This window comes from Arthrobacter pityocampae, from assembly GCF_002927275.1.
In the GTDB taxonomy this organism is placed as follows: Bacteria; Actinomycetota; Actinomycetes; order Actinomycetales; family Micrococcaceae; genus Arthrobacter_D; species Arthrobacter_D pityocampae.
The window spans coordinates 626,458-812,677 of record NZ_PRKW01000001.1; the positions used below are offsets into that span (position 1 = coordinate 626,458).

A 186,220-nucleotide genomic window follows, 5' to 3' on the forward strand; every position below is an offset into this window, starting at 1 on the left:
AGCCGTAGATGGACTGGTGGGGGTCACCGACGGCGGTGACGGACCGCCCGTCCGCGAAGAGCCGCGAGAACAGGACCATCTGGGCATGGGAGGTGTCCTGGAACTCGTCGAGCAGCACCACCCGGTACTTGTCGCGTTCCATGGCGCCTGCCTCCGGGATGTCGCGGGCGATCCTCGCCGCGAGCGAGACGAGGTCGCCGAAGTCGAGCTGCCGCCGCGCGAGTTTCGCGGCCGCGTAGTCCTCGGCCAGTTCGGTGACGGTGATGCGGGTGCGCAGCTTGTCCAGCAACTCCTGGACCTTCTGCGTCGCAGCCCTGCCCGATCCCGCGACGTAGGGCCGCGCTGCCACGTGCTCGATGTGGCGGCGGAGCTCGTTCCGGACCGTCGCCGGGCTGACCAGGTGTTCGGCGCACTCCCCCGCCATGTCGAGCACCGCCTTCACGAGCGTGCTCTTCGCGGCCGTGAAGTGCTCCCAGTCGCCGTCGTACGCCTCGACGACGGCGTGCGCGAGCCGCCACGACTGGGCGGTACCGAGCATCACCGAATCGCGCTCCACGCCGATCCGCAGCCCGTAGTCCTGGACGATCCCGTTCGCGAAGGAGTGGTACGTGGAGATCGCGGGGTCGAGCCGGTCCAGCGCGTCCCCACCGGCCGACGCGGGGGCATCCTGCGCGAGAGCCGCGTAGAGCTGGACCAGCCGCTGCCGGACCCTGGACGCCAGTTCCCCGGCGGCCTTGCGCGTGAACGTGACGCCGAGCACCTGCTCGGGGCGCACGAGGTCGTTGGCCACGAGCCACACGACCCGGTCGGCCATGGTCTTGGTCTTGCCGGAGCCCGCGCCGGCGATGACCAGCAGCGGCTCCAGGGGTGCCTCGATGACACGCGCCTGGTCGTCGGTGGGGTACTGGACGGGAGCGTCCGGGTCCGTGTGCAGCAGCTCCGCCAGCCGCCGGGCCGAGTACCGCGCCGCCGATCGTGCAGTGGTGGTCACTGCGTCACCTGCTTTCCTTCTTCGCACAGGGGGCAGACCTCGGGCAACCGGCACCCGCTGCCGCCGAACCCCGACCGGCGGGGATCGTGGATGGTGTCGAACGTCGCAGCGGACATGAGCGCGGCGGCGTCCTCGATCATCGTCCTCGCCCAGGTGTCTTCCTGGCCGACCGGGGGCTGCACCTGCACGGCCACGCCCTTGGCCTTCGTCCCCAGCTGAACCAGGGCCGCGCCCCCGGGGGGCGTGGGTTCGGACGTCACTGCCTCCGTGGCGTTCTCGGCGTCGTCGGCGGGCGGGGTGCCGTCCCCGCCCTGGCCCCCGAGCTGCGCCCCCTCGGCGAGGGCCGTCTGGTAGGCGGCGAGCTGCGGGTGGCGCGGGATGTCCGCGACGGCGGGCGAACTCTTGCCCGTCTTGAGATCGACGACGACGAAGCGGCCCTCGGCGTCGATCTCGAGCCGGTCGATCTGCCCGCGCAGGCGCACGAGCCGTTGGGCGTCCGCGAGGCGGACCTCGAGGTCCACTGCGAAGTCCACCTCCGTGGCCAGCAGGCTCCGTCCGTCCTTGCGCATGGAGAGGACGTAGGCGGCGAGCTTCCGCACCATGGTCTCGGCGCGCCGGAAATCGGACCGGCCCTCCCAGGTGTCCTTGATCCCCAGCTGCGGCCAGCGCCGCTCGAGCTCCCGGACGTACTCGTCGCCGGTGGCCTCCGGCAGGTCCTGCGCGATCTGGTGGACGAGCGTGCCGAGGGACCGGGCGAAGTCGGTGGTCCGCTCCCCGCCGGCCGCGGACACGAACCAGCTCAGGGGCGAGGCGAGCACGGATTCGACCTTCGACGGCGAGACCGGGATCGGCTGGTCCGCGGGCACCACCGGGTCCTCGCTCGTCATGCCGAGCACACCCCACCACTGGGCAGGATGAGCGCCCGGCACCGGTGGCTCCAGGACCGCCATCCGCCCGAGGTGCCGGGTCGCCTCCCGGGACAGGGCGGGGCTGGCCTGCGGGTCCTGCGCGAACTTCCGCAGCTCGGCGACGAGCGCGCGGAGCGTGACGGGACGCAGGACCTCGGTCCGGGGCCGGACCGGGGTCCCGGGCGGCAGGGGGTCGAGCACGTCGAGGAACGGCGAGGGCTGCTCGTCCTGGGACGAGACGGCGCAGCACACCAGCTCCTCAGTGGCCCGGGAGACGGCGAGCGAGAAGGTCCGCAGCTCGTCGAACCGGATGTCCTGCAGCAGGGACACGGGGTCACGGTTGCTGCGGAACGATTCCCCGTAATCCAGCAGCGCCCGCAGCTCGCCGGAGCCGAGGAGTTCCCCGCGCAGCCGGAGGTTCGGCCAGACGCCGTCCTGGACGCCCGCCACGATCACGAGCGGCCAGTGGCGGCCGGCGGCGCTCGCGGGGGTGAGGACCGACACCGACGCCTGCCGGGCGATGCGCGAGGTCAGCGTGTCCATGGGGATGTCCTGGCTGAGGATGTAGTCGAGGAACAGTTCCGGATCGGCGCCGGGCATCTGCTCCACAAAGCGCTCCGCGGTGTGGAAGAGGGCCATCATCGCGTCGAGGTCGCGGTCCGCGCGGGTCGAGGACGGCCCCTCGGACAGGGCTGCGGCCGACCACTGCTGGGCGAGTCCGGACGCGGACCAGAGCGCCCACAGGACGGTCTCGGGATCGCGGGCGGGGTCGGCGGCCGCAGAGCGTCCAGCGTCCAGCATGCGGGCCAGACGCCGGACCGGAGCCCCCTCCGACGGGAGGGCGGCGATCTGCTCCGGCGCCGAGAACAGGGCGGAGAGGAGTTCGTCGCTCGTGCGCCCCCCGCCCTCCTGCAGCTCCGTCCGCCGGAGGATCTGACGCAGGCGGCGGAGATCGAGGCTGCCCGCTCCGCCGATCCGGGACGTGAGCAGGGAGATGCACAGCTCCGTGTCGAGTTCCGCGCGGCCCACGACGACCGCGAAGAGCTCCAGCAGGGGGCGGACGGCCGGTTCCTCGCGGATCGCGGTCTCGGCGGCGGGGACGTTCACGGCGATGCCCTGGGCGGTGAGGAACCGCTGCACCGCGGAGACCTGCGCCCCGTTGCGGACGATGACCGCGATGTCGTCGAGGCTGCGTTCCCCGAACAGGTGCGCCTCGAGCACGCGCTGGGTGATGAATCGCTGTTCGTGGAACGCGCTGTCAAGGACGTGGGCGGACATGGCCGGCCCGTCCGCCGTCGTGCCGTCGGCCGGGGCGTCGTCCGTGCCGTCGGCCGGGGCGTCGTTCGGCCGGGCACCCCGGGCGGGCGCGGCGTCGGAGCCGCCGTCCAGGTTCCGGTAGGCCGTGCTGATCCCCGGGGTCGCGATGCGGGCGGCCACGTTGCTCCATGCCCCGGCGAGCGGGCCTCGCAGGGTCAGCGATCCGGGGAGGGTCACCGTGGTCAGGCCGCCACCGCGGCGGAGGAGGGTGGACAGGCGCCCGGTCAGCTCGGGGCGCGCCCCGCGGAAGCCCTGCGCCACGGTGTCGGGGCAGGAGGTGATCACGACGTCGTTGCCTGCGCCGATGAGCCCGAGCAGGGCGTGGATGGCGGGGTTCGCCTCCTGGTAGTCATCGACGAGGATCAGCTGCAGGCGGTCCCGCTCACGGTCGAGGAACTCGCGGTCCGTCTCGAGGATCTCGCGGGCGGCGGTGAGGATCCCGGCCGGGTCGAAGGCCTCGGGCATGCGGAGGTCGAGGACGTCGCGGTATTCGCGATAGAGCGCAGCCGCCGCGACCCAGTCCGGGCGGTCGAACCGCTCCCCCCAGGCCGCGAGGTCCTCGGCGGGCACCCCGTACTCGCTCACGCGGTCGAAGAGGTCGCGGATCTCCTGCCGGAAACCGCGCGTCGGCAGGGCGAGGGCGAGGCCGGAGGGCCAGTCGAGCGCGGGAGCGCCGTCGCGTCCGTGCCCGGAGAGGAGTTCCTTGATGATGAGGTCCTGTTCGGCGCCCGACAGCAGCCTCGGTGCACGGGTGATGGCGGGGGTGCGACCCTCGGCCCTGGCCCGGCGGATGAGGTCGAAGGCGTAGGACGCCCAGGTGCGGGCGGGAGCCGTGCTGATGCTGCGGTCGAGGGTGGCGGTCAGCTCGTCCCGGAGCCGCGTCGAGGCCGCACGGGTGGGCCCGAGGAGGAGCAGCCCCTCCGGGACCACGGCGCCCGACCCGATGCGGGCGACGGCGAGGTCGGTGAGCAGCGAGGACTTGCCGCTGCCCGGCGCGCCGAGGACAAGCACCTGCCCGGTCACGTCCGTCAGTGACCGCAGTACGGCGTCGTACCCCTCCTCGGGGGTCGGGGCAACCATGGACCTACCCCCACCGGGGGCCGCCGGCTGGGCGTCAGGGAGAGTGCTGGTCATGCGTCAAGACCATCACATGCCACGGACAAACGGGTGCATCGCAACGGACACCGGCCTCACCGACCCGCTGGTCGCAGGGACGCGCCGACGGCGTCGACGAGGGCCTGGTCCTCGGTCGTGGGCCACCAGCGGGCGGAGCGCAGATCCACGCGGTAGTCGCCCGGCCCGGTGCTCCCGCGGGGCACGGAGAGCGGGGTGCCTTCCGCGTCGTAGCGTGCACGGGCGCGCAGGGCCAGGCCGCGCGGCGGGAGGCCGCCGGCGCGCAGGACGCGCCACCAGGGGACGTCCCGGGTGCTCCGCGAGAGCGCCCGGCCCACCTGGCGGGGTCCGCCGCAGTCGAGGAGTTCGGCAATGTCCCCGTAGGTCAGCACCCGGCCCGCAGGGATCAGTTCGGTGACGGCGAGGACGGCGTCGCAGTAGTCGTCGGCCCGTCGATCCATGCCCTCCACCCTAGCCCGGCGGGCCGCGCGGGGCGGTGCGCCTATTTGGTCGGAGCCCGCCCGTACGGTGGTGCCATGACGAGCTGGCATGAAGGTCCGAGGGCCGGGTTCGACCTCGAGACGACGGGGCGCGATCCACTGACCGCGCGCATCGTCACCGCGACGATCGTCCTCGTCGACGGGAACGGCCGCGTGCTCGAGCATCATGAGTGGCTGGCCGATCCCGGCATCGACATCCCGGAGGGCGCGGCGGCGATCCACGGTGTCACGACGGCGCACGCCCGGGCGCACGGGCTGCCCGCCGGGGAGGTCGTCCACGGGATCTCGGCCGTCCTGGCGCGCCTCTTCGCGGCCGGCATCCCCGTGCTGGCTTTCAACGCCCGGTACGACTTCACGGTGCTGGCGCAGGAGGGGCACCGTCATGCTGTCCCGGTCCCGGCGCCCTGGCCCGTCATCGACCCCTACGTCATGGACAAGCAGGCGGACCGGTACCGCCGCGGCAAGCGGACGCTGACGGCGATGTGCGAGCACTACTCCATCCCCTTCGAGAACGCCCACACCTCCGCCGCCGACGTCCTCGCGACACTCCGGGTCGGGGCGGTCCTCGCCGAACGGTTCGCGTTCCTGCGGCGCCCTGCCACGGACCTGCACGCCTCGCTCGTCGTCTGGGCCGACCGGCAGGCGGCGAACTTCGAGGAGTACCTCCGCCGGACGGAGCCCGACGCCGTCATCGAGCGGGCCTGGCCCGTGATCGGCGGCCCCGACCAGCAGGCAGCCGACCAGCAGACGGCGGGACAGCAGACGGCCCGGCAGCAGACAGCCGATCACCAGACGGCGGGACAGCAGGCATCCCGGCAGCAGGCAGCCGACCAGCCGGCGGCGGACCAGCAGGCAGCCGACCGGTCCCGGCCAACGGAGGACGCCTCGCGGCGCCCGGCCATCACCGTCCCGTGAGGCCGGGCATCGCTCTCCCGGACGGTACGGTCAGTCGACCGGCACGGCCTCCGCTGCCGCCCGCGCAGCCGCCGGAAGGGCCGCGTGGATGCGTTCCATCGCGGCGTCGTCGTGCGCGGCGGAGAGAAACCACGCCTCGTACACGGACGGCGGGAGGTACACACCGGAGTCGAGCATGGAGTGGAAGAACGGCCCGTAGCGGAACGCCTCCTGACCCTGCGCGTCGGCGTAGTTCCACACGCCGTGCTCGGCGGTGCCGAACGCGACGCTGAAGAGGTTCCCGGCCCGCTGGATGGAGTGGTCCACGCCGGCCTTCGCGAGTTCGGCGGTGAGGGCGTCGCTGACCTCGAGCGAGCGCGCATCGACGCGGCGGTAGACGTCGTCGGTCGCGGCGGTCAGGGTGGCGACGCCCGCCGCCATGGCGATCGGGTTCCCGGACAGGGTGCCCGCCTGGTAGACGGGGCCGATCGGCGCGAGGTAGTTCATCACGTCCGCGCGCCCTCCGAGCGCCGCCGCCGGGATGCCGCCGCCGATGACCTTCCCGAAGGTCAGCAGGTCCGGCGTCCACGGGTGCTCGGCGTCGTCGGCGCCGCCCGTGAGCTTCCAGTACCCGCCCGGGTGGGTGCGGAACCCGGTCATGACCTCGTCGACGATGAACAGCGCGCCGTGCTCGGAGGTGATGCGGCTGAGGAAGGCGTTGAATCCTGGCGCCGGCGTCACGACGCCCATGTTCGCGGGGGCGGCTTCCGTGATGACGGCGGCGATGTGCTCGCCGTGCGTGCGGAAGGCCTCCTCGACGGCCTCGACGTCGTTGTACGGCAGCACGAGCGTCTCCGCCGTCGTCGCCTCCGTGACGCCCGCGGAGCCGGGCAGCGCCAGGGTGGCGACGCCCGATCCGGCGGCGGCGAGGAGGCTGTCCACGTGCCCGTGGTAGCAGCCGGCGAACTTGACGATCAGGTTGCGGGAGGTGAAGCCCCGGGCGAGCCGGACGGCGGTCATGGTCGCCTCGGTCCCGGTGGACACCATGCGCAGCAGCTCGACGGCGGGGACGCGCTCCTTCACGAGCTGCGCGAGGTCGGCCTCGGCGGGCGTCGAGGCGCCGAAGGTCAGGCCGTGGTCGACGGCGCGGTGCACGGCCGCGATGACGTCCGGGTGGGAGTGGCCGAGCAGGGCGGGGCCCCACGAGCAGACGAGGTCCACGTACTGCTTGCCGTCGGCGTCGGTGACGTAGGCGCCGTGCGCGTCGACGAGGAAGCGCGGGGTCCCGCCGACCGAGCCGAAGGCGCGGACGGGCGAGTTGACGCCCCCGGGCATGAGGGCCCGGGCGCGCTGGTAGAGGTCCTCGGACGTGGTCGCTGCTGGTGTCGTCATCGGTGCGGTTCCTTCGCTGTGGGAGTTCAGTGGGCGGACTCGTCGAGCCAGAGTGCGAGCTCGGAGGCCCAGTAGGTGAGGATCATCTGGGCGCCGGCCCGCTTGATCCCGAGGACGGATTCCTCGATGGCGCGGCGGCGGTCGATCCAGCCGTTCGCGGCGGCGGCCTCGATCATCGCGTACTCACCCGAGATCTGGTACGCCGCGACGGGCACGGGCGACATGGCGGCGACGTCGGCGAGGACGTCCAGGTAGCTCATGGCGGGCTTGACCATCACCATGTCGGCGCCCTCCTCGATGTCGAGTTCGACCTCGAGGATCGCCTCCCGGCGGTTGGACGCATCCATCTGGTAGGTCCGGCGGTCCCCGACGAGCTGGGAGTCGACGGCCTCGCGGAACGGGCCATAGAAGGCGGAGGCGTACTTGGCGGCGTAGGCGAGCACCACGGTGTCCTGGTGTCCGGCCTCGTCGAGTGCCTGGCGGATGACGGCGACCTGCCCGTCCATCATCCCGGAGGGGCCGAGCACGTGTGCGCCGGCCCGGGCCTGCTCCACGGCCATCTGCGCGTACAACGCCAGCGTCGCGTCGTTGTCCACCGAGCCGTCGGAGGCGAGGACGCCGCAGTGGCCGTGGTCGGTGAACTCGTCCAGGCAGACGTCGCTCATGACGACGAGGGAGTCGCCAACCTCGGAGCGGACGTCGGCGATCGCACGGTTGAGGACGCCGTCCGGGTCGATGCCCGCGCTGCCGGTCGCGTCGCGGTGCTCGGGGATGCCGAACAGCATGATGCCGCCCACACCGCGCTCCACCGCCTCCGCGGCCGCGCGCTTGAGGGAGTCCGTGGTGTGCTGCACGACGCCGGGCATGGAGGAGATGGGCGAGGGCTCACCGAGGCCCTCCCGGATGAAGGCCGGCAGGATCAGCTCGGACGGGTGGACGCGGTACTCGGCGACCATGCGCCGCAGGGCGGGGGTCGAGCGCAGCCTCCGGGGCCGGTGCTGGGGGAAACTCATGGCGTATCTCCGTTCGATCGTGCGGCATGCGAGCTGGGGGCGTCGTCCCGGGCGAAGGCATCGAGCGCCGCCCGGGCGATGCCCTCCGGCGTGGGTTCTGCGGCCGTGGCCGCCGGCACCCACCCCAGGGAGCGGAGCGCTGCGGCCGTCGTGGGTCCGATGGCGACCGCACGGAACGACAGCGGGCCGACGCCCAGCCTGTCATGGAACTGCCGGACCGCGCTCGGCGCGGGAAAGACGACGGCGGGCTGGACACCGCCGGAGGCACGACGCACGAGATCCCGGAGGGACAGCACGGGCGGTCGCGGCCCGTGCTCCTCGACGCCGGGGACCCGCCGCGCGGGGTGCGCCGGGAAGGGCACCGTGCGGTAGGCCTCGACGCGGTGGACGGCGTGACCCGAGGCCGTCAGCCCGGCGCGGAGGTCGTCCGGGGCGAGGTCGGCCTGCGGCAGGAGCACCGCCGCGGGGCCGCCCGGGAACGCGGTCAGGAGTCCGGCCGAGGACGCCTCCTCGGGGACCAGATCGACGACGACGCCCGCCTCCGCCAGCGTCCGCGCGGTCGCGGCGCCGACCGCAGCGACCCGCACTCCCCCGCGGCGGACGAGGCCGGCGAGCGAGGCACCCTCCGCGCCCGCGATCATGCCGAGGGCCTGGACGGCGTTGGCGCTGGTCACCACGAGCCAGGCGTACCGGCCCTGCCCGAGATCTTGCAGCGCGCGGGCGAAGGCGGCGGGGTCGGCGGGGAGCTCCGTGTCCGTGAGCGGCAGGGCGTGGACCGTCATGCCGTGGGCGCGAAGGGCGTCACCGATCCGGACGGTGCGCGCCGGGTGTCGAAGGACCACCACCGGGTGCTCCCCCGCCAAGCCGTCCATGCGTGCCTACCCGTTCAGGGGCGCGATGTCGGCCGCACCGGCGGCGAGCAGCTCCTCGGCGAGGTCCAGGCCGAGCTGCGCGGCGGCGACGGCGTCCGTAGCCGGTGCCGAGCGCGTCAGGCGGATCATCGACCGGCCGTCCGTGCTGCACACCACGGCCTCGAGGGCGAGGATGTTGCCCTGCAGCCGGGCCAGGGCGCCGATGGGCGCCGCGCAGCCTGCCTCCAGCTGGAGGAGGACGGCACGTTCGGCCGTCACCGCGAGCCGTGTGGGCAGGTGGTCGTAGGCGGCCAGCGCCTCGCGCACCCCGGGCGTCGCCTCGCTCTCGCGGCACTCGATGGCGAGGGCCCCCTGACCGGCTGCGGGCAGCATGACGTCCGGGTCGATCAGCTCGGTGATGGCCGCCTCGCGCCCGAGCCGCCGCAGTCCTGCCGCGGCGAGGACGACGGCGTCGAGGTCACCGGGTGCCCCGGGGACGAGTCCGGCGACGCGCCCGAGCCGCGTGTCCACGTTGCCGCGGATGTCCACGACGTCGAGCCCAGGACGTGCGGAACGCAGCTGGGCGGCCCGGCGCGGGGATCCCGTGCCCACCCGCGCGCCGTCCGGGAGCGTGGCCAGCGTGAGGCTGTCCCGGGCGCAGAGGGCGTCGCGGACGTCCTCGCGCTCGGGCACGGACGCCACGGTCAGTCCGGGGGCGGGCAGGGTGGGGAGGTCCTTGAGCGAGTGCACGGCGACGTCGCACCGCTCCTCGAGGAGGGCGTCACGGAGGGCCGCCACGAAGACGCCGGTGCCGCCGATCTGGGAGAGCGAACCCTTGAGGACGTCCCCCTCGGTCCGGACCCGCACGAGCTCGTACGGCAGGCGGGCGAGTTCGGAGACCCGCTCCGCCACCGTCGTCGTCTGCGTCATCGCGAGGGCGCTGCCCCGCGTGCCCACCCTGATGCCTGCGCTCATACCGTGCCGGGGTTGGGCAGCGGCGTGCCCACGGTGGAGTCGACGGCCGCGACCGTCGGCTTCTCCCCGCGGCGGTTCGCGCAGCAGTTCGGCCGGCACACGTCGAACCAGGGCCCGAGGGCCGTGGCGGACGGACGGTCCGCGATGTTGTTGTCGACGGTGCGCTCGAGGACCAGGTCCACGAGGCCCTCGACGAACTTCCGGTGGGTGCCCGGCGTCGGCACGCGGTCGGCGACGATCCCGAGCTCGCCGCAGGTCTCCAGAGCCTCGGTGTCGAGGTCCCAGGCCACCTCCATGTGATCGGAGACGAAGCCGAGGGGGACGATCACGACGCCGCGCGTGCCGGCCGCGTGGCGGTCGCGGAGGGCATCGCTGATGTCCGGTTCGAGCCACGGGATGTGCGGGGCCCCCGAGCGGGACTGGTAGACCAGGGACCACTCGACGCCGGCGGCCTCGGGGATCCTGTCGAGCACGGCCTGCGCCGTTGCGAGGTGCTGCGCCACGTAGGCGCCGTCCTCGTAGGCCGGCCCGCCGTCGGCGTCGCGGGGCCCGGCGGCCTCGGCGTCACCCATCGGGATGGAGTGGGTGGAGAACATGATGTGCACGGGCGCCTCCGGGGTGCCCTGCTCGGCAAGCCCGGCACGGACCGTGGCCAGGCCGTTGGTCACGCCCTCGACGAAGGGTTCCACGAACCCGGGGTGGTCGAAGTACTGGCGGACCTTGTCCACCTCGAGCCGGCCCTCGAGCCCGGTCTTCACGAGCGCCATGCCGAGGTCCTCGCGGTACTGGCGGCAGCTCGAGTAGCAGGAGTAGGCGCTCGTGGTCACGGCGAGCACCCTGCGGTGCCCGGCGTCGTACGCCTCCTGCAGGGTGTCGGCGATGAAGGGCTCCCAGTTGCGGTTGCCCCAGAAGACGGGCAGGTCGATGCCGCGACGGCGGAACTCGGCCTCGAGGGCGGCCCGGAGGGCCCGGTTCTGGCTGTTGATGGGGCTCACCCCGCCGAATGCACGGTAATGATGCGAGACCTCCTCCAGGCGCTCGTCGGGGATGCCGCGGCCGCGGGTCACGTTCCGCAGGAAGGGGATGACGTCGTCCTGCCCCTCCGGTCCGCCGAAGGAGGCGAGCACGACGGCGTCGTACGCCTTCGGGGCCATCCGGCCGTTCTCATCGACCCCGTCCAGGGGGTTGAATGCCTGTGTCGTCACTGGAGCACCTCTGCAATCTCGTCATGGCTGATCCGCCGGCCGGTATAGAACGGCACTTCCTCGCGGACGTGGCGCCGCGCTTCGGTCTCCCGGAGATACCGCATGAGGTCCACGAGGTCCACGAGCTCGGGGGCTTCGAGTGCCAGGACCCATTCGTAGTCGTTGAGGGCGAAGGATGACACCGTGTTGGAGATCACCTGCGGGTACTTCCGCCCCTTCAGGCCGTGGTCCATGAGCATCTCGCGGCGCTCGTCCGTGGGCAGGATGTACCACTCGTAGGAGCGCACGAACGGGTACACGCAGACCCATTCAGCCGGTGCGACCCCACGGGAGAACGCCGGGCTGTGGGACTTGGAGAACTCTGCGTCGCGGTGGACGCCCATCGCCGACCACGCCACCGTCGTCTCGGCGAAAGCATCGGTGCGGCGCAGCTTGCGGACCGCGGCCTGGAGGTCCTCGGGGCGTGGGCCGTGCAGCCAGACCATCACGTCGGCGTCGGCGCGCATGCCGGAGACGTCGTAGAACCCGCGCAGGACGACGCCGTCCTGCTCGAGATCGGAGAGGACATCCGACAGGGAGTGCGCGCCCGAGGCCGTGGTCGCGGAGCCCCGCCGGAAGACGGTCCAGAGGGTGTAGAACAGCTCAGCGGGGGCGTCGGCGCCCTCCTCGGTCGGCTGTGGAGCGTGGGTGGGGGTACCGGTGTGCTCAGTCATGGTTCTAGTCTGCCCCTGCCCGCAGGTGAACCGAAATCGTTTTCTTCTACCAAACGTAGAAGAGACGAAGGTCATATGGCGGGTGTCGGGCCGGTCCCGGCGAGGGCGTCGGCGAGCGCGTCGGCGCGGACGCGGGCGTCGTCGATGACGGCGACGAGCCCGGTCCCGGCGAGCCAGCCGCCGGTCACGGCGAGGGACGCCGACTCCTCGGCGACGAGGGCCCGGATCCGTGCGACGCGGTCGCGGTGTCCCACGGAGGCGTGCGGCAGGGCGCCGGCCCAGCGCACCACGTCCCAGTCGAGCACGTCGGCCTCCCTGATGGGCACACCGAGCAGCGTGGAGGCGTCGGCGAGGGCGTGACGGTAGAGGGCGTCGTCGGGCGTGGTGAGCCCGACGGCGGTGGGCTCGTCCCCGACGCGGCCGAAGGACAGCCGGAGGACGTGGGAGCCGGGCCCGGCCTGGTCCCGCAGCCACGCCCACTTGGCCGTGGCATGGGTGAGCGCCTTCGCGGCGACGCCCTCTACGCCGCGGGCGACGAGCACCCCGGTGCCGCGGGGTCGGGCGTCGAGTTCCGGGACGTCGACGACCAGGGTGACGAGGGCGACGCCGGGGACCGGATCGGGCCGCTCCTCGGCCAGGGCGGGGAGGGCCGGCGCGAGGAGGTCGACGGCGGCCCTGCCCTCGGTGGCCACGAGTACGGCGTCCGCCGGGAGGTGTCGGGTGAGGGCCGAGTGGTCGGTCGTGACGATCCAGCCGGAGCCCGAGCGGGCGAGTCCGCTGACGTGCTCGTTCGTGCGCAGGTCCGCGCCGTCCTCCTGGAGCCTGTGGACGAGGGCGTTGCGGAGCTGGGCGATCCCGCCGACGAGCCCGCCCACCGCGGCGCCCGCCGGTGCGGCCCGGCGCAGGGCGCCCGCGGCGGCGCCGAGGGACCCCAGGCGGCCCATGGTCGCCCGCAGCCCCGGTGCCACGGAGTCGACGTCGAGGTCGTCGGGGTCGGCGGAGAAGACGCCGCCCGCGACGGGCGCCACCAGGCGGGTGAGGACGTCCTCCCCCATCCGCGTCCGGACGAGTTCGCCCAGGCTCACCCGGGGCCGGGTGGCGAGTGAGCCGACGGGCAGGATCCTGTCCGCGGCGGCGCGGAGGGAGCCTGCACGGCCGAGGATCGCGCTGATCGGCGGATCGGAGGGGTCCGCGGGGATGCCGAGGATGCCGGAGTTCGGCAGCGGGTGCGCGGAGGTGCGGAGGTCGCCACCGGGAAGCTGCACCCAGGCGCCCGTGGCGTCGGGCGCGACGATCCTGTCCCCCAGTCCGAGCTCGCCGGCGAGCGCGGGCACGGCGGCGGACCGCGTGGAGAAGGATTCGGCGCCGCTGTCGAGCTGGAACCCGCCCAGCGTGCGGCTGTCCACGGTGCCGCCGAACCGGTCCGATGCCTCGAGCACGGTGACGCGCAGCCCCCGGCCCAGGAGCGTCCGTGCCGCGACCAGGCCGGCCATGCCGCCACCGATGACGACGACGGTCCGGGGGCGGGCACGCTCCGGTTCGGCCGGGACGCCGGTCGGCTCCGCTCCGCGCACCGCCCTGATCACGGCTACGGCTCCACGGAGTGGATGAGGTCGACGACGCGCGTCAGGACGGCGGGGTCCGTCTCCGGCGGAACACCGTGCCCGAGGTTCACCACGTGCCCGGGAGCCGACGCCCCGGCGGCGAGGACGTCGCGGACATGCTGTTCGAGCACGGGCCAGGGTGCGGGCAGCAGGGCCGGGTCGATGTTGCCCTGCAGGGGCACCGTGCCGCCGAGACGGCGGTTCGCCTCGTCCAGCGGCAGCCGGTAGTCGACGCCGATGACGTCCACCCCGACCTCGTGCATCGCCACGAGCAGCTCGGAGGTGCCGGTGCCGAAGTGGATGAGGGGTGCGCCGAGGCCCCGGACGTGGTCCAGGGCCCTGCGGGAGGCCGGTGCCACATGCTGGCGGTAGTCCGCGAGACCGAGGGATCCGGCCCACGAGTCGAACAGCTGGGCGGCGCTGGCGCCCGCCTCCAGCTGGGCGCGCAGGAACAGCCCGGAGGCGTCCGCCGCCCACTCGGTCAGGGCGCGCCACGTGTCCGGATCGGCATGCATCATGGTGCGCGGGCCCAGGTGGTCCCGCGACGGCTTTCCTTCGACCATGTAGGCGGCCAGCGTGAACGGGGCACCGGCGAATCCGATGAGCGGGGTGGATCCCAGCTCGGCGACCGTGAGGGCCACGGCCTGGCGGATCGGCTCCAGCGCCTCGTCCGTCAGGGTGGGGAGGGCGGCGACGTCGGCGGCGGACCGGATGGGCGCACCGAGGACGGGCCCGACGCCGGGCACGATGTCGACGTCGACGCCGGCCAGCTTGAGCGGGATGACGATGTCGGAGAAGAAGATCGCCGCGTCCACGTCGTGGCGTCGCACGGGCTGGAGTGTGATCTCCGACGCCATCGCGGGATCCAGGCAGGACTCGAGCATGTTGGTGCCCTCGCGCAGGGCACGGTACTCCGGCAGCGAGCGTCCGGCCTGGCGCATGAACCAGACCGGGCGCCGATGCGGGGTCCGGCCGCGGTAGGCGGAGATGAGAGCCGATCCGGACGTGCGTCCGTCGACCAGCGGGTGCGATGCTGCAAGGTCCATACTGCCGATTCTGCCGAAGATCGTCCGCGATGGATAACCGGGGCCGCCCGTGCGGACCCGGGGTGGTCAACATCACCCCGCGCACGCAGGGCCCTTTTCCGCAGGATTCCGCGGAATGCAACTCCCGGGTAAGCCTTGCCTATTCAGTGGAAGGACCGGTTCCTCGATATGATCGGAGCGCCGTGGTACTTCTTTCACTTGTAGCGACCCATTCGAACGTGGACCTGGAAACCGTTGCCCGACTGAGCGTCGGGGCGCCCCAGGTCCCCTCCGCCGTGCTCGCCGAGGACCGGTCCGTCACAGGTGCCGTGGTGCTCGCGACCTGCAACCGCTTCGAGATCTACGCCGAGGCCCCGTCCGAGGAGGACGTCGAGGCCGCACGCTCGGCGATCGTCTCCACCATCAGCGCATACTCCGGCATCCCCGAGCAGTCCGTCTCGGCGTCCTTCGAGACCCACACCGGCCAGGACGTGGCCGAACACCTCTTCGCCGTCGGTGCCGGCCTCGACTCCGCGGTCATCGGCGAGCGGGAGATCGCCGGGCAGGTCCGACGGGCACTCATCGAGGCCCAGGGCTCGGGAGCCGCCAGCGGCGGCCTCGTCCGCCTGTTCCAGGCCGCCTCGAGGACCGCGAAGGACGTGGGTGCCCAGACCGCGCTCGGCAGCCGGGGCCGGTCCATCGTCTCCGTGGCCCTCGAGCTGGCAGGCGACCTCTCCGAGGATCCCGACTGGTCGGGCAAGAGCGTGGTGCTGTTCGGCACGGGCGCATACGCGGGCGCCACCATGGCAGCCCTCCGCGACAGGGGGTGCACCGACGTCGCGGTGTTCTCCTCCTCCGGACGCGCCGACGCGTTCGTCGCGACCCGCGGCGGGGCCGCACTCACCGCCGCGGATCTGCCGGGCGCCATGCGCCGCGCGGACGTCGTCATCGGCTGCAGCGGCAGCGACGCCCGCATCGACGCCGCCGACATCGAACGGGTACGCGCCGGCAGCGACACCCCGCTCGTCATCATCGACCTCGCCCTCAGCCACGACTTCGACCCCGCCGTGGCGAACCTCGACGGCGTCGAGCTCATCACCCTCGAGTCCGTCCGCGCGGCGGCGCCCGACGAGCAGGCCGACGCCCTGGCGCAGGCCGGCGACCTCGTCCGGGGTGCCGCGCGCTCCTTCGAGGAGCAGCAGACGACGCGCGCGATGAACGCGGCCATCGTGGCCCTCCGCCAGCACACGCAGACCGTCCTGGACGCGGAGATGGAGCGCGTCCGCGCTCAGCACGGCTGCACCGCCGCCGCGGAAGAGGTCGAGTTCGCCCTGCGACGCATGGTCCGCCAGCTCCTGCACGTCCCCACTGTGCGGGCCCGCGAGCTCGCTGCGGAAGGACGTCAGGACGAGTACGCCGCGGCCCTCGAGGCCCTCTACGGCATCGACCTCTCGCCCGCCGCCCCCACTGCATCTGTTGCGCCGGCCGCGGCAGGACACGCCGCCCCGACTGCGGACGCCCCCCACGCCGGCCACGCACACCCCGAGGGTGCCGTGTGTCCCGTGGACCACGAACGGCCCGCGCGGAGCGCCTGACGGTCCGACGCCGGCCGCGGCACCCGGGCCGGCCCTAGTAGGTCATCTTCCGCGGTTCGATGGCGCGCACCCACTCGATGATGCCCCCGTCCACCGACCATACGTCCCGATGCCCCCTGCCGCGGAGATGGCGTACGACGTCGGCTGAACGGACCCCCGTCTTGCAGTGCACGTAGACCGTCCTCGCACTGTCCACGGTCGCGGCGCCGTCGAGGATCAGGGGTGTCGGGACGAGCACCGCGCCGTCGATGCTCACGATCGCGTACTCCTCCGGGTTGCGGACGTCCAGCAGATCGAAGTCCGCCGCCCCGGCCGCCCGCGCGGCGAGGAGCTCGGCCAGTTCCTCGACGGACACGGTGGGCACGACCACCGAGTCCTCCGCCGTGTCCTCCGCCTGGTCCTCCACCGCTGCGGACGCGGACGGCAGCCCGCAGAACTGCTCGTAGTCGATCAGCTCGGTGATGCGCGGGGCCGTCGGGTCCGGCCTCACCCGCACCTCCCGCCAGCTCATGTCCAGGGCGTCGAAGACGAGCACCCTGCCCAGGAGGGTCCTGCCGACGCCGGTGATGAGCTTGATGGCCTCGTTCACCATCACGGACCCGATCTGCGCGCACAGCACGCCCAATACGCCGCCCTCCGCGCAGGAGGGGACGGAGCCGGGTGGCGGGGCGTCCGGGTACAGGTCGCGGTAGGTGGGCCCGCGGTCCTGCCAGAAGACGCTGACCTGGCCGTCGAACCGCAGGATGGATCCCCACACGTAGGGCCTGCCGAGGATGGCGGCGGCGTCGTTGACGAGGTAGCGCGTGGCGAAGTTATCCGTGCCGTCGACGACGAGGTCGTACCCGGAGAAGAGCGCGAGCGCGTTGGAGGCATCGAGCCTCTCCCGATGCAGGACCACCTCGACCAGCGGATTCAGCGCGAGGATGCTGTCGCGGGCGGACTCGGCCTTCGACCGGCCGAGATCGGGCACGCCGTGGATGACCTGGCGCTGCAGGTTGGAGAGCTCGACGTCGTCGTCGTCCACGACCCCCAGGGTGCCGACGCCCGCCGCGGCCAGATACAGGAGGGCCGGTGAGCCGAGCCCGCCGGCGCCGATCACGAGGACGCGGGCGTTCTTCAGCCGCAACTGCGCCTCGGTGCCGAAGCCGGGGATGATCAGGTGCCGCGAGTAGCGCAGCGTCTCCTCCTGCGTCAGGCTCCCGACGGCGTCGACCAAGGGCGGCAGGCCCTCGGGGCTGGTCTCGGGGGAGCGCGCGGACGACATCGAAGCGGTCATGCCCAAGGGTATTCCGCTCCGGCAGGGCCGGGCCAGCCGACGCGGGTGGGTAAGCTGGACGGACTCCCCCGACCGCTGAACCGAGGATCCCCCGCCGTGAGTGTTGAACCGACCGCTGCAGGAAGGGCCGTCCGGCTACCGCGCGACGAGCGCCGTCGCCAGCTCCTCGCGGCAGCCCAGGAGGTCTTCGTCAACAACGGCTACCACGGGGCCGCCATGGACGATATCGCGGTGGCCGCGCGCGTGAGCAAGCCCGTGCTCTACCAGCACTTCCCGGGCAAGCGGGACCTCTACCTCGCGCTCCTGGACAGCCATCTGGCGGAGCTGACGCAGCTGCTGGTCGACGCGCTGCGCTCCACGGACGACAACAAGCTGCGCGTGCATGCGACCATGCGCGCCTATTTCCAGTTCATCGCCCAGGACAGCAAGGCGCACCGGCTGGTCTTCGAATCGGACATCAGCAACGAGCCCGACGTCAGCAGCCGGCTGGAGGCCTTCAACGCCCAGTTCGCGGGCTCCATCGCCGGGGTGATCGCCGGGGACACGCAGCTGTCGATGGTGGAGGCGACCCTGCTGGGCCGCGGTCTGGCCGGCATGGCGCAGATCAGCGCGCGCTACTGGCTGGAGACCGACGGCAGCCTCGACATCGACGCTGCTGCGGAGCTGATCTACCGTTTAGCTTGGCGCGGAATCAGCCGATTCCCCAAGGAGATCTAGGGTAGGTTTCGGAACAGCACCAGGCTCATACAACAGGAGGCACGCGCCGTGGAAATCAAGATCGGTATCCAGAACGTCAACCGGGAGATCATCCTTGAATCCTCCGAGAGCGCGGACGCCATCGCCGAGCTCGTGGGGCAGGCCATGAGCGGGACGGAGCTCCGGCTCAAGGATTCCAAGGGCCGCCTCGTGATCGTCCCGACAGGCGTCCTCGGCTACGTGGAGATCGGCGCCGAAGAGACCCGCCGCGTCGGGTTCGGCGCGCTCTAGCCCCACCCCGCACGACGGCCGGTGAGCAGCAGCACCGGCGCGACGAGGACCCGCAGCCGCCGGCCGCGGGTCCTCGTCGCGTTGACGACAGTCGCGTTGACGACAGCGGCTACGCCGTGAGTCCCAGTGCGCTCATGCGTCGTGAGTGGTTGCGGGTGAGCTGGGAGAAGAGGGCCGTCGCGTGCTGCGTGTGGTCGGCCTTGTCGGCGAACAGGAGCCCCGCGAGGTACTCGCGTTCGATACCCACGCGCTGCGCCTGGGTCAGGGCCTCGCCCACGAGCCGCCGGCCCCACAGGGCGAGGCGGGAGGCGAGGCGCGGGTCGTCGGAGAGCGCCTCCTTCAGGCGGCGCTGCAGGTGGGCGGCCCCCTCCCCGGAGTCGATCGTGCTGATGAGTTCCCGCGTCCGCGGATCGAGGGTGTCGGCCAGCGAGCGGTAGAAGTCCCCGGAGAAGGCGTCGATGACGTAGGCCTTCATGAGCGACTCGTACCAGTCGCCGGGGCGGGTGCGCTCGTGGAAGGCGTCGATCGAGGCCTGGAAGGGTGCCATCGCCTCCTCGATCGTGACGCCGAGCGTGCCCACGAACCGGCTCACCATTTCGAAGTGCTCGAATTCCTGCACGGCGAGCCGCCCGAGGCTCGCGCGGTCCGCGAGGCTCGGCGAGAACCGTGCATCGGAGGACAGGCGCTCGAAGCCCGACAGCTCGCCGTACGCGATGACGCCGAGCAGATCGGTGACGAACCGGGCGTAGCGGGGATTCGCCAGGGCGTCCTCGGCCGCGCTGGCCGGGGCGGCAGGGGGTGCAGCGGGGGTCGGGGCGGGCACGGCCGCGCCGTCGGGGTAGCCGTTAGTCATTCTGCTAAGAGTACGCACTACGGGACGCCGGGCAACCCGCCGCGTCGCGCGGAACCACCGGCCTGTCGCTCCGCCGGGTGATCCACCCTGCCCGATGTCCGTGGCGTGCATTACCGTATTGCCTGTGCCCGCACAGCATATGGACCTCAGGGACCGGGAGTCCCACCAGCGCCTTACCGAGTCGCTGCGATCGCTCCGTGAGGAACTCGGCATCCGTGAGCAGTTCCCCGAGGACGTCCTGCTGGAGGCCGACGCCGCGGTCGCCGCCCATACGCTGCCCTCCACGGACCTCCGCGCCCTGCCCTTCCTCACGATCGATCCGCCCGGCTCCACCGACCTCGACCAGGCCGTGCACTTCGCGTGCCGCGAAGACGGCACCGCGGGATACGAGGTCTGGTACGCCATCGCCGACGTCCCGCTCTTCGTGCGTGCCGGCGGGACCATCGACGCCGAGGCCAGGCTCCGCGGGCAGACGCTCTATGCGCCGGACGGACGGATCTCGCTCCACCCGGAGGTCATCTCGGAGGGTGCAGCGAGTCTGCTGCCCGAGCGTGACCGGCCCGCCTTCGTCTGGCATTTCCTGCTCGACGCCGCAGCGGCGGTCGAGTCCGCCACGGTCCGCCGGGCCACGGTCCGCAGCCGTCGTCAGCTCACGTACGCGCAGGTCCAGGCGGCGATCGACGCCGGCACCGCCGACGGGCAGCTCATGCTCCTGCAGGAGATCGGCCTCCTCCGGATCCGGCAGGAACTCGACCGCGGGGGCGCGAGCCTGAACCTGCCCCGCCAGGAGATCACCTATGACGGCGGCGGTTACGGCATCGTCACGGAACCGGCCCTGCCGTGCGAGGACTGGAACGCCCAGATCTCCCTCATGACGGGGATGGCGGCGGCGCGCATGATGATCGACGGCGGCATCGGGATCCTGCGGACCATGCCCGAGCCGGACGACGGCGCCCTCGGCAAGTTCCGGCGCCAGTCCGAGGCACTCGAACACCCCTGGCCCGCCCACATGCCCTACGGCGCCTTCCTCCGCACCCTCGACGTCACCGTCCCGCGGCAGCTCGCCCTCATGCATGCGGCCGCGTCCCTCTTCCGCGGCGCCGGGTACACGGCGTTCGACGGCGAGGTGCCGGACGCCGTCGTGCAGTCGGCCATCGCCGCACCGTACGCGCACGCCACCGCTCCCCTGCGGCGGCTCGTGGACCGCTTCGTGCTCGTGACCTGCGAGTCGCTGTGCCGGGGCAGCGAGGTCCCTGCGTGGGTGCGGGCGGCCCTGCCGGAGCTCAACGCCCTCATGGCGTCCTCGAACCAGACCGCCTCCCGCCTCGACGCCGGAGCCATGGACGCGGTCCAGGCCGCACTGCTGAGCAACCGCATCGGCGAGGCGTTCTCCGCCGTCGTCCTGCAGGGCTCACCCCCGGCGATCGAGGACGCGCCCGGGAAGCAGGCGCCCCGGCTGTCCGGGACCGTCCAGGTCACCGAACCCGCCCTCGAGGCGACCTGCTACGGCGAACTGGTGGCCGGGGAGCGCGTCACGGTCATCCTGCTGGAGGCCGACATCGCGCGGCGCCGCATCCGCTTCGAGGTGAAGCCGACGGACGCGCCCGCCCGCGGCGCGTAATGACGCCGCGCAGGGGCCGGCAGGGTAGTCTTGGCGTGTAGTAATGGATGCCCGGTCGTTATCCCTCGATAACCCGCAGTACCTACTCGATCCGAGTTTCCCCGCAGGCGCAGGTCTCACTCCGCAGCCCGCACGCAGTCGCAAGCCCGCGATCGGCTTCCACTGGACGCCCTGCGCCCGCCGATACGCTCCGCCCCGGACGAGAACCGCCCGAAGCGTCGAGCCTCAGCGGCCGCTCGGCCTGAATGAACGGTAGAACGTGCAGAACACACACCACGATACGAACACAGGCGCCGACGACACCGCGGTGGCCGACAGCCACCACCTCGTCGCCGACAACTCGCCCGACGTCATCGACGTCGAGGAGACGCTGGTCACCACCGCGGAGCCGCACGCGGCCGTGGCGGAGACCTTCGCGGACTTCAACGTCCGCCCCGACATCGTCGAGTCCCTCGCCGACGCCGGCATCACCCACCCCTTCCCCATCCAGGCGATGACCCTGTCGATCGCCCTCGGCGGTCACGACATCATCGGCCAGGCGAAGACCGGGACGGGCAAGACCCTCGGCTTCGGCATCCCCGCCATCCAGCGCGTCGTCGGCCCCGAGGACGCGGGCTACGACAAGCTCCCGGTACCAGGTGCCCCGCAGGCGCTCGTCGTCGTGCCGACCCGCGAGCTCGCGGTCCAGGTCGCGAGCGACCTGACGACGGCGGCGAAGAAGCGCAATGCGCGCATCGTGACCATCTACGGCGGACGCGCGTACGAGCCCCAGATCGAGGCCATCAAGAAGGGCGTCGAGATCGTCGTCGGCACGCCCGGACGCCTGATCGACCTGTACAAGCAGAAGCTGCTCGTCCTCAAGAACGTGAAGATCGTGGTGCTGGACGAGGCCGACGAGATGCTGGACCTCGGCTTCCTGCCCGACGTCGAGACGCTCATCGCCGCGACGCCCGCGGTGCGCCAGACGCTCCTCTTCTCCGCGACCATGCCCGGCCCCGTCATCGCGATGGCCCGCCGCTACATGACACAGCCCACGCACATCCGGGCCGCGGATCCCGAGGACGAGGGCATCACCAAGAAGGACATCCGCCAGGTCATCTACCGCGCGCACAACCTCGACAAGGCCGAGGTCGTCGCCCGGATCCTGCAGTCCCGCAATCGCGGTCGCACGATCATCTTCTGCAAGACCAAGCGCACCGCCGCGAAGCTCTCCGAGGAACTCATCGACCGCGGTTTCGCGGCCGGCGCCATCCACGGCGACCTCGGCCAGGGCGCCCGCGAGCAGGCCCTGCGCGCGTTCCGCGGCGACAAGATCGACGTCCTCGTGGCGACCGAGGTCGCCGCGCGCGGCATCGACGTCGAGGACATCACCCACGTCATCAACTACCAGTGCCCCGAGGACGAGAAGGCCTACCTGCACCGCGTCGGCCGTACGGGCCGCGCCGGCAAGAAGGGCACCGCGGTCACGTTCGTGGACTGGGACGACCTCCCCCGCTGGGGCCTCATCAACAAGGCCCTCGGACTCGACGCCCCGGAGCCCGTGGAGACCTATTCCTCGTCGCCGCACCTGTACACGGAGCTCGACATCCCCGAAGGCACCAAGGGACGCCTGCCCCGCAAGGACCGCCACCTTGCGGGCATCAACGCGGAGGTGCTCGAGGACCTCGGCGAGACCGGCAAGCGCGGCAGTGGACGCCCTGACGGACGCAGCGACGGCCGCAGTGACAGCGGCCGCGACGGTGGACGCGGGCGATCGCAGTCCGGTGGACGCGGCGGCCAGCGCCGAGACGGCGGTTCGGCCGACGCATCGGGCGAGGGCTCACGCGGCTCGCGGGGTCGCGGCCGCGGGGGGCGTAGTCAGGACACGGATGCATCGGCCGCCCAGGGTGCGCCGGCAGCAGCGGATTCCGCGTCGGGTGCCGCCGGCGGCGGACGTCGTCGGACCGGCGACGGCGAGGCGCCGTCCGGTGACCGGCCGCGCCGCAGCCGGACCCGCCGTCGCAACGGCGAGGTCGTCGCGAAGCCTGCCGGCAGCTCAGAGGACTAGCGCTCGGTGACCGAGCTTCCTGCGCCGTCCGAGGCTCCCGTGTGGACCCCGGACGGCGCTAACCTCGTGGTACACGCGGACAACGCGGAGTACCTCGCCCTGCTGCCGGACGGCGCCTTCACGATGATCTATGTGGATCCGCCGTTCAACACCGGGCGCGTGCAACGGCGTCAGCCGACCACCATGGTGAGGGCGGCCGGCGGCGCCGGGGACCGCGTGGGCTTCAAGGGGAAGTCCTACTCGACGGTCAAGGGTGTGCTCTCGAGCTACGACGACGCCTTCGAGGACTACTGGGACTTCCTGGCGCCGCGCCTTGCCGAGGCTTGGCGGCTCCTCGCCGACGACGGCACCCTCTACGTGCACCTCGACTACCGTGAGGTGCATTACGCGAAGGTCATGCTCGACGCCCTGTTCGGGCGGGAGTGCTTCCTGAATGAGATCATCTGGGCCTACGACTACGGTGCTCGAGCCAAGCGCAGGTGGCCGGCGAAACACGACAACATCCTCGTGTACGTGAAGAACCCGTCCGGCTACCATTTCGACAGCGCCGAGGTGGACCGCGAGCCGTACATGGCACCAGGTCTGGTGACGGCCGAGAAGGCCGCCCTCGGCAAGTTGCCGACGGATGTCTGGTGGCACACCATCGTGTCACCCACCGGCCGCGAGAAGACGGGCTATCCCACCCAGAAACCGGAGGGTCTGCTGCGCCGTGCCGTAGCGGCGAGCAGCCGCGAGGGCGACTGGGTGCTCGACTTCTTCGCAGGTTCCGGAACGCTCGGCGCCGTCGCTGGGAAGCTCGGCCGTCGGTTCGTGTGCGTGGACAGCAACCCGCAGGCCATCGACGTCATGCGCGAGCGCCTCGCACCCTGGACCTGACGCCCTCCGGTAGCGGGCATTGACTCCGCCTCGGGGCGCCGATTGCGTCTGAGCGGCTGCGACCATGGCGCGGTGTTCGCGGCGGCCGAATGATCCCTGGTCGCGATGTGCCCTCCGGGTCGCTCCTCTCTGGCTACTGGACCTCCTTGAACGTGGCCTGTCAGGCGAGGAACAGTTCGGCCCGTCGGGAGTGGCGAGCAGGCCGCGTCAGCCTGTCGTCGTCGTTTCGGGTGTGGCCCCCCCGACACCGGCGGGTAGGCCGGCCTACTGGCGTACTGCCCCTGCCGTTCTTGCTGCTCTCGCTGTTCGCGCTGTTCGCGCTGTTCGTCGGCCCGCCCGTTCGGTCTGCTGCCGGGGAGGGGTGGTGCGGTGGAGTGGTAGGTGTGCCCGGTGGGCGTGGTGACCGTCAGGCCGTGCCGTTGCCCGGGGTCCGCGTGTGGTCGTGCTCTCCAGCCGTCGAGTTCCTTGCTGTGGTTGCACGCCTCGCAGAGCCCGGCGCCGTTGAACAGGGTGGTGGGCCCGTTGGTATGCCAGGGAATGATGTGGTCGTAGTGCCGGATCGGCGCATCACAGTACGGGGTCCGGCACAGATCATCCCGGGCCTGGATGAACCGGCGCTGCCCGGCGGTGAACAGCCGGGCCCGGGAGTCGACCGCCACGAGGTCCCCGGTTGCCGGGGCGGTGTAGAGACGCCGGAGCCACACTTGCTGCTCTGCCTTGTCCTGGGTGAGGAGGTCCCGGGCCCAGCCGGCGGGGACGATCCCGTACCCGGGCAGGCGGGCCGGTTCGCTGTCACCCTGGAGCAGCGTCCGGTCCGTCATGATCAGCTGGACCTCGACGCGGGAGAACCCGCCCGGGGTGCCGGTGGTCCGCTCCACCAGGGCATCCGCCATCAGCTGGCCCCTGCTGCGTTCATCTCCGGTGGCGCGTTGGGCGTCGGCGTGCCGGGTCAGTTCCGCATGCACGGCCACCCCTTGGGCGACCGGGAGCAGGGCGGTCAGGTAGGTCATGGTGTCCGGGGCAGGGCGCAGACTCACATGCCGCTCCGTGGCGGCGTGGCTGGCCCGCTGGGTGACGCTGCGGGGGTCCCGCCGGTACGCCGCCGCCCGCGCCGCGGCCACCAGCTGCCGGTCCCCGACGCCGTCGAAGGTGCCCGTGTCGGGGCTGAGTTCCTCGTCGACCGCGCACCGATCCGCCGCGGACAGGCACGCCGTCTCCCGCACCAGCAGGGTCGCCCGCCACTCATTCAGCCTGCCCGCCTCCAGCGCGATGAGGGTGTGCGGCATCTCCGTCACCAACGCCCGCGCCAACCCCAGCAGCCGGCCACCGCGGGCCGGGGACTCCCGCCGGGCCAGGGCGATCTGCGCGCCCGCCCCGCGACCCTGCTCCGAGGCCGGGACACCAGCGGCGGCCTGGGCCCGCCGTTGGTGCAGATCGAATGCGACACTGGCCCGGGCCTGCGCGCCGGCGATCGCCGACTTCAACTCCTCCAACGCGGCCACGAGATCGACCAACTCAGCAGCATCCACGCCACCGACCCCGCCCGCGGCATCGAGGCCGCCACCGCGAACCGGCCCTCCCGCGGCACCAGCACCACCAGCATCGACCGCGCCCCCTCGCCCGAGCGGCAGCGAGGCCACTGCCCCGATCAGCTCCCGCACCCGAACAGCCGCGCCAGGAGACTCAGCGCTGGCAGACGGGACCAGAGCGGACGAAACGGCGCCGGTTGTGATCGCGGCGATGGTGAGGGGCGCAGCTGTAAGGGAGGCAGGAACTGCATCGAACGGGGCGCAAGCTCGCCGTGGAAGACCACCGACGGCGGGAGGTTCGAACGGAGCATCCGGGCTGCTGTCCATACTGAATTATCCCGACCGCCACCGACATTCTGAGGTCGCTACGGGCCGATACATGAGGCCCGACCCACTCGGGCTACGCGAGCGTCAGGGGCCGATCCTGGAGCCCGAGACGGCGCACAACGCAAGTCCCTACGAGCCGATACCGGAGGCCAGAAATCGTCGATGGCCCGGGGCCGCCACGAGCCGGCACCAGAGGGCAGACTCACCCATAATCCGAGGCCGCTACGGGCCGATGTCGGAGACCGGAAGGACTCACGACGCGCGTTGCTACCGCTCCGGAAACCCGAAGCACCCACAAGCCCCGACTGTGCGAGCCGACGCCGGAGGGCAGGAGTCATCAACGACACGAAAGGCGTCCGTCGCCCCGCCGACGTCGACGGTGCACGACGACTCCGCAGGAAGAAACAGGGACCGAAGCGGGCCTGCAGCGCACCGGCCCCTCCTCGAAGAGACCTACCGCTTGATCAGGTCCTAGCCGACGGGCGTGCCCGTGGCGAGGGCCTGGATGGCTTCGAACGTCTCGGCGCTCGTGGTGTTCTCACCGAGCAGATTCGGCTTCCCGCGCCCGTGGTAGTCGCTCGAGCCGGTCATGAGGAGCCCGCGCTGCCGCGCGATCGTCCGCAGCTTCACCCGCGCGCTCTCGGGATTGTCCCGGTGCTCCACCTCCAGGCCGAGCAGGCCGGCGTCGATCATCTCGTCGAGGACGGCCCCGCCCGCCACCGCTCCGCGTGTGAAGGCCGACGGGTGGGCGAAGACGGGGACCCCGCCGGCGTCGCGGATGAGCGCGACGGCGTGCGCGGGATGCGGTGCGTAGTGGTTGACCCAGTAGGGTGAGCGCGCGGTCAGGATGCGGTCGAAGGCCTCGGACCGCGTGGTCACCACGCCGAGCGCGATCAGGGCGTCGGCGATGTGTGGGCGTCCCACGGTGGCGCCCTCGGTGACGTGCTGCTCCACGAGCTCCCATGTGATCGGGAAGTCCTCCGCCATCAGCTCGACCATGCGCCGCGCACGCGTCAGGCGCGCGCTGCGCGACTTCTCGATCTCGGTGAGCAGTCCGGGATGCAGCGGGTCGTGCAGGTACGAGAGCACGTGCACACTGATGCCCGTGTCCGTCTTGCAGGACACCTCCATGCCGGGGACGAAGGCGATGCCCAGGGCGGTGGCCGCGGCCATGGCCCGGTCCCAGCCGGCCGTCGAGTCGTGGTCGGTCAGGGCGACGGCGTCCAGTCCGGCCGCTGCCGCGGACCCGATGAGGACCTCGGGGTCCTCGGTTCCGTCCGAGACGTTGGAGTGCGTGTGCAGGTCGATTCTCACCCGCACCAATCTACGCGCCGACGGCCTCCGGTTTCACCGGCACGACGGGTCCGCAGGCCGGACGAGGGACAGCAGCCGCCGCAGCTCATGCACGTCGTCGATGCTCAGTGCATCGAAGCGGGGCGCGATGGCGTCGATCCAGCCCCGCTGGAACTCGTCCACCTCGGCGCGCGCCTGGTCGGTCAGCGCAATGATCCGGGCCCGCGCATCGAGCGGGTCGACGTCGACCGTCACGAGGCCCGCTTGCCGGAGGTGGTCGACATGCTGGCTCACCGCCCCGGGGGTGACGTCGAGAAGCGCGGCGAGCGCGCCGACGCCGAGGCTGCCCCTGCGGGACAGCTGGTACAGGAGGTTCATCCGGGCCCGGCCGAGGCCGCGTTCGCGGAACGGGTAGGAACCCGCCGCGGCGAGATCCCGGGTCAGCGCCGACATGGTGTCGATCGCCTCGGCCAGGAACTTCTCCCGCTCGGCGTCCCGCGCTCCCTCCATCAGTAGCTCACGAGCGGCAACTGGTGCAGGAAGGTCCGGTCCTCCACCTGATGGAGGAGGAACTCCGCGAGGTCGGCGCGGCCTACGGACGTACTGGCGTCCACGCCGACCCACCCGACGCGGTACACGCCGGTGTAGGGCGTGTCCTTCAGGCGTGGCCCGCGGACGACCGTCCAGTCCAGGCCGCTTTCCTTCAGGACGCGCAGGTGCCCCTTGGCGTCCTCGAGCACCTTGGGCGACAGCAGTTTCAGCAACACCCTGATGACGCGATCGGCGGCCCGCGGCCTGTCGTGCTCGGGATCCGGCAGTCCACCGCCGGAGAGGGAAATGATGCGCCGGACGCCGTGGCGTGCCATCGCCTCGGTGATGTTGCGGGTGCCGTCGGTCTGCAGCGTGTCGGGCGACCCCTTGACCTGTCCGAAGACACTGACGACGGCGCTGCTCCCCGCGACCACGCGGTCCACGGCGTCGGCGTCCAGGACGTCGCCCTCGATCACCGTGAGGCGGGGGTCCCGGATCCGGATGCCCGACGCCGACCGCGCCAGCACCCGGACGTCGTACCCCGCCGCGAGAGCCTGCTCGAGGACGTGGCGGCCGGACCTGCCGGTGCCACCGAAGACCGCGATCGTTGCCATGGGTTTCCCTTCGTCCGAGGATGTATTCCATTTACTTTAGTTGCTAAATCTTTTGCGTGCCAGACTTTCCCGTGGCACGCCCGCGGTGGGAGGATGACGTGGTGAGCCCCGACGACACCGCATCCGCAGCCCTCAATCCCACCGACTCCCCCGAGGGCCAGCCCCTCTCGGACCGGAACGACAACCGGTCCCAGCGCCCCGATTCCGAGGCCTTCAAGGCCTTCATGGCGAGCAACTGGGCACCCGCCTCGGAGGATCTCCCCGCCGCGTCGCCCGTCGCCCCGCACGCGGCGCGCCGTCGTCGGGCGTTGTCCGACCGCTTCCCCGGCGAGCGCATCGTCATTCCCGCGGGCCCCTTCAAGGTCCGCTCGAACGACACGGACTACCGCTACCGCCCGCACTCCGGCTTCGCGCACCTGACCGGCCTCGGCCTGGACCACGAGCCCGACGCCGTGCTCGTCCTCGAGCCCGTGGAGCAGGGCACGGGCGACGACGGCGGCAACCACACCGCCACGCTGTACTTCCGCGAGGCCGCAGGACGCGACAGCGACGAGTTCTACGCCAACGCCCGCTACGGAGAGTTCTGGATCGGTCGGCGCCTGTCCATGGCGCAGATCGGGGCCCAGCTCGCGCTGAGGACCGCCGACCTCGCCGGGCTCGAGGTCGCCATCACGAAGGATGCCGGCGTGGTGGAGATCGGCGGCGTCGGCATCCGACTGCTCCGCGAGGTCGACTTCAACGCCGACGCCCTCGTGGACACCTCGCGCATCAACACCGGGGTGGATCTCGAGAAGGCCGACGCCCTCGATGCCGTGCTCGCGGAGGTGCTGTCCGAACTGCGGCTCGTCAAGGACGCCTGGGAGATCGAGCAGATGGAGGCGGCGGTGGCCGCGACCGTCGAGGGCTTCCACGAGGTGGTCCGGACCCTCCCCCGCGCCATCACGCATCCGCGGGGCGAGCGCGTCGTGGAGGGCGCGTTCTTCACGCGCGCCCGTGAGGAGGGCAACGACCTCGGGTACGACACCATCGCAGCCTCCGGTAACAACGCCACCACCCTGCACTGGATCCGCAACACGGGCCACGTCAGGGCCGGCGATCTGCTCCTGCTCGACGCCGGGGTCGAAGCCGAGAGCCTCTACACCGCGGACATCACCCGCACCCTGCCGGTCAACGGGCGGTACACCGACGTGCAGCGCAAGATCTACCAGGCGGTGCTCGACGCCGCCGACGCCGGCTTCGCGGCCGCGCAGCCCGGCCGGAAGTTCCGCGAGATCCACCTCGCTGCCGTCACCGTCCTCGCCGAGAACCTTGACAGCTGGGGGCTCCTGCCCGTCCCGCTCGAGGAGGCCCTGGCACCCGAGGGCCAGCACCACCGGCGGTGGATGCCGCACGGCACCAGCCACCACCTCGGCATGGACGTCCACGACTGCGCCCAGGCCAAGCGCGAGCTCTACCTCGACGGGGTCCTGTCCGAGGGCATGGTGTTCACCATCGAGCCGGGCCTCTACTTCAAGGCCGAGGACCTCGCCGTCCCGGCGGAATACCGCGGCATCGGCGTGCGCATCGAGGACGACATCCTGATGACGGCCGATGGCCCGGTCAACCTCAGTGCAGCCCTGCCCCGGACCCCCGGCGACGTCGAGGACTGGATGGGCGGCATCTGGGGCAGCACGGGCGAGTAGCTGCCGTCCGGCGGCCCTACGGCACGAACCGGGCAGCAGGCCGACCGGGCAGCACATGAGCCGGCCAGCTCCGAAGCCCGGCAGCACAGGGGCCAGCCAGCACCGAGGCCGGCCAGCTCCGAAACGTGGCAGGACAGAGGCCGGACAGCTCCGAAACGTGGCAGGACAGAGGCCGGACAGCACCGAAGCGTGACAGCACGAAGGCGGGGACCCGAACCGGGTCCCCGCCTTCGTGCTGTCCGGGGGGGCGAGCCGGCGTCCGCGCCCGGCTCGGACCTGGTCTAGCGCTGCCCGCCCGCCGCGGTGGAGCCGTGCCCGCCGTCGTCGTCGTTCCGCTGTCCAGGCTCTCCGGACGGAGCACTGGCCCCTCGGCCCGCCGCAGCGGAGTCCCCGGCCGTCTCACCGTCCACCCGGACGCCGTACTGCGGCCGTCCGTCCGGAAGATCGGGGAACTGTCCGCGCCGGGGGCCGGTGGTGCCGAGACCGGCGGTCTGGTCCTCCTCCGTCCCGGGCTGCTGCGGCTGGACCTGCTGAGGCTGCTGCTGACCTGCGTAGGGGTCCACCCACGAGGCGGGTCGCTGGGGCGGCTGCTGGCCCGGCGCCTGCCCCCAGGCCGAGGTGTTGGATCCGGGGTGCTGTGCCTGGCCGTTCATGGGCAGCTGCTGTAGGAGCCTGCGGGCCTCACCGGCGAGCTCCGGCTCCACGATCACGTCGTAGCTCGCCGCGATCACCTGGCTCGTCGAGGTGAAATCCCGCTTCCCCCGCTGGAACGCATACGTGATGACGCCGAAGAGCAGCCAGAAGATGGCTCCGAGGATGATCGACGAGGTGATGGTGATCCCCGACTCGCTGCCTGCGAACAGGCTGAGGATCAGTCCTACGAACAGGCCGAACCAGGCGCCCGTGGCCGCACTGCCGAGCGCCACGCGCGGGTAGCTGAGGCGCCCCGTGACCCGCTCCACGGTCTTCAGGTCGTTACCGACGATCGCCACCCTCTGCACGGCGAACTTGTGGTCGGCGAGGTAGTCGACCGCCTTCTGGGCGTCGAGGTAGCTGGTGTACCGGCCGATCGTCTCGCCCGTGGGCAGTACCCGGCCGAGGTCGCGAGAGGCTGTGGTTCCAAGTGGTGGTATGGACATGTCTCCCATTCTTGCCTAACGTCCCGACCGATGGGAGGCGTATCGCTGCAGGAGAACTACCGGCCTGCTGGGGATGCGCTGAACAGCCGCTGGACGGCCGCTGTCATGCCCTACTCCGATGCCGTCGTGTCGGGCCGCGCCCGATAACCTAGGGAGGTGACCACCAACTCCACCCGCGTCTTCGTCGCCCGGCTCCTGGGCCTCGATGTCTTCGACCCGCTCGGCGACCGTCTCGGCCGCCTGCGGGACGCCGTCGTGCTGGATCGCGGTCCCACCAAACCGCCGCAGGTCATCGGCCTCGTGGTCGAGGTGCCCGGCAAGAAGCGCGTCTTCGTGCCCATGACCCGCATCACCTCCATGGACCCGTCGCAGATCATCTGCACCGGCCTCGTCAACCTGCGCCGCTTCGAGCAGCGCGGCGCCGAGATGCTCATGGTCGCCGAGCTCTTCGACCGCCGCCTGACCCTGCGTGACGGCAGCGGCGGCGCCGTCGTCGAGGACGTCGCGATGGAGCGCAACCGGACGGGCGACTGGCACGTGTCGCAGCTGTTCGTGCGCCGCGACCTCGGCTCCCCCCTGCGCGGGCTGCGCCGCGGCGGCGAACGCCTCATCATCGACTGGCTCGACGCCTTCCACGGCACCACGGACGAACCGCAGGGTGCCACCCAGTTCGTGGCGCAGCACGAGGACCTCAAGGCCGCCGACTTCGCGGACGCGCTGCACGAGATGAACGACAAACGGCGTATCGAGGTGGCCGGCGAACTGCAGGACGACCGCCTCGCCGACGTGCTCCAGGAACTGCCCGACGACGACCAGGTCCAGATCCTGACGTCCCTGACGCGCGAACGGGCAGCCGACGTCCTCGAGGAGATGGACCCCGACGACGCCGCGGACCTCCTCAACGAGCTCCCCGAGGCGCAGAAGGAGGAGCTGCTCCAGCTCATGGAGCCCGACGACGCCGAGGACGTCCGCCGCCTGCTCGAGTACGAGGAGGACACCGCGGGATCCCTCATGACCACCGTGCCGGTCATCCTCCCGCCGGAGGCGACGGTCGCGGAGGCGCTCGCCCACGTGCGGCGCGAGGAACTGACCCCCGCGCTGGCGTCCTCGATCTTCGTCTGCCGCCCACCCCTGGAGACACCGACCGGCCGCTATCTGGGGGTTGTGCACATCCAGCAGCTGCTGCGCTACCCGCCGCCCGAGCCGCTCGGGAACATCATCGACACCGACCTCGAGGCCATCGGCGACCAGTCCGACGTCAGCGAGGTGTCCCGCATCCTCGCGACCTACAACCTGAACTCACTGCCCGTCGTCAACACGGAGGGCCGGCTCGTCGGCGCCGTCACGATCGACGACGTGCTGGACCACCTGCTGCCCGACGACTGGCGGGCACAGGACGACGCCCCCGAACAGAAGCGAGGTGATCGCCGTGGCTGAGAAGATCAGGTCGAGTTCGAGCGGATTGGACACGCCCCGGATGGTCCGGAAGCGCTTCCGGCTGAGGCCGCGGCCCAACCCGGACCGCTTCGGGAGTGCGACCGAGAACTTCGCCCGCTTCATGGGCACGCCCCAGTTCCTGCTCTACATGACGGTGTTCTGCATCATCTGGCTCGTCTGGAACAGCTTCGCGCCGGAGGACTTCCGCTTCGACAGCGCGGCGCTCGGGTTCACCGCGCTCACGCTGATGCTGTCCCTGCAGGCCTCCTACGCGGCGCCCCTGCTGCTGCTGGCCCAGAACCGGCAGGACGACCGCGACCGCGTCTCGCTGCGGCAGGACCGCCAGCGTGCCGAACGGAACCTCTCGGACACCGAGTACCTGACCCGGGAGATCGCGGAACTGCGGATCGCACTGCGGGAAGTCGCCACCCGCGACTATGTGCGCTCCGAACTCCGCTCGATCCTCGAGGAACTGCTCGAGACGACGGATGGGCAGGACATCACGCTGCAGAAGCGGAAGCCGCGCAAGCCGTCCGAAAACACCGTCAGCCTGCCCAAGGTACCGTCCGCCGGGAGGAACCAGTCCCGGTGACCCGCGAGCTGCCCACCGAGGAGGCCGTGCGCGCGTCCCTCGCCACGGTCATCGATCCCGAACTGCGCCGTCCCATCACCGAGCTCGGGATGCTCGAGTCCGTGGAGATCGAAGGACGGACGGTGCGGATCCGGGTCCTGCTGACCATTGCGGGCTGCCCGCTGCGCGAGACCATCACGCACGACGCCGAGGAGGCGCTCACCGCCGTCGACGGCGTGGACGGCGTCGAAGTGTACCTCGGCGTCATGAACCAGGGGCAGCGCGACGCGCTGAAGGAGCAGCTGAAAGGGGCGGGCGGCCGCCGCGGCATCCCCTTCAACGATCCGGAGTCGCTGACGCGGGTCTATGCGGTGGCGAGCGGCAAGGGTGGCGTCGGCAAGTCGAGCGTCACGGTGAATCTTGCCGTCGCGATGGCCGCCCGAGGGCTCCGCGTGGGCATCGTGGACGCCGACGTCTACGGCTTCTCCGTCCCCGCCCTCATGGGCATCACGCAGCAGCCCACCCGGGTGGACGAGCTCATCCTGCCGCCCGTCGCCCACGGCGTGAAGGTCATCTCCATCGGGATGTTCGTCGAGGGCAACCAGCCCATCTCCTGGCGCGGCCCCATGCTGCACCGGGCCCTGGAACAGTTCCTCACGGACGTCTACTTCGGTGACCTGGACGCCCTGTTCCTCGATCTCCCGCCGGGCACCGGAGACATCGCGATCTCCGTCGCCCAGCTGCTGCCGGCCTCCGAGCTCCTGGTCGTCACCACGCCGCAGAGCGCTGCAGCGGACGTCGCCGAGCGGGCGGGTGCCATGGCCGCGCAGACCGGGCAGGGCGTCGCGGGAGTCATCGAGAACATGTCCTGGCTCGAGCTCCCCGACGGCACGAGACTGGAGGTGTTCGGCGCCGGCGGCGGCAGCGCGGTCGCCGCCCGGCTGTCGACCACGCTCGATTCCCCGGTCCCGCTGCTCGGCAGCATCCCGCTCGACGTCGCCCTCCGCGAGGGCGGCGACGCCGGCGTGCCGCTCGTCCTGCAGAACGGCGGATCGGCGGCCGCCGCGGAACTGACCTCCATCGCCGCCGCGCTCGCGCGACGGCCCCGCGGTCTGGCCGGCTTGAAGCTGCCCGTCAGCGTCCGCTGACAGGAACACCGCGGAACGAGTCCTAGGTCGCCTCGAGATCGTAGGGTGCGGACTGTCCCGCCGAGAGCCGCGGGCCGACCGGCACGGACAGCGCGGGTCGGACGGCAGCGGGCGCGACGGCCGGCGCGACGGGCCGGGGCGCGCCGCTGTTCACGGGCTTGAAGGCGTCCTCGACGTCGTCGAGCAGCGCTTCCTTGATGATGCGCCGGGGATCGTACTGGCGCGGATCGAGCTTCCGCCAGTCCACCTCGTCGAGTTCGGGGCCCACTTCCTCGCGGAGTTGCTCCCGTGCCCCGGTCGCCATGCGCCGGAGCCCCTTCACGAGCCGGGCGAGCTGGGCAGCGTACTCCGGAAGCCGCTCCGGGCCGAGTACCATGACGGCGATCAGCACCAGTACCACGAGTTCGAGACCGTTGATTCCCAACACGTGAAAAGACTACCTTCCCGTCCCGTGCCGGACCTATCCGCCGTCGTCCTGCGGATGGGTGATCATCGACAGGCCGCGCACGATGCGCTCCACCATGGAGTCCCCCTGCCCCTGCATGGAGGGCGAGAGCTGCGCGTGCTCCGTGGTGACGAGCTGGCTGAGCGTCTGTGGCATGGCGGCCGGGGGAAGATCCGAGACGACGGTGTACGTGACCGACGGCGAATCGAGGACCGCCTGCCATGGCGCTCCGGCACGGACCCAGACGTCCTGGACGGACCCGCCGATGTGCTCGAAGCCGTCCGCGGCCACGCTGTTGCCGGTCACCGCGTTGAGGGGCGTCGGCGCAGCACCGCGGTCCACGGTGGCGCCGACCTTTCGCTGCTCGTAGACGGTCACGGTGGCGCCGTCGTTCTCGAGGACGAGTTCGAGCGTCGGCCTGCCGTCCACGGTGATCCCCTCCGCGCTCTGCAGCGTGAAGCCGAGCGCCTCGAGCTCCGGGCAGTACCAGCCTCCGTCCCGGAGCGTCTCGAGCTGGTCCGTGTCGAGGTAGGTGGGGGTCCGGGGGGCGACCGACTCCCAGCCCGATCGCAGCGCCGTCGTCCCGACCGCCGCCGTCGCCACCGGACGTGCCTCCGCCCCCACCACGTAGGCGGAGACGAGGACGGCGGCCGCGACGGCGGCGGCACCGCCGGCCAAGGCGAGGGCCGGGCGGCGACGGCGAGGAGCGTGCCCGTGGTGGTCGCGGACGACGGCCGCGCTCGACCCCCCGACGGGCCCCCAAGGGTCCGGGAAGTCTGCAGTTCGGGCTGTCCCGGCTGATCCTGCGGATCCCTTGGATCCGGACGAGAGGAGCCTGCGCTGGAAATCGGGGTGGGGGTGCGGACGGCTCAGGCCCAGCAGCGTACTCTTCAGTCCGCGCACCCGCTCGAGGGCGGCCGCGCAGGACGGGCAGCGGGAGACGTGACGTTCGACGGCGATGCGCCGCCGGTCCGACAACTCACCGTCCACGAGGTCCTGCAGGGAGCGCCGGGGATGGAGCACGGCGCTCAGCCCAGGCCCGCGACCCGCGGGACACCCAGGGCCGAACCGCCCGCTCCGGCCGCGCGGGGGTCGCGGTGCGCGAGCTTCTCCCGCAGCATCGTCCGGCCCCGATGGATGCGTGAGCGCACGGTGCCGAGCTTGACCCCGAGCACCCGAGCCACCTCGTCGTACGCAAGGCCTTCGAGGTCGCAGAGCACCACGGCCGCACGGAAGTCCGGGGGCAGTTCCTCAAGGGCGGCCTGCACGTCGATGTCGAGGTTGTTGAACTCGAAGCTGCGCTCGGGGCCGGGGTGCTTGCTGGGTAGGCGGCTCTCCGCCTCCTCCGTCAGCCCGTCGAAGCGGATGCGGGTCTTCCGGCGCGCCTGGTCGAGGAAGAGATTCGTGGTGATGCGGTGCAGCCAGCCGTCCAGGGTGCCCGGCTTGAAGTTCGCGAGGGACCTGAACACCCGGACGAAGACCTCCTGCGTGAGGTCCTCGGCGTCGAACCTGTTGCCGGTGAGGCGGTAGGCCAGCCGGTAGACCTTGGGAGAGTGGTTGGTCACGACTTCCTCCCAGGACGGTGGCACCCAGGGGTTGCCGTGCTCATCGAGGATCGGCGCATCCGCGGCCGGGGTCGAATCCCCGGCTGCCCGGGCCGCCTTCACACTGGACATCCTGTTCCCCTCTTCGCCTCGACTTCCGCACCTGCCCGTCCGTCGCCGTGAGGCTCGAACGGTGATACCAGGGATTCGAGACTGTGCTCGCGCCGGATGTCCTGAAGAAAAAGTCTTTCCCATCAAGCTGGGAACTCACTGGCAGGGTGCCGGGCACATGTCCGGGTGTGCCGGGCCGGCCCGCATGGAAGTGTGCCTGCGCCGCACAGTAGTGTTGGGGCGGGGCCGGGCCTGCCGCCGGCCCCAAAATCTTCCGCCCTCACAGAATGGATGTCCATGGCCGCCGACAAACACAGCAGCTGGTCCTACACCGAAGGACTCCCCGAGGAGGACGATACGCTGCTCAGGGCGCGTGACCGCTCCCACGAACTCGGCGTGACCCCGGTGACGCCGGCAGTCGGGGCGGCGCTGACCGTGCTCGCGGCGGCCTCGAAGGCGACGACGGCGGTGGAGGTCGGCGCCGGCGCGGGCGTCTCCGGCGTGTGCCTGCTGCGCGGCCTCGGCCGGAACGCGGTCCTGACGACCATCGATTCCGACGTGGACCACCTCCGGGCCGCACGGGAGGCGTACATGGAAGCGGGCATCCCCTCGAACCGCACGCGGACCATCTCGGGGCGCGCAGCGGACGTGCTGCCGCGCCTCACCGACGCCGCCTACGATTTGGTCTTCATCGACGCCGACAAGCCGGGGCTCCCCGCGTACGTGGAGCAGGCCACCCGCCTCCTGAAGGACGGCGGCATCCTGATCGTCAACGACGCGCTGGACCAGGACCGGGTGGCGGAACCTGCCGTTCGCGAACAGTCCACCAACACCCTGCGTCAGGTGGGCCGGATGGTCCGCGAGAACGACGCCCTCGTGTCGGCGCTCCTGCCCACCGGCAGTGGACTCCTCCTGGCGGTCAAGCAGCGCGCCTGACCGATGGTGCCCTAGCGCGCGAGCTGGTTCGTGACGTCGAGCAGGCAGTCCTTGAGGCGGCCTGCCTCCTCGGCGTTGAGTTCGACGACGAGGCGTCCACCGCCGTCGATCGGCACCCGCATGATGAGGCTGCGCCCCTCCTTGGTGACTTCCATCGGTCCATCGCCGGTTCGCGGTTTCATGGCAGCCATGGGGGTGTCCCTTTCAACAGGGCGCAGACGCGGTCAGCGGCAGCGCAACAGTAAACGGTGCTCCACCGCGGCGACCCGTACAGGGCCCCGATGTGCACGTCATCACCTTTATTATTCAGCACAAATCCTGCTCCTGCTAATTCAGGTGCGGCGTGGATCACAATCATGGGGGATAATCGCCGTCTGCGCCCGTCGGGGTCCAAGCCCACAGCCAGTCCACCCATAGGAACTGGAGCACCACGCATACCGGCAGGAGCACCCAGAGGGGGCGTCCCCTGCGCGGGGTCGCGACCGCCAGTGCCAGCGGGAACAGTGGCAGCAGGATGCGCCAGGTGCTCGACTGAGGGTCCCAGAACGCGGCGAGGTAGAGCAGGTACGCGGCGCACCAGGCGCCGGGCACGCGTCCGATCGAGCGAACGGACGGCGCGAGGGACAACCCGACCACGCCGACCACGAGCCCGACGACCACCAGCGCCCCGGCCGCGGGCCCGACGACGGCGGCCGGCGCCTCGAACCAGGGCAGGAACGGGACCAGCGCCTCACCCCGCCAGGCCGTCTCCGTATCGACGTAGGCCGTGGGCCGGCCCGTGACCACCCAGGCGATGAGCGGCCAGGCGACCGCCGCGGCGGAGGAGACGACGCCGAGCAGGAACAGCGGGAGGGTGCGTGCCGCCGCCTCGTCGCGGACCTCGGGGTCGCTGCCGCGGCGTGCGATCCACAGCGCCTGGAGGAACAGAAGGCCCACCGCGATCGCGAACGGCACGCCCGCCGGGCGCGCCAGTCCCAGGAGGACCGCCACCGGCATGGCCGCGACGTAGCGGCCGCTCGCGACGAGGTACAGCGCCGACGCCAGCAGCAGCAGGTGCAGCGATTCCGCGTACGGCACCTGCAGGATGGCGGCGACGGGGGCGAGGGATACGACGGCGACCCCCGCGAGCGCCGTCCGATGCTCCGCGCGCAGCCTGAACAGACGGTAGATGACGAGCGACGCCGCAGCGGCCGACGCCACCGACACCACCGGGGCAAGAACTCCCCACTCCAGACCGGTGGCCGCCGCCAGACCGCGCACGAGCCCCGGGTACAGGGGGTAGAACGCCCACTGGTTGTGGGTGACCGCGCCCAGGGCGTCCTGCGGCAGCCCGGTGGGATAGCCCTCACGGAAGATGCGCTCGTACCAGCCGCTGTCCCAGAAGTTGATGAACGTGCCGTAGCCCGGGGCGGGACCGGCCCACGGGCTGGGACCCTGGCGTGCCGCCGCGAGCAGGAAGATGGCGGTGGACACGAGGCGTCCGACGGCGAAGACCGCCAGGACCTGCACGACCCAGGGCACCCGGGGCCTGCGCGGCGAGTGGTCGGCTCCAGCCGTCGCGACCGGCGCTCCGGTCTCTCCGGTCTCTCCGGTCCGCGTTCGGCTCACGCGGGGCCGTCGTCGGGCGGGGTGCCGACTGGCGGGGTGCCGTCGGGCGGGTTGCCGTCGTTTGGCGCGCTGCCAGCCATCCCGCCGGTACCCGCGGATGCCCCCGTCGAGGTGCGGACCCAGCAGTCCCGGAGGTGATCGTCGACGTAGCCGGTGGCCTGCAGCATGGCGTAGGCCGTCGTCGGTCCCACGAAGCGGAAGCCGAGGCCGCGGAGGTCGCGGGCCAGCGCTGTACTCTCGGCGGTGATCGAGGGGACGTCGGCGAGGGTGGCGGGGGCAGGACCGGCCGCGGGGCGGTGCCGGCCGAGCACCGAGCCGAGGGTGGTACCCGCCGGGAGTGCGAGGAGCGCCCGTGCGTTGATGATCGTCGCGTCGATCTTCTGCCGGTTCCGGACGATCCCGGCGTCGGCCATGAGGCGTTCGACGTCGTGCCCGTCGAAGGACGCCACCGCCTCCGGGACGAACCCGGCGAAGGCCCGGCGGAACGCCTCCCGCTTCCGCAGGATGGTGATCCAGCTCAGGCCGGACTGGAAGGCCTCGAGGCTCAGCCGTTCGAACAGTCCGGTCTCATCCCGGACGGGGCGGCCCCACTCGAGGTCGTGGTACTGCTCGTAGTCGGTGCTGGAGACCGCCCACCCGCACCGCAGCCGGCCGTCCGAGCCGGGGACGGCGCCGCTCATCGCCGGGCATCCTGCACGGCGAGCTGCGAGCGCAGCTCACTGATGGCGACGTCCCGCTCGGCGAGTGCCGCGGCCAGGCGGTCGAGGACCTCGTCCACCTGGTCCATACGGTAGCCGCGGAGGCCGAGGCCGAACCGTACGGCGTCGACATCCGGTGCGGTCGGGTGCTCGGGCAGCAGGACGGGGGGAAGGCTCGCCACCGGCTCGACCAGCCCGAGACCGTCCGGCCGGGACCCCGCACCCGTCCGGCCGCCGTCGTCCTCCGCGGGTCCGCCGCCGCGGCGGGTGCCCGAGCCGGCGCGCGATGCCACGGCCATGCGCCGGAGCGGCGCCGGAAACGGGCGCCCCGAGGCGAGGACGGCGGTCCCGCCCACGAGCAGGACGGCGAGGATCACCAGGAAGATAGTCACACCGCAATGGTGCCAGAATCGCCTGTCAGGAGTGTCCGGAAGCGGCGGTCGGGGCCTCGGGGTGTCGCGTCGTGGCCGCGACGATCCGCACCGCCTCCTCCGCCGTGTCGACGAGCTGCAGCAGCGAGAGATCCTTCTCGGAGATGGTGCCCTCGGCGAGCAGCGTGCCCTCGATCCAGTCGATCAGCGGGCGCCAGTAGTCGACGCCGATGAGCACGATCGGGAAGGACGTGACCTTGCGTGTCTGGACGAGGGTCATCGCCTCGAACAATTCGTCGAGGGTCCCGAAGCCGCCCGGCAGCACGATGAAGCCGTTGGCGTACTTGACGAACATCGTCTTCCGGGCGAAGAAGTACCGGAAGTTGATACCCAGGTCCACCCACTCGTTCATCCCCTGCTCGAAGGGCAGCTCGATGCCGAGGCCCACGGACACCCCGCCCGCCTCGCAGGCACCCTTGTTCGCAGCCTCCATGGCACCCGGGCCTCCCCCGGTGATGACGGCGTACCCGGCGTCCACGAGACGCCGGCCCACCTCCTCGCCGATCGCGTAGAAGGACGAGTCCCGCGGGGTGCGGGCCGAGCCGAACACGCTGATGGCCGGGCCGAGGTCGGCGAGCGTGCCGAAGCCCTCCACGAATTCGCTCTGGATGCGCAGCACGCGCCAGGGGTCGGTGCGGGTGAACCCCCCACTGGGATCGGCGTCCAGCAGCATGCTGTCGGACTGCGGCGCCCCCGCCTGGCCTCGCCGCAGTTCCACCGGGCCCTTGTGCCGCGTCGCCCTCACCGGCGCGCCGTTCGCACGGGCGCGGTAGGTGCCGTTCGTAGCCTGTACCCCGGGACCGTCGGGCGTCGCCGGCACGGCGCCGTCGTCTGCGCTGGAGGGTCCGGTGTGCTCACCGGCCGGGGACTGCTGGAAGGAAGACATTGTCCTAGGCTAACCACTCCGTGGACAGTCGGCGCCGGTCGGAAACACAACGGGCCCCTGGTTGCACTTTAATCACAATCACCCGCATTCCCTCCCGGTGTATTGCTGGAGAGGAATAGTTCGCTACATTTCTCCCATGACACGTGAACAGGAACCGACTACCCCCGCGTCCTCGGGAACCCCCCTCGTCTCACTCAAGAACGTGAACAAGCACTTCGGGGACCTCCACGTCCTGCGCGACATCAACCTGCAGGTCGGACGCGGCGAGGTCGTGGTGGTCATCGGGCCGTCCGGGTCCGGGAAGTCGACCCTGTGCCGCGCGATCAATCGGCTCGAGACCATCGACGACGGCGAGATCGCCATCGACGGCAAGGTCCTCCCCGCGGAGGGCAAGGCCCTCGCGAAGCTGCGGGCCGACGTCGGGATGGTGTTCCAGTCCTTCAACCTCTTCGCCCACAAGTCGATCCTCCAGAACGTGACCCTCGGCCCGATCAAGGTACGGGGCATGAAGGGCGCCGAGGCCAAGGAACTCGCGATGTCGCTGCTCACGCGCGTCGGCGTCGACAACCAGGCGCAGAAGCTCCCCGCCCAGCTGTCCGGCGGCCAGCAGCAGCGCGTCGCGATCGCCCGGGCCCTCGCCATGCAGCCCAAGGTGATGCTGTTCGACGAACCCACCTCGGCGCTCGACCCGGAGATGATCAACGAGGTCCTCGACGCCATGGTGTCGCTCGCCAAGGAGGGCATGACCATGATCGTCGTGACGCACGAGATGGGCTTCGCCCGCCGCGCCGCCGACCGCGTGATCTTCATGGCCGACGGCCAGATCATGGAGGAAGCCACGCCCGAGGAGTTCTTCACCAATCCCCGGAGCGATCGCGCCAAGGAGTTCCTCGGCAAGATCCTCTCGCACTGACCCCCACACCAGAACCCACGAGGGCCTCCCGAGGCCGCGACGCAAGGAGAACCAATGCGAAAGACCCGATATGCAGCAGCCGCGGTGGCTGCGGTGGCCGCACTCACGCTGTCCGCCTGTGGTGGCGGCGACAGCGCCGAGAGTGAGGGCGGCGGCGCGAGCGGCAGCGCCGACAGCCTCCGGATCGGCATCAAGTTCGACCAGCCCGGCCTCGGCTACGACGAGGGCGGCTCCTACTCCGGTTTCGACGTCGACGTCGCGAAGTACGTGGCCACCGAACTCGGGGTGTCCGAGGAGAACATCGAGTTCGTCGAAGCCCCCTCGGCAAACCGCGAGAACCTGCTGCAAAACGAGCAGGTGGATATGATCTTCGCGACCTACTCGATCACCGACACCCGCAAGGAGACCGTGGACTTCGCGGGACCCTACTTCATCGCCGGCCAGGACCTCCTCGTCCCGACGGACAGCGACATCACGGGCCCGGAGGACCTCGAGGGCAAGAACCTCTGCTCGGTCACGGGCTCCACCTCGGCCCAGAAGATCAAGGACCAGTACCCGGGCGTGCAGCTCGTCGAGCAGCCCGGCTACGCCGAGTGCGTCACGGCGATGGGCGGCGGCCAGATCGACGCCGTCACCACCGATGACATCATCCTCGCCGGCCTGGCCGCGCAGGAGTCCAACGCCGGCAAGTTCAAGGTGGTCGGCAACACCTTCTCGGAGGAGAAGTACGGGGTCGGCCTGCCCAAGGGCAGCGACCGCTGCGAGGACATCAACGCGGCCATCACCAAGATGATCGACGACAAAGCCTGGGAAGAGGCGATCACCAGCAACACCGAGGGTGCCGACTACACCTACAACGCGGAGCTGAACCCGCCCACGCCCGAGCCCTGCGCCTAGCATCGCTCCCCGTGCCGGGGTGGTCCCCGGACCGCCCCGGCACGGCCATGTCCCCACCGAGAAAGAGGTGAACCGTGGAGGACTACCTGTCGCTGTTCGAGACCTATGACGTGCTCGCCGCGTTCTGGATCAACATCCAACTGTCGTTCTGGGCCGCCCTCTGGGCGCTCGCCATCGGCACCGTGCTGGCCCTGTTCCGCATCTCCCCCATCCCGAGCCTGCAGTGGTTCGGCGCGGCGTACGTGAACATCTTCCGCAACACGCCGCTGACCATCATCCTCGCCTTCGGCTTCCTCGGACTGTTCTCCGTCCTGCAGGTCAGCCTCGCGTCCGACCTGAACGACAGCCTGTTCCGCATCGCCGTCGTCGGCCTGGCCGTCTACCACGCGGCGTTCGTGTGCGAGGCCATCCGCAGCGGCGTCAACACCGTCCCCCTGGGGCAGGCGGAGGCAGCACGGGCCATCGGGCTGAGCTTCCTGCCGGCAGCGCGGCTCATCATCCTCCCCCAGGCCTTCCGCGGCGCCATCGCACCCCTCGGGAACGTGCTGATCGCGCTGATCAAGAACTCGACGGTCGCGGCGGCGGGGTCGGTGGCCGCCGAGGCCTCGGGCCTCATGAAGACCATGATCGAGTTCCGGTCCGACCTCGTGATCCCGATCTTCTTCACCTTCGCCCTGGGCTTCGTGGTCCTGGTCATCCCGATCGGGCTGCTGACCACCTGGGCCTCCAAGAAACTGGCGGTGGCACGATGAGCGCGCAGCAGGTCCTCTTCGACGCGCCGGGCCCCCGCGCACGCCGGAACATCATGATCGGCAACATCGTCGGTGTGCTGATCGCCCTCGGGATCCTCGCCTGGGTCATCCAGGCGCTGGCGGAGAAGGGGCAGCTCGAGGCAAGCATGTGGACGCCCTTCCTCGAGGCGAGGACCTGGGAGTTCTTCATCCTCCCGGGGCTCGCCAACACGCTGAAGGCGGCGGCGGTCGCCATCGTCACGTCGGTGCTGTTCGGTCTGATCTTCGGCATCGGCCGGCTCTCCCACGTGACACCGATCCGCTGGGCCGCCGGCATCGTCGTCGAATTCCTGCGAGCCGTCCCCGTGCTGCTCATGATGATCTTCTTCTGGCTCGCGCTCGGCAGCTCCGGTGCCGTACCGCCCCAGGACGCGCCGTTCATCGCCGTGGTCACCGCCCTCACGCTCTACAACGGCTCCGTGATCGCGGAGCTCGTGCGGTCCGGGGTCCAGGGCCTGCCCAAGGGCCAGCGCGAAGCGGGCATGGCCATCGGCCTGACCGCCGGACAGTCGCTACGCAGCGTCGAGGTGCCGCAGGCGCTGATCGCGATGCTGCCCGCACTGATCAGCCAGTTCGTGGTGATCCTCAAGGACTCGGCGCTGGGCTTCATCATCACCTACCCCGAGCTGCTGCAGTTCATGCGCCGACTCGGTGTCGGCGAGGGCAACATCATCCCGTCGCTGATGGTCGCGGCCGCGATCTTCATCGTCATCAACTTCGGGCTCTCGTCCCTCGCGACGCGACTCTCGGTCCTGCTGAGCTTCCGGACGAAGGGCCGCAGGCCTGCCACAGTGGAGGCCGTCGCCCTGGACCCGGCCTCCACCTGAACTCGGGAGCAGGCTTCCCGACAGGTGCTCCAGAACGACGAAGGACCCGGCATGTGCCGGGTCCTTCGTCGTTCGGTGTCCCTCGTAGGACGCCCGGCCGGTCAGGGCAGTCGATGGTGGGTCAGGACAGCCAGGTCGTCAGTGCCCGGAGACACGCGTGGATGGCGTCGGCGTGCACGTGCTCGTCGTCCGTGTGCGCGAGGAGCGCGTCGCCCGGACCGAAGTTGACCGCAGGGACCCCGAGGGCGCTGAACCGCGCGACGTCCGTCCAGCCGTACTTGGGCTTCGGGTCCGCGCCCACGGCCGCGACGAACGCGGCCGCAGCAGGGTGCTGCAGGCCCGGCCGCGCCCCGGCGGCCGCATCGGTGCGTTCGACGTCGAACCCCTCGAGGAGTGCCCGGACGTACTCCTCGGCCTGCTCCGGCGTCTTGTCCGGGGCGAAGCGGTAGTTCACCTCGATCACCGTGCTGTCCGGGATGACATTGCCGGCGGTCCCGCCGGTGATCGTCACGGCGTTCAGGCTCTCCCGGTAGTCCAGGCCGTCCACGTGGACCGTGGCCGGTGCGTGGTCCCTGAGGCGGACGAGGATCTCGGCGGCACCGTGGATCGCGTTGACTCCCCGCCAGGCCCGCGCCGAGTGAGCGGCCTTGCCGGCGACCCGGACGTCGAAGCGCGCGGTGCCGTTGCAGCCGCCCTCCACCGTGCCGTCGGTCGGTTCCAGGAGCACCGCGAAGTCCGCCGCCAGCCAGTCCGGGTGGGACACGGCCACCCGGCCGAGTCCGCTGAGGGACGCCTCGACCTCCTCGTGGTCGTAGAAGATGAACGTGATGTCCCGCGTGGGTTCGGAGAGGGCGGCCGCGAGCGCGAGCTGGACGGCGACGCCGCCCTTCATGTCGGTGGCGCCGCGTCCGTACAGGACGTCGCCGTCCCACACGGACGGCACGGTGCCCCGGGACCCGGGTGCCGTCGGGAGGGGCACCGTGTCGAGGTGCCCGGCGAGGATGACCCGCTCCGGGCGGCCGAGGCTGGTCCGGGCCAGAACGCAGTCGCCGTCGCGCACCACCTCCAGGTGGTCCAGGCGCCGCAGGGCGTGCTCGACGGCGTCCGCGATGCGCGCCTCGTTCCCGGAGACACTCTCGAGGTCGATCAGTCGTGCTGTCAGCTGGGCTACGTCGGAGCTCGGATCGAGCACCGTGGAGGGCGTGGGGATCATGCTGCCACACTATCGCTCGGTAGACTTGTGCCCATGACTCCCACTGCGCCCAGCTCATCCATGTCCGCTCCCGGGCGTCAGGCCGGCGGTCTCGGCCTCGCCACCGTCGCCTCCGACGGCACCGTCCTGGACACCTGGTACCCGGCCCCCTGGGTCGGCGGGCCCGCCGCAGGCGGCGCCGCGTCGACCGGACTGCGGGACACGCTGGAGGCCCTCGCGGAGTCGGGCGTGGACAATGCACGGCACGTCACGCAGCGGGTCGTGGACCTCGTCGTGGACCTCGATGCCGCCCCGACGAGCACCGAGGACGCCTACCTGAGGCTCCACCTCCTCTCGCACCGGCTGGTCCAGCCGAACACCATCTCCCTGGACGGCATCTTCGGCCTGCTGGCGACCGTCGTGTGGACCAACTACGGACCGGTTCCCGTCGACGGTTTCGAGACGGTCCGCGCTGCACTGCGGGCCCGCGGCCCCGTCGCCGTCCACGGCGTCGACAAGTTCCCGCGCATGGTCGACTACGTGGTCCCGGCCGGCGTCCGGATCGCCGACGCGGACCGCGTCCGGCTCGGCGCGCACCTGGCCGACGGCACCACCGTCATGCACGAGGGTTTCGTGAACTTCAACGCCGGGACCCTCGGCCAGTCCATGGTGGAGGGTCGCATCTCCGCGGGGGTCGTCGTCGGGAACGGTTCGGACATCGGTGGCGGGGCCTCGATCATGGGCACGCTCTCCGGCGGCGGGAAGGAACGCATCACCATCGGTGAGCGGTGCCTGCTGGGCGCCGAGTCCGGCGTGGGGATCTCCCTCGGCGACGACTGCGTCGTCGAGGCCGGGCTCTACCTCACGGCAGGCACCAAGGTGACCCTGCAGGACGGGTCGCTCGTCAAGGCCACCACGCTCTCGGGGGAGGCCGGCATCCTCTTCCTGCGCAACTCCGCCACGGGAGCCGTCGAAGCCCGTCCCCGCAGCGGTGAGGGCATCGCGCTCAACCCGGCCCTGCACGCGAACTAGCGCATGCCCCCACGGAGTCCGTCGGCCGCCGTCCGGCGTCGACGGCGCCGGCTGCGCACCGGCGCCATGCTCGCCGCGCTGGTCGCCGTCGTCGTCGGTGGCTCCGCCGTCGCCGTCCGCCAGCTGGACGACAGCGAGGTCCTGATCCGTGAGCGGTGCAGCGCGACGGTGGGAGCGGACACCTTCGAGCTCACACCGGAGCAGGCCGGCAATGCCGCCCTCATCGCGGGCGTCGCCGTGAGCCGGGGCCTGCCGGCACGCGCGGCGTCGATCGCCATCGCCACAGCGATCCAGGAATCCCGGCTGGAGAACATCGACTACGGGGACACCGCCGGGCCGGACTCCCGGGGCCTGTTCCAGCAGCGCCCCTCGCAGGGCTGGGGGACCGAGGAGCAGATCATGACGCCCCTCTACGCGGCGGGCGCCTTCTACGACGCCCTGGTGAAGATCCCGGGGTACGAGACCCTGCCGATCACGGAGGCCGCCCAGACGGTCCAGCGCTCCGCCTACCCCACCGCGTACGCCGACCACGAGCCGGAGGGACGGGCGTTCGCCTCCGCGCTGACCGGCCAGTCCCCCGCCGCCCTGGACTGCACCCTCCGCGCCCCCTCTGCCGCCGGGGCCCCGCTCGCCGTCTCGACCGCCGCCGAGGAGGTCTTCGGTCCGCTCGGCGGGACGGTCGACGGCACCCGCCTCACCCTGGACGCCGCGGAGACGAGGGGCTGGGCCGTCGCGCAGTGGGCGGTGGCCAACGCGTCCGCCCTGCAGATCACGTCGGTGGCGTTCTCCGGCCTCGAATGGGGCCGGGCGGACGGCGGCTGGTCCTCGGCGACGACCGAGACCGGGACGGTGACCATCACCGTCGCGGGCGTGACACCGTGATCACCGGCGCGGGCGTGACACCGTGATCACCGGCGCGGGGCGTGACACCGGCGCGGGGCCCGGACTCAGACGAGCGCCCGGATGACGGGTTCCACATAGCTGCGGAAGGAGACCTCGTCGTCGAACAGGTCCTGGCACATCAGGAGCTTGTCCGGTTCCACCCACCAGGCGCGCTGTCCGACGAGGGGCAGCTCGACGACCTCCAGCGTGAACGGGCGGGCCGGGCGCCCCAGTTCGAGTTCGCACTCCTGGATGATCCGGGCGAGCAGGCGGTCCATGCTGTCCGCGCCCCTGGACCCCACGCGGAGGGCGTACTCGGCGCACCGCTCCGCCGCCCATGCCATCGCGGTCCCGAAGTGCGCCCGCAGGAGGGCCTTCAGCGCGGCCATGCCGTCGAGGGCCTCGAAGTCCGGCGGAAGCGGCAGCACTGCGGCCCCGACGCGGTGTGCCAGCAGGGTGTGCCACCACGCCTCCCACTCGACGCGCAGCGTCGCCCGTCCCCCCACCCGTTTGGTCAGCTGCCGTGTCTCGGCCCTCCGCACCGCCGGCTGCAGCGGTGGGAGCGACGGCAGGCCGGTGCCCTGCAGCCCCGCGCAGTCCCTGAGGTACAGCGCCACGAGCAGCACCTCCGACGTGTCCACTGTGAAGTACGCGCTGTAGCCGGAATCGGCGGACGACATGGGCCTCCTTCGGAGCCGGTCGGGTTCACTCCTACAGTAATCCTCCGACCCCGGCGGCTCCAGAGGAACGTCCCTCCCACGGGGTTGCACCTAGGATGGGAGCGTGAAAATACTCGTTACCGGTGGCAGCGGCTACATCGGCTCGCACACCGTCCTGACCCTGCTCGACCACGGCCACGACGTCGTCGTCGTCGACAACCTGCTGAACTCCACGGAGACCTCCCTCGAGCGGGTCGCGGCCCTCACCGGGCGCACGCCGACCTTCCACCGGGCCGACCTCCTCGACGAGCCACGGCTGCGTGCCATCTTCGCCGAGGAAAAGGTGGACGCCGTCATCCACTTCGCCGGGCTGAAGGCCGTCGGTGAGTCGGTGGAGAAGCCGCTCTACTACTACTCCAACAACGTGGGCGGCACCCTGAGCCTGCTGCGGGTCATGGACGACGCCGGTGTGCGGACCCTGGTCTTCAGCTCGTCGGCCACCGTCTACGGCGCGTCCGAGGAGGTGCCCCTGACGGAGAAGCTCCCCCTCGACGCCGTGAACCCCTACGGACGCACCAAGGAGCAGATCGAGGACATCCTGACGGACCTCGGTGCCGCGGATCCGCGCTGGAACATCGCACTGCTGCGGTACTTCAACCCCGTGGGCGCGCACCCCTCGGGCACCATCGGCGAGGACCCCACCGGCGTCCCCAACAACCTCCTGCCCTTCGTGGCGCAGGTGGCGGTGGGTCGCCGCGAGAAGGTCCTGGTCTTCGGCAGCGACTACCCCACCCCCGACGGCACCGGAGTCCGCGACTACATCCACGTGGTGGACCTGGCCGAGGGCCACCTCGCCGCCCTCGACTACCTCGTCGCCCACGGCGGGGTGCACACCTGGAATCTCGGGACGGGCAACGGCTCCTCCGTCCTCGAGGTCCTCGCCGCGTTCTCCGCGGCGGTGGGCCGCGACATCCCGTACGAGTTCGCCCCCCGCCGGCCGGGCGACGCCGCGGTCAGCTACGCCGACCCGTCGTCGGCCCTCGCCGATCTCGGCTGGTCGGCGACCCGGAGCCTCGCCGAGATGTGCGAGGACCACTGGCGCTGGCAGAAGAACAACCCGCAGGGCTACGCCCGGGCCGAGGCCTGACCGGATCCTGACCCGACTCCCAACCGGCGGCTGGGCGCAGGACACCCGGCTCGGGCCGCACACCCGGCTCGGCGGCCCAGACCCGTGGGGGCGTTCCCACGGGTCTGGGCACCCGCCGCGGCGGTCGCGCCATTCTGCGGCGGTCGCGCCAGGCCGCACCGGATGACGACGGCGGCCGCCCACCCCTGGAGGGGTGGGCGGCCGCCGTCGTGGTGTGGAGATCAGTTCGCGGGGTAGTGGCGCTCGCCCTCACCCGTGTACAGCTGGCGCGGACGGCCGATCTTCGTCTGCGGATCCTGCATCATCTCGCGCCACTGGGCGATCCAGCCCGGGAGGCGGCCGATCGCGAAGAGCACCGTGAACATCTTCTCGGGGAAGCCCATGGCCTTGTAGATGAGACCCGTGTAGAAGTCCACGTTCGGGTACAGCTTCCGCTCGATGAAGTAGTCGTCCGCGAGGGCCTTCTCCTCGAGCCGCATCGCGATGTCGAGGAGTTCGTCATTACCGCCGAGCTTGTTGAGGATGTCGTGGGCCGTGGCCTTGACGATCTTCGCGCGCGGGTCGTAGTTCTTGTAGACGCGGTGCCCGAAGCCCATGAGCTTCACGCCGTCTTCCTTCTTCTTGACCTTCTCCATGAAGTCCTCGGGCTGCATGCCCTGGCCCTTGATGTCGCGCAGCATGTTCAGTACGGCCTCGTTCGCGCCGCCGTGCAGCGGGCCGAAGAGCGCGTTGATGCCCGCCGACACCGATGCGAACATGTTCGCGTTGGAGCTGCCCACGAGGCGGACGGTCGACGTCGAGCAGTTCTGCTCGTGGTCGGCGTGCAGGATCAGCAGGAGGTCGAGCGCCTTGACCATCATCGGGTCGAGGTCGTACGGCTCGGCGGGCAGGCCGAAGGAGAGCCGCAGGAAGTTCTCCACGAGGTTCATGGAGTTGTCCGGGTACAGCATCGGCTGGCCGATGGACTTCTTGTGCGCGTACGCCGCGATGACGGGCAGCTTCGCCATGAGGCGGAAGGTCGAGAGTTCCACCTGCTCGTCGTCGAACGGGTCGAGCGAGTCCTGGTAGAACGTGGACAGCGCCGAGACGGCCGAGGACAGCACGGGCATCGGGTGGGCGTCCCGCGGGAAGCCGCCGAAGAAGCCCTTCAGTTCCTCGTGCAGGAGCGTGTGCCGGCGGATCCGGCCGTCGAAGGCGGTCAGTTCCTCGGGCGTCGGCAGGTTCCCGTAGATCAGGAGGTAGGAGACCTCCAGGAAGTTGGAGTTCTTCGCGAGCTCCTCGATCGGGTATCCGCGGTAGCGGAGGATCCCGGCATCGCCGTCGATGTAGGTGATCGCCGAGGTGGTGGCCGCGGTGTTCATGAAGCCGGGGTCGAAGGTGACCTGGCCCGTCTGCTTCAGCAGCTTCGACACGTCGTAGCCGTGGTTGCCCTCGGCTGCGCGGACCAGCGGCAGGCTGAGTTCGCCGTCGCCGTAGTGCAGTGAGGCGTTCTGCTCGGTCATTGATTCTCCTTCAGGAGCGGGAGTGCGGTCATCGCCACAAATCATCGCTTCGCACGAGGGCAGGGATCGGCCCGGGCTCAGCACATTCACGCCAAACGCTACCGTCAGCGCGCCCCCGATCACTAATCCTGCTGCCCGCCGGGGCCGGACGGCAAGGACGGATACCGCGGATCACCGCGGATCAGCGCGGGGCGTCCGCGAGACGCCCCACCGCGGCCCCGATCCGCTCGTCGCTGCCCGTCAGCGCCATCCGGATGAAGCCCTCCCCGGCGTCGCCGTAGAACGTCCCCGGGCCCGCGAGGATCCCGAGCCCGGCAAGGCGGTCGATGGTGTCCCAGGTGGGGCTGCCGTTCGACGCCCACAGGTACAGGCCGGCCGCCGACCCGCTGATCGTGAAGCCTGCGGCCTCGAGGGCCGGCACGAGCAGGGCACGACGGCGGCGGTACAGGTCCTTCTGCGCGGCCACGTGGGCGTCGTCCCCGAGGGCCACCCGCATGGCCTCCTGCACGGGGTAGGGCACGATCATGCCGGCGTGCTTGCGGGAGTTGACGAGGTTCGCGATGATCGCCGGGTCCCCGGCCGTGAACGCGGCCCGGTAGCCGGCGAGGTTGGACTGCTTGCTCAGCGAGTAGACGGCCAGCAGGTTCTCGTGGGAGCCGTTGCACACCCGCGGGTCGAGGACGCTGGGCACGGGCTCACCGCCCTCCGCCGGGTCCCAGCGACCCCAGCCCAGTTCGCCGTAGCACTCGTCGGAGGCCACGACCGCGCCGAGCGAGCGGGCGTCGTCGACGATGGTCCGCAGGCCTTCGGCGTCGAGCACCTCGCCGGTCGGGTTGCCGGGCGAGTTGATCCAGACGAGACGGACCCGCGCGCGCACCTCTGCGGGCAGGTCGGCGAGGGAGTCGGCAGCCACCGCGGTGGCACCGGCGAGGTGGGCGCCGACGTCGTACGTGGGGTAGGCGACGGAGGGGCGGACGACGACGTCGCCCTCGCCCAGTCCGAGCAGCAGGGGCAGCCAGGCGACGAGCTCCTTGGAGCCGACGGTCGGCAGGATGTCCGCGGGGTCGAGCCCCGGCACTCCCCTGCGCCGCGCGAACCAGGCGCTGATCGCCGTCCGGAGCGCCACCGTGCCGTGGGTGGTCGGGTAGCCGTGCGCATCGGCGGCTCCGGCGAGCGCCGTCCGGATGAGCTGGGGCGTCGGATCCACCGGGGTGCCGATGGACAGGTCCACCAGGCCCCCGGGGTGGCGGGACGCGGTCTCCCGGTAGGGCACCAGGGCGTCCCACGGGTAGTCGGGCAGGTGCAGGCCGAACGGCGTCGGCTCCCCGGCCGTCACCTACGCGGGCTGGTTCTGGGGCGGCAGGGCCGCGATGATGGGGTGGTCGAAGCCGGTGTTGCCGACCTTCGCCGCACCGCCGGGCGAGCCGAGGTCGTCGAAGAACTCGACGTTGGCCTTGTAGTACTCGGCCCACTGCTCGGGGGTGTCGTCCTCGTAGTAGATCGCCTCGACCGGGCACACGGGCTCGCACGCACCGCAGTCCACGCACTCGTCGGGGTGGATGTAGAGCGACCGCTCGCCCTCATAGATGCAGTCGACAGGGCACTCCTCGATACAGGCCTTGTCCTTGACATCCACGCATGGCTGCGCGATTACGTAGGTCACTTCCCACGCCTTTCCTTGTGAGTGGGGTCGGGCTGACGCACCCGGGGTGCGGATCCCAGCTTAACGCAACGGCCTGCCCGGCAGGACCAGAGCCCCTGGGTCCGGGGCGGCCCCGCGATGCCGCCGCAGCGCCTACCCTTGAGGCGTGCAGACTCCCGCCGCCCTCCTCGCGTCGCTCCCCCTCGCCACGCGCGTCGTCGTCCGGCGTCGCATGGGCACCGGGTTCACGGACTCGCTCGGCGAGCTCGTCGCCATCGACACCGCCACCTGCACGGTGCGCACCCGCCGGGGCGACGACGTCGTGCTCCTCGCCGACGTCACCGCGGCGCGGCCGGTACCGCCGCCACCTCCACGCCGGGCGCCACGCAGGCCGATGGCCTAGGAGCCGCACGGGCCGCTCGGGCCGAGAGCGCCCGAATCAGTGATTGGGACCTGCCAATCCCACGGCCGATCTCCCGTACAATCGGCGCATGGACTCAGACGAGGATCTTCAGGCGCGCGGCCGGGCGCTCAGCTCACCCGTCAGGCTCCGGATCCTGCGGCTGTGTCTGCACCGGGCCAGGACCAACAAGGAGATCGCGGAGGCCCTGGGCCTGAACCCGGCGACGACGCTCCACCACGTCCGGACGCTGCTCGCCACGGGGTTCCTCGCCGCCGAGGACACCCGCATCGGCAACCGGGGGGCGAAGGAGATCCCGTACCGTGCCACCGGGCTGTCCTGGAACACCCGCGTGACGAATTCCGCGCCCGTCCTCGTGGAGACGTTCCTGCAGGAGATCGAGGGCCTGGAGCCGTCCGAGATCGACGTCTGGCGCGTCGGCGTCCGACTCAACGACGAGCACCGGACCGAGATGATGGGGCGCCTCCGCGCGGTCTTCGAGGACTACGCGCGCCGCGGGCCCGACGAGGACGGGACGGCGACCTCCATCATGCTGGCCCATCACCTGGACCGCACGGCCGACTGAGGCCCGCGCGCCTACCGGTGCGGGCCTACCGGCGCCGGAGGACGACGACGACCCCCACCACCGCGGCGAGCGTCACGACGAGCACGCCGAAGAGCCAGAGGTTCCCGGCGAGTGCCGTCCCGGGGGCGGCCGTCGACGATCCGGTCAGGATGAGCGTCTTCGCCGACCGCGAGAGCAGCGCCACGACCCCGTAGGCGATCGCCCCGGCCACCGCCGTCATCATCACGTTCCGCGCCCACAGGCCGCACAGCAGGAACAGGCTGCCCGCGAGGACCAGGGCCGCCAGCGCCCCGACGGGGAGCGCGACCCCGCCCACGAAGACCAGGTGCGCGTGCAGCGCCGTCCCGAAGACGGCGGCTAGGATCCCAGCCGCCACGGCCCCCGCGATCGCCACCGGGCGCCGCGCGCCGGCGGGGGACGACGCCCGGAACGACGGACGCCGGCCCTTGCCCGCGTGGGAAGGACCGGCGTCGTGGTGGGTCATGGTGCTGACGTACCGTCGGGGCTAGGCCCGGGCGCGCGAACGCGAGGCGCGCATGCGCTCGTTGGCGTCGAGGATGACCTTACGGATGCGGATGGACTCCGGGGTGACCTCGACGCACTCGTCCTCACGGGCGAACTCGAGGGACTCCTCGAGGGTGAGGTTGCGCGGCGGGGTCAGGTTCTCGAAGGTGTCGGAGGAAGCCGCACGCATGTTGGTGAGCTTCTTCTCCTTCGTGATGTTCACGTCCATGTCGTCGGCGCGGGAGTTCTCCCCGACGATCATGCCCTCGTACACCTCGGAGGTGGGCTGCACGAAGAAGGAGCCGCGCTCCTGCAGGTTGATCATCGCGAACGGGGTGACGACGCCGGAGCGGTCGGCGATCATCGAGCCGTTGGTGCGGTACTCGATGTCACCGGCCCACGGCTCGTAGCCCTCTGAGATCGAGGCGGCGATGCCGGCGCCGCGCGTGTCGGTCAGGAAGCGGGTACGGAACCCGATCAGGCCGCGCGCCGGGACGATGAACTCCATACGGACCCAGCCGGTGCCGTGGTTCGCCATGTTGGTCATGCGGCCCTTGCGGGCGGCCATGAGCTGCGTGACCCCGCCGAGGTACTCCTCGGGGACGTCGATGGTCATGTGTTCCATCGGCTCGTGGATCTTGCCGTCGATGGTCTTCGTGACCACCTGCGGCTTGCCGACGGTCAGCTCGAAGCCCTCACGCCGCATCTGCTCCACGAGGATGGCGAGTGCCAGCTCACCGCGGCCCTGGACCTCCCAGGCGTCCGGGCGGGCGGTGGGGAGGACGCGGAGCGAGACGTTGCCGATGAGCTCCTTGTCGAGGCGGTCCTTGACCTGGCGCGCGGTGACCTTGGCGCCCTTGACCTTGCCGGCGAGCGGCGAGGTGTTGATACCGATGGTGACGGAGATCGCGGGGTCGTCGACCGTGATCAGCGGCAGGGGCTGCGGGTTGTCGACGTCGGTGAGCGTCTCGCCGATGGTGATGCCCTCGATACCGGCGACGGCGACGATCTCGCCGGGGCCGGCGGAGTCGGTGGGTACGCGATCCAGCGCCTTGGTGGCGAGGAGCTCGGTGATCTTGACGGTCTTGAGCTCACCGTTCTGGCGGGCCCAGGCGACCTGCTGGCCCTTGCGCAGCGTGCCGTTGAAGATACGCAGCAGCGCGAGGCGGCCGAGGAACGGCGAGGCGTCGAGGTTGGTGACGTGCGCCTGCAGGACGCCGTCGGGGTTGTAGCGGGGCGCCGGGATATGGTCGATGATCGTCTTGAACAGCGGTTCCAGGTTGTCGTTCGCCGGCGCCGTGCCGTCGGCCGGCTGCTCGATCGAGGCGGCACCGACGCGCGCCGCGGCGTAGACGACGGGCACGTTCAGGATCAGGTCGAGATCGAGGTCGGGGACCTCGTCGGCGAGGTCGGACGCGAGGCCGAGGAGGAGGTCCATCGACTCGCTGACGACCTCCTCGATGCGGGAGTCGGGGCGGTCGGTCTTGTTGACCAGCAGGATCACGGGGAGCTTGGCCGCGAGGGCCTTGCGGAGCACGAAGCGCGTCTGGGGCAGGGGGCCCTCGGACGCGTCGACGAGGAGGACGACGCCGTCGACCATGGACAGGCCGCGCTCCACCTCGCCGCCGAAGTCGGCGTGGCCCGGGGTGTCGATGACGTTGATGGTGATGGTCTCGCCGTTGGCGGAGGGGCCGTCGTAGAACACCGTGGTGTTCTTCGCGAGGATGGTGATGCCCTTCTCGCGCTCGAGGTCGCCGGAGTCCATGACGCGGTCGGCGACGTCGCCGTGCGCAGCGAACGAGTTGGTCTGCTTCAGCATGGCGTCGACCAGGGTGGTCTTTCCGTGGTCAACGTGGGCCACGATGGCTACGTTGCGGAGGTCGCTGCGAACAGCGGTGTTGCCTGTGGTTTCAGACATGCGTTATTACTCAATTCGGTATCTACTGCGGGGAAAATGACGGCGGCTGCAATGCACGCCCTCTTACCAGTCTAGGGGACGCGGCAAAAACAGACCTAATGCGCCCTGTCGACCGGCGCCCGGGGAGGCTGCGCATACGACGGCGGCGGCCCTCCCGAGGGGAAGGCCGCCGCCGTCGTGCGTGGATCGCGGGACGTGGTTACGGCCTGCGGGCCCAGCGGAAGCGCGACCCGGCATTCTCGGCGGCAGGACCGGTGTCGGCAGCGCCCTCCGACAGGGTGTCGGACGCATGGTCGGCGAGGTGCTCCTGCACCTGGCGCTCCACCTGGCGCTCCACCTGCCCGGACACGGACTCGCTGACCCGATCGGTGACGCGGTCCGCCATGGCCGTCGCCGCGAGCTTGCGCTGCAGCGTCTGCCAGGCCCGGTGCTCGCCGTGGAACGCCTTGGCCGTGGAGACGCACATGGCGAGCATGACGACGCTGAACGGGAGCGCCGTGAGGATGGCGGCCGTCTGGATGGAGCTCAGCCCCGCGTCACCGACCAGCAGCAGCGCGATGGCGACGAACGCTGCGAGGACTGCCCAGAACACCCGGATCCAGTTCTTCGGATTCGGGTCGCCGCCCGTGGAGATCATGCTCATCACGAGGGCACCCGAATCGGCCGAGGTGATGAAGAAGACGGCGATCAGGACGATGGCCCCGATGAGCAGCGCGGGCCCGCCGGGCAGTCCCTCGAGGAGGCCGAACAGCGCGTTCTCGGTGTCCACGGTGCCGTCCTCGGCGATCAGGCCGCCCTGGCCGAAGATCTCACGGTAGATGGCGGATCCGCCGAGCACGGAGAACCACAGGAAGCCCAGCGTGGTGGGGACGAGGAGGACGCCGGCGACGAACTCGCGGACCGTGCGCCCCTTCGAGATGCGGGCGATGAAGATGCCCACGAAGGGCGCCCAGGACATCCACCAGCCCCAGTAGAACGTGGTCCATGCCGCCTGCCACGCCTCACCCTCGGCTCCGGAGAACGCCAGCGTGTTGAAGGTCAGGCCGACGACGTTCTGCAGGTAGTTGCCGATGGACTGGACGAACTCGCGCAGGAGGAAGAGCGTGGGACCCGCGAAGAGCACCACGAGCAGGAGGAGCCCCGCGAGGACGAGGTTGATGTTCGAGAGCCACTTCATGCCCTTGCCCACGCCGGAGATCACGGACACGATGGTCAGCGCGGTGATGCAGAGGATCAGCCCCACCTGCGTGGCTTCGGTGGCGGCGAGGATGCCGGCGCTGTCGAGTCCCGAGGAGATCTGGAGGACGCCGAGACCCAGCGAGGTGGCGACGCCGAACAGCGTACCCACGAGGGCGACGACGTCGATGGCGTGGCCCCAGGCGCCCTTGACCCTGTCACCCAGCAGGGGTTCGAGGGTCCAGCGGATGGAGATCGGCCGGCCGCGCCGGTGCACGGCGTAGGCGATCGAGAGACCGACGACGACGTAGATGCTCCACGCGTGCAGCCCCCAGTGGAGGAAGGTCTGGGTGATGGCCTGCTGGCCGAGCTGGAGGTCGGTGCCGGTGACGCCGGGGCGCGGGCTGGCGAAGTGGTTGAGCGGTTCGGCCACACCCCAGAACACGAGCCCGATGCCCATGCCTGCGGCGAAGAGCAGGGCGAACCAGGACATGGTGGAGAATTCGGGCTTGTCGTCGTCCTTGCCCAGGCGGATGTCACCGTAGCGGCTGAACCCCACCCACAGCGAGAACGCGACGAAGAAGGCCACGATCGCCACGTAGTACCAGCCGAAGGCGCCGATGACGTTCTCCTGGACGCCGGCGAAGAGGGCCGCCGCGGTATCCGGCGAAACGAGGGCGAACGCGACGAAGACCACGATCAGGGCCGCGGCCGGGATGAACACCGGCAGGGCCAATCGCGCTCTTGGTCCCGTGCTCGTTTCCCCTGCCGCATCCGTCGGCGTGGGCGGGCTGGACACAGCCTCTTCCGGTGGTTTGATACTCATGGACCGTCTCCTTCGGTGGTGCGACAGGGCGCGGCGCGGTGGCGCGGCGTCACAGGGCAACTACCAAGCCTACAGAGGATCGCCCCGTCAAGAGGCGGAAGACAGGAGCCCGGAACCGGTCCCGTCGTCGTACACTTCGCGCCAGGGACCCGCAGGATCGGCCTGAGGACAGGGATCGCGGGCGATCGGCCGCCGGAGCGGCGCCGCCGCGGATCGTACGCGCATCGTTACCCCGGTGATGCGTTTCACCTCTAAAGGCAGCAGGCAGCCCCCGGATCGGGGACCGCCTACTACCTCTCATACGGGCCGCACGTCGACGCCCGCGGCCAGAGCCCGGCTCAGGCGACCTCGGGAGGCAGGACCAGCCCGGCCCCGGGGATCGCCGCGAGCAGGGCCTGCGTGTACGCGGTCCGGGGGTTGTCGAACACCTCGTCGGTGGTGCCCTGCTCCACGAGCCTGCCCTTCTCCATGACGGCCACGTGATCGGCGATCTGCCGGACCACCGCGAGGTCGTGGGTGATGAAGAGGTAGCTCAGGCCGAGTTCCGACTGCAGGTCGGCGAGCAGGGTGAGGATCTGGGCCTGCACCAGCACGTCGAGCGCCGAGACGGCCTCGTCGCAGATGACCACCTCGGGGTCGAGGGCCAGCGCGCGTGCGATCGCCACGCGCTGCCGCTGTCCGCCCGAGAGTTCGTTCGGGAAGCGCTGCATCATCGCGGACGGCAGTGCCACCTGGTCGAGCAGCTCGCGGACCTTCTTCTCCCGGCTCTTCGCGTTACCCACGCCGTGGACGCGGAGGGGCTCCTCGATGGTCCGGTAGATGTTGTACATCGGGTCGAGCGAACCGTAGGGGTCCTGGAAGATCGGCTGCACCCGGCGGCGGAAGTCGAACATCTCCTTCCGGCCGAGGGTGGTGATGTCCACGCCGTCGAACCGGATGCTGCCGGACGTCGCGCCCTCCAGCCCGAGGACCATCTTCGCGACGGTCGACTTCCCCGACCCGGACTCCCCCACCACCGCGGTGGTGGTGCCGCGCGCGATGGAGAAGGACACCTTGTCCACCGCGGTGAAGTCGGTGGACTTCCCCCAGTTGCCCCGGATCTTGAAGACCTTCGTCAGGTCCTCGACCTCGATCACGCGGTCCATGACGGCGCCGGCAGGCGCCGCCGGGGCGAGCAGGTCGTCCGTGGCGATGCCGGCCTTCTTGGCGGACTCGATGCGGCGCGACGCGATCGACGGCGCGGACGCCACGAGCTTCTGCGTGTACGGATGGCGGGGGTTGGTCAGCAGCTCGAGCGCCGGCCCCGCCTCGACCACCTGCCCCTTGTACATGACGATCACCTTGTGCGCGCGTTCGGCGGCGAGACCGAGGTCGTGGGTGATGAGCAGCACGGCGGTGCCGAGCTCCTCGGTCATGGTGTCCAGGTGGTCCAGGATCTGCCGCTGCACGGTGACGTCCAGGGCGGATGTCGGCTCGTCCGCGATGAGCAGCCGCGGCCGGCAGGACAGCCCGATCGCGATCAGGGCGCGCTGGCGCATGCCGCCGGAGAACTCGTGCGGGTACTGGTTGGCACGGGACGCGGCGTCGGGCAGACCAGCCTCGGCGAGCACCTTCGCGACGTCCTGGGGTCCGCTGGGCAGACCGTTGGCCTTCAGCGTCTCCCTGACCTGGAACCCGATCTTCCAGACCGGGTTCAGGTTGGACATCGGGTCCTGGGGCACCATGCCGATCGAGGAGCCGCGGAGGGCGACAATGCGCTTCTCCGAGGCGTGGGTGATGTCCTCGCCGTCGAAGATGATGCTGCCGTTGGACACCCTGCCGTTGGCGGGCAGGAGGCCGATCGCGGCGAGCGCCGTCGTCGACTTGCCGGATCCCGACTCCCCGACGATCGCGACGGTCTCGCCGGGCATCACGGTCAGGTGCGCGTTGCGCACCGCCGGGACGTCCCCGTTCGACGTCGAGAACGTGATCGCGAGGTCCCGGAGTTCGAGCAGCGGCCGGGGCCCATCCGTACCGTCTGCGGCGGCGTGCCCGCGCGTCCCGGTGTGTGTGGTGTGGCTCATCGTTTGCGTGCCTTCGGGTCGAGAGCGTCACGCAGGGCATCGCCCAGCATGATGAAGCTCAGAACGGTGATCGACAGGGCGAGGCCCGGCCAGAAGATCGCCATGGGGTTGCTGCGGAGCGACGGCTTCGCGGAGAAGATGTCATTGCCCCAGGACATGACGTCCGGCGGGAGTCCGATGCCGAGGAAGGACAGCGTCGACTCCGCCACGATGAACGTGCCGAGGGAGATCGTCGCGATGACGATGACCGGCGCGAGCGCGTTCGGGATGACGTGCTTGACGAGGGCCCCCAGCGGCGAGACACCCAGCGAGCGGGCCGCGGTGACGAAGTCGGCGTTGCGCACCTCGATGACCGCCGCGCGGGTGATGCGTGCGATCTGCGGCCAGCCGAAGGCCACGAGGATGACGACGAGCGTCCAGACGTTCCGGTTCTGCTGGAACACGGGCAGCTGCACGACGACGATGGCGCCGAGGATCAGCGGGAGGGCGAAGAAGATGTCCCCGACGCGGGCGAGGATCGCATCGACCCAGCCCCCGAAGAAGCCCGCCAGTGCGCCGATGAGGCCGCCGATCAGGACGACGCCGAGCGTGGCGAACAGGCCGACGGTCAGCGAGGACTGCGTGCCGTGCACCACGCGGGAGAGGATGTCGCAGCCCTGCACGGTGAAGCCGAGCGGGTGCCCCGGAGCCGGTCCCCCGTCCGAGTTCTCGAGCAGGCAGTTCTCGTTGGGGGGTTCGCTGGTGAAGAGGCCGGGGAACAGGGCCACGAAGATGACCGCGAGGATCAGGAGCGCGCTGATGATGAACAGCGGCTGCTTCCTCAGGCTGCGCCACGCCTCCCCCCACAGGCTGCGGGGGGCGGCGTCGGACACGGCGCTGTCCGTGGCCCGGACGGGCGTCTCGTCCGGGTCGGCGACGAAGTGCTCGATCGGGTAGGCGGACGTCTTGGTGCGCACCCGCGCCGGGGCCTCGACGGTCCCGCCGGTGGCGGAGGGGAAAGTTGGTTCAGGCATATCGAATCCTTGGGTCCAGCCACGCGTACAGGAGATCCACCAGCAGGTTGGCGAGGCAGAAGATGAGGATGAGGAACGTGACGATCGAGACGACCATCGGTCCGTCACCGTTCAGCACGGCGCGGTAGAGGGTGTTGCCGACGCCGTTGACGTTGAAGATGCCCTCGGTCACGATCGCGCCGCCCATCAGGGCACCGAGGTCGGCGCCGAGGAACGTCACGACGGGGATGAGGGAGTTGCGCAGGACATGCACGACGACGACGCGGCGGCGGCTGAGGCCCTTGGCCGTCGCGGTGCGCACGTAGTCCGCGTTGACGTTCTCGATGACGCTGGTCCGGGTCAGGCGCAGGACGTAGGCGAAGGACACCAGTCCCAGGACCACGGCCGGGAGCAGGAGCTCCGTGACGGTGGCGTCCCCGCTCACGGTCGGGTTGGTCCACTGGAGCTTGACGCCGATCAGGAACTGCATCAGGAAGCCGAGCACGAAGATGGGCACGGCGATGACGATCAGGGACACGACGAGGACCGACGAGTCGAAGAGCCTGCCCTTGCGGAGCCCGGCGATGAGGCCGAAGACGATCCCGAAGACGGCCTCGATGACTAGGGCCATGATGGCGAGCTTCGCCGTGGTCGGGAAGACCTCGGCGATGATCGTCGCGATCGGGCGGCCGGAGAAGTTCACGCCCAGATCGAAGGTCAGCACGCCCTTGAGGTACAGCAGGTACTGGATCCAGAAGGGCTGGTCGAGGTTGTACTGCTCGCGCAGGCCGGCGACGACGGCGGGCGTGCAGCCGCGCTCACCGCAGATGGCGGCGGTGGCGTCACCCGGGAGGCTGAAGACGAGGAAGTACACCAGCAGGGTGGCACCGAGGAAGACGGGGACCAGCTGCAGGACGCGGCGGACGATGTACCAGACCATCAGCGCGCTCCTGCCGGTGCGGCATGCATCCGGACGGGATGCGGGTGGGTGTTGCTCATGAGGTGTGGAACCTTTTCGTTGGAGCACGGAAAAGGGGCCCGCCCTGTGCGGGCAGGCCCCGGAACCGTGATGGGTTACTTGCCGGTGATGGCGTAGTAGAGCGGGACGCCGTTCCAGCCGAACTCGACGTTGTCCACGTTGTTGCTCCAGCCGCCCTGGGCGACCTGGTACCACAGCGGGATGGCCGGGAGGTCCTCCAGGAGCGCCTCCTGGGCCTTGTTCATGGCCTCGTTGCCCTCCTCGACGGACTCGGCGGCGAGTCCGTCGGTCAGCTGCCCGTCGAACTCGGGGTTGCTGTAGCGGGCATCGTTGGACCCGGCGCCGGTGGCGTAGATGGGTCCGAGGAAGTTGTACAGCGACGGGTAGTCGGCCTGCCAGCCGGCGCGGAGAGCGCCCGTGAGGGTCTCGTCCGTCGCCTCGGTGCGGGCTTCCTTGAAGGTCGCGTACGGCTTGCCCGAGACCTCGATGCCGAGGTTGTTCTTGATGTTGTTCACCACGGCCTCGACCCACGTCTTGTGGTCGCCCTTGTCGGCGTTGTAGCCGATGGTCAGGGGCTCGGACTCGTCGTAGGGCGAGATCTTCTCGGCGTCGGCCCAGAGTTTCTTGGCCTCCTCCGGGTTGTACTCGAGGTTCTCGCTGCCGGGCAGGTCCTCGCTGTAGCCGTCGAGGACGGGGGCGGTGAAGTCCTTCGCGGGTTCGCGACCGCCGTTGAAGATGACCTCGGTGATCTCGTCGCGGTTGATCGCCATCGACAGGGCCTGGCGGCGCAGCTTGCCGGCCTCGCCCTCCCAGTTCGGGAGGTAGTACGGCACGGCGATGGTCTGGTTGCCCGCGTAGGGCGACTCGATGGACCGCTCGCCGAGATCGTTCTTGAAGTTCTTGATGTCGCTCGTCGGGATGGTCTTGAGGACGTCCAGGTTGTCCGAGATCAGGTCCTGGTAGGCCGTCGTGTCGTTCTGGTAGATCTTGAACGTCACCCCGGCGTTCTGGGCGGCCTGGGGGCCGTCGTACTCCTCGTTCGGTACGAGCTCGATCTGCTGGTTGTGCTGCCAGGCACCCTCGGACGCGAACTTGTAGGGTCCGTTGCCGATCGGGTTCTCACCGAACGCGGCGGGGTCCTCGAGGGCTGCGGCGGGCAGCGGGTAGAACGCGCTGTAGCCGAGGCGGAGCGGCCAGTCGGATTCCGGCTGGGACAGGGCGACGGTGAAGGTGCGGTCGTCGACGACCTTCAGGCCGCTCAGGGTCTCCACGGTGGAGCCCTCGGCGCTGGCCTCGTCGTAGCCTTCGATGCTCTCGAAGAAGTAGCTCGAGAGCTGGGCGTTCTTCGCGGCCGCACCGTAGTTCCAGGCGTCGACGAACGAGCTCGCGGTGACGGGGTCACCGTTGGTGAAGGTCTTGCCCTCCTTGAGCGTGATCGTGTAGTTCTGGGCGTCCTCGGTCTCGATGGACTCGGCCATCTCGTTCTGGGACTTGCCGTCGGCGTCGTAGCTGACGAGGCCCGCGAAGACGAGGTCGAGGATCGCCCCGCCGCCCACCTCGTTGGTGCTGGTGGGGATCAGCGGGTTCTGGGGCTCCGAGCCGTCCACCACGATCACGGCGTCGGTGGTGCCGGCCTCGGCGTCGGATCCGGTGTCCCCGCCGCCGCATGCGCTGAGCGAGAGGGCGGCGAGGGCCGCGACACTGAGCATTTTGGAAGTGCGCGTGAAACGCATTCCGCCTCCTAATAATTGGGTCGTACCGGCCCTGTTCCAGCCGATTCAGTGGCTCCGCAGAGAGCGAGAGCCAACTCACACCGAGAAACTATATGCCCGTTCCGTTGCTTCTCTGAACATCAGGGGGCGTCGAGCGCCCGACGCCAGCCCTCCCGGCACACGGAAGAGCCCGCCCTGCCGGGGCAGGGCGGGCTCTCCGGCGGCGGGGTCAGTCCGTGGTCGCCAGCAGCTTCGCGCGGAGCTCGCGGCGTTCGCGCTGCTTCTCGGGATCGGGCAGCGGGACCGCCGCCAGGAGGCGCTGCGTGTACGGGTTCTGGGGGTTGCGGAGGATCTGGTCCCGGGCACCCTGCTCCACGATCCGGCCGCGCTGCATCACGCAGATGTAGTCCGCGAGCACGTCGACGACCGCCAGGTCGTGGGTGACGAACAGGCAGGCGAAGCCGAGCTCGCGCTGCAGGTTCTGGAACAGCTCGAGGACCTTCGCCTGCACGGAGACGTCGAGGGCCGACGTCGGCTCGTCCGCGACCATCAGCTTCGGCTTGAGCGAGAGCGCCCGGGCGATCCCGACCCGCTGCTTCTGGCCGCCGGAGAGCTCGTGCGGGTACCGGTTGCGGTACGCGCGTGGCAGCTCCACCTGGTCGAGGAGCGCCTCGATGCGTTTCTGCAGCTCACCGCCCTTCGCCTCGCCCGCGAGGTACATCGGCTCGCCGATGCTCTCACCGATCGGCAGCCGGGGGTTCAGGGAGGACGACGGGTCCTGGAAGACCATGCCGACATGGCGGCGGACCTTGGCGAGCTCCTTCGAGGTGGGGCGGAACCCCGAGATGTCCGTGCCGACGACCTTCATGGATCCCGCGGCGACGGGCAGCAGACCGACGGCGGCCCGCCCGATGGTCGTCTTCCCCGAGCCGGACTCCCCGACGAGGCCGATGACCTGCCCGGGGTACACGGTCAGGTTCGCGTCCTCGACGGCGCGGAACGCCGGCACACGCCCCTGCTTCGGGTACTCGATGGCGACGTCGATGAGTTCGAGGACGGGCGCCGCCCCGGGCGTGGCGTGCGAGGCCTCCTGCTCGACCTCCTCGAGCTGCGCGAGGACGTCGTGGGCGCGTCGTTCGAGCTCGCCGGGATCGACCGTCTGCAGCTCCGTGTGGGTCGCCGCCGCGAGCGCCGCGGTGATGTCGACGTCGTCGTCCCCGGCACCCTGGCCCAGGTGCGGCACGGCCGCGAGGAGTGCCTTGGTGTACTCGTGCTGCGGGTTCCGGAAGATCTGCTCGGCGGTGCCGGTCTCCACGATGCGGCCCTGGCGCATCACCGCGATGCGGTCGGCGAGGTCCGCGACCACGCCCATGTCGTGGGTGATCAGGACGATCGCGCTGTTGAGCTTGGTCCTCAGGTTGCGCATGAGGTCGAGGATCTCCGCCTGCACCGTGACGTCGAGGGCCGTGGTGGGCTCGTCGGCGATGAGGAGCTTGGGGTCGCAGGACAGGGACTGGGCGATCATGGCGCGCTGGCGCTGGCCCCCGGAGAGCTGGTGCGGATAGGACCTGAAGGCCTTGTCCGGATCGGGCAGTTCGACCATCTGCAGCAGGCGCAGCGCGCGCTGCTTCGCCTCGTCGGGCGAGATCTCGTTGTGCAGGCGCAGCGTCTCGATGATCTGGAAGCCGACCGTGTAGACGGGGTTCAGCGCCGTCATGGGTTCCTGGAAGATGACGGCGACGTCGTTGCCGCGGATCTGTCGCAGCCTCGCCGCGGACATCGTCAGCACGGATTTGCCGTTGAGCAGCACCTCGCCCGTGACGCGGCTGTTCGAGGGCAGCAGCCCGAGCAGCGACATCGAACTCGCGCTCTTGCCGGAACCGGACTCCCCCACGATCGCGAGCACCTCTCCCGCCCTCACCTCGTAATTGAGGTCGATGGCGGCGGGGACCCACTTCTTGTCGACGCCGAAGTCCACGCTGAGGTTCCTGACCTCGAGCACGGGACCCTGGGGTGCCGGCAGGTCCGCCCCGGTGTCTCCGGTGCCGCCGATGACCTGGGTACTCATGAAAGGTCCTCCTTTGTGGGCGAGGCGCCGCGGGATCGCGAGCCCTCCTGGTGTGCCGCGAGCGGCGGCCGTGCTGGGATCATTGAGCCATGAAGAACTCGAGGGTGGCCGGGGCCACCGTGTTCAGGCCGCGCACCAGCGTCTGGTTCACGGCCGTCGCCGTGGTGGCCGCGGTCGGCGGCCTCGCGGCCGTCGTCGTCGACCAGGGTGCCGCCGGCCTGCTCGTTGGCTGGCCGCTGATCGGCGTCGCGTACGCCGGCTGGTGGCTGTTCTGGTACCCGGCGGTCGTGTTCGATGCGGACGCCGTCACGCTCCGCAACCCGCTGGCCACCCTCCGGATCCCCTGGTCGGCGCTGATCGACGTCGACACCAAGTACGCACTGAAGCTCGTCACGCCGTCGGGCGCCTACACCGCCTGGGCGGCGCCGGCGCCCGGGGTGTGGGGAACCCACGCGGGCAAACCCGAGCACATCCGGAACCTGCCGGCCACGAGCTACGGCCCCGGCGGTTCCGTCCGCCCGGGCGACATGAAGAACACCGACTCGGGGTACGCCGCGTACGAGGTGCGCACCCGCTGGCAGGACCTCGTGGAGAGCGGCAGGATCGACGTCGACCGCCCGGGGGTCGTCCACCGCCGGTGGAACTGGCCCTGCATCGCCGGCGCGCTCCTGCTGGTGGCGGTCGGCGTCGCTACGCCGGCCCTGGGCTCCTAGGCTCGTATTCACGCGGCGGCAGGCTTTGCTGATTCCTTGGCCCGGCTCGCGCTGAACTTCTTCTGCCGCGGATCGAAGGCGTCGCGGAGGCCGTCACCGATGAAGTTGATGCACAGGCAGATCAGCACGATGAACAGGCCCGGGAACCAGAACAGCCACGGGCGCGTCTGGAACGCCTCCTGGTTCTGGCTGATGATCAGGCCCAGCGAGACGTCCGGAGCCTTCACGCCGAACCCGATGTAGCTCAGCGCGGTCTCGAGCAGGATCGCGGAGGACATCAGCAGGGTCGTGTTCACGATGATGACGCCGACGGCGTTCGGCAGGATGTGCTTGAAGATGATCCGGGTGTTCGAGGCTCCGGCGATCTTCGCCGCGTCGACGAACTCGCGCTCGCGCAGCGACAGGAACTCGCCACGGACCAGCCGTGCCAGACCGGTCCAGAGCACGAGCCCGAGGAACAGGCCCAGGAGCCAGATCTGCGCACCGGCGCCGACCAGGCGGTTCACCCCTTCGCCCAGGGTCGCGGCCGCAAGGACCACGGGGATGATGATGATGACGTCGGTGAAGCGCATCAGCACCGCTTCGGGCCAGCCGCGGAAGTACCCGGAGCAGGCGCCGATGATGACCCCGACCAGTCCGGCGAGGGCGCCGATGATGAACATGATGATGATGGAGTTCTGGGTGCCGCGCATCGTCATGGCGAAGTAGTCGCGGCCGATCGAGTCCTGGCCGAACGGGTGCTCCCCCCAGCTGAAGGGGCCGGTGACGGTCGGCGCGCCCCCGTTGACCAGCGGGAGGAACTCGGTGTGGTTGTACTTCCACCACCCGGGGATGCCGGCGAAGCCCACCGAGCTGAACGCGAGGACGAAGATTACGGCGAAGACGACGAGGCTGATGATCGCCGCCGTGTTGTCGAAGAACTTCTTCCGGACGATCTGGCCCTGCGACAGGCCCTTCGCCTCGGGTTCGACCTCCGGGTGCACCGGTCCGGTGACGGTGCCCGGCTCGGTGCTGGGGACGTCGGAGGGAGTCTGGATGCTCATGCTTTCACCCTTACGCGAGGATCGAGGACCGAGTACGCGACGTCGGCGACGAGGTTGAAGACCAGCGCCAGGATGCCGGCCACCAGGAAGAAGCCCATGATCGGATCGGGGTCCGTCCGCTGGAGGGCCTGGACGAAGAGCTGGCCCATACCGGCGAAGGCGAACACCTGTTCGGTGATGATGGCGCCGCCGATCAGCGCACCGACGTCGAAGGCCACGAGGGTCGCGAGCGGGATCAGCGCGTTGCGGAACGCATGCCGCATGACGACCGTCCGTTCGCTGAGGCCCTTCGCCCGCGCCGTGCGGATGTAGTCCATGTTCATGATCTCGAGCATCGACGCGCGGGAGTAGCGGCTGTAGCTGGCGAGGGACGCCAGGAGCAGCGCGAGCGTGGGGAGGAGAAGATGCGTGAAGGTGTCCAGACCGTTGATCCAGAACGTGCCCTCCAGCCCCGGTGTCTCGGCGCCGACCGTGGCGATCGGCCTGCCCCGGACCCGCGGGTTGTCCACGTAGGACGGCCACGTGACCATGAAGCGGTCGACCACGATGAGCAGGCCCATGAGCAGCCCGGTGAGGGCTGCCGCCCGCATGCTCTGGCCGCGGTCGTAGCCGCCCATGGCGAAGCCGACCCCCATACCGACGAGCACGGTGGTGATCGCCAGGAGGATGATCATCCAGACGGTCGCGGCGTTGAGGATCGGGTTGACCACGTAGTAGGCCACGAGGCCCAGGGCCACCATGATCAGCGAGGAGTACAGGGCCTTGCGGTTGCGGAGGCCCGCCGTGAGCAGGACGATCCCGAAGGCGATGCCGACTCCGGTGAGGAGGATGACGATCGGTCCGAGGCCGGGGTCGGCGAACCAGCCCACGAGGTCGAGGACGAAGAGCAGGGCCGCGGCGACGACGGCGCCGAGCAGGAAGGCGATCCCCTTCCGCTTCCAGGACCTGCTGGCGAAGAGCGCCCAGATGAGTCCGCTCGCGATGGCGACGACGGCGATGGTGGAGGGTGGTATGTCGGGATCGTCGAGGAAGTTGTTGAAGCCGATGGCGCCGAATTCCTTGAGCAGGACGGCCAGCCAGAAGATCGGGAGGGAGAAGAACAGGAAGGACATGAACGTCACGCCGTAGTCGAGCCCGCTGTACTGGCGCAGTGCCGTGATGATGCCGAGCGAGATCCCGATGATGATCGCGAGGATGGTGGCGGTGGTGACGAGCGTGATGGTGTTGCCCATCGCCCGGCTGAGCGAGGTGGTGACGGCCTCACCCTGGATGCTGGTCCCGAGGTCGCAGGTGGCGGCGAAGGGGACGATGCACTTCGCTGCCCCGGCGAGCCAGCCGAAGTAGCGCAGGGGCGCAGGGGTGTTCAGGTCGAGGAGTTCGGTCCGCGCCTGGATGAGCTCGTCCCGGTTCGGGGCGCTGCTCGCCCGCAGGTCCTCGAGCGGATCACCGGACAGCGCGGTGAGCTGGTAGACGACGAAGGATGCGCCGAACAGGATGAGCACGGCAGTCACCAGACGCCGCACGATGTAGGTCACCATAGGTTTCAGGCCTCAAGATCGGAGCGGGAAGAAGTTCCCGGGTTACCGCAGATTGTAGTGGAGTGACACAGAAGAAGGCGCCGGGCCGGGTGGTCCCCCGTCCCGGCGCCTTCCTGTGGTCGAGCGTGTTCCGGTGTCGGAACTACTGGACGACCTGCCAGTCCCAGAAGTTCCACCAGACACCGGTCTGGTTCGGCATGTACTCCATGCCGGTCACGTTGTCGCTGTGGGCGTCGACGCCCGGCACCTGGAAGAGCGGCAGTCCGTACTTCGAGTCCCAGATCAGCTTGTCGATCTCGATCTGGAGGGCGTCCTGCTCAGCCGGATCCGTGGTCACGATCAGCTCGTCCATCAGCTTGTCCGCCTCGGGGCTCGAGAACCCGTTGAAGTTCGAGCCGTTGCCGGTCTTGAAGATCTGCGGAACGCCGGACACACCGACGCCCGAGTTGATCCAGCCGAAGATGGTGGCGTCGTAGGTCCCGTTGCCGAGTGCAGCTCCCCAGTCCGAGGATCCGAGCCCGCCGTCGACGACCTTGAATCCGGCCTGGGCCGCGGATTCGGCGATCAGCGTGTACGAGTTCAGGCGGTTCGGGTTGTCGCGGTTGTACATGATGCGGACCTCGGGCGTCGCCCCGGCCAGGAGCTCCTTCGCACCCTCGATGTCGACCTCCGCATAGGTGTCCGACCCGTTGCTGGAGGCGGCGTCCTCGTAGGGCTCCTGATCGGTGAGGAACAGCTGCGAGTCGAGCGGCACGGCGTCGGGGTTGATCTTCTTGACGATCGTGTCGACGAGCTGCTGGCGCGGCACGGTCTTCATGAACGCCTCGCGGACCTTCTCGTCCTCGAACACGCCGCTGAAGTTGAGGTCGAGGTGGTCGTAGGAGAGCTGGTTGCCCTGCTGCACCGTGACGCCCTCGAGGCCCTCGAGCTGCTCGACCGTGTCGGCCGACGCCTGCGGGGCGATGATGTCCACCTCGCCGTTCTGCAGGGCCTGCACCTGGGCGGGTGCCTCACCGATGTAGCGGACGGTGATCTCGTCCACCTTCGGGATCGGACCCCAGTCGTAGTCCTCGTTGCGGGTCAGCGTCATCGACTGGTCCGGCGTGATGGCCGAGGCGATGAACGGGCCGTTGGAGAGGAAGAGCGAGGGGTCCGTGGGAAGCGACTTCGTGTCGAAGCCCGTGTTCCAGAAGTCCGCAACCGCCTGGATCTCGGGACGATCGACGGGCTTCTCCGGATCGCCGGCGGGCGTCGTGTTGATGAGCTCGATCAGCGCATCCTCGTCGGCGAGACCGCCCTTCTCGGCGAGGACGTGGGCGGGCGTGTCGATGCCACCCTCGCTCATCAGGCCGAAGGCCACCTCGTAGTCGGCGAAGGGCTCGGAGTAGTTCAGGGTGATAGACCGGCCGTCCTCGCCGATCTCCGGGAGTTCGGTGAGCCCGAGGCCGCCTGTGTCGCCCGCGTAGTCGAAGTACTTGGTGCCCGAGGTGACCTCACCGGCGTCGTCGGTCTTGGCGTCGTTGAAGTAGCCGGATTCGATGGCCCATGCAGCCAGCAGGTCTCCGCCGTCGACCGGTTCGCCATCGGACCAGGTGACGCCTTCGTTGACCGTGTATTTGACACTCAGGGGGTCCTCGGAGAGGACCTCCATGGTGCCGAAGTCTTCGTTCTTCACAACCTCGAGGTCGTTGTTGATGTAGACGAAGCCGGAGTGGGTCGCGTAGGCGATCTTTCCGTTGATGTCCACGTTGCCCTCGGAGGTGCTCGAGTTGAACGAGCTGAAGGCATTGACCTCGACGACGCGGATGTTTCCGCCGGTTGCTTCGCCCTCGGTGCCCTCGTCGGTGGACTCAGTCCCCGTGTTGGCAGCGCAGGCGCTCAATGCGAGCGCTGCGACAGCAGCCACTCCCACAGCTTTGGAAGTACGTCCGAAACGCATTCCGCCTCCTCTTTCATAGTGTGGTTGCGGCTCCACGCGGTGTTGCATGACAGCCGGCACATCACCCCATAGGGGTGACGCTACTCACGTGAGCAAAAGCCTAAGTGGACATTGTTACCAACAGGTATCCCCGCAGGAGGCCGCGTAGGTGTTGTTACCGAGCTGCAATCAAACCTTCACAGGTAGTCTCCAGCGCGTACCCAGCAATCCGTGGTCCCCGGCGGTAGTGCTCGGCCGGCGTCCGGGGCGGGCTTCGGCAGGGGCCGCCGCGGCGGGTGCCCGGATCCGTGGGGGCGTTCCCCCGGATCGGCGCCGATGCCCCGGGTCCACGTCCAGGCCGCCCGCCGGTGCTTGATAACGCGTTCACCCCAGTGCTTTGCTAGAAGGACGACCGCAGGATCGATGCCCGCCGGGCGCGGACCGGGAGACCCCGGGGACTGGCACGCGGTACGGACGAGGAGCACCATGGCCTGGCTGTTCGTGGACAAGCATGCGGCGGTCTGGGACGACGACGCCAACGTCCAGGCGGCGATCGGAGCCCTCAAGGCACGCCTCGACGAGCATGCCGAGGTGCACCTGTCCATCCAGAGCAAGGGCTTGAAGGGGCCGGTGTTCGTCATCACCCGCGATACCGTGCTCAGCTCCCCCGAGCTCAACAACCGGTTCAACGCCGATCTGTTCGCCGAACTCACGACGCCGACGGCGCGCAACAGCCCGACGATCCACTGGTTCTCGGACGGGCGCGGATTCGTCTCCGAGACCAACAGTCGGATGTGGTGACGGGCGCCCGGCCCCGGCCGGGTGCGCACGTACGGCGGGTGCTTCCGTGGCCCCGCCACCGCCGATGCGCGGTCACCACGGCAGGCGTCAGTCGCCCTCCGGCCTCCATGGGCCCCACTGCTCGACGCCGGGAACATCCCCGCGCGTCCACCACTGCGTCCGGTACACCGTGCCTTCGAAGACCACCCGGCGGCCCTCGGTGTACACCTCGCCCTCGTCCCACGCCACGGGGTCGGCGGCAGCAGCCTCCTCCGCGGACAGCGAGGGTACGGCCGACGGCGCAGCGCCGGGAGCCCGGGCCTCGGACGCCGCGGTCGGTGCGCCGGATGACTGGACGGTGCTCTCCCGCACCACCCCGTCGCGGGCGGGGCCGCGGGGTGCCGAGAGCAGCTGATCGGACAGGACGGTCAGGAGCGAACCCTTCGTGTCACCCGCCAGGTCCCACCACATGCCCCCGCCGAGCCCCATCTCCCGGATGTAGTCACCCTTGAGTCGCACCGTCTCCGGGTTGTCGTAGCTCCACCACAGGTCGCCGTCGAACCGCCAGGCCGCACCGATCGTCGGGTCGGTGAACTCCTCGCCGACGGCGCGCAGCTCGTCGTAGTCCTCGAGGCCGGGTTCCTCGCCGCCCGGCGCGGGTCCGGTGGCCGGGCCCCACGGTTCGGCCGACTCAGCACCCACCCAGCCCCTGCCGAACATGGCGAGGCCCAGCCCCAGCTGGCCGGGGTCAATCCCGGCGTCGAGATACCTGCGCACCGACCGGTCCACCGAGAAGCGTTCATCCTCCGGGCGTGGATCCTTCGGATCGTCGAAGAGGTTCCCCTGGTGACCGGTCAGCTCCGGCTCCCAGGTCCCCCACAGGTCGTAGCCCTGGAGGTTGCCGAAGTCGAGGTAGTCGAACAGTTCGGGATTGTTCCAGCCGCCGGCCTCGATATCCTCCGGGTTCGCGGGAAGGAAGGCGCTCAAGGAATAGGAGGACCCCGTGGAGGCGCCGTAGGCGTCGAGCTGCGTACGGAATTCCCGCAGCAGCAGCCGGAGGTTGTCGGCGTCGTTCTCGGCGTCCACCCCGTTCCCCTCGAGCCCGTTGTCACTGCCGGGCCACTCCCAGTCGATGTCGATGCCGTCGAAGACTCCGGCCGCGGCCCCGGCCCCTCCCCTGCCGTCGATGACCGGGAGGTTCCCCTTGATATAGAGGTCGATGCAGGAGGCGACGAGCGCCTTCCGTGAGGCGTCGGTGGCCGCGGCGCGGGAGAAGTTCTTCGACCAGGTCCACCCGCCGAGCGAGATCACCGCGCGCAACCCCGGGTTGGCTGCCTTCAGCTGCCGGAGCTGGTTGAAGGACCCGGCCAGTGGCTGGTCGGCGGTATCCGCGGTGCCCGCGATGGAGGAGGCGGCGTCGTAGGCCATACCGTAGTCCGCCCAGGCGTCGGATGCGCCGTCGGACCCCTCCGGCCCGCTTCCCTGAGCCCGGTTCGCCTCGAAGCAGGTGAGCGTCTCGTGGTGGATGTTGCCGAAGGCGTAGTTGATGTGGCTCAGGTGTGCAGCGGCACCCGAGTCCTGGAGGGCCTTCATCGGGAACTGGCGTCCGTAGATCCCCCACTGTGGGAAGTAGCCGACGCTCCGATAGCCGTTGATGCGGGCCGGAGCCGTGGCGGAGTCCTCGGGACCGGCCTCCTTGGAGGGCTTCAGGGCGGCGCAGGAGGCGACGCCGCTCATGGCCAGCAGGGCGACGACGGCCAGAACCCCGATCCGCTGCGAAGGGCGTGGGCGCACTCGTTTCATGGTCTTCTCCGGCAGGTGGGACCCGCAGCGGCAGGCGGCGGCTCCCTCACCCTACGGTATGCGGCGCTATCCCGGTCCCGCCGGGCCGGGGCTGGAGGCGGACAGGTCCGTAGAGTTGTGCGATGCCCTCTGCCGTCGCCAAGGTCGCCTGTTACGTCGTCGAGGATGGTCACCTCCTGGCTTCGGGTGCCTACTGGGTCAGCTGGGCGCCGACGACGAAGCCCTGTGATCGACCTACCGGCCGGGAGCCAGGAGACGTTCGACGTCGTCCGCCAGCTCGGAAACCGGTCGGCGACCATCCAGTTCGAGCGTTGCGCCGCGTCGTAACAGGGGTTCGACGTCGAGGACCTGCTGACGGATGACGGCCTGCTCTGCCCGTGCGTTGCCGTAGGGGTTGTTCGTACGGACCGAGACGCGGTCGATGAGGACCTCGACCGGTGCGCTGAGGAGGATCACGGCCGCGAACCGGTCGTAGAACCGCCCCTGATTCTCCACGGTCCCCGAGACGACGACGGTTCGCTCGGAGGCGAGCAGGGCTGACATGCGCGCTTCGTCCCAGGTGCCGTTCGGAAGCACCCATCCGTCGTGGTCGGTATCGATTCCGTGGTAGCCGCGCCGGATGAGCTCGTGCAGCAGGGTTGTCTTCCCCACCCCGGACATGCCGGTGACCAGGATGCGGGACATGGATCCAGCGTAACGGTGCACCGGCCGTCCGGGACCGACCCGCTACTGCTCCTTTTCCAGGACGAGCACCATTCCCAGTTCACGCCGGGTCGGGTCGAGCGCGTAGGGTTCCGATCCGCCGGTGAGGACGAACCCACGGCGTGCATAGAAGGCCCGCGCCCGCCGGTTGTCCTCGTGCACCGCCAGGCGGAGTGTCGGGCCGTGAGCACCGGCCCAACCTTCGACGGCGTCCAGGAGCCTGTCCGCCACGCCGGCCCGCCGCCCCCTGTGGAGTGGAGTGACGTAGACACCCACGAGCAAGGGTCCGGTCGAAGCGTCGGGAATCCACCCTCCCATCACGCCGACCCACCGTCCTGGGGGATCGACTGCGGCGAAGGAGGCGCTGTTCTCGGCCCGGCTGCGGCGCCCGCGCATCCGCCACTCCTGCTCGTCGTGCAGCAGTGCATCCTCGATGGTCTCGGTGAAGCCCTCCGATGTGTCCCGGATCATTTCGAGACGGAGGGCTCGAATCTGCTGCCAGTCGTCCTCGGTCGTCGGTCTGACCGTCATCTGATGCACGGCACCAACCTACGCGGATTCCGCCGTGGGGCGGATCGGAGCCACGGCCGACTGTTTGCCACCGGTGGTCCGGGACCATCTTGTGCGTTCGAGGAATGAGATTTCGGGAACTGGCGCATCACCGGCAGCGGTCAGCGGAAGGCTCTGCCGTGAGGTGGAACGGCGCAGGAGGCGTTGGCGGTCGTGAAGAAGTGGGGCTACCCGCTGGTTCACGATCCGCCGCTTCGCGAGCGGGTGGGAGGCACGTTCACGAGACTTGGGCGCCCTGATCTCGGTGCCGTCGATAGGGTGTGCGCGGCCCTCGAGCGCAGCGCATCCGATCTCGATATCGTCGCCGCGCAAGCGGGCGCTGACACCAGTCGGGAAGCTTTCGACGCAGCGGAATCGCTGCACTTCCGCCGGGCGGGGCTGGATGAAGAGCTCGCCACCCGACTGTTGTGCTTCGACGAGTACCCGGAATCGCGGCCGATCTACCCGGACGCGGTGCCAGTCCTCGAGCGGCTCGCCGCAGCCGGCTGCCGGATCGTCGTCCTGAGCGACATCCACTTCGACATCCGCCCGCTGCTGAGTGCACAAGGAGCGGGTCACTACATCGACGACTACGTGCTGTTCTTCGAACACGGTGTGCAGAAACCCGACCCGGAAATCTTCGAAGTCGCCCTGCGACGGTCAGCGTCAGACCGGAGCAGGACGCTCATGGTCGGTGACCGCTGGACCCATGACGGGGCGGCAACGGACATGGGCCTCACCACACTGCTGTTTCCACCGCTGACCTCCTTCGGTCCTCGGGGACTCGACCTGGTCAACGCCCTGGTCCTCGGCGCACCGGACGGACCACTTGATACGGAATCCTCGATCCTCCTCTGACCGTGAGGCAGGATGCTGGGGACCCGATCAAGGCTGACCGCTACCGGATGCGCAACTCTTCTGCTTGCCGGTTGCGCCATCGCTCCATCATTCACCGACGACGAGAAACGCGAAATGCGGGAGACCACGAGCGAGTACCAGCAAGCCGTCCTGGAGGACCTCGTGGTGACAGAAACCGAATATCGCGACGCCGTCGACGAGTTGCGCTCCTGCGTCCAGGACAAGGGCTGGGGCGTCGGGCCCCTCGAGGAACACGACGGCAACCAGCTCGGGTTCCAATCCTCCTACGAGGGCGAGAACGCCCCCTCCAATGAGGACATGCAGGCGTGTGACGGGGAGTTCATCACGCAGGTGGGGCCGATCTGGGTGTCCCAGCGCACGCCGCTGACGCAGTAGCTGATGCGTCGCGCCTGTGATCGAGTGACCTGATGGACGACTACGTCAGCTCAGGCTTCTTCTGGTTCACGGTAGCCCTGATCAACGCCGGACTCGCCCAGCAGAAGAACCGCTCCCGTTGGGCGTGGTTCCTCGTCTCCCTGCTGCTGGGACCTCCGGCCACCGTGATGATCGTCATCTGGCCTGCGCCGGTACCCGTGGCGCCGCCGATGTCATGCCGAGGCGGCTGGAGGAACCTCGACGAGTAGCCGCTCATGCGCGGCGTTCCGGCGGAGCTCACCGCTCGGACCCTTCCTCAGGCAGCACCCGGTGGAAGAAAGGAGCGCGTCAGGGACGGTATGGCGCCCAGAGCCGAGCTTTCCGGACCCGACCGCCGGAACCCACCGAATACACAGTTCTGTAGGGGCGCTCCCCCTCAGGCGCCTCGAGCGCTCCGCGCAGGCCGATAAGGCTCCACAGGAAAGTCAGGACCCGCGACAGGAAACCAGCTCCCGCCGCACCGTCGACAGCCAACTCTGTCGGAGTAACCACCTCGAATGACCTACCTCGCCGGACCGCTCGTGCGCGGATCTGCTCGAGCTTCGGGTGCAGCTTTCCGACCGTCATTCCGTTGTCGCTCATTCCCGAAATAGTAGCGATCGATCTCTCGGGGAAGGGCGCGACATCCGGGCGGGTCCGACTCGGAACAACGCGCCACCTCACACAGGTCGAATATCCGCCCTTACTGTTCACGCTTCCGCCCGACTCGGGCGGGAATGTGGTCCGGGAAGACCCGAAGAGCTCCATCTGAAGAGTTCGATTCGGCTCCCCGTTGTCCATGGGAGAAGGATTCCCCGGATGTTGAGGACAGCCGCCGCAGACTGCCCTCGCCGCGTCGGCCGATCAGGCTCTGCTTTCCGATGCTCTTGAATTACGGCCTCAGGGTGCAGGACCGGCAGGATACCGTTGGGTGTATGGCCGACATTCCAGGTCTCGACGAGCTCCTGACCGCACTGAATGCCGGGGAGATGATCCCCGGCGGTTCACCGCACCATGAGTCGATGCACGCAGCGAGCCAAGAATCGCTGCGCGTCACCGCCGAACTCAATGGGCGGTACCAGTCCCCCGGAGAAGTGCGCGCCCTGATGAGCGAGCTGACCGGACGCGAGGTCCCCGAGTCCTTCCAACTCTTCCCGCCGTTCAGCGCCGACTTCGGCAAGAACATTCACTTCGGCGCGGACGTGTTCGTCAACGGCGGCTGCCGGTTCCAGGACCAGGGTGGTATCGAGATCGGTGACGGATCCCTCATCGGCCACAACGCCGTCATCACGACCCTGAACCACGACATGCTGCCAAGCCGACGGGCCGACATGCATCCGGCCCGCGTTGTGATCGGCCGGGGCGTGTGGTTGGGGGCCAACGTGACGGTATTGCCAGGCATCACCATCGGCGATGGCGCTGTCGTGGGCGCCGGTGCAGTCGTCACGAAGGATGTTGCCGCGGGGGCAGTGGTCGTTGGTGTGCCGGCGAAGCAGGTGGGCACGGTCCTGGAAGACTAAGTCCCACTTTTGCTGACAACCGCGACGTCAGAGGTCGAAGCGGAACTTCACCACGTTCCGTAGCAGAATGACCTCTGCCTTCACGACTCCCGAGTGGGCGCCTTGGATCACGCTCTCTTCCTCGTTAGGCCGCGGTGATGACCAGGGCAGTGCTGTGGCCGCCGAATCCGAAAGCGTTGGTGATGGCCGCTTTCGCAGCGGTACATGCGGTCGTCGTGTCGATGACGTTGAGGCGTATCTCCGGGTCGGGGTTCTCATGGTTGAGGGTGCCGGGTAGCCGTCCTGTTCGGAGGGCCTGAAGGGTCACGATAGCCCCCAGTGCACCGGCACCCCCTAGTAGGTGCCCTGTCATGGACTTGGTAGAGGTCACCGGCACAGCATTGCCGACCGCTGCGCTGATTGCACCGGCCTCGAGGAGATCACCGACAGGGGTGGACGTGGCATGTGCGTGGACGAAGTCGATGTCCGACCCTACGAGCCCTGCGGCCGCAAGCGCTTTCTGCATCACCCGCACCTGGATGGCCTGATCGGCGGCCACTATGTCCCCGGCATCAGAGGTCACGGCAGTCCCCGCGATCCGACCGAGTATCTCGGCTCCCCTCGCCCGGGCGAATTCCTCCCGCTCGAGGACGATGATGCCGGCTCCCTCGCCCATCACGAACCCGTTCCGGTCACGGTCGAACGGCCGTGAAGCCGCGGTCGGATCCCCCTGACTCGTGGACAGTGCCCGGAGCTGAGCGAAACCGCTGATGGCCAGGTCATTTACGCAGGCATCCACTCCCCCGGCCACGACGACATCCGCTACTCCCGCGGCGATCATCTCCACACCCTGGGCAATTGCCTCGGCCCCGGAGGCGCAGGCACTGACCGGCGTCCGGGCACCTCCCTGCGCGCCGATGTCCATCGACACCCACGCCGACGGCCCGTTCACCATGATCTGGGTAAGCGTATGCGGAGAGACCCGACGAGGACCCCCGGCATCCAGGACACGAACCTGGGACAGCACCGTACCCAACCCCCCGTAGCCGGACCCGATCACCACAGCGAGCCGGTCAGGGTCAACCGCCGGCGTGCCGGCCTGCGCCCACGCTTCCCGCGAGGCGACCAGTGCCAGCTGCCCACAGCGATCCATCCGCCGGTACTCCCGGGTTGACAGCGACGCTGCCGGATCGGCGGTGACGAGCCCGGCAATCCGCACCGGCAGTTCCTGCGCCCACGGTTCGTCCAACCCCTGAATACCGGACCGACCCGCGATGAGGCTGTCCCACGTCTGCGCGACCGTCCCTCCGACGGGCGTCATGGCACCCATCCCGGTCACCACCACCCCATGCGCGTTCGTCGTCAAGGAAAACCCGTCCTTCTACCCATCGAGCTACTGCTCGAGCCGAAACGTTCAGTCTGCCCGCAACACTATCCGCCGACTGTCGGGGCTCATTTCAGTACCTCACAAAGCCACCCCCCACTCCAACTGGAGACCATGCCTCCGGTCGCAGCGTCGCCGAGATCGATGTTCCGGCCGTCCAGGCAGCTGCTACATACGATTAAGGGGCGCGCGGACGATTCCGGAGGGCGGGACATTCACGACGTCGTCAAGAACGCACAGCAAGCAGGCGTTGAGGCCGTGCGGCCGGCTACGGCGACTACTTCATTCACCGCGTCCGGTACGGAATCGGGCTGACCATCCTCGCCCGGCAGCGTCACTGGCCGGGGCGCCTGAATGGATCGGGCCACCACCAGCGATGCCGCGATTGGCGCTCTTCCCTGCGTCGGGCCGCGTCGAAGTAGTCCTCGCGCGCCGGACCATAGACAGACTGAGGCAGAGCCAATGGTGCACGGCTCAACTCGCATCCTGCCAGTAGATCGCTGATCGCGCCCGGGATTGACCGCGTCCCCTGACTGCCTTTCACCGACCGCCTGAGCTGTCCGCCTTGCTCCGTAAGCCGCATCCCCAGGAACAGTCAACGTCGGCAATACCGGAACCGACCAAAATCGATATCGCCGTCCCTACTTGTTCCTGTGAAGGAACGTCGACCTGCAGCATGTTCCACCCCGACAAAATCGACCTGACCGACGAGGGTCGCTTCGAATGACGCAGCAGGGTCGTGAGCGTTGCAGCACCATCCATGTCTCTTCGGTCCACGCCGTTCAGGTTAAGGCACTTCCAGCCTCCATCACCCTGGACATGCCGGGCACCTTTCCGATGAAGCCATTACACCCCTCAGCGAAAAGAAGGGCTCAGAATGCCACAGCATTCCGAGCCCTTCTCACGACCTAAAGTGAATCGGTCTTACACATTGAACCTGAATTCAACCACGTTTCGTAGCCGACCAACGTCTGGGTTGTGCCTCAGCCACAGCTCGGTCCCGAATGTCTACTCTCCGTCAGGGTAGTAGCTGCTGCTCTTGCTGTAGCCCGGGTCCAGGGCCGAGCGCAGCATCTGATGATCACTCGCATGATCAGTGCAATCGGTGGAGGCGAGGACTTCCACGCTGTCCGTGATTCCGACCCTGTACATCACACTGACGTCGATGCCGTCCTTGGTGTAGTCGACGTAGCGGGGCGTGGACGGGTCGTTACCGGGATCGTCGTCCCGGGTGAGCTCCCACCCTTCCGACGCGAGAACCGCCGAGACGGCGTCGACGACCGCGTCAGCCTGCACAGGGTCCGCGCTGACCGACGCAAGCTGCCCTTCCCACCGTGTCTGTTCCTGCTGTGCTTCGATCTCCGAGCGGAGACAGGAGCGTTCGGCCAACTTCTCGAGCGGTAGATCCAGACCAGCCGTAGCGGCTTCGGCCTGCAGCAGGGGAAGGATGTGCTCCATGCGCTCCTGCGCGCCGGCGAAGTCCGCCCGGTCGGCGTCTGTGGTGCCGGATGGGGCGCAGCCCACACCCGTCACCAGCAGGCCGGCTGATATCAGGACACCGGCCACCCGGGCCCCTGCACGACGCCGCCACACCAATCTTCGTGTGTACTGCACCACTACGTCACGTCCCCCATTCGCGGTACCCCTTGGGCCCAGCACCCGCAGGTCGGCCCCGAAGATCTACTCGCCGTCTGGATAGTACTTGCTGCTCTTGCCGTATCCGGGGTCCAGAGTCGAACGCACCATTTGATGATCCCTCGGATGATCGGTGCATTGTGTCCGGGCAAAAACTTCCACGCTGTCCGTGACTCCCACTTTGTATTTTGCGCTCACGTTGATGCCGTCTTTGGTGTAGTTGATGTAGCGGGGCGTGTACGGGTCATTACTGGGATCGTCGTCCCGGGTGAGCTCCCATCCTTCTGAGGCGAGGGCCGCAGAGACCGCGTCCACGACAGCATTGGCTTGCGCCGAGTCCGTGCTGACCGCTGCAAGCTGCCCTATCCAACTGGTCTGCTCCTGCTGTGCTTCGATCTCCGGGCGAAGACAGGAGATCTCCGCCAATCTCTCAAGTGGCATATCCAGACCAGCCGTAGCGGCTTCCGCCTGAAGCAGCGGAAGAATGTACTCCATGCGCTCCCGAGCGGCAGCGAAATTCGCCCGGCTGGCGTCCGTGGGGTTCTCGGTCATCGTCGTCTCGCTGTCTTGGGAATTAGAGGGGGAAAGAGTGGCGCAGCCCGCCAGGACCAGACCGGAAACGATGACGGCGAGGATGCTTGGTAGGCGGCCGAGCGAGCGCGGGGTATCCCTGGTTCTATGCATACTCATTCCTCCAGGCTCGCGGTGGTAATGGGTTTCAGATTCCCGTTGACGTAGTTCTCTGGCGTGTCCTCGATGGGTGACCGTACTACTTTCGTTCCGAGGTAGGTGGTGTGTTCGACATCCTTGACGAAGAGGCTGACGGAAGACCCGTCAACGACTCCTGTGATGTTCAGCGCGGACGTTGATGCTGGATAGAAGTAATCCAGGTGCCCCTTCATCAGTGACGATGGCGCGTCCGGGTCCGTGAACCCGGATTCCAACCGTGTGGCGCCCATCACCTCGATTGGATTGCCCCCTTCCCAGAGGGATCTACTGTGGAATCCTCCTCCAAGTTTTTGCGCCGCTTTAATCGGGTCGTCCCTGGTCTGGATCCAGTACCGGTTCGCGTCCGGATTCGCCGTGTCTTCGGGCCCTCCGACATTGTGACCGGTGCCGGCGGGGGCCACGTGCACGATGTTTGTCGAGTCCAGTCCCTCCCGCTCCCCAGTTCCGAGCATCGATCCACCCGCACTGTAACCGACATACGTGCTCCTCACCTCCTCCGGGATCTCCAGGTCCACGGCGTGATCGAAAGCCGCAAGCGGCAGGCCACCCTCCTCGTTATATGCAGAGGTCACGTTATTGGGAACCACAGGCGGAAAATCAGCGTCCTGCCAATGGAAACTGACCTTACTTGCGCCGGGTTTACCGCTGGTATCGCCGAGTTTGGTCGAATAATCCTCGAGCATGCCAATGTTCGCTCCAGTACCCGGCACGAGAGTGTTCATGATCCGCGTGTCGGCGAACGGTGTGCCCGTCATCGTCACGATTCGCCCGTCACCTTCCAAATGCCTCACCCCCACGGGTTACCGCGGGTTAACGGCCGAGCCCGGCGGTCAAAGCCAGCTTCCCGACTGATCGAACCGGTGTGCTGTTCTGAGGCCTCGTCCTGGGGGACGACAGAACAGACGCACCCGTGACGACCACACCGCCCCGCTCATGAGGGAGCGCATGGGCCGCTCCGGCCCTGGGTTTGGATGCCGTGTCCCGACTCGACTGACACAACCGGCCAGCTCCGAACCACAGCTGGCAGGTACGCGGACGAGAAGGCGGCCATCGGAAAGTCGGGGCCGCTCGAGTACGTAGCGAACGAGTGGTCTTTCTTGCTACCGCAACTCAGGATCCTGGCGGTTTCGTTATGGACCTTTCGGCGGGCTTGTCATCGACCACGGCGACATGGACCAAGTCCTGCGATATGCGACGAGGCTGCCCCGGTGTGCTCGATTCAGTCCTCGGGATCACGGGTGCCGGGCACCGATGCCGTGATCCTCGCCCCGGGTAGGGTGAGCACCATGATGACGATCCGCGATGTTCTGGGACCGGACTACCGAAAGCCGTCCATGAACCTGGGCTGGGCGGGCAGGGGTGAGTCCGCGGCCGATCTTGCTCCCCGGATAGCGGCGACGACCGCACGGATAGCGGCACAGTATCCGGCTGACTCCATGCACTGGTTCAAGGGTCCCAGCGATTTCGGGCAGGACTTCATCCGCATCCCCGCCGATCCTGGCGCCTTGGTCGAGATGATCGACGCTTCCTTCGACCGATCATCGGGCTATCCGAACCGGACACTTCTGAGTCTGTTTCTCTATGATGATTCACCGGAACAATCTCAGGCAGAGCTCAGCATCGGTGTGGGATCGGGTTCAACAAACAACATCAGCCTGCGCCTCACCGATGATTTCCCGTTGGGCTCCCCGGCGGGAGCAGCGCGCTTGTTCGTGGATCTGGTCCGGATCTGGCAGCCCGACTTGGCAGTCTTTCAAACAATGTCAGCGATCAAGGCGACCATGGGGAAAGGGCATGTCAATCATGCCGGGTACCTGGCCTGGGTCTCGGCGACCGCGTATGGGCCGGAACCGGAGACCGACCGGGAGATCGTCCTGCCGCACGGTGAGGGTTGGGTCTATGTGGCCCGGGAGTGGACGGATCAGGGCGTCGTCGCCCTGTTCGAGGACCTCGTCCGGGGTGGCGCCCATAGGGTGAATGCACGACCGGATGTGCAGAACCCACCCCACGTACCGGAGGGGTACCCCGCCGGACTCGAGGACCTCGACCGCCTGGTCTCGTGGGGCGAGCCCGGATCGTCACCACCTGACTGATCGCACCAGCGCACTGGCACACACTGGACCGAGGTTCCCCCGCCTGCTGTGGGCCGTCCGCAGGCAGGAATCCTTCGTGGTTGCGCATGAACGGGACGAAAAACCCCGCACTCAGTGACGGGAGGACGGTCATCATACGGGCGCCGGGAACCGAGCCCGTGGTTCCTGACCCGGGTACGGTGAGTACCATGAAGACCGTCCGCGATGTGCTGGGACCGGGCTACCGAAAGCCGTCCATGCATTTGGGCTGGGCGGGCAGGACCGAGTCCGCGGCCGAGCTTGCTCCCCGGATAGCGGCGATGACCGCACGGATAGCGGCGCAGTATCCGGCTGGGTCGATGCAGTGGGTCACGGCCCCCGATGACATCGGCGGAGAGCCTGTTCCCATCCCCGTCGATCCTGGCGCCCTGGTCGAGATGATTGACGCCAGTTTCGACCGATCACTGGGCTTTCGGAACCGGACACTGCTGAGCCTGTTCCTGCGTGATGATCCCTCGGACGAATCCAGGACCGATCCCAGCCTCAGCATCGGTGTGGGATCGGGTTCAACAAACAACATCAGCCTGCGCCTCACCGATGACTTCCCGCTGGGGTCACCAGCGGAAGCAGCACGCCTGTTCGTAGATCTGGTCCGGATCTGGCAGCCCGACCTGGCAAGGTTTTCGACGATCTCAGCGATCAAGGCGACCATGGGCAAAGGGCACGTCAACCACGCCGGGTACCTGGCCTGGGTCTCGGCGACCGCGTACGGGCCGGAACCCGAGACCGACCGGGAACTCGTCCTGCCCCACGGTGAGGGTTGGGTCTATGTGGCCCGGGAGTGGACGGACCAGGGCGTCGTCGCCCTGTTCGAGGACCTCGCCCGCGGCGGCGCCCATAGGGTGAGTGCACGACCGGATGTGCAGAACCCACCCCACATACCCGACGGGTACCCCGCCGGGCTCGAGGAGCTCGATCGCCTGGTCTCCTGGGGCGAGCCCGGATCCACACCACCTGACTGATCACCCAGGCGCACCGGTGCACACGCGCCCGAGGCTCCCCCGCCTGCTGTAGGCCATCCGCAGGCAGTACACCTTTGTGGCTGCGCATGAACGGGACGAAGAACTCCGTACGCAGTGACGGGAGGACGGTCATCACATCGATGTCGAGCGCCGATGCCGCGATTCCTGACCCGGGTACGGTGAAGACCATGATGACGATCCGCGATGTGCTGGGACCGAACTACGACGACCCGTTTGTCAGTCTGAGCTGGGCGGGCAGGACCGAGTCCGCGGCGGAGCTTGCTCCGCGGATAGCGGCGACGACGGCACGGATTGCGGCACAGTATCCGGCTGGGTCAATGCAGTGGGTCAGGGCCCCCCGCGACCTCGGTCAGGAGCCTGTCCGCATCCCCGTCGACACGGATGCCCTGACCGAGATGATTGACGCCAGTTTCGACCGATCACTGGGCTTTCGGAACCGGACACTTTTGAGCCTGTTCCTCCGTGATGATCCCTCGGACGAATCCAGCACAGATCCCAGCCTCAGCATCGGTATCGGGTCCGGTTCAACGAACAGCATCAGCCTGCGCCTCACCGATGACTTCCCGTCGGGCTCGCCGGCGGGAGCCGCGCGCCTGTTCGTGGATCTGGTCCGGATCTGGCAGCCCGACTGGGCAGAGTTCTCATCGATCTCAGCGGTGGAAGCGACAATGGGGAAAGGGCATGTCAATCATGCCTCGTATCTGGCGTGGATCTCGGCGACCGCCTTCGGGCCTGAACCCGAAACCGACCGGGAGATCGTCCAACCCCACGGTGAGGGTTGGATCTATGCGGCCCGGGAGTGGACGAACCAGGGCATCGTCGCCCTGTCCGAAGACCTCGCCCGCGGCGGCGCCCAACGAATAAGTACACGACCGGATGTGCAGCACCCACCCCACATACCGGAGGGCTACCCCGCCGGACTCGACGAGCTCGACCGCCTGGTCTCCTGGGGCGAGCCCGAAACCACACCACCTAGTTGATTCCGCAGGCACAGCACGCGCTGTGGGTTCCCGGAGTCACTGCAGCACCGGACCCGCGCCGACCGACACGTCGTCCAAATAGTCTTCGGTGTCACCGTAGGACGGTCGTGAACCACCTACCTATGCGCCCCGGAATTCCCGGGAGCCCCGGAATTCTTCGCCGGGTGTCGGTGCCGACGTCGCCGCCGTGGCCGGCGTCGGGGCTGGCATCGACCCCCTGAGGCGGATCACTACACACTCCGAGGAGTGGTCCTCCTGAGGTCCGGTATCGCGGATGCGTCCGCTTCCAGCAGCCGCCGCTACGCAGCCTCCATGCCAACACCTCAACCCTTCGCAACCCCGTCTATTCGCGATGACGGCGTGCACGGTGACGTCTATTCGCGATGACGGCGTGCACGGTGACGCAGCCGCCTATGATGCCCAGTCCTCGAGGTTGGTCCGCTCGATCCGCCACAGGCCGCGGTAATGCCCGCGCCAACTCATGGAGCAAGGATCCGGCCACACCGATCATGACATGGTGCCGATGTCGATTCTCCGCGTCCGAAATGTCATCCGGGCCGTTCATTGGGTCACAGTTATTGGATCAGATTCTTCGGGTCAGATTCAGGCTGAACCTCGAGACTGTCTCGGGGCGGGTGAACTCCAGCTAGCAGAGCTGTTGCTCACTGGATCATCAAGCGCAGGAATGTCATGACCCACAACCTCCAGCCCGCGGGTTGGCGGTGCCCCCGAAGCCGACGCGTGTCACAGCATTTCGAGGGGTTCCGGGTGTGTCGGCGGCGGGAACGCGCGATCGAGGCGCTCGAGATCGACGGCGCTGAGGTGAAGGTCGCGGGCTGCGGCGTTCTCGAGCACATGCTCGGCGGTCGAAGCCTTCGGGATCGCGAGCACGCTGCTGGTGCGCATCGTCCACGCCAGAGCGACCTGCGCAGGCGTCGCGCCGAGCTCACGTGCGATCTGTGTCAGATCCGGGTTGCCGAGTAGTCGTCCCTGCTCCACGGGCGAATAGGCCATCACGGGCATCTTCGCCGAAGCGGACCATGGCATCAGGTCGAACTCCGGACCCCGACGGGTCAGGTTGTACAGCACCTGATCGGTCTGGCACCCCTCAGGCAAACTCCGGAGCTCGTCGGTGTCGAGGTTACTCACACCCCACGCACGGATCGAGCCCTCGTCGATGAGGGACTCGAACGCCGCGACGGTCTCCTCGAAGGGGAATCTCCCCCGCCAATGCAGGAGGTACAGGTCCAGGCAGTCAGTACCCAGACGGTCCAGGCTTGCATGACAGGCCTCGATCGTCCCTGCTGCGGAGGCGTTCGAGGGTAGGACCTTGCTCACCAGGAAAACCTCATCGCGCCTACCCCTGATGGCTTCTCCGACAAGGTCCTCACTGCGCCCATTGCCGTACATTTCGGCGGTATCGATCACGGTCAGACCCAGATCAATACCTGTGCGCAGCGCCCGGATCTCAGCGTTCCGACTGGCAGGAGAGTCACCCAGGTTCCACGTTCCCTGCCCCAGAGCAGGAACAACGGTGCCGTCCGGAAAAGTAATCACTCACCAACGCTACAACCAGGGCCATCAACCTGCGAAGTGTGATGGAAACCCAACTATGGGCCAGGCCAAAGGGCCATCAATCGGCGCAGCAGACCCGGCTCATGGTGAATAGAATGCCGCCCTCATGTTAACAAGGGCGGCATTTCTACTCATTCAGGCGAAGGAACTAAACATTAAATCGGAATTCAACCACGTCGCCGTCGGTCATGACGTACTCTTTACCCTCGATACGGACCTTGCCGCGGGACTTCGCCTCGCTCATCGAACCGGCGTCGATGAGGTCCCCGAAGTGGACCACCTCGGCCTTGATGAAGCCACGCTGGAAGTCGGAGTGGATGACACCGGCGGCCTCTGGCGCCGTCGCACCCTTCTTGATGGTCCACGCCCGGCTCTCCTTGGGGCCCGCCGTGAGGTAGGTCTGGAGGCCGAGGGTGTGGAAGCCCACGCGGGCGAGCTGGTCGAGCCCGGACTCGTCCTGGCCGTTCATCTCGAGCATCTCGCGGGCCTCGGCCTCGTCGAGTTCCACGAGGTCGGCCTCGAGCTTGGCGTCGAGGAAGATGGCGTCGGCGGGGGCTACGAGCTCCCGCAGCTCCGCCTGGCGCTCGGCGCTGCCGAGCACGGCGTCGTCGACGTTGAAGACGTAGATGAAGGGCTTCGCGGTGAGCAGGCTCAGCTCACGCAGGTGCTCCATCTCCAGCTTGTCGCTGGTGACGGACGCGAAGATCGTATCGCCGCGCTCGAGGACGGACTGCGCGGACTGCATGGCGGCCAGCTGCGCCGCCTCGCGCTTCTTGATCTTCACTTCCTTCTCCACGCGCGGGATGGCCTTCTCCAGCGTCTGCAGGTCGGCGAGGATCAGTTCGGTGTTGATGGTCTCCATGTCGGAGCGCGGGTCCACCTTGCCGTCGACGTGAATGACGTCCGGGTCGTCGAACACACGGATGACCTGGGCGATGGCCTCCGCCTCGCGGATGTTCGCCAGGAACTGGTTGCCGAGTCCCTCTCCCTCGGACGCGCCCTTCACGATGCCGGCGATGTCGACGAAGGACACGGTCGCCGGCAGGATCTGCTTTGACCCGAAGACCTCAGCAAGCTGCGCAAGACGGGGGTCGGGCAGGCTGACGACGCCGACATTCGGCTCGATCGTCGCGAACGGGTAGTTCGCCGCCAGGACGTTGTTGCGCGTCAGGGCGTTGAAGAGGGTTGATTTGCCGACGTTGGGCAGTCCGACGATGCCGATAGTAAGAGCCACGGGAGACAAGTCTACCGGCGAGCGGTGCCGTGGAATGTCGGCGGTTCCTGCGACAGTGTGGGCATGAGCACAACCGCCGTCCTCCTCGTCCTCCTCGCCTTCGTCCTCGGGTGCGCCGTCGGCGCCTTCCTGGTGCTGCGCTCCGTCGGCCCGCGCACCGAGGAGCTCCGGGCAGAGCTCGACGACGCGACCGCCCGCCTCGGACGCACGACGACGGACCTGGCGGCGGCCGCGGCCCAGCGGGACCTCCTCCAGCAGCACAACCGCGAGCTGACCGGCAAGACATCGACGGACAACGACGTCCTGCGCGCCCTCGCCCCGGTGGCCGAGAAGCTCACGCAGGTCCAGCTCCAGGTAGGACTGCTGGAGCGCGACCGCGTGGAGCAGTACGGTCAGCTCTCGCGGCAGCTCGAGGAGTCGCGCGAGGCGGACGCCCTGCTGTTGTCGACGACCCACTCCCTCGCCGGTGCCCTGCGCAGCAACAGTGCGCGTGGCCAGTGGGGCGAGATCCAGTTGCGGCGCGTCGTCGAGGCGGCCGGCAAGCTGTCACGCGTCGACTTCCTGGAGCAGGTCTCGGTCTCCGCCGGGAGCGACGGCGAGACGGCACGCCCCGACATGGTGGTGCAGCTTCCGGGAGACAAGCAGATCGTCATCGACGCCAAGGTGCCGCTGAGCGCGTTCCTCGCCGCACAGGAACTGGCGGGCGCGGCTGACGGATCGACGGACGCCGTGGCAGGGTTCGAGGCACGGCGCACCGAGCTGCTGAAGCAGCACGGCAAGGCGCTCCGCGCGCACATCGATGCCCTGGCCCGCAAGAAGTACTGGGAAGGGGCGACGAACTCCCCCGAGCTCGTCATCTGCTTCATCCCGGTGGAGTCCGTGCTGTCGGAGGCGCTGCGCGCCGATCCGGAGCTGCTGGACTACGCGTTCAGCCGCAGCGTCGCCCTGGCGTCGCCGGTGTCGCTGCTCGGCATCCTGAAGGGCGCCGCGTTCAGCTGGCGCCAGGCGGTGCTGACGGACAACGCGCGGGAACTGTTCGACCTCTCCAAGCAGCTGTACGAACGCCTCGGCACCATGGGCGGTCACGTGACCCGCCTCGGCTCCTCCCTGAAGACGTCCGTCGAGCGGTACAACTCCTTCGTCGGCGCCCTCGAGTCGAGGGTCCTGCCCACCGCCCGGCGCATCGGCGCCTTCGATTCGGCGTCCCTCGACGTCGTCGACGCGGCGGCCGAGGGGTCCGACACCGGCGGGCCCGGCGCCGATGTGAGCCTGCTTGGGACCGCCAGGGCGCACCGCATCGGCAGCCCGGGCGTCCGCGGGCGAGGCAGCGGCCTCGATCGACGCGACGCCGCGGTCCCTCACCGCGCACGAACTCCTCGACGGGACGGCGGGCTGACCCGGGGCACGTGAACGGAGCAGACCGTTCAAGGGCCCGCCGCCCGGAGGGTCAGTTCAGGGAGGTGCGGTCCGACCCGCGCCCGCCCCGGCCCTGCGACGGGTCCCCCATCGCCTTGAGGGCGGCGCGGATCTCCTTCGGCAGGGAGAAGATGATGTCCTCCTGCGCCGTGACGACCTCCTCGACCTGCCCGTAGCCGTATTCGGCGAGCAGCCGCAGGACGTCCTGCACGAGGTTCTCGGGGACGGAGGCGCCGGAGGAGATGCCGACGGTCGCCACGCCCTCGAACCAGGACTCGTCCACCTCGTTCGCGAAGTCGACGCGGTGGGCCGCCTTGGCGCCGTACTCGAGCGCGACCTCCACCAGGCGGACGGAGTTCGAGGAATTGGCCGATCCCACCACGATGACGAGGTCCGTCTGCGGCGCGATCTTCTTGATGGCCGCCTGCCGGTTGGAGGTGGCGTAGCAGATGTCGTCGCTGGGCGGATCCTGCAGCGTCGGGAAGCGCTCCTTGAGGAGGTTCACGGTGAGCATGGTCTCGTCGACGCTCAGCGTGGTCTGCGAGAGCCAGATGAGCCGCTCGGGGTCGCGCACCTGCACCTTGTCGACGTCCTCGGGCCCGTTGACGATCTGGATGTGGTCCGGGGCCTCGCCGGCCGTCCCCTCGACTTCCTCATGGCCCTCGTGGCCGATGAGCAGGATGTCGAAGTCGTCCCGGGCGAAACGCTGGGCCTCCTTGTGCACCTTCGTCACGAGGGGGCAGGTGGCGTCGATGGTGCGCAGCCCGCGGTCCTCCGCGGACTGCACGACGGCGGGCGAGACGCCGTGGGCTGAGAAGACGACGAGCGCCCCCTCGGGGACCTCGTCGGTCTCGTCGACGAAGATGGCCCCCTTCGCCTCGAGCGTCGAGACGACGTGGAGATTGTGCACGATCTGCTTGCGCACGTACACCGGGGGCCCGTAGTGCTCGAGAGCCTTCTCCACGGCGATGACCGCCCGGTCCACACCGGCGCAGTACCCACGGGGGGCCGCGAGCAGCACCGACTTGTTCCCCGCGACCGGCGCGGCGGCGAGGACATCGGCCGGCGTGCGACGCCTGCGCGGGATGGTGGGCATGGGGACCTGAACGGAGGTGCTGGTCATGGGCCGATTCTACCGGTTCGGCGAGCCGCGCCCGCGTGATCCGGAGCATCTCCGCTGTGGGCTAAGCCCTGCGCCCGACGGCGAGCTCCCCCACCACGCCGAGGACGACGGCGATGAGCCCGGCGACGGCCACCGGCACGCTGTCGACAGCGACGTCGATGCCGACCCGGTCCGCGACGCCACCGAGGAACACGTCGGCGACAGCACCGGTCCCCGGAACCCGGGCTGCCGCGGCGGGGATCCAGGCGACGGCGAGACCTCCGACGACGCCGATGACCACCATCCCGAACCCCAGCAGGGCGAGGGTGGTGCCGCGCCGTCGGGCGATCACGAGCGCCATCAGGCCCAGCACGCCCGCACCGGCGAGGTACCGGGGCCAGGACTGCACCGCGTCCATACCGGCGCCGACGAGCCCGTCGCGCTCGATCGAGCCGATCGCGATGGTCGTGTCCTCGGGCGCCGGGATATCGAACCCGAGACGTCCGCCCACCCTCCCTGCCACGAGATCGGCGACCGGCGCGAGGTCCAGCGTCAGGAGAGGCGACGCCGGCGCGGAGGGGTCGGCGGCGTGTGCCAGGGTGACGGCGTGCGACCGGCGGAGGACCTCGGTCCAGGCGTCCGCATAGGCGGCGGACGCCGTGACCGCCGCCGTCGCGTCTCCGACGACCGGTGCCACAAGGGCGTTGATCGGGCCCGGGAGACCGCTGTTCGCGGAGAAGTCCTCGACGACGGACGCCGATAGCGCCGCCTGGAAGTCAGTGTCCTGACCGAGCGGTGCGGTGATCGCGAGGAATCCCGACTCCTCCACGAGGTTCTGATCGACCCACGCGCACGCCAGGCCGCCGGCGGCGGCCACGAGTGCGAGCAGGCCCAACAGGGCCGAGACGATGGTCCGCATGGAATCCTTGTCCTGGGTGGGACTGACGATTATGCCTGCTCGGGCCCTTTCCGGCTCCTGCCCCGATCCCGTCATTTCCGGAGCGCACATATCCGGACGGTGCCGGCCTCCGGGGGTGCGGGATGGTAGAGATGGACAGTGCCGATTCCACGAGCCGACGCGGGAGCACCCCTCCCGAGGACAGGACACCCATGACGAGCGAGGGCATCAGGGCACGGCCCGCCGGTGACGCCGACGAGGCACGCCCGGCGTCGACCGTCCCGGCCACTGCGGCGGAGACGTCGCCGGATTCCCCGTGGCCGCTCCATCTGCTGTCCGAGAAGCTGAAGGCGCACATCGACAGGGCCCCCGCGGCGTGGGTCGAGGGGCAGGTCATCGAGCTCAACCGCCGCGCGAGCATGTGCTTCATCACGCTGCGGGACGTCGACACCGAGGTGTCGCTCTCGCTGTCCGTCTATGGCAGCGTGATGGACCGCGTCTCCTCCCCCCTCGACCGAGGCTCCCGCGTGGTGGCGCGTCTCAAACCGGACTTCTGGGTCAAGACCGGCCGGCTGTCGATGCAGACCATCGACATCCGGCCCGTCGGGATCGGCGAACTCCTCGCGCGGATCGAACGGTTGCGGCAGTCGCTCGCCGCGGAGGGCCTGTTCGCCTCCGCGCGCAAGAAGCGCCTCCCGCTGCTCCCCCACCGCATCGGGCTCATCACCGGGCGCGATTCGGACGCCATGAAGGATGTCCTGCGGAACTCGGCGCTGCGGTGGCCGGCCGTGGAGTTCGACGTACGGGAGGTCGCCGTCCAGGGCGTGAACAGCGTGGCGCAGGTGACCGGGGCGCTGGCCGCGCTCGACGCCGACCCCCATGTGGACGTCATCATCATCGCCCGCGGCGGCGGCGCCCTGGAGGACCTCCTGCCGTTCAGCGACGAGTCGCTCGTCAGGGCCGTCGCCCGGGCCGCCACGCCCGTGGTCAGCGCGATCGGGCACGAAGCGGACCGCCCCCTGCTCGACGAGGTGGCGGACCTCCGCGCCTCCACCCCGACGGACGCCGCGAAACGCGTGGTCCCCGACGTCTCGGAGGAGCTCGGCAGGATCGGCCAGGCGCGTGCCGCCCTCGAACGGTCGATCCGCGTCCTCGTGCACCGCGAGGGCGAGAGCCTCGCGAACCTCCGTTCCCGCCCCTCCCTGGCGAGGCCCGAGGGGATGATCGACGTGCGGCAGGCCGACGTCGAGCGTCTGCGCTCGCGCGCCCTACGCTCCATGACGGTCGCGGTGGAGCGCGACGCCGACGCCGTCCACCACCTCCGCGAGCGCGTCCGTTCGCTCTCGCCCCAGAACACGCTGGACCGCGGGTATGCGGTCGTGCAGCGCGCCGACGGTCATGTCGTGAGGACACCCGAGGACGTGGAGCGAGGAGATGCCGTGCGGATCCGCATCGCCGGCGGGCTGCTGGGTGCCGTCATCGACGATCCTCCCGCGCCGCAGGAGGCGTCGTGACGGACGGCCGCGGGACGCGTCGTGACGAACCGGCGCGCGCACGACCCACCCCCGACGATCCCCTGACATCCACCCGGCCCCGCGCTCGGGCCACCCAGCAGACGAGGACCATGCCATGACGGACAACCAGCAGCCCGACACCAATCCCACCGCGGTGGACACGCTGTCCTACGAGCAGGCCCGGGAGGAACTCGTCGGCGTCGTGTCCCGGCTCGAGGCCGGGGGCGTGAGCCTCGAGGAGTCCCTCGCGCTCTGGGAGCGCGGCGAGGCCCTCGCCGACCGCTGCGAGGCGTGGCTCGAGGGCGCCAAGGTGAGACTGGCCGCGGCCCGGGACAAGGCCGAGGGCCAGTAGCGCCGGGCGCGCCGCCTGCAGAGAGGCCTCAGGAGTAGGGCTTCGCGGGCAGCTCCTGCAGCGCCCACGCGTTGCCGTCGGGGTCCGCGAAGCGCACGAACCTCCCCCACGGCTGGTCGTCGACGTCGCTCGCGTCCACCCCGCGGCCGAGGAGCTCGACGCGCGCACGCTCGGCGTCCGCCACGACGACCTGGATGCCGCGCTGCGAGCCGGGCGCCATCTCGCTGATCCCCTCACCGAACACGATGGAGCAGGCGGATCCGGGCGGGGTGAGCTGTACGAAGCGCACGCCCTCCCCGACCCGGTGGTCATGGTCGAGCGTGAACCCGGCCTGGTCGCGGTAGAACGCGATGGCGCGGTCGACGTCGCTGACCGGTACGTCCACGAGTTCGATCTTCCAGTCCATGATGGTCTCCCTCCTCGGCGGAGCCTCAAGGGTAGGACGAGACGCGGTCAGGGACGGTCCGCGTCAGCCGGCGGCAAGGACTCCGTCCGGCGACCACCAGGAGTCACCGGCCGCGCGCCGCGTCCGGGTCAGCGGGCGCTTCGTCGCGCCGCTGCTGGATCAGCTCCTTCGTGCGGACGAGCCGCAGGAGGGTGACGAGGACGAGTCCGCCCAGCATGTTGAACAGGAGCGTGTAGCCGAAGAAGCCCAGCCACTGGCCGTATCCGACGTCAGCGCCGGAGTGGATCGCGGCGAAGATCAGCAGCGAGTCGAGGATCGAGTGGAAGAGCCCGAGCCCGGCGAGCAGGAAGCCGCCGATCATGGTCGCCACGATCTTCGCGACGTCGTTCGTGGTGCCCTGCTGCATGCGGCTCATCAGGGTGATGGTGCTCCCGCCCAGGACGGCCAGGGCCACGGTCTGGACGGAGAACGGCGGGTCCACGTAATGGTGCGCGGACTCGCTCACGGTCGCCGACCACTGGGGGAAGGCCTGCATGACGATCCAGACGAAGATCCAGCCGCCCACGAGGTTCGCGACGAGCGTGCCGCCCCACAGCTTGGCGAGCTGCGCGATGCTGCCCTCCTTCGCCACGACCGCGGCGACGGGCATCAGGAAGTTCTCGGTGAACAGTTCGCTGTGCGCCAGGAGCAGCGCGACGAGCCCGACGCCGAAGGCGAGCCCCGCGAGCAGCTCGTTCCCGGTCTCGTGCAGTACGGCGAGATACGCCATGATCCCGAGCCCGATCTCGAAACCGCCGAACAACCCGGTGACGACGACGGCCCGCAGGGTCCGCTGGAGCCGTTCGGCCCCCTCATTCACCGTCGCGTCGAACGACTCCTTGAGTTCGTCCTCGACCGGCGCGTCCGACGCCCCGAGTTCCCGCCTGCGTTCCTCGCTCATGGGTCCCTTCGTGCTTCGTCGTCCGCCGCACCGCCGGGTCGGCGGGACAGCTGGAATGCTCCGTCGTCTCCCGCCTCGGCGGGTCAGGAGGAGTGCAGCCGCTCCTGCTCGGCGGCGACATCGAACGATGCCCGCGGCCAGCTCAGCTGCATGTCCTCGAGCGTCGCGGTGAGCAGGTGCTGGACCGCGAGCCTCGCGTACCACTTGCGGTCGGCGGGCACGACGTACCAGGGGGTGTCCGGTGTGCTCGTCCGCTCGACGGCCACCTGGTAGGCCTCCTGGTACTGCTGCCAGAGGGCGCGGTCCTCGATGTCGTCGGGGCTGTACTTCCAGAACTTGTCCTTGCGGTCGAGGCGCTCGGCGAGCCGCGCCTTCTGCTCGTCCTGGCTGATGTGCAGCATCACCTTGACCACCCGGGTGCCCGCGCCCACCACCTGGTCCTCGAACGTCCGGATGGCCCGGTACCGCTTCTCCACCTCCTCCGCCGGCGACAGCGCGCGCACGCGGTGGATCAGGACGTCCTCGTAGTGCGACCGGTCGAAGACCCCGAGCATGCCGGGCGCGGGCAGCTGCCTTCGGACGCGCCAGAGGAAGCTGTGCTGCTGCTCCTGCTCGGTGGGGGCCTTGAACGCGTAGTGCTGCACGCCCTGCGGGTGCACCTGCCCCACGACGTGCCGGACGACCCCGCCCTTGCCGGAGGTGTCCATCCCCTGCAGGATGAGCAGCACGGCGATATCGCTGCCGGCCCGGCTCTCGGCGAAAAGCTTCTCCTGCAGGGACGCGAGCGTGTCCGCTCCCGCGGCGAGGGCCGCCGCCCCCTCCTTCTTGCCGCCGTCGAACCCGGGCGTGGACCGCGGGTCGACGGCGTCGAGCGCGAAATCCGGCCCGGCCAGGAGGAGCCGCCGCGTCTCGGCGGTGCTCTCGGTTCCGTTCGGCATGGGGACTCCTGTCGGTGGGGCGGGACTGCTCAGGGCTTGTAGGTGGACAGGAAGTCCGCGAGGCGCCCGATGGCGTCCTCGATCACCTCGACGCTCGGCAGCGTCACCATGCGGAAATGGTCGGGAGCCACCCAGTTGAAGGCCGTGCCGTGCGAGATCAGGATCTTCTGCTGCTTGAGGAGGTCCAGGGCGAACTTCTCGTCGTCCGCGATCGGGTAGACCTCGGGGTCGAGCCGCGGGAAGAGGTACAGGGCACCCTGCGCCACTTCGCAGCTCACGCCGTCGATCGCGTTGAGCAGCTGTGCGGCCTTGTCGCGCTGCTGCCGCAGCCGCCCGCCGGGCAGGATGAGGTCGTTGATGCTCTGGTGACCGCCGAGCGCGGTCTGGATGGCGTGCTGCGCCGGGACGTTCGCGCACAGGCGCATGTTGGCGAGGAGGTTGATGCCCTCGATGTAGTCGGCGGCGTCGCGCTTGGGCCCGGAGATGGCCATCCAGCCGCTGCGGAAACCGGCGATCCGATACGCCTTCGACAGGCCGCTGAAGGTCAGGCACAGGACGTCGTCGCCCGTGACGGACGCGGCATTGATGTGCACGGCGTCGCCGTAGAGGATCTTCTCGTAGATCTCGTCGGCGAACACGATGAGCCCGTGCTCCCGCGCCAGACGCACGATGCCCTCGAGGATGCTCCTGGGGTACACCGCGCCGGTGGGATTGTTCGGGTTGATGAGCACGATGCCCTTGGTGTTGGGCGTGATCTTGGCCGCGATGTCCTCGAGGTCCGGCCACCAGTGGTTGTCCTCGTCGCAGAGGTAGTGGACGGGCGTGCCGCTGGCGAGGGCCACGGACGCGGTCCAGAGGGGGTAGTCCGGCGTGGGGATCAGTATCTCGTCGCCGGCGTTCAGCAGGGCCTGCATGGACAGCGTGATGAGCTCGCTGACCCCGTTGCCGAGGTAGACGTCGTCGACGTCGATCGAGTTGATGCCGCGGCTCTGGTAGTACTGCACGACGGCGGTGCGCGCCGAGAAGATGCCGCGGGAGTCGCTGTAGCCCTGCGCCTCGGGCAGGTTGCGGATCATGTCCACGAGGATGGCGTCGGGCGCCTCGAAGCCGAACGGCGCGGGGTTCCCGATGTTGAGCTTCAGGATGCGGTGGCCCTGGGCCTCCATGGTCATGGCGTGTTCGAGCAGCGGCCCCCTGATGTCGTAGAGGACGTTCTGGAGTTTGCCGGATTGCTTGTAGGTGGCCATTTCTTCAGGATGCCACAGCAGGGGCCCGCCGCGCGGCATTGCGATGCCGTGCGACGGGCCCCTGCCGGCGGGCTGCCTACCTAGCCGGCGAGATTCTTCTCGGCGAGCCAGTCGGCCGCCGCGTCCGCGGGGTTCCGCTTCTCCTCGCCGCTGACCTCACGGTTCAGGGCGAGCAGGTCGTCCGTGGTCAGCTGGGCCGACACCTCGTTGAGGACGTTGCGGGCGTCCTCGTTCACGGTGTCGGTGTTGATCAGGGGCAGGACCTGCTGCGCGATGAAGTTGTCCTCCGGGTCCTCGAGGACCACGAGGTCGTTGTCCTCGATCGACGGCGTGGTCGTGTAGATGTCCGCGGCCTGCACGGTGTCGTCCAGGAGGGCGTTGAGCGTGATGTCCCCGCCGCCGTCATTGATGGCCTCGAACCCGCCGGGCTCGCAGTTGTACTTCGCCTTGAGGCCGGGCAGCCCGTAGGCGCGCTCCTGGAACGTGCTGGGCGCGCCGATGGTGATCTGGTCGCAGACCTTCGCGAGATCCTCGATCGACGTGAGATCGAACTTCTCGGCGGTCGCCGCGGTCACCACGAGGGCGTCCTTGCTCTCGGCCTTCGAGGGCTCGAGTACCTCGAGCTTGACGTCGGGCGACTTCGCGGACAGCGCGTCCGGGAGGGCAGCGACGATGTCCTCGGCGGATTCGGCGGTCGCCTCCGGATCGGCGAAGAGCAGCAGGTTGCCGCTGTAGTCGGGGACGATGTCCACCGAGCCGTCCTCGAGGGCGGTGTAGTAGATCTCCCGCGACCCGATGTTGAGCTTGGTGGTGGCCTCCACACCGGCGGCGTTGAGCGCGCCGGCGTAGATCTCGGCGACGATCTGGCTCTCGGGGAAGTCCGCCGACCCGACGACGACGGATCCTCCTTCCGCGGCGGCCGATTCCTGCGGGTCGCCCTGGGGGTCGCTGTTCGCACCGCAGGCAGTCAACGCCAGCGCGGCCGTCAGGCCGCCAGCCAGTCCCATCAAAGCGCGCCGTCGGGCGCGTCGTACTGACAGGTTCTTCATGTTGTTCCTCCTTGTGCACTGGCGACGGCCTTCTGCCGGCCAGATCCTGTGGGCCTCACCCGATCCGGGGTGCGGAGCCCGGGTGAGACGACGATTCTCTGCAGCAGTCCCATGAGCAGATCGACGATGATCGCCAGGACCGTGATGACCACGGCGCCGCCGAAAAGGCGCCCGTAGTCGGCGAGCTGTGTCCCCTCCACGAGATAGACCCCGAGCCCGCCCAGATTGATGAATGCGACGACGGCGACCGTCGACACGACCTGCAGCAGGGCGGCACGCACGCCCCCGAGGATCACCGGGAGCCCGTTGGGTACCTCGACCCGCAGCAGGATCTGCCCTTCCGCCATGCCCATGCTCCGCGCGGCGTCGACCACGGCGCGGTCCACCGAGGAGATGCCGGCATAGATCCCGCTGAGCAGGGGCGGCACGGCGAGCAGCACGAGGGCCCAGATGGGCGGCATGAGGCCGAGACCCGTGAGCAGGACGAACAGGAAGACCAGGCCGAGCGTCGGCAGGGCGCGGAGAATACCGACGCCCGAGACGATCACGACGCGGCCGCGGCCCGTGTGGCCCACGTAGAGGCCGATGGGGACGGCGATCGCCAGTGCGATGAGCATGGTCAGGCCCGTGTAGCCGAGGTGCTCGGCGACGCGCATCGGGATGCCGCGCTCCCCTTCCCAGTTGGCGGGGGCCGTCAGCCACTGCCACATCTGCACGAAGAGGTTGTCGCTCGTGTAGTCCATCAGGAACCCGCCACTTCTGCCTGGAGTGCCATGATCTCGGCATCCGGCGCGCCCTTGACGGCGACCTTCCGCGTCCACGGCGTCAGGAGCCGCTCGGCGAGCACGAGCAGGAGGTCCAGGATGAGCGCGAGCAACAGGATGATGATGATCCCGACGGCGATCTCGGTGGGGAAGGACCGGAAGAGCCCGTCCGTGAACAGGGTCCCGAGGCTGGGCACGCCGATCAGGGCGCCGACGCTGACGAGGGAGATGTTGGTGACCGAGACGACGCGCAGACCGGCGAACAGGACCGGCAGCGCGAGCGGGAGGTCCACGGTCAGGAACCGGCGGACGGGCGTGTAGCCCATGGCGACGGCGGCCTGCCGGACGCCGTCGTCGATCGAGTTCAGGGCGTCGAGCGTGGCACGTACGAGCAGCGAGAAGGCGTAGATCGCGAGAGCCACGATGACGTTGACGGGGTCGATGACCCGGGTGCCCAGCACTACGGGCAGGAACACGAACATCGCCAGGGACGGGATCGTGTAGAGGATCGAGGACCCGGTCAGCAGGACCGATCCGACCACGGCGTTGAGGCGGGCGAACTGCGCGACGGGCACCGCGACGATCAGCCCGAGGACCAGCGGGACGACCGCCTGGTAGAGGTGCAGGCGCGTGTGCAGCCAGATGAAGTCGAGGTTGGCGAGGAACCAGTCCATCGTCAGACCGCCGTGTTGTGGTCGGCGCGGCCGCGGACGAGCCGCGCGGCCTCGATGAGCTCGAACACCTCGGCGGCGTGGACGACGCCCACCGCGCGGCCGTCGTCGTCGACCGTCACGCCCAGGCCCGACGGCGAGGACAGCGCGGCGTCGAGCGCCCGCCGCAGGGTGTCGCCGCGCGTGTAGAGAGATCCTCCGGGGACGGCGTCGGCCTGCCGGGTGATCCCACCGCGCGTGGCCTGGGGCACCCAGCCGTGCGGGCGGCCGTCGGCGTCGACCAGCAGCGTCCACGGCGAGCGAACCGAGACGGTCGGGTCGGCGAGCTGGTCGACCTCGATGGTCTCGACGGGGTGGATCGCGACGTCGGCGCCGGGCTGGAAGGAGAGGTGGCGGAACCCGCGGTCGCGTCCCACGAAGCCGGCCACGAAGTCGTCGACGGGGGCGCGGAGGATCTCCTCGGGAGCGGCGTACTGCGCGAGGCGGCCGCCGACGGCGAACACGGCCACCTTGTCGCCGAGGATCGTCGCCTCGTCGATGTCGTGGGTGACGAAGACGATGGTCTTCGCGAGGTCGCGCTGCAGGCGCAGCAACTCCTCCTGCAGTTCGGCGCGGACCACCGGGTCCACGGCGCTGAAGGGCTCGTCCATCAGGAGGATCGGCGGATCGGCGGCGAGCGCCCGGGCGACCCCGACGCGCTGCTGCTGCCCGCCGGAGAGCTGGCCCGGGTACCGCCCGCCCAGCTCGGGGGCGAGGCCGACGACGGCGAGGAGTTCCTGCGCGCGGGACCGCGCCTCGGCCTTCCGGACGCCGTTGAGGCGCGGGACGGTGGCGATGTTGTCCAGGACGGACCGATGCGGCAGGAGGCCCGAGGACTGCATGACGTAGCCCATCGACCGGCGGAGTTCGGCGGCCTTCTGCTGGGAGATGTCCTGCCCGTCGACGAGGATCCTGCCCGACGTCGGTTCCACCATCCGGTTGATCATGCGCAGGGAGGTGGTCTTGCCGCAGCCCGAAGGGCCCACGAACACGGTGATCTTCCCGCGCTCGATGTCCAGGGTGAGGTCGTCCACCGCGGGCCGGCCGCCGTCGTAGGTCTTGGTGACGGAGCGGAACTCGATCTGGTGCCGCGTGTCGTCCTGCTCGGGGGATGTCATGGCAGCTGTGCCTTTCGTGGCAGGAGCTTCTCGGCCGGGCTGCGCCCGCGGACCGCCCAAGCGGTTCCGGCTTGCCGTCTGGTATGTCGCTGCGCGGGGCGCGCAGCGGTCAGTTCAAGCTGTCGGAGGTTCTGAGTCTAACCAAGCGTTCGGAGCAGGCAAGACTACGGGTGGGTGCAGCGTGCGTCACATCAGGAACCTGACGCCCATCACGGGGTCCTTCGCGAGCACCACGACGTCGGGAATGCCCGCCGCCGCGAGCCGCGCCCGCAGGCGGTCCTGCAGTGCCGGCTGGTGCATCACGAGCCCACCGCCCAGCACCACGGGCCCCGGGACCCCGATCACGGACGCCACGTCGAGCACGAGGCGCGCGAGATCGGCGGCTGCGGTGTCGAGGATGGCGGCGGCGTCGGGCTCGCCATCGTGTGCGGCGTCGAACACGGCCCGGGACTGCGCCGCCCAGTAGGTGCGTCCGGCGTCGGAATGGAACAGGCCGATGAGTTCCGTGGGCTCGGTGATGCCGTTGAGGGCGAGGACCGCGGCGTCGAGCGCGTCCGGGGCCAGTCCGGTGTCGTGGCGGTGCAGGGCCCGGCGGACGGCTTCGCGGGCCACCCAGTACCCGCTGCCCTCGTCGCCGAGGAGGTACCCCCACCCGCCGGAGCGGGCCTGGCGGCCGTCGGGGGTGATTCCCCACGCCACGGAGCCGGTGCCCGCGATGACGGCGATGCCCGTGGTGGCACCGCCTGCGGCGAGGATGAGGCGGGTGTCGTGCACGACCTCGACGGCCGCGTGCGGCGCGTGGGCAGCGATCAGCGCGCGGAGGCGGTCGGCGTCGGCCGGAGTGTCCACTCCCCCGGAGCCGGCGATGACGCGCGTGACCGGGCTTCCGTCCGCGTGGGCCCGGAGGTCGTGGAACAGCCCGCCGAGGCTGCGGGCGGCGTCCTCGGGGGTGACGTTCTGGACGTTCGCGCTCCCGGCCTTCGCCTCCGCTACGAGCCGGTCGCCACGCCACAGCGCGCCGTGGGTCTTGGACCCGCCGATGTCGAGGCCGACGACGAGCTGCGCGTGGTCCGTGCGGGAGTCGGCGGAGGAGCGGGCAGCGGCTGGCGCGGGGGTCTCGGGCATGCCTACAGCCTACAAACCGGCGGGACGTGAGCCGCCGGGGCCGGCCTGGTCAGCGCCGGCACGCAAGCGGCTGCGTCAGCGTGCCGCACGGGCACGGAGGACCAGCGAGCCCACGGCGAGGACACCGCAGACTGCGCTGATCACCAGCGCGAACACGGTGACCGAGGCGTCGAGGCCCCAGACGCCGGCGGCGGCGCCGAGGCCGAGGACCGGGACGGCACTGCCGAGGTACGTGATGACGTAGACGGCGCTGACGGTCTGTGCGTGGAGGGCCGGGGCCACCTTCACGGAGACCTCGTTGAAGACCACCCGGAAGGCCATGCCCTGGCCGAACCCGGCGACGAGGCACGCTCCCACCAGCAGGGGCAGACTGCCGGTCTGCTGCGCGACGGGCAGCAGGCCCACGCCCACGGCCATGCCGGCCAGACCCACCGGGACCACGAACCGGCCGCGGGGCGAGACGAGCTGGCTGATGGCGGACGCGCCGAGCACGAGCGCGGCGAGGAGGCCGATCAGCGGACGGGAGGTGGTCCCGGCGATGCCGGCGAACCAGGTGGGGGCGAGGCTCAGGGTGAACCCGAACACGGCAAAGCTGAGGAACCCGACGGAGGACGCCGTCCAGAAGGACCGGCGCGCATCCTTCGACACGGCCGGTCTGCGCGGGCGCAGGACGGCCAGGGGCTTGCCGGTCACGACCGGCTTGATCGCCGGGCGTGCGCGCAGCAGCAGGAGGGGGACGAGGAGGCTCGCCAGGACCACGAGGTACACGAGGAAGGGGGTCCTCGTCGGCGAGGGCAGGAGCGAGAGCAGTCCCCCGATCACCGGGCCCGCAGCGACCCCGCCGGCGGAGGCCAGGAGCGTGAACCGGGACGCCCAGTCGGGGCGGGCGGGGAGCAGGTCGCGGAGCGCGGCGGCGCTGGCACCCGTCGCCAGGGCGACGGCGCCGCCCTGGAGCATGCGCCCGGCGGCGAGCATGGGCAGCGACGTGGCGGCGGCGAAGAGCGTGGCCCCGAGGAGCCCGAGGACGACGGCGAGGACGAGGGCGGCGCGCCGTCCGATGTGGTCCGACCAGTGGCCGGCATGGACGAGCCCGCCGATCAGGGCCACGACGTAGGACGCGAACGCCACGGTGACGGCGAACGGGGAGAGCCCCAGCTCGGCCTGGATGAGCGGGTAGAGCGGGGTCGCGAGGTTCGCACCGATCAGGAGGGTCGAGATCACGGTCACGGAGAGCACGAGTCGGACGGCGAGCGATGCATCCCACCGACGTGCCCCGGCCGCCGTCGGCCTCATCCGCAGCTCATCGAGAACGCTCATCCCACCACTTTTCCTCGCTTGCGCCTGGACGGGCGCTGCCCCGGGTACGCTCGTGCACGTCCCCCTCTAGGATGATGCGGACTGACTGCTGTGCTGTGTTGCATGACGGGTTTCTGATCGCGATGCGCAACACGACAAGAACCGACTGACCGGAAGTGAGCGTCGTGAGCAAGCTGGACAACCTCGACCTGCGGCTGCTGCTCGCCCTCGTGCGGGACCCGCGCGCGCAGGTGAGCGAACTGAGCGAGCTGCTCGGCGTGGCCCGGAACACGGCGCAGTCCCGTATCCGCCGGCTGCTGCGTGCCGGGACCCTGCGCCACAGCGGGCGGGAGCTGGACCTGGAGGCGCTGGGCTACGACGTCGTCGCCTTTATCACCATCGAGGTGTCCCACCGCGAACTCGACGGCGTCATCGCCGGGCTCCGCACCCTGAACCAGGTCCTCGAGGTGCACGAGATCTCCGGCCGTGGCGACGTCTGGTGCAGGGTCGCGGCCACCGACACCCACAACCTGCAGGCCGCACTGCGGTCCGTCCTGAGGATCAAGGGCGTCATCCGCACCGAGACGGTCCTCGCCCTGCACGAGCACATCCCCTACCGCACCGAGCCCCTGCTCGAGCGGCTCGCCCAGCGTCCCGCGGACAGCTGAGCGACGCCCCATCACGCACCACGTCGAGGAGACCCCATGACCCTGCCCACCACCGACACCCGCGTCACCTACCCTGCCGGAGCCACCGAGGCCGCCTCCCGGGTCCTGCACGTCGAGGCCCATGGCGACCGGACGGCCGTCCTGCTGGAGAACACCGCCTTCCACCCGGTGGACCACGCCTGGCCGGACCAGGGCGCCGACCGGGGCACGCTTGAGGTCGGCACGCGCCGCTGGGAGGTGACCGACTGCGTCGTCGGCGCGACCGACGGCACCACCCTGCACCTCGGGGCGGACTCCCCCGTCCGGAAGGGCACCGAGGGGTGGGCGTTCGTCGTCGTGCACCTGATCGAGGGCGGCGGGAACGGCCCGGTGGAGGGCGACGACGTCGTCGTGCGGGTCGACGCCGCCCACCGCGCCGCCGTGTCCGCCGGACACACCGGGTGCCACCTGGCCTCGCTCGCGCTGAACCGGGCGCTGGCCGGCCGCTGGAAGAAGGACGTGGCGTCCGATGCCCTCGGTGCACCGAACTTCGACGCGCTGGCGATCGACACGACGGTCATCGGCGAATTCGGGTCCCTCGACCGGTACCGGCTCGGGAAGTCGCTGCGGCGGAAGGGCTTCACCGTCGAGGACCTCGACCCGCAAGCCACGGCCGCGGCTGTGAACGCCACGCTCGCGGCCTGGACGGCCACCGGCGCCGCCATCGGCATCGAGGCGGACGGTGGCGGGCTCACCGACCGGCGCCGCTGGATCTGCGACCTGCCGGGGGAACGGGCCGGGATCCCGTGCGGCGGCACCCACCTGACGTCCCTCACCGGCGTGGACGTGACCGTGCGGCTGGAGCTCGCCGATGCTGACGGGACGCCGGTCCTGCGGATGGACACGCGGGTCGGCGTTCCCGCGCCGGACTGAGGAGGTCCCCGGAGCTCAGACGCTCCCGGCCCGGAGGCGCCGCGCGTCGGCCAGGAACTGCTCGGCGACCTGCAGGCGGGACATCGCCTCGGACACGCTGTGCGCCCCCGCGGCGCCGTCCGCGCCCTGCCGGCGTTCCGGGCGCCGTCGCGCCCCGGCGACGAGGGTGAGGCTGACGGCGGCCGCGCGGCTCCTGAGGGCCACCGGGTCCACGCGCCGGTCGAAGGCCTGCTGGAAGCGGGCGAGCGTCTGCGGGACCCGGGCGTAGCCGTCGTGCAGTGCGGGGAGGACGGCGAGGTGCCCGAGGAAGCAGGCGAGGTCGTCCACGAGGTGTCCGGGCCCGACGGCGTCGACGTCCAGGAGCCCGGACACCGACCCGCCCGCGATCAGGAGGTTCCCCTCGTAGAAGTCGCCGTGCGTCGGCACGCGGGGGCCGCTGTCGCTGGAGCGGACCAGGGCATCGATGTCCTCGGCGAGACGGCGGATCCGCCCGGCCCGCCCCGGCAGCGCCGCCACGGCCCCCTCCCCGTAGTCCCTGATCCTGGCCGCCCAGGGCGGCCGGGCGGGCAGTGAGAGGACCTCGGCCGGCAGCGCGGCGAGGACCCGCAGGAGGGCCTCCGGCTCGACGTCCTCCGCGCCGTCCCGCATGAGGAGTTCGGCGAGCGGCGTGCCGGGAGCCGCGTGCATGGCGACGACGTCCTGCCGCGGTTCGGCGGCCAGGGCGGGGGCGGGCACGCCCGCGGCCCGGAGCGTCCGGTGCCGCTCGGCGAGCGGGGCCGCTGCCCCGTGCCGGAGCACCTTGAGGTAGCGCCGCTCGTCCCCGTTCCGCGCGAGCACCACGGCACGGCGCAGGGGCCGGTAGCTCCTGAGCTCGAGGAGCGTCGCCGCAGGATCGTACCCGGCGCCGAAGGCGAACGGCGTGGCTGCTCCGGGGTCGAGGGCCGCGGGAAGCCCGGGCAGGAGCGGATCGCCGGGGTGGACCCACGCGGAGAGGTCGGCGCCGCGCCGGTGGACCACCGTGACCCCGTCCGGAGTGTGCGGGAGCGGGTAGGAGGTGATGCAGGCGTGCGTGGGAACCGCCCCGGGGGCCGTGCGGCGCTGCGGCCCGGCCCCGCAGCGCCCCACGGCCCCCGGGGCGGCCTCGACGGAGAAGACGCCGGTGGCCCCGGCGCCGGGGCGGTGATGCAGGGCGGTGAGTTGCCAGGCGCCGAGGTCCCACCCCGCGCCGGCGAGGACACGCCGCAGGACGTCCTCCGGCGCGTCCGACCCCAGGAGCGTGATGACGTCCTGCTCGCGGGTGGTGCGGGTGTCCCGTGCCTTCATGCGCTGCCCGGCGGGATCCTACGGGAGCCGGTCCGTCGTCGGCTGCGGTGTCATGCCGGGGCCGTCAGGCCCGCCGACGCTGCAGCACGTCGTCGAGGTTGATGCGTCCCGTCGCGGGGGCGGCGTCGTGCGTGGGGCCGGGGATGACGCTGTCGGCGCCGTCCGCGGCGGTCGCCGCGACGCGAGCGGCGGCCTCGGATGTCTTGATGAGTGTGTTCGACGCGGCCTTCGGGGCCTCCGGCAGGTCCAGGGGCGCGGGGGCCTGGCGTTCGGCCTTCGCAGCACCGACGTAGGTGGGGCGCGGCACCTCGACGGGCGCCCATGCCGCGGACGCCGGCGCGAGCACGGCCTGCACGGCCGACGCCGTCGGGTCTGTCGGTGCGGTGCGTCCGTCGTCCACCGGATCCGCGTCCTCCGCCGGTGCGCCGTCACGGACGTCCACGACGGACGAGCCGTGGGCGCCGGCCAGGGCGGCGGTCCGCCGCTCCATGGCGGTCAGCGGACGCGCGGGGGTCCCTTCGGCGTCGAACAGGACCGTCGGGCGCGCGGGGGCGGCGGGCGCCGGCTCGGCCTGGGCCGTTCGGGGGGCTTCGTCGGGGGCGACGTCCCGGACGGGAGCCATGGCATCGGCGAACGCGCGGTTCACGCGGTCACGCCGGGCGCGCACGGCGAGCATCCGCAGGACCGCGACGGACGCGGCCGCCCCGCCGAGGCAGGCCAGCGGGAGGAGGAGGGACACGACGCCCAGGACGCCGAGCACGAGGGTCACCAGCGAGCCGACAAGGCAGAGCAGGCCCGTCAGGGCGACGGCGAGGCGCCCCCATCGGAGGGTGGAGGGCTGCTTCCGGGACGTCGTCGTGCCGGCACGGACCGCAGCCGGACCCGGCGCTGCCCCGCGCACGGCCTGGGGGATCTCGGGCCGGCGTTCATCGTCCTGCGGTGCGGTCATGGTCATTCTGCTCCCTCCGGGACGGGATGTCCCGGTCGTCGACGTCCGGCGTCTGGTCCCGGCGAAGGCCGGCGTGGTCCTGCCGAGGACGAACGGGGCCACCCACACCAGCCACATGCCGACGATTGCTGCGAGCACCAACGAGCTATCCAGAGAAAAGACCACCCTCAGAACCGTAGTAGCACATGGCGTCCCGCGTCAGCATTGGTACCGGGGTGTCGGCGCCTGATATGCCGTTCCCGGCATCCACCGCGCTGCCGGGCTCTACCGGGCCCGTCGGCTCTCGAGCCACGGGCCGAGCAGACCCCGCGGCACGTCCTCGGCGGTCAGGGCGAAGCTCCTGTGGTCGGCCCACTGACCCGCGATGTGCAGGAACCGCGGGCGGAGGCCCTCGTCGCGGAAGTGCAGCTTCTCCACGACCCGCAGGCTCGCCCGGTTCTCGGGGCGGATGTTGATCTCCATCCGGTGCAGCCCGAGATCCCGGAAGCAGTAGTCGGTGGCCAGCGCGACCGCCGTCGGAGCGATGCCCCGGCCGGCCTGCTCGGCATCGACCCAGTAGCCGAGGGTGGCCGTCATCGCCGATCCCCACGTGATGCCCGAGACCGTCAGCTGCCCCACGAGGCGGGCGTCCCGGGACCCTGGCTGCTGCTCCGTGATCAGGAACGGCAGCGCCGCACCGGCGCGCGCCTGGGCGGTGAGGGATCGCACCATCTGGTGGTAGGTGGGCAGGAAGCCCTCCGGATCGGGACTCGAGGCCTCCCAGGGCGCCAGCCAGGCGGCGTTGCGCTGCCGCAACGCCGTCCAGACTGCCTTGTCCCTGTGGCGGATGGGCCTGAGGACCAGCGATCCGGTCCTGAGGGTCACGGGCCAGCTGGCTGCCGACCACACGGCGGACTACTCCGGGATGTTCTTGCTGAAGTCCTTGATCCAGGCACGGAGGTCCGGGCCGAGGTCCTCGCGCTCCGAGGCGAGCGTGACCACGGCCTTCAGGTAGCTGAGCTTGTCGCCCGTGTCGTAGCGGCGGCCACGGAAGACGACACCGTACACGCCGGACCCTTCGCCGTCGGCGCCCGCGAGGGTCTGCAGGGCGTCGGTCAGCTGGATCTCGCCGCCGCGGCCCGGCGCGGTGGTCTCGAGGACGTCGAACACGCGGGGGTGCAGGACGTAGCGGCCGATCACGGCGAGGTTGGAGGGCGCGTCCTCGACGGCCGGCTTCTCGACGAGCTCGTTCACGCGCACGTGGCCCTCGCCGTCGATCTCGGTGATGTCCGCGCAGCCATAGGCGCTGATCTGCTGGGGGTCCACCTCGATCAGGGCGATGACGGACCCGCCGGTCTTCGCCTGCACCTCGATCATGGTCTCCAGCAGGGGGTCGCGCTCGTCGATCAGGTCGTCGCCGAGCAGGACGGCGAACGGCTCGTTGTTGACGTGCAGCCTGGCGCGCAGCACGGCGTGGCCGAGGCCCTTGGGGTCGCCCTGGCGGAGGTAGTGGATGTCCCCGAGTTCCGAGGGGCGACGGACGGCGGCGAGCTTGTCGTGGTCGCCCTTGTCCTCAAGGGTCTGCTCGATGAAGGGGACGCGGTCGAAGTGGTCCTCGAGGGCACGCTTGTTGCGCCCGGTGATCATCAGGACATCGGACAGCCCGGCGTCCACGGCCTCCTGCACCACGTACTGGATGGCGGGCTTGTCGACGACGGGGAGCATCTCCTTGGGCATCGCCTTGGTCGCGGGAAGAAAACGGGTTCCCAGCCCGGCCGCGGGGATGACGGCCTTAGTCACACGTGATCGCAAAGTCATGGGATCCACACTACAGAACGGCCCCCCTTTTGCCGGGCACTCGGCACAATGGTCGGATGAGTCCTTCTCCCCGTGCTAGTAAGCCCCCTGCCGAGGTCGGTGCCGACAAGGCCCGGCTGCGCCGCTCCCTCCGCCAGGCCCGCGCGGCCCTCGCCCCGGCGGACCGGCAGGACCAGTCGGCGGCACTCGCCCGGGCCGTGACGGACCACCTCGGGAGGACCGCCGTCCTGCCCGCGGACACGGCGCCCCGCCCCACCATCGCCGCCTACCTCGGCGTCGACCCGGAACCGGACACCGCCCCCCTGCTCGAGGAACTGCACCGCCTCGGCTACGGGGTGGCCGTCCCCGTGTGCGAGCCCGGATACCAGCTGTCCTGGACCGCCTGGGCCCCCGGGGTCCCGCTCCAGCGCTCCGTGCGGGCCCCGGTCCTGGAACCCACCGGCCCGCGGCTGGCGTTCGAGGACCTGCCCGACGTCGCCCTCATCCTCGTCCCCGCTCTCGCCGTGGACCGCGCCGGTCACCGGATCGGCCAGGGTGGCGGGTACTACGACCGCTTCCTCGCCCGCCATCCGCTCGGTCACGCCGACGCCGTTCCCCGGCTCGGCGTCGTCTACCGGTCCGAGCTCCTGCCCGCGGGGGACGTCCCGACCGAGCCCTGCGACCAGCCCCTCCCGGGCGTCTTCACCGCGGACGGGCTCCTGGAGGTCGGGTCACTCGGGCCGCCCGTGTAGACTGGCACTCGACCCCGGAGAGTGCCAACAGCTGGTGCTGGAAGCGTGCCGATCGGGGACCACGAAGCCTGTCCAGGAGGATCTCCATGCCCATGTACGCCTATGCCTGCAAGGACTGCGGCCACACCTTCGACATCCAGCAGTCCTTCTCCGACGACTCCCTGACCGTCTGCCCCGTGTGCGACGGCGCGCTGCGGAAGAAGTTCAACAGTGTGGGTGTGGTGTTCAAGGGCTCGGGTTTCTACCGCAACGACTCCCGCGCGACGACGTCGAGCACGGATGCGAAATCCACCACTGCGTCCTCGTCGCCGGCATCCTCGGAGACGTCCGGCGCCGGTGCGTCGAAGGGCACGTCGGCGTCTACGTCCGTGGCTCCGGCCGCCTCCGGGGCCGACCGCGCCGCGTCCTGACTCCGCGGATGTGCACATAGCAGCGGCACCGGCTCGCGGGCGGCACGCCCACGCCTAGCGTCGGTCCATGCAGACCGTACGCCGCCCCCCGGGCGCCCCGCTCCGCCGCCGCCTCCACAGGACGGTGCACCGCCGAAGGAGGCTCCTGGCCTGCCTGTTCCTGTGTGCTGCCGCGGGCGTCGCCGTCGAGGCGATCGTCGAGGACCACCCGACGACGGCGGTCGTCAGCGCAGCCCACGACCTCGCTGTCGGGACCGTCCTGACGCAGGCCGACGTGTCGGTCGTCAGGGTCCCCGACCAGGCCGTCGCGGCCGGCACTCTCCGCCGCGTCGATGAGGTGGTGGGCCGGCAGCTGGCGACTCCCCTGCCGGAGGGCTTCCCGTTCTCCGCGACCGCGTTCGTCGGTGACGGCCTGCTGACCGGGATGGAGCACGGCACCGTCGCGGTCCCGCTCCGGCCGGCCGATCCCGCGACCGTCCAGCTGCTCACCCCCGGACAGCGCGTGGACGTGATCCTCAGCGCCGGCGACGGCTACGACGTCCCCGGCGACGCGACGGTCCTCGCGCGGTCGGTCGCCGTCCTGTGGACCGCACCGGATGCCGGCGGCGGGACCTGGCCGGGCGCCGGGGACGACGACGGTCTCGTCGTCGTCGCGGCGGGCCCGGAGGACGCCGCGGCGCTTGCCGGGGCGTCCAGCGCCGGCGACGTGCACCTGGTCCTCACGAGCGGCTCATGAGGACCGGCGGGCGCTCCCAGGCGGTCCTTCCCTGCCGTCGGTCGCGATGCTCAGCCCCAGTGCGGGGGACGCTGCTCCCGAAGCCAGGCGTCGTGATCGTCGGGAGTATCGCCCCACGACCGCGGGTCGTCCTCCCCCGCGGTCGTGGGGACGGCCGGCACCGGGTCCTTCGGGGAATTAACGGCGCCGGTGCGGCCGCCGACCGGGTGCTCGTCGCTCTGGCTCATCGTCTGGACGTCCTTCCGGGGTCAGGGCTGGTCCGCGGGCTCGCGGGTCGGCAGTCCGATGACCGCCGACGCGCGCTCGGCGCAGCCGTCCGGGTCCGTGAAGACCTCTATGGTCCACAGCGGCATGTAGCGCCACCCCATGCGTTCGAGGATCTGCGGCCTGAGCCTGCTGCGCTCCCGTACCGACATCGACCTGTAGCGGGCGGTGCCGTCCGATTCGATGGCCAGCGGGGCCGGCCGTTCGTCCTGGGCCGCGGCTGCGGTCCCGTCGGCGCGGAGATCGGCGGGCCGGACCGCGACGATGTCGAGGACGCCCGCGTAGTGGTCCCACACCTCGGCGCCGCGGTGCCGCAACCGGTCCACGAGGTCCGCCACGAGCGGGTCCTCGTTGCTCCCGGGCACCGGCCGACTCCGGCCGGCGCTGCCGCCGAGTTCGCGCTGGAGCAGTTCGAAGAAGTCCAGGGCGCCGGCGGTGAGGCGGTCCGGGTCGAGGTCGGAGGGCTCGAAGCAGGTCAGCACGTGCTGGAGCCGGCGGGCGCGCGTCATCGCCAGCACGAAGTTGCGGCGACCGTCGGGACCGGACAGCGGACCGAAGGAGTGCAGGGCACGCCCGTGGGGGGTCCGGCCGTAGCCGAGCGAGAAGATGATGTCGTCGCGGACCAGGCCCCCGGCGCGCTCCACCGGGACGACCCGGAAGGACTCCCGGCCTGGCGTGAAGAACCCGGCGGCCCAGGGGAACTCGGCCATCTGCAAGCGGATGGCCTCGCCCACCCGGGCGGCGTGCCGGGTACTGGCGGTGACGACGGCCAGGGAAGAGCGCGGGCGGTGCCGGATGTGCTCGAAGACGAGGTCGACGACGCGCTTGACCTCGACGTCGACGCTCTCCACGCCGTCGTGCTCGGAGCTCGGCATCCCCGTGCCGTTCGGCAGGTATTCGACCACGAGTCCGCGACCGGCCCCCGTGACCTCGGAGGCCTGCGGCAGGCGGGTGAGCTTCCCGTCGTAGAACGATTCGCTGAGATAGGCGCCCAGTCCGCGGTCCACGCCGCGGTACACCTCGGTGAGCCCGCGAACGGGCAAAACCGACCGCAGCGCGTCGAAGGCGCTGGGCAGGGGCTCGAGGGTGGAGGCACGGTCGGCGGACTGCACCTCGATGCTGAACCGGGTGGGCGCGGCCAGGCGGTCGTCGCCGAAGATCACGGTCTGCGAGGCACGCGCCACGCACGGTACCGCGCTCTGCAGGGACATCGATTCGCCGTCGAGGAGAACTGCGGTGTCGAACCGGTAGCCCTCGGGAACGGCGCCCCTGATGGTCAGCGGGCTCACGGCCCAGACGGGCAGCAGTGCGCCCACGAGGTCGCGATGGAGGGCAGCGAAGACCTCGAGGGTCAGGGTGCCGTCCTTCAGCTCCTGGCGCAGTCGCGCGGCATCCTGGGGGTGGTTCTCGACCGCTTCCCGCCAGCGCTCCGCGAGGATCCAGCGGACCCGGGCGGGTCCCGACGCGATGTGCGCGTTGTCCGCGAGCCGGTACTCCGCCTCGAGCGTGCGCAGGCTTGCGCCGTCCGACATCGCGAGGTAGTCGTCCCCGCTGATCATGGCCTCCAGCGCGGACTGCCACCAGGCGAGCTCGAGTTCGGTTCCCACGCGATCGGCGGGCACCTCCCGGGCTGCGAGGTCGGTGAGCAGGTCCGCGAGGCCCTGCTCACGCATCTCGTCGAGGAGCAGTGTGCGCTCGGGCAGGGTCTCCAGGGTGTCCCTGTCCGCGGCGAGGTCACGCAGCAGGACCTCGAGGCCGTCCAGGGGCAGCCCGGCGAGGTCCGGGTGCTCCGCCGTGGGCCGGAGGGTGGCGGTGAGCTCGGCGAGGCGCCCCTCGACGGCACGGTAGGACGCGTGGATCTCGGCCAGCCCGGTCGGCACGGAGGGGTGGCGCTCGGTGAGGGCGTAGCGGGTCCACTGGGTGCGCTGCTGCTGTACCTCGAGCAGCGAGCTGTGGAGGTCGGAGATGTGGACGCCGGGCCGGATGTACTCCTTGGCCACGCGTCGCAGCCGGGAGCGGGTCATCGAGCTCATCTCGATGCCGCGGTCCTTGCGCCACGCGGACGGCGCCGTGGCCGAGATCAGGTCCGTCACCGGGCGGTCGAAGATGTCGGGCGTGAACTTGTCGAGGCTGCCCCGCACGGTGAGGAGGAGCTCGAGCTGCTCGCCCCACTCCCTGAAGCTCTCGCCGAGGGTGATGTGCGAGTGCTCCGCGACGCGCTGCACCTCACCGCGCAGCGCGGGGATCCCGGTGGCGAGCTCCTCGGCGACGGCGTGCGCGTGTTCGGTCTCCTTGCGGTTGAGCAGCTGCGCGCCGTACCAGGGGCTCTCGGTCGAGGCCTTGCTGAAGCTGCCCAGTTCGGCGGCCCGCCGGAGCCGCTCGGTGAGCTCCCTGCGGTCGGCGATGGAATCGAGGACGCTGCGCTTGAGGCGCACCGTGGTCGAGGGCGCCGGGTCGAGCGCGGTGAGTCCGGCCAGGGACTGCATCGCCTGGTAGGGCGAGCACCCCCACCGGCTCCGGACGTTGTGCAGGCTGCGGACGTGCTCGACCAGCTGGTGCCGTCGCTCGGTGAGCGTGGAGTGCAGGGTCTCGAGCGACGGCTCGGTGGCCTTCTCGTTCCGCACCAGGGCCCGGATCACGGCGTCCCGCAGCTGGGCGGGACCGGTCTGGCTGCCGAGCTGGAGCACGAGGGAGCCGAGGTTCAGGCCGTCGAGGTCCTGGACGAATTCGTTGAGCGTGCCCCGGCGTTCGGCGGCGAGGACCACGCGGCTGCCTGCGGCCGCGGACCTGACCGCGAGGTTGAGCGCCGTCTGCGTCTGGCCCGTCCCGGGCGGGGAGGCGACAACGACGCTCACGCCGGCGGATGCGAGGTCGAGGACCTCCTGCTGGGCGCGGTCCGCGTCGAGGATCAGGAGCTCGTCCTGGGGGTCTCGCTCGTCGGGGGCCGGGAAGGAGAGCCCGTCGTCCGCCGTCGCCAGGGACGCGGCTGCCCCCTCGTCGCCGCGCGCCGACGCCAGGAGCGCCGCCAGGACGGGGTGCTCGGGGTGCAGGGCGCGGTCGCCCTTCACCCCGGCCAGGTCCGCGAAGGTCGACACGAGGATCCGGTGCTCGATCGACATGCCGCGCACGCCGTCGCTGAGCACGCGCATGCGCTCGAGGACGGGATGCGGGTCGAACCGGGCGGTCCCGTAGGCCAGGCGCGCGATGGCCGCCGGGTCCAGCGTGAGGCCCTGCTGGTCCCGGAGGTGGCGGACCAGCGCGGGGTTCATGTGCGCCTGCTCGGTGATCTGGAGCTCGTAGTCGTCCTGCGAGGCGTGGACCGTCAGGGACACGGCGGTCAGGAGGACCGGGGCGTTGAGGGTCTGCGACCGCCCGGTGTCGTCCACGGAACGCCACGACGCCGTCCCGGCGGCCAGGTAGCCGACGTCGATCCCGCGTTCGGTCCCGAGTTCGAAGATCTTCGCGCGGAGGGCGCGGGCTGCCGCCTTGGCCGCGCTGTACTGCACCGGATCGCGGAGGAGGGTGGACAGCCTTGTCCGGCGTCCCGCGAGGAGCTGGGCGAGGCCCGAGGGGTGCGCGTGGGTCAGGTCGATGCTGGTGCCGGCGGACGGACGGAAGTGGAGCAGCGTGTCCCCACTGGCCTGCGACCCGAGTCCGTCGAGCCAGGGCTCGAGGAAGTCTCCGGCGGCCGGGCCCTCGGGCGCCGGCGTCGGCTGTTGCTCCGACGCTGTGTCGGGCGTGCCCTCCTGCGGCTGATCCGCCGGCACTCCCGCCGCATCATGCTGGTCCTGCTCCGGCACGACCGCCTTCTTCCCTGCATTGTCACGTGCTGATTTCGACCAGATGGGCATGTCCTCCAAGTTATCCGAAAAGCGCTCGCGCCCGTCGGATAGCAACGCGGGCCAGGGTGGGTGTATCCCTCCCCCGGGGCCCGCCTACTCCCATTCGATGGTTCCCGGCGGCTTGCTCGTCACGTCGAGCACCACGCGGTTGACGCCGTCCACCTCGTTGGTGATCCGGTTCGAGATGCGTGCCAGCAGATCGTACGGCAAGCGGGACCAGTCCGCGGTCATGGCGTCCTCGCTCGAGACCGGACGCAGGACGATCGGATGGCCGTAGGTGCGGCCGTCCCCCTGCACGCCGACGCTGCGGACGTCCGCGAGCAGCACCACGGGCATCTGCCAGACCTCGTTGTCGAGTCCGGCCGCCGTGAGTTCGGCGCGCGCGATCGCGTCCGCCGTGCGCAGCAGCGCGAGCCGCTCCTCCGTGACCTCCCCGACGATCCGGATGCCCAGGCCCGGGCCCGGGAACGGCTGGCGTCCCACGATCTCCGCCGGCAGGCCGAGCTGGGCGCCGACGGCGCGCACCTCGTCCTTGAAGAGGGCCCGCAGGGGTTCGACGAGTTCGAACTGCAGGTCCTCCGGCAGGCCGCCCACGTTGTGGTGGCTCTTGATGTTCGAGGCGCCCTCGCCGCCGCCGGATTCGACGACGTCGGGGTAGAGCGTGCCCTGCACGAGGAAGCGGATGGACTCGCCGTCGGCCGCCGCCTCGCTGATGATGGCCCGTTCGGCCTCCTCGAAGGCGCGGATGAACTCGCGGCCGATGATCTTGCGCTTGGTCTCGGGGTCGGAGACGCCGGCGAGGGCGTCGAGGAACCGGCGCTGCTCGTTCGCGACGTACAGCCTGACGCCGGTCGCCGCGACGAAGTCGCGCTCCACCTGCTCCGCCTCGCCCTCGCGCAGCAGTCCGTGGTCGACGAACACGCAGGTGAGCTGATCTCCCACGGCGCGCTGCACGAGTGCGGCGGCCACGGCGGAGTCCACCCCGCCGGACAGTCCGCAGATCACGCGGGCGTCGCCGACCTGCTCGCGGATGCGCTGCACCTGCTCCTCGAGGATGTTGCCGGTGGTCCAGTTCGGGGCCAGCCGCGCACCCCGGAAGAGGAAGTTCTCGATGACGGCCTGGCCGTGCTGGGAGTGCTTGACCTCGGGGTGCCACTGCACGCCGTAGAGGCCCTTCTCCTCGTTCGCGAACGCAGCGACGGGCGCGCCGGCGGTGCTCGCGAGGACCTCGAAGCCCTCGGGAGCGGACTGCACGCTGTCCCCGTGGCTCATCCACGCGTTCTGGTGTTCAGGGGTGCCGCTGAGAATGGAGCGGGCCCCACCGTCGGAGCGGACGTCCGTGGAGCCGTACTCCCGCAGGCCCGTCTTCGCGACGGTGCCGCCGAGGACGTTCGCCATGGCCTGGAAGCCGTAGCAGATGCCGAGAACCGGCACGCCGGCCTCGAAGAGGTCGGCCTCCACACGGGGTGCACCCTCGGCGTAGACGCTCGAGGGCCCACCGGAGAGGATGATCGCCGCGGGGTTCTTCGCGAGGATCTCCTGCGTGCTCAGGGTGTGGGGCACGATCTCGGAGTAGACGTCGGCCTCGCGGACGCGGCGCGCGATCAGCTGGGCGTACTGCGCGCCGTAGTCGACGACGAGGACAGGTCGGTGTTCGGAGCCGTTCTCGGGGATAGTCACCCGTCAACAATAGTCTGCGCGCCCTGCCCGGGCCGCATCAGGGGGCCTCTGTGAAGTTGCTCGGCCGGAAGGGCGCTCAGTAGCGGGGGGCGGCCTCGGGGTGCGCGGCCAGGTCCTCCTCCGCCTGGCGGTGGACCCGCTTCTCGACGACGAAGGACAGCAGCGGCACCACGCCGCCGAGGGCGATGAGGACGAACCGGCCGAAGGGCCAGCGCATGAGCTGCCAGAGGCGGAAGTCCGCGATGAGGTACACCACGTACAGCCAGCCGTGGACGATCAGGACGGTGGTCGAGAGGTTCAGCCCTCCGGCCGTCGCCGCGACGGCCTCCGGCAGGAACTGCAGGGGCGCGCCGCCCCCGGCGACGATCTCCGTCCCGAAGCCGTACTTGGCGACCATCTCCACCACGACGAGCAGGAGCATGACGCCCGTCGCGTAGGCGAGGACCTTGTAGAACGTGAGCGCGGACCGGATCTGCGCGTGCGTGCCGCCGAACCGCCGCCGCGGGGTGCCCGTCGCGGGCCGGCGGCCCGATCCGGTGGTCGGGTCGAGCGCTGGTTCAGTCACGGTGTGTTCCGCCTTCGGTCTCGGGTGTCATCTCGGAGTGTGCTGCGGAGTGCGCTGCGGGCCCTGCCTCGGACCGGGTGCCGGAGGCCGGGTAGTCGCCTGTCGCCAGGGCGGCGTCCTCCGCGTCCTCGAGCGTGCGGCGGTGGTCGTCGGCGACGAGGCGCCACCACAGGAAGAACGCGAAGCCGGCGAAGACGAACCACTCGATCGCGTAGAAGATGTTGAGCCAGTTGATCGGTGTCTCCTGCGGCTGCGGTCCGACGACCACCGGTTCCATCCCGGCGGCGAAGGGCACGTCCGTTCCCCCGGCGGTCACCGTCGTCGCGACGACGAAGGCGGCGTAGGCGCGCACGTCCCACCGGTTGGCCAGTTCGGCCGTGGCCAGTGAGGGGACCTGGCCCTCGACGGGCCGCTGCACCACAGGCGCTTCGGGCGGCAGGAGGCGTCCGACGACGGCGGCCCGGCCCTGCTGTTCGGGCAGGGAGGCGGCGTCGTCGGCCGCGGCTACCCAGCCGAGCACGATCGGGAGGACAGCGCCCTGCGCGGGCTCGCCCCCGGGCGTCGCCGCGCCGTCGACGGCGAAGCCCTGGATCACCCAGAAGCCGTCCTCGCCGTCGCGCAGGCGGTCCTGGACGAGGGTGCGGGTGTCCGGGAGGAACGCGCCGTCGAAGGAGACCATCTGGTCGGCGCCGGTGGCGTACAGGGGCGTGAGGGGCTGGAGGACGTCGGTCAGGGGCCGGACCTCCTCCGTGGAGCTAGGTGCGGGCGGCGGGGCCTGCCGGGAGGAGTCGAACTGCCACTGGCTGAGGAGCACGAAGACCGAGGCGATCGCCATCGCGAGGATCAGCAGAAGGATCCATCGAGGCTTGAGCGCGGTCTTCAACACCCCTTAACGGTACTTCGTGACTCTGTAGAACAACGAATGACGGCCGCACCGGACGGCGTCGGGGCAGGGCGGGAAAAACTGATTGGGAAACCTCTATCACTGAGTGCGGATCCGGTCTACGCTTGGTCCTCGTGCGCTCCTACCCCTATTCCCTCTCCGGCCCCCCGGACGTGCGCTCGCCTGCGCGCTACCTGCTGTGGATCGCCGGCCAGCAGAAGGCGACCCTGGCCGCCGGAATCCTGCTCGGCACCGTCTGGATGGCCTCGCAGGCCGTCATGCCCTTCGTCCTCGGCCGGGCCATCGACGACGGCGTCATCGGCGCGGACTACCCGGCGCTCCTCGCATGGGCAGGGATCCTGCTCGGCCTGATGGTGGTCCAGGCGGTCTCCGACACCGCGACGCACCGCGCCGGTGTGAGCAGCTGGATGCAGGCTGCGTTCCGCTCCGTACGTCTCGTGGGCCACACCATCAGCAGGACCGGCGAGGCGCTGCCCTCGGCGCTGTCCACCGGGGAGGTCGTCTCGACGGCGGCCTCCGACGCCTTCCGCCTCGGGGAGGTCTACGAGGTCCTCACGCGTCTCGTCGGCGCCGCCGCGGCCTGGCTCGTCGTGACCGCCCTGATCTGGCAGACCTCGCCCGTGCTCGGCGTCGTGGTGCTCACGGGCGTCCCCGTGTGCTGCGGACTGCTCCTGTTCGTGGTGCGGCCCCTGCAGGCACGGCAGCGCGAGCAGCGCGAGGCCTCCGGCAGGATGACGGCGGTCGGCGCGGACACCGTGGCCGGCCTGCGCGTACTGCGCGGCATCGGCGGCGAGCACATCTTCGTGGACCGGTACCGGGCCCGCTCCGCGGAGACCCGCGACTCGGGCATCCGCGTCGCGCACTCCCTCGCCGACCTCGAGGCGTCGCAGGTCTTCGTCGCGGGCACCTTCAGCGTGGTCTTCACGTGGGTCGGGGCGTCCCTGGTCCTGGCGGGGGACATCACGCCCGGCGAGCTCGTGGCGCTGTACGGCTTCTCGATCTTCCTCATGACGCCGATCCGGGCCGCGGCCGACTCCGTGGCGCGCTTCATCCGCGCCCACGTGGGCGCCCGGAAGATCCTCGCCGTGCTGGCGGTCGACCCCTATGTCGCCGACAGCACGACGCCGGTCCCCGCCCCGCCGTCGGGCTCCGCCCTCGTCGACGGACGCTCCGGGGTCGTCGTCGAACCCGGCCTGCTCACCGCGGTCGTCTCGAAGGACCCCGCCGAGGCGACGGATGCCGTCACGCGCCTCGGGCGCTTCGAGGACGCCGTCCTCGAGGAGGCGACGGTCCGGTGGGGCCCGGCCGACCTGCGGCATGTGCCGCTGGCCGCCGTCCGCGAGCGCATCGTCGTCAGCGAGGCGAGCCCCCAGCTCTTCAGCGGACCGCTGCGCCGACAGCTCGATCCCCACGGCAGGCACGACGACGGCACGATCCTCGCGGCCCTCGAGGCCGCCAGCGCCCTCGACATCCTGGACGGGCTCGACGGCGGCCTCGATCACGCCGTGACCGAACGGGGCCGCGGCTTCTCGGGAGGACAGCGGCAGCGCCTCGTCCTGGCCCGCGCCTATCTGACCGACGCCGAGAACCTCGTCCTGGTGGAACCGACGAGCGCCGTCGACGCGCACACCGAGCAGCGCATCGCGTCCCGGCTGGCCGCGGCACGGCGGCGGGACGGCCGGACGACCGTCGTCGTCACCGCGAGCCCGCTCGTGCTGCGGGCCGTGGACCGCGTGGTCTTCCTCGAGGACGGCCGCGTCGCCGCGCAGGGCAGCCACCAGGACCTCATGACCAGCACCCCCGCCTACCGAGATGTGGTGATCCGCAGTGAGTAGCACGGCCACGCTGCCCGTCGCCGCGGCGAGAACCGTCCGCGACGAAGCCGTCCGTCTGATCCGCCACCACCGGCGGGCCCTCGGAGCGGTGATCGCCCTGTACATCGGGTCGGCCGTCGCGGGGCTCGCCGGTCCCCTGCTGCTCGGCGTCCTCATCGACGCCGTCGCCGCGGGCACGACGCCCGGGGTCGTCGCGTCCGTGTCCCTCGGGATGCTCGGGTTCCTCGCGGTGCAGTCGCTCCTGCGCCGGTACGCGGTCCGGTCCGGCATGGTGTTCGGCGAGCGCGTGTTCGCCGAGCTGCGTGAGGACTTCATGGCGGACGTCACGGCACTGCCCCTCTCCACGGTGGAGACGGCCGGCACCGGGGACCTCGTGGCCCGCACGACCAACGACATCGACGCGGTGTCCCACACGGTCCGCTTCGGCGTGCCGCAGGTCGTCGTCTCCGTGGTGACCATCGTCCTGACGCTCGGCGCAGCCGTCGTCGTCTCCCCGGTCCTGTCCCTGGCCCTCCTCGTGGGGCTGCCGCTGCTCTGGCCCGTCACGCGCTGGTACCTGCGGCGCAGCGGCGGCGGGTACATGCGCGAACGCGAGACCTACGCCGTCGTCAACGGGACCATCACCGAGACCATCGAGGGCGCGCGCACGGTGGACGCGCTCGGCCTCGGCGGGTTGCGCCGCGCGGACCTCGACGACGCCCTCGGCGCGAGCTACCGGGCGGAGCGTTACACGCTGTGGCTGCGCTCCGTCCTGTTCCCCGCCGCGGATGTCGCGTTCTGGCTACCCGCCGCCGCCGTCCTGGTGTGGGGCGGCTGGCTCTCCGGGCAGGGCCTCGTCACGCCCGGCGCCGTGGCCGCCGTCGCCCTGTTCGCGGTGAGGCTCATCGACCCGGTGGACCTGCTCATCATGTGGACCGACGAGATCCAGGTGGGCGCCGCCTCGCTGGCCCGGATCGTCGGCGTCAAGGGCGTCGCCCCGGACCGGGAGGCGACGACGGCGGAACCCGTGGACGAGGACATCGTCGTCTCGTCCGCCACCTACGCCTACCGTCCCGGGCACAACGTGCTGCACGGCGTGGACCTGACGCTCGCCCGGCGCGAACGCCTCGCCGTCGTCGGCCCCTCGGGTGCCGGCAAGTCGACGCTGGGGCGCCTGATCGCCGGGATCCACCCGCCGACGACGGGCTCCGTGACGGTGGGCGGCGTGCCGCTCGTCGACCGGCCGCTCGACGACCTGCGGCGCGAGGTGGCGCTCGTGACGCAGGAGCACCACGTGTTCGTCGGCTCCGTGTCCGACAACGTGCGCCTCGGCCGGGCGGACGCGGGCGACGGCGAGATCGAGGACGCCCTGCGCAGCGTCGGGGCGCTCGACTGGGTGAAGCAGCTGCCCGAGGGCGTGGAGACCGAGGTGGGCTCGGGGGCGTACGAGCTGACTCCCGCGCGGGCGCAGGAGCTCGCCCTGGCGCGGCTCGTCCTCGCCGATCCGCACACGCTGGTCCTCGACGAGGCGACGTCGCTGATCGATCCGCAGGCGGCCCGCGACCTCGAACGGTCCCTCAACGCGGTCCTCGAGGGACGGACCGTGGTCGCGATCGCGCACCGGCTGCACACCGCGCACGACGCCGACCGCGTGGCCGTGGTCGAGGACGGCCGGATCGCCGAGCTCGGCTCGCACCAGGAACTGCTCGCGCTCGACGGCGCCTACGCGGCCCTGTGGCACTCGTGGCAGACCGAGTAGCTCAGCTGCCTGCGGAGTGGCCTCAGCCGCTGGTCGTCCCGGCCGCTAATGGCCTCAGGCGCTAGTGGTCGAAGAACACCAGCGAGGAGTTGATCAGTTCGGCGATCACCTCGGCGTCGTGCGCGCGGCGCAGCGACTCCCGGAAGTTCTCCTTGAACAGGCTCCGGGCGATCGTCGCGAGCACCTCGAGGTGCTCCGAGAAGGACTGCGCGGGCGTGGCCATGAGGAGCACGAGGGTGGCCGGTCCGTCGACGGCGCCGAAGTCGAGGCTGTGCCCGAAGCGCGTCACCCCGACGGCGATCGAGGTCTGGTTGACGTACTCGCTGCGCGCGTGGGGCAGGCCGACACCCCCGGGGAGACCCGTGGCCATCTGGTGCTCCCGCGAGTTCACCTGGTCGAGGAAGGCCTGGAGGTCGGAGATCCGGCCGGCCTCGTACAGCCGACCGGCGAGCTGGGCGGCGGCCTCCTCCTTGGAGGCCGCCTCCATCTCGAGGATCACGAGGTCGGGGGTGGTGAGGTCGGCGTCGTGCAGATCGAGCGGCTTCTCGCTCACAGGGTGCCTTTCGGTGTTCAGTCGACCGAGACGTACGGCGAGAGGACTACTTCCACCCGCTGGAATTCCTTCAGATCCGAGTACCCGGTGGTGGCCATCGCGCGCCGCAGGGCCCCGATCAGGTTGGACGTGCCGTCCGTGTGGTGGGACGGACCCCACAGCACTTCCTGCAGGGGCCCGACGGTCCCGATGTTGACCCTGTCGCCGCGCGGCAGTTCCGGGTGGTGCGCCTCCTGGCCCCAGTGCCACCCCTTGCCGGGTGCCTCCTCGGCCCGGGCGAGCGCGGAGCCGAGCATGACGGCGTCGGCTCCCATGGCGATGGCCTTGACGATGTCGCCGCTGGCGCCCATGCCGCCGTCCGCGATGACGTGCACGTAGCGTCCGCCCGATTCGTCGAGGTAGTCGCGCCGCGCACCGGCGACGTCGGCGATGGCGGACGCGAGCGGCGAGTGGATGCCGAGCGCCCGGCGCGTCGTCGTCGTCGCCCCGCCGCCGAAGCCCACCAGGACGCCGGCCGCGCCGGTGCGCATCAGGTGCAGGGCCGGCGTGTAGCCGGCCGCACCGCCCACGATCACGGGGACGTCGAGTTCGTAGATGAACTTCTTGAGGTCGAGCGGTTCCTCGTTCTTGGACACGTGTTCGGCGGACACCGTGGTGCCGCGGATGACGAAGATGTCCACGCCGGCCGCGAGGACCGTCTTGTAGAACTGCTGGGTGCGCTGCGGGGTGAGCGATCCGGCGACCGTCACGCCGGCCTCGCGGATCTCGGCGAGGCGGCTCGTGATGAGGTCGGCCTGGATCGGGGCCTCGTAGATCTCCTGCATGCGGCGGGTGGCGGCCGGGCTGAAGTTCTCGGCGCTCAATGCGGCGATCTCGTCGAGGACCGGCTGCGGGTCCTCGTAGCGGGTCCACAGCCCCTCCAGGTTGAGGACGCCGAGGCCGCCGAGCCGTCCCAGCGCGATGGCCGTGGCAGGCGACATCACGGAATCCATGGGGGCAGCGATGACCGGCATCTCGAACTGGTAGGCGTCGATCTGCCAGTTCACGGAGACGTCGAGCGGATCACGGGTGCGGCGGGACGGCACCACCGCCACATCGTCCAGCGAATATGCCCTGCGTCCGCGCTTGCTTCGGCCAATCTCGATCTCATAAGTCACTGTTCTAGGTTAGCCCAGCACGCCCTCCCGGCAGGTGTCGCGTCCCCGAGTGGGGACTGTCCAGGCCGGGACCGCTGCGCCGGACACGCAGGGCCGGCTGCGCACGCTCGACGGTGTGCCTCCCGCCGACCCGGGGCAGCGGTGCATTCCCGGGGAAACGCCGCCCCGGGTCAGGGCATCCGCCGCGGCGGCCCCCAGCAGACGTGCCCGGCGCCGCGACGGGCGGTCCCCCGGGGCGAAGGGCGGCCCCTCGGAGCGATCGGGCGGGAATACGCAGGCACCTTATTCTGGACACGGCGGAGAACATCGAGGAAGGACGACAGTATGCCGTTCCGCAGCAAGAAGACGCTCGAGAGCTGGCTCGACGAATTCCGCACGACCAGGGAGGGCGGTGCGCTCATCTCCGTCGCGGTGCAGGACGGTACGGGCGGCGCGGACACCGGGCTGGTGATCGTCCCGCTCAGGAACGACGGTACCGAGATCTACATGCAGCCTGTCGCGCTGGGCGACCCCCGGTGGTCGATCTCCTTCGGCCCGCGCAGCGAGGAGTCCCAGCTCACCCCCGCGGAACTGCACGGCCTCGCTGCGGAACTCCTGGTGGCCGCGTCCCTGTGCGACTTCCTGCAGGAGAAGTCGTTGGGCCATGAGGAAGATCCGGATGAGCACGACGACGACCAGGAGCAGGCCGAGGCGCAGGACGTTCCGGGGTGAGGCCAGGACGTCGGGCGGCGGCACCGCATCGCACCGTCCCTCCACGGCACCGCGTCAGGCCGCGACAGACCCGCGGCGGGTTCCCCTTCCCGGTGGAACGCAGCACCGGGAAGGGGCACCCGCCGCGGCGGCCCCACCCGGAGGAGTGCCCCATCAGGACCGGAGCAGCACCCCGTCAGGCGTCCGGCAGCTGACTCTCGAACATCCTGAAGTACCGGCCCCGCAGCGCCACGAGCTCACGGTGCGTCCCGGACTCGACCACCTCCCCGTCCTCCAGCATGTACACGACGTCGGCCTTCTCGATGGTCGCCAGGCGGTGGCTGATCGCGATGATCGTCCGTGAACGGTCCGCGAACAGGCGCGTGAAAATGCGGTGCTCGGCGAGCGCGTCGATGGCCGAGGTCGGCTCGTCCAGGACGATGAACGGCGCGTCCCGGTAGAAGCTGCGGGCCATGGCGAGCCGCTGCCACTGGCCCCCGGACAGGCCGCTGCCCTTCCGCCCGCGCGGGTCCTCCATCCAGTTGCTGACGTAGTTCCCGAACCCGTTCGGCATCTTCCCGATGAACTCGGCCGCCTCGGCGTCGTGTGCCGCCCGGCGCACCCTCGCGTCGTCGCGCGGCCGGTGGACGTCCCCGAAGTAGATGTTGTTCTCGGCCGTCGCGAACTCGTACCGCAGGAAGTCCTGCGACATGACCGCGAGGTGCCGGTGCCAGTCGTCGATGCGGATGCCCCGCAGGTCCCGTCCGCCGACGAGGACCGCCCCGGAGCCCGGCTGGTACAGCCCCGCGAGGACACGGATGAGGGTGGACTTCCCCGCCCCGTTCTCGCCCACGATGGCCACGTGGGTTCCCCGCTCGAAGGTCATCGAGATGCCCTTGAGCACCTCAGCCTCGCCGCCGGTGTAGGTGAACCGGATGTCGCGGAGTTCGACGGCGGCGGGCGGGTCAGCCAGGCGTCCCGGTGCGGCCGTGGACAGCGGGAAGTCCATGAACTGCTCGTAGTCCTTGAGGTTCGCGAGGTCCTCGTCGATGGCGCTCAGCGAGGAGACGAGGCTGTTGGCCGTGCTGAGGGCGCGGCTGACGATCTGCTGCACGTAGAGGAACTGGCCCACCGGCTGGGCGCGGGCGATGATCTGGCCCACGATCCATACCAGGGCGAGCAGCTCGGCCCCGTACTGCAGGGCGTCCGCCAGCAGCTGCTTGGGGATGTACCGCTTCTGGAAGTCGAGGCGGCGCTTCTCGTCGGCGTCCCGCAGTGTGGAGCGCAGCTCCATCAGGTGGCGGACGATCCCGTAGAGGCGCAGCTCGGCGATGTGCTGCGGCTTCATGAGGTTGGTCTCGATCATGCGCCGCTGCCGCCGGGAGTCCACCTGCGTGTTCCAGTGCGCCATCTGTTCGCGGGCGAGCCGGAACTGCAGGTAGACGCTGGGGATGATCGCGACCAGCACGATCAGGGCGATCCACCAGCTGACCAGGAGCAGCGCGCCGATCGCGAGGACCACGGAGACCAGCTGCGTGAAGATCGCGGCGATGCGGTCGAGGACCCGCGCGTAGGAGTCGGAGAACCGGCGGGCGCGGTCGTAGAGGTCGATCGTCTCCTTGTCGTCGTACCGCCAGAACTCCAGCGCGAGGAAGCGCTCGTACATGCGGTCGCCCACGATCGCGCCGACGCGGAACCCCAGGACCTGCTGGATGTACCGGTCCACGCTCGTGAACGCCCCCCACAGCAGGCCGAGGACGGCGGTGATGACCACGTAGACGACGGCGGACCGCCCGGCGTCCGGGTCCCCCGCGTAGGCGGCGGCCAGCGCCGTCGTCGTCAGCGCCGCGTAGTAGGTGGTGACCAGCGGCAGGACGGCCGAGATGAGGGACCCCGCGACCTTCATCGCGACGGCGCCGGGCGACGCCTTCGCGCTGACCACGAGGACCTGCCCGACGGCACGGGCGTACGGTCCGAGCCGGAGCTTCCGGCGGGCGGCCGCCGGGGGCTGCGGGAGCGTGCTCATGCCGGCCCTCCCGCCCCGTGGGCTCCGTGGGCTCCGTGGGCTCCGTGGGCTCCGTGGGCTCCGTGGCGCAACGCCCTACTTGGTGCCGTAGTTCGGCGCCTCGACCGTCATCTGGATGTCGTGCGGGTGGGATTCCTTCAGGCCGGCGGCCGTGATGCGCACGAACTTGCCCTTGGCCTTCAGCTCCGGGATGGTGCGGGCGCCGGTGTAGAACATGGTCTGGCGGAGACCGCCGACCAGCTGGTAGGCCACGGACGCGAGCGGCCCGCGGTAGGCGACGCGGCCCTCGATGCCCTCGGGGATCAGCTTGTCGTCGCCGGCCACGTCCGCCTGGAAGTAGCGGTCCTTCGAGTAGGAGGTGTTCTTGCCGCGGGTCTGCATGGCGCCGAGCGAACCCATGCCCCGGTACGTCTTGAACTGCTTGCCGTTGACGAAGATCAGTTCGCCGGGCGCCTCCGCGGAGCCGGCCAGCAGCGAGCCGAGCATCACGGTGTCGGCGCCGGCCACGAGGGCCTTGCCGATGTCGCCGGAGTACTGGAGGCCGCCGTCGGCGATCACGGGCACTCCGGCGGGGATCGCGGCCTTCGCCGACTCGTAGATGGCGGTGACCTGCGGGACGCCGACGCCGGCGACGACGCGGGTGGTGCAGATGGAGCCCGGCCCGACGCCCACCTTGATGCCGTCGGCGCCGGCGTCGATGAGGGCCTGCGCGCCCTCGCGGGTGGCGGCCTGACCGCCGATGACGTCCACGTGCGCCAGGGACTTCTCGGCCTTGAGGCGCGCGATCATCTCGAGGACGCCCGCGCTATGGCCGTTGGCGGTGTCGACGAAGAGGGCGTCCACGCCGGCGTCGACGAGGGCCATGGCGCGCTCCCAGCCGTCCCCGAAGAACCCGATGGCGGCCCCGACGCGGAGCCGGCCGTCGTCGTCCTTCGTGGACAGCGGGTACTGCTCGGCCTTCGTGAAGTCCTTGACCGTGATCAGCCCGCGCAGCACGTCGTCGTCGTCGACGAGGGGGAGCTTCTCGATCTTGTTGGTCGCGAGGAGGTTGATGGCGTCGTCGCCGCTGATCCCCACGGCCCCGGTGACGAGCGGCATCTTGGTCATGACGTCCCGGACGAGCGTGCGCGGGAAGTCGCTCTCGAGCACGAAGCGCGTGTCGCGGTTGGTGACGATGCCGAGCAGGCGCCCGCCCTCGTCCACGACGGGCAGTCCGGAGACGCGGTAGTGCCCGCAGAGCTCGTCGAGGTCCTGCAGGGTGGCGTCGGGGCCGATGGTCAGCGGCTTGGTGATCATGCCGGACTCGCTGCGCTTCACGCGGTCCACCTGGTCCGCCTGGTCCTGGATGGAGAGGTTGCGGTGGATCACGCCGAGTCCGCCCTGCCGGGCCATGGCGATGGCCATCCGGGACTCCGTGACGGTGTCCATCGCGGAGGACAGCAGCGGCGTCTTCACGGTGATGCGCTTGGAGATGCGCGACGACGTGTCGGCCTCCGAGGGGATGACGTCGGTGTGGCCGGGGAGCAGGAGCACGTCGTCGTACGTCAGGCCGATGAATCCGAAGGGGTCGTGGGTCTCGTTCTGGCCTGACTGCTGGGTCACTGCTGCGCCTCTTTCGATGTCTCCCGGTTGGGGTGGGGCTCTGGAGCGGCGGCTGGGGATGCGCCGACAGGCCCTGACAGTCTAGAACGGATCACCGGAGCGCCCTATTCCGGTGACAGCGCTCACGTCACCAGCCGAGCGCCGCCCTGAACCGCTCCTCGAACACCGGGACGGTCGTCTCCACGTACGTCTTGGAGAGGTGGTCGCGGTCCATGTACACGCGGACGTTCCCCACCACGCCGGGGCACGTCGCCCCCGCGCAGACGACGTCGGTCAGGTCCACGTGCTCGAGGCCGGGCAGGCGTTCGGCCAGGGGCAGGAGGGGCGACGACGGCGCGAGCACCTCGGCCGCCGGGACGTCGCAGACCGAGGGGTCGGCGGCGTGGCGGTCCGTGCACTCGGCCATGTCCTCCTCGAAGCGCGGCGTGTCACGGAGCGCGACGACGGGGATCCCGGCGTCCAGGAGCGGGGTGATGCCGGCCTCGAAGCCGGCCGGGATCTCCTCGGCCGGCGAACTCCAGTCCGTCCGCGTCCCGACGGTGAGCACGGCGTCGGGGGCGAGGTCCAGTGCGTAGGCGCGGACGGCGTCGTTGAAGGCCTGGCATTCCGCGTCCACGCTCCCGGGTGCGTCGACGAACCGGCAGTTGGGCCGGTGCACCGAGACGGCGAGCCAGTCGTTGGCCTCGGCCATGGCGCCGAGCGCGGTCATCCACATCTGCGAGTGGGAGTCGCCGAGCACCAGCACGGCCCGTTCCGCCGTCGCCTCGTCCCCCGTCCGGACGCAGGAGGCCAGCTGCGGGTCGGCCGGCATCAGGGCCTCCGGGCACGGCCCGTCCACGGCCGCCCACTCCGCGCCGAGGCTGCTCGCGAGCGGCTTCACCAGCGCGTCCTCCGCGCCCCGGTACTCGAAGGAGGGGTGGAGGGCCTCGGCGCCGGGGTTGTCGTCGCGGGTCTGCTGCCCCACCGCCGTCTCCTGCGCCTGCACCCGGTACTCCCAGCCGGAGAGCGGGACGGCCACGAGGGTGAGTGCCACTGCGGCCACGAGACCCGTGCGGCGGCGCCCGACGGACGGCCAGGACCACGAACGCAGCGGCTCCTCGACGAAACGCGTGGTGAGTACCGCCAGCACCAACGAGGCCGTGACGACGGCGGCGCCGTCGAGCAGCCCGGCCCCTTCCTTGCCGGCGACGACGAGCCAGATGATCAGGACGGGCCAGTGCCACAGGTAGAGCGCGTAGGACGCACCGCCGAGCCGCAGGAACGGCCGGGAGGACAGCCAGCGGTCCACGCCGGCGGGGCTGTCCGTGCGGCCCGCGACGATCACGGCGGCCGCGGCCAGCGTGGGCCAGAGCGCCACGAAGCCCGGGAACTGCTGCTGCACCTGCAGGAGGATGCCGCACGCCAGCATCATCACGACGCCCACCCATCCCAGGACCACGCGCACACTCCGCGGGAGCACCAGGTACGGCAGCGCGAGGGCCACGAGCGAGCCGAGGGCGAACTCCCAGAGCCTGGCGCGAGTGTCGAAGTAGGCGGCGGCCTGGTCCGTGCCCGTCTGCCACACCGAGAACGCGAGCGACACCGCGAAGAGGGCGCCGAAGAGAATGATCAGCACGGGCCGCGGACGCAGGCGGGTGACCGCCGCGAGAGCGCCGGCCCCCGCGAAGAGGAGCGGCCACAGCAGGAACACCTGCCCCTGGATGGAGAGGGACCAGAAATGCTGCAGCGGGCTGGCCGCACTGTGGTCGAGGGCGTAGTAGTCCACCGCGTTGCCCGCCAGTTCCCAGTTCTGCCGGTAGGCCAGCGAGGCCCAGGTCTGGTCGAACACCGCGCGCCACCGCGAGCTCGGCAGGAGGAGGGCCGTCGCGGCGAGGACGGACAGGAGGACGACGACGACGGCGGGCAGCAGCCGCTTCAGCAGGTTGAGCCAGTACGCCACGAGCGCGAGGGGTTGCTGCGCCTCGAGCCTCCGCGCGAACGTGACGGTGAGCAGGAAGGCGGAGACGAGCAGGAAGACGTCCACGCCGCCGGACACCCGGCCGAGCCAGACGTGGTAGACCACCACCATCGCGACGGCGAGGGCGCGCAGCCCCTGCACCTCGGGCCGGTACCGGCGCGGATCGCCGCCCCCGGAGGGCGTTCCGCCGGTGGCCGGGGCGGTCGTAGGAGCAACCGTCGGCGGACTGGAGGCCATGCTGTTCCTCCTCTGCGGGACGGGCACGGGAATCGGACGCAAATCTCCAGATTACCGGCTGGCCGCGATCGTCCGGCATCGCAGCGGGTCCTGCAGGCACCGCCCACGCGCCGAACCACGTACTCTAGGAGGAGTATCTTCCCCGAATGCAGGGGACCACCAGAACGGAATCGCCGGGTGTACCGGCCTCGACGACGCTCGTCCGACGCCACTGTCCCGTCGTTCCTCACCAACGAGAGAAACCTGATCTGTGAATAAAAGACCTGCCGCACTGAAAGCACCACGGGAACTGGCCAAGGGAGCCATGCGCATCGTCGCTCTCGGAGGTATCGGTGAGATCGGCAGAAACATGACCGTCTTCGAGTTCGACGGCAAACTGCTGATCGTGGACTGCGGGGTGCTGTTCCCGGAGGAGCACCAGCCCGGCATCAACGTGATCCTGCCGGACTTCTCCTACATCCGCGACCGGCTCGACGACGTCGTGGCCGTGGTCCTCACGCACGGCCACGAGGACCACATCGGCGGTGTGCCGTACCTGCTCAAGGAACGCGCCGACATCCCGCTGGTCGGATCGCGCCTCACGCTGGCCTTCATCGAGGCCAAGCTCAAGGAACACCGCATCACCCCGAAGACCATCCAGGTCAAGGAGGGCGAGCGGCGCACCATGGGCGGGTTCGACCTCGAATTCGTCGCCGTGAACCACTCCATCCCGGACAGCCTCGCCGTCGCCATCCGCACCGCGGCCGGCATGGTGCTGCACACCGGCGACTTCAAGATGGACCAGTTCCCGCTGGACCGTCGCATCACCGACCTCGGTGCCTTCGCCCGGCTCGGCGCGGAGGGCGTGGACCTGTTCCTCACCGACTCCACCAACGCCGACGTCCCCGGCTTCACCACCTCGGAGAAGGACCTCGGACCCGCGATCGACGCCGTGTTCCGCACCGCGCCGCGCCGGATCATCGTCTCCAGCTTCGCCAGCCACATCCACCGCATCCAGCAGATCATCGACACCGCCCACCGCCACCGCCGCAAGGTGGCGTTCGTGGGCCGCTCGATGGTGCGCAACATGACCATCGCGGCGGACCTGGGCTACCTGAACATCCCGCAGGGCCTGCTCGTGGACTTCAAGAAGCTCGAGCGCAGCGACGACCACAAGGTGGTCCTCATCTGCACCGGGTCCCAGGGCGAGCCGATGGCCGCCCTCTCCCGCATGGCCAACAACGACCACGCCATCCGGATCACCGAGGGTGACACGGTGCTGCTGGCCAGCTCCCTCATCCCGGGCAACGAGAACGCCATCTACGGCATCATCAACGCGCTCACCGAGATCGGCGCCAACGTGGTCCACAAGGGCAACGCGAAGGTGCACGTCTCCGGCCACGCCAGCGCCGGCGAGCTCGCCTACTGCTACAACATCGTCAAGCCCCGCAACGTCATGCCCGTGCACGGCGAATGGCGGCACCTGCGCGCCAACTCGGAGATCGCCGTCGCCACCGGCGTCGATCCCCGCAACGTGGTCATCGCCCAGGACGGCGTGACCGTGGACCTCGCCCGCGGCCGCGCGACCATCTCCGGCAAGGTCGACGCCGGGCTCGTCTTCGTCGACGGCGACAGCGTGGGCGGTATCACCGAGGAGGACCTCGTGGAGCGCCGCCGCCTGGCCGAGGAGGGCGTGGTCACGATCCTCGCGATCATCGACCCGGACAACGGCGACATGGTCGAGGCCCCCGAGTTCTTCACCAAGGGCTTCTCCTGCTCCGACGAGGACCTCGACAAGGCCGGCGCCGCCGTCGAGAAGGCCCTCCGCGACGCCGCCTCGAACCGTCAGGGCGGCCGCCGCCAGGACCCCGAGGACATCATCGAGCGGGCCACGGCCAACTGGATGCGCCGGTTCTACAACCGCCAGCCGGTCGTCAACGCCATCGTCGTCGACGCCTGATCCCAGCAGCGCGAGCAGCCCCGGTACCCGTTGGGTGCCGGGGCTTCGTCGTCCCCGGGGCTTCGGACCCCCAGCGCCGGCGCGGGGACCGGACATGCCCATCGGGTGACCCCTCCCGGTGGGCATGTCTGACCATGCCCACTGAAGAACGCGGGTCGCTGGGCAGGAACATCACGCGACGGCAGGAAGGCGCGGAGGACCCGCACGCAGAAGCACCCCGGCTCCGCGGAGCCGGGGTGCTTCTGGGGTCGAGCGGGCCGGAGCCCCTACGCCTAGTGCGAGTGGCCGTGGCCGTCCTCGTCGGACTCCTCGGGCTTCTCCACCACGAGGGTTTCCGTGGTGAGCACCAGGGCCGCGATCGAGGCCGCGTTCTGCAGGGCGGACCGCGTCACCTTGACCGGGTCGATGATGCCGGCGTCGATGAGGTTCTCGTACTCGCCGGTGACGGCGTTGAAGCCGTGGCCGGCCTCGAGGTCCGAGACCTTCGCGACGACGACGTAGCCTTCGTGGCCGGCGTTCTCGGCGATCCAGCGCAGCGGCTGGGCGAGCGCCCGGCGGACGAGGCCGACGGCGGTGGCCGCGTCGCCCTCGAGTGCCAGGACGTCGGCGTCCGTGTCCAGTGCCTTGCCGGCGTGGACCAGGGCGGACCCACCACCGGCGACGATGCCCTCTTCGAGGGCTGCACGCGTCGAGGACACGGCGTCCTCGATGCGGTGCTTCTTCTCCTTCAGCTCCACCTCGGTGGCGGCGCCGACCTTGATGACGCCGATCCCGCCGGCGAGCTTCGCCAGGCGCTCCTGGAGCTTCTCGCGGTCCCAGTCGGAGTCGGTGCGCTCCACCTCGGCGCGGATCTGCGCCACGCGGTCGGCGACGTCGGACTCGCTGCCGGTGCCGTCGACGATCGTGGTGGCGTCCTTGGTGACGGTGATCCGGCGGGCGGAGCCGAGCACCTCGAGGCCCACCTGGTCCAGCTTCAGGCCGAGGTCCGGGGAGACGACCTGCGCACCCGTGAGGGTGGCGATGTCCTGCATCATGGCCTTGCGGCGGTCACCGAAGCCGGGAGCCTTGACGGCGACGACGTTCAGGGTGCCGCGGATCTTGTTGACCACCAGCGTGGAGAGGGCCTCGCCCTCGATGTCCTCGGCGATGATGAACAGCGGCTTGCCGGCCTGCAGGGCCTTCTCGAGCAGCGGCAGGAATTCCGCCAGCGACGAGATCTTGCCGGAGTTGATGAGGATGAGCGCGTCCTCGAGGACGGCTTCCTGGCGCTCGGCGTCGGTCACGAAGTACGGCGAGAGGTAGCCCTTGTCGAACTGCATGCCCTCGGTGAGGACGAGTTCGGTCTGCGTGGTGGAGGACTCCTCGATGGTGATCACACCATCCTTGCCGACCTTGTCGAACGCCTCCGCCAGGAGATCGCCGACCTCGGTGCTCTGAGCGGAGATGGAGGCGACGTCGGCGGTCTGCTGGCCGACGACCTCGCGGGCGTTCTCGAGCAGGCGCTTGGCGACGGCCTGGACCGACACCTCGATGCCGTGCTTGAGCTGCCCCGGGGCGGCGCCGGCGGCGACGTTGCGGAGGCCTTCCTTGACGAGTGCCTGGGCGAGGACCGTGGCGGTGGTGGTGCCGTCACCGGCGACGTCGTTCGTCTTGGTGGCGACCTCCTTGGCGAGCTGGGCGCCGAGGTTCTCGTACGGGTCGTCGAGTTCGACCTCGCGGGCGATCGTGACGCCGTCGTTCGTGATGGTGGGGGCGCCCCACTTCTTGTCGAGCACGACGTTGCGTCCGCGGGGGCCCAGCGTCACCTTGACGGTGTTCGCGAGCTTGTCCACGCCGGCCTCGAGGGCACGGCGGGCGGCGTCGTTGAATTCCAACTGCTTTGCCATTGATTGGTTCCTTTCAGGCTTGTGCAGCGAGAAAAACCCCGGCCACTGCGGGCCGGGGCTTCTCCAAACGGGGTGTTACTTGACGACGATCGCGAGGACGTCGCGGGCGGAGAGTACGAGGTACTCCTGGCCGCCCTGCTTGATCTCGGTTCCGCCGTACTTCGAGTAGATGACGACGTCGCCCTCGGCGACGTCGACGGGAACGCGGTTGCCGTTGTCATCGACGCGGCCGGGTCCGACAGCTACGACTTCGCCCTCCTGGGGCTTCTCCTTCGCCGTGTCCGGGATGACGAGGCCGGAAGCAGTGGTCTGCTCGGCTTCGAGCGGGCGGACAACAATACGATCCTCAAGCGGCTTGATAGAGACCGACACGGGCTCTCCTTTGCGTTCGGTACCAATGGGCTGGGGGCCGTCGGGCTGGGCGTGAACCGTCGTCGCGGTGCCGGCGAACGCTTCCCTCGGGGTTAGCACCCGCAGTGAGCGAGTGCCAACTCCGACTGTATGCAAGGGCTGGCACTCGGTCAAGGCGAGTGCCAGCCGGGAGGTGACATCCGGCAACGACGAACTAATACGTCATGGTTGGTTTGCGTAATTGTCCGACCGTCGCTTATCTTCGGTCAGGTAAGGCTTTCCTTACCACCGTCTCGTCGGCCCGTCCGGCCCCATCCTCGGAGTTCCTCCCATGTCTCATGCGCGCCTTGCCGTCCTCTCCGCCGCCGCCGCGACCACCCTCGCCCTGACGGCGTGCGGCGGCTCCTCCACCGCTGCCGACGAGCCCGCGGCCGCCTCGAGCCTCTCCGTCGAGCACGCACAGGGGACCACCGAGGTGCCCACGGACCCGCAGACGGTCTTCACCTTCGATCTCGGCGCCCTGGACACCCTCGACACGCTGGGGGTCGAGGTGGACGGCGTGCCGCAGGGCACCCTCCCGGAGCAGCTGTCGGCCTACAGGGGCGGGGACATCACCAACATCGGGTCCATGAAGGAACCCGACTTCGAGGCGATCGCCGCAGCCGCCCCCGATCTGATCATCATCTCGGGCCGCGTGGCCGACTCCTACGACGAACTCTCCGACATCGCGCCCACCATCGACCTGAGCGTCGACGCCGCCGATCCGATGGCAAGCTTCACGGAGAACACCGAGACCCTCGGGAAGATCTTCGGCGTCGAGGACGAGGCAGCCGACCGCCTGGCCGCCCTCGACGCCTCGATCGCCGAGACCAGGGAAGCCGCCGCCTCCGCGGGCACCGGCCTCGTCCTGATGACCACCGCGGGTGAGGTCACCGCGTACGGCGCCGGCTCACGCTTCGGCCTGATCCACGACGTGCTCGGCGTCGAACCCGCGGCCGATGTGAAGAGCAAGGGGACGCACGGCGAGGCCGTCTCCTTCGAATACATCGCGGAGCTCGACCCCGCCCACCTCTTCGTGATCGACCGCGACGCCGCCGTCGGTGAAGCCGGCGCCGCGGGCGCGGCCGTCCTCGACAACGAACTCGTGAACGGGACCATTGCCGCGAAGAACGGGGACATCACCTATCTCGACTCGGCGAGCTGGTACCTGATCGGCTACGGCCTGAACAACCTCGACGCCATGGTCTCCGCCGTCAGTGACGCCGTAGCGGCCTGACCGACCACCGCCCCGCGGCAGGCGCCTCCATGGCAGCCCTCGCCCTCCGGCCGCAGCGGCCGACGCAGCAGCACGGTTCCCCCCGGCCGGCCCTCCTGTGCCTGGCCGGGGGGACCGTGCTGCTGCTCGCCCTCCTCAGCCTCTTCGTCGGTGTCTCCGACATCTCGCCCGCGGACCTGCTGACCGGCGACCCCGATGTCCGGCAGACCTTCCTCGTCAGTCGGGTGCCGCGCACGCTGGCGGTCCTCCTCGCCGGCATCGCCCTCAGCATCTCCGGATTCATCCTGCAGCTCATGGCCCGGAACCGGTTCGTGGAACCCTCCACGGTGGGGACCGCCGAGTCGGCCACCGCGGGCATCCTCGTGGCCACGCTCGTCCTGCCCGGAACGCCGATCCTCGGGAAGATGCTCGTTGCGGCCCTCTTCGCCATGGCCGGGACGGCCCTCTTCCTGGCCGTCCTGCGCCGCATCCCGCTGCGCAACACCCTGATCGTGCCCCTGGTGGGCATCATGCTCGGCGGCGTCATCTCCTCGGTGACCACGTTCTTCGCCTACCGGTTCGACCTGCTGCAGACCCTCAACACGTGGATGATCGGCGACTTTTCAGGGCTGGTCCGCGGCCGCTACGAACTGCTGTGGATCGTCGCCGCCCTCGCCGTGGTCGGCTACCTCTGCGCCGACCGCTTCACCGTCGCCGGGATGGGCGAGGAGTTCACCACGAACCTCGGACTGGACTACCGGCGCACCATGAATCTCGGCCTGGTGCTCGTGAGCCTGATCAGCGCCGTCGTCGTCGTGGTCGTCGGAGCCATCCCGTTCCTGGGGCTGATCGTGCCCAACCTCGTGTCCCTGCTCATCGGCGACAACGTACGCCGCGCCGTGCCCTGGATCGCTGTCCTCGGCGCGGGCTTCGTCCTCGCCTGCGACATCCTCGGACGCATCATCCGCTTCCCCTTCGAGATCCCGGTGGGCGTCATCGTCTCCGTGATCGGCAGCGTCCTGTTCATCGTCCTGCTCGTCAGGGGGAACACCGGTGCGCGCTAGGACAGGCAGTCTCCCCTCCGCCGTCGTGCAGTCCGCGCGGAAGCCCCTGCGGACGATGCCCCCTGCCGCGTGGCTGACGGTCCTCGGCGTCACCGCCGCCGCGCTCATCGCGGCGTTCCTCCTCGTCGGGCTCGAGGGGAACCTCGCCTACGTGCTCCCTCGGCGCCTGAACCGCATCGGCGCGATGGTGCTCGTCGCCGTCGCCGTCGGGGTGTCCACGGTCCTCTTCCAGACCGTCACCGGCAACCGCATCCTCACACCGTCGATCATGGGACTGGACGCGCTCTACCTCCTGATCCAGACGGTGCTGGTGTTCGTGCTCGGCGCCGGGACGCTCCTCACCCTGGGAGCTCCCCTCCGCTTCGGCATCGAAGTGTCCCTTCTGGTCGGTTTCTCCTGGCTGCTGTACCGCTGGCTGTTCCTGGGCAGCGGGCGCAGCCTCCACCTGCTGCTGCTCGTCGGGATCGTGTTCGGCGTGTTCTTCCGCGGCGCCTCCTCGCTCCTGCAGCGGCTGATGGACCCGAGCGAGTTCATCATCCTGCAGGACCTGTTCTTCGCGAGCTTCAACCGGGTCGATCCGCTGCTCCTGCTCATCTCCGCGGTCGCCGTCGTCGGCCTGTGCGTCCCCGCCTGGCGGCTGCGCCACCGGCTGGACGTCCTCGCGCTCGGCCGTGAGACGGCGGTGGGCCTCGGCGTCGACTACCGGCGCACCGTTACGCTCGTCCTCGTGATCTGCTCGGTGCTCGTCGCCGTCTCCACCGCCCTCGTCGGCCCGTCCACGTTCTTCGGCCTGCTCGTCTCCGCCCTCGCGTACCAGCTCTGCACCCAGTTCCGGCATGCCGTGGTGCTGCCCGTCGCCGTCCTCCTCGGCGTCATCGCGCTCGTCGGCGGGCAGCTCGTTCTGGAGCAGGTCCTTGCGTTCGACACCGCGCTCAGCATCGTCATCGAGTTCACCGGCGGGATCGTCTTCCTCGTCCTCCTCCTGAAAGGCCGTATCCGATGAAAGGCCCTGTCCGATGATCACCATCGACCACGCCACGAAGCGCTACGGCACCACCACGGTGGTCGACGCCGTCAGCTGCACCATCCCCCGGGGCGGCGTCACCTCGATCATCGGGCCGAACGGAGCGGGCAAGTCCACGCTGCTGTCCATGATGAGCAGGCTCCTGCCGCTCGACGCCGGGTCGGTGGTGGTGGACGGACTGGACGTCAGCGCGACGGCGGGGCCGGTCCTCGCGCGCACCCTGGCCATCCTGCGCCAGGAGAACCAGCTGACCGTGCGGCTCTCCGTCCGCGACCTCGTGGGCTTCGGCCGCTTCCCGCACAACAACGGACGCCCCACCGTCGTAGACCGCGAGCACATCGACCGCGCCCTCGCCTACCTCGACCTGACGGACCTGGCCCACCGCTTCGTCGACGAACTCTCCGGCGGGCAGCGCCAGCGGGCGTTCATCGCCATGGTGCTGGCCCAGGACACGGACTACGTCCTGCTCGACGAACCGCTCAACAACCTCGACATGAAGCACTCCGTGGACATGATGCGCCTGCTCCGCCGCCTCGCCGACGACCTCGGGAAGACCGTGGTGCTGGTCATCCACGACATCAACTTCGCCTCCTGCTACTCGGACACCATCCTCGCGATGCGCGAGGGCGCCCTCCTCCGGCAGGGGACGCCGGAGGAGATCATGACCCCCGCCGTGCTGCACGAGGTGTACGACGTCGAGATCCAGGTGGAGCAGATCCGCGGCAACAGGATCGGCGTGTACTTCGCCTAGGCTGGCAGCATGGCGTCGGACAACATCGCGGACATCCTGACCACGGACGGCTGGGAGCTGCTCAACTCGCTCGGGCCCTACACGGAGGCCGACAGCCTGCGCCTCACCGGCCAGCTGCGGAAGGCCGGCTACTCCCCCGAGGTGGTCGCCGCGGCCCTCACGCAGTCGAGGCTCCGGGCGAAGGCCTCCGCCAAGTTCGGCCCCTTCGCCGCGCGCATGGTCTTCACGGCCGCCGGTCTCGAGCAGGCCACGCGCCTGACGGTCGCCGCCCGCCACGCCCAGCGCTTCGTCGACGCCGGGCTCGTGAGGATCGCCGACCTCGGCTGCGGGCTCGGCGCGGACAGCATGGCCCTGGCCACCCTCGACCGCGAGGTCACCGCCGTCGAGCTGGACGAGACGACCGCCGCGGCCGCGACCATGAACCTGATCCCGTTCCCCAACGCGCGCGTCGTCAACGCCGACGCCTCCTCCATCGACACCACCGCCTTCGACGGCGTCTGGCTCGACCCGGCACGCAGGACGACGACGACGTCCGGCACGTCCCGGATCTTCGACCCCGAGGCGTTCTCGCCCCCGCTGTCCTTCGTGGAGGACCTCGCCGACGGCGGCAAGCCCGTGGGCGTGAAGATGGGGCCGGGCATGCCCCACGCATCCGTCCCGGCGGGTTGCGAGGCGCAGTGGGTCTCCGTGGACGGCGACGTCACGGAGGTGGCCCTCTGGTTCAACGCGCTCCGCCGCGAGGGCGTCCGGCGGGCCGCGCTCGTCCTCGGGGCGCGGGGCGCGGCGGAGATGGTGTCGGAGCGGGAATTCGGCGACGGACCGACCCCCGCCGTCGGCGCACCGGCCGGCTACCTCTACGAACCCGACGGCGCCGTCATCCGCGCGGAGCTCGTCGCGGATCTCGCCGCGCAGCTCGGCGGGCACCTGCTGGACCCGATGATCGCCTACATCTGCGCGCCGACCTTCACCGACACCCCGTTCGCCCGCGCCTACCGGGTACTCGAGGTCAGGCCCTACAACGTGAAGGCACTCAAGGCCTGGATCCGCACCGAGGGGATCGGGGTGCTCGACATCAAGAAGCGCGGCACCTCCGTCACCCCCGAGGAGGTCCGCCGGCAGCTGCTGACCGGATCGGGCAAGGGCCGGAAGAAGGCCACCCTCGTCCTGACGCGCGTCGGGGACGAGCGCGTGGCGATCGTCGTCGAGCCCGTCCCCGCCCCCTGAGGACGGGCCACACTTCCCTGACCTCCGCAACCCCGGACGTCGTCCGGCGCGAGGGCTCCCGGCATTCCTAGACTCGGCCGGGAGCACATTCATCCCGGCGGAAGGCAGCACATGGCAGAGGACACCAGCACGGCAGCGGGCACCCGGCACGGAGTGCTGTTCGACGTGGACGGCACCCTCGTGGACTCCAACTACCAGCACACCATGGCCTGGTGGCAGGCCTTCCGGCGGTTCGGCCACGACGTGCCCCTGGCCGAGATCCACCGGGCCATCGGGATGGGCGGCGACAAGCTCGTGGAGCACCTGCTCGGCGAGGACCGCGACACCGGCCAGGACTCCGACCTGGACGCCACGCACAGTGCCCTCTTCTCGAGCTACTGGCCCGGCCTGCGGGCCTTCGAGGGCGCCGGCGACCTCCTGCGCCGCTGCGCCGACGACGGCCTGATCGTGGTCCTCGCCTCCTCCTCCTCGCAGCAGGAGGTGGGCGTCTCCCGCGGGATCATCGACGCCGACGCCGCCATCAGCGCCGCCACCAGCTCGTCCGACGCCGAGAACAGCAAGCCGTCCCCGGACATCCTGCAGGCTGCGCTCGACGCCGGCGGGCTCGACGCCGCGAACACCGTGTTCGTCGGCGACTCGGTCTGGGACGTCGAAGCCGCGAGCGCCCTGGGCATCCCGACGGTGGGACTCGCCTCGGGGGGCACGAGCGGGGCGGAGCTCCGGGAGGCCGGAGCCGTGACGGTCTACCAGGACATCCGTGCCCTGCTCGACGCGTTCGACGAGGGGCCGCTGCACCGGCTCACGGCGGCGGCGGCGACCGCCTGAGACTCGCGGCGTCGGAGGGCGTCTAGTCCTCGCTGGTGAGGAGCCGTCGTCGGGCGCTCAGGAGTTCGACCTCCGGCCTCGCTGCGACGTACCGCTCCACGCGGTCCAGGACGTCCACCACGTGCCGGCGGTCCCCTCCGACCACGCCGGCCCCGACGACGGCGCGGCGGTGCAGTTCCTGGTGGTCCACCTCGGCGACGGAGAGCTCGAACTTCCGCCGGAGGTCCGCCACGAGCGGGCGCACCACCGAGCGCTTGCCCTTCAGCGAGTGCACGTCGCCGAGCAGGACGTCGAACTCGATGACTCCGATCCACATGGGCGTTCCCCTCGTCGAGTGCTTCTCCCCGGGCGGGCTCAGGCCGAATCGCGCCAGACGACCGTCGTGTCGAGCACCTGCACGGGGCTCGGCAGGCCGCGGATCTGGGCCAGCACCAGTTCGGCCGCCGTGCTGCCCAGCAGGTCGGCCGGCTGCCGGACGGTCGACAGCTGGGGCCTGGTCCTCACCGCCCAGCTGCTGTCGTCGAAGCCGACGATCCCGACGTCGTCGGGCACCTTCCGCCCCGACTCCTGGAGGGCGGTCATGGCACCCGCCGCGACGGCGTCCGAGGCCGCGAAGACGCCGTCGATCCCGGGGTTGCGGCGCAGCAGCTCCTGCATGCCCTCGAGCCCGGCAGCGTAGGTGTAGAGCGGGTACTCGACCACCAGCGACGCGTCGAAGCGGTCCCCCATCGCGTCCTGGAAGCCCGTGAAGCGGTCATGCCCCGAGTCGCGGTCCATGGCGCAGGCGATCATGCCGATCGTGTGGCGTCCGGTCTCCACGAGGCGCTGTGTGATCGCCCGTGCGGCGGCGGCGTTATCGATCGCGACGTACGGGAGGTCGGGCGTACCGGGAGGGTGGCCGACGAAGGCGGCCGGGACGCCGATGTCACGGACCGCGGAGGCGATGGGGTCCGCCGCCCGTGCGGAGACGATGACCGCGCCGTCCACGAGGCCTCCCCTGAGGTAGTCGGCGACCCGGTGGCTGTCCCGGTCGGAGTCGATGATGAGGGAGACGAGCTGGTAGTCGGCCTTGGAGAGCACGGCGTTCGCGCCGAGGAGGATGGAGCCGATGTTGGGGTCCTCGAACAGGAGCGAGTGCGGCTCGTGGATGATCAGGGCGATCGCCCGGGACTCCTGGGTGACGAGGTTCCTGGCCGCGGAATTGCGGACGTAGCCCACCCGCGCGATAGCTTCCTCGACGGCGATGCGGGCTTCCTCGGACACGTACCGTTCGCCGTTGACGACCCGCGACACCGTCCCTCGCGAGAGCCCGGCCGCGGTGGCGACGTCGTTGATGGTCGCCCGGCGATTACGGGTGCGGATCGGGGGCATACGTGTACTGTAGCCGAGCCCCGACGAGCCCTTTCTCCACGGGCGGCATACAGTTTTCCGCGCGGGCGACGTACTCTGGGAGGAGTTGTCTAGAAGAAGGCGGCTGCTCCTCCGGCTCTTCTCCCCGGAGCTCCGGCAGCTCCGCCGGGCACCGTACGGTAGAGCTCCATCCCCGATCGGGGCGTGCAGCAATGAACCATCAGAAGAATCTTCTTCCAGGATCCTCCACCCACGGATCCCCGGGCCATGTCACCGTGACGCAGCACATCGACGAATTCCTCGGGGCCACCACCACCGTCACCCTCGACGGAGCGCTCGTCTCCGTCGACGAACTCGAGAGCCTCTACGTGTACTGGTGCTCCCGGAACCACCACGACCCCTCTGCCACGGAGGACGTCCTCGCGGCCCTCGGGCAGCAGGGCGTGGAGCCGCTCGCCCGCGACGGCGTGGACTACGTCGAGGGGCTCGTGCTGACCGGCGGCCTCGTGAGGGACTTCATCCTCGCCTGCGAGTTCTCCGGCGTCTGGGGCGTCCCCTCGACGCTCGAGCCGGCGACGGCACGGGAAGCCACGGCGTCCTGACCGGCGGGGGGACGGCACGCGGGGGTGCGATGGGCAGGAAGACGGCGGGACCACGCAGCACGCCCGCCCTCGCCGCGCTCACGGCCGCGGCCGTCCCCTTCACGGCGCACCCGTACAGCCACGAGGCGGGCGTCTCCTCCTACGGCCTCGAGGCCGCCGCAGCACTCGGCGTCGACCCCGACCGCGTCTTCAAGACCCTGATGGCGAGCGTCGACGGCGGTCTGGTCGCGGCTGTCGTCCCCGTCAGCGGGTCGCTGGACCTGAAGGCCCTGGCGTCGGTGCTCGGTCGGCGGAAGGCCGCCATGGCCGATCCGGATGCCGCGCGGCGACGGACGGGCTACGTGCTCGGCGGGATCTCCCCGATCGGTCAGCGCCAGGCGTCCCCCGTCGTCGTCGACCGGTCCGCCCTCGACCACGTGACCGTCTTCGTGTCCGGCGGCCAGCGGGGCCTGGACATCGAACTGGCGCCGGCGGACCTCGTCACCGTCACGCACGCCCTGGTCGCGCCGATCGCTGGGACGCGGTCCCGCCCGGAGGATCCGCGGCCTGCGTCGAGCGCGTGAGGTGCGTCCGGACCACCTCGGTGGACGCCCTGAGGAAGCCCTCGATCAGTGCCAGCTCGGCGTCGTCGTAGCCCGCCATCACCCCGGCCAGATCCGCGGCGAGCGGCTGGAAGAACTCCTGCCCGAGGTGCACGGCCGCCGGCTCCACGACCAGCAGGACGCGACGCCGGTCCGTCGGGTCGACCTCGCGCCGGACATGCCCGGCGGCGAGCAGGCGGTCCACCAGCGCCGTGACCGAGGCCGGTGTCAGGTCGAGGCGGGCGCCCAACTGTCCGGCGGTCAGGGGCGTACCGCGCCGGTCCGCCTCCATCAGTTCCATGATCGCCCGCGCCGCCGTGTGATGCATCTCGTAGCGGGTCCCGAAGGACCGGCTGAGGTCGCCGGACACGCCGGCGAACTGCCGCAGCATCGCGGCGACGCCCTCCCATGGATCCTGGGTCTTGTGCGCGTCCACCGAGGCTCCTACTCTTAGATGATCGAACTATTCCATCAGCTTACTTTACGGCTGTCGAAAGAATAGGTGGGCGTGCATGGCCGGGATCGACCCCGCGATCTCCGCGGACCACATCATCCGGCGCTTCGGCGCCACCGTCGCGGTCGACGACGTCAGCCTCGCCGTCGCACCGGGAGAGATCTACGGATTCCTCGGACCGAACGGGGCCGGGAAGTCGACCCTCACCCGCGTATTGTGCACGCTGATCACACCGTCCGAGGGGCACGCGCGGGTGGCCGGGTACGACGTCGCCACCGAGGCGGAGGAGGTCAGGCTGCGGGTGGGCGTCGCACTGCAGGAAGCGGCGCTCGACGACCAGCAGACCGGGTCCGAGATGCTGGCCCTGCAGGGCCGGTTCTACGGCCTGTCGGCCGCGGCCACCCGCTCGCGCGTCGCCGAACTGACGGACCTCATCGATATCGGTGATGCCCTCGCACGCCGGATCGGCACCTACTCCGGTGGCATGAAGCGCCGCCTCGACCTCGCCCTGGCCCTCGTCCACGACCCGGCCGTGCTGTTCCTCGACGAACCGACCACCGGACTGGATCCCGTCAGCCGCGCCAAGGTCTGGCAGGAGGTCCGCCGGCTGAACACCGACCTGGGCATGACGGTCTTCCTGACCACCCAGTACCTCGAGGAGGCGGACGAGCTCGCCGACCGCGTGGGAATCATCAACAAGGGCGTCCTCGTGGCCGAGGGCACGCCCACCGAGCTCAAGCGCGCCATCGGCACGGACGTCATCATCGTGACGCTCGGCGGATCCGTCGACCGGGCGCGGACCGCCCTCGGACGCCTCGGGACCGTCCAGCGGATCGAGACCAGCGGGGAGACGCTCATGCTCAGCGTCTCCGACGGACCCTCGACGATCAGCCCCGTCGCGGTGACCCTCGCGGACGTGCCGGGCGCCGACGTCCGCGAACTCTCCCTGCGCCGACCGTCGCTCGACGACGTGTTCCTCTCGGTCACGGGCGAGCACATCAGCGACGACCACGCCCCGGGCGGAGCGGTTGACACTTCACGGGACGACTCCACGAGGGAGAGGGCATGACCGCCGCCAGCAGCACCCCGGGCCGCTCCGTCGCCGCGCCGCGCCGCGCCGGGTTCCTGCGGGACCTGGTGTCCGTCGCCACCCGCGCGCTGAGGGCCATCCCCCGCGCTCCCGCCGAGGTGATCCCCGCACTGGTCATCCCGGTGTTCTTCTTCGTCGTCAACATCGGCGCCCTGGAACCCGTGGCCGAGGCCACTGGCGTGCCCGACTTCCGCGCCTTCCAGCTGCCCGTCGCCATCGTCTTCGCGGTCACCGGCGTCTCCCGGGCCAGCAGCCTCGTCACGGACATCAGCAGCGGGTACTTCGACCGCCTGCTGCTGACGCCGATGCACCGGTCCGCGCTCCTGCTGGGGCTGATGGTCGCCGACCTCGTCCTCGTGATGGCGTTGTGCGTGCCGGTGCTGCTGCTGGGGTTCCTCGTGGGCGTCGAGTTCGTCACGGGCCTGGCGGGCATTCTCGCGTTCATCGCGATCGCGGGCCTGTGGGGCCTCGCATTCACCGGCTTCCCGTACGCGATCGCCCTGCGGACCGGGAGCCCGGCCGCCGTCAATGCCTCCTTCCTGCTCTTCTTCCCCTTCGCGTTCCTCACCACGTCCTTCCTCCCGCAGGATGCGCTCACGGGGTGGCTCGCCACGATCGCCGATTACAACCCCATCACCTACCTGCTCGCCACCCTGAGATCGCTCATCAGTGGCGGCTGGGTGTGGGACGATCTGTGGCCGGGCCTCCTGGCCATCGCCGTCGTCGGAGCCGCCAGCTTCACGCTCGCCTTCGCCACCCTGCGCGGCCGGGTGTCCCGGGACTGACGCCGCGTCGGTCCCCGGGACCGACGCCGCACGGTGGGTAGGGTGAACGAGTGAGAATCACGGCCGGCGCCCCTCCCCTGGACCGCGCGATCGCGCTCTACGACGCCGTGGGGTGGACCGCCTACACGCGGGATCCCGACCGACTCGCGCGGAGCCTCGCCGGGTCCCACCTGGTGGTCACGGCGTGGGACGATGACGGCGGCCTGCGCGGGCTGGCACGAACCGTCTCCGACGGGGAGTCGATCTGCTACATCCAGGACCTCCTCGTGCACCCCGCGTCCCGGCGCCGCGGGGTGGCTCGCGCCCTGCTGGAGGACATCCAGGGACGCTACGGCCACTGCATGTTCCTGGCCCTGAGCACCGACGCCGAGGGCACCGAGGACGCGGCGCTGTCGCACCCTTTCTACCGTGCCCTGGGGTTCCAGCCGCACGCCGAGCTCCGCCTCGCCGCGTTCGGCTATCGCCCGTAGCGGCCTGAGCCTCCTACGCGGCGATCCGCACCGCGCCGCCGGAGACCGTGAGTCCCCCGGTCGCGGGGATGCCGACCGTGATGAGGGACGGGCGCCCGACGTCGGCGCCCTGATGCACGGTCAGGACTCCGGGCGGAACCACCTCGCCGCGGGCCCGCAGATACGCGCCGAGAGACGCGGCCGCCGAACCGGTGGCGGGGTCCTCGCGCACCCCGCCGGGCGGGAAGGGGTTGCGGGCCTCGAAGACGTCCGGGGCGAGTCGGTGCACGACGGCGACCGTCGCACCCCAGCCCTCGGCGGCCATGAGCGCCCTGAGGCCGTCGTAGTCGTAGTCGAGGGCGCGGAGGACGCCGGCATCGCGGACTGGCACGATCGGGTGGACGTTGCCGGCGAAGGACAGCAGGACGGGCAGGTCGGCCGACAGATCGTCCTCGGCGAGCCGGAGGTGGCGCAGCAGGTCGGCCCGGCGCCCGGGGTCCATCGTGTCCACCCACGGCTCGACCGTCTCGAGGGACGCGACGAGGCGGCCGTCCACGCGGGCCGTCGTGAGCGCGAGCACTCCCACCGACGTCGAAAGGGCCAGCGTCCCGGGTCCGTCGCGTTCGGCGAGCGCGACGCCCGTGGCGATCGTCGCGTGGCCGCAGAAGGGGATCTCCGCTTCGGGGGCGAAGTAGCGGACGGTGGCGCTGCCCGGCCTCCGGCGGGAGAGGAAGGCGCTCTCCGCGTAGCCGAGGTCCGCGGCGACGGCCTGCATCTCCCCGGAGGTCAGGCCGTCGGCGTCGAGCACCACGCCGGCGGGGTTGCCGCCGTCGGGCCGCTCGGTGAAGGCGGCGTAGCGGAGGATCTCCATGGAGCCGATGCTAGCGGCTCCGGACCGTCACCCTTCGATCTCCGTCAGGTCCCCGGTGGGCGTGTTGGTCCTGCGGTTGATGAGCCAGGTGACGAACCAGAGCACGATGCCGATCGCCATGAGGGCGCCGGCGATCTGGTACTGGATGATGTCGCGGCCCACCCAGGGCCCGGCGAGGAAGAGGCACAGGACCCCGGCCACTGCGGGGAGCGGTCCCGGGGAGGTGAAGAACACCTTCCGGTTGACGTCGCGTTTGCGGCGCAGCACCAGGCAGGCGAGGTTCACCACGGCGAAGACGCACAGGAGCAGGAACGCGGTGGTCCCGGAGAGGTTGGCGACGACGTTGCTGTCCGGATCGCTGGCCACGTAGAGGATGAGGCCGACCGCCAGGACAGTCGAGAAGGCGATACCGGCCCAGGGCGTGCAGCGCACCGGGAGCACCTTGCCCAGCGGCCGGGGCAGCACGCCCTGCCGGGCCATCCCGTAGATGAGGCGGCTGGCCATCAGCATGTTGATCAGGGCGGTGTTCGCGACGGCGAAGACGGCGAGGAAGGGGAAGATCTGGTCGATGGGGAAATCGGGCGATCCCTTGTGCACCACCTCGAGCAGTGCCGCGCCCTCGGCCTCCCGGATGCCCTCCAGCTCGGTGGGGCTCAGCACCGTGACCACGGAGACGGCCACCAGCATGTAGAAGATGACCGCGATCCCGAGGCCGGTGAGCATGGTCCGCGGGAAGATGCGCTCCGGGTTCTGCGTCTCCTCGACCATGTTGACGGAGTCCTCGAAGCCGACCATCGCGAAGAAGGCGATCGACGTGGCGGCCGTGACCGCCAGGAACAAGCCCTTGTCCTGGTAGTCGGTGAAGACGAAGACCTCGCCCAGATTGCCCGTGCCCTGCGCCATGGCATAGAAGCCGACGCCGATCACGATGCACAGCGCCGCGACCTCGATGAGCGTCAGGACGACGTTGAACTTGACGCTCTCGCCGACCCCCCGGAGGTTGATCAGCGCTAGCAGGAGCATGAATCCGAGGGCGACGGCGGTGAGCATCCCCTGACCCGGCATCTCCATCCAGCCGTTGACCACGAGGCCGCCGAAGAAGTTCTGCGCGAGCACGTTGGCGGACGTGGCGGCGCTGGTGATGCCGGAGCAGACGACGGCGAAGGCCACCAGGAAGGTGACGAAGTGGACGCCGAACGCCTTGTGGGCGTAAAGGGCGGCCCCCGCCGCCTGGGGGTACTGCGTCACGAGTTCGAGGTAGGAGAATGCCGTCATGGTCGCCACGATGAAGGCGAGCAGGAACGGGAGCCACACGATGCCGCCCACCGTCCCGGCCATGGTCCCGGTGACCGCGTAGACGCCGGCACCGAGGATGTCCCCCACGATGAACAGGAGGAGCAGCTTCGGCCCGAGGACCCGTTTGAGTTCGGGTTCCTTCGCGGTCGACGCGTCGGACACGTGCTCTGCAGAAGTACTCATGGACGGCCTCTCCGTTGGTTCCCACCTCACTGTGGTACTGATCACCCTACTTAGCAAGATCTCGCTTGCGTCTCCCGTGGGCGGTCGCTTCCGGCACCGGATCCGCAGAGCACGCCGTCGTGCACGGCTTTGCCGCATCCGAGTGCGTGTCGCGGCGGGACACGCCGCTGATCGGGAGCCTCCCGACCGAGAGGCGCCCACGACGGCACGGGCCTCCGCACCATCGACTTCCGCGTTGACACCCCGTGTGACGCGGATTACTCTGGGAACGTTCACAGATTCTCGATGGAGAGCGTGGCGGCCGGATATGGGAGCGTTCACAGAGCGCGCTCGCAACCTCCCCTGCAGCTCCTGCCCGGGGATCGGCAGCGCAGCACCGAGGAGCAGGTTTGGCACAGGAAACCACCGTCGCAGGACTGTCCGGCAGCGGGGATCTCGTCTACGGGTGTGACTACAATCCCGAGCAGTGGGACCCGTCCGTCTGGGTCGAGGACGTCCGCCTGATGAGGGAGGCCGGCGTCAATCTCGTGGCCGTCAACATCTTCGGCTGGGCGGAACTGGAACCGGAGCCGGGCGTCTTCCGCTTCGAGACCCTCGACGCCGTCCTGGACCTCCTCGCCGAGAACGGTATCGGGGTGAACCTGGGCACCGGGACGTCCTCGACCCCCGCCTGGCTCACCACCGCCCACCCGGAACTCCTCCCCCGCACCGCCGACGGCACCGCCCGCTGGCCGGGTGGCCGGCAGGCGTTCTGCCCCAGCTCCCCCGTCTACCGCGAGCACGCCCTCGCGCTCGTCGCGCAGGTCGCCGCCCGCTACGGCAGCCACCCAGCGCTGCGCCTGTGGCACGTGTCCAACGAACTCGGCTGCCACAACTCCCTCTGCTACTGCGACGTCTCCGCCGAGGCCTTCCGCGGGTGGCTGCGGGCCCGCTACGAGAACCTCGACGCCCTCAACGCCGCCTGGGGCACCGCGTTCTGGAGCCAGCGGTACTCGGGGTGGGAGCAGATCCTGCCCCCGAGGCTCACGCTGTCGGCGACCAACCCGACGCAGACGCTCGACTTCAACCGCTTCAGCTCCGACGAGCTCCTCGCGCACTACGCGGCCGAGGAAGCCGTCCTGCGGGCCCACAGCACTGTCCCCGTCACCACGAACTTCATGGTCGCCGCGCACATCCGCAACCAGGACTACTGGGCGTGGGCGCCCTCGATGGACGTCATCGCCAACGACCACTACCTGGATCACCGCCTCGACGCCCCGCTGGCCGAGCTCGCCTTCGCCGCGGACACCACCCGCGGGCTGGCGCAGGGCCGGCCCTGGCTGCTCATGGAGCACTCCACCGGGGCCGTGAACTGGCAGCCCCGCAACATCGCCAAGGGCCCGGGCGAGATGATCCGCAACTCCCTGACCCACCTCGCCCGCGGCGCGGACGGCCTGTGCTTCTTCCAGTGGCGGGCGTCGCTGCAGGGCAGCGAGAAGTTCCACTCCGCGATGGTTCCCCACGCCGGCACCGACTCGCAGGTCTGGCGCGACGTCGTCGAACTCGGTTCCTCCCTGGCCAGGCTGCGCGAACTCGCGGGGACCACAGTGCACGCGGACGTCGCCCTGGTGTTCAGCTGGGAGGCCTGGTGGGCCCACGACCAGGAGTCGCACCCCTCCGGCGACGTCCGCTACATCGAGCAGGTGCACGCCGCTTACAAGGCCCTGTGGGACGCCGGCATCACCGTCGACGTCGTGGCACCCGGCGCCGGCCTCTCGGCCTACCGCCTCGTCGTGGTGCCGAACCTCTACCTCGTCCGCGACGACCACGCCGCGACCATCAGCGACTTCGTGGCCGGGGGCGGGTCCGCCGTCGTCACGTTCTTCAGTGGCATCGTCGACGAGAACGAGAGGGTGCGCCCCGGCGGGTACCCCGGAGCGTTCCGGGAGCTGCTCGGCCTCCGGTCCGAGGAGTTCTTCCCGCTCGACCCGGCACACCCGCTCACCCTCGACAACGGCTCCCCCGCGTCCCTCTGGTCGGAGGCCGTCCGCCTCACCACGGCCGAGGCCGTGCTCAGCTATGCGACCGGCCAGCACACCGGCAGCCCCGCGGTCACGCGCAACCGGTTCGGCACGGGCACCGCCTGGTACGTCGGCACGGTGCTCGACGGCGGCGTCCTGAAGGACCTGCTGCTCCGCGCCGCCGTCGCCGCCGGGGTCCCCGTCTCCGATGTGCAGTCCGGCCTCGAGACGGTCACCCGCCGCGGCAACGGACACGAGTACCTCTTCCTCATCAACCACGGCACCGAGGACCGCAAGCACCGGGTCAACGGCCTGGAACTGCTGACCGCGGAGGCCGTGGCCGACGCCGTCGTCGTTCCCGCGGGCGCAGTGCGCGTTGTCCGCACCACCTCATCAACCCCCACCGACGGCTCCGCCCCGGGCCGAAAGGATGCAGGCAATGACCGTCATTAGCACTCCGGCCGAGTCCCCGAAGGCTCCCCCTGTCACGAGGAAGAACCGCTCGTCGGGAGCGCAGCGCCGCGCCGTAGCCATCTTCATCGCCCCGTTCGCGCTACTCTTCATCGCCTTCTACGCCATCCCGATCGTCTACGCGGTCATCCAGTCGCTGCTCACCGTCGAGCGGGAAGGCACCTTCGGCAAACCCGAGCAGGTCTTCGGCGGCCTCGTGCAGTATCAGCAGGTCTTCCAGAACACAGCGTTCTGGGAAGCGGTGGCGCGGGTCCTGCTGTTCGGCGTCGTGCAGGTGCCGGTCATGCTCGGCCTCGCCCTGCTGTTCGCGCTGCTCCTCGACTCACCGCTGCTCAAGGGCAAGAAGTTTTTCCGTCTGGCGTTCTTCGCGCCCTACGCGGTCCCCGGCGTGATCGCCGCGATCATGTGGGGGTTCCTGTACTCGCCGTCCCTCTCGCCGTTCGGCGCGGTGACCTCAAACGTCGACTTCCTGGGCGCCGACCTGGTGCTGTGGGCCATCGCGAACATCGTGACGTGGGTCTACGTGGGCTACAACATGCTGATCATCTACGCGTCCCTGCTCGCGATCCCCACCGAGATCTACGAGGCGGCACGACTCGACGGCGCCAGCAATATCCAGATCGCCTGGCGCATCAAGATCCCCCTGGTGGTCCCCGCGATCATCCTCACCGCGGTCTTCTCGATCATCGGCACGCTCCAGCTGCTGGCCGAACCGCAGACCCTGCGCAGCTTCAGCTCGGCGATCAGCAGCACGTACACCCCGAACCTCGCGGTCTACACCACGGCCTCCATCCCCAACTACAACCTGGCCGCCGCCTTCTCGGTGGTCCTGGCCCTCGCCACCTTCATCCTCTCCTTCGTCTTCCTGAAGGCCACCCAGCGGAAGGTATCCCAGTGATGGCAACCCCAGCCACCGCCTCCAAGCGCCCCCGCGGCGGGAGCACGACGGCAAGCGACGTCGAGACCCGCGGACGCGGTCCACGCCAGAGCATCATGTCCCGCAGCGCGGCGATGCTCGTCATGGGTGTCTTCACCCTCTACTTCCTGACCCCCATCTGGTGGCTGCTCACCACCTCGACGAAAACCGGCGGCGAGATCACCTCCACAGCGCCGCTGTGGTTCACCACGAACTCCCTCGGCACGTTCTTCGACAACCTCGGGCGCCTGTTCACCTACGGCGACGGCCTCTTCGGCCGATGGCTCCTGAACTCCGCCGTTTACGCCGGTGTCGGCGCCCTGATCGGGACGGTCATCGCGGCGATGTGCGGCTACGCCCTCGCGAAGTACGAGTTCCGGGGGCGTGAGGCCATCTTCAACGTCGTGCTCAGCGGCGTCCTCGTCCCCGCCACCGCCCTGGCCCTGCCGCTGTTCCTCATCTTCAGCCGGGTCGAACTCACGAACACCATGCTGGCCGTCTTCCTGCCGAGCCTCGTCAGTCCCTTCGGCGTCTATCTGGCCCGGATCTACGCCGCGGCCAGCGTGCCCGGCGAGCTGCTGGAGGCTGCGCGCCTCGACGGCTCCGGCGAGATCCGGACCTTCTTCACCGTGTCCACACGCCTCATGGCGCCGGCCCTCGTGACCATCTTCCTGTTCCAGTTCGTCGCCATCTGGAACAACTTCTTCCTGCCGCTGATCATGCTCCGGGATCAGGCCCTCTTCCCCGTGACCCTGGGGCTGTACGCCTGGAACAGCCAGATCAGCCAGATCCCCGAACTGCGGTCCCTCGTCATCGTCGGGGCGCTCGTCTCGATCGTCCCGCTGATCATCGCCTTCCTCGCCCTCCAGCGGTTCTGGAGCAGCGGTCTCGGCGCCGGCAGTGTCAAGTAGCCACCCCATCCTCCCGACCAGCACCACAGGTGCAGGGGCGTCCGCCCCCGCACTGCACTGCTCAATCAACCGATAGGAAAGACAATGCGCGCGCATTACGGAAAAGTCACCGCGGCCTTTGCCATGATCTCTGCGCTGGCTCTCTCCGGCTGCTCAGCCGGCGGGGACAGCTCTGAAGCGGGTGGCGAAGCGGCCCCCTGCGAGGCCTCCGACGGGCCCGTGACCCTGCAGTTCACCACGTGGGTTCCGGGGATGGACGAGGTCGTCAAGCTGTGGAACGCGGACAACCCCGACATCCAGGTCGAGGTGCAGACCGGACCCAACGGCAACTCGGGCACGTACCAGAACTTCTTCAACCAGATCCAGGCCGGCAACGCACCGGACCTCGGCCAGATCGAATACGACGCCCTGCCGAACTTCCGCGTGCAGGACGGCCTCGAGAACCTGGCCGGCTGCGAGGGCGTCGCCGACGCACAGGACCAGTTCGTCGACTGGACCTGGGGTCAGGTGACCTTCGGCGAGGAGGACTCCGTCTACGCGATCCCGCAGGACAGCGGCCCCATGGCCATGTACTACCGCGCCGATCTCTTCGAGCAGGCCGGCATCGAGGTGCCCACCACCTGGGAGGAGTACGCCGCAGCGGCCGAGAAGATCAAGGCCGAGGGCTCCTACATCACCAACTTCCCGAAGACCGACGTCAACTGGTTCGCCGGGATGGTCTGGCAGAACGGCGGCCAGTGGTTCGCGAACGACGGCGAGGCCTGGGACGTCAACCTGACCAGCCCCGAGTCCGAGGAGGTCGCCACCTACTGGCAGGACCTGCTGTCCAATGACCTCGTCTCCACCCTGCCGTCCTTCTCGGACGAATGGAACGCGTCCTTCAACGAGGGCCAGCAGTGGACCTGGGTCTCCGCGGTCTGGGGTGCGACCACATTGTCCGACGGCGCTCCCGACACCGCCGGCAAATGGGCCGTTGCCCCGATGCCGCAGTGGGAGGACGGCGGCGAGACCGCCGGTAACTGGGGCGGCTCCTCGACGGCTGTGCTGAAGGGCTCCGAGCACCCGGCCGAGGCCGCGAAGTTCGCGCTCTGGCTGAACACCGATCCCGAAGCGCTGGCCCTCGCCAACGAGCTCGGCGGCCTGTACCCGGCAGCAAAGTCCGCGGCCGACCTCGAGGCCTTCTCGGGTGGCGTCGAGTACTACGGCGGACAGAAGATCTACGACGTCTTCTCCGAGGCTTCCGCCCAGGTGAACCCCGATTTCACCTGGGGTCCCACGATGACGCAGACCTACACGGATGTCTCCGACGGATTCGGTGCTGCCATCGGCGGTTCCAGCACCCTGATGGAGGCCCTCGAGAACGGGCAGCAGAAGACCATCGACGCGCTGAAGGCACAGTCCATCCCCGTCGCGGAATAGTCCTCCGATACACCCGGCTCCACGAAGCGCCGCGTCCCGGAAGGGGCGCGGCGCTTTCCGCGTTCCGGGCATTCTTTCGTCGCCAGTGATCCATGCTCGGGCATTCCAGTGAAAGCGTCCCCTCACCTTCCGGGAATTGCGCCGTCACCACGGTATTCTTGCGGCGACCCTTCAGAAGATTGGAACAGCATGGCACTCACTCCCGAAGACGTTGTGAAAGCACGATTCCGGGCGACGATGTTCAAGCAGGGGTATTCCCAGGACGACGTCGACGATTTCCTCGACAAGGTAGTGGTGGAGCTGCGGCGACTGAACGGCATCATCGCCGATCTCCAGGACGGCAAGGCCGTACCCGCCGACGACCGGAAGTAGAACGACCCGCATCGCCCCCCTCGTTCCCGGTGGTGCCGCACCGGGGCCGCCGGCGTGGCGCGTGCCGCACCCCGACGCGCGCTAGCATGCTCGATCCCAGGAACGGCGGCGAGCGCCGCCGGCACCGGGGCCGGGTACGAATAAGCTGGCGGGATGAGTTCCTCGCACCTCCCCCAGGACCGCATCCGGGCCGAGCTTCCCTCGGTGCGCCGCCCGACGACGTCGGACGCCGACTGGCAGTCCTTCCTGACACGCTTCGACACCGAGTTCCCGCGCCTCCAGGCGCTGTTCCACCGGATCTACGGCCCTGAGGCGGACGGCGAGCTGCTGCAGGTGGCGCTCGACGCCGCGGCATCCTGGCAGGACCGGCCGGCGGACCTCAAGGCCCTGGACGCCTCGCGTGCCATGGCCCCGGACTGGTTCTCCTCCCACCGGATGCTCGGCGGTGTCTGCTACGTGGACCTCTATGCCGGGGATCTCGCCGGCCTCCGGGCGCGGATCCCCTACTTCCGCGAGCTCGGCCTCACCTACCTGCACCTCATGCCCCTGTTCCGGGCGCCCGAGGAGAACTCCGACGGCGGGTACGCGGTCTCGAGCTACCGCGACGTCGACCCGTCGCTCGGCACCATGGAGGACCTCGCGGACCTCGCCCGGGAGCTGCGCGAGGACGGCATAGCCCTCGTGGTCGACTTCATCTTCAACCACACCTCCGACGAGCACGAGCGGGCGCGCCGGGCCGTCGCCGGCGATCCCGAGTTCGCGGACTTCTACCTGATCTACCCCGACCGGCAGCTGCCGGACGCCTACGAGCGGACCGTCCGGGAGATCTTCCCCGACGACCACCCCGGCTCGTTCGTGCCGCTCGAGGACGGCCGGTGGGTGTGGGCCACGTTCCACTCCTTCCAGTGGGACCTCAACTACCGCAACCCGCGCGTGTTCAGGGCCATGGCCGGCGAGATGCTCTACCTCGCCAACCAGGGGGTGGACATCATCCGGATGGACGCCGTCGCCTTCATCTGGAAGCAGCTCGGCACCGCCTGCGAGAGCCTGCCCGAGGCTCACCTGCTGCTGCAGGCCTTCAACGCGGTGTGCCGCCTCGCCGCGCCCTCCCTCCTGTTCAAGTCCGAGGCGATCGTGCATCCGGACGAGGTGGTGCAGTACATCGACCGCGGTGAGTGCCAGCTCAGCTACAACCCGCTGCAGATGGCACTGATCTGGAACTCGCTGGCCACCCGGGAGGTCTCGCTGCTCGCCCAGGCCCTCGAGCGCCGGCACGACATCCCGGAGGGCACGGCCTGGGTCAACTACGTGCGCAGCCACGACGACATCGGCTGGACGTTCTCCGACGAGGACGCCGCGGAGCTCGGCATCAACGGCCACGACCACCGCCGGTTCCTCAACGCCTTCTACGTCGACCGCTTCCCGGACAGCTTCGCGCGCGGCGTCCCCTTCCAGGACAACCCCCGCACCGGGGACTGCAGGATCTCCGGCACCACGGCGTCGCTGGCCGGGCTGGAGGCGCACGACGACGCCGCCGTCGCGCGCATCCTCCTCGCCCATTCGATCATCCTCAGCACGGGCGGCATCCCGCTGCTGTACCTCGGCGACGAGGTGGGCCAGCTCAACGACTACACGTACCTCGAGGATCCCGCGAAGGCCGGGGACAGCCGCTGGGTGGGCCGGCCCGCATACCCCGCCGATCACTACAGTGCGCGGACGGACCCGACGACGGACCCCGGCGCCGTCTTCGCCGGTCTCACCCGGCTCATCGGGGTGCGCCGGCAGACTCCCGAGTTCGCCGGCGGGCGCCTCGTGCCGTTCCACACGAACAACCCGCACGTGCTCGGCTACCAGCGGCCGGGCCTGCTCGACGGCGAGGAGTCCACCGTCGTCGTGTTCGCGAACTTCGCGGAGACCCCGCAGGACCTCGACGCCCGCACGCTGTCGGGCCTGCCCGAGCGCGCCGTGGATCTCATCATCGGCGAGTCCGAACTCCTGCGGCCGGGCATCACCCTCGAGCCGCTCGGGATCCGCTGGTACCGGATCTGACCTCTGGGCTGCGCTCGGGCCCGACGAGGCTCGGGTCCGACCACGTTCAGGCCCGACCACGTCCAGGCCTGACGGCGGCTCAGGCTTGGCGGCGCGAGAACTCTCCCGCGGCCCGGACCTGCTCCGGCGTCGGGCGGATCCCCGTGTAGAGGACGAACTGCTCCTCGGCCTGCAGCGCGACGACCTCCGCGCCCGTGATGACCGGCCGGCCGGCGGCGCGGGCGGCGAGGATCAACGGCGTCTCCGACGGGGAGGCGACGACGTCGAACACCACCTGCGCGGCATCGATCGCGGCCTGCGGGAAGGCGAGGGCATCGGCGTCTGCGCCGGTCATGCCCAGCGGCGTGACGTTGAGGAGCAGGTCCGCCGTCGACTCCCCCACCTCGGGCTGCCAATCGAAGCCGTACAGGTCGGCGAGCGCCCGGCCGGTGCGCTCGTTGCGGGCCACCACCGTCACCCGCGTGAATCCCGAGTCCCGCAGGGCGGCGACGACGGCCTTCGCCATACCGCCGGAGCCCCGCACGAGGACCGAGTGCGTGGCCGGCACGTCGTGCTCGCGCAGGAGCCGCTCGATCGCGAGGTAGTCGGTGTTGTAGGCGGTGAGGACGCCGTCGTCGTTCACGATGGTGTTGACGGAGTCGATGGCCTTCGCCGAGGGATCGAGGTGGTCCACGAGCGCGATGACGTCCTCCTTGAACGGCATCGAGACGGCGCACCCGCGGATGCCGAGTCCTCGCAGGCCCGCGATGGCCGACGGCAGGTCGGTGGTGGTGAACGCCTTGTAGATGTAGTTGAGCCCCAGCTCCTCGTAGAGGTAGTTGTGGAAGCGCGTGCCGATGTTGCTGGGACGCGCGGCCAGGGAGATGCAGAGGGTCATGTCTTTGTTCAGGATGGGCACCCGGCCATTCTGCCTCCGGGAGCCGCGAACAGCTAGCGCGCCCCGGTGCGGAGCAGCCCGTCATGGACGTAGCGGGCGAGGACGCTCCACACCGCCGACGACGCGAAGGGCTCCAGCTCGACGCCTCCGGTGGTGTTCGTGTACACGAGATGCTGGCCGGCGGACCCGGCGGACAACCACGTGTGCTGCGGCGATGAGGTGCCGGTCTCCTGCACCGTCCAGCCGAGCCACGGCTGCGCCCATAGGCGTGTGAGCGAGTCGTCCTCTCCGGGCGCTTCGCCCGAGCCCGTCCGGAGGCGGTCGGCGAACGCCTCCTGCGGCAGTACCACGTGCTCCCCGATGTAGCTCCAGGCCGGGCCCACCCCGAGCCAGGACACGAGGGTGGCGGGAAGCTGGGCGGCGGTGACGACGTCGATCTGCAGCTGGCCCAACTTCGGCACCCGAGCCTCGGGCGATACCGCGGGAGCCGGGCCGGACGCCAGCAAGGCTCCTCCGGCTCCTACCCGGACCTCGATGGTGGTCGCGAGGTCGGCGCGCTGGGCGCCGACGAAGAAGGAGAAGGAACCGGAGTCGAGGGGGGCGAGGAGGTGGCGGGCCTGAGCAGTGAGCGCTCCGCCTCGTTCCATGAGGCCGGCTGCAGCCAGTTCTGCGACCTCGTCGCGGTAACGGAAGCGGCCCGCGATGCCCGCCCCTCCACGGGCCGCGCTGTCCAGCAGCAGCTGGTAGGCGGCGTCGCCAACGATGGGGCCTGTCGACCGGTACGGCTGCACAGCGGCGATCCTCGAGAGATCCTCGAGCGGCCGTCCGAGATGTTCGGACGCCATGGCGTCCTGTGCGGGTTCGGGCGCCCCCGTCACAGGGATCCCGGCGGCCTCCTCGATCCGCGCGAGGGAGGCCATGCGGTACAGCAGGCTCTCCATACCTGTCATCTGCTCCGGACCGAAGCTGCAGGTGAACTCGATCGCCTGCGTGCCGACGATGCAGAACCAGCGGACCACGCAGACGGCCTGACCGGCCTCCGTGTAGGTGAATTTCTGCCGACGGGCGGGGACACCCGACAGCACGGCCTCCTCGTGGCCCACCACATGGGCCTGCGGCAACGATTGCAGGGTCGCGATGACGGCCCTGGTGGAGAGCGTCGCGAGGGATGCGCCGTCGGCATCACCGATCCGCAGCACGAGGTTCGGACGGAACGTGCCGGACGGGACCGCGGGGTGCGCGAGCACCATGGCGGCGTCGTCGTCCTCGAGTCGCTCCCACGCACCGAGCCGCGGCAGTGTCACCGGCCCGGCTGTCTCCCACTCCCATTCCTGGTCCGTCTGTTCCTGATCTGTCTGCGTGGTCATGGTGTCTTCCGTTCGTCGGGGGTCAAAGGTTTGTCGTCGGGTCCCTGCCCAAGCACTCGGCGCCGGTAGGTGGTGGCGTGCAAACCTTCACCGCGCTTGATCCTGTCATCCGACTCCTTCATCCAGCGCGGCTGGAGGAACCGCGGCACGTAAAGGCACCCGAGGAGTCCAAAAGCCAGACAACCCGTGCTGAGAAGGGCGAAGATGCCAGAGATCGGTTCTGGAGCGTCGAGCAGGATATTGCCGAAGGGCATGGTCGCCATCCAGAAGCCCAGCGGCAGCATCGCCAGGCTTGGCTTGCCCGGCATGAATGCGTCACCGACGATGAGATACATCCACTCCTGCCGGATCATCGATAGGCTCGCCCAGAAGAGGAACACTCCGAGCGGAAATATGGTGAGAAGAAGAAGGAGAGACATCAGAACGGGTCAAGACCGGCGACGACAACTGGAAAGTCTCACGCGCACACGTAGGTGCAGGGACAACGAAACAAGCCCGGCCCTTTCCCAGTTCCGTCTCTGATCCGTCGGTTCCTGGCGTGCCTTCATGATCATGGAGCGTTCCGCTCCTCGGGGTGCAAGGGCGTCCCATCGGGTCCCTGACCGAGCACTCGGCGCCGGTACTCATTGGCATAGAGGCCCTCGCCTCGCTTGATCTCGTCATCCGAGTCCTTCATCCAGCGCGGCTGGAGGAACCGCGGCACATAGAAGCAACCCAGGAGACCGAAGACCAAACCACCAAAGTTCGTGAAGGCAAAAATGCTGGAGATCGGTTCCGGTGCGTCGAGCAGGATATTGCTGAAGGGCAGAGTCGCCATCCAAAAACCCCCGGGAAGCATTGCCAGGCTCGGCTTACCCGGCATGAAGGCGTCACCGACCAGCAGATACATCCACTTCTGACGGATCATCGACAGACTCGCCCAGAAGAGGAACACTCCGAGCGGAAATACTGTGAGAAGAAGAAGGAGAGACATCAGAACGGATCAAGACCGGCGACGACAACTGGAAAGTCTCACGCGCACACGTAGGTTTAGGGACAACGAAGCAAGCCCGGCCGTCTCCCCGCCCCGTCCCTGATCCGCCTGCTCCTGCCAAGTTCGCACGATCACGGTGTCTTCCGCTCCTCGGGGTGCAAGGGCTTCCCGACGGGTCCCTGACCCGAGGCCCGGCTCCCGTACTTCATGTCGTAGAGACCCTCGCCGCGATTGATCTTGTCCTCCAACTCCTTCATCCAGCGCGGCTGCAGGAAACGTGGCACATAAAAGCAACCAAGAAGGCCGAATACCAGGCAGGCCATAATGAAAAGGCCGACGAGACCGGACCATGGCTGGGGTACGCCGGTAAGCAGACCGGTAAAGGGGCTACTCAGCATGAGAATCCCGATCGGCAGCATCGCCAGGCTCGGCCTACCCGGCATGAAACCATCGACAACCATGAGATACATCCACTTCTGCCGGATCATCGAGAGGCTCGCCCATGTCAGGAAAAGGCCCAGTGGGAATACTGTGAAGAGGAGAACGAACGACATTTGAGACCTTTTCTGTGGTGGTGGATCAGGCTTCGACGCCGCTAAGAAGCGGTATATGAACCCTCGCCGTGATCGATCCGCTCATCCGACCACTTTATTCAGCGAGGGTGCAAGAATTGCTCAACCTATGCAGTCTTCCGTCGCGGCAAATCATCCGAAGACCGAGTTCCAACCGTCAGAAAGGGCGTCGCCGATGTCGGAAGTAATGTCCTTACCCAGATCGTAAGCTTCTTCGACACCGTCTGCGAAACGATCCTTCACGGTACCGCCGCCCAACCATTCGGGTAGGTCCTGGTCTGCGAGGTAGGAAACACCCATGCCGACACCGAAGCCGATCACGGTGCCCACCGGGCCGCCGATCATCGTGCCAACCGCCGCACCCGCCGCTCCTGCCCCGAAATCGAAAGCAGTCTTCGCTCCACCACGGACGGCGCCGACTTCCATGGCGCGTAAATCGCGCTGCGCCTCGCTCATCTCCGGATGCTCGACGAGCAAGCTGTCGTACGCCTTGTTCCGTTCATCGGTAATGGTGAAGCCCGCCATGCCAACCGCGAGGACTCCTCCACCAACCCTTGCCGCTTTCAAGCCGTTCGGCAGTTCACCGAATGCAGGCCGAGGAGTAGCGGGTTCCGAGCTGGGCTGCCAGCTGTCGGGGTTGGCGTCTACTCGCGCACGGTAGGCGGGCAAGGAATCGTAGAACTTCTTGTTGATGCTCGGACGCCATTCGACCGCAGGCACGAACCCATTGCGGGTGTACCGTTCCCGGACCGTGCTTGCATGATCCGGATGCGCGGGATCACTGATATGGACGACTGATCCGTCGCCCATGGTGTACCACCGGTCGCCCGCAACCTCCGCGTCGGTGAGCACCCCCGAAGGATCCGAGGGCGTGAACCGGAACTGCTGCCACGGCATCCGAACCTGCCTGGTCGCGGTGACCTCCACGCTCTTGTACGTGTAGGTACTTGCATAGTTGCTCAGCCCGGCGGCGACAAGGCCCACCTCCGGGCCACTCAGGGTACTGAGAATATCGCCCTCCGTACCGTCGATGCCCTTGAGCGCGGCTACACAGTCGGTCACGGCGTCGTCGTAGGTCAGAACCAGTCGGTCGATGTCGCTCTGCAGCGCGTACTCCGGTACAGGACCAAGGGACGGGTCAGGATCGGCCTCGTTCAAGCGACGAGGGTCGGCCTCGAAGGAGGCGACCTCGGCGAGCAGGGCAGTGCGCCGCATCTCAAGCAGCCGTACTGTCGCCGCGAAGTCGTCAAGAGCCGTCGTCGTCTGCGCAGTTGCCCGTTCGAGGACGTCGCCGTGCGGGGTGATGGAACTGAAGACGGCCAGCACATCAACCTGCTCGGGCGCGTGGTAGCTCCCTGACAGACCGGACCAGGTGGCCGACAGCCCGTCCACCGTGGCCGAGACGTCGGCTCCGACCGATGAGATGTCCTTCGCTGCTGCTTCGAGGTCCCCAGGTGATGCCCAGTTCTCGAGCCCACTCGTATCGAGGGCCACCGTCATTCCTTCGCGTCGTCGATGGTGAGGGACGGCATCTGCGTTGCCTGGGCGCGGGCGGTATCCGCCATGGCCGCGTCGCCCTCGACATAGGCGTTGACCGCCGCGCCGACACCGTTGACGGCGTTCTCCACGCGGGTCGCGACCGCCTCACACTGGACCACGAGGACGTTGTTCCACAGCTCGATCAGGGCACCACCGATCTGCTGGCTGCGCGACGCCGCCATCGCGGCGTCCACGGCCCCGCTCAGGGCGGAGCGTGCGGTGCCAATCGCCTCACTGTCCGCCTGCACCACCGACAGCACCCCGCGGCAAGCACCCACGTTGATGTCGTACCCCGGTATCCCCATTCTCGTCCCCCATTTAGTGTCCCAGCACACACCGAGGCTCGATCACCCCGCTCCGCCCTACTGTAGACGCTGCAACGCCTCGGCGCCGGACGTCACACAACGGGCCGACGATGACCCGCCACACCATCGACGACGCCCCCTCACTACACTTGACTTCGGTCCTTCCCTCGACGCCGCACCGCCGAGGCACAGCGGACACCACCCCCACCCCGTCCCAGGAGCAAGCCCTTGAAGATCGATTTCGCGCAGTCGGCCCAGTCCACACTCGGCGTCGAGTGGGAACTGGCACTCGTGGACCGCTACAACGGCGAACTCGTCTCCGTGGCGGACCAGGTGCTGCGGGGCCTCAGCGCGAACCACCCCGAGCTACAGGACGACGACGAGCACCCGCACATCAAGCAGGAGCTACTCCTCAACACGGTAGAACTGGTGACGGGTATCTGCACCACGGTCGGAGAGGCCAAGGCGGACCTGTCCCGCTCCCTCGCCGCCGTCCGCGAGATCACCGATCCCATGGGCGTGGAACTCTTCTGCGCCGGCTCCCACCCCTTCAGCGCGCCGAAGGCCCAGCAGGTCACGGACCGGGAGCGGTACGCGAAACTGATCGACCGCACACAGTGGTGGGGCCGCCAGATGGTCATCTACGGGGTGCACGTGCATGTGGGACTCGATTCACGGGACAAGGCCCTGCCGGTGGTGGACGGTCTGACCAACTACTTCCCGCACTTCCAGGCACTGTCGGCGTCGTCGCCGTTCTGGGGAGGCGAGGACACCGGGTACGCCTCCCAGCGGTCCCTCATCTTCCAGCAACTGCCCACCGCGGGCCTGCCGTTCCACTTCCACGACTGGGCGGCTTACGAGTCGTACGTCCAGGACATGTTCACCACCGGGGTGATCGACTCGGTCAGCGAGATCCGGTCGGACATCCGCCCGGTCGGGAATCTCGGCACGGTGGAGATGCGCGTGTGCGACGGCCTCTCGACCCTCCAGGACGTCGGCGCGGTCGCCGCCCTCACGCAGTGCCTCGTGCAGGAGTTCTCCGAGATCCTCGACGCCGGCGGGACCATCCCGACGATGCAGCCGTGGCACATCCAGGAGAACAAGTGGCGGGCAGCGCGCTACGGCCTCGACGCCATCATCATCCTCGACGCCGCCGGCAACGAGCGGCTCGTCACCGACCACCTCGTCGACGTCCTGAACCGCCTCGAGCCGGTCGCCGCGAAGCTCGGCTGCAGCAGCGAACTGGCGGACGTCGAGACCATCCTCAAGCGCGGTGCCGGATACCAGCGCCAGCGCGAGGTCGCGGCGGAGAACGACGGCGACCTCCGCGCCGTCGTCCTCGACATGGTGCAGCAGTTGCGTGCCTAACGACGGCGGTCATCACGGGCGACCTTCGAGGCCTCCCAGATTACGATTCCACTGACGCGAAGACGCCTGTGGTTCCGGCATAATCGTCGCCATGGACCAGACATGTCGTGGTGCAGGCGTGGTCGTTCTGGAGACGGACCGGCTCGTGCTGCGGCGCTGGCGCGTGTCGGATGCTGCGGTGCAGCGCAGGCTCTGGACGGAGCGTGATCCCCGGGTCCCCCCGCATCGTCGGATCGATGCTGAGGGCCGTCCCACTCTGGAGGAGATCGAGGACGGCATCCGTCGTGACGGCCCGGATGCCTCCCTGGGCCTTCTGGCCGTGGAGCGACGAGGCTCCGGTGATGTCTTCGGCTACTGCGGTCTGCTTGCCAACAACCACGGACAGGACGGCGAACCGGAATTGGCCTTCGAACTTCTCCGCGGAGTGTGGGGCCAGGGGTATGCGACCGAGGCATCGCAGGCTGTGATGCGGTGGGCCGAGGAGCTGGGCCACCGACGCCTGTGGGCCACCGTCCGTGACTGGAACAGCGCTTCCCGTGCGGTGATGGCCAAACTCGGGTTCGTCGAGACTGCTCGGGTGGAACGGGATGCCCTTCACGGGGAATCGCTGTTCTTCGTCAAGGATCTCAGCGGTCCGTCGGGTGACCGCGATGACACCCCTGCGCCGCGGTGGTCTGTACACGACCACCGACCCGCGGGAGGCTGAGCCCATGCGAAAACTGACGTACGGCATGAACGTGAGCCTGGACGGTTACATCGCCGCGCCCGGGGACGATCTCGGCTGGAGCGTGCCCAGCGATGAGCTGTTCCAGTGGTGGTCCGACCGGGTGGAGGCGACGGGCCTGGCGCTGTACGGGCGGAGACTGTGGGAGACGATGAGCTCCCACTGGCCGACCGCGGGCCAGCAGCCGGATGCCACACCGGCGGAAATCGAATTCGCCCGCCGCTGGCTGGACATGCCGAAGGTGGTGTTCTCCTCAAGGGCCCGAGCTGTCGAGTGGAATGCCCGCCTCGTCACCAGCGACGCAGTCACCGAGATCCGCCGACTCAAGGCCGACGACCGCGGTCCCATGGACATCCTCGGCGCCACCCTCGCCGGGGCGGCCATGCGAGCCGGGCTGATCGACGAGTATGCGATCGTCACCCACCCGGTCCTGGTGGGCGGCGGAACCCCGTTCTTCACGGCCCTGGACGCCTGGGTGAACCTGACCCTGGTGGAGACCCGCACGTTCCCCGACGGGGTGCTCCTGACCAGATACGAGACCCGGTGCTGAGGACCCGTTTCCGGATCCGATAGAACTGCGGGTGAAGGACCGCTCCTGTGTGAGCCGCGACCCGCGCCCAGGCCCAGGGCCCCTCCGAATAGTCCTCCTGAGGGTCACCCCGCTCTTTCCGGTGATATTGGGTGACCGTCGAGGGGCGCAGGACGCGGACATAGGCGTCGAAGGCTGAAGGCACGATGCTGCTCACGGATCCCGGCGGTCCGTTCGACCGCGACCTGACCCAAGCACCACGCTCAGTCGGTGAGGTCCTCCCACACGAACGTCGTCGTCTGCCCGGACTCCCAGTCACGGCGAAGGATGGCGTAGGCGACCGACGCGACGGCGCTACCGCCCTCGACCGGCCACCCTTCGCGGTAGTGGGCTTCCTTCACCCAGCCACAGCGAAGGAAGGTCTTGCGCATCGCGATGTTGTCCTCCCTGGTCTGCCCCTCGAACCGATCAGTCCCCGGCCGTGTCGTGAAGACATGCCGCGTGAGTACCCGCAGAATGTCGGATCCAAGGCCTCGTCCCCGGAACTCTCCATCGAGGCGCAGATCGAACATCGGGGTCGGATCCTGGAGATCCTCGACACGGGCGAACCCGATGCGGCCGTGCTCGGTGTGCTCGATCCAGAAGGAGTCGTTGTCCTCGTCCCGGTACGCGCCGCCGGCGATGGCAGCTTCGATCGCTTGGCGTGTAGGGCGTGGGGTGCTGTGGAACGGGAACTCGTTGCGCGTCATGAAGTCCACCAACGCCTCATGGTCGTCGTCACGGGGCTCCAGGCGCACAAGATTGATCGGCATAGTGGCTCACCCTACTGGCTGTCGTGAGGGCGCCGGCGCAGGCCGAGCGCCCGACGAAGAGGTACTTCGTCGTCGGGCAATAATGGCCGCTTGGGGCCGCTGATCCTTGGTCCTTCGGGTGTGGGCCTCGATCACGTCGAAGCCGGCAGACGCCAGCGCTTTGGTGAGGCCACCGACCGGCCAGCGGTATGCCGGGGCCACGGCATGGTCGAACTGCTCGATGTCGGGACTTTCGAAGAAGCCGAGGAGCAGGGTACCGCCAGGACTCAGAACACGGTGGAACTCCAGGAGCGGGCTACTGATGCTGCTGGGGTCGTGGTGGATGAGTGAGTACCAGGAGAGAACTCCGCCTACCGTGCCGGTGTCGACGTCGAGTGCGTCGAGACTGCCGACCTCGAACGACACCCCCGGATAGGCGGTGCGCGCTCTGTCGATGAACTGGGGCACCAGATCCACGCCGCGGGCGGCAAGTCCTCGATCGGCCAGGAAGCTCGTCCAATGCCCCGGTCCGCACCCCGCGTCGATGACGGGACCCTCGACGTCGTCGGCCCAGTCGGCGACGAGCTGACGGTCGGAGGGATGCACGGCGTGCATGGAGCCGAAGAGGTCGCTGTATTCCACTGCGCGGCGTGAGTATGCCTCGCTGATACCGTCCATCAGGCGGTCGAATCCGGGTACGAGCCACATCGGCGCCTGACGATGGATCGGCGCGGTCCACGAGCTGTGCAGGGCAGGGTCAATTGATGATCTCGGCCTGCTCATCGACCAGGATCGCGGCCACGCGGTCCTTCCAGGACTGAAGGGCCTCCGGTGTCAGCCGTGTCCAGCCTGTGATCTCTTCGACGACGCGGAGAGGGGCGGAGCTGCGATAGGACCGGGTGGGGTTCCCGGGAAACCTCTTGTCCGTCACATTCGGATCGTTCTCGAATGGTCCCGTCGGCTCGACAGCGAACACGCGCGGCGCACCCTCGCCCGCTGCCAGCTCTGCCGCCAGCCCCGCGCCATCCTGCAACGCGGTGAAGTAGATGTGATTCATCACCATCCCGGGCCGGTAGTTCGACCGGAAACCCGGCATGAGCAGATCACCCACACTCACGTTCGCCTTCGTCCCGTGGAAGAACGGACCCTCATCCAGCACATCGTCCACGCTCACAGGGTAGGACGGAAGCCGCAGGATGTCAGCAGGACCCGACGCCTGACCGGTCCGTCCTGCCACGGAACGATCTGGGATCAACCGGGTCCCGGTGATCGGGGACACCGATGATCCGGCGTCCCGGACGAGCAATTGAGCTTTAATGGCGTCATGATCCGTTCCGCCTCGGTCGACGATCTTGCGTCACTGCCCGACAGGCAGCAGGGCTGTTCGGCGCTGACGCTCACGACCTTCGCCGATGTGCCCTGGAACGCTCCCTACTACGCTCGTCTGGGCTTCGCCATCGTCGCGCCGGAGCGCCTCACCCCGGGCCTGCGGGCGGTGCGGGACCATGAAGCAGCTGTAGGACTGGATGCATGGCATCGTGTCGCCATGCGAAGACCCCTCGGCGACCAGCCGGAGGATGGGACGGTGCTGCCGTGACGGAACTCGAGATCAGGCGCCTCACCCGGAAGGACATCCCTGCTGCGAGGACCATGTTCGAGATGATGGCGCTGGTCTTCGAGGAGGACTACGAGCCGCTCGGCGATGACTACCTCAATGATCTCCTGGGGCGAGAGGGATTCTGGGCTCTCGCAGCATTCGCAGGCCCGGATCTCGTAGGCGGCCTGACTGCACACACGCTGCCGATGACGCGGTCGCCGTCGTCGGAGGTGTTCATCTACGACCTCGCCGTGCGGCAGGACCATCGGCGGCGGGGCGTCGCGAGGCGCCTCATAGCCGACCTACGGGCGGCCGCCGCGGCTGAAGGCATCCACGAGGTCTTCGTTCCGGCCGACGACGATGACAGGCACGCGCTGGCGTTCTATCGGGCTTTGGGGGCTGTTGCGTCGCCCGTCACGATGTTCACCTTCGGCGATTGAGCCCTGGGAGTCATTGCTGTCACGCGCGGATCCGCTCACCGATGCGCGTCGGGTGGATCTCCTCGAGGTCGTCCTCCACCTTCCCGGTCCCGTCAGGTTCGAACCCGTGCGTGCGGTAGAAGGCCTGTGCTCGGGGATTCGGGTCGTCGAGAACGTGATTCGGACCAAGGCCGCGGTGTGTTTCCGGTCAGGCGTCGACCTGAGCTCGCGCCGTCGATCAGAGGGCCGGCAGGATCACGACCGAGTCGCCGTACTCGAGCGTCACGTCCTGCGTGCGGTCGACGTCGGTGGGTGTACCGATGACATAGGTGCGTGGTGCCATGTCGGCCGAGCAGACGTCGGACTTCTGCCGATCGAGGCCGAGCCTCCCGGTGTGCGGGTCGGGGACCTCGATGGATGAAGGGACCGCAGGGCAGCTCGAACTGCCCACCAGGACGACGGCGAATCTCCCACCGCCGTCGAGCCACCCGGCCGTCGGGAACGGGTAGGCGGAATCAGGCGAGGAGGGCAGTCGCTCACGACTGTAGGGGCGTACCGAGCAGTCGTCACCCCTGGCAGAAGTCGCGGTCCTGTCGAGGATCGCCCTCGGTACGAGGAGAGGTCGGGACCGGACCTCCCGCCGGGCGAACCACCTCATCCGATCGAAGTCCTTGTGTTTTATATCGAATAGCGATAGCTTGCTGTCACTATTCAGGAAGAAGGAAAGACATGGGAAGACTGACGGTGGCCGCGTTGCGCGTCGTCCTGGCGCTGATGTTCGCAGGATCGATCGTCATCCAGGTGGTGGTGCTTCTCCTGCTGACCCTGGATGTCGGAGCGGCGGATCCCGACGTCGCGATGATCCTCATCCCGATGGTGATCCTGACCGTCCTGGCGATCCTCGCGGGCCAGGTCGCGGTGGTCTGCGTGTGGGGGCTGCTGACGATGGTGCGGCGGGGAACAGTGTTCTCGACCAGCGCTTTCCGTCTGGTCCATGTGGTGATCGGTGCGTTCACGGCCGCTTCACTGTTGACCTTCGGGCTCGGCATTGCGCTCGCCCCCGGGGAGGCGGTGGCGCCGGGAGTGGTCCTGCTGATCGGTGGGGTCGCGGTCATGCTGGCAGCTGTCGCCCTGATCGTGTTGGTACTGAAGGCCTTGCTGAAGCAGGCAGTGGCACGCGATGTCGAGGCGCGCACCCTTCGTACCGAGCTCGACGAGGTGATCTGATGCCGATCGTGGTCCGCATCGACGTGGAGCTCGCCCGACGGAAGATGAGCGTCGGGGAGTTCGCCGATCGCGTCGGTCTGACCCCGGCGAACGTCGCCGTCCTGAAGAACGGTCGAGCCAAGGCGGTCCGGTTCAGCACGCTGGAGGCCATGTGCAGGGTCCTCGACTGCCAGCCGGGAGACCTGCTGGAGTGGGTGGACGAGGAGGCCCTCCCCCAGCCTGTCTCCGACCGGGTCATCAGCGCCGACGAGCCGTCATGATCCGATGCTTCCTGAGGGGCCGGGCATGAGGAGGCTGGCGCCGTTACTGCTGGTGATCGTCGGGGTGGCCCTCATGGTTGCGCAGATCCGTGCGGACAGTGAACCCGGGGCCATCCCCCTGGCCCTTGTGGTGCTCGGCCTGAGTGCGTACCTCGTCCTCCATGTTCGACGTCGGCGGGCCGAAGACCGACCCCCTCGCGATTAAATCGGCTACTCCCTGCGGCCCCAGCTCAGCGCGAGCCTCCGGTGAAGCGGTCATCCCCCGTCGGGCTGTCCGCTGATCCCTCGAGGCCCACCCTCCCGGCGAGCGTTTCGGGCGCGGGCGGCGCGTCGGGAGATGGCGACGGCGCGACGTCGGAGCCGAGCTCCACCGCGTCCTCCGCCGTGGGATCGGTCTCCTCGGCGTTGCCAAGGTCCTTCAGGTGATGCTTCTCGGTCGGCTGCTCCATGGTCCGAGCGTAGGCCGCCCGCCGCGGTGCCCGCAGTTCCCGCCGACGGAGTCGCACGGTCTTGCACCGGGCACTATGGCAGGTTAGTGGCTGTCACCCGGCGACGACGGCGGACGGACGAAGGGAGCAGCCGGAGCTGCTCCCTTCGGATGCCGCGATCGAGTCCGCCCTATCCCGCGAGCGACCCCACGGGATGCTCGGCGATCAGGTCGCGCACCGCGCCGAACAGGGGGTGCTCCGCCTCCAGCCCGGTGATCGACGTCGTCGCCGTGTCGGGATCCTGGGTGGCCAGGATCTCGGCGAGGGCGACCGCCTCGGGATCATCGGGTGCCGAGAAGGAGAGCGCCGCCCGCATCGCCTCGAGCAGCGCGGCCGGGTGCGTGCCGTGCTCGGCCAGTTCGGCGGCCGGCCCGACGAAGCGCTCCCTGCGGCTCAGCTTCCGCAGCGGCGCCCTGCCCACGCGCACCACGGTGTCGGGGAGGTGCTGGTTCGTGAAGCGCCGCAGGATCTTCTGGACGTAGGCCTCCTGCTCCGCGGGGTCGAACCCGTGCTTCGCCACGAGCAGCTGCTTCGTCTCGTCGAGCACCGCCCGCACCCTGGCGGCGACGGCGTCGTCGGCCATGGCGTCCGCGATCTTCTCGGCACCTGCTGTGGACCCGAAATAGGCCGCGGCCGCGTGGCCCGTGTTGACGGTGAACAGCTTCCGCTCGATGTACGGCTCGAGGTCGTCGACGTACGTGGCCCCGGGGATCTCGGGCGCACTGCCCTCGAACGGCGTGCGGTCGATGACCCACTCGAAGAACGTCTCCACCGTGACATCGAGGCCCTGTCCGGCTGCCTGGTTCGGGACGATGCGGTCCACCGCCGTATTGGCGAAGACTGCCCGTGCCGCGAGGTCGGAGGCAGCGCCGCCGTAGGCCTGCTCGACCTCATCGCGCAGGATGTCCGTGGCGTTGATGGCGTTCTCGCAGGCCATGACCTGCAGCGGGGCCAGATCCTCCCCGCGGCGGGCGATCCCCTGGGCGATGACCGGCGCGAGGAAACGCAGGACGTTCGGTCCCACCGCCGTGGTGACGATGTCCGCGTCGGCGATCTCCGCGATGACCTTTTCCTCCTGGGAGCGTGAGTTCAAGGCACGGTAGTTGTCCACCGTCTTCACGGCCGGTTCATCACCGACCTCGTGGACGTCGTAGCTCGGGGTCGAGGCGAGCTGGTCGATCAGGGCGTCCGCGACGTCCGCGAAGACCACCTCGTAGCCGGCTTCGTGAAGCAGGAGCCCCACGAAGCCGCGGCCGATGTTGCCGGCACCGAAATGCACTGCTTTCACGAGGCGTTCACCTTTCCGAAGAGGGCGAGGACCTCGTCCACCGTGGTCGCCTCGTCGAGCCTGGCGACCTGGGCCTTGTCCGAGAAGACGCGGGCGATCGCGGACAGGATGGACAGGTGCTCGTTGTTGCGGCCGGCGACGCCGACCACGAACTTGACCTGCTTGCCGTTCCAGTCAATGCCCTCGGGGTAGCGCACGATCGACACGGCCGAGCGCTTGATGAGGTCCTTGGCAGCATTGGTGCCGTGCGGGATCGCGAGGAAGTTCCCCATGTAGGTGGGGACCGACCGCTCCCGTTCGTGCATCGCTGCGACGTAGGTGGAGTCGACGGCACCGCGCGCGACCAGCAGCTGCCCGGCCTCGTCGATGGCGTCCTCCTGCGAGGTGGCGGTGCCGTTCAGCACGACGCTCTCCTCCGCGAGGACATCCCCCGCGTCGGTGGCGCCGTCGTCGGACATGACCGCCGCGGAAGCTGCGGCGGCGGGTGCCGGATCCTTCGGGTCGACGCCGGCATCGGCCGTCTCGCCGGCCCGGATGAGGTCGACGATCTCGTCGTAGCGCGGGCTGTTCATGAAGTTGTCCACGGCCACGTGCGTCGCGCTCTGCGTCAGGGGCTCGGCCCGGTCGGCGAGATCCTGGTGCGTGATGACGACGTCGTAGTCGTCCTTCAGGCTGGAGATGGCGAGGTTGGTGACCTTGACGTCCGGGAACCCGGCCGCCCGGATCTTGTTGCGGAGGACGGAGGCGCCCATGGCCGAGGAACCCATTCCCGCGTCGCAGGCGAACACGATGGTGCGGATGGGGCCGTCGGTGGCCGGCCCGGAACGGAAGTTCCCGGCCACGGAGCTCTTCTTGCCCTTGAGGCTCTCCATCCTGGCGGCGGCTGCCGCGAGATCCTCCTCCTGGTCCTTGCCGGACTTCAGGATGACCGATGCGACGAGGAAGGACACCGCGGTGGCCAGGACAACGGACAGTGTGACGCCGAAGTAGCTGTCCCGGGCGGTCTGGGCGAGGACCGCGATGATCGATCCGGGAGCCGCTGGGGCCACCAGGCCGGCATTCGTGATGCTCAGCGTGGCGACACCGGTCATGCCGCCGGCGATCGCGGCGAGGATCAGCAGCGGGCGCATCAGGACGTAGGGGAAGTAGATCTCGTGGATACCGCCGAAGAACTGGATGATGGCGGCGCCCGGAGCGGAGGCCTTGGCGATGCCGCGGCCGAAGAACGAGTACGCCAGCAGGATGCCGAGCCCCGGGCCGGGGTTCGCCTCCAGCAGGAAGAGGATGGACTTGCCCTCCTCGAGCGACTGCTGGACGCCGAGCGGGGTGAGTACGCCGTGGTTGATGGCATTGTTGAGGAAGAGGACCTTCGCCGGTTCGATGAAGATGCTCGTCAGCGGCAGCAGCCCGTTGTCGACGAGCCACTGGACCGCGTTGCCCGCCCCGGTGGTAAAGGAGAGGACCAGCGGCGAGACAGCGAAGAAACCGACCAGCGCCAGCACGGCGCCCCAGATCCCGGCCGAGAAGTTGTTGACGAGCATCTCGAAGCCGGGCTTGATCCGGTTCTCCCAGATCGCGTCGATCCGCTTCATGGTCCACCCGCCGAGCGGCCCCATGATCATGGCACCGATGAACATGGGGATGCCGGCACCGACGATCACGCCCATCGTGGCGATCGAGCCGACCACGCCGCCGCGGACGTCGTACACCATCCGGCCGCCCGTGTAGGCGATCAGGAGCGGCAGCAGGTAGGTGATCATCGGTCCGACGAGCCCGACGTTCGCGACGCCGTCCGTCTCGCCGTACCCGCCGAGCTGCGGGACGGGCAACCAGCCCTTCTCGATGAACAGCGCGGTGACGATCCCCCAGGCGATGAACGCGCCGATGTTGGGCATGATCATCCCGGACAGGAACGTCCCGAACTTCTGGACACGGACCCGGGCACTCGTGCCGGACCTTGCTTCTAGTTGTGTTGCCACATTCATTCCTAACCGTCGGCTCCGCAGCGTTGCGGAGGGGTGGCGTCGTCGGGAAGCGTCAGCTTCCGGAGCGGCTGGATATTCTCTGGAGCCATTCGAGGAAGAGCTTCAGCTCCGAACTGGAGAGCTGATCGGGGTGCGAGACCTGCAGTGCTGCATTGAGGGCGATCGCCGCCACCACCACGGACGGCGTCCCCTCGGTGTCGGTCACGGGATCGGACTCCGAGTCCGTGGCCACTGCCGAGATGACCGCCTCGCGCGTCATCGCGGAGAGTTCGAGGTTCCGCTTCGCTGCGGGCTCCGCGATCAGCATGAGGGTGACGCCGATGTTGGCGGCCAGCATGCTGCGCGCGGCTTCGTGCGGCGAGACGACGAGACGGGACGCCGCGGCCGCCCGCGCCAGCACCTCCTCCAGGAACGCCTCCGCGCTGGCGACCATGGTGGGCCGACGCTCGGGCCTGATGTTCCCGAACATCACCGTGTACAGGTGCGCGTGATCGAGGCCGAACCGCACATGGTTGTCCCAGTGGCGGCGGAGGTCCTCGACCGGCTGACCCGACGTCGGAATGCTCCGCTCCGCCTCCAGGTACTCCGAGAAACCCTCGGCGACGACGGCGTCGAAGAGTCCCTCCTTGTCCCCGAAGTGGTGATACAGGGTGGGAGCGGTCACGCGGGCGGCCTCGGTGATCTGGCGCGTCGAGACAGGCTCTCCGTTGGACTCCGCGAGCAGTGCCGCGGCAGCCCGGAGCAGCCTGGCCTTCGGCGCCGGTTCGCCTCCCTTTTTCATGGCTGCTAGCGTAGCAGCTATAGCAGCGTTATATGAACTGGGTCACAACCTACAATTGTCCTGCGCGCCACAATGGTGTTGGACCCAGATCCACCGGCAAGGAAACGAGGACGTTCAATGGAGAATTTCGCAGGTGTCGGGGTCAGCCCCGGACGCGTGATCGGCCCGGTCCGGCACATGCCGCCGTCCGTCGGGGAACCCCCCGCCGGCGAGCGCCACGATACCGACACTCCGGAGGAGTCCGTCGCCGCCCTCAAAGCCGCGGCGAAGACCGTGCAGGAGGAGCTCAAGCGCAGGGCCGGCATCGCCAAGGGCGACGCCAAGGCCGTCCTGCAGGCCACTTCGCTGATGGCGACGGATCCCCTGCTGCTGAAGTCCGCGACGAAGCTCATCAACAACGGCGCCTCCCCCGCCCGGGCCGTCTGGGAGGCGGGCGCCTCCGTGGCCGAGATGCTGCACAATCTCGGCGGCTACATGGCCGAGCGCACCGCCGATGTCCTCGATGTGCGCTCGCGCATCGTGGCGGAACTGCGCGGACTCCCCGCGCCGGGCATCCCGTCCTCCGACACGCCCTTCATCCTCGTCGCCGAGGACCTCGCCCCTGCGGACACCGCCACCCTCGACCCCGCCGTGGTCCTCGCCCTCGTCACCTCCGGCGGCGGCCCGCAGTCCCACACCGCCATCATCGCGCGCGCCCTCGGACTGCCCGCCGTCGTAGCCGCCTCCGGCGTGGACGACATCGACGAGGGCACCCCCGTCTTCGTGGACGGCGCCGCAGGGACCCTCAGCCTCCGGCCCGGCGCCGAGGAGGAAGCAGCGGCCGAGGCCTACGCGACCGCAGCGGCCGCGCTCGCCGTGTTCGACGGCGTGGGCGTGACGGCCGATGGGCACGAGGTGCCATTGCTGGCCAACGTCGGCGGGGCGGCCGACGCCGTCAAGGCCGCCGAGGCGAAGGCCCAGGGCGTGGGCCTGCTCCGGACGGAGTTCTGCTTCCTCGGACGCGATACGGAGCCGACCGCCCAGGAGCAGGTCGAGGCCTACAAGGGCGTCTTCGATGCCTTCCCCGGCAGGAAGGTGGTGGTCCGCACGCTCGACGCCGGCGCGGACAAGCCGCTGCCCTTCCTCACCGACACCTCGGAACCCAATCCTGCGCTCGGGGTCCGCGGCTACCGCACCGACCTGACCTCGCCGGGCGTCCTGGAACGGCAGCTGAAGGCCATCGCGGACGCCGCCGCCCAGTCGAGCGCGGACGTCTGGGTCATGGCGCCGATGATCTCCACGGCGGAGGAGGCCGCGGACTTCGCGAAGCTGTGCAGCAACGCCGGCCTCCAGACGCCGGGCGTGATGGTCGAGGTCCCCTCGGCGGCCGTCATGGCGGAGTCGATCCTCGGCGAGGTGTCCTTCGCGAGCCTGGGGACCAACGACCTCACGCAGTACACGATGGCCGCCGACCGGCAGCTCGGCTCCCTCGCCGCGCTCAACAACTCCTGGCAGCCCGCCGTCCTCCGCATGGTGAAGCTGACGGTGGACGGCTCCGCAGCCGAAGGGCACGCGAAGCCCGTCGGGGTGTGCGGCGAGGCCGCGGCGGACCCCGCGCTCGCCGTCGTCCTCGTGGGACTCGGCATCTCGACGCTGTCCATGACACCGCGGGCCCTCGCCGGGGTGGGTGCCGTACTGAACAGCGTCACCCTGGCCGACGCGCAGCGCATCGCCGGGATCGCCGTGGCCTCGCCGACTGCGGCCGAGGCGAAGTCCCGGGTCCGCGCAGAACTGCCCGTCCTGGAATCGCTCGGCCTGTAGGCGCCCGGCCGGGGGCGGCGCGCCCCCGGCCGGCGGCAGGGTCCCGCCTCAGAGGACGCCCACGACACTGCACCTCGCGGAGGGCTCGATGGTGACGGGCGCGCCCCGTCAGAGGGGCAGTGCCGATGCGGGATCGACGCCGGCGGCGAGTTTCACCACCTCGTCCACCGGGAGTTCCGCCACCTCGGCGACAGCCGTGATGTCCTCCCCCTGCGTGATCGCCTCGACCACTGCCTCCTGCAGGACCAGATCGGCCCGGTCGAGCTCGAACTGGACGTCCTCCTTGTCCGCGGCAGCGACACTGATGTTCAGCAGATGATCCTTCGTCATAGCAGGTGGGTACCTCACGTCGTGGTTGAACGGTGTGGCGCGGGCCTCCCTGCCACGCGGATGACCTGCGCTGGGGGTGCCGTTGTCGCGACCATCCTAGCGATTCACGGCGCGGCGCGGAATGGGTCACCGATGGCGTGCACACCTGCCGCCTGTCATCCCGTGTGTCGGCTCCGCGGCATACTCTCGGCCCATGGCACAGCGACCGGGATGGCATGGCATCCCACCCAGTGAGGACCGGTACGTCCCTCCGCTCCAGCTCGAGGCACCCGACGGCGACGTCGTCGAGCCGACCCGCTCCCCCGCCCTCTGGGTGGAACTCGACTATCCCGACGGGAGCCGGCGCACCATGAAGGGATTCGCGATGGCCTGGACGGGCACCATGGTGCGGGCGCAGTGGATCGAGTACTCCCGTGCACGCGAGGCCTGGGTGGACGCCTCGCGCTGCCGGCGTCGGACCCTGGCACCGCACCCCTCGCACGCGTCCTGAACAGGCACCCGACGCGGCCCGCAGCCGGCGACAGCCACGGGCCCGCGCCCGCGCCCGTGGCGCCCTCGTAGACTGGGCGTATGCACGAGCCCACACCGAGCGCCGGCCGTCGCGCAGGCCTGCGTGGCTAGGGCGGCCGGGTGGCACGGACTCCCACCGACGACGCACCAGTTCGTTCCCCCGATCCAGCTCGAGCCGCCGACCCGGGGGATCACGGACTCCGTGTCCCCCGCCCCTGCACTCTGGGTGGACCTCGAGTACCCGGACGGCTCCCGGCAGACCGTCCGGGGCTTCGCAATGGCCTGGACCAGCACGGCGGTCCTCGCGCAGTGGGTCGAATTCTCCCTCGCCCGCAGTGCCTGGGTCCGCCCGGAGCAGTGCACGCGGCGGTCGATCCCCGGCCGTCCAGGCATACGGGACTGAAACCCGGAGGCCGCCGGTAGCATCGGTGCATGGAATCTACCGAGGTTGTCCGGCGGTACTGGTCGTCGGTGTGGAGCAGGAACTGGGCTGCCGTCGGGCAGACGCTCGCCGAGGACGTGACGGTGTTCTGGCCCGTGACCCGCGAGATCATCCGCGGCAGGGACAACATGGTTGCGGTGAACTCGGAGCGCAGGAACGGCTGGAGCATCGACGTGCTCGAGGTCTACGACGCCGGCGAGGTGGTGGTGTCCGAGGTGCAGGTGCCGCAGGAGGACGTCGGGATCTTCCGCGTCGTATCGATCTGGACCGTGTCCGGCGGCGTCATCACCTCGGGCCGGGAGTACTGGACCCTGTACGGCGGAGAGGAAGGCCTCGACTGGCGGCGGAAGTACACCAGCGTCGGAGACCTTCCCTCCTGAACCCTACGGCACCGGCCGTGCGGACGCGGAGGGAACGGCAGCCGCATCGTGGCCGGCCGCTCGCGCGTTCCACAGGCCGTCCGGTCTAGCTCATGACGAGGCTGCGGTACTGGGGGTTGTCCGCCAGGAAGGCCTGCACCTGCTCGCAGTACGGCAGGGCGGCAAGCCGGCGCTTGTGGGCGTCGAGCAGGACCTTGCGGATGATGACACCCTCCAGTCCGGCGCCCTCGAAGGCCGCTGCGACCACCGTGCGGTGCAGCCGCAGCGTGCCGGCCCGCAGGGAGTAGGAGACGTAGCCCGCGAGCATCCCATCCTGGAAGAGCTCGAAGCGCTGGTTCATGGGATTGTCGCGGAAGGCGCCGGGACGCTCCGCTCCGCCCGAGTTCTCGCGTGCATCGGCGATGCGACGCTCCAGCTCGTCCGCGAGGCGCTCGTAGTCCTCCTGGGCGCCGTACGGCGGGAAGTCGGCGTCGAGCACCCGGTACATCTGGTTGACCCAGCGGCGGAGCTGGCGCGTGGTGACACCCGTGAAATCGTAGGGCAGCACGAGCGGCTCGGCCGGCTGGCGGACCGGGGAGGCGTGGCCGGTCGCCATCCCGGGCCATGCGTCGAGAGCGGTGCCATTGTCAATGGGGAGTTCAGGGGCTGCATCGTCATCGATACGAGCGGAAGTGGACGACGTCTGGGCTGTGGATGTCATGGCTTGACCTTCAGGTCAGAAAGGAGCAGGCCGTTTTCTTGACCTCCCCCTAATCTAGCTGTCGACTAGGGGGATGTAAAGCTAGTTTGTCTAGCAATCAGCAGACTTATGCGCTGGCGAGCGTAATGCTCGTGACGGGGAGTGATGGATCGGTCCCGAAGGCGATGCCGCTCGGGCTGCCCCCGTCCAGGACGATCTGCGCTCCGAGCGCGGCGACCATGGCGCCGTTATCGGTGCACAGCGAGGGCGCCGGGACCGTCAGCGTGATGCCGGCGGCCTCGCACCTCTCGGCGGTCAGCTCACGGAGCCGCCGGTTGGCGGCCACTCCCCCACCCAGCAGCAGCGTGGTGATCCCGTGCTCGCGGCAGGCGAGGACGGCTTTCGACGTGATGATGTCCACGACGGCCTCCTGGAAGGACGCCGCGATGTCCGCCACCGGCACCTCCAGGCCTGCGGCTTCGTACTGCTCCACCGAGCGGGCGACGGCGGTCTTCAGGCCGCTGAAGGACCAGTCGTAGCGGTGGGGCCCGGGCTGCTCGGCCGTGCCCATGTACTTGGGCTGCGACAGGCCGCGTGGAAAACGGATGGCTGTGGGATCACCCTGCTGCGCGAGGCGGTCGATGGCCGGGCCGCCCGGATACCCGAGGCCCAGGATCCGGGCGGTCTTGTCGTAGGCCTCACCGGCGGCGTCGTCGATGGTGGACCCGAGCAGTTCGACGTCCTTCGCGATGTCGATGACGCGGAGGATCTCGGTGTGCCCTCCCGAGACGAGCAACGCGCCGAGATTCGGCGGCAGGCCGTCGCTGAACGTGCCGCCGACCATGCCGACCCCGACGTGCGCCACGAGGTGGTTGATCGCGTAGAGCGGCTTGCCGGTGGCCACGGCGAGCGCCTTCGCCGCCGAGACGCCGACCATGAGGGCACCGGAGAGCCCGGGGCCCGCGGTGACGGCGATCGCGTCGAGCTCGTCGAGCGTGACGTCGGCGTCGTCCAGCGCCGCCCGGAGGGTGGGCACGAAGGCCTCGAGGTGGGCGCGCGAGGCGATCTCCGGGATGACGCCGCCGAAGCGGACGTGCTCGTCCATCGAGGAGGACACGGTGTTGGTCAGCAGCTCGGTGCCGCGAACGATCCCCACGCCGGTCTCGTCGCAGGAGGATTCGATGCCGAGCACCAGGGGGCGGGCGGTTCTCATGATGTCCCTTCTCCGTTCGCGGCCAGGACCAGACGCATCACCCAGGCGTCGACGCCGTCGCGGTAGTACTTCTTGCGGGTGTGGATCTGCCGGAACCCGAACCGCGTGTACAGGCCCTGGGCCCGGGGGTTGTCGGCCCGGACCTCGAGCATCACGGTGTCGGCGCCGCGCCGTCGTGCCTCCCCGAGCAGTTCCGTGAGCAGGGCCCGTCCGATGCCCCGGCCCTCGAAGCGCGGGAGGACGCCGATGGTCTGGATGTCCGCCGTCGTGTCGATCACCATGAGACCGGCATAGCCGACGGCCTCGCCGTCCACCTCGGCGACGAGGTAGCGCCGGGTGTCCGGCTGGAAGAACTCCGTGTAGAACATCTCCAGCGGCCAGGCGTCGGTGGGGAACAGCTCGTTCTCGAGCCGGCCGATCGTCTCGATGTCCTCGAAGGCCAGGTCCCGCAGCAGGAAGCTCACGCCGTCGCCCGCTTCCGCGGCCCGGGCACCTGCGCGTCCGATTCGCGGAGGTACAGCGGCGCGGTGTCCCGCAGGGGAACGCCGGCGAGCAGCCGCAGGCGGGCCACGCGCGCGAGGGATGCGGCGTCCGGGTCCGCTGCCGCGAAGGCCGGTACGCCGTCCACGGCGTCGGGGTACAGGCCCGCGGCACGTCCGACGAGCGGCAGTCCCGCGGGGAGCGTGGCGGCGGCGCCCACGTGCGGACCGTCGAGGAGGTCGGGGAGGGCACCGGGCTCGGGCGACGCCCGGTATGGCGCCCAGTACACCTCGCCCCGGCGCGCGTCCGTCCCCACGAGGAACCTGCTGCCCGCCGCCACAGCGCCGCCCGCTGCGGCGTCATGGGCCAGGGCGTCCAGGCTCATGACCCCGTGCAGGGGCACACCCCATACGAAGGCGAGAGTCCGGGCGGTGACGAGCCCGGCCCGCAGACCCGTGAACGGCCCCGGTCCGACGCCGGCGACGACGCCGTCGAGGTCAGCCCCCGCCACCCCGGCCTCGGACAGGATCCGGTGCACTGCCGGGGCGAGGACCTCCGCGTGGGAGCGGGTGTCGGCACTGGCGAACCGGCCGACGACGACGTCGTCGTGCAGGAGCGCGACGGTGGCCGCGGCGGAGGTGTCGAGGGCGAGGAGAAGCACCCGACAAGCCTAGTCGAGCACCAGCGCGGGCGGCTCGCCGTGCCACCGCGGACCGGCACCCGACAGCGTGACAGTGCGCACCTCGTCCTCGCCGTCGTCGTCGAAGTCCGTGACGATGCCGACTCCGGCCGGCCCGCTGCCGCCGAGCGGCCGGGTGATGTCCACGCGGAGCCAGCTCTCGGCCAGGTGCTCCACGCGTCCAGCGCCCCACTCGACGACCGTGACGTTGGCGTCGAGGGTGGCCTCGAGGTCGAGGTCGTCGACGGCGGCCGCGCTCTCGAGGCGGTAGGCGTCCACGTGGACGAGGCCGGGCCGGCCGTCGCGGGGGCGGTGCTGGCGGACGAGGACGAAGGTGGGCGAGATGATGCGGTCCTCGACGGCCAGGCCGCGCCCGAGCCCCTGGGTGAACGTGGTCTTGCCCGCCCCCAGCTCACCCGTGAGAACCAGCAGGTCCCCGGCTCGCAGGTGTCGGGAGAGCCCGGCGGCGAGCGCCTGCAGCTCGGCGGCCGAACCGACGTCGTACGATGCCGACCACTCAGGAGCCGGTGCCATCGCCGCCCTCCCGGGAGGTGTAGACCCGTTCCACGCGGTCGCTGATACGGGTGACGATCTCGTAGTTGATGGTCTGCGCGGCGGCGGCCCAGTCCTCGACGGGCGGTGCGTCGCTGCCGCCGAACAGGACGGCGCGTTCACCCAGGGGGCTCGCCGGGGTGCCCACCAGCCCGGTGGTACCGAAGTCGATGACGCACTGGTCCATGGCGATCCGGCCGACCACGGGGTAGACGCGCCCGCCCACCAGGACCGGCGCCCCGGTGGCGATACGCGGGACGCCGTCCGCGTACCCGACGGGGACGAGCCCCAGCGTCGTGGGCTTGCGGGTGCGGTAGGCGTACCCGTAGGAGACGCCCTGGCCCGCAGGCACCTCCTTGCAGTTCGCGACCGTGGTGCTGAACGTCATGACCGGGCGCAGCCCCAGGTCCTCGGACGCCTGGTCGGCGAAGGGCGAGAGCCCGTAGATGCCCAGGCCAACGCGCACCAGGTCGAAGTGGCAGTCGGGCCGCGAGAAGGTGGCGGGGGTGTTCGCGAGGTGCCGCACCTCGACGTCGATCCCGGCGTTCTCGGCGGCGGTGACGGCGGCGCGGAACGCCTGGACCTGCAGGTCGGTCTCGGGCCGGGCGGGCTCGTCGGCGACGGCCAGGTGGGAGAAGATCCCGACGACGCGGATGAGGCCTTCCTCCTGGTGGGCGACGGCGCGGGCCAGCAGTGCCTCCCACTGCTCCGGCGGGCAGCCGTTGCGGCCCAGCCCGGTGTCGATCTTCAGGTGCACGATGGCGGGACGCTCGAGTTCGCGCGCCGCGGCGGCGACGTGCTCCAGCTCCCACCCGGAGATGCCCAGGTCCAGTCCGTGCTCCACGCCGGCGGTGAAGTCGGTCCGTGCGGTGTGCAGCCAGGCAAGGATGGGCGCCTCGATGCCGGCCCTCCTCAGGGCGACGCCCTCGCTGACGTGGGCCACCCCGAGCCACGCCGCTCCCGCCTCGAGCGCGGCGCGGGCCACCGGCAGCGCGCCGTGACCGTAGGCGTCGGCCTTCACGACGGCCATCACGCGTGCCGGGTGGGCGACGTCGCGGAGGTGGCGGATGTTGTGCCGCAGCGCATCGAGGTCGATCTCTGCGGCGCGTTCGGGGAAAGTCACCCGGCCCATTCTGCCAGTCCCGCCTGCACGTCCGCCGCCGGAGGGGCGCAGGACGGCGGGCTTGCGCCGGGCGGCACCGCCGGGAAGAATCGAAGACATGTTCGATCAGGTGCAGGACCGTCAGACCTGTGGCCTCCGGGGGGAGGACGGGCGGCGCTGCGGTGGAGCCCTGGTCGACGCGCCCGCCCCGGTCTGCCGGGCCCACGCCGCGGTGATCGGAGACTGGGTGGCGGCCGAGTACGGGGTGACCGACGTCCTGCCCGGCGCCTGCCGTGCCTGTGGCTCGCGCCTGGGTGTGCGGTATCCCTCCGCCTGGGTGTGCGCTGCCTGCGAGTGGCCGGTGGGTGACGTCCTCGACGACGGCCTGCCGCCGCCCCGTGTGGACATCGTGTACTACTTGCGCTTCGGGGACCGCATCAAGATCGGCACGACGGCGAACCCCCGGCAGCGGCTGGCCCGCCTGTGGCACGACGAGCTCCTGGCATTCGAGCGGGGAGACCGGCTCACGGAGCACCGGCGCCACCGGGAGTTCGCCGCCTCGCGGCTCGGCCGCTCCGAGTGGTTCACCGCGTCCCGAGATCTCGAGGAGCATGTCCGCGGTCTCGCTGCAGGGGTCGAGGACCCATGGGCCCGCTACGCGCGGTGGCTCGGTGAGGCTGCGGCGCTGCGGGGCTGACCGGCCCTCCCCGAGAGGCAACCATGTCCTGGACGGAGTGCCGGAAGATGAAGGGCGCTCTGATGCATTAGAACTGTCTGATGAAGTCTTCGCCCCCGATGACGGGGCACACCCCCTCCGGACTGTTCCGCATCCCCTTCGCCGTGACGGCTGCGTTCGCCGTGCTCACCGCCCTCGTGGCCGTCGCCTCGGGGTTGCCGCTGCGTGACCCCGAGGGGTTCCTCGGACCGAGCTACGTCCGCCTGCCCCTGCTCCTGGCGGCCCTGGTCCTGGTGGACATGACCCCCTCCGTGCTGCGCCGCCGGACCGCCCCGGGGCGCGTGGTGCCCGCAGCGGTCGCGGAACTCCGTCGGCGCTGGCCGAAGGAGCGGCTCGTCGCGATCTCCGTGGGCCTGCTGACCTTCTATCTGGCGTACGTCTCGTACCGCAACATGAAGAGCTTCCTGCCGTTCATCCGCGACCGTGTGACGGACCCGCTCCTGCAGGCGAGCGACCGCTGGCTCCTCGGCGGTCTCCAACCCGGCGACGTACTCCAGCAGGTCCTCGGCACGGGGGCGAGCGCCCACGTGCTGTCCGCCGTCTACGTGTCCTACCTCATCTTCGTGCCCGTGTCCGTCGCGGCCGCGCTCGTCTGGTCCCGCAAGCTCTCGCAGGGCGCCTGGTACGTCACCGCGCTGTCCTTCAACTGGATCCTCGGAGCGCTGAGCTACTACGCCCTGCCGTCCCTGGGGCCCATCTACGTCGAGCCGCGGCACTTCACGGACCTGCCGGACACCGCTGTCACCGCACTGCAGGAATCCCTCTACCGGAACCGGGTCAGCGTCCTGTCCGACCCCCACGCCACCCAGTCCGTGCACGGGATCGCGGCCTTCGCCTCCCTGCACGTCTCCGTGGTCTTCTCGGCTGCCCTCATGGCGCATCTGCTCCGCCTGCCGCGGGTGATCCGGGCTGCACTGTGGGCCTACCTGCTGCTCACCGCCCTCGCCACCGTCTATTTCGGCTGGCACTATGTGGTCGACGTCGCCGCGGGTGCGGCCCTCGGCGCCGTGGCGATCCGGCTCGCAGCCCATGCGACGCGCTCCGTGGAGTCGGCGCCTCCCCCGGTGGCACCGGCCCTGGCGACGGCGGGACGCCTGTGAGGCGCGGTCACAGCGGGTCCGGCATGGCCTCGCTGCCCTCACAGGGGCGGATCGACGGGGAGGCGTCGGAGTGCCGGGCGATCGTCGCCGTCGCCCTGCGCGATGCCTCGCCCGGGACGTCGGTCACCAGGTCCTCCAGGAACGCGTAGCGGCGGCGCCACTGCTTCTGCTCGGCATTGCGACCCGCGCTGACCCGATGCCACCAGTCCGCGATGTCGCCCCACCCGGGTGCGGCCAGCGAGCCGCCGACGTGCTGCACGGACAGCGAGGCGCACAGGTTCGCGAAGCTCAGGCGGTCGGCGAGCCGGAAGCCCGCGAGGTCGGCCATGACGAAGGCTGCGCTGAAGCAGTCGCCGGCACCCGTGGGATCGTGGGCGGCCACGGGCAGGGCGGGCATCCACTCCTCCTCCCCCGTGAGGGAGTCGATGGCGATCGCCCCGTGCTGGCCCGCGGTGACGACGGCGACCGGCACCCGGTCCGCCAGCGCGTACAGCGCGGCCCACGGATCGTCGGTGCGCGTGTACGCCATGGCTTCGACGGCGTTCGGCATGAACGCGTAGAAGTGGTCCAGTGAGGCGAGCGTCTCGGGCGCCCATTCCCCGTCCGGGTCCCACCCCACGGCGCCGAACAGTTTCGTGCCGCCGGCCGCTGCGGTCTCCGCCCACGGCTCGATGTCCCGCTCCACGCCGACGACGGCTGCACGGCACGACGGCGGCGCCCCGATGAGGTCGCTGGCGCGCAGCGGTGCCGCATGGCCGTGCGTCACCATGGACCGGTCCTGATGCACCGAGAGGGAGACCGTGACCGGGGAGTGCCACTGCCCGAACACGCGCGAACGGGAGAGGTCCACGTGTTCCTGGTCCTGCAGGACGTCCCAGTTGAACTGCCCGTAGCCGTCGTCGCCGAACGCGGCGGCGAGCGTGGTGCGCAGACCGAGGCGGCTCGCGGCGATCGCCTGGTTCGCGATGCCGCCCGGGCCCGAGCCCATGCCGTCGGTCCAGACCTCGGTGCCCGGTGCCGGGAGCTGCTCCAGCCCCGTGAAGACGATGTCGAAGAACACCTGGCCGGTGAGCAGCAGATCGAACTCGGGTCCGTCCGGGCCCCGCGTGGCGGCCAGGGGGTCGAAGCGGTGCTGTTGGGCCATGTACGGCACCTTACTGCTCCGGCGGGACGTCGGCGGCCTGCGGGAGCTGGAAGGTGCAGAATCACCCGGAGAGGGGAGGATCGGGGCCGTTGTCCGTAGGCTGGGGACATGAGAGAGACACCATGACCCCGGCCCGGGACAGGGACGCGGACACCCCGGGGTCGCCGCGGCCCCCATCGGGGTCCGCACCGCTGCTGCCCGTCGGTGCCCGCATCCTGGTGGGCGTGGCGGCCGTGGTCTTCGCCGTCTCGCTCGCCTTCGTCCTCGCGTACACGACCTCCCTGCCGGTCCTGGCCTGCGGGGCCATCGGCCTGGGCCTTGCCGGCGCGCAACTGTACGCACTGCGCCGCGTCCTGTTCCGCGGGCGCCGATGAGCGGAGCCACCCTCGTCATCGTGGGCGGCGGGGGCTTCCGGGTACCGCTGGTGTACCGGGCCCTGTCCTCCGCACCGTTCGCCGGCCTCGTGTCCGACGTCGTCCTCGTGGACACGCTGCCGGACCGCGCGCACGCGATCGCCCGCGTACTCGGTGCCCTGCCGTCGGGGGCGCGGCCGGCGCCGTCGGTCCGGGTGGAAGCCCGGCTGGAGGACGCCCTGCCCGGCGCGGACCTCGTGTTCGCCGCGGTGCGCAGCGGCGGGGCGGAGGGACGCATCCTCGACGAACGCGTGGCCCTGGCCTGCGGGCTGCTCGGCCAGGAGACCGTGGGCGCCGGCGGCATCGCGTACGCCCTCCGGTCCATCCCCGACATGATGCGGGTGGCAACGCTGATGCGGGACCTCGCACCCGACGCCTGGCTGATCAACTTCACCAACCCGGCCGGCATGGTCACGGAGGCGCTCTCCGCGGTCCTGGGATCCCGGGTGATCGGCATCTGCGACTCGGCGTCGGGCCTGGTCACCCGTGCGGCACGCGCCGCGGGCGTGGACCTCCGCGGGTCCCTCACCGGGGTCGACTACGTGGGCCTGAACCACCTGGGCTGGCTGCGCCGGCTCGACGTCGACGGGCACGACCGCCTCCCGGGGCTGCTCACCGACGCCCCGCGCCTGGCGGGCTTCGAGGAGGGGCGCCTGTTCGGTCCGGATCTCCTCCGGGTCCTCGGTGCGCTACCCAACGAGTACCTGTTCTACTACTACTTCCACCGTGAGGCCCTGCGCTCCATCCGCGCGGCGGACCGGACGCGCGGCGAGACGCTCCGGGACCAGCAGGCGGACCTCTTCCCCCGGCTCCTCGCCTCCGCGGACCCGTTCGGCGTCTGGGAGGCCGCGCGGCGGGAACGGGAGTCCGGCTACCTGGCCGAGGCGCGGCCGGCGGATGAGGAGCGCGACGAGGCGGACCTCGCCGGGGGCGGCTACGAGCGCGTGGCGCTCCAGGTCATGCGGTCGCTGCTGACCGGACGCCGCGCGGAGCTGATCCTCAACGTACGCAACGGCACCACCTTTGCCGAGCTCCCGGCGGACGCCGTCGTCGAGGTGCCGTCCGTGGTGGACGCCGACGGCGCCCGCCCGCTGCCGGCGGCCCCGCCGACCCCGCACCAGCTGGGGCTCATGGCCGCGGTGAAGGCGGTCGAACAGGATACTGTCCGCGCAGCCGTGCACCGCGACCGGGATGCCGCCCTGCGCGCCTTCGCGGGGCACCCCCTCGTGGATTCCTTCCACGCTGCGACCCGCGTTCTCGCCGGCTACGAGGAGGCGTTCCCGGCGCTGAGGGCCTCCTGGTCGGACTGATCGCTCTGCCCGGTCGGCGCCCTCCCGTAGAGGGCCCGGACACCGAGGGCCGGATCGTGGGGAGGTTCCCCTACAGGAAGCGGTGCATGATGTGCAGGCCGGTGGGCCCCGTCGTGGGGTGGAGGAACGCGCCCGGGACGGTGCCGACGATCCCGAAGCCGAGTGAGGCCCAGAGGGCGACGGCGCGTTCGTTGGTCTCCACCACGGCGTTGAACTGCATCGCCGTATAGCCCGCGGCCCGCGCCTGCTCCAGCACTTGGCCGGCGAGGGCGCGCCCCACACCCCGCCCGCCGGCGTCGGCCGCGACCAGGAACGACGCATTCGCCACGTGGGCGCCGTTGCCGCCCCGGTTGGCGTGCAGCTGCGCCGTACCCAGCACACGACCGGTGTCCGCGTCCTCGGCCACGACGACGGTGAGGGTCGGGTCCGCGCCGGCCGGACCGGGCAGCCACTCGAGCCGTCCCGCCGCCTCGTCCATCGTGGTGTCCCAGCAGTAGGTCTCGCCGGCGCGGGCCACGGGCTCCAGGATGGCCCAGATCGCCGGCCAGTCCTCCGGCGCGGCGGTCCGGAACCGCAGCATCAGGCTTTGAGGGCGTTGGCCCAGAGGTTGATGTCGGAGTCGACGGCGTACTCATCGATTGCCTGGAGTTCCTCGGTGGTGAAGTCCAGGCGATCGATCGCGGCCAGGCTGTCCTCGAGCTGACGGACACTGGAGGCCCCGATCAGCGCCGAGGTCACCGGGGCCCCCTGGGACTGCTCCCGCAGCACCCACGCGATCGCCAGCTGCGCCAGCGACTGACCCCGGCCCGCCGCGATCGCGTGCAGACC

General features: G+C 69.9%; 181 protein-coding genes and 2 pseudogenes (1 of these 183 cut by a window edge). 74 read left to right on the forward strand and 109 right to left on the reverse strand.

Features of this window, described 5'->3' with window-relative positions; translation table 11 throughout:
* The 3 genes in view from C4K88_RS02940 to C4K88_RS02950 are tightly spaced (at most 56 nt apart) and all read right to left on the reverse strand, a layout consistent with a single transcriptional unit that may run on beyond the window.
* A protein-coding gene (locus C4K88_RS02940; protein ID WP_241521669.1) for an ATP-dependent helicase crosses the window boundary here: on the reverse strand, positions 1–991 show its 5' portion. 2,447 nt of this gene lie to the left of the window's left edge; only the first 991 of its 3,438 coding nucleotides appear in the window; it begins with the start codon at positions 989–991; the stop codon falls past the left edge of the window.
* A complete protein-coding gene (locus C4K88_RS02945) occupies positions 988–4,350 on the reverse strand; it encodes an ATP-dependent helicase (RefSeq protein WP_146065596.1) in 3,363 nt (1,120 codons plus the stop codon). The genes C4K88_RS02940 and C4K88_RS02945 overlap by 4 nt, the downstream gene beginning before the upstream one ends.
* 56 nt (positions 4,351–4,406) lie before the next feature.
* The gene (locus C4K88_RS02950; RefSeq protein ID WP_104120106.1) at positions 4,407–4,790 is read right to left on the reverse strand and encodes an MGMT family protein; all 384 of its coding nucleotides are present in this window, start codon (positions 4,788–4,790) and stop codon (positions 4,407–4,409) included.
* A gap of 75 nt (positions 4,791–4,865) precedes the next feature.
* Here C4K88_RS02950 and C4K88_RS02955 point away from each other — a divergent pair, with 75 nt between their 5' ends.
* A complete protein-coding gene (locus C4K88_RS02955; RefSeq protein ID WP_104120107.1) occupies positions 4,866–5,744 on the forward strand; it encodes an exonuclease domain-containing protein in 879 nt (292 codons plus the stop codon).
* Positions 5,745–5,774: 30 nt separating this feature from the next.
* On the opposite strand, the gene hemL is transcribed toward C4K88_RS02955, so the two are convergent.
* From hemL to hemE, 8 genes are all read right to left on the reverse strand, one after another.
* On the reverse strand, positions 5,775–7,115 hold the full coding sequence (gene hemL / locus C4K88_RS02960) for a glutamate-1-semialdehyde 2,1-aminomutase (protein WP_104120108.1): 1,341 nt from the start codon (positions 7,113–7,115) through the stop codon (positions 5,775–5,777).
* Positions 7,116–7,141: 26 nt separating this feature from the next.
* Positions 7,142–8,128: a porphobilinogen synthase gene (hemB, locus tag C4K88_RS02965; protein WP_104120109.1), complete on the reverse strand. Its 987-nt coding sequence runs from the start codon at positions 8,126–8,128 to the stop codon at positions 7,142–7,144.
* A complete protein-coding gene (locus C4K88_RS02970; protein ID WP_104120110.1) occupies positions 8,125–9,000 on the reverse strand; it encodes a uroporphyrinogen-III synthase in 876 nt (291 codons plus the stop codon). The genes hemB and C4K88_RS02970 overlap by 4 nt, the downstream gene beginning before the upstream one ends.
* Positions 9,001–9,006: 6 nt before the next feature.
* Complete coding sequence (gene hemC, locus C4K88_RS02975) at positions 9,007–9,954, reverse strand: hydroxymethylbilane synthase (protein WP_104120111.1); 948 nt, start codon at positions 9,952–9,954, stop codon at positions 9,007–9,009.
* Entirely contained in the window at positions 9,951–11,108 is a 1,158-nt protein-coding gene (locus C4K88_RS02980; protein WP_104120314.1) for a ferrochelatase, read from the reverse strand. Before C4K88_RS02980 ends, hemC begins: the two co-directional genes overlap by 4 nt.
* 47 nt (positions 11,109–11,155) lie before the next feature.
* Entirely contained in the window at positions 11,156–11,872 is a 717-nt protein-coding gene (gene hemQ, locus C4K88_RS02985) for a hydrogen peroxide-dependent heme synthase (RefSeq protein WP_104120112.1), read from the reverse strand.
* A gap of 71 nt (positions 11,873–11,943) precedes the next feature.
* Positions 11,944–13,458 carry a protoporphyrinogen oxidase gene (hemG, locus tag C4K88_RS02990; RefSeq protein ID WP_277621625.1) on the reverse strand — a complete coding sequence of 505 codons (1,515 nt, stop codon included), beginning with the start codon at positions 13,456–13,458 and terminating at the stop codon, positions 11,944–11,946.
* Between the two features lie 2 nt (positions 13,459–13,460).
* Positions 13,461–14,522, reverse strand: a complete 1,062-nt coding sequence (gene hemE, locus C4K88_RS02995; protein WP_104120113.1) for a uroporphyrinogen decarboxylase — start codon at positions 14,520–14,522, stop codon at positions 13,461–13,463.
* Positions 14,523–14,704: 182 nt separating this feature from the next.
* Between hemE and C4K88_RS03000 the strand changes: the two genes are divergently transcribed.
* Positions 14,705–16,096: a glutamyl-tRNA reductase gene (locus tag C4K88_RS03000; protein ID WP_104120114.1), complete on the forward strand. Its 1,392-nt coding sequence runs from the start codon at positions 14,705–14,707 to the stop codon at positions 16,094–16,096.
* Between the two features lie 34 nt (positions 16,097–16,130).
* Here the strand turns inward: C4K88_RS03000 and moeB are convergent, their stop codons facing one another.
* Positions 16,131–17,372: a molybdopterin-synthase adenylyltransferase MoeB gene (gene moeB / locus C4K88_RS03005; RefSeq protein ID WP_104120115.1), complete on the reverse strand. Its 1,242-nt coding sequence runs from the start codon at positions 17,370–17,372 to the stop codon at positions 16,131–16,133.
* 96 nt (positions 17,373–17,468) lie between these two features.
* On the opposite strand from moeB, the gene C4K88_RS03010 reads away from it, so the two are divergent.
* Both C4K88_RS03010 and C4K88_RS03015 read left to right on the forward strand, forming a co-directional pair.
* Positions 17,469–18,089 (forward strand): TetR/AcrR family transcriptional regulator, encoded by a 621-nt coding sequence (locus tag C4K88_RS03010; protein ID WP_241521670.1) that lies wholly within the window; start codon positions 17,469–17,471, stop codon positions 18,087–18,089.
* A 48-nt stretch (positions 18,090–18,137) separates the two neighbouring features.
* Positions 18,138–18,359, forward strand: a complete 222-nt coding sequence (locus C4K88_RS03015) for a DUF3107 domain-containing protein (protein WP_104120116.1) — start codon at positions 18,138–18,140, stop codon at positions 18,357–18,359.
* Between the two features lie 109 nt (positions 18,360–18,468).
* Here the strand turns inward: C4K88_RS03015 and C4K88_RS03020 are convergent, their stop codons facing one another.
* Positions 18,469–19,212 (reverse strand): ferritin-like fold-containing protein, encoded by a 744-nt coding sequence (locus C4K88_RS03020; protein ID WP_104120117.1) that lies wholly within the window; start codon positions 19,210–19,212, stop codon positions 18,469–18,471.
* A 124-nt stretch (positions 19,213–19,336) separates the two neighbouring features.
* Between C4K88_RS03020 and C4K88_RS03025 the strand changes: the two genes are divergently transcribed.
* The 3 genes from C4K88_RS03025 to C4K88_RS03035 all read left to right on the forward strand — a co-directional run bounded on the left by C4K88_RS03025 (position 19,337) and on the right by C4K88_RS03035 (position 23,756).
* Complete coding sequence (locus tag C4K88_RS03025; protein ID WP_306418595.1) at positions 19,337–20,833, forward strand: RNB domain-containing ribonuclease; 1,497 nt, start codon at positions 19,337–19,339, stop codon at positions 20,831–20,833.
* A 259-nt stretch (positions 20,834–21,092) separates the two neighbouring features.
* Positions 21,093–22,880 (forward strand): DEAD/DEAH box helicase, encoded by a 1,788-nt coding sequence (locus tag C4K88_RS03030; protein WP_241521671.1) that lies wholly within the window; start codon positions 21,093–21,095, stop codon positions 22,878–22,880.
* A 6-nt stretch (positions 22,881–22,886) separates the two neighbouring features.
* Entirely contained in the window at positions 22,887–23,756 is an 870-nt protein-coding gene (locus tag C4K88_RS03035; RefSeq protein ID WP_241521672.1) for a DNA-methyltransferase, read from the forward strand.
* Between the two features lie 338 nt (positions 23,757–24,094).
* On the opposite strand, the pseudogene C4K88_RS03040 reads toward C4K88_RS03035, so the two are convergent.
* The 4 genes and pseudogenes from C4K88_RS03040 to C4K88_RS03055 form a co-directional block, all read right to left on the reverse strand.
* Positions 24,095–25,285: pseudogene (locus tag C4K88_RS03040) on the reverse strand (HNH endonuclease); the annotation flags it as partial.
* 798 nt (positions 25,286–26,083) lie between these two features.
* A complete protein-coding gene (locus C4K88_RS03045; RefSeq protein WP_104120119.1) occupies positions 26,084–26,926 on the reverse strand; it encodes a PHP domain-containing protein in 843 nt (280 codons plus the stop codon).
* Positions 26,927–26,959: 33 nt separating this feature from the next.
* A complete protein-coding gene (locus tag C4K88_RS03050) occupies positions 26,960–27,415 on the reverse strand; it encodes a MarR family winged helix-turn-helix transcriptional regulator (RefSeq protein ID WP_104120120.1) in 456 nt (151 codons plus the stop codon).
* The gene (locus tag C4K88_RS03055) at positions 27,415–28,050 is read right to left on the reverse strand and encodes an NAD(P)-dependent oxidoreductase (protein WP_104120121.1); all 636 of its coding nucleotides are present in this window, start codon (positions 28,048–28,050) and stop codon (positions 27,415–27,417) included. Before C4K88_RS03055 ends, C4K88_RS03050 begins: the two co-directional genes overlap by 1 nt.
* Positions 28,051–28,151: 101 nt before the next feature.
* Between C4K88_RS03055 and C4K88_RS03060 the strand changes: the two genes are divergently transcribed.
* Entirely contained in the window at positions 28,152–29,732 is a 1,581-nt protein-coding gene (locus C4K88_RS03060; RefSeq protein WP_104120122.1) for an aminopeptidase P family protein, read from the forward strand.
* A 281-nt stretch (positions 29,733–30,013) separates the two neighbouring features.
* Here the strand turns inward: C4K88_RS03060 and C4K88_RS03065 are convergent, their stop codons facing one another.
* Entirely contained in the window at positions 30,014–30,871 is an 858-nt protein-coding gene (locus tag C4K88_RS03065; protein WP_174705199.1) for a general stress protein, read from the reverse strand.
* A gap of 156 nt (positions 30,872–31,027) precedes the next feature.
* Between C4K88_RS03065 and C4K88_RS03070 the strand changes: the two genes are divergently transcribed.
* Genes C4K88_RS03070 through C4K88_RS03080 form a run of 3 tightly spaced genes read left to right on the forward strand, consistent with a single transcriptional unit; the run spans position 31,028 to position 34,027 of the window.
* Positions 31,028–32,308: a magnesium transporter MgtE N-terminal domain-containing protein gene (locus tag C4K88_RS03070; protein WP_104120123.1), complete on the forward strand. Its 1,281-nt coding sequence runs from the start codon at positions 31,028–31,030 to the stop codon at positions 32,306–32,308.
* A 40-nt stretch (positions 32,309–32,348) separates the two neighbouring features.
* Positions 32,349–32,900 carry a DUF1003 domain-containing protein gene (locus C4K88_RS03075; RefSeq protein WP_104120319.1) on the forward strand — a complete coding sequence of 184 codons (552 nt, stop codon included), beginning with the start codon at positions 32,349–32,351 and terminating at the stop codon, positions 32,898–32,900.
* Positions 32,897–34,027: an Mrp/NBP35 family ATP-binding protein gene (locus C4K88_RS03080; protein ID WP_241521673.1), complete on the forward strand. Its 1,131-nt coding sequence runs from the start codon at positions 32,897–32,899 to the stop codon at positions 34,025–34,027. Before C4K88_RS03075 ends, C4K88_RS03080 begins: the two co-directional genes overlap by 4 nt.
* Positions 34,028–34,049: 22 nt before the next feature.
* On the opposite strand, the gene C4K88_RS03085 is transcribed toward C4K88_RS03080, so the two are convergent.
* Genes C4K88_RS03085 through sigE form a run of 3 tightly spaced genes read right to left on the reverse strand, consistent with a single transcriptional unit; the run spans position 34,050 to position 36,148 of the window.
* Positions 34,050–34,454: a twin-arginine translocase TatA/TatE family subunit gene (locus C4K88_RS03085; protein ID WP_104120124.1), complete on the reverse strand. Its 405-nt coding sequence runs from the start codon at positions 34,452–34,454 to the stop codon at positions 34,050–34,052.
* Positions 34,455–34,487: 33 nt separating this feature from the next.
* Positions 34,488–35,495: an anti-sigma factor family protein gene (locus tag C4K88_RS03090; RefSeq protein ID WP_167398956.1), complete on the reverse strand. Its 1,008-nt coding sequence runs from the start codon at positions 35,493–35,495 to the stop codon at positions 34,488–34,490.
* 5 nt (positions 35,496–35,500) lie between these two features.
* Positions 35,501–36,148 carry an RNA polymerase sigma factor SigE gene (gene sigE / locus C4K88_RS03095; RefSeq protein ID WP_104120126.1) on the reverse strand — a complete coding sequence of 216 codons (648 nt, stop codon included), beginning with the start codon at positions 36,146–36,148 and terminating at the stop codon, positions 35,501–35,503.
* A gap of 276 nt (positions 36,149–36,424) precedes the next feature.
* On the opposite strand from sigE, the gene C4K88_RS03100 reads away from it, so the two are divergent.
* Positions 36,425–37,063: an O-methyltransferase gene (locus C4K88_RS03100; protein ID WP_104120127.1), complete on the forward strand. Its 639-nt coding sequence runs from the start codon at positions 36,425–36,427 to the stop codon at positions 37,061–37,063.
* Between the two features lie 11 nt (positions 37,064–37,074).
* Here the strand turns inward: C4K88_RS03100 and C4K88_RS03105 are convergent, their stop codons facing one another.
* The 5 genes from C4K88_RS03105 to C4K88_RS03125 all read right to left on the reverse strand — a co-directional run bounded on the left by C4K88_RS03105 (position 37,075) and on the right by C4K88_RS03125 (position 40,686).
* On the reverse strand, positions 37,075–37,254 hold the full coding sequence (locus C4K88_RS03105) for a DUF3117 domain-containing protein (protein ID WP_043441012.1): 180 nt from the start codon (positions 37,252–37,254) through the stop codon (positions 37,075–37,077).
* A 163-nt stretch (positions 37,255–37,417) separates the two neighbouring features.
* The gene (locus C4K88_RS03110; RefSeq protein ID WP_104120128.1) at positions 37,418–38,584 is read right to left on the reverse strand and encodes a hypothetical protein; all 1,167 of its coding nucleotides are present in this window, start codon (positions 38,582–38,584) and stop codon (positions 37,418–37,420) included.
* 83 nt (positions 38,585–38,667) lie between these two features.
* Positions 38,668–39,351, reverse strand: coding sequence for a DNA-3-methyladenine glycosylase I (locus tag C4K88_RS03115; protein ID WP_104120129.1), 684 nt, complete (start codon positions 39,349–39,351; stop codon positions 38,668–38,670).
* Positions 39,348–39,761 (reverse strand): DivIVA domain-containing protein, encoded by a 414-nt coding sequence (locus C4K88_RS03120; RefSeq protein WP_241521674.1) that lies wholly within the window; start codon positions 39,759–39,761, stop codon positions 39,348–39,350. The genes C4K88_RS03115 and C4K88_RS03120 overlap by 4 nt, the downstream gene beginning before the upstream one ends.
* A 25-nt stretch (positions 39,762–39,786) precedes the next feature.
* Complete coding sequence (locus C4K88_RS03125; RefSeq protein WP_104120130.1) at positions 39,787–40,686, reverse strand: LOG family protein; 900 nt, start codon at positions 40,684–40,686, stop codon at positions 39,787–39,789.
* A gap of 136 nt (positions 40,687–40,822) precedes the next feature.
* On the opposite strand from C4K88_RS03125, the gene C4K88_RS03130 reads away from it, so the two are divergent.
* The 4 genes from C4K88_RS03130 (at position 40,823) to C4K88_RS03145 (ending at position 44,114) form a co-directional block, all read left to right on the forward strand.
* A complete protein-coding gene (locus tag C4K88_RS03130; protein ID WP_104120131.1) occupies positions 40,823–41,599 on the forward strand; it encodes an amino acid ABC transporter ATP-binding protein in 777 nt (258 codons plus the stop codon).
* Positions 41,600–41,653: 54 nt separating this feature from the next.
* Positions 41,654–42,496, forward strand: coding sequence for a glutamate ABC transporter substrate-binding protein (locus tag C4K88_RS03135; protein WP_104120132.1), 843 nt, complete (start codon positions 41,654–41,656; stop codon positions 42,494–42,496).
* A gap of 74 nt (positions 42,497–42,570) precedes the next feature.
* Positions 42,571–43,248, forward strand: a complete 678-nt coding sequence (locus tag C4K88_RS03140) for an amino acid ABC transporter permease (RefSeq protein WP_104120133.1) — start codon at positions 42,571–42,573, stop codon at positions 43,246–43,248.
* Complete coding sequence (locus C4K88_RS03145; protein ID WP_104120134.1) at positions 43,245–44,114, forward strand: amino acid ABC transporter permease; 870 nt, start codon at positions 43,245–43,247, stop codon at positions 44,112–44,114. The genes C4K88_RS03140 and C4K88_RS03145 overlap by 4 nt, the downstream gene beginning before the upstream one ends.
* 121 nt (positions 44,115–44,235) lie before the next feature.
* Here the strand turns inward: C4K88_RS03145 and dapE are convergent, their stop codons facing one another.
* Positions 44,236–45,327: a succinyl-diaminopimelate desuccinylase gene (gene dapE / locus C4K88_RS03150; protein WP_104120135.1), complete on the reverse strand. Its 1,092-nt coding sequence runs from the start codon at positions 45,325–45,327 to the stop codon at positions 44,236–44,238.
* 33 nt (positions 45,328–45,360) lie between these two features.
* Here dapE and dapD point away from each other — a divergent pair, with 33 nt between their 5' ends.
* Together dapD and C4K88_RS03160 are read left to right on the forward strand one after the other, a co-directional pair.
* Positions 45,361–46,338: a 2,3,4,5-tetrahydropyridine-2,6-dicarboxylate N-succinyltransferase gene (gene dapD, locus C4K88_RS03155; protein WP_104120136.1), complete on the forward strand. Its 978-nt coding sequence runs from the start codon at positions 45,361–45,363 to the stop codon at positions 46,336–46,338.
* Between the two features lie 3 nt (positions 46,339–46,341).
* Positions 46,342–47,220, forward strand: a complete 879-nt coding sequence (locus C4K88_RS03160; RefSeq protein ID WP_241521675.1) for a hypothetical protein — start codon at positions 46,342–46,344, stop codon at positions 47,218–47,220.
* Positions 47,221–47,285: 65 nt separating this feature from the next.
* Here the strand turns inward: C4K88_RS03160 and C4K88_RS03165 are convergent, their stop codons facing one another.
* On the reverse strand, positions 47,286–47,900 hold the full coding sequence (locus C4K88_RS03165; RefSeq protein ID WP_104120138.1) for a hypothetical protein: 615 nt from the start codon (positions 47,898–47,900) through the stop codon (positions 47,286–47,288).
* 103 nt (positions 47,901–48,003) lie between these two features.
* Here C4K88_RS03165 and galE point away from each other — a divergent pair, with 103 nt between their 5' ends.
* Positions 48,004–49,026: a UDP-glucose 4-epimerase GalE gene (gene galE, locus C4K88_RS03170; protein WP_104120139.1), complete on the forward strand. Its 1,023-nt coding sequence runs from the start codon at positions 48,004–48,006 to the stop codon at positions 49,024–49,026.
* Positions 49,027–49,247: 221 nt separating this feature from the next.
* On the opposite strand, the gene C4K88_RS03175 is transcribed toward galE, so the two are convergent.
* The 3 genes from C4K88_RS03175 to fdxA form a co-directional block, all read right to left on the reverse strand.
* On the reverse strand, positions 49,248–50,528 hold the full coding sequence (locus tag C4K88_RS03175; RefSeq protein ID WP_104120140.1) for a citrate synthase: 1,281 nt from the start codon (positions 50,526–50,528) through the stop codon (positions 49,248–49,250).
* Positions 50,529–50,709: 181 nt separating this feature from the next.
* On the reverse strand, positions 50,710–51,864 hold the full coding sequence (dapC, locus tag C4K88_RS03180; protein WP_104120141.1) for a succinyldiaminopimelate transaminase: 1,155 nt from the start codon (positions 51,862–51,864) through the stop codon (positions 50,710–50,712).
* The gene (gene fdxA, locus C4K88_RS03185) at positions 51,865–52,191 is read right to left on the reverse strand and encodes a ferredoxin (RefSeq protein ID WP_049829022.1); all 327 of its coding nucleotides are present in this window, start codon (positions 52,189–52,191) and stop codon (positions 51,865–51,867) included.
* A gap of 145 nt (positions 52,192–52,336) precedes the next feature.
* On the opposite strand from fdxA, the gene C4K88_RS03190 reads away from it, so the two are divergent.
* Positions 52,337–52,573 (forward strand): putative acetyltransferase, encoded by a 237-nt coding sequence (locus tag C4K88_RS03190; RefSeq protein ID WP_104120142.1) that lies wholly within the window; start codon positions 52,337–52,339, stop codon positions 52,571–52,573.
* Between the two features lie 88 nt (positions 52,574–52,661).
* Positions 52,662–53,156: an ArsR/SmtB family transcription factor gene (locus C4K88_RS03195; protein WP_104120143.1), complete on the forward strand. Its 495-nt coding sequence runs from the start codon at positions 52,662–52,664 to the stop codon at positions 53,154–53,156.
* Between the two features lie 25 nt (positions 53,157–53,181).
* Here the strand turns inward: C4K88_RS03195 and C4K88_RS03200 are convergent, their stop codons facing one another.
* The 8 genes from C4K88_RS03200 to C4K88_RS03235 all read right to left on the reverse strand — a co-directional run bounded on the left by C4K88_RS03200 (position 53,182) and on the right by C4K88_RS03235 (position 65,394).
* The gene (locus tag C4K88_RS03200) at positions 53,182–53,640 is read right to left on the reverse strand and encodes a hypothetical protein (protein WP_104120144.1); all 459 of its coding nucleotides are present in this window, start codon (positions 53,638–53,640) and stop codon (positions 53,182–53,184) included.
* A gap of 21 nt (positions 53,641–53,661) precedes the next feature.
* Entirely contained in the window at positions 53,662–55,578 is a 1,917-nt protein-coding gene (gene typA / locus C4K88_RS03205; RefSeq protein ID WP_104120145.1) for a translational GTPase TypA, read from the reverse strand.
* A 199-nt stretch (positions 55,579–55,777) separates the two neighbouring features.
* The gene (locus tag C4K88_RS03210) at positions 55,778–57,580 is read right to left on the reverse strand and encodes a BCCT family transporter (RefSeq protein ID WP_104120146.1); all 1,803 of its coding nucleotides are present in this window, start codon (positions 57,578–57,580) and stop codon (positions 55,778–55,780) included.
* Positions 57,581–57,918: 338 nt separating this feature from the next.
* Positions 57,919–59,643, reverse strand: coding sequence for an ABC transporter ATP-binding protein (locus C4K88_RS03215; RefSeq protein WP_104120147.1), 1,725 nt, complete (start codon positions 59,641–59,643; stop codon positions 57,919–57,921).
* Positions 59,640–60,656, reverse strand: coding sequence for an ABC transporter permease (locus tag C4K88_RS03220; RefSeq protein ID WP_104120148.1), 1,017 nt, complete (start codon positions 60,654–60,656; stop codon positions 59,640–59,642). Before C4K88_RS03220 ends, C4K88_RS03215 begins: the two co-directional genes overlap by 4 nt.
* Positions 60,649–61,575: an ABC transporter permease gene (locus tag C4K88_RS03225; RefSeq protein ID WP_104120149.1), complete on the reverse strand. Its 927-nt coding sequence runs from the start codon at positions 61,573–61,575 to the stop codon at positions 60,649–60,651. The genes C4K88_RS03220 and C4K88_RS03225 overlap by 8 nt, the downstream gene beginning before the upstream one ends.
* Before the next feature lie 134 nt (positions 61,576–61,709).
* Positions 61,710–63,347 carry a peptide ABC transporter substrate-binding protein gene (locus C4K88_RS03230; protein ID WP_104120150.1) on the reverse strand — a complete coding sequence of 546 codons (1,638 nt, stop codon included), beginning with the start codon at positions 63,345–63,347 and terminating at the stop codon, positions 61,710–61,712.
* 208 nt (positions 63,348–63,555) lie between these two features.
* Positions 63,556–65,394, reverse strand: coding sequence for an ABC transporter ATP-binding protein (locus C4K88_RS03235; RefSeq protein WP_104120151.1), 1,839 nt, complete (start codon positions 65,392–65,394; stop codon positions 63,556–63,558).
* A gap of 89 nt (positions 65,395–65,483) precedes the next feature.
* On the opposite strand from C4K88_RS03235, the gene C4K88_RS03240 reads away from it, so the two are divergent.
* Complete coding sequence (locus tag C4K88_RS03240) at positions 65,484–66,107, forward strand: PH domain-containing protein (protein ID WP_104120152.1); 624 nt, start codon at positions 65,484–65,486, stop codon at positions 66,105–66,107.
* 8 nt (positions 66,108–66,115) lie between these two features.
* On the opposite strand, the gene C4K88_RS03245 is transcribed toward C4K88_RS03240, so the two are convergent.
* From C4K88_RS03245 to C4K88_RS03255, 3 genes are all read right to left on the reverse strand, one after another.
* Positions 66,116–67,150: an ABC transporter permease gene (locus tag C4K88_RS03245; RefSeq protein ID WP_104120153.1), complete on the reverse strand. Its 1,035-nt coding sequence runs from the start codon at positions 67,148–67,150 to the stop codon at positions 66,116–66,118.
* Entirely contained in the window at positions 67,147–68,688 is a 1,542-nt protein-coding gene (locus tag C4K88_RS03250; protein ID WP_104120154.1) for an ABC transporter permease, read from the reverse strand. The genes C4K88_RS03245 and C4K88_RS03250 overlap by 4 nt, the downstream gene beginning before the upstream one ends.
* Before the next feature lie 142 nt (positions 68,689–68,830).
* Entirely contained in the window at positions 68,831–70,627 is a 1,797-nt protein-coding gene (locus C4K88_RS03255; protein WP_104120155.1) for an ABC transporter family substrate-binding protein, read from the reverse strand.
* 465 nt (positions 70,628–71,092) lie between these two features.
* On the opposite strand from C4K88_RS03255, the gene C4K88_RS03260 reads away from it, so the two are divergent.
* Positions 71,093–71,407, forward strand: coding sequence for a hypothetical protein (locus C4K88_RS03260; protein WP_104120156.1), 315 nt, complete (start codon positions 71,093–71,095; stop codon positions 71,405–71,407).
* Between the two features lie 87 nt (positions 71,408–71,494).
* Here the strand turns inward: C4K88_RS03260 and C4K88_RS03265 are convergent, their stop codons facing one another.
* From C4K88_RS03265 to C4K88_RS03275, 3 genes are all read right to left on the reverse strand, one after another.
* Positions 71,495–73,180: a glycosyl hydrolase family 18 protein gene (locus C4K88_RS03265; RefSeq protein WP_241521676.1), complete on the reverse strand. Its 1,686-nt coding sequence runs from the start codon at positions 73,178–73,180 to the stop codon at positions 71,495–71,497.
* Positions 73,181–73,423: 243 nt separating this feature from the next.
* Positions 73,424–73,873: an AAA family ATPase gene (locus tag C4K88_RS03270; RefSeq protein WP_104120158.1), complete on the reverse strand. Its 450-nt coding sequence runs from the start codon at positions 73,871–73,873 to the stop codon at positions 73,424–73,426.
* 42 nt (positions 73,874–73,915) lie between these two features.
* The gene (locus tag C4K88_RS03275; protein WP_104120159.1) at positions 73,916–74,422 is read right to left on the reverse strand and encodes a GNAT family N-acetyltransferase; all 507 of its coding nucleotides are present in this window, start codon (positions 74,420–74,422) and stop codon (positions 73,916–73,918) included.
* Between the two features lie 192 nt (positions 74,423–74,614).
* Between C4K88_RS03275 and C4K88_RS03280 the strand changes: the two genes are divergently transcribed.
* The 4 genes from C4K88_RS03280 (at position 74,615) to C4K88_RS03295 (ending at position 77,232) form a co-directional block, all read left to right on the forward strand.
* Positions 74,615–75,298, forward strand: coding sequence for an HAD family hydrolase (locus tag C4K88_RS03280; protein ID WP_206604332.1), 684 nt, complete (start codon positions 74,615–74,617; stop codon positions 75,296–75,298).
* Between the two features lie 114 nt (positions 75,299–75,412).
* Positions 75,413–75,694: a hypothetical protein gene (locus C4K88_RS03285; RefSeq protein WP_104120160.1), complete on the forward strand. Its 282-nt coding sequence runs from the start codon at positions 75,413–75,415 to the stop codon at positions 75,692–75,694.
* A 32-nt stretch (positions 75,695–75,726) separates the two neighbouring features.
* Positions 75,727–75,942: a hypothetical protein gene (locus C4K88_RS03290; protein WP_104120161.1), complete on the forward strand. Its 216-nt coding sequence runs from the start codon at positions 75,727–75,729 to the stop codon at positions 75,940–75,942.
* Between the two features lie 705 nt (positions 75,943–76,647).
* Entirely contained in the window at positions 76,648–77,232 is a 585-nt protein-coding gene (locus C4K88_RS03295; protein ID WP_104120162.1) for a DapH/DapD/GlmU-related protein, read from the forward strand.
* A gap of 124 nt (positions 77,233–77,356) precedes the next feature.
* Here the strand turns inward: C4K88_RS03295 and C4K88_RS03300 are convergent, their stop codons facing one another.
* The 4 genes from C4K88_RS03300 to C4K88_RS17065 form a co-directional block, all read right to left on the reverse strand.
* The gene (locus C4K88_RS03300) at positions 77,357–78,577 is read right to left on the reverse strand and encodes a beta-ketoacyl-[acyl-carrier-protein] synthase family protein (RefSeq protein ID WP_438502320.1); all 1,221 of its coding nucleotides are present in this window, start codon (positions 78,575–78,577) and stop codon (positions 77,357–77,359) included.
* A 1,026-nt stretch (positions 78,578–79,603) separates the two neighbouring features.
* Positions 79,604–80,161 carry a hypothetical protein gene (locus tag C4K88_RS03305; RefSeq protein ID WP_104120163.1) on the reverse strand — a complete coding sequence of 186 codons (558 nt, stop codon included), beginning with the start codon at positions 80,159–80,161 and terminating at the stop codon, positions 79,604–79,606.
* A gap of 114 nt (positions 80,162–80,275) precedes the next feature.
* A complete protein-coding gene (locus C4K88_RS03310; protein WP_146065597.1) occupies positions 80,276–80,782 on the reverse strand; it encodes a hypothetical protein in 507 nt (168 codons plus the stop codon).
* 134 nt (positions 80,783–80,916) lie between these two features.
* Positions 80,917–81,681 carry a hypothetical protein gene (locus tag C4K88_RS17065; protein ID WP_146065598.1) on the reverse strand — a complete coding sequence of 255 codons (765 nt, stop codon included), beginning with the start codon at positions 81,679–81,681 and terminating at the stop codon, positions 80,917–80,919.
* Between the two features lie 564 nt (positions 81,682–82,245).
* Here C4K88_RS17065 and C4K88_RS03320 point away from each other — a divergent pair.
* The 3 genes from C4K88_RS03320 to C4K88_RS03330 all read left to right on the forward strand — a co-directional run bounded on the left by C4K88_RS03320 (position 82,246) and on the right by C4K88_RS03330 (position 85,054).
* Complete coding sequence (locus C4K88_RS03320) at positions 82,246–83,052, forward strand: hypothetical protein (protein ID WP_146065599.1); 807 nt, start codon at positions 82,246–82,248, stop codon at positions 83,050–83,052.
* A gap of 188 nt (positions 83,053–83,240) precedes the next feature.
* Positions 83,241–84,053: a hypothetical protein gene (locus C4K88_RS03325; RefSeq protein ID WP_146065600.1), complete on the forward strand. Its 813-nt coding sequence runs from the start codon at positions 83,241–83,243 to the stop codon at positions 84,051–84,053.
* 86 nt (positions 84,054–84,139) lie between these two features.
* The gene (locus C4K88_RS03330) at positions 84,140–85,054 is read left to right on the forward strand and encodes a hypothetical protein (RefSeq protein WP_206604333.1); all 915 of its coding nucleotides are present in this window, start codon (positions 84,140–84,142) and stop codon (positions 85,052–85,054) included.
* Between the two features lie 744 nt (positions 85,055–85,798).
* Here the strand turns inward: C4K88_RS03330 and C4K88_RS03335 are convergent.
* Together C4K88_RS03335 and ychF are read right to left on the reverse strand one after the other, a co-directional pair.
* On the reverse strand, positions 85,799–86,611 hold the full coding sequence (locus C4K88_RS03335; RefSeq protein WP_104120169.1) for an aldo/keto reductase: 813 nt from the start codon (positions 86,609–86,611) through the stop codon (positions 85,799–85,801).
* 166 nt (positions 86,612–86,777) lie between these two features.
* Positions 86,778–87,863, reverse strand: a complete 1,086-nt coding sequence (gene ychF, locus C4K88_RS03340) for a redox-regulated ATPase YchF (RefSeq protein WP_104120170.1) — start codon at positions 87,861–87,863, stop codon at positions 86,778–86,780.
* A 63-nt stretch (positions 87,864–87,926) separates the two neighbouring features.
* Between ychF and C4K88_RS03345 the strand changes: the two genes are divergently transcribed.
* Positions 87,927–89,273, forward strand: a complete 1,347-nt coding sequence (locus C4K88_RS03345) for a DNA recombination protein RmuC (RefSeq protein ID WP_104120171.1) — start codon at positions 87,927–87,929, stop codon at positions 89,271–89,273.
* A 37-nt stretch (positions 89,274–89,310) separates the two neighbouring features.
* Here the strand turns inward: C4K88_RS03345 and C4K88_RS03350 are convergent, their stop codons facing one another.
* A complete protein-coding gene (locus C4K88_RS03350; protein WP_104120172.1) occupies positions 89,311–90,402 on the reverse strand; it encodes a 4-hydroxy-3-methylbut-2-enyl diphosphate reductase in 1,092 nt (363 codons plus the stop codon).
* Between the two features lie 61 nt (positions 90,403–90,463).
* Positions 90,464–91,300, reverse strand: coding sequence for a hypothetical protein (locus C4K88_RS03355; RefSeq protein WP_104120173.1), 837 nt, complete (start codon positions 91,298–91,300; stop codon positions 90,464–90,466).
* A 191-nt stretch (positions 91,301–91,491) separates the two neighbouring features.
* Between C4K88_RS03355 and xseA the strand changes: the two genes are divergently transcribed.
* Together xseA and C4K88_RS03365 are read left to right on the forward strand one after the other, a co-directional pair.
* Positions 91,492–92,793 carry an exodeoxyribonuclease VII large subunit gene (gene xseA, locus C4K88_RS03360; RefSeq protein ID WP_241521693.1) on the forward strand — a complete coding sequence of 434 codons (1,302 nt, stop codon included), beginning with the start codon at positions 91,492–91,494 and terminating at the stop codon, positions 92,791–92,793.
* Positions 92,794–92,908: 115 nt separating this feature from the next.
* Complete coding sequence (locus tag C4K88_RS03365) at positions 92,909–93,145, forward strand: exodeoxyribonuclease VII small subunit (protein WP_104120175.1); 237 nt, start codon at positions 92,909–92,911, stop codon at positions 93,143–93,145.
* 28 nt (positions 93,146–93,173) lie between these two features.
* Here the strand turns inward: C4K88_RS03365 and C4K88_RS03370 are convergent, their stop codons facing one another.
* The 10 genes from C4K88_RS03370 to C4K88_RS03415 all read right to left on the reverse strand — a co-directional run bounded on the left by C4K88_RS03370 (position 93,174) and on the right by C4K88_RS03415 (position 102,759).
* A complete protein-coding gene (locus C4K88_RS03370) occupies positions 93,174–93,551 on the reverse strand; it encodes a glyoxalase superfamily protein (RefSeq protein ID WP_104120176.1) in 378 nt (125 codons plus the stop codon).
* Between the two features lie 103 nt (positions 93,552–93,654).
* Positions 93,655–94,491 carry a formate/nitrite transporter family protein gene (locus C4K88_RS03375; protein WP_104120177.1) on the reverse strand — a complete coding sequence of 279 codons (837 nt, stop codon included), beginning with the start codon at positions 94,489–94,491 and terminating at the stop codon, positions 93,655–93,657.
* A gap of 83 nt (positions 94,492–94,574) precedes the next feature.
* Positions 94,575–95,429, reverse strand: coding sequence for a PPK2 family polyphosphate kinase (locus tag C4K88_RS03380; protein WP_104120178.1), 855 nt, complete (start codon positions 95,427–95,429; stop codon positions 94,575–94,577).
* A gap of 29 nt (positions 95,430–95,458) precedes the next feature.
* Positions 95,459–96,676: a pyridoxal phosphate-dependent aminotransferase gene (locus tag C4K88_RS03385; RefSeq protein WP_104120179.1), complete on the reverse strand. Its 1,218-nt coding sequence runs from the start codon at positions 96,674–96,676 to the stop codon at positions 95,459–95,461.
* 80 nt (positions 96,677–96,756) lie between these two features.
* Positions 96,757–97,725, reverse strand: a complete 969-nt coding sequence (locus C4K88_RS03390) for an ABC transporter substrate-binding protein (protein ID WP_104120180.1) — start codon at positions 97,723–97,725, stop codon at positions 96,757–96,759.
* Positions 97,722–98,468 carry an ABC transporter permease gene (locus tag C4K88_RS03395; protein ID WP_104120181.1) on the reverse strand — a complete coding sequence of 249 codons (747 nt, stop codon included), beginning with the start codon at positions 98,466–98,468 and terminating at the stop codon, positions 97,722–97,724. The genes C4K88_RS03390 and C4K88_RS03395 overlap by 4 nt, the downstream gene beginning before the upstream one ends.
* Entirely contained in the window at positions 98,468–99,163 is a 696-nt protein-coding gene (locus C4K88_RS03400) for an ABC transporter permease (RefSeq protein ID WP_104120182.1), read from the reverse strand. The genes C4K88_RS03395 and C4K88_RS03400 overlap by 1 nt, the downstream gene beginning before the upstream one ends.
* A 2-nt stretch (positions 99,164–99,165) precedes the next feature.
* Positions 99,166–100,317, reverse strand: a complete 1,152-nt coding sequence (locus C4K88_RS03405) for an ABC transporter ATP-binding protein (protein ID WP_104120183.1) — start codon at positions 100,315–100,317, stop codon at positions 99,166–99,168.
* A 186-nt stretch (positions 100,318–100,503) separates the two neighbouring features.
* Entirely contained in the window at positions 100,504–101,442 is a 939-nt protein-coding gene (locus tag C4K88_RS03410; RefSeq protein ID WP_104120184.1) for an N-acetylglucosamine kinase, read from the reverse strand.
* A gap of 75 nt (positions 101,443–101,517) precedes the next feature.
* Positions 101,518–102,759, reverse strand: a complete 1,242-nt coding sequence (locus tag C4K88_RS03415) for an MFS transporter (RefSeq protein WP_104120185.1) — start codon at positions 102,757–102,759, stop codon at positions 101,518–101,520.
* A gap of 164 nt (positions 102,760–102,923) precedes the next feature.
* Here C4K88_RS03415 and C4K88_RS03420 point away from each other — a divergent pair, with 164 nt between their 5' ends.
* Entirely contained in the window at positions 102,924–103,406 is a 483-nt protein-coding gene (locus tag C4K88_RS03420) for an Lrp/AsnC family transcriptional regulator (RefSeq protein ID WP_174705200.1), read from the forward strand.
* Between the two features lie 36 nt (positions 103,407–103,442).
* Positions 103,443–104,318, forward strand: coding sequence for an alanyl-tRNA editing protein (locus tag C4K88_RS03425; RefSeq protein ID WP_104120187.1), 876 nt, complete (start codon positions 103,443–103,445; stop codon positions 104,316–104,318).
* Between the two features lie 15 nt (positions 104,319–104,333).
* Here the strand turns inward: C4K88_RS03425 and C4K88_RS03430 are convergent, their stop codons facing one another.
* The 4 genes from C4K88_RS03430 to galU form a co-directional block, all read right to left on the reverse strand.
* A complete protein-coding gene (locus C4K88_RS03430; RefSeq protein WP_104120188.1) occupies positions 104,334–105,641 on the reverse strand; it encodes a phosphotransferase family protein in 1,308 nt (435 codons plus the stop codon).
* Positions 105,642–105,705: 64 nt separating this feature from the next.
* Positions 105,706–106,590, reverse strand: a complete 885-nt coding sequence (locus tag C4K88_RS03435; protein WP_146065601.1) for a hypothetical protein — start codon at positions 106,588–106,590, stop codon at positions 105,706–105,708.
* A gap of 264 nt (positions 106,591–106,854) precedes the next feature.
* Complete coding sequence (locus C4K88_RS03440) at positions 106,855–107,454, reverse strand: GNAT family N-acetyltransferase (RefSeq protein WP_438502321.1); 600 nt, start codon at positions 107,452–107,454, stop codon at positions 106,855–106,857.
* A gap of 30 nt (positions 107,455–107,484) precedes the next feature.
* Complete coding sequence (gene galU, locus C4K88_RS03445) at positions 107,485–108,387, reverse strand: UTP--glucose-1-phosphate uridylyltransferase GalU (protein ID WP_104120191.1); 903 nt, start codon at positions 108,385–108,387, stop codon at positions 107,485–107,487.
* A gap of 56 nt (positions 108,388–108,443) precedes the next feature.
* Here galU and C4K88_RS03450 point away from each other — a divergent pair, with 56 nt between their 5' ends.
* The 3 genes from C4K88_RS03450 (at position 108,444) to cpaB (ending at position 110,264) form a co-directional block, all read left to right on the forward strand.
* Positions 108,444–109,118 carry a 5-formyltetrahydrofolate cyclo-ligase gene (locus tag C4K88_RS03450; RefSeq protein WP_104120192.1) on the forward strand — a complete coding sequence of 225 codons (675 nt, stop codon included), beginning with the start codon at positions 108,444–108,446 and terminating at the stop codon, positions 109,116–109,118.
* Between the two features lie 86 nt (positions 109,119–109,204).
* On the forward strand, positions 109,205–109,528 hold the full coding sequence (locus tag C4K88_RS03455; protein ID WP_104120193.1) for an FmdB family zinc ribbon protein: 324 nt from the start codon (positions 109,205–109,207) through the stop codon (positions 109,526–109,528).
* A 67-nt stretch (positions 109,529–109,595) separates the two neighbouring features.
* Positions 109,596–110,264 (forward strand): Flp pilus assembly protein CpaB, encoded by a 669-nt coding sequence (gene cpaB, locus C4K88_RS03460; protein WP_104120194.1) that lies wholly within the window; start codon positions 109,596–109,598, stop codon positions 110,262–110,264.
* Between the two features lie 50 nt (positions 110,265–110,314).
* On the opposite strand, the gene C4K88_RS17685 is transcribed toward cpaB, so the two are convergent.
* The 5 genes from C4K88_RS17685 to C4K88_RS03480 all read right to left on the reverse strand — a co-directional run bounded on the left by C4K88_RS17685 (position 110,315) and on the right by C4K88_RS03480 (position 117,501).
* Positions 110,315–110,491 carry a hypothetical protein gene (locus C4K88_RS17685; protein ID WP_241521677.1) on the reverse strand — a complete coding sequence of 59 codons (177 nt, stop codon included), beginning with the start codon at positions 110,489–110,491 and terminating at the stop codon, positions 110,315–110,317.
* A 21-nt stretch (positions 110,492–110,512) separates the two neighbouring features.
* The gene (locus tag C4K88_RS03465; RefSeq protein WP_241521678.1) at positions 110,513–114,328 is read right to left on the reverse strand and encodes a DUF4011 domain-containing protein; all 3,816 of its coding nucleotides are present in this window, start codon (positions 114,326–114,328) and stop codon (positions 110,513–110,515) included.
* 135 nt (positions 114,329–114,463) lie between these two features.
* Positions 114,464–116,050, reverse strand: a complete 1,587-nt coding sequence (gene guaA / locus C4K88_RS03470) for a glutamine-hydrolyzing GMP synthase (protein WP_104120195.1) — start codon at positions 116,048–116,050, stop codon at positions 114,464–114,466.
* 76 nt (positions 116,051–116,126) lie between these two features.
* A complete protein-coding gene (locus C4K88_RS03475; RefSeq protein ID WP_104120196.1) occupies positions 116,127–116,615 on the reverse strand; it encodes a DUF3817 domain-containing protein in 489 nt (162 codons plus the stop codon).
* Positions 116,608–117,501: an SURF1 family protein gene (locus C4K88_RS03480; RefSeq protein ID WP_241521679.1), complete on the reverse strand. Its 894-nt coding sequence runs from the start codon at positions 117,499–117,501 to the stop codon at positions 116,608–116,610. Before C4K88_RS03480 ends, C4K88_RS03475 begins: the two co-directional genes overlap by 8 nt.
* Positions 117,502–117,632: 131 nt before the next feature.
* On the opposite strand from C4K88_RS03480, the gene C4K88_RS03485 reads away from it, so the two are divergent.
* Positions 117,633–119,354 carry an ABC transporter transmembrane domain-containing protein gene (locus C4K88_RS03485; RefSeq protein WP_104120324.1) on the forward strand — a complete coding sequence of 574 codons (1,722 nt, stop codon included), beginning with the start codon at positions 117,633–117,635 and terminating at the stop codon, positions 119,352–119,354.
* A complete protein-coding gene (locus C4K88_RS03490; protein ID WP_174705201.1) occupies positions 119,347–121,092 on the forward strand; it encodes an ABC transporter ATP-binding protein in 1,746 nt (581 codons plus the stop codon). Before C4K88_RS03485 ends, C4K88_RS03490 begins: the two co-directional genes overlap by 8 nt.
* Before the next feature lie 61 nt (positions 121,093–121,153).
* On the opposite strand, the gene C4K88_RS03495 is transcribed toward C4K88_RS03490, so the two are convergent.
* Together C4K88_RS03495 and C4K88_RS03500 are read right to left on the reverse strand one after the other, a co-directional pair.
* Positions 121,154–121,645: a PTS sugar transporter subunit IIA gene (locus C4K88_RS03495; protein ID WP_104120197.1), complete on the reverse strand. Its 492-nt coding sequence runs from the start codon at positions 121,643–121,645 to the stop codon at positions 121,154–121,156.
* 17 nt (positions 121,646–121,662) lie between these two features.
* A complete protein-coding gene (locus C4K88_RS03500) occupies positions 121,663–122,802 on the reverse strand; it encodes a GuaB3 family IMP dehydrogenase-related protein (protein ID WP_104120198.1) in 1,140 nt (379 codons plus the stop codon).
* Between the two features lie 324 nt (positions 122,803–123,126).
* Here C4K88_RS03500 and C4K88_RS03505 point away from each other — a divergent pair, with 324 nt between their 5' ends.
* Positions 123,127–123,513: a hypothetical protein gene (locus C4K88_RS03505; RefSeq protein WP_104120199.1), complete on the forward strand. Its 387-nt coding sequence runs from the start codon at positions 123,127–123,129 to the stop codon at positions 123,511–123,513.
* 175 nt (positions 123,514–123,688) lie between these two features.
* Here C4K88_RS03505 and C4K88_RS03510 read toward each other — a convergent pair whose 3' ends face one another.
* The 3 genes from C4K88_RS03510 to C4K88_RS03520 all read right to left on the reverse strand — a co-directional run bounded on the left by C4K88_RS03510 (position 123,689) and on the right by C4K88_RS03520 (position 129,314).
* On the reverse strand, positions 123,689–125,518 hold the full coding sequence (locus tag C4K88_RS03510) for an ABC transporter ATP-binding protein (RefSeq protein ID WP_104120200.1): 1,830 nt from the start codon (positions 125,516–125,518) through the stop codon (positions 123,689–123,691).
* A gap of 75 nt (positions 125,519–125,593) precedes the next feature.
* Entirely contained in the window at positions 125,594–127,120 is a 1,527-nt protein-coding gene (gene guaB, locus C4K88_RS03515; RefSeq protein WP_104120201.1) for an IMP dehydrogenase, read from the reverse strand.
* A gap of 127 nt (positions 127,121–127,247) precedes the next feature.
* Positions 127,248–129,314 (reverse strand): acyltransferase family protein, encoded by a 2,067-nt coding sequence (locus tag C4K88_RS03520; RefSeq protein WP_104120202.1) that lies wholly within the window; start codon positions 129,312–129,314, stop codon positions 127,248–127,250.
* Between the two features lie 304 nt (positions 129,315–129,618).
* On the opposite strand from C4K88_RS03520, the gene C4K88_RS03525 reads away from it, so the two are divergent.
* On the forward strand, positions 129,619–131,253 hold the full coding sequence (locus tag C4K88_RS03525) for a ribonuclease J (protein ID WP_104120203.1): 1,635 nt from the start codon (positions 129,619–129,621) through the stop codon (positions 131,251–131,253).
* Positions 131,254–131,525: 272 nt separating this feature from the next.
* Here the strand turns inward: C4K88_RS03525 and groL are convergent, their stop codons facing one another.
* Both groL and groES read right to left on the reverse strand, forming a co-directional pair.
* Positions 131,526–133,139 carry a chaperonin GroEL gene (groL, locus tag C4K88_RS03530; RefSeq protein ID WP_104120204.1) on the reverse strand — a complete coding sequence of 538 codons (1,614 nt, stop codon included), beginning with the start codon at positions 133,137–133,139 and terminating at the stop codon, positions 131,526–131,528.
* A 75-nt stretch (positions 133,140–133,214) separates the two neighbouring features.
* Complete coding sequence (gene groES / locus C4K88_RS03535) at positions 133,215–133,511, reverse strand: co-chaperone GroES (protein ID WP_104120205.1); 297 nt, start codon at positions 133,509–133,511, stop codon at positions 133,215–133,217.
* Positions 133,512–133,821: 310 nt separating this feature from the next.
* Here groES and C4K88_RS03540 point away from each other — a divergent pair, with 310 nt between their 5' ends.
* From C4K88_RS03540 to C4K88_RS03565, 6 genes are all read left to right on the forward strand, one after another.
* Positions 133,822–134,766, forward strand: a complete 945-nt coding sequence (locus C4K88_RS03540; protein WP_104120206.1) for a siderophore ABC transporter substrate-binding protein — start codon at positions 133,822–133,824, stop codon at positions 134,764–134,766.
* Between the two features lie 29 nt (positions 134,767–134,795).
* Positions 134,796–135,809 (forward strand): ABC transporter permease, encoded by a 1,014-nt coding sequence (locus tag C4K88_RS03545; RefSeq protein ID WP_104120207.1) that lies wholly within the window; start codon positions 134,796–134,798, stop codon positions 135,807–135,809.
* Complete coding sequence (locus C4K88_RS03550; protein ID WP_306418597.1) at positions 135,799–136,812, forward strand: iron chelate uptake ABC transporter family permease subunit; 1,014 nt, start codon at positions 135,799–135,801, stop codon at positions 136,810–136,812. The genes C4K88_RS03545 and C4K88_RS03550 overlap by 11 nt, the downstream gene beginning before the upstream one ends.
* A gap of 13 nt (positions 136,813–136,825) precedes the next feature.
* Positions 136,826–137,584 carry an iron ABC transporter ATP-binding protein gene (locus tag C4K88_RS03555; RefSeq protein WP_104120208.1) on the forward strand — a complete coding sequence of 253 codons (759 nt, stop codon included), beginning with the start codon at positions 136,826–136,828 and terminating at the stop codon, positions 137,582–137,584.
* Between the two features lie 9 nt (positions 137,585–137,593).
* Positions 137,594–138,808 (forward strand): class I SAM-dependent methyltransferase, encoded by a 1,215-nt coding sequence (locus C4K88_RS03560; protein ID WP_104120209.1) that lies wholly within the window; start codon positions 137,594–137,596, stop codon positions 138,806–138,808.
* A 111-nt stretch (positions 138,809–138,919) separates the two neighbouring features.
* On the forward strand, positions 138,920–139,633 hold the full coding sequence (locus tag C4K88_RS03565; RefSeq protein WP_104120210.1) for an HAD family hydrolase: 714 nt from the start codon (positions 138,920–138,922) through the stop codon (positions 139,631–139,633).
* 22 nt (positions 139,634–139,655) lie between these two features.
* Here C4K88_RS03565 and C4K88_RS03570 read toward each other — a convergent pair whose 3' ends face one another.
* Together C4K88_RS03570 and C4K88_RS03575 are read right to left on the reverse strand one after the other, a co-directional pair.
* Positions 139,656–139,949: a DUF503 domain-containing protein gene (locus C4K88_RS03570; protein ID WP_104120211.1), complete on the reverse strand. Its 294-nt coding sequence runs from the start codon at positions 139,947–139,949 to the stop codon at positions 139,656–139,658.
* A 38-nt stretch (positions 139,950–139,987) separates the two neighbouring features.
* Positions 139,988–141,004: a LacI family DNA-binding transcriptional regulator gene (locus tag C4K88_RS03575; protein ID WP_104120212.1), complete on the reverse strand. Its 1,017-nt coding sequence runs from the start codon at positions 141,002–141,004 to the stop codon at positions 139,988–139,990.
* A 191-nt stretch (positions 141,005–141,195) separates the two neighbouring features.
* Between C4K88_RS03575 and C4K88_RS03580 the strand changes: the two genes are divergently transcribed.
* Both C4K88_RS03580 and ybaK read left to right on the forward strand, forming a co-directional pair.
* Positions 141,196–141,585 (forward strand): hypothetical protein, encoded by a 390-nt coding sequence (locus tag C4K88_RS03580; RefSeq protein ID WP_146065602.1) that lies wholly within the window; start codon positions 141,196–141,198, stop codon positions 141,583–141,585.
* Positions 141,586–141,614: 29 nt separating this feature from the next.
* The gene (gene ybaK, locus C4K88_RS03585) at positions 141,615–142,148 is read left to right on the forward strand and encodes a Cys-tRNA(Pro) deacylase (RefSeq protein WP_104120214.1); all 534 of its coding nucleotides are present in this window, start codon (positions 141,615–141,617) and stop codon (positions 142,146–142,148) included.
* On the opposite strand, the gene C4K88_RS03590 is transcribed toward ybaK, so the two are convergent.
* Positions 142,072–142,602 (reverse strand): MarR family winged helix-turn-helix transcriptional regulator, encoded by a 531-nt coding sequence (locus C4K88_RS03590; protein WP_104120215.1) that lies wholly within the window; start codon positions 142,600–142,602, stop codon positions 142,072–142,074. The genes ybaK and C4K88_RS03590 overlap by 77 nt on opposite strands.
* Before the next feature lie 76 nt (positions 142,603–142,678).
* On the opposite strand from C4K88_RS03590, the gene C4K88_RS03595 reads away from it, so the two are divergent.
* Genes C4K88_RS03595 through C4K88_RS03605 form a run of 3 tightly spaced genes read left to right on the forward strand, consistent with a single transcriptional unit; the run spans position 142,679 to position 144,965 of the window.
* A complete protein-coding gene (locus tag C4K88_RS03595) occupies positions 142,679–143,689 on the forward strand; it encodes an ATP-binding cassette domain-containing protein (protein ID WP_104120216.1) in 1,011 nt (336 codons plus the stop codon).
* Complete coding sequence (locus C4K88_RS03600; RefSeq protein WP_104120217.1) at positions 143,686–144,495, forward strand: ABC transporter permease; 810 nt, start codon at positions 143,686–143,688, stop codon at positions 144,493–144,495. Before C4K88_RS03595 ends, C4K88_RS03600 begins: the two co-directional genes overlap by 4 nt.
* Positions 144,496–144,545: 50 nt before the next feature.
* On the forward strand, positions 144,546–144,965 hold the full coding sequence (locus tag C4K88_RS03605) for a GNAT family N-acetyltransferase (RefSeq protein WP_104120218.1): 420 nt from the start codon (positions 144,546–144,548) through the stop codon (positions 144,963–144,965).
* Positions 144,966–144,978: 13 nt separating this feature from the next.
* Here the strand turns inward: C4K88_RS03605 and C4K88_RS03610 are convergent, their stop codons facing one another.
* Both C4K88_RS03610 and C4K88_RS03615 read right to left on the reverse strand, forming a co-directional pair.
* The gene (locus tag C4K88_RS03610) at positions 144,979–145,815 is read right to left on the reverse strand and encodes a PhzF family phenazine biosynthesis protein (RefSeq protein ID WP_104120219.1); all 837 of its coding nucleotides are present in this window, start codon (positions 145,813–145,815) and stop codon (positions 144,979–144,981) included.
* A gap of 27 nt (positions 145,816–145,842) precedes the next feature.
* Positions 145,843–147,294, reverse strand: coding sequence for an APC family permease (locus tag C4K88_RS03615; RefSeq protein ID WP_104120220.1), 1,452 nt, complete (start codon positions 147,292–147,294; stop codon positions 145,843–145,845).
* Between the two features lie 389 nt (positions 147,295–147,683).
* Between C4K88_RS03615 and C4K88_RS03620 the strand changes: the two genes are divergently transcribed.
* The 6 genes and pseudogenes from C4K88_RS03620 to C4K88_RS03645 all read left to right on the forward strand — a co-directional run bounded on the left by C4K88_RS03620 (position 147,684) and on the right by C4K88_RS03645 (position 155,432).
* Positions 147,684–149,747: a beta-galactosidase gene (locus C4K88_RS03620; protein ID WP_104120221.1), complete on the forward strand. Its 2,064-nt coding sequence runs from the start codon at positions 147,684–147,686 to the stop codon at positions 149,745–149,747.
* On the forward strand, positions 149,725–150,663 hold the full coding sequence (locus C4K88_RS03625) for a carbohydrate ABC transporter permease (protein WP_174705202.1): 939 nt from the start codon (positions 149,725–149,727) through the stop codon (positions 150,661–150,663). Before C4K88_RS03620 ends, C4K88_RS03625 begins: the two co-directional genes overlap by 23 nt.
* A 95-nt stretch (positions 150,664–150,758) precedes the next feature.
* Positions 150,759–151,592 (forward strand): carbohydrate ABC transporter permease, encoded by an 834-nt coding sequence (locus C4K88_RS03630; protein ID WP_104120327.1) that lies wholly within the window; start codon positions 150,759–150,761, stop codon positions 151,590–151,592.
* 84 nt (positions 151,593–151,676) lie between these two features.
* Positions 151,677–153,011 (forward strand): ABC transporter substrate-binding protein, encoded by a 1,335-nt coding sequence (locus tag C4K88_RS03635; protein WP_104120223.1) that lies wholly within the window; start codon positions 151,677–151,679, stop codon positions 153,009–153,011.
* Positions 153,012–153,200: 189 nt separating this feature from the next.
* A pseudogene (locus C4K88_RS17690) lies at positions 153,201–153,368 on the forward strand (DivIVA domain-containing protein); the annotation flags it as partial.
* Positions 153,369–153,536: 168 nt separating this feature from the next.
* The gene (locus C4K88_RS03645; protein WP_104120225.1) at positions 153,537–155,432 is read left to right on the forward strand and encodes an alpha-amylase family protein; all 1,896 of its coding nucleotides are present in this window, start codon (positions 153,537–153,539) and stop codon (positions 155,430–155,432) included.
* A gap of 79 nt (positions 155,433–155,511) precedes the next feature.
* On the opposite strand, the gene C4K88_RS03650 is transcribed toward C4K88_RS03645, so the two are convergent.
* The 7 genes from C4K88_RS03650 to C4K88_RS03680 all read right to left on the reverse strand — a co-directional run bounded on the left by C4K88_RS03650 (position 155,512) and on the right by C4K88_RS03680 (position 161,065).
* Positions 155,512–156,330 carry a shikimate 5-dehydrogenase gene (locus C4K88_RS03650; RefSeq protein ID WP_277621627.1) on the reverse strand — a complete coding sequence of 273 codons (819 nt, stop codon included), beginning with the start codon at positions 156,328–156,330 and terminating at the stop codon, positions 155,512–155,514.
* Positions 156,331–156,362: 32 nt separating this feature from the next.
* Positions 156,363–157,676 carry a DcrB/PsbP domain-containing protein gene (locus C4K88_RS03655; protein ID WP_104120226.1) on the reverse strand — a complete coding sequence of 438 codons (1,314 nt, stop codon included), beginning with the start codon at positions 157,674–157,676 and terminating at the stop codon, positions 156,363–156,365.
* The gene (locus C4K88_RS03660) at positions 157,673–158,011 is read right to left on the reverse strand and encodes a hypothetical protein (protein ID WP_146065603.1); all 339 of its coding nucleotides are present in this window, start codon (positions 158,009–158,011) and stop codon (positions 157,673–157,675) included. Before C4K88_RS03660 ends, C4K88_RS03655 begins: the two co-directional genes overlap by 4 nt.
* 215 nt (positions 158,012–158,226) lie before the next feature.
* The gene (locus C4K88_RS03665) at positions 158,227–158,610 is read right to left on the reverse strand and encodes a hypothetical protein (protein WP_206604334.1); all 384 of its coding nucleotides are present in this window, start codon (positions 158,608–158,610) and stop codon (positions 158,227–158,229) included.
* A gap of 170 nt (positions 158,611–158,780) precedes the next feature.
* Positions 158,781–159,203, reverse strand: coding sequence for a hypothetical protein (locus C4K88_RS03670; protein ID WP_104120229.1), 423 nt, complete (start codon positions 159,201–159,203; stop codon positions 158,781–158,783).
* A 150-nt stretch (positions 159,204–159,353) separates the two neighbouring features.
* The gene (locus C4K88_RS17585) at positions 159,354–160,715 is read right to left on the reverse strand and encodes a hypothetical protein (protein ID WP_206604335.1); all 1,362 of its coding nucleotides are present in this window, start codon (positions 160,713–160,715) and stop codon (positions 159,354–159,356) included.
* Between the two features lie 2 nt (positions 160,716–160,717).
* Positions 160,718–161,065 carry a DUF6507 family protein gene (locus C4K88_RS03680; RefSeq protein ID WP_104120230.1) on the reverse strand — a complete coding sequence of 116 codons (348 nt, stop codon included), beginning with the start codon at positions 161,063–161,065 and terminating at the stop codon, positions 160,718–160,720.
* A gap of 228 nt (positions 161,066–161,293) precedes the next feature.
* Here C4K88_RS03680 and C4K88_RS03685 point away from each other — a divergent pair, with 228 nt between their 5' ends.
* The 3 genes from C4K88_RS03685 (at position 161,294) to C4K88_RS03695 (ending at position 163,707) form a co-directional block, all read left to right on the forward strand.
* Complete coding sequence (locus C4K88_RS03685) at positions 161,294–162,433, forward strand: glutamate--cysteine ligase (RefSeq protein ID WP_104120231.1); 1,140 nt, start codon at positions 161,294–161,296, stop codon at positions 162,431–162,433.
* Between the two features lie 91 nt (positions 162,434–162,524).
* Positions 162,525–163,139, forward strand: a complete 615-nt coding sequence (locus tag C4K88_RS03690) for a GNAT family N-acetyltransferase (protein ID WP_104120232.1) — start codon at positions 162,525–162,527, stop codon at positions 163,137–163,139.
* A gap of 4 nt (positions 163,140–163,143) precedes the next feature.
* Entirely contained in the window at positions 163,144–163,707 is a 564-nt protein-coding gene (locus tag C4K88_RS03695; protein WP_104120329.1) for a dihydrofolate reductase family protein, read from the forward strand.
* 242 nt (positions 163,708–163,949) lie between these two features.
* On the opposite strand, the gene C4K88_RS03700 is transcribed toward C4K88_RS03695, so the two are convergent.
* The 3 genes from C4K88_RS03700 to arr all read right to left on the reverse strand — a co-directional run bounded on the left by C4K88_RS03700 (position 163,950) and on the right by arr (position 165,645).
* Positions 163,950–164,498, reverse strand: coding sequence for a GNAT family N-acetyltransferase (locus tag C4K88_RS03700; RefSeq protein WP_104120233.1), 549 nt, complete (start codon positions 164,496–164,498; stop codon positions 163,950–163,952).
* 6 nt (positions 164,499–164,504) lie between these two features.
* A complete protein-coding gene (locus tag C4K88_RS03705; RefSeq protein WP_306418598.1) occupies positions 164,505–165,119 on the reverse strand; it encodes a class I SAM-dependent methyltransferase in 615 nt (204 codons plus the stop codon).
* 115 nt (positions 165,120–165,234) lie between these two features.
* Positions 165,235–165,645 (reverse strand): NAD(+)--rifampin ADP-ribosyltransferase, encoded by a 411-nt coding sequence (gene arr / locus C4K88_RS03710; RefSeq protein ID WP_104120331.1) that lies wholly within the window; start codon positions 165,643–165,645, stop codon positions 165,235–165,237.
* Positions 165,646–165,801: 156 nt separating this feature from the next.
* Here arr and C4K88_RS03715 point away from each other — a divergent pair, with 156 nt between their 5' ends.
* Together C4K88_RS03715 and C4K88_RS03720 are read left to right on the forward strand one after the other, a co-directional pair.
* Positions 165,802–166,074, forward strand: coding sequence for a GNAT family N-acetyltransferase (locus C4K88_RS03715; protein ID WP_206604336.1), 273 nt, complete (start codon positions 165,802–165,804; stop codon positions 166,072–166,074).
* Entirely contained in the window at positions 166,071–166,514 is a 444-nt protein-coding gene (locus C4K88_RS03720) for a GNAT family N-acetyltransferase (RefSeq protein ID WP_167398958.1), read from the forward strand. The genes C4K88_RS03715 and C4K88_RS03720 overlap by 4 nt, the downstream gene beginning before the upstream one ends.
* A 217-nt stretch (positions 166,515–166,731) precedes the next feature.
* Here C4K88_RS03720 and C4K88_RS03725 read toward each other — a convergent pair whose 3' ends face one another.
* Complete coding sequence (locus C4K88_RS03725) at positions 166,732–167,151, reverse strand: hypothetical protein (RefSeq protein WP_104120235.1); 420 nt, start codon at positions 167,149–167,151, stop codon at positions 166,732–166,734.
* An 86-nt stretch (positions 167,152–167,237) separates the two neighbouring features.
* On the opposite strand from C4K88_RS03725, the gene C4K88_RS03730 reads away from it, so the two are divergent.
* Together C4K88_RS03730 and C4K88_RS03735 are read left to right on the forward strand one after the other, a co-directional pair.
* Positions 167,238–167,720, forward strand: a complete 483-nt coding sequence (locus C4K88_RS03730; RefSeq protein WP_306418599.1) for a DUF2975 domain-containing protein — start codon at positions 167,238–167,240, stop codon at positions 167,718–167,720.
* Positions 167,720–167,980: a helix-turn-helix domain-containing protein gene (locus tag C4K88_RS03735; protein WP_104120237.1), complete on the forward strand. Its 261-nt coding sequence runs from the start codon at positions 167,720–167,722 to the stop codon at positions 167,978–167,980. The genes C4K88_RS03730 and C4K88_RS03735 overlap by 1 nt, the downstream gene beginning before the upstream one ends.
* Before the next feature lie 230 nt (positions 167,981–168,210).
* On the opposite strand, the gene C4K88_RS03745 is transcribed toward C4K88_RS03735, so the two are convergent.
* The 4 genes from C4K88_RS03745 to C4K88_RS03760 all read right to left on the reverse strand — a co-directional run bounded on the left by C4K88_RS03745 (position 168,211) and on the right by C4K88_RS03760 (position 172,522).
* A complete protein-coding gene (locus C4K88_RS03745; RefSeq protein ID WP_104120239.1) occupies positions 168,211–168,429 on the reverse strand; it encodes a hypothetical protein in 219 nt (72 codons plus the stop codon).
* 169 nt (positions 168,430–168,598) lie between these two features.
* Positions 168,599–169,756 carry a mannitol-1-phosphate 5-dehydrogenase gene (locus tag C4K88_RS03750; RefSeq protein ID WP_104120240.1) on the reverse strand — a complete coding sequence of 386 codons (1,158 nt, stop codon included), beginning with the start codon at positions 169,754–169,756 and terminating at the stop codon, positions 168,599–168,601.
* The gene (locus C4K88_RS03755) at positions 169,753–171,735 is read right to left on the reverse strand and encodes a PTS mannitol transporter subunit IICBA (RefSeq protein ID WP_104120241.1); all 1,983 of its coding nucleotides are present in this window, start codon (positions 171,733–171,735) and stop codon (positions 169,753–169,755) included. The genes C4K88_RS03750 and C4K88_RS03755 overlap by 4 nt, the downstream gene beginning before the upstream one ends.
* Positions 171,736–171,793: 58 nt before the next feature.
* Positions 171,794–172,522 carry a TetR/AcrR family transcriptional regulator gene (locus C4K88_RS03760; RefSeq protein ID WP_104120242.1) on the reverse strand — a complete coding sequence of 243 codons (729 nt, stop codon included), beginning with the start codon at positions 172,520–172,522 and terminating at the stop codon, positions 171,794–171,796.
* A gap of 117 nt (positions 172,523–172,639) precedes the next feature.
* Here C4K88_RS03760 and ptsP point away from each other — a divergent pair, with 117 nt between their 5' ends.
* On the forward strand, positions 172,640–174,322 hold the full coding sequence (ptsP, locus tag C4K88_RS03765; RefSeq protein WP_104120243.1) for a phosphoenolpyruvate--protein phosphotransferase: 1,683 nt from the start codon (positions 172,640–172,642) through the stop codon (positions 174,320–174,322).
* A 108-nt stretch (positions 174,323–174,430) separates the two neighbouring features.
* Here the strand turns inward: ptsP and C4K88_RS03770 are convergent, their stop codons facing one another.
* Complete coding sequence (locus C4K88_RS03770; protein WP_104120244.1) at positions 174,431–174,652, reverse strand: hypothetical protein; 222 nt, start codon at positions 174,650–174,652, stop codon at positions 174,431–174,433.
* 193 nt (positions 174,653–174,845) lie between these two features.
* Between C4K88_RS03770 and C4K88_RS03775 the strand changes: the two genes are divergently transcribed.
* The 3 genes from C4K88_RS03775 to C4K88_RS03785 all read left to right on the forward strand — a co-directional run bounded on the left by C4K88_RS03775 (position 174,846) and on the right by C4K88_RS03785 (position 175,984).
* Complete coding sequence (locus C4K88_RS03775; RefSeq protein ID WP_104120245.1) at positions 174,846–175,142, forward strand: hypothetical protein; 297 nt, start codon at positions 174,846–174,848, stop codon at positions 175,140–175,142.
* Positions 175,143–175,265: 123 nt separating this feature from the next.
* Entirely contained in the window at positions 175,266–175,565 is a 300-nt protein-coding gene (locus C4K88_RS03780; protein ID WP_104120246.1) for a hypothetical protein, read from the forward strand.
* Positions 175,566–175,594: 29 nt separating this feature from the next.
* Positions 175,595–175,984: a nuclear transport factor 2 family protein gene (locus C4K88_RS03785; protein ID WP_104120247.1), complete on the forward strand. Its 390-nt coding sequence runs from the start codon at positions 175,595–175,597 to the stop codon at positions 175,982–175,984.
* Between the two features lie 85 nt (positions 175,985–176,069).
* Here C4K88_RS03785 and C4K88_RS03790 read toward each other — a convergent pair whose 3' ends face one another.
* The 6 genes from C4K88_RS03790 to alr form a co-directional block, all read right to left on the reverse strand.
* The gene (locus C4K88_RS03790) at positions 176,070–176,684 is read right to left on the reverse strand and encodes a GNAT family N-acetyltransferase (protein WP_104120248.1); all 615 of its coding nucleotides are present in this window, start codon (positions 176,682–176,684) and stop codon (positions 176,070–176,072) included.
* Between the two features lie 106 nt (positions 176,685–176,790).
* Complete coding sequence (tsaD, locus tag C4K88_RS03795; RefSeq protein ID WP_104120249.1) at positions 176,791–177,876, reverse strand: tRNA (adenosine(37)-N6)-threonylcarbamoyltransferase complex transferase subunit TsaD; 1,086 nt, start codon at positions 177,874–177,876, stop codon at positions 176,791–176,793.
* Positions 177,873–178,340 carry a ribosomal protein S18-alanine N-acetyltransferase gene (rimI, locus tag C4K88_RS03800; protein WP_104120250.1) on the reverse strand — a complete coding sequence of 156 codons (468 nt, stop codon included), beginning with the start codon at positions 178,338–178,340 and terminating at the stop codon, positions 177,873–177,875. Before rimI ends, tsaD begins: the two co-directional genes overlap by 4 nt.
* On the reverse strand, positions 178,337–179,017 hold the full coding sequence (gene tsaB, locus C4K88_RS03805; protein WP_104120251.1) for a tRNA (adenosine(37)-N6)-threonylcarbamoyltransferase complex dimerization subunit type 1 TsaB: 681 nt from the start codon (positions 179,015–179,017) through the stop codon (positions 178,337–178,339). The genes rimI and tsaB overlap by 4 nt, the downstream gene beginning before the upstream one ends.
* Positions 179,018–179,026: 9 nt before the next feature.
* Positions 179,027–179,569 (reverse strand): tRNA (adenosine(37)-N6)-threonylcarbamoyltransferase complex ATPase subunit type 1 TsaE, encoded by a 543-nt coding sequence (tsaE, locus tag C4K88_RS03810; protein ID WP_104120252.1) that lies wholly within the window; start codon positions 179,567–179,569, stop codon positions 179,027–179,029.
* A complete protein-coding gene (alr, locus tag C4K88_RS03815) occupies positions 179,553–180,719 on the reverse strand; it encodes an alanine racemase (RefSeq protein WP_104120253.1) in 1,167 nt (388 codons plus the stop codon). The genes tsaE and alr overlap by 17 nt, the downstream gene beginning before the upstream one ends.
* Positions 180,720–180,807: 88 nt before the next feature.
* On the opposite strand from alr, the gene C4K88_RS03820 reads away from it, so the two are divergent.
* Together C4K88_RS03820 and C4K88_RS03825 are read left to right on the forward strand one after the other, a co-directional pair.
* Positions 180,808–181,386 (forward strand): GIY-YIG nuclease family protein, encoded by a 579-nt coding sequence (locus tag C4K88_RS03820; RefSeq protein WP_241521681.1) that lies wholly within the window; start codon positions 180,808–180,810, stop codon positions 181,384–181,386.
* 80 nt (positions 181,387–181,466) lie between these two features.
* Positions 181,467–182,525 (forward strand): phosphatase PAP2 family protein, encoded by a 1,059-nt coding sequence (locus C4K88_RS03825; RefSeq protein ID WP_104120254.1) that lies wholly within the window; start codon positions 181,467–181,469, stop codon positions 182,523–182,525.
* A 7-nt stretch (positions 182,526–182,532) separates the two neighbouring features.
* Here the strand turns inward: C4K88_RS03825 and C4K88_RS03830 are convergent, their stop codons facing one another.
* A complete protein-coding gene (locus tag C4K88_RS03830; protein ID WP_104120255.1) occupies positions 182,533–183,669 on the reverse strand; it encodes a PfkB family carbohydrate kinase in 1,137 nt (378 codons plus the stop codon).
* Between the two features lie 122 nt (positions 183,670–183,791).
* On the opposite strand from C4K88_RS03830, the gene C4K88_RS03835 reads away from it, so the two are divergent.
* Both C4K88_RS03835 and C4K88_RS03840 read left to right on the forward strand, forming a co-directional pair.
* Entirely contained in the window at positions 183,792–184,043 is a 252-nt protein-coding gene (locus tag C4K88_RS03835) for a hypothetical protein (RefSeq protein ID WP_104120256.1), read from the forward strand.
* Entirely contained in the window at positions 184,040–185,392 is a 1,353-nt protein-coding gene (locus C4K88_RS03840) for a 6-phospho-beta-glucosidase (protein WP_104120257.1), read from the forward strand. The genes C4K88_RS03835 and C4K88_RS03840 overlap by 4 nt, the downstream gene beginning before the upstream one ends.
* 70 nt (positions 185,393–185,462) lie before the next feature.
* On the opposite strand, the gene C4K88_RS03845 is transcribed toward C4K88_RS03840, so the two are convergent.
* Together C4K88_RS03845 and C4K88_RS03850 are read right to left on the reverse strand one after the other, a co-directional pair.
* Positions 185,463–185,972, reverse strand: a complete 510-nt coding sequence (locus C4K88_RS03845) for a GNAT family N-acetyltransferase (protein WP_104120258.1) — start codon at positions 185,970–185,972, stop codon at positions 185,463–185,465.
* Positions 185,972–186,220, reverse strand: a 249-nt coding sequence (locus C4K88_RS03850) for an aldo/keto reductase (RefSeq protein WP_174705204.1), incomplete at its 5' end; no start/stop codon positions are given. The genes C4K88_RS03845 and C4K88_RS03850, both read right to left, overlap by 1 nt.

Coding starts and splice junctions, on each gene's coding strand:
- C4K88_RS02945 (WP_146065596.1), bottom strand. CDS start 4,350: ATGACCAGCACTCTCCCTGACGCCCAGCCGGCGGCCCCCGGTGGGGGT.
- C4K88_RS02950 (WP_104120106.1), bottom strand. CDS start 4,790: ATGGATCGACGGGCCGACGACTACTGCGACGCCGTCCTCGCCGTCACC.
- C4K88_RS02955 (WP_104120107.1), top strand. CDS start 4,866: ATGACGAGCTGGCATGAAGGTCCGAGGGCCGGGTTCGACCTCGAGACG.
- hemL (WP_104120108.1), bottom strand. CDS start 7,115: ATGACGACACCAGCAGCGACCACGTCCGAGGACCTCTACCAGCGCGCC.
- hemB (WP_104120109.1), bottom strand. CDS start 8,128: ATGAGTTTCCCCCAGCACCGGCCCCGGAGGCTGCGCTCGACCCCCGCC.
- C4K88_RS02970 (WP_104120110.1), bottom strand. CDS start 9,000: ATGGACGGCTTGGCGGGGGAGCACCCGGTGGTGGTCCTTCGACACCCG.
- hemC (WP_104120111.1), bottom strand. CDS start 9,954: ATGAGCGCAGGCATCAGGGTGGGCACGCGGGGCAGCGCCCTCGCGATG.
- C4K88_RS02980 (WP_104120314.1), bottom strand. CDS start 11,108: ATGGCCCCGAAGGCGTACGACGCCGTCGTGCTCGCCTCCTTCGGCGGA.
- hemQ (WP_104120112.1), bottom strand. CDS start 11,872: ATGACTGAGCACACCGGTACCCCCACCCACGCTCCACAGCCGACCGAG.
- hemE (WP_104120113.1), bottom strand. CDS start 14,522: ATGGACCTTGCAGCATCGCACCCGCTGGTCGACGGACGCACGTCCGGA.
- moeB (WP_104120115.1), bottom strand. CDS start 17,372: ATGACCGCTTCGATGTCGTCCGCGCGCTCCCCCGAGACCAGCCCCGAG.
- C4K88_RS03020 (WP_104120117.1), bottom strand. CDS start 19,212: ATGACTAACGGCTACCCCGACGGCGCGGCCGTGCCCGCCCCGACCCCC.
- C4K88_RS03050 (WP_104120120.1), bottom strand. CDS start 27,415: ATGGAGGGAGCGCGGGACGCCGAGCGGGAGAAGTTCCTGGCCGAGGCG.
- C4K88_RS03055 (WP_104120121.1), bottom strand. CDS start 28,050: ATGGCAACGATCGCGGTCTTCGGTGGCACCGGCAGGTCCGGCCGCCAC.
- C4K88_RS03065 (WP_174705199.1), bottom strand. CDS start 30,871: ATGTCCATACCACCACTTGGAACCACAGCCTCTCGCGACCTCGGCCGG.
- C4K88_RS03075 (WP_104120319.1), top strand. CDS start 32,349: ATGGTCCGGAAGCGCTTCCGGCTGAGGCCGCGGCCCAACCCGGACCGC.
- sigE (WP_104120126.1), bottom strand. CDS start 36,148: ATGTCCAGTGTGAAGGCGGCCCGGGCAGCCGGGGATTCGACCCCGGCC.
- C4K88_RS03100 (WP_104120127.1), top strand. CDS start 36,425: ATGGCCGCCGACAAACACAGCAGCTGGTCCTACACCGAAGGACTCCCC.
- C4K88_RS03105 (WP_043441012.1), bottom strand. CDS start 37,254: ATGGCTGCCATGAAACCGCGAACCGGCGATGGACCGATGGAAGTCACC.
- C4K88_RS03115 (WP_104120129.1), bottom strand. CDS start 39,351: ATGAGCGGCGCCGTCCCCGGCTCGGACGGCCGGCTGCGGTGCGGGTGG.
- C4K88_RS03125 (WP_104120130.1), bottom strand. CDS start 40,686: ATGTCTTCCTTCCAGCAGTCCCCGGCCGGTGAGCACACCGGACCCTCC.
- C4K88_RS03130 (WP_104120131.1), top strand. CDS start 40,823: ATGACACGTGAACAGGAACCGACTACCCCCGCGTCCTCGGGAACCCCC.
- C4K88_RS03135 (WP_104120132.1), top strand. CDS start 41,654: ATGCGAAAGACCCGATATGCAGCAGCCGCGGTGGCTGCGGTGGCCGCA.
- C4K88_RS03145 (WP_104120134.1), top strand. CDS start 43,245: ATGAGCGCGCAGCAGGTCCTCTTCGACGCGCCGGGCCCCCGCGCACGC.
- dapE (WP_104120135.1), bottom strand. CDS start 45,327: ATGATCCCCACGCCCTCCACGGTGCTCGATCCGAGCTCCGACGTAGCC.
- dapD (WP_104120136.1), top strand. CDS start 45,361: ATGACTCCCACTGCGCCCAGCTCATCCATGTCCGCTCCCGGGCGTCAG.
- C4K88_RS03160 (WP_241521675.1), top strand. CDS start 46,342: ATGCCCCCACGGAGTCCGTCGGCCGCCGTCCGGCGTCGACGGCGCCGG.
- C4K88_RS03165 (WP_104120138.1), bottom strand. CDS start 47,900: ATGTCGTCCGCCGATTCCGGCTACAGCGCGTACTTCACAGTGGACACG.
- C4K88_RS03175 (WP_104120140.1), bottom strand. CDS start 50,528: ATGACCGAGCAGAACGCCTCACTGCACTACGGCGACGGCGAACTCAGC.
- C4K88_RS03195 (WP_104120143.1), top strand. CDS start 52,662: ATGGACTCAGACGAGGATCTTCAGGCGCGCGGCCGGGCGCTCAGCTCA.
- C4K88_RS03200 (WP_104120144.1), bottom strand. CDS start 53,640: ATGACCCACCACGACGCCGGTCCTTCCCACGCGGGCAAGGGCCGGCGT.
- typA (WP_104120145.1), bottom strand. CDS start 55,578: ATGTCTGAAACCACAGGCAACACCGCTGTTCGCAGCGACCTCCGCAAC.
- C4K88_RS03210 (WP_104120146.1), bottom strand. CDS start 57,580: ATGAGTATCAAACCACCGGAAGAGGCTGTGTCCAGCCCGCCCACGCCG.
- C4K88_RS03215 (WP_104120147.1), bottom strand. CDS start 59,643: ATGAGCCACACCACACACACCGGGACGCGCGGGCACGCCGCCGCAGAC.
- C4K88_RS03220 (WP_104120148.1), bottom strand. CDS start 60,656: ATGCCTGAACCAACTTTCCCCTCCGCCACCGGCGGGACCGTCGAGGCC.
- C4K88_RS03225 (WP_104120149.1), bottom strand. CDS start 61,575: ATGGTCTGGTACATCGTCCGCCGCGTCCTGCAGCTGGTCCCCGTCTTC.
- C4K88_RS03230 (WP_104120150.1), bottom strand. CDS start 63,347: ATGCGTTTCACGCGCACTTCCAAAATGCTCAGTGTCGCGGCCCTCGCC.
- C4K88_RS03235 (WP_104120151.1), bottom strand. CDS start 65,394: ATGAGTACCCAGGTCATCGGCGGCACCGGAGACACCGGGGCGGACCTG.
- C4K88_RS03240 (WP_104120152.1), top strand. CDS start 65,484: ATGAAGAACTCGAGGGTGGCCGGGGCCACCGTGTTCAGGCCGCGCACC.
- C4K88_RS03245 (WP_104120153.1), bottom strand. CDS start 67,150: ATGAGCATCCAGACTCCCTCCGACGTCCCCAGCACCGAGCCGGGCACC.
- C4K88_RS03250 (WP_104120154.1), bottom strand. CDS start 68,688: ATGGTGACCTACATCGTGCGGCGTCTGGTGACTGCCGTGCTCATCCTG.
- C4K88_RS03255 (WP_104120155.1), bottom strand. CDS start 70,627: ATGCGTTTCGGACGTACTTCCAAAGCTGTGGGAGTGGCTGCTGTCGCA.
- C4K88_RS03260 (WP_104120156.1), top strand. CDS start 71,093: ATGGCCTGGCTGTTCGTGGACAAGCATGCGGCGGTCTGGGACGACGAC.
- C4K88_RS03270 (WP_104120158.1), bottom strand. CDS start 73,873: ATGTCCCGCATCCTGGTCACCGGCATGTCCGGGGTGGGGAAGACAACC.
- C4K88_RS03275 (WP_104120159.1), bottom strand. CDS start 74,422: ATGACGGTCAGACCGACGACCGAGGACGACTGGCAGCAGATTCGAGCC.
- C4K88_RS03285 (WP_104120160.1), top strand. CDS start 75,413: ATGCGGGAGACCACGAGCGAGTACCAGCAAGCCGTCCTGGAGGACCTC.
- C4K88_RS03290 (WP_104120161.1), top strand. CDS start 75,727: ATGGACGACTACGTCAGCTCAGGCTTCTTCTGGTTCACGGTAGCCCTG.
- C4K88_RS03295 (WP_104120162.1), top strand. CDS start 76,648: ATGGCCGACATTCCAGGTCTCGACGAGCTCCTGACCGCACTGAATGCC.
- C4K88_RS03310 (WP_146065597.1), bottom strand. CDS start 80,782: ATGACCGAGAACCCCACGGACGCCAGCCGGGCGAATTTCGCTGCCGCT.
- C4K88_RS17065 (WP_146065598.1), bottom strand. CDS start 81,681: ATGAACACTCTCGTGCCGGGTACTGGAGCGAACATTGGCATGCTCGAG.
- C4K88_RS03320 (WP_146065599.1), top strand. CDS start 82,246: ATGATGACGATCCGCGATGTTCTGGGACCGGACTACCGAAAGCCGTCC.
- C4K88_RS03325 (WP_146065600.1), top strand. CDS start 83,241: ATGAAGACCGTCCGCGATGTGCTGGGACCGGGCTACCGAAAGCCGTCC.
- C4K88_RS03330 (WP_206604333.1), top strand. CDS start 84,140: ATGAACGGGACGAAGAACTCCGTACGCAGTGACGGGAGGACGGTCATC.
- C4K88_RS03345 (WP_104120171.1), top strand. CDS start 87,927: ATGAGCACAACCGCCGTCCTCCTCGTCCTCCTCGCCTTCGTCCTCGGG.
- C4K88_RS03350 (WP_104120172.1), bottom strand. CDS start 90,402: ATGACCAGCACCTCCGTTCAGGTCCCCATGCCCACCATCCCGCGCAGG.
- C4K88_RS03355 (WP_104120173.1), bottom strand. CDS start 91,300: ATGCGGACCATCGTCTCGGCCCTGTTGGGCCTGCTCGCACTCGTGGCC.
- xseA (WP_241521693.1), top strand. CDS start 91,492: ATGACGAGCGAGGGCATCAGGGCACGGCCCGCCGGTGACGCCGACGAG.
- C4K88_RS03365 (WP_104120175.1), top strand. CDS start 92,909: ATGACGGACAACCAGCAGCCCGACACCAATCCCACCGCGGTGGACACG.
- C4K88_RS03370 (WP_104120176.1), bottom strand. CDS start 93,551: ATGGACTGGAAGATCGAACTCGTGGACGTACCGGTCAGCGACGTCGAC.
- C4K88_RS03375 (WP_104120177.1), bottom strand. CDS start 94,491: ATGAGCGAGGAACGCAGGCGGGAACTCGGGGCGTCGGACGCGCCGGTC.
- C4K88_RS03380 (WP_104120178.1), bottom strand. CDS start 95,429: ATGCCGAACGGAACCGAGAGCACCGCCGAGACGCGGCGGCTCCTCCTG.
- C4K88_RS03385 (WP_104120179.1), bottom strand. CDS start 96,676: ATGGCCACCTACAAGCAATCCGGCAAACTCCAGAACGTCCTCTACGAC.
- C4K88_RS03390 (WP_104120180.1), bottom strand. CDS start 97,725: ATGAAGAACCTGTCAGTACGACGCGCCCGACGGCGCGCTTTGATGGGA.
- C4K88_RS03395 (WP_104120181.1), bottom strand. CDS start 98,468: ATGGACTACACGAGCGACAACCTCTTCGTGCAGATGTGGCAGTGGCTG.
- C4K88_RS03400 (WP_104120182.1), bottom strand. CDS start 99,163: ATGGACTGGTTCCTCGCCAACCTCGACTTCATCTGGCTGCACACGCGC.
- C4K88_RS03405 (WP_104120183.1), bottom strand. CDS start 100,317: ATGACATCCCCCGAGCAGGACGACACGCGGCACCAGATCGAGTTCCGC.
- C4K88_RS03410 (WP_104120184.1), bottom strand. CDS start 101,442: ATGCCCGAGACCCCCGCGCCAGCCGCTGCCCGCTCCTCCGCCGACTCC.
- C4K88_RS03415 (WP_104120185.1), bottom strand. CDS start 102,759: ATGAGCGTTCTCGATGAGCTGCGGATGAGGCCGACGGCGGCCGGGGCA.
- C4K88_RS03425 (WP_104120187.1), top strand. CDS start 103,443: ATGACCCTGCCCACCACCGACACCCGCGTCACCTACCCTGCCGGAGCC.
- C4K88_RS03430 (WP_104120188.1), bottom strand. CDS start 105,641: ATGAAGGCACGGGACACCCGCACCACCCGCGAGCAGGACGTCATCACG.
- C4K88_RS03435 (WP_146065601.1), bottom strand. CDS start 106,590: ATGACCGCACCGCAGGACGATGAACGCCGGCCCGAGATCCCCCAGGCC.
- galU (WP_104120191.1), bottom strand. CDS start 108,387: ATGACTTTGCGATCACGTGTGACTAAGGCCGTCATCCCCGCGGCCGGG.
- C4K88_RS03450 (WP_104120192.1), top strand. CDS start 108,444: ATGAGTCCTTCTCCCCGTGCTAGTAAGCCCCCTGCCGAGGTCGGTGCC.
- C4K88_RS03455 (WP_104120193.1), top strand. CDS start 109,205: ATGCCCATGTACGCCTATGCCTGCAAGGACTGCGGCCACACCTTCGAC.
- cpaB (WP_104120194.1), top strand. CDS start 109,596: ATGCAGACCGTACGCCGCCCCCCGGGCGCCCCGCTCCGCCGCCGCCTC.
- C4K88_RS17685 (WP_241521677.1), bottom strand. CDS start 110,491: ATGAGCCAGAGCGACGAGCACCCGGTCGGCGGCCGCACCGGCGCCGTT.
- C4K88_RS03505 (WP_104120199.1), top strand. CDS start 123,127: ATGCCGTTCCGCAGCAAGAAGACGCTCGAGAGCTGGCTCGACGAATTC.
- C4K88_RS03510 (WP_104120200.1), bottom strand. CDS start 125,518: ATGAGCACGCTCCCGCAGCCCCCGGCGGCCGCCCGCCGGAAGCTCCGG.
- C4K88_RS03520 (WP_104120202.1), bottom strand. CDS start 129,314: ATGGCCTCCAGTCCGCCGACGGTTGCTCCTACGACCGCCCCGGCCACC.
- C4K88_RS03525 (WP_104120203.1), top strand. CDS start 129,619: ATGCGCATCGTCGCTCTCGGAGGTATCGGTGAGATCGGCAGAAACATG.
- groL (WP_104120204.1), bottom strand. CDS start 133,139: ATGGCAAAGCAGTTGGAATTCAACGACGCCGCCCGCCGTGCCCTCGAG.
- C4K88_RS03540 (WP_104120206.1), top strand. CDS start 133,822: ATGTCTCATGCGCGCCTTGCCGTCCTCTCCGCCGCCGCCGCGACCACC.
- C4K88_RS03545 (WP_104120207.1), top strand. CDS start 134,796: ATGGCAGCCCTCGCCCTCCGGCCGCAGCGGCCGACGCAGCAGCACGGT.
- C4K88_RS03555 (WP_104120208.1), top strand. CDS start 136,826: ATGATCACCATCGACCACGCCACGAAGCGCTACGGCACCACCACGGTG.
- C4K88_RS03560 (WP_104120209.1), top strand. CDS start 137,594: ATGGCGTCGGACAACATCGCGGACATCCTGACCACGGACGGCTGGGAG.
- C4K88_RS03565 (WP_104120210.1), top strand. CDS start 138,920: ATGGCAGAGGACACCAGCACGGCAGCGGGCACCCGGCACGGAGTGCTG.
- C4K88_RS03570 (WP_104120211.1), bottom strand. CDS start 139,949: ATGTGGATCGGAGTCATCGAGTTCGACGTCCTGCTCGGCGACGTGCAC.
- C4K88_RS03575 (WP_104120212.1), bottom strand. CDS start 141,004: ATGCCCCCGATCCGCACCCGTAATCGCCGGGCGACCATCAACGACGTC.
- C4K88_RS03580 (WP_146065602.1), top strand. CDS start 141,196: ATGAACCATCAGAAGAATCTTCTTCCAGGATCCTCCACCCACGGATCC.
- ybaK (WP_104120214.1), top strand. CDS start 141,615: ATGGGCAGGAAGACGGCGGGACCACGCAGCACGCCCGCCCTCGCCGCG.
- C4K88_RS03595 (WP_104120216.1), top strand. CDS start 142,679: ATGGCCGGGATCGACCCCGCGATCTCCGCGGACCACATCATCCGGCGC.
- C4K88_RS03600 (WP_104120217.1), top strand. CDS start 143,686: ATGACCGCCGCCAGCAGCACCCCGGGCCGCTCCGTCGCCGCGCCGCGC.
- C4K88_RS03610 (WP_104120219.1), bottom strand. CDS start 145,815: ATGGAGATCCTCCGCTACGCCGCCTTCACCGAGCGGCCCGACGGCGGC.
- C4K88_RS03615 (WP_104120220.1), bottom strand. CDS start 147,294: ATGAGTACTTCTGCAGAGCACGTGTCCGACGCGTCGACCGCGAAGGAA.
- C4K88_RS03625 (WP_174705202.1), top strand. CDS start 149,725: ATGCAGGCAATGACCGTCATTAGCACTCCGGCCGAGTCCCCGAAGGCT.
- C4K88_RS03630 (WP_104120327.1), top strand. CDS start 150,759: ATGTCCCGCAGCGCGGCGATGCTCGTCATGGGTGTCTTCACCCTCTAC.
- C4K88_RS03635 (WP_104120223.1), top strand. CDS start 151,677: ATGCGCGCGCATTACGGAAAAGTCACCGCGGCCTTTGCCATGATCTCT.
- C4K88_RS03645 (WP_104120225.1), top strand. CDS start 153,537: ATGAGTTCCTCGCACCTCCCCCAGGACCGCATCCGGGCCGAGCTTCCC.
- C4K88_RS03655 (WP_104120226.1), bottom strand. CDS start 157,676: ATGACCACGCAGACAGATCAGGAACAGACGGACCAGGAATGGGAGTGG.
- C4K88_RS03660 (WP_146065603.1), bottom strand. CDS start 158,011: ATGTATCTCATCGTCGGTGACGCATTCATGCCGGGCAAGCCAAGCCTG.
- C4K88_RS03670 (WP_104120229.1), bottom strand. CDS start 159,203: ATGTCGTTCGTTCTCCTCTTCACAGTATTCCCACTGGGCCTTTTCCTG.
- C4K88_RS03680 (WP_104120230.1), bottom strand. CDS start 161,065: ATGGGGATACCGGGGTACGACATCAACGTGGGTGCTTGCCGCGGGGTG.
- C4K88_RS03690 (WP_104120232.1), top strand. CDS start 162,525: ATGGACCAGACATGTCGTGGTGCAGGCGTGGTCGTTCTGGAGACGGAC.
- C4K88_RS03695 (WP_104120329.1), top strand. CDS start 163,144: ATGCGAAAACTGACGTACGGCATGAACGTGAGCCTGGACGGTTACATC.
- C4K88_RS03700 (WP_104120233.1), bottom strand. CDS start 164,498: ATGCCGATCAATCTTGTGCGCCTGGAGCCCCGTGACGACGACCATGAG.
- C4K88_RS03715 (WP_206604336.1), top strand. CDS start 165,802: ATGATCCGTTCCGCCTCGGTCGACGATCTTGCGTCACTGCCCGACAGG.
- C4K88_RS03725 (WP_104120235.1), bottom strand. CDS start 167,151: ATGAGGTGGTTCGCCCGGCGGGAGGTCCGGTCCCGACCTCTCCTCGTA.
- C4K88_RS03735 (WP_104120237.1), top strand. CDS start 167,720: ATGCCGATCGTGGTCCGCATCGACGTGGAGCTCGCCCGACGGAAGATG.
- C4K88_RS03745 (WP_104120239.1), bottom strand. CDS start 168,429: ATGGAGCAGCCGACCGAGAAGCATCACCTGAAGGACCTTGGCAACGCC.
- C4K88_RS03760 (WP_104120242.1), bottom strand. CDS start 172,522: ATGAAAAAGGGAGGCGAACCGGCGCCGAAGGCCAGGCTGCTCCGGGCT.
- ptsP (WP_104120243.1), top strand. CDS start 172,640: ATGGAGAATTTCGCAGGTGTCGGGGTCAGCCCCGGACGCGTGATCGGC.
- C4K88_RS03770 (WP_104120244.1), bottom strand. CDS start 174,652: ATGACGAAGGATCATCTGCTGAACATCAGTGTCGCTGCCGCGGACAAG.
- C4K88_RS03775 (WP_104120245.1), top strand. CDS start 174,846: ATGGCACAGCGACCGGGATGGCATGGCATCCCACCCAGTGAGGACCGG.
- C4K88_RS03785 (WP_104120247.1), top strand. CDS start 175,595: ATGGAATCTACCGAGGTTGTCCGGCGGTACTGGTCGTCGGTGTGGAGC.
- C4K88_RS03790 (WP_104120248.1), bottom strand. CDS start 176,684: ATGACATCCACAGCCCAGACGTCGTCCACTTCCGCTCGTATCGATGAC.
- tsaD (WP_104120249.1), bottom strand. CDS start 177,876: ATGAGAACCGCCCGCCCCCTGGTGCTCGGCATCGAATCCTCCTGCGAC.
- tsaE (WP_104120252.1), bottom strand. CDS start 179,569: ATGGCACCGGCTCCTGAGTGGTCGGCATCGTACGACGTCGGTTCGGCC.
- alr (WP_104120253.1), bottom strand. CDS start 180,719: ATGGGCCGGGTGACTTTCCCCGAACGCGCCGCAGAGATCGACCTCGAT.
- C4K88_RS03820 (WP_241521681.1), top strand. CDS start 180,808: ATGTTCGATCAGGTGCAGGACCGTCAGACCTGTGGCCTCCGGGGGGAG.
- C4K88_RS03825 (WP_104120254.1), top strand. CDS start 181,467: ATGAAGTCTTCGCCCCCGATGACGGGGCACACCCCCTCCGGACTGTTC.
- C4K88_RS03830 (WP_104120255.1), bottom strand. CDS start 183,669: ATGGCCCAACAGCACCGCTTCGACCCCCTGGCCGCCACGCGGGGCCCG.
- C4K88_RS03835 (WP_104120256.1), top strand. CDS start 183,792: ATGACCCCGGCCCGGGACAGGGACGCGGACACCCCGGGGTCGCCGCGG.
- C4K88_RS03840 (WP_104120257.1), top strand. CDS start 184,040: ATGAGCGGAGCCACCCTCGTCATCGTGGGCGGCGGGGGCTTCCGGGTA.
- C4K88_RS03845 (WP_104120258.1), bottom strand. CDS start 185,972: ATGCTGCGGTTCCGGACCGCCGCGCCGGAGGACTGGCCGGCGATCTGG.